This is a genomic window from Flagellimonas sp. CMM7 (genome assembly GCF_021390195.1).
In the GTDB taxonomy this organism is placed as follows: domain Bacteria; phylum Bacteroidota; class Bacteroidia; order Flavobacteriales; family Flavobacteriaceae; genus Flagellimonas.
The window spans coordinates 1,167,398-1,398,083 of sequence record NZ_CP090003.1; the positions used below are offsets into that span (position 1 = coordinate 1,167,398).

Here is a 230,686-nt window from a genome sequence, read left to right on the forward strand (position 1 = left end):
ACGGCAACGGTTATCAAATAAGGTTTTGGCGAAACACCTAGAGATGTTGCAGCCAATAAGGCAATAGGCGCCATCAAAACCGCAGTTGCTGAATTATTTATTGTCTGACTAAAAGCCGTTGTCAATAAAAAGATACCACCTAAAAGAACCGTTGGATGTATACTTCCCAGCGCTTCTACCAAGCCGTTGGCTGCCATTTCGGCTACTCCTGTTTTCTGCAAAGCCGTTCCCATAGGTATCATCGCAGCAATCATTACCACACTGGTCCAACTAATTCCCTTATACGCTTTTGATATGGGCACACATCGAGTCAACAACATAATACCAGCGCATATCAATGCTGTTATTGCACCAGGGAAAACTTTAAACACCAAGAGGAGTATCATCAAGATTAGAGTACCCATGGCGATATAACTTCGTGTACTTAGAGTTGCAACATTTTTAGATAATGCTTCTGGACTACCAGAAATCACAACATTCTCGTAAAGTGACTTTAGGTTTTCAATATTTTCCCATGGCCCTCTTATTACGAAAGCATCCCCGGCTTCTATTTTTATCTTACCTGTAAGTGGACGGTTATTCCTTGAAGCTGCTAGCAACTGTACCCCTGCACGTTTTAGGTAATTGCCCAAATTGATAGTTTTTCCAACAAAAATTGAATTTGGCGTTATAAGCATTTCGGCCATACCAACTTCCTGATTGATCAACTCATTTTTTAAAGTGTCTTTTTCTGCGGTTGTGGGAATAACACCCAAACTAAATTTTAGAACCAATTTATCCACATCTTCAGGGGTACCCTTTACTGTAATGATATCATGATATCTCATCTCAGTATCAGGCTCTGGAAGTTCCACAAACTGCGGTACTTTTTGTTGTAATGGACTTGGGTGCCTACGTTTCAAACGCATCACGGCTATTTGATGATCTGACTCAAAGTTCCAATCACCCATTTTGGTATTGATTAAGGGTGACATGGAACGAATACGCAATCGATAAAGATTATCACCAATACTATAACTTGAGATCCATTTGTGCATTTCGGCATCAATATCCGCAGGTCTTTCATTGGTTTGGCGTTTGGGCAACAAACGATATCCGATATATCTAAAATATACTATGGCAATTATCAACAGCGGCAAGCCTATTAATCCAAATTCAAAAAATGAGAACCCATCAAGGTTATTCTCAATCAAAGTATTGCTCGCAATGATATTGGGCGGTGTTCCCGTTAAAGTCAGCAAACCCCCTGTATTGGACCCAAAAGCAACAGGCATTAATAATTTTGATGGTAACGTACCAGCGCTCCAAGCTGCAGAAACTGTAACCGGAAGTAAAGCAGCTACCGTTCCCGTGTTACTTACAAAGCCAGAAAGAACACTTGCTCCCAAAGTAACAATGACCAATAGTTTTGGAATACTTCTACCTGCCCAGCTTACAAAACGCTGGCCAGCAAGAGCGGTCCAACCTGTTCTTGAAAGTCCCTCTCCAATAATAAACAGAGCGGCAATCATGATTACGGTGGTATTACTAAAACCACTAAGCGTTTCTTTGACATCCAATATCCCGGTCAGGTACAGTGTTAACATGGACATTAGTGCCACAACGTCGGGTGGAAATTTTCCCCAAATAAACAAGGTTATTGTAATACCAAGTATTACGAGTAGTGTGAACATAGCTGTATCATTGAAGTAGTCATCAATCCAAGGTTAAAACCGGAATCTCTGAATGCAAGGTCAACAGCTTTGTTAAACGCCCCTCTGAAGGAGAACTCAATCTTGTGTGGTTTCTTGGCAAAATTGCCAAAAGGTCTATGCTTTTCTTGTTGATGTAGTCTAAAATCCCTTCTTCTACATCTTGATTTTTGCTAAAAGCATGCTCCACATAGAAATGCTCTAAATAATACTCTAACAGGTTCTCTGTGCTGTCAACGACTGATTCCTCTTCATAAACAGATTCTTTATAGATGGTCAATACGTGAACTCTGGCATTAAAAGTACGGGCAACATCCAATAGTGTTTTCAATACTTCCTTATCATCAATTTTCTCATTCCCCATGACCAAGGCAATGTCTTTGGGTTCCTTAATTGAACATCCGAAAGGGACAGATATGACCGGACAATTAGCTTCCAACACTAACCTCGATGTATTGGTTATGGCCTCATCCGTACTTTTATCGCCCATCGTGCCCATTAGAATCAGTTGGGTTTTATGTTCTTCTTGTGCAGCAAGAATTGTTTCAATAACCTCTCCCTCAGCGGTAATAAATACAGGAGGAGTTTTTGTCTTTTTCTTAAAGGACTTTGCAATTTTATTGAAGTCAGCTTTTAGCGTATGTTTTTCAGATTCTACCGTAGGCATAGCTGATACATAGAGTGCAAGAATGTCAATATGTCTATTTGGGCCTACAAAACTGACTGCATATTCTAGAGCATTAATAGATGCCTCGGAAAAGTCAAATGGAACTAAAATTTTATCAATGTTACTCATACCTAAAAATTTAAATGATTAAAATCTTTAGTTCAAAATTAGATCTGGCCCATGACCTAAAATATGACAGAAATCAGTTTTTAAACTTTTAGCAGAACAAAACACCTCACTATTGCTTTTTTCATGCTTACCAGCTGGAAAATTGTGTTCATATTGGCTATCTTTAAGTGCAGTTACAAAACTCTCTGAAACATGGATATTGTTGTAGGAATAGATATTGGTGGTACTAAAACTAAAATTGGTTTGGTAGACAAAAATGGAAAGTGTCATGTCAAGACATTTTTCAGAACCAGAGAATTTCCAGGTTTAGATGACTATCTAGATAAAATAAAAAGTGTTTCAGATGAGCTCATCGAAAATATAGATGAAAAAATAAATATTTTGGGGTGCGGAATTGGGGCTCCCAATGCATCCAGTAAAAAAGGAACTATAGAAAGTGCCAGTAATTTAATTTGGAAAGGTAGCGTACCCATTCTTGAAAAGTTAAAAGAAAGGATGAATATGCCAATGCGAATTATGAATGACGCAAGTGCTGCAGCTTTAGGTGAAATGCTTTTTGGAGGAGGAAAAAAAATGACAGATTTCATTGTAATAACCTTAGGTACGGGCTTTGGTGCAGGTATTGTTGCCAATGGGCAGTTGATCGATGGTTATGATGGTTTTGCTGGCGAATTGGGGCATGTGGATATGACAATAGGAGATGGCAGATTAACAGGACTAGGTGTACGTGGAGGATTGGAAGCTTACGTATCCGCTACAGGATTAAAACGCACCATTATGTATATGCTGAGCAAGTATCTGGTAGACAGCAAATTTAGAAGCGTTGCTTATAACGATTTACATGGGGAAGACATCACAAAAGCTGCCGAAGAAGGAGATGTTATTGCCCAAAAAGCGTTTGATTATACGGCAAAGATGATGGCACAGGCCTTAGCAAACTTTACTGCTTTTACCCAGCCAGAAGCTTTTATTCTAATGGGCGGCCTTACCAATAGCGGAAAGTGGATTATGGAACCCCTTGAAAAATATTTCAACGAGTACCTTTTAGAAGTGTACAAAGGCAAGGTCAAATTATTGGAATCTGGCATGGACGGCAAAACAGCCGCTATCTGCGGAGCAGCTGCCCTTATTTGGGAAATTAAAAAACCCTAGTTTCCTTCAAATTCACCGTCTCTATTAATACAAATTTCTCCGGTTAAATTCCAAAGCTGACAAGTATCATACTTTTTTACACCAGTAAAAGCAAAACTTTGCACATCAATATTCAAAGCTACTTGGTATGGGATGCGCTAAGCGATTTCCTTGTTTTCTTTTTTTTGTAGCATTCTTTTTAAGTACCACCATCTCCTACACCCAAACCAACACCGAAAACCGGTCTGGCTCATGGCTTGTTCTTCATGGCAATAACAAAATACATGAAAAGTGGAGCATTCCCATTGTTGGGATTCTTAGACATCATGATCTATTTGAAAAGTATGAATTTGCCTTTATAAGAACTGGGGTATCGTATCAATTAAATGAATCATCAATCTTTACTACAGGTGTTGCCTTTTTAAGCTCAAAAAACTATACCGGGTCTGAAGACTTTAAAAATGCAACCCAGTTTTGGGTTTACGAGCAGTACACTTTAAAATCAAAATCTAAAAGAAACATTATTTCCCATAGATGGCGATTAGAGACACGATGGAAAAAAAGCGCTGATGACCTACGTATGAACAATAGGTTAAGGTACCGCCTCCAATATGTTAAACCTATCTATAAAAATGTTCACCTTAAATCTTTTAATGAACTCTTTTTAAATCTAGAAGACCCTTTGTTCAATCAGAACCGATTCTATATCGGTTTGGGACAAACACTTTCCCCATCAGTTAAAATAGATATCGGGTATTTAAAAAATCATTTTAAAAATGATGACCATGATGTTGTTAGAATGTCCTTGACCTTTAAAACTGAATTCACAAAAAGGGATATCGCCGAGCTTGTCGACTAAAACAGTTCAACTTTCTAAAAGGTTAGTTAACCACCTGAACTGATTATTATCATATTTTTTGATACTTGTCCTATCTAACTTTATATCAGTTAAATAAGAAAAGTCATGAAACCAAAAAAGAACCCAAACGCAGATATAGGGCGCAATAGCGGTCTCTATTTTATGATAGGTCTTACTTCTATACTGTTTGTGACATGGCAATCATTTGAAGTGAAGACATACGAGAAAGAATCCAAAATTTTGGAAATAGCTCAGGTAACGGATGATCTTAAAGAAGATGTTCCCATAACTGAAATTGTAAAAACTACACCTCCCCCACCGCCTCCATCCGCACCAGATGTAATTGAAATCGTGGAAGACGTTGAGGACGTAGAAGAAACGGTTATTGAAAGTACGGAAAGTAGTCAAGAAATTTATATTGAAGATGCCATCAGCGTAGATGATGTAGAAGTGGAAGAGGTAGAGGAAGAGGAGATTGTCCCTTTTGCAGTCATTGAAAATGTTCCCGTATTCCCAGGGTGTGAAAATTTACAAACGGAGGAGGAACGTAAGGTTTGCTTTAGCAAGAAAGTACAAGAACACATCATAAAAAACTTTAAATATCCACCAACAGCCCTTGAAATGCGAATATCAGGTAAGGTATATGTCCAGTTTGTAATAGACTCTCAAGGAAGAGTGAAAAACATTCAAAAAAGAGGGCCCGATAGATTGTTGGAAAAAGAAGCAGCACGCATCATTGCCGCTTTACCGACTGTAAAACCTGGAATACAACGTGGAAAACCGGTTAAGGTAAAATATGCTATTCCTATAAATTTTGTATTGCAATAAACCTTTAAAGAAAAAGGGCGGTTCATGGTTATCAATGAACCACCTTTTATATTTAAAACCAACCTGTGTTTAGGTATTCTTCATTCTTGGAAGCAATTTCCCTGCTTTTAACCACCAAATGTGTTTTATCAAACTGTCTGGCTCTATAGCCAAGTAAGTGAAAAATAGATTTAGCTAGAAACCTTGCCACCCTTTGGTCAACCAACATGGCATCCTTTTTAAGCGATTCCCATTTAATACCGGGAAACTTCACCAAAAGATGATCCGCCTTTAATTTTCTAAGTCCTTTTGAAGCCCATAAAAGTATTGTAGGAATTGACCTTATATAATAAAAACCTTCACTGCCCTGATTCTGATATAGAGGCATGAAAATTTGTCTGTTCCCTTTTGTTTTTAAAATGCAATTATTGTCCAGGGCAACATCTTTTCCTTTTGGTATTTTTTGAAAATTGACAAACCCAGGTAACATTTTAAAATCATTACCCTTTTTTATATCATACTGATAGTAGATTTCATAAAATTTATTGGATACTTTGCCTGATTTTAAAACCGTGTTTTTGAGAATGGTCATCTCATTTTTAGATAGGCCAACGGACTCTGTAAGCCCTAAGGTAAAATGGATAAAATCAATACAGTTTTTGATAGCACTTATCTCATCATGTTGACCACTCTCATACCCTAGAGAAACATAACCCAATTCATTAATAAAACTCAAGAGAGCACCTTCTAAATACTCCTCAATCCCTAAAACAATGGGAAGCGGATAATTAGAGGCAAACTTTCTATTCAAAAGGCTGTCGTTTAACACTACAAAGGGGGATGTTGCGCTTGAGGTTGTATGCAGATCTATAAAATAAAGAGGAGAAGCACTGTTCCTAAGTATTTCATTCAATAACTCATGTAATTCAAACAACTCGTTTTCATCATCTATAAGGTCCTTCTTTTTTTGTTGGATATAATCAACTTTTTTTGGAGACCAAATCCTGTTCAAGTCTTTATCAAGATATCTAACATTTTTTTCCAATGCCCTTAGATTTCCAGCTATGGCATAAACTTCGCCTAGAATGGACGTTTGTTGAAGTTTCAATTCGCGCATAACATGTTTAAGCGCAAATATTCCGGCAGGTTCATTACCATGTATCCCTGCAAAAAAGACTACGGTTGGGCCATTTTTATCACCCTTTAAATGGTCTATAATTCGCTCTATTTCCAATGTTTCATCAAGAGCTGTGCTATACACTTTTGACATGTTACATATCTACTTTACTGATGATGCCCACCAAATTGGAGCCTACGCAAACAGGTAAACAACCAATTTGATAATCATCCATTAACTTTTTTGCGGTTTCTATTTTAGTTCTTGGTTGCACCGTCACCACTTTTTTAATCATAAGGTCAGAAACCCTGGAATTTCTTTTTTTTTGGTTCTTGTCCAAGCCCTCAATATGACTCCAAGTTAAAAGGCCTGCCAATTCTCCTTTTTCATTTTCAACAGGGATATGATGAATATTGTTCCATTGCATTATGGACATGGCCAAATTGACATAATCATCCTCATAAAGCTTCATGAGTTTTGTGGACATAATTTGCCCCACCCATTGAAAGGTCTCTTTTGGTTTGATTGCTTCTTTTACAGATGGCCATGTATGTACTGGTTTGTTGGATTGTTGATTGGCATACATGGCTTTTGTCAACTCCACCAAAACACTGTCCAGCTTCATTTGTTTTCTTAAACCTCTAAAGTTTTCAACTTGCCATTCTGCTCCAGTTCCTTTCTTAGTTCTAGCCTCTATTATTCCAAGCAATCTGTTAATATCCTTAACCTCAACATTATGTTTTTTTAAACCTTCATATGCGATTGGCAGGAATTCATTAATAATCAACTTTTTAAGAGTTGTCGGCTTTCCTAACCAAGAAAGTACAGTTTGTCTGCCCGTTCTCGCAGATTTAATAAAATTCAGTTTTGCCTCTTCAAAATCCATAAAACTGGATATATCATCAAACTTTTTGGGCCTTCCTGCCATGAGACCTACCCAAAATGCGAAATTGGCAATTTCATCTATCACAGTAGGGCCTGAAGGAATATATCTATTTTCAATACGTAGATGGGGTTTTCCATTACCAACCCCATAACAAGGGCGGTTCCAGCGATACACTGTTCCGTTGAAAAGGTTTAATGCCTCTAATTTTGGGATAGTGCCATTTTCAAAAGCCTGCAATGAGTTTTTTTCTATAGGTTTTGTCAATATTATACGATGACTGGAAATATCTTCCTTAAAGATTTCCGTTACAGAATCTTTCTGCCAATGGCTACCAAAACCTACTCTAGCAACTTGCTCCTTTAATGCATAACTCCATTTTCTGGTATCTAAACTTTGTTGAAACAGCGCTATGCGAGTCTCCTTCCATAATTCCCTGCCCATTAAGAGCGGAGAATTACAACAAATCCCCAAGACTGGTCCAGCAATGGCCTGGGACCAGTTATAACTCTTGATAAAATCATTGGGAGGAATCTGCAAATGAAGTTGAAAACTGGTATTACAAGCTTCAAAAAGTACAGAATCATGACGAAGCGTCAATTCATCCACTCCCCTTATTTTAAGAGAAAAATGGTCTCCTCTGCAAGATTTTAAAACTTCATTGAGTTTATAATATCGTGGAATAGGGGTCATAAAATCTATTCCTAATTCATTTTTGCTAATGGTTGGCAGGATTCCTGTTAACAGGATATTTGTTCCAAGTTCATTTGCTTTGGTTTTTGCTTTGTTGAGCAATGTTCTTAGCTGTTCTTCAACTCTCGAAAAACAATCATTCTTCAGTTCAAATGGATCCAAGTTTATTTCAAGATTATAGCTCGCCAATTCTGTTGTAAAATGGGAATCGTCAACACTTTCCAATACATCAAGAGATTTTCCGGAAGGCCTAAACTCATCGTCCATTAAACACATTTCCTGTTCCGCACCTATTCTTACAATGCCATCCTCAATCAAATCTTGCTCCAGAAGTAATTCCAGAGCTTTAATGTCATTAAGCAAATGTTGCACAAATGCTTTACGTTCTGCCTGATCAAACTTGCTTTTGGCAATATGCTCTCCCATGTTTAAGAACTAGATGTTTTAGTATGAAATAAAACTACGAAGTGCCTAAAACTTAAAATATGATACTTGTCATATGCAAGATTTGCAGCTATACTGATAATTATCATGTTTTTTATTAATGTCCAAGGCTAATTTTGACCTATATCATTATACTGTTATGTGTGAACTTGTTCAAAAATATAACGTACCAGGCCCTCGGTACACCAGTTATCCCACTGTTCCTTATTGGGACCTAGAGAGTTTCTCTGGCAAACTTTGGAAGGAAAGCATTTTAAAGGCTTTTCAAGAGAATCCAGAGGATGGAATAAGTATATACATTCATCTACCGTTTTGTGAAAGCATGTGCACCTTCTGCGGTTGCCACAAACGAATTACAAAAAGACATGAACTTGAACTGCCTTACATAAAAACAGTACTTAAAGAGTGGCAGCTGTATTGCGAATTGTTCAGTTCTAAACCAACGATAAAAGAGATACATCTTGGTGGAGGCACCCCTACTTTTTTCTCCCCTGAGCACCTAAAATTCCTTATAAATGGAATTCTTAGGCATGGAAAAACAGCCGAAAACCCTGAGTTTAGTTTTGAAGGGCATCCAAACAACACAACAAAAGCGCACTTGCAGGCTCTTTTTGATGTAGGGTTTAAAAGAGTCTGCTTTGGCGTGCAAGATTATAATGAAACTGTTCAAAAGGCCATTAACAGGATACAGCCTTTTGAAAACGTAAAAAAAGTAACGGAATGGGCCAGAGAAATAGGGTATACCTCTGTTGGACATGATATTATTTATGGCCTTCCTTTTCAAAATATTGATGATGTTAAGGAAACCGTTTTAAAGACCAATAGCCTTAAGCCAGATAGAATTGCCTTTTATAGTTACGCTCATGTTCCTTGGATGAAAGGAAATGGCCAACGTGGCTATAAGGAAACCGATTTACCTACTTCCCACGAGAAAAAAAGTCAATATGAATTAGGGAAGAGAATGCTTACAGGTTTTGGGTACAAAGATGTTGGTATGGATCATTTCGCCCTTGGCACGGACAGTTTACATACTGCTATGGTAAATGGGGCTTTACACCGAAATTTCATGGGCTACACATCATCCAAAACAAATCTAATGATAGGCTTAGGAGCCTCAAGCATAGGAGATAGTTGGTACGGGTTTGCACAAAATGTAAAAAGTATAGAAGAGTATGAACATTTGGTTTCTCATGGCGTTATCCCAATTTTTAGAGGTCATATTTTAACTGAAGAAGATCAGATCATAAGAAAACATATTCTCAATCTTATGTGCCAGTTTGAAACAAGTTGGGAATTGGGCGAAACAAGAATAAACGATTTTCAAAAAATTATTGAAAACTTATCTGAACTTGAGTCTGATGGTTTGGTTCAAATAGGAGCAAATCAAATTAAAGTGACCAAAAAGGGAAGGCCTTTTATTAGAAATATAAGCATGGCCTTTGACTTAAAATTACATCGAAAAAAACCAGAGACACGTTTGTTCTCTATGACCGTTTAATCCTTAAATCTAAAAAAATGAAAAGCATCATAGTACCTATAGATTTTTCAGAACAATCAGAAAAAGCCCTAAAAGTAGCGGCAGACATTGCAAAGCAGCAAGATGCCGAACTATTCATATTACATATGCTGGAGCTTTCTCCCTCCATCATGAGCGAGTCTGGTTATGTTGCACAAGAACAAGTGGTGCACTTAATAAAAATGGGAGAACAGCGATTTGTTGATTTTCTGGACAAGCCTTATCTCAAAGGGATAAAAATGACTCCTATTATAAAACATTATAAAGTTTTTAGTGAGGTAGATGAGATAGCCAGAAAACATAATGCGGATTTAATTGTAATGGGGTCTCATGGTACTGATGGGTTACAAGAGATTTTTATAGGTTCCAATACAGAACGTGTGGTGCGTAGCTCAGAAATTCCTGTTTTAGTCATTAAAGGTGATATTGAAAAGTTTCAAGCAGATCGATTCGTTTTCGCATGTGATTTTAAAGAAGAAAATGTTCCAGCCTTAAAAAAGGCTGTCGAGATTTCAAAACTTTTTAAATCGAAACTACATCCTGTATATATCAATACACCAGGAGATGAATTCTTAAGCACGGAAGACACCTATACTAGAATTTCAAAACTTCTGAATATTGCCAAATTAGGACTGGAAGTCGAAATCTACAATGACTATACTGTTGAAAAGGGAGTTCTAAATTACAGTGAGACTATTGCAGCGGATCTTATTGGAATTCCTACACATGGTAGAAAAGGATTGTCGCACTTTTTTATGGGAAGCATTGGTGAGGATATAGCCAACCATTCCAATACCCCGGTAATAACTTTTAAAATTTGATTGATTGCATTTTTTGATTTGTTTTTTTATGCAATTAAAGAAGAAAGGGAAACTGTTGATAGCTTCCCTTTCTTTTTACATTTTACTTTTTAGCCTTTTTAATTAGTTTATGGGCCCAATCGTAATGGCTTGATAAAACTCCAATAATATAAGCTCCCATTGCGTTGTTTCCCGTCCATCCGTAATATTTGCGTACAAACAATTCTTCATTGGAATGACTAACCACTAAGTTCGTTACTTTGGCATGAGAGGTATTGAATCTTTCCCTCACCTTATCCAAATCTAAACTCATATACTTTTCATGGATTTTCTTATTCAAGGCAGGTAGTGTACGCCAATTATACCCTTCCGCAGGAATACTGGGCTTCTCTCCTTTCATTCCCACCTCATACCAATTCAAAAACATTAAATGCCAATGATGCAGATGTCCCAAAACGTCTCTAATATTTCTGTTCATTGTACCTTTGGGAAAATCTTTCTCTTGTTCTGTCTTGGAAAAAGAGTCAATAAAATTGTTCAGTTTTTGGTAATTGGCAAGGCTCACCTCCAATAACGCTTCTTTTGTCTTAGGTCTTGGCATTTTACATTACTTTATCCACGTCCATTAAATCTTTCATATGCAGCCCTTTCCAAGACTTCTTGATGGTCCGGGTGAGCAATTGAAATTAGCGCCCGGGCGCGCTGCTGTAAATTTTTCCCATAAAGATTCACCACCCCATGCTCTGTAGCAACATGATGGATATGGGCTCTAGTGGTAGTTACGCCTGCACCTTCTTTCAAGAAAGGAACAATTTTAGAAGTTCCTTTTTTAGTTGCCGATGACATGGCAAAAATGGGCTTACCCCCATCTGAAAGGGAGGCTCCTCTAATGAAATCCATCTGACCTCCTACTCCAGAAAATTGATAGCTACCAATGGTGTCAGCACATACTTGTCCGGTCAAATCAATCTCAATGGCACTATTTATAGCAGTCACTTTTGGATTCCTCCTTATCCTGGCGGTATCATTTGTATATCCAGAATCCCTAAAATCACATATGGGATTGTCATCAATAAAATCATATAGTTTTCTAGAGCCTACGGCAAAACAACTTACAATCTTTCCATTCTTCACTACTTTTTCCTCCCCGGTAATCACGCCACTTTCAATCAGTGGCAGTACACCATCAGAAAACATCTCAGTATGAATACCCAAACGTTTATGGTTGTTCAAATTATCAAGTACAGCATTGGGAATGTTGCCGATGCCCATTTGTAATGTGGCGCCATTTTCAATTAAAGAGGCCACATTAGCTCCTATCTTATGTTCTAGATCTGAAATAACCCCTGCTTCATGTTCATGAATAGGTCTATTTACTTCAGTAGCGTATTCAATTTGATCAATATGTATTATTCCTGTCCCATGCGTTCTTGGAACAAAGGGGTTGATCTGGGCAATAATCTTTTTCGCGGTTCTAATGGCAGGTAGGGCAACATCCACAGAAACTCCAAGAGAACAATATCCATGTTTATCTGGGCTTGAGACTTGAACAATGGCAACATCCAATGGCAAAATGTTTCTTTTGAACAACCATGGAATCTCACTTAAAAATATAGGAATGTATCCAGCATCAGGTGTATTTACACTTTTCCTTACATTCCCTCCCACAAAGCAAGAATTCAAAGTAAAGGCTTTGGTATATGGTTCTTGGGTGTATTTGGCATCCCCTTCTGTATGAATTGAAATAACTTCAACATCATTTAACTCTTTATAGCGCTCACATAGCGCATTAATAAGTTCATTGGGGGTCATGGCCGCCCCTTGTAAAAAGACACGGTCACCTGATTTAACCACATTTACTACTTCTTCTGCTGATGTTATTTTCACTTATAATTATTTATGGTTGATGACATTCTATAGTTGCTGATACTGTATCAGCCGGAGCTGCTTTGGGTGAAACATAAGGAATTCCCAGCCCAAGGCCCCTGACAATAAATAACACTCCTACGAGCATCACAAATACGGGAATCAATTTTTTTATTTTTGATTTGATGGGGTTACTAAAAAAACCCTTAGAATAAACGACCAAACTCATTAACGGAATGGTTCCTGCACCGAACAAAACCATATATAAACCTCCTTGCAATGGGTTTCCAAAAGCTACAGCACCCAGCAACGCCATATAAACCAGCCCACAGGGTAGAAATCCATTTAGAAAACCAATGGTTAAAAACGCATCTGGAGTTTTCTTTTTAAGTTCTTCACCAAGTTTTGATTTCACTTTTCCCAAAACAGCGTATATGGGTTTTGAAAGACTGTATTGATTAAAGTATTTACCTGGAACAATCACCAAAAGAATCATGACCACTCCTACACCAATGGACAATTTTTGTTGCATACCAAAAATGGACAGACTCTTACCCAAAAAACCGAAAAGCACTCCGATTATCCCATATGCAAGCAGTCGACCGGTATGATAAATAAAAAGCTGCGTTGCTTTTTTAACTTCATTATCCCTGTCCAATGGAAGTAAAAAAGCAATGGGTCCGCACATGCCCAAACAGTGCAAGCTTCCCAAAAACCCCAATACCATTGCGGATAACAACATATTCTAATAGACTAATTTCTCTTTATGTAAAAAAGTTTTACCTTGATATTGCCATTTTACAGTAATGTCCCAGCGACCGTCCACCAAGCTATTGTCAGGTATGAGCAAATGTGTTTTGGACAAACTTATAGGAAAGTCAATATCCAAATGCTTGTTAGACGGTCTGTAAAGGGACACTATTCCTTTAACTTGTTTAGGGTCGAACCTCTCAGGAAAAAAAATGGTTATTCCCTCTTTAGATTTTACGAATTTTAGTTTTGCCTCCATCTCCAATGCGGATTTAGATGCATCTATTTCGTTTTGATATGCTAGTTCTTGTTTATAATACTCTTCAGTAACCAAATCATGATTGGCGCTATTATCAGTGCTCATTCTTATTACAAAATATAATATGAAACTAATGAATGCTACAAAAGCCAATACTATTCCTGTTCCCCAATTTATTTTCATTGTATTATGTTTTAATGGTAACTTCTTGGTGCCAAAAATTGAGTTGTGGTCGTCTCAATAAGTTTTTCCCCATTATAAACTCCAATTTTCAGCTTATCCTTATCTCCGGTCAACGCAGAGCTATTGATTTCTATAAACAAAGTTCCTTCAGCAATTTCTTCTGCCGGTACTTTGAAGGCATTCTGGGATACCATTTTAATTCTTCCTTTATGAGACAATAACTTAAAGCTAACACTATCTACATCTTTAGACGTTTTGTTCACTAATTTATAGGTGTATACATTACTGATATCATTATTTGCCTTTCTTTCATACAACTGCCCTGGTAACCTCAAAATATTTGCTTCCAGCTCATTTCTTAGGAAAAGCATGCCTATTAAAATACCGGTTAGAACAAATAGCACGGCAGTATACCCTTTCATTCTGACCGTAAATTTGAATTTCGCTTTTTTGTTTATTTCATCTTCACTTGCGTAACGAATCAATCCTTTAGGTTTTTGAATGCTATCCATAATATGATCGCATTCATCAATACATGCCGTACAATTGACGCATTCCAATTGGGTTCCATTACGAATATCTATTCCTGTTGGGCAAACATTTACACATTGAAAACAATCTATACAATCTCCATGACCCAAGGCGTCCCTATCCTCATTTTTTCGGAATTTTTTACGTCCGTTATCTCCCTCCCCACGTTTATGATCATATGCCACAACGATGGATTTGTTGTCCAAGAGCACTCCTTGAAGTCTTCCATACGGGCAAGCTATAATGCATACTTGTTCACGAAACCATGCAAACACAAAATAGAAGACCGCAGTAAAAATCAACAATGGTATCATCGTTCCCAAATGTGCCATTGGCCCATCAAAAACATATCTAATCAATTTATCGCTTCCAATTAGATAGGCAAGAAAAACATTTGCAATCAAAAAAGAAATGATAAAAAAGATAGTCCATTTCAACACTCTTTTCCTAATCTTTTTACCATTCCAAGGGGATCTGTCCAATCGCATTTGTGCTCCACGATCACCGTCGATCCAATATTCAATCCTACGAAAGACCATTTCCATGAAAATAGTTTGTGGACACATCCATCCGCAGAAAATTCGTCCATAAGCAACCGTAAAAAGAGCAACAAAAATTACACCTGCCAACATTGAAACCACAACAAGATGAAAATCTTGTGGCCAGAAAGGAAACCCAAAGATATTGAACCTTCTTTCCAGTACGTTGAACATTAAAAACTGATTGCCATTTATCTTAATAAAAGGCGAAGCAATTAAAAAGAGTAAGAGTCCATAGCTTACATATTTTCGGTACTTAAAAAACCGTCCACTTGGCTTTTTAGGAAAAATCCAAGCCCTTTTCCCATCTTCAGCTATCGTTCCTATGGAATCCCTAAAATTCTCTTCCATTGCAATTTATTATTAGCTCTTATTTGTTCTCACCTCTTCTTTCGACTGCACTCGAGATGAAGGTGCTACAACTGTATCAGTTCATTGCCACATCAGTAGAATCAGAAACTTGCTCCATTGGCGCTTCTTTTGTTTCTTCTGATTCAGGAGCGTCTGGATCTATCCAAATTTCTCCTTCAGGTGCTTTTGGGTTGGCAGCAGTTGTACCACCTAAGGTTAATATATAACTGGCCACCTGAGCCATTTCCAGGGGTTTTAGACTTTGTTTCCAAGCGATCATACCCTTACCGTCTCTTCCACCTTCAGAAATGGTATTAAAGACATTTTTTATGCCCCCGCCCAAAATCCAATATTCATCTGTTAAATTGGGACCAATCCCCCCTCCTCCATCAGCCATATGGCAAGCTACACAACTGGTGGTAAATATCTTTTCTCCAGCACTTAAATCTGCAGCTTCCGACAAAAACTCCACGGTATTTACATCTACTAAATCCTTAGCTGTTTTTTTGTATTCATCTATTGCAATTTTAGCGGCTGCAACTTCTTGTTCGTATTCTAGTTTTTGATCATAATCGCCAGCAACATGAAAACGTATCAGATATACAACTCCAAAAATGATAGTAGCATAAAAAAGATAAACCCACCAAGGTGGCAAGACATTGTCCAGCTCCCTAATTCCATCATAATTATGATCTAGGATTATTTCACCTTCTTTTTCTATTTCCCTTGTTTTGGTCAGGCGTTTGTACATATTGTTGGCCCATGTCCATTGCCTTTTCTTGTTTTTGGATTCCAAATAACGCTCTTTTGCCTCTGGTGAAAGGGTTTGAAACATTACATTTTCAATAGAACTTAAAATTAGTTCTATGGCAATTAATATCATCAATACCATTAGCATAAAAAACTGCGTAATTGGATATTCGATAATAGCTGGTTTTTCACCAGAATCTATAAAGTATTCCATTAATCCGAAGATGATGAAGAATAGCAGTGGAATACGTATCCACCAAGGTGTTCTTGTGCTCATAATGCTATAGTTTGTTTTGTTGATCGTTATCTAAAGGCAATTCTCCCATCTCTTTTATATGTGCTTTTGTGGCCGTAAACACCCACCAAAACAGCAGCACAAAAAACACGAAGAATATTAATAAGGATATCATGGGATAACTTGCAATCCCTTCTATACTTTCCATATGGCTTTTTACAAATTTCAACATGGCTATTTGTTTTGAGATATTGTTTCTTTAATCTTAATGTCTGTCCCCAATCGTTGCAAGTAAGCAATCAATGCAACAATTTCCCTATCTCTCATTTCTACAAAATCCTCTCCATTTTCTTGAGCATATTTTTTGTCCGCCTCATAAGTCTTTTCAAATTCGGGATCAGTATATAGGTTCTTTTCAATCTGTATAGCTTGTTCCGCCATTGACTGCGGTGCGTTGGCTATATCTTCATCCGTATAAGGCACGCCCAGTTTAACCATGGCTTCCATTTTACTTTGTGTGGCACTTCTATCATGTTCATTGATTACCAACCATTGATAAGCTGGCATAATTGAACCCGAAGATGTACTTTGCGGATCATACATATGATTCAGGTGCCAATTATCAGAGTACTTTCCTCCAATTCGCAATAGATCAGGTCCAGTTCTTTTACTTCCCCAAAGGAATGGATGGTCATAGACAAACTCTCCTGCTTTGGCATATTCTCCATAACGTTCCACTTCACTTCTAAAAGGTCTGATCATTTGGGAGTGACAGCCCACACAGCCTTCACGGATGTATAAATCTCGTCCTTCAAGTTCCAAAGGCGTATATGGTTTTACACTGGTAATGGTAGGAATATTGGATTTTACCAAGATGGTTGGCACAATCTGGATAATTCCCCCTATTAAAATGGCAACTGTTGCCAAAATTGTAAGCTGAACCGGTCTACGCTCTAACCAATTGTGGAATGTTTCGCCAGAAACTCTTCTTTTAGAAACTCTTGTCAAGGCAGGTGCCTCAGCCAATTCATCTTCTACTGAACTTCCTTTTCTAATGGTAACAATGACATTGTAGACCATAATCAACATCCCCACAAGAAACATAGTACCTCCTATGGCACGCATCCAGTACATAGGAATAATTTGAGTAACGGTTTCCAAGAAATTTCCGTAAACCAATGATCCATCTGGATTAAATTCTTTCCACATTAGGGCTTGAGTAAACCCTGCAACATACATAGGCAATGCATACAGAATAATTCCTAATGTCCCTATCCAGAAATGCAGGTTTGCCAACCCTTTTGAGTATAGCGTTGTCTTAAACATTTTGGGAACCAACCAGTATATCATACCAAAGGTCAAGAACCCATTCCAAGCTAAAGCTCCAACGTGTACGTGGGCAATAATCCAATCACTAAAGTGAGCAATGGCATTCACATTTTTAAGGGATAGCATAGGGCCTTCAAAAGTGGCCATACCATAACCTGTGATGGCAACAACCATAAATTTTAAAGTGGCATCGGTTCGTACTTTATCCCAAACACCCCTTAGAGTCAACAATCCATTGATCATACCACCCCAAGATGGAGCAATCAACATAATAGAGAAAACAACCCCAAGGTTTTGCGCCCAATCCGGTAGGGAAGAATACAACAAATGGTGAGGGCCTGCCCAGATATAAATGAATATCAGTGACCAGAAATGGACAATGGACAGACGATATGAGTATATAGGCCTATTGGCCGCTTTGGGAACAAAATAGTACATCAATCCCAAAAATGGTGTGGTTAAAAAGAAGGCCACAGCATTGTGCCCATACCACCATTGTACTAAAGCATCTTGCACGCCAGCATATACAGAATAACTTTTCAAGGCCGCGACAGGCAACTCTAGACTATTAAAAATATGCAGTACCGCCACGGTAACAAATGTTGCTAGGTAAAACCATATTGCAACATAAAGATGGCGCTGTCTTCTTTTTAAGATGGTTGCAATCAAGTTCCAGCCAAAAACGACCCAAACTACCGCAATAGCTAAATCTATGGGCCATTCCAATTCTGCATATTCTTTGGAGGTAGTATATCCCAAAGGCAGCGTAATGGCAGCCGCTACAATGATCAATTGCCAACCCCAAAAATTAAAATTGCTCAGAAAGTCACTGAACATTCTTGCTTTTAACAATCGTTGGGTGGAGTAATAGACCCCGGCAAAGATAGCGTTCCCCACAAATGCAAAAATTACGGCATTGGTGTGCAACGGACGTAGTCGTCCAAAGCTCAACCACGAAATACCATCCGTGATATTGGGAAACAAAAACATAAATGCCAGTAGAAGTCCTACCAGCATTCCAACAACACCCCATAGCATGGTGGCATATAAAAACTTTTGTACGATTTTATTATCGTAGCTAAATTGTTGTATTTCCATATTTATTGGTTTGTACTTTTAGTTAGTTCGATTTCTTTGTTTTCTAGTTCTTTTGTATCTAAATCAGGTAGTAATTCATCCTCAAAAAGCATGCGGACAGATGGTGTGTATGCATCATCATACTGCCCTCTTTTGACCGAAAAGACAAAGGCAGCAAAAAAGACCAGCGCAACTGAAATACTTATGGCCAATAACACATATATAACACTCATACCTGGTTTAATTAAGCGTAAAACTACATTGCCGTTCTTGCGAAAAAAATGACATATATCAGCTTTTGTTATTAATTCTTTTATTTTTCAAAGGCACTTTTTTTACCATAGTTATCAAGGCTGCAACTATGACAAAATTCTTACCAATGTATTGCCCTAGAAGTGTTGGAACCAATGGCGGTTCTTGAAATGACTCCAAAGGGAACAACAGTAAAGGCGTAAATGTCAATGCCATATGACAAAGAGCAATGACAACAATAGTTCTTCTCCATAGGTTGAGTAACAATAAAACACCTATTCCCACCTCTAGAATAGCAAGAAGCATTATTGACAAGGAATCAGAAATAAAGCCAAACGTTAATTCATGAATTGTGTTTTTAGCCAAACTTTCTGCCGGACTCAGTGCTGGAAAGAACTTTAACCCTCCAAACCACAAATAGATAATCCCTATGCTGATTGCCAACAAGTTTGACTCAACCATATTTTTAAAATTCCCAAATATTTTTTTTGCCAAGATCATCAAGGTTTATTGCTTTAATCTTTTCCCAATTATATTGGTCATTAACGTCGTAAAAATCACTATGCTGATTGAACTCAAAGGCATAAGTATTGCCGCAACGACAGGTTCTAACTGACCGGTAACAGCAAAATATAATCCAATAACATTATAGCATAATGAGAGAAGGAAACTGAGTTTTATGACCTGTATGGATTTTCTGGATAACTTCATGAAAATGGGAAGTTTCCTCAAGTTTGAAGCATCTAAAATAGCATCACAAGCTGGTGAAAAAACATTGATGTTTTCAGAAATGGAGATACCTACGTTACTTTGGGCCAATGCACCGGCATCGTTAAGTCCATCTCCTACCATAAGCACACTGTGGTCTTTTTGGAGATGCTTTATATAATCCAGTTTATTCTTGGGCTTTTGATTGAACAGCAAATTAGTTTTAGAGGGGAGTATTTCCTGTAACTGTTTTCTTTCCCCATCGTTATCACCAGACAGTATTCCAATATTCATGGTTTTGCCCAAGGTGACAAAAAGCTCTTCCACCCCATCCCTATACTCGTTTTTGAATACAAATCTCCCTTTAAAGTCTTCATCAGAACTAATGTAAACCGCTGTATCGGATATAGCGTTTGGCATAGACTCTCCAATGTAACTGGCAGAGCCCACCTTAATGGTATGAGCATTCAATTTTCCTTCTATTCCCATTCCGGTATGCTCTTGAAATTCATCAAGGGTCATAATGGCGTTGGACTTTAATATCTCATACAATGACCTACTTAATGGATGATTGGATGCCCGCAATGTAGTTTTCAGCAATGCGGTTTCCGCTTCGGTCAACTCAATTCCTTCATACAGGATGGCATCTTTTGTTGTAGTTGTTATAGTGCCTGTTTTATCAAATATAGCAGTATCAATTTTTGATAATCGCTCTATAACATTTGTGTTTTTTAAGTAGAATTTATGCTTGCCAAATATTCGAAGCATATTACCCAACGTAAATGGAGCTGCAAGAGCAATTGCGCAAGGACAAGCAATGATAAGAACCGCCGTAAAAACATTAAGAGCCATACTTGGCATGTAAAACAACCAAAATGTAGTCGAAAGTATAGCTACACTCAAAACTCCAATGGTAAACCGTTTTCCAATACTATCCGTCAATGTTTGGAAAGTAGTAATCTTATCTTTTCCAAAAACTGAATTCCCCCATAATTGGGTGAGATAACTTTGTGAAACCGATTTTACAACCTCAATTTCTAAAACTCCAGAGAGTTGTTTTCCTCCTGCAAAAAGCTTTTCTCCTGATTGTTTAAAAACCGCATTGGATTCTCCGGTTACAAAACTGTAATCTATTTCTGCATTACCTTTTACTAAAATACTATCTACAGGAATAATTTCCATATTTCTAATCAAGAGCCTATCACCAGCCTTAATCTTATAAATTTGAATGTTTTCTTCTTCCCCATTTGTAGTTAACCTTGTTACCGCAATTGGAAAATAGGATTTATAATCCCGTTCAAAAGAGAGAAATGAATACGTCTTTTGTTGAAAAAACTTCCCCAATAAAAGGAAAAAAACCAATCCCGTCAGGCTATCAAAAAAACCAGAGCCCAAGTCAAAAATAATATCTGCGGTACTTCTTAAGAACAAGGTTAGAATTCCCAATGCTATGGGAACATCAATGTTCAATACTTTAGAACGCAGTCCTTTATATGCTGAAATAAAATAATCCTGTCCAGCATAGAATACCACTGGCAGCGAAAAAGTAAACATTAACCAACGGAACACCAATTTGTACTGATCCAACCAAAACTCCTCCACCTCAAAATACTCAGGAAAAGAGAATAGCATTACATTACCAAAGGCAAAACCAGCAACACCAAGTTTATAAATGAGTGAGCGGTCTACCTTGGTGTTTTTCTTGCTGTATTCCTCTAAAGAAATGTAAGGCTCATAACCTATGGCACTCAATAACAGTACAAGGCCTTTCAATGAAAAATCTTCAATTTTATAGGTGACCCGAATGGTTTTTTTTGGAAAATCAACTTGTGAACTCGAAATAGAAGAATGCAGACGATTTAGGTTTTCCAATACCCAAATACAAGAACTGCAATGAATGGATGGAATGCTCAAATTGACCACCTGCACCCCTTCTTCATTAAACTCTACCAGTTTTTCAACAATCTCCTGATTATCAAGGAAATCATATTTTTGTCGAATTTCTTTAGGAGCCGTGCCGGCTCTCTCTTCTATATCGTAAAAATTGGATAAGCCGTTTGAAGTAAAAATCTCATAGACTGTTTTGCAACCATTACAACAAAACTCCTTTTCATCAAAAAGAACCTTTGTGCGATTACAATCATCACCACAATGATAACATCTCGTGTTCGCCATTTACATTTGCTTTACCCAAGACAAAATTGTGACACAATTTGTTTTAAAAACATGACATTTATCAGTTCTTGTTCAATACTTTAGGCTTAATTTTGTACCATCAGGTAAATTAACAGTTATGGAGAGCAGGTGTGAAAATTGTATCATAAGACAATTCAATTCGCTAAGAGCCATGAGCAAGGACGAATTGAAGCAAGTGTCCGACTCTAAAACCACAAAAAAAGTCAAGAAAGGAGACCCCCTTTTTGAGGAGGGCGAAAAATTGAATGGAGTTTTTTGTGTTCGCGATGGAGTTTCTAAACTCTCCAAACTTAGTGCCAATGGCAAAGATCAAATCGTAAAGCTTGCAACCAAAGGCGAAGTACTTGGACAGCGATCCGTAATAGCAGAAGAATGTACTAATCTTTCTGCAATAGCTGTTAACGATATGGAGGTCTGCTTCATTCCCAAAGAAAGCATCAACAATACATTGCAAAAGAATCCGAATTTCACCCTTGAGGTGTTGCGGCATATGGCTCATGATTTAAAGGAGGCAGATGACGTCATCGTAAACATGTCTCAAAAAACGGTAAAACAGCGGATTGCTGAGGCTTTCCTGTATTTAAAAAATAACTTTGGCGAAGATGACGAAGGGTTTTTGGCCCTTACACTTTCCAGAGAAGACATTTCAAATGTGGTTGGTACAGCTACGGAATCCGCCATCCGAATTATTTCAGAATTCAAGAAAAAAGGACTCATTCATACCTCTGGCAAAAAAGTAGGTATAAAGAATGAACGTAAGTTGGTAGAGTTGGTAGAAGGCTTCTAAAGCCATCCCTATTTTCAAAACCTGATATTTGTCATAGTATCCCTTTCCGCATAGCACTAATTTTATTCCATCTTTATTTTAGTAAAATGCAAAGAATTTTAATACCTACAGACTTTTCAGAAAATGCATGGAATGCCATTAATTATGCCATGCAGTTGTTCCGCAATAAACAATGCACTTTTTATTTGTTAAACACATATACCCCTGTAATTCCCAGTAGCCGGTTTATGGCCAAAATGATAGATGGTGTAAGTATTGTAGATGCGGTGCGAAATTCTTCAGAACAAGGTTTACTGAATACTGTTGACAGAATTAAGACACAGTATGGTAACAACAATCATAGTTTTGAAACAATCTCTTCTTTCAATCTATTGGTCGAAGAAGTAAAAGACATTGTGGATGCGTATGATATTAACTTAATAGTTACTGGAACCAAGGGCGCTTCTGGAATAGATGAGGTATTTATGGGCAGCAATACCGTGCGTATTATTAAGAACAGTAAAAAATGTCCGGTCTTGGCTATTCCCCAACATTTTGATTTTGTCACACCTTCAGAAATTGCTTTTGCAACTGATTTTAATAGATTCTACACAGCTTCCGAACTAAATCCACTAATGGAATTAGCAGAAATGTTCCAAGCAACCATTAGAATAGTTCATGTGCAATACGGGATAAAAGCATTATCGGAATTACAGCAGTTTAACCTAAACATGCTAAGAAGGTATTTAAACGAATCTGAACATTATGTACACACAGTTTCTGAACTTAACTCAGTATCACAAACGTTGGAAATGTTTACTGAGGAGCTGGACATTCACCTGCTGGCACTCCTGAATTATCAGCATAGCTATATGGAAAAAATGACCCGTGAACCTATAGTGAAGCGAACAGCGTTCCATACGCAAATTCCTTTATTGGTTATTCCTGAACTAGGAATGGAAGGGGTTTCAAAAAAAAACAAGGAACAAGAAAAGGCAGTTAGCGGTTAAGGCCCAAACTCTCATTTTACTTTTACATGAGCGTAATTTGAAAGGTCTATTTTCAGATTAATTCGTTCGCCATTCCTATCTTTATGTTTTGTTTCACCTTCAAAAGCATTTCGCATAAAGAGCATTAATGGACAAGCAGCAACTTATTGAATGTCATGACAGAATAAAACCATTTATTCACAACACTCCTGTGCTTACTTCAAGATTGATCAATGCCATGGCAGGAGCCAGTCTTTTTTTTAAGTGTGAGAATTTCCAAAAAATGGGAGCTTTTAAAATGCGAGGAGCGGCAAATGCCATTATACAACTTTCTGAAAGACAAAGACAAAACGGAGTGGTAACACATTCTTCAGGAAACTTTGCCCAAGCACTTTCTTTAGCTGCACAAAGTTTGGGTGTTAAAGCGTACATTGTTATGCCCTCCAACGCCCCTCAGGTAAAAAAAGATGCAGTTAAAGAGTATGATGGAAGCATTATAGAATGTCCGCCCACACTTGCCGCAAGAGAAAATGCCACTAAACAAATAGAAAAAGAAAAAGGAGCAACATTCATTCATCCATCCAACGATGATGATGTCATTTTGGGTCAAGGCACAGCATGTAAAGAATTATTGGAACTTCATCCAGATTTAGACTATGTATTTACGCCCGTGGGTGGAGGTGGTTTAATAGCCGGAACAGCCTTAGCCGTCAAATATTTTGGAGACAATTGTAATGTTATTGGAGGAGAGCCTTTTGAGGTTGATGATGCCTATCGTTCTTTACAAAGTGGCACTATAGAAACAAATGAGACTGCCAATACCATTGCTGATGGGTTAAGAACACAGTTGGGTGATAGAAATTTTCCCATTATCAAACAAAATGTCCAAAGAATTATTAGGGTAAAGGAGGACAAAATTGTAAAAGCTATGCGGATTATCTGGGAACGGCTAAAAATTATTTGCGAGCCATCTAGCGCAGTTGCTTTCGCTGCTATTCTTACCGAAAAAGAACAGTTTTCAGACAAAAAAATAGGGGTAATCTTATCTGGTGGAAATGTTGATTTAAACAACTTACCATTTTAGAAATACCATTCAGGACCAACATCAAATTGATGAATGCACTACTCAAAGAGGAATTCGGAATTGATTCATTAAGCATTAAAAAGCTGGATGGATATGACAACATTAATTACCATGTTAAAACATCGTCAGACAGTTACATTTTTAAAACATACCCATATACTGAAGAACTATTTGATTTAATCGAAGTTGAAACCGAAGCCCTGTTATTTCTTGACCAAGATAAAACGCAAGCCTTTCCTATTCCAATTCCATTTATCAATGGGGATTACACCAAAATTTTTGAGCTAGATGGGAAAACCACCATTTGTAGAATGCTTTCCTTTATCAATGGTAATTTTATAGGAGATATCAATCCAACAAAAAAAACATATACCTTTTTAGGTGAATTTCTTGCTCGCTTAGATATTAAACTTCAAGGATTCAACAATTATACCCTTAGGGCTAGAAAGTGGGAATGGGACCTCCAATACCTGCATTTAAACAAGAAATACGTTTCCGATATTCCCAATGCACATGACAGGAATGTCGTAAATTATTTTTTCCAACAGTTTGAGCAAAACGTGGTTCCCATATTACCTGAACTAAGAAAACAAACCATCTATAACGATGCCAATGAATGGAATGTCTTAGTGAGCAACGAAAATGTTTCCGGATTAATAGATTTTGGAGATATGGCCTATGCTCCTTTAATAAATGAATTGGCCATAGCTATAACTTATGCCTGTTATGATAAAGAAAATCCATTGGAATGGGCAATACCCATTCTAGAATCATATCATAAAACACTTCCTCTGGAAGAGAAAGAATTAGAAATTCTCTATTACTTAATAGCAGGAAGACTTTGTACAAGCGTTTGCAATTCTGCCCATTCCAGAAAAACAGATCCGGATAATACCTACGCCACTGGAAGTGAAAAATCTGCTTGGAACATGCTTTACAAACTGTTGTCCATAAGTCCTATTGGTGCAGAAAACATGTTCAGAAAGGCTATTGGAGTGTCAATTCCTAAAATAAAATTGGAAGCCGAAGAAGTCAAAAGAAGACACCAACACATTAGTCCCATTTTATCATTGAGCTATGAAAAACCAGTTCACATGGTTGATGCTGCATTTCAGTATATGTATGATAGCCACGGCAATGCCATCTTGGATGCCTATAATAATATTCCACATGTGGGACACTCACACCCAAAGGTGGTGGAAGCGGGACAAAGACAAATGGCAAAACTAAATACCAATACACGGTATCTGTACGATTTGTTACCAACCTATTCAGAAAAACTATTATCAAAATTCCCTAAATCACTGAACAAGGTATACTTTGTTAACTCTGGAAGCGCAGCAAGTGACCTGGCCTTGCGATTAGTGCACGCCCATACCAAACGTAAAAAGTTAATGGTGATGGAACATGGCTATCACGGGAACACTCAAATGGGAATTGATATGAGTGATTACAAATTCAATAACCCCAAGGGTACCGGGCAAAAAGAGCATGTACTTAAAACATCCATTCCTGACACCTATAATGGGAAGTGCAAAGGGAAAAATGCTGGGTCTTTGTATGCCAAAGAGACCATTGAACAAATATCAAATTCTGAAGAACCTATTGCCGCTTTTATATCGGAACCTATTGTTGGCTGTGGCGGTCAAGTTCCTTTGGCAGATGGATATTTAAAAGAGGTTTACCCCGCAATACGAAAACAGGGTGGAGTTTGTATAAGCGATGAAGTACAAACTGGTTTTGGTAGGTTGGGCGATCACTTTTGGGGATACGAAGCCCAAGGAGTAATTCCGGATATTGTTATTCTAGGAAAACCAATGGCAAACGGACATCCTATGGGCGCCGTGGTTACAACAGATGAAATTGCAGAATCTTTTAGTAAAGGAGTGGAGTTCTTTAGCTCTTTTGGAGGCAATCCTGTTTCTTGCGCCATTGCTTTGTCTGTTATAGAGGTTATTGAAGAAGAACAGTTACAAGAGAACGCCAAGGAGGTTGGAAACTATTACAAGTCACTTCTATTGGGACTAAAAAAAGAACATAAATGCATAGGAGATGTTAGAGGTTCCGGTTTATTTTTGGGTATAGAAATCATTGATGAAAAAACAAAAAAAACGAATAAAAAATTAGCACACCATATTAAAAATGAACTACGCAATAGGAATATCCTAATTAGCTCTGATGGGCCCGGTGACAGTGTGCTAAAAACAAAACCTCCACTTTGCTTTACAAAAGAAAATGCAGAAACTGTTGTACATGCAATAGCTAACGTATTAAAGAATTAGGCTTATTTTATTTTATACACCCTTCCTTTGTTTTTCAATAGTGTTAAAGCTTCTTTCCAATTTGGTAATTCATTGGTGTCAATAGTAAGGGTGTTAATTTCTTTTGCTATGGATTTCGATTTTTTCATGGCATCTAAATGAGCTCCACTATGTGCAAATGCCCTCATGTCTTCTTCATTTCTCCAAAGCGTCATGGTATAATGTTTTGTCCAGAAACCTTTGCTCCTAAACTCAACATAGTTGGATGTTTTTAACTGATTGGATACATGCAGTGCAAAAACAGATAGTTTAAAAAACTTTAAAGGGGATTTTAGGGTAATAGAAGTAATTACTGCTTTCATTATTAATACGTTTTAATCATTTGTTTTCTTTTGTTCTGTCAAAATTGATACATCGCCCCCAAGCCAAGGTCGGTTTTATTTTCCACATTAATATTGGTTTCCAAATCTCCATAATCCACATCAACACGACCTACAGTTGCTTTCAAGTGGAAGTTTCCAGAAACGGGTATTTCAAATCCAATACCGTACCTCAGAAAACGTTGCCCATCTTCCTGCATAAAAGTTGTACCACCAACCTCTGAAATAGTTATGTCAAAGTTCCGTTTTGTGACAATACCGTAGGTATACAACAAAGCTTTTTTCTTCTTACCCATGGCAATTCCAAGGTTTATCCCATATCCAAACTGACTGTTGTTTTTGTATTCAATTTCCATTTGATTTCTAGCATCTATTTGTTCCAAATCACCATCTGTAATTCCTAATTGAAGTTCTGCTCCAATAAGAAGTCTATCATTTACAAACTGTTTTCTATACCCTGCTGAAAACTCTGTCACAAAACCTGATTTCTGGCCAAGCACATCTAAATCGTTAATAAAAGCCCCACCAAATATGTTTTGTACACCCATACTTATCCCTAGATGGAAACCATCAAAGTGTTTTTCAGTTTTGGAGGCATCTGTACCTGGGTTTTGTGCAATCAAACTTGTATGGGTTAAAAGAAAAAATAGTAGAAAAGAACTTGTGAATATTATGTTTTGTTTCATGTTTTATTTTTTAATGACTAGGTGAAATTTTAGATTGCATCATATTAATGACGCCAAAAAGTGTATTAGGTTCATAATATAATTATGCCGACTCCAAGGAGAATTGTTAACGTAACTATCATGTTGATTTTATCTATTGGATTCGAATAACTCAAACACATCATTTACATAAAGTATGCCCGCAGTAAAATGACCCTCACCTTCATAAATTACCCTGCTCACATTTGCTCCATTTTCTAACATACTCTCATATGCAGTTTCAGAGTTTAAGGGAAAAACCCAATTGTCTTCAGATGCATAATACAGGGTAATTGGATATTTAGGGGTCCAATCAAAGACATCATTATCAGCTATAGCGCTCAAATATTCAGTGTCCGTTCCATTGACCAATCCAGTTCTAAATTCAGCAGTATATAGGTCTTGTGGGTTTTGAGCGATATCCGCATTTATGTAATCAAACGGGTTGAGAATACTTTCCATCGTTGCAGCATATGGTTCGTTTATGAAAGCACTCCAATTACGATTAAGGTTATAATTAGTATTGTAAGAATCTACCACCCACATAGCCGATCCGGGATAATTGAAGTCTTCATCTAATTGCATCATTTGCTGAAAGAATCCGGATTTGTTATAAGCACCTGATGCCGGTGCACTCATTGTAATCTTGAGGTTTGAGTTTTCTTCAATATGTTGATGCAGGGCCATTGTAGCATAACCTCCTTCAGAATACCCAGCGATGAAAAGTTTATCATTTAAAATAAGGTCGTCTATAAATCCAAGGTTTTCTTTAACGGTCATGATCATATCAAAAGATGTGCTTCCTAGAGTTTCTCTATGCTCATAAGGATGTGGATAATTGCTTGAAGCTCCATACCCCAGATAATCAGGCATAATAACAACATAGTTGGTGGAAGCCAGTGCCATGGCAAAAACGGTAGCCAATTTTTTAGTGTTATAGCTGGATGGGGCATCATCATTAGTGAATATTGTTCCATGTTGAAACGACACCAAAGGCATGTTTAAACCATGTTTAGGCACTATCACCAGACCAGAGGCCAAAATGGTGTTTCCATCAACATTGGAAGTATTATAAGTGATTTTGTATACTTTAATATCCCGTAAATTTCTATTGGCAATTATTGGGACTAGTTCTGGTTCGTCTTTATCAATTAAACTCTTGAGTTGATTTTCTGACACTGTCGCCAATAATTCCCAATTTCGTAAATCGCCAAAATTTGAATCAAAGGTGATTATCTCATCTACCTCAACATCTACACTGCAACTAGACACACTATATAACAGTGGTAGTAACAGTACGCTTAGCCGTATAAGTTTTTTAATTTTTTTCATAATTGCATTCATTTATGGGTTACAAATAATTTTGATGCAAAAATGATTGCTAGAAAAAAATAAAATGCTTCAAACGATGATTTGAGACTTATTTGAAGAAAACGAAAAAAGCTTAGGCGATAAAGTGAGATTTCTGGAATTCCTTAGGAGAAACTCCAACTTGCTTTTTGAATATGCGATTTAATGTTGCTTTGGAATTAAAACCACTTTCTATCCCAAGCGCCAAAATGGTGAACTTTCTATTATCAGGATTTGCCAAAAGTGTTTTAAAATGTTCGGCTCTATATTTATTTACAAAATCATAGAATGATTGTTGCGCCTTAGAATTTATTGTTTGAGAAATGTTATGTGTTGTTACATTTATACTATCAGATAAGTCTTGAATCTTAAGTTGTGGTTCTAGATAAATTTTCTCTATTTCAAAAAGCTCTTTAATCTGTTTAAAAATAGATTCCATCTCTTCAATTGACAATGAGGACGATTTATACTTGTCCGAGTCTTTGTTTTTTAAAGTTGATACTGGTCTTTTCGCCTCAATTTCCGCATTGTTATTTAAACCAATAGCATTGTTGTACTCTACTAGGGAATATTGTCTTATTCCATTGTAGCACAAATAAAAAAGAGAAAGCACAATGGAAGCATAGACAATAATATATAGCAACTCTAAACTTCCTAAATGCCAAAAACTAAATGCTGATGATATTAATAAAACCAGAAGATTATTTATAAAGTAAATCCAAGCGAAATTTACGAGCCATGTTAACTTAATAGTCTCAATAAATGAATAGTCATTTCTAATTCTTTGCTGATACTGCTTCAATTTTTTAAAAAACCAAATAAGAGCCACAAAAACAAAAACATTACCTCCTCTATAAAAAAATTGATATATGGTTGATGGTGTTCTATGCTGAGCTCTTAATTTCTCAATATCGTAGTCAGTCAAAAAAGTAAAATCAATAAAAATGAAAACTGAAAAGGCTATTGCGAAAGAAGCAAACCACCACCATTTCATTTTCAGCTTATTATCATTGCTAATGAGTAGCATAGAATATGCAAGAAAAGAAGGAAGAACATAGAAGCTAACCAATTTTTCCAAAATAAAATTGGGCTTAGTAAGCCCTCCTTGCCTAACCCAAAGATCACTTATAAAAATCCCTGCTATAAGTATAATCGTGACAATAAGCATGTAATCACTCGCCATTTTGTTCTTCTTATGAAAAATGAACAAAAGAAATATTGCGAGAATACTCAAGCCAACAATGTCTACAATTAACATATTTGCTTTATACGCATTAGTTTACCAATCTCTTTCTAGGAATGAAAAGCTTAGCTAAATATAATAATATCTATATTGAGGAAGGTTCAATTCTTTTTTGGGCAGAAGTAATCTAAGCTCCTATATCTCATTCTTTTGGATTTCATGTGAATTTTGAAAAAAAACACCAGCTTATTAATTAGAGGAGCAAGATTAAAACAATTCAATTAAAGGTTTTGATATCTTTATCCCTATCTTACTTTATCTATAATTTGTATCCTAGATACCACCCAAATCAAGGAAAATTAATGACCCATAAGCTTCCATTATGATTTCTTTTGACCATCCACAAATCCAACTTTTCTATCAATATCTAAACGGATATGCTCCTGTTTCCCAAGCATCTTTTGAAAAGCTTTTGCCTTTAATAAAAATCAGAAGTGTACAGAAAAACGAGAGTATTGTATTTCGTGGACAAACGGCAAAAAGCATTTTTTTTGTCTGCCAAGGAATTTTAATCTCCCAGTGGATGGATGATGAGGCCAATGTATTTGTTAAAAACTTCTTTGTTGAAGGTCACCTAGCGGGGTCAACGGTCTCTATGTTAACAAGCTCTCCTTCTGGTTTTGGTATTGAAGCTGTGGAGGATGGTACTGTTCTGGAGATGAACTATCACCGTTATAAGGAAGTAATTTATAAACACGAAGATTTAAAGAACTATTACATTGCCAATCTGGAACAAAACTGGATTATTGAAAATGAAAGGCGACAGATTTCATTTGCTGCAGAAAATGCCACTGAACGCTATCTATCCTTTCTTAACAAGTACCCTAACTTACCTCAAAGAGTCCCACAATGGCTTATAGCATCTTACCTTGGAATCACCCCTACTCAGTTAAGTAGAATTAGAAAAGACCTATAAAATTCATATCCATCAACATATGTAAATGCAGAGGTTCATTTACTGATCTAATTTTGACCTATAAAATCATTTAATACTATGAATTATGGGTCAGTCAACACCAATTATTTTAGCATTTATAGGGGGAGTTTTTTTAGCCTTGCACGGAGGTTTTAATGCACAACTTAGCGAACAATTAAAAAGCCCTATACTGACTTCACTAGTGGCTTACATTATTAGTGCGCTAATTGCTTTTTTAGCCGTAACTGTAAACACAAGACATTTTCCGTCCTTTCATCAATTGAAGGATATTCCTTATTACCTATGGTTCTCTGGAGCACTTTTTAGCGTTGCCGGTATTGGACTATACTATTACACCATACCAAAATTGGGCATCTCCACAATGATCTCCATAGGTCTATTTGGACAAATTTTGTTTTCGGTCATTGCTGGTCATTTTGGTTGGTTTGGCTTGCCTACTGAACCTATAGCGTATAAAAAAATCTTCGGTGTGCTTGCCATGACCCTAGGAATTGTATTAATTAAAAACACGTAAAACATGGACTTGAAACAACAAAATATAGATAATTTAACCTCTCTATGGCACTTAATAAATCGAAATGCCGGCACCGCCGTAACGGGAAATGTTTTTGACTATGGAATCATAAATTACTCCGATTGGCCAAACAGACTTTGGTTCAAAAATGCTCCTGAACAGACTAACCTAAATCTTGCAAAAAAAATCATTTCTTCGTCCACTACAAAAATTACCGTTCCTTACTGGGAAATTAATGGGAATGATTACTCCCCGCTTTTGGAGAACAATGGTTTTATGAAGATTTTGGAACAAGTGGGAATGTCTGCCGACATTTCAAAAAGTGACTTTATACCATCAGAAGTTACAATTAACAAGGTCAGGGATGAGAGGACAGCTTTATTATGGGAATCACTGTTTCAAAAGGCTTTCAAATACAAAATTGATCATAAACTACTATTAAGCAGTTATGATGAAGTGGATTATCTAATTGCCTACGACAATGCTACTCCCACTGGAACCGCTTTGATGCATTATAGCGGAAATGAGGTTGTAGGAATTCATTCCATGGGGATAATTCCTGAGATGAGAAGAAAAGGGTATGCTGAAAAGATGATGCATTCCATGTTATTTGAAGCCGCAAAAAAAGGATATGGTTATGCTACGCTTCAAGCTTCAGAAATGGGAAAAAACCTGTATTTGAAACTAGGGTTTGAAGAACAATTCTTGATGAGAAATTACACATTATCCAAATAGGAAGAAAAACAAAATTTAATCCAAACATGTATCAAGAGAGATTTTTGAGCACGGAAGCTTAGCTTTTTTTAAGAAACACAAAGCAAGGAAAACAAATGGTGCTTATCTTTCTAAAATAAAATCATTAGAATGAAACAAGTTTTAAAACTATTTGTAGTCCTACTGTCCTTTTCTTGTAACAATTCTAAAACCACTTCTGTTGATGAACTTCCAGTAGATGGACTTGAAGAATCTGTTGAGATTGTTAGGGATAAATGGGGGATTAATCATATTTATGCCAAAAATCAGCACGATCTCTTTTATGCACAGGGCTATGCTGCAGCGGCAGATCGGCTTTTTCAATTTGAGATTTGGCGAAGACAGGCCACAGGCACAGTAGCTGAGATTCTTGGAGAACGAGAATTAAACCGAGATATAGGTACGCGTCTCTTTAAATTTAGAGGTGATATGACCACAGAGATGAATCATTACCATGATGATGGCATTGAAATTATTACAGCTTATACAGATGGTGTAAACGCATACATCGAGTCTATTTTAAAAACACCAGAAAAATTACCTTTAGAGTTTAAAATTTTGGACATACAACCTCAAAAATGGACTCCAGAGATAGTTATTTCAAGACATCAAGGGTTGTTAGGAAATATTGGTCAAGAGTTACAAATAGGACGTGCAGTAGCAAAGCTCGGAGAAGAAATAGTTAAAGATCTATATTGGTTTCATCCAAAGGAACCCAATTTAACAATTGACCCTAGCATAAATACAGATTTGCTATCTGATGATATTTTAGCACTGTACAATGCCTATCGCAAACCTGTGAAATTCTTAAAAGATGACATCGTTCCTTCCTATCAAAATACCAAAGAAGAGGAAACGGTATTATCGCTTTTCGAAGGCAAAAATGATTCTTTGGCCATCGGCAGCAATAATTGGGTAGTTATGGGAAATCGCATGGCAGATGGCAATACCTATATGGCCAACGATCCACATAGAACCATTGCTATACCATCTTTACGCTACATGAACCATTTAGTAGCACCGGGATGGAACGTTATTGGTGGTGGCGAACCGGAAATACCGGGCATTTCCATTGGGCATAATGAATATGGTTCTTGGGGCCTTACCGTTTTTAGAACCGATGGAGAAGACTTGTATGTCTACGAACTAAATCCTGCAAATCCAAATCAATACAAGTACAAAGGTAGTTGGGAAGATATGACACATATTTCCGAAACCATAAAAGTAAAGGGTAGAACTGATAGTATTGTAAAACTATCTTATACAAAACATGGCCCCGTTACCTATATAGACCCCAAAAACAATGTGGCCTATGCTGTACGCTGTGCTTGGTTAGAACCTGGCGGCTCTCCATATTTAGCATCTTTACGTATGGATCAGGCAAAATCTTGGGAAGAGTTTAGAGACGCATGTAACTATAGTCATATCCCTGGTGAAAATATGATATGGGCAGATAAAAAAGGTAATATAGGATGGCAGGCCGTTGGTATTGCCCCAATTCGCAAAAATTTTAGTGGCCTTGTCCCCATACCTGGTAATGGGCGTTATGAATGGGATGGTTATTTGCCAATTGTAGAAAAACCAAATGGTTTTAATCCTGAGGAAGGCTTCTTGGCCACCGCCAATCAGAATGTAACCCCAGATAACTATAACCGTTGGGATGCAATTGGCTTCTCATGGGCAGACCCCTATCGCGGTGACCGGGTAAATGAGGTGTTAGGGGCAAATGAAAAAATGACCATGGAAGATATGAAGACCCTTCAGACTGATTACCTATCAATTCCTGCTCGCATATTAGTTCCTATGCTAAAAGGCATTGCTTTTATGGGTAAAGCTGCCGAGGCCAAAGAAAAAATGACCAACTGGGATTATAGACTCGAGCCCAATTCAATTTCTGCCGCCATTTATGTGGCTTGGGAAAATCAAATTAAAAGAATGGCGAATGAACGGTTTATTCCTACTGAAGGAAAGGGTATAGTTCCCGGGATTCAGATGGCGCGAATTATGGAATGGCTTCAAACACCTGACACAAGGTTTGGGGCAAACCCAATTTTAGGCAGAAATAAGTTCTTGAGTGATGCTTTTAGCAACGGGGTGGATGATTTAGAAAAAAATCTCGGATCAGATATGAACCTATGGCAATACGGGCAAAAAAAGAATAAGCATACCTATATGCAACATGCCTTGAGTGATGTGGTAAATGATGACACCACAAAAGCATTACTGGATCTTGGGCCATTGCCAAGAGGAGGCAATTCTTATACTCCTGGTTCAACAGGAGGCAATTTAAAACAAAGCACTGGCGCTTCTTTTCGGATGATTGTGAATACTGGCGATTGGGATGCCGCGGTAGGCTCCAACAGTCCTGGACAATCTGGAAATCCTGATAGTCCATTTTACAGTAACTTGTTTGAATCTTGGGCTAAAGATGAATATTTCCCTGTTTACTATTCGCGCAGCAAAATTGATTCTGTGGCTATAACTACAAAAAAATTAATCCCTTTGAAGAAATAACAATCAGCATACAAAAGATTTTCTATTGATTTTCAATTGCATCTATAGTGTTGATTTCAAGATATTTAGAAATTTTTGTGTTCATAAAATTTTCCAAATCACTCTTGTTCAAGTAGAACTCCTTGTTTTGTTCCATGAACTTTTTCAACTTTTTGTTTTTCTTCCAAAGCAATACCCTGCCATTTAGGACATTTGCCCCAGAATAGACTTGCATATGACCCAGAAACAAATCTCTTTCTAAAGGTTGAACCTGTAAGGAAAACTGTGAATAAGAGATGTTCTTTTCGTTAAATTCAGATATCAAGTAGTTCTCAGTTCTGCTAATTCTACCAATGCCTTTAAAATTAGTATTGTTTACTTTAAATTTTAATTCTCCAAGTTCATTTAAAACTTCAAAAGAAATAGGAATCAAATAGTTGTTCTTGTCCAAATAGAACCCAAGGTAATCACCAATTAGAAAATTAACAATCTCAAGTCTGTTTAAGGAGACCGAGAGATCAGAGTCTTTATGGGGAAGAATTCCGTCCACCTCCATCCGTTGGGAATATAGGTAATGATGAAAAATGGGGTTGATATCCTTGCTTCTTACTTTTTCATTTTGTTCATCCGCATCGTTCACCTGCTCAAAAACCAATTTTCCAATAACAGGGTTGTTGTTCCGGTCAAAACCACAATATGCTCCCAACAGCACAGGTTTTGTTTGCATATTGTTTCCATAAAATATGTTAACAAAACATTCCTTGTTCAAGCTCGAGTTATCCTTGCTGAAATAAAAGGACAAAGCACTTTCACCAGTAGGTACACATTTTCCAAAATAAGTATAAAACGTTGGTTCATAGTTTTTTTCCCAGTATAAGATTTCCCAGGAAGCTGTTTTCATTTTATAAATGGTGAATTTGGATTTTATATAGTATTGTTTGTCTTCCACATAATACCCAACATAATAGAGCGCATCAATATCATTGGATGTTTCATCAAAATTGCTCCCTTCCTCCTTTCGGATATCTGCGCTTAAAAAAGGAGAATTGTTAAGATATTGACCATAGTTATCATAACCTGCGGTAAGAATTAATAGGGATAAGTAATCCCTTCTTAGTTTTACGTTCTTGCTGTTGCCCCTTTCAACTTCCCTGATTTTGTTATATAAATACTTTCCATTTATCCATTGCCCTGTGATTTCTGTTATAAACCCTTTTAAACTTGGGCGTCCTTCATCATAACTACCAAAACCATATAACTGAAATACGGTAAGCGTTTTTGTTTCTATGGAATAATGTTTAGAAAAAATAGTCAAGAGCTCTTCATGAAGACTTAACATAAAACCATTAGAAATCTGAATTCCTCTTACATTCATTGTTTAATTTTCTTAACTACCTCAAAATTAGATATATTCCATTTAAATTCCTATTTTAAATAATTAATATAAAAATAACAGGAATGATGGAATTAATATTTGTGTATGCATAGGTTTGTTCAACTAACTCAAAAAGAATTTAAAATGAAGTATCTATTCCTATGCATCTTGTGCTTAATATCCTTTTCGGTTTTTAGCCAAACAAAAAAGGATATTGGTGGAAAAATTTTGGACGATTCAAACAATCCCCTTCCAGGAGCTACCATTATTGAAGTGGGCAATCCCAGCAACGGTGTTACTTCTGATTTTAACGGCGAGTTTGTTATTGCGGTCAACGAAACTGCCCAAGAACTGATCATCTCTTATTTAGGTTTTGAAACTCAAACCGTACAGATTGACGGCAATTACCTCAATATTGATTTACAACCTGAAGCCAACCAACTGGAAGGTGTAACCATTCAAGGGTTTTCTTCCGTTGCCAGTAAAGCACGAGTTAGAGCACAGGCAATACAAAGTTTACCCGAAACCACTGTTGCTATTAATGCTGCAACTATAGAAACGAGTGGAATAGACAACATACAATCATTTACATCTCAAATTTCCAATGTCACCTTTAATCAAGCACAACAACCAGGGGTGAATTTTTTAACTGTTAGAGGTATTTCCCAGATTAGAAATGCAGAATCTCCAGTGGCCGTTGTCATTGATGGTATGACCCTACCAGATGCAAGTGCCATGAACATGACTTTGTATGATACTGAACTTTTAGAATTTGTAAAAGGCCCCCAAGGAACGCTTTATGGGAAAAACGCAATTGCTGGGGCAATTAACATTGTCACTAAGGAACCAACAAATAGAAATAAGACCAAGGTTATGACCAACGCCGGAAATGGTGGTTTGCTAGGTGCTGGCTTATCTTCATCTGGAGCCATTGTAAAAAATAAGTTTTACTACAGCGTAGCAGGAAATTACGAAACGTTTGATGGTTTGATCAACAATACTTTTTTAAACGAAACAGTAGATTTTTACGATGAATTTAATATTAGGGCAAAACTTAAATATCGCTTTAGCCCAAGGTGGTCAGCCACATATGTGCAAGACAATTTTAAAGTGGATGCAGGCGGAAATTACTATGTGACCAAAACTGATATTTTCGACCCAACAATTCCCGTACTTGCAGACGATGACTACTCAAGTGAACCTTTTGGGGATGTGCAGGGCGATTCTGAGCTATCCAATTCATTGAGCAGTCTCAAAATTGAAGGTAACCTTGTAAAAGCAAGATTTCAATCAGTTACATCTTTTAATGCCACCAGAAGGTTTTATATCGGGGAAAATGATTATTCCCAATACGCATTCAGTAAAGTATCACAACGGTCAGACTCAGATACTTTTAGCCAAGAATTCCGTTTAACTTCAAATGGAGGAGAAAACCAGTTGATAGACTACACTTTTGGTACGCTTTTTCAAAACAGTGATAGATATTTAAATACTTCCACATTTTTGAACCGCACCTATTACGAAGGAGGGTTTGTAGACGCATCGGCAGAAAATGCAAACTACAGTGACGTTCCCTTGGTGGGCAATGATGATGACAATACCATTAGAACATTGGCAGCCTTTGCATTTTTAGATTTTCATATTTCCAAAAAACTTACTTTATCAGGAGGGGTTAGAGTGGACAATGATAAATTGACCAACGACTCACGCATCACCAATACGTCCATAGAAAATGATATTACTGTGGTACAGCCCAAGTTTTCAATTGCTTATGCTGCATCTGATAACGTTATGGCTTATGCCAATTATGGGCGCGGCTATCGTAGTGGAGGTTTCAATTCTGAACCAACAGTGAAATTTGATAAGGAGTATGAACCGGAATTCACTGATAATTTCGAAGTAGGCCTAAAAACAAGTTTCCTAAACAATAGAATTATCTTTAATAATGCCTTTTATTACATCAACTTTAAGAATCAGCAACAATATACTTTTATCCCATTGACGCCTTCAATTTTAGGAATCTATAATTTTGAAGAAGCAAAGATTTCAGGTTTCGAATCTGAATTAAAATTTAAAGCCACCAACAATCTTGACTTTTTTGCAAGTCTGGGGCTCAATGATGGAGAAATCAAGGAAGGTACTTATAACCTGCTTACCAATGCTGCCGCATTTGATTATGAAACCAATGAAGAAGTAGATGTAAGTGGCAACACTTCCCCTTTTACAGTAAAAAGCACATTTCAAATAGGAGCCAATGCTAACATTGATTTTAACGAAAAATCTGGTGTAACCTTACATGCCAATGTTGATAGTAGAGGTACACTTTATTGGGATCCCTTAGAAGAATACAAACAAGACCCCTATACCTTGGTCAATGCAAGGGCAAAGTTTCGTTTTAACAAAGTAGGCGTAACCATTTGGGCAAATAATATTTTTGATACAGAATTCAATCAAGAATTTTTTCCAACGGCAGAATTCGGTTTCAATAATTTGAGATTTCCAAATACTCCAACCACACTGGGAGTAGACCTTTCTTATAGTTTCTAAGCACGATAGAATACTTAAGCATATATGGTACTTCATACCTGAGTTCAGGTATGAAGGTAGGTTAACCCATTTCTAATTTTAAATCAAAAACATGAGTGTAAATTGTAGAATAGTAAGATTTCATGAAACAGGAGAGTTAGATGTACTAGCTATTGAAGACGTAACTATCGAAGACCCGATTAATGATGAGGTCTTGTTTAAAGTTGATGCTTTTGCCCTAAATAGAGCCGATGTTCTTCATTATCAAGGTTTCCATACGACTTTACCTGATTTTCCTTCACGAATTGGGTCAGAAGCAACAGGAGAAGTTGTTAAAGTTGGCACCAATGCAACCGATTTCAAGGTTGGGGATAGGGTTACCTCCATACCGTTCAATACAGCAAAATATGGCGTGCAGGGAGAATATGCTGTTGTGCCACAAGACTATTTAACTAAGGCCCCAGAAAACTTGACCGCAGAGGAAGCTTGTTCTATTTGGATGCAATACTCCACAGCTTATTTTGCATTGTTTCATGTGGGCAATGTAAAGGATGGGGATAAGGTTTTTGTTCCTGCCATTTCAAGTTCAGCTGGCTATGGTTGTTTTGAACTTGCCAAAGATGCCGGAGCAACTGTCATAGGTTCTACCAGAACAAGTGTTAAAAGAAAAGAGCTTCAAGAACTAGGTATAGACCATCTTATTATATCAAATGAAGAATCCGTTGAAAAAAGGTTAATGGAAATAACTGAAGACGAAGGTGTCAGTTTTGTCTATGACCCTATAGCAGGCAACTTTTGTAACGACTATTTAGACGCCTTATCAATGGGTGCTGTTGTGATTATTTACGGATTGTTAGACCCAAACCCAACGCCATATCCCTTGGTTCCTTTGATTCGAAAAAAAGCGGTGATGGATGCCTATTCCCAATTCAACCATGTAGAGGACATTGATAAACTAAATGAGTGCAAAGCTTATATCCTAGAAAGAATTGAAAAAGAAGCTCTAAAACCTATAGTGAGTAAAGTCTTCGATTTCGAAGATTACAAAAAGGCCTATGAATACATGCTTTCGAATCAGCAAGTAGGGAAAATTGTAGTTAGGGTAACCAATAAATAGGAAATATGAGAGTCGCAACAGATATAGGAGGAACCTTTACCGATCTTGTGTTTTTTGATTATGACAAGAAAAGTAAAGAAGTTAAAAAGGTTCAAGTATCTAAATCCAGCACAACCCCGGGAGAATTCGAAAAAGGAATCTTAAATACTATTAAGAAAATAGATTTAGATTTAAATACCATTGATTTTTTTGCTCATGGTACAACTGTGGTCATTAATGCCATAACAGAAAGGAAAGGTTCTAAAACAGCATTGATTACAACTGAAGGCTTTAGAGATGTTCTGGAAATTGCCCGAGGCACAAGACCAGATTTATATAATTTCAACTTTAAAAAAGAGGATCCATTTGTCGATAGATATCTAAGGCAAGAAGTAAAAGAGCGTATCAGTTACTTGGGTGAAATCATTACACCTCTTGATGAGACAACTGTAGACACGCATATCAAACAGTTTATCAAAGAAGGCGTGGAAGCCATTGCGGTTTGTTTTCTGCACGGTTACAAGAACCCCATCCACGAGAAAAAATTAGCTGACTATATACGCTCCAAATACCCGCAATTCGAAGTCATAACATCGCATGAAGTTACTAGAGAATGGAGAGAATATGAGCGAACGAGCTCCACTGTGCTTTCTGCTTATGTAAAACCAATTGCTACAAAATACTTAAACAATCTAACCCATCACTTACAGAAATTAGGATATAAAAATGACCTATACATCATGCAATCTAACGGCGGCATTACCACTGTTGAAGATGTAAAGGCAAATCCAATCACATTAATAGAATCAGGACCAGCAAGTGGCATGCTTGGTGCTGTTGTTTTAGGTAGAACTATTGGTAAAGAAAACTTATTGGTACTGGACATTGGTGGTACTACAGCAAAATGCTCCTTGATTGAAAATGGAATACCCAAAATAGTAACCACCTATAATATTGAAAAAACAAAAACCCAAGCTGGATTTCCAATACTCACCCCTGTGATAGATATCGTAGAAATTGGTAATGGAGGTGGGAGTATTGCTTGGCTAGATGATGGTGGCAAGATGCGTGTTGGACCAAAAAGTGCTGCAGCTAATCCGGGACCCTCGTCTTATGGTAAAGGAGGCTCTAGTTTCACAACCACAGATGCCAACGTCGTGTGTAACCGTATACACAAAGATTACTTTTTAGGCGGTGAATTAAAACCGGACTTTGATAGTCTCGAGAAAGCAGCAAGGCCGCTCTGCAAAGAATTGGACATGACTTTGGAAGAAGTAGCACGCGGTGTTATTCGAGTGGCTAATTCCAATATGATCAATGCCTTAAAAAGCGTATCTGTAAATAAGGGTTATGACCCAAGGGACTTTTCTTTAGTGGTTATTGGAGGTGGTGGCCCAATGCACGGAGCTTATTTGGCTGAAGAATTGCAAATGCCCGAAGTGATAGTACCATTAAATGCTGGTGTTTTTTCAGCGTTCGGAATGCTAATGTCAGACTTAAGGAGAGATTACATTCGCACAGATGTGATGAACTTGAATGCTGATAATTTCTCAATGTTAAAGAGTGTCTTTCAAGAAATGAAAAATGAAGCAATAAATGCTTATGAAAGGGATTCATATCAAAAAGAAGACATCATTTTTGAGTATTATTTAGACCTGCGCTACACTGGGCAAGAACATTCGGTAAAACTGAGGTTAGCTGACTTGAACAATCTAAAAATCAATGAAATCGAGAAAGATTTTCATCAACTGCACAAAAAGAGATATGCTTTTAGTCTAACCGATACCAAAATTGAGATTGTCAACTATCACCTGGTAGCTGAAGTTATTGTAAACAAGCCCGTGATTGCCAAAGTTGAATCAAATGGCAATTCAATTAAAGACGCCTTAATTGCCTCTGAAAAAGTAGATTTTGACGAGTCGGGAATACATGAGTGCAATTTTTTTGATAGGAATAAACTGATTCCTGATATGCTTGTACAAGGTCCTGCCATTATAGTTGAGCAATCTACATCAACAGTCGTACCACCCAACCATCAATTTAAGATTGATGCGTATGCAAACATTATTATCAGTAACCCTCAGCAATCATGAGCTTAAACAAATTTACATCAGATATCATTCAAGATTCATTGATCTCTATTGGAGAGGCCATGTTTGAAACTATTCAGCGGACCAGTATGAGTCCTATCATTTACGAAGCATTGGATTATGCTGTCGGAATTACGGACGGAGAAGGTCGATTGCTGGCTCAAGGAAATGGGGTAATTACGTTTTTGGCCGCAATGAGTCTTGTGGTAGAAGAGACTTTGGAACGTTTTGGAGAGGACAATCCTTTAAAAGAAGGCGATGTCATTATAGCCAACACGCCTTATGCGGGAGGCGGAACACACTTATCAGACATTGCTCTTATTACGCCGATTTTCTATAAAGGTGAACGCGTAGCATTTACGGTAAACAAAGCACATTGGACGGATATAGGAGGGACAAATCCAGGTTCGGTATCAACAGTATCAACTGAAATTTTCCAAGAGGGCATCCATTTTCCCTTCGTTAAAGTAAAAGAAGAAGGCAAGTTAAACCAGGCCCTTATTAAGATGTTAGAAGCAAATGTAAGACTTCCCAAAAGCACTTTAGGAGATTTGTTTTCGGGTATTGCCGCCAATGATGTGGGAGCAGAAAGAATAATTAAGCTTATTGATAAATATGGTTTAGAAGCTTACAAACAAGCTGCAGAAGAATTTATGGAATATGGTGAGCGTATTAGTTTAAAAGAATTACAAAAAATCCCAAACGGTGTTTATGAAAACACAGGTTGGATAGAAAATGATGGTTTTGGCAATGGGCCTTTTCCGTTGAAATTGAGAATAACGATCTCCAATGAGAATATGACCTGTGATTTTACAGGGTCCCATGAACAGTTAAAAGGCCCTCTGAATTTATCAAGAACAGGATTGGAAACTGCTGTAAGAGCAGCTTTTAAGGCGATAACTACACCTACACTACCTGCTAACAATGGGTCTTTTAAACATGTAAAACTAATTTGTCCAGAAAACACGATTGTGAGTGCCAAATCACCCGCTCCAATATCTGTTTATTATGAGGTTTTCTTGGCAGCAATAGATTTATTGCTAAGAACATTGGGTCCTGTAGTTCCGGAAAAATTACCAGCGGGTCATTTTAGATCTGTATGTGTGACTTATATTTCTGGAATTCACCCAGTAACCAATGAGTTTTATGTACAGGCGGAACCACTATCCGGCGGTTGGGGTGGATGCGCTTTTCACGATGGAAACCGTGGGCAATTCTCTTACGCACATGGCGAATCTTATAATATCCCTGCCGAAACCCGAGAACGAAAATATGGTGTGGTCGTTGAAGAATATGCTTTTCATAACGAAGGTGGTGGATATGGAGAATTTCAAGGAGGAAATGGACAGTATCTGACCTTTAAGGTTTTATCCGATGAAGCATTTTTAACAGGAGCGTTTTTAGGGTATTCTATTCCAACATGGGGCCTTAATGAAGGCAAAGAAGGTAGTTACAATTATTTTACGGTCATACGAACAGATGGTACCGAAGAGCAATATAATATCGTAACCAATGTAAAGCTCAACAAGGGAGATAAGGTAAAACTGGTAACGGCGACAGGCGGTGGATATGGAAACCCCAAGAACAGGCCTTTAGACAAGGTAAAATGGGATGTAAAGAATGGATACATTACAAAAGAACAGGCATTGGAGCACTACAACTTTTCTCCGGTTCAATAACTATTTATACATAAAATGGAAGTTAAAGAATTGACATTTCCAGAAGTAGAAGAGTCCTATTTAAAAAACATCATCCATAAACAAGAAAAAGGCGTAGTCGTACAATGCGGTTCGGTGGTCTTAACAAAAGGGCAGTTACTTCCCTTTAAGACTTTAGATTCTCATGAGATATCTTATTTGATTTCTGGAAAATTAAAAGTGTCCACCAAAGATGGTAATGAAAAAGTGATGAACCAAGGCGATTTGATTTACTTGAATAAGGAAGAAATACGTGAAACAGAAACATTGGAAGATAGTAAAATCCTATTCTTTCTATTTAACGCCGTACAAAAGTAATTTTTAAGTGTAAGCAGTTTATTTTGATTTAGTTGCAAAAAAAAGCGGAGAGATTCTTCGCTTTTTTAAACTTAAATGGCGCCAACTGCAAAATTGAATTGAATGATAAAGCCAATTATTAAACTGTTTGATCAGCAAGTTCTGTTTTGGGAAAGCCCAAGAATTATTCAAAGAATAAGCACATTCTTGGTACTATCGTTCATACTATGTGGAATATGTAGCTCCTTGGCGTATTATAAAATAATATCCGTAGGCCCATTTAACAACGTTTTCAAACACCCATTTTTTGCAATAGAAGTAGCCTTTACCATACTTCTCATTTTAGAATTATTGAGTTTGATTTTTGTTTTGCCCAAATCAGTTTCAAGGTCATTGGGAAAACAGTTTGAATTGCTATCACTCATTTTTCTGCGAGATGCATTTAAAGAGTTTAGTCACCTAGATAGCTTCCTGTTATGGAGCGATAGCAAAGAGACCATTCAAAGCATGTTGGTATACTCTTTTGGAGCATTAATCATTTTTGCTGTAATGGGGCTTACACACCGACTAAACAGTAAAACAAGGTTGTCCGAAACCTATGTGAATCAAACACAATTCGTGCGTATCAAAAAACTATTGGCACTTTTTTTATTGATTTCCTTTTTCTTGATAGGAATTCGGGACTTCATTGTGCTCATACAAACTGGAACGTACTTACACTCTTTTGATACATTCTATACCGTTTTAATTTTTACGGATATTACCATTGTTTTGGTTGCATTGCGCTATACCATCAATTATTATCGTGTTTTTCGGTACACCGCATTTGTTCTGGCCACTATCCTTATCCGGATTTCACTCACCATTGAACCTTATTACAATGTAGCCATTGGGGTATTGACCTCAATTTTCGTCCTGATTTTAGCAATAATATATAACCATCTGCAGAAATGGCTTACGAAAAGAGAATTGACAACTTAAACCTTTAATACATGGAAAACACTTCACAAAATTCAAAAGAAAATACAGATTCAGCTTTAAGACCTATTCCAAAAAATGAACGCCAACCCTGGTATGTTCCCGCTTTCATTTTTGGTGGATTGGAATTTTGCATCCCTGTACTATTGGTTGGGGGAATTCTAATTGGAAGTTTTAGTTTAATCGAGATCATTGGAATTTTGTTGATTGGTCTGGTTTTCTTTCAATGGATTGGAAATGCAATACAAGGTTACATTGGTGCAAAAACAGGATTGACATCATCTGCATTGGCTGCATTGAGTTTTGGAAAAGAGCAGTCTCGAATAATTGTGGGTATCGTTATTTTAGTTTTGACATTGGGCTGGTGGGCGATTCAGACTTCCGTGGCTGCAGATGCTTTTAGTGCCTTGTTGGGAATCAACAAAAACGAGAATCTGTTTTTATATATTTTGAGTACTACAATTATCGGATTGCTTTTTGCCATTCCTTCAATATTGGGATACGCGTCTATCAAATGGGTAGATTATATAGCCATTCCTGCAGGCTTACTGTTAGTTACAGTAGCGCTATATCTTTCTTTCAATAATCTTGGTTGGGAAAAAATATCCACCTGGAACCCTGAAGGTAGTATGTCATTTATTGAAGCCATTAATTTGGTCATCAGTATCAATGTTGCCCAGTGGTTAATTGCACCGGATTATACAAGATTTGCAAAACCCACTTGGAAGGATAATATTTTAATTCCACTAGGAATAATAATAGTCGGTTTTCCATTGTTCATTGTAGGTGGAATCATGTCCATTGGCACTGGAAACTCAGATATCGTACAGGTCATGCAAGAGCTGGGTTTTCCAGCTTGGGGTTTTGTTGTTTTATGGGTAGCCACATGGACGAGTCAACTAGTAAGCAACTATACTGGTGGCCTGGTATTGTGCAATATGTTCAATTTAAATGATGGGAAGAGCAGAAAAATATTGACGTTGGTGTTTGCTCTTGTCGGCATTCTATTGGCACTACTGGGCATTATGAATCAGTTTGTTAATTTTTTATATGCAACAGCTCTCATTATTCCAGTTATTGCAGGTGTTATTATGAGTCACTACTTTTTTATTGATAAGACCATGGTAACATCAAAAAAATCATGGAACTTGCTGGCGACAATCAGTATAATCATTGGACTATTGGTTGGGTATCTCACCCAATACGTGTATCCCATTGGTATACCTGCCGTTCTATCCTTGATAGTCTCAGGAGCACTATATCTTCTTTTAAATAATTTATTGAATACCAAAATAGATGACAAAAATATTTGACAATACTGAAATCGCTTTGGCCCTAAAATCAGATTCAGACCTGGACAGAGCTCTTTTTTTATTCGAATTAATAAAGAAAGAACCTTTGGTTAAAATTGGAGCAGCAGTTACAAAATTTGCCCTAAAAGCCAACTTGCCAGTTGAAAAATTAATTCGTTCTACTGTATTCGACCATTTTTGTGGAGGCATCAATGAAAAAGATTGCCTCACTGTTATAAACAAAATGCATACAAAAAATGTACATGCAGTTTTGGATTATTCGGCCGAAGGCAAAGAAGAAGAAAAACAATTCGATTATGCGGTACAGAAAACCTTAAAAACTTTGGAGCACGCCAAAGAGAACAGTGCTATACCTTTTGTGGTATTTAAGCCCACTGGTTTTGGGAGGTTTAAAATTTATCAGAAACTCACAGAGGGTGATTCTTTAGATGAATCTGAGAAGGATGAATGGATGACAATCAAGGAGCGTTTCAATGTGGTTTGCAGCAAAGCATTTGAATACAATATTCCAGTTCTAATTGATGCGGAAGAAAGTTGGATGCAAAGTGCAGCGGATGAACTTGTAGAAGAAATGATGCAAAAATATAATGACGAACAGGTCATCGTTTTTAATACATTACAAGCCTATCGGTGGGATAGGCTGGATTATTTAAAGAATCTGCACCAAAAAGCTAAAACCAGAGGATTTAAAATTGGCATGAAACTCGTTAGAGGTGCCTATATGGAAAAAGAAAGGGAAAGGGCTTTGTCCAATGGGTATAAAGATCCAATATGTATTGATAAAAATGCAACAGACATGTTATATAATGAAGCTCTAAAATATATGTTGAGTAATTTAAATGACATAGCCCTATTTGCCGGGACCCATAATGAAGATAGTTCATATTTACTAATGGACATGATGAAGGAAAAGGCACTTTCTGAGAATGATAAAAGAATTTGGTTTGGCCAGTTGTACGGAATGAGCGACCATATAAGCTACAATTTATCGGACAACGGATATAATGTAGCAAAATACCTTCCCTTTGGTCCTGTTAAAGATGTTATGCCATATTTAATTCGGAGGGCAGAGGAAAATACTTCCGTTGCAGGCCAGACTTCAAGAGAACTTTACTTAATAAAACAAGAGAAGAAAAGAAGAAGATTGGTGAAATCTATTTAGGAATTCACCGGAACTTAAAGGTTTTACGCATAGTGATCTAAAAGCAATAATAAAATGTCAAACCAGTTTTATACATGCGGGAAATTAACGTTCTAAAAGTCCCATTTGCAGTCTCTTAGAGAAGTTTCGTTAATTCCACCTTTTTTTAGACACTTTGAGTCTACAAAACCTATTATTGAAAAAGGACATATCTTGGTGGGACCAGACCTTTTAATCTAAGGGATACAAGAATTTGCCCTCTGTGATGGGTTATATGATCAGCAAGTAATAAGAAAATCTGCCTCTTTGTCCTTTTCAATCCAAAATAATCTAGCTCGTCATCAAATTGAGTAATGTCAAACTGTTCGATAAACCTAATGGTTTCATCAAATGTTTCATCAATTACCCTAATGATTTCCTTTTTGGATTTATTGGATACTTTATACCTTATGTCCGTATTCCAGTCTCTAGATTTTCTTCCACCCAATAATGATTGACTATGCCAATCCATAGCATATCCTATATGCATTAAATTTTCAGCAAAGCTCAATGACTCTTGGGATGCTCTAAAATTGTATTTGTCCTCTGGCATTATTTCCGCTACCTCAATTAGATATTTCCTAGAATTCTCGAATCGCTCTAGATACTCTTTGATAAAGTCATTCTGTTGTGCAAACAAAGGTGATTCAGCCGAACCGAATATCATAATTATGATGAAGATGAGCGTTTGTCTCATTACTTTTAGTCTTTAAATATGAAAGCGCAAATAAACTGAAAAAGCAATCAAGTAGATAGAGCTGTGGGTCTGATAAAGGTACTAGTACCTAATATATCAAAAAAGACTATTACCCTCTAAAAATAATTTCTACTTTCAATATGAAAATAAATAGTTCAAAATAAACAATGAATAGAAGTAGCTCCTTATCTAGAAGAATAAAGGAAGTTTTGCTTGATGGTCATTGGGTTGCAAATACAAATTTTAAGAACTTGATTCAAGGAGTTACTTGGATTCAAGCTTCTGAAAAAACAATGACCCTTAATAGCATCGCCGAAATAACCTTTCATATCAACTATTACTTGAGCGGAATTCTTAACGTATTTAAAGGTGGAAAACTCGAAATAAGGGATAAATATAGTTTTGATTTAACACCAATTAATTCCGAAGCTGATTGGAATAGGCTTGTTGAAGATTTTATTTCTAACTCCAATGATTTCGTTCTTCATGTGAAAGCAATGTCAGATGAAAAGCTCGATTCCACGTTTGTTGATGAAAATTACGGAACATATCAAAGAAATATTGAAGGTGTCATTGAACACAGCTACTATCACCTAGGGCAAATTGTTTTAATCAAGAAAATCATTGCCAATTAATCGGGTAACCCAACGGTAAAGTTCAAATAAAGGATGATAAATAATCTCAATAAAATAAATCAAAACTTGTACACAGTAGGCCAAATAGAGGTATATGCCCTAAAAAGTGCAGTTTATAAACAAGTTAGATGTAAGCCGGAAAATTAATATGAGCAAGCAAAAACTGATTAAAAGACTAAAAAGTTATTATCCTATGGAAAGATTTCATGCTTTTGTAACTTTCCCAGCGATATTAGTTTATCTAATCCTTAATAACTCATTTGTAGATATACTTTTTCTATTGTATGGAATTTTAGTTTGTACAATAATACTAATTCAAGGTCAACACTATTGGAAGTTAAAGTTATATAGATTAATGAACAAGCCCTTCAGTCAAGAAAAAAATCTAAATATTTTCAGGAATTCTAAAAAAATAAATTTGATATTAATTGGTCTGATTCCAATAATACTTGCAATTCAATTATATCAAAATGACTGGGGGACTATACCTGAAAACTTCATTTTATGGGGAATGTTAGCCAATTTTTTCGCAATTCTTGAGCATACAAACTATTATAACCGTCAGTTAATGATTGACAATTCAGCTGATTTAGAATATTTAAAGCGGAATAAAAGATTAAAAATTGCAAGTTTAGCTAAAGACCTAAAAGAGAATGAACTATAAAGCCAACACCTAACATATAGTGGCTATAACTCATTAGGTTTTGTACTACACCAAAACAATGCTGAGACCGTTACCAAAGTTCAAATAAGGGATAAGTACTATTGTCCTTGGGAAAAACCCATGTATTCACAGAGCCACAGCCTAGGTTCACAGATTAAAATTTTTATGCATTGAGATGAAGTGGATTTTTGGCCTCTAAAGTCTGCTTATGCTCCGTTATTTTTCCATTGTGTTGTTTTGTAGTATCTGTTCTTTTTCTTTTTCGCAAGAAATACAGGTGTTCCACGGTGTAATCAAAGATGTGGAAACCGGAGTTAATATCCCTTTTGCAACAGTAGCCTTGTTCAATGGACAAGTATTGACTGATGGTACTTCAACTGACGAAAGTGGACGTTTTTCCATTCGAACGGATAAAAAAATCACTCATATTGTGGTTAGCTTCATTGGGTATGAAATCAAAACGATAATCTTATCTAACCTAAAAGACACCAACGACCTGCAGATTGGCCTTCAACCATCAAATGTGGTATTGAACGAAGTTGTGGTGCAGGCCGAGCAAACGACCACAACTTTGAAAATAGATAGGAAAGTGATCAATTTGGGAGCCGACCTGCAACAAGCGGGCGCGACCGTATTGGAAGCTTTTGACCAAATTGCCGAGATACAGACCGACTTGGGAACAGGCACACTATCACTTCGCGGAAGCAGTAATGTACGTTTACTCGTCAATGGAAAACCTTCTGGACTCAGCCCCGGCGAACTGCTGGACCAATTGCCAGCTGCATCTGTACAAAAGGTCGAAATCATCACTTCACCGTCCGCCAAAAATCAGGCCGACGGCCTATCGGGTATTATCAACATCATTTTAAAAAAGAAAAGGGCAAAAGGGCTTAACCTCAACCTCAACTCTGGCGTGGGAACCAAACGTTATAATTATGGCGTTGAAGGCAACTACAACCACACATCAGTCAATTTTAGGTGGATAGCCTCCCAGGCTGGACGCCAAATGGATAGCGAACAGACCATTGCCCAACGCTATACCAATGGGGATACCCGTAATTTTTTTGCCCCCCATGATTTTAACGGATTGGTACGCAAAATTTCCATGGGTCTAGATTTTTTTATAGACGATAACAACGAACTTTCCTTTGGGTTTGATTACACCAACGATTATCACAGTTTTTTTAACAATACTTTCTACTCTAATGTTACAAACAGAGAAGATTTTGTCTATACCCGTAATTCGTCGCACACCCATCTAACCACCGAACTCAACGCCAACTACCTAAAAAAGTTTGCCAAAGAGGGTCATTTAATAGAAATGGACTACTACATTGCAATGAACGAAAATCTATTGCCCGCTTCAGACTTTGAAGAAGAGGTGTTCTTATTTGAGGAAGAACAACGGAACAAAAATACTCTGCAGCAATTCGCCCTGGACCATACTTTACCCTTGAACGAAAGAGTGACCATGGAAACAGGAATGTTGTGGAATGACCGAAAATTGGAAAGCTTTAACTATTTCCAACTTAACGAAGGTATAGGTGAAAACGAGGTGTTCGATTACAAAGAACAGATATTTGGTGTTTATGGAATGGCTTCGTTGCAATTTGGTGATTTTAATACACAAGCCGGATTGCGGTATGAATACTTTACTTCAAATTCAACCAACACCCTCAATAACGAGACCACAGATTTGGTTTTCAGAAACCTCTATCCTTCACTACACTTTTCATACACACTAAACGAGGAACATACTACCAGCCTTGGCTATAGTAAAAGGGTCTCTAGGCCCAATTTTCACCATATCAATCCCTTTCAGATGGGCAACCAATACTTTCAATGGGAGGCCAATCCAGGGCTCAAACCAGAGTTCAGCGATAATTTTGAAATGAACGTTCAGTACAACAGCAAAGCACTTACTTGGTCTCTGTCCGCCTTCTATAGAAACCGTACCGATGTCATCGTTTGGTTGCAAGAAATCGATACCGAAGGCGTACAGACAATAAGCTTTGACAATCTTGGTAGAAAGCGGTCCTACGGTTTTGAAGGGGATTTGCGTTACACTTTAAAACCTTATTGGAACGCCCAATTGTCCGGGAACTATTACTACACTAAAGTAGAGCAACAAACACAGATTACCTTTGACGACCTTTATGCATCTAGTATCATCTTTAAAAACACTTTTAAGATCTCCAAGAACATCAGTACTGACATTACTTACAGGCATACCCCAAAAAACCAGAACGAGTTTCGGTTCATAGAACCTAGAAATCGATGGGATTGGGCCGTACGGGCCAAGCTTTTGGAAAATAGGCTTGTGGCCAATCTTCGGATTATTGACGTACTCGACAACAATTTGCGGAAAGGAACCCTGATTACAGAGCAGATCACCCAAAATGAGTTATGGAGGTTTCAATCCCAGACCTTTGGGGTGCTTTTCAGCCTTAACTATAAGCTCTTTCAAAACCAAGGAAAGGTCAGAAACAGAAAACAAAGAAATTATGACCATGCTGGGGCTAGGGATTGATTATTTATTTAAAACAGAAACTATGAAAAATAGCACAAAGATTACTTTGTTAGCGTTGCTTGGCGCGATGTTGTCCAGTTGTGGACAGACCTCTTCAAAAGAAGTACAAATAACACCGGAAGAACTCGCTACTTGGCAAACCTTTGATAAGGGCAAAACTACAATCATTGGCAATGAACTTATCGTCGAGGAAATTGAGGGGTCTAACGGATACTTTATGATCAGTCCCAAACTTTTTGAGAAAGATTTCATCCTAAATTATAAAGTGAAGGCATTGTCAGAATCCACAGTGCTCATTAATCTGTTTTCAGTCACCCAAGAAGGAGGTGGCGAAGTTTTTGCACTTCCTGCCAAAACAGCTACTCCACAAGAGGTCTGGCAATGGCGCACCCAAATGAAGCATTATAATCTTACCTTCAACAATCGTTCACACGGTATCAAGCCCTTCTTTTTTAAAAACAACTCCCCCTACTCCCGTGGGTTTTATCAAAACCTCCCTGAAAACGTCATGGAAGTGGGCCACTGGTATGCTGTCGAAATTGGAAAGAAAGCGAACCGACTTTGGTTCAAACTGAACGATACCACTTATTTCGATATCGAAGATTGTAATCCATTTGCAGGAGGGCGTCTCATTTTTAGGATTAGCGGCACCACAGGCGAAAATGTCATCTTTGCAAAAGCCGCCTATAAAGATATTGTGATTTCATACGAATAGCCCGTAACTTACCAACATGGAAAGTCGAAACATATACCAGAAGTTCCTACGGGTAGAGCCTTGGCTGCATATTTTTCTATGGTTGATAGTACTGTTTTATCCGTACCTGAAATATTCGGAAAGAGAGGGTGGGTATATGATGTCCTTTGCGCATGAACTCAATTCCCTGTTTTTTAAAATGACCATTTCGTACTTTCTTTTTTTTTGGTTTTTTCCAAAAATGAATAAAAGGAAATATCTGCCATGCGCCGTATTGGCCTTAATGGCCAATACCGTTGCTTATGAATTCGCTGACCGTTATTTTCATCCAAAGGACACCCACTTTTGGCAGCATTTTTTCACCGATTTGTTAACGTACCTCAGTTTTAGCGTTGTCTTTTTTGCGCTGTATTCGGTCAAGAATATTTACCAGCAACAAATGCAGTTGGATACCCTTTCGCGTGGTAAAAAACAAGCTGAGATAAGTGCCCTGAAGGCACAGATAAATCCGCATTTTCTGTTTAATACCTTGAACACCATTTATGCCAATGCCTTAAAAAATGATGACAAGACTCCGGAGCTCATTCTAAAACTGTCCAATGGATTTCGATATCTTTTTCACGAAGGACAACAAGACAGGGTCTCTTTGAAGCAAGAATTGCAACATCTAACGGAATATATTCAGCTACAACAAGAACGGTTGGCCGATAAGGTCAACGTACAGTTTTCGACTGCCATTAACGACCCAGAAGTTGAAATAGCTCCCTTGCTTTTAATTCCTTTTGTAGAAAATGCTTTTAAATATACCAGTGTGTTAAAGGGCAAAAAGCACCCCATTACTATTAGAATGACCGGTGATGGCCATGATTTTTTATTTTCATGTACCAATCCTTTCGATAACAAGTCCAATATTGACCCCAGTTGGTCAGAAAGCGGTATTGGTATCGTCAATGTAAAAGAGCGATTGCATCTCTTGTACCCTGAAAAACATGATTTAAGGGTTACGGAGGAGGACCATAGTTTTCATATCAACCTATCCATTGTACTATGAGGTGTATCATACTTGAAGACGAAATAGCAGCACAGGAAATTTTGGAAGGTTTCCTTCAAAAGACGCCTTTCACGACCCATTTGGGTACTTATGAAAGCGGATTGGATATTCCTCCCGAAGAAATTCAATCTGCAGATGTCCTTTTCTTGGATGTTCAATTACCCTAGCTGAATGGGCTACAGTTTGTAAAGACCCTTGCTCATCCGCCCAAAATTATCGTAACCACAGCCTTTACCGATTACGCTGTTGAGGCATTTGAGGAAGCAGTAGTCGATTACTTAGTTAAGCCCTTTTCGTACGAGCGGTTCTTTAAGGCAGTAACGCGGATCAGAACGCGACTTTTAAAGCAGGAAAACAAAAAGAACCAGCAATTGTTCCTCTATGCAAATAAGACCATTTATTCCATTGTAGCACAGGACATTTTATACATCAAAGCTGAAGTGGATTATGTGAATATTGTTACCTCAGAAAGGGAAATCTTGATTTTGGATAGCCTTCGCCACTGGAACGAGAAACTTGAAGATTTAGGTTTTGTTCAGATACACCGCTCGTATCTCATAAACATGCAACATATCTCCAAAGTTTACGGTAATCAGGTTTTTATTGGTGATGTGACACTGCCCATAGGGAAGACATTCAAAGAAGAATTTTTGGCGAGGATGCATTGATCATCTCAAATTAGTGAATAATATTGTTTGACTTTTCTGGAGTTGGGAAATGGTGTATTTTAAAAACCATTTGCAAAGTTTAGATAAACGATTGAAAAACACTTTTTTGTTTCAGATGAAATTTTATAAATAACACAAGACATTCAATGTTAAATACATTTAGAAAAAAAAAGAACAATATGCTGACGTTGACGATGCGCATTGGGAGGATATTGAAAAAAAAAGTAAAGAGTGATATCTGGGCGCATTATTATTATTTAGTCTGGTGCTATTTTTTGTTACATTTAGAAAGACACAAAAACCTCCCATGAACACTAACAGCTGGAATTTCCGTTTCTTCGCATCTTACTTTCTGAAACGAAAACTACCTTTATTGCTCTTGTTTTTTTCTTTAACAACAGTAGCCCAAACCAATAAAACGTACCGAATAGGTATTCTTGTTGACAAAATAAACCCAGAGCTATCACCATTGCTCGAAGATTTAAAATCAGAAATAGTTGCGGTAGTGGGAGAAGATGCTGACATACAGTTTCCTCAAGAAAACATTTTGATCAATAATTTCAATCTGACCCTGGCACAACAAAACTATAACGAACTTTTATCCAATGACACTGATATCATACTCGCTTTTGGTATAATCAATAATCAAATCATTAGCCCTATCAAGACGCATCAAAAGCCAACCATTTTGTTCGGGGCTGTAAACAGAGACCTTCATAAGCTCGATTTGACCAATGCAACCTCAGGTATTGAAAACTTTACATATTTGGTAGAGTCGGAATCTTATCAGGAGGATTTGAAAAAATTCAAGGAGCTTACCAATTTTGAAAACGTAGGAATAGTTATAGATGCTCCATTTTTGGAAATTTTGCCGCTTAAGGAGACTTTTGATAGGGAAATTGCTGCTCTCGATTCTGAGTATAAATTGATTCCATTTACCACGGTTCAGGATATTACTTCAAACTTAGATGATATTGATGCTGTATATATTGCAGGAGGGTTTTTCTTAAGTAGGGAAGAGAAAAAGCAATTGGCAGAGTATTTTATTGAAGCCAAGCTTCCCTCTTTTACAGTGAACGGTACTGAAGATGTAATAAATGGTATACTGGCAACATATCAGTCTGATGATAATCTTGATCAATTTTTTAGGCGTATAGCTCTGTCCATTGAAGCCTATGTTTCCGGCACACCCTTATCTGAACTTTCTGTTTACATTGACTACACGCCAAGATTGACCATGAACTACAATACAGCAGAAATTATTGGAGTGCCAATCAAATATAGCCTGGTAGGGCAAACAGATTTTGTTGGAGAGTTCAAAAACGTAGTTTCAGAAAAAGATTATGACCTTTTAACAGCAATCAACGATGCTCTGGATAACAACCTATCCCTAGGGTCCAATAAAAAAGATGTTGAACTGGCATTGCAGGATATAAAAACGGCCAATAGTAATTATCTGCCCAGTTTGACCGCTGCAGGTACGGCCACATACGTTGACCCGGACGCCGCGGAATTAAGTGCAGGTCAAAATCCAGAATTCTCCACAGTAGGGAGTATAACTTTAAACCAAACTTTGTTTTCTGAAGCGGCCAATGCGAACATTTCTATACAAAAGAACCTTCAAAAAGCCCAAGAGGCAAATTTTAACGCAGCAGAACTGGATTTGATTTTTGACGTTTCAAACGCTTATTTCAATGCCCTTATTTTAAAGGTCAATACACAGATTCAATCCAGAAATGTGGACTTAACCAAACGAAACCTGGAAATTGCAAAGCAGAATTTTGAAGCCGGTCAATCAGGAAAGTCAGATATGCTTCGATTTCGAAGTGAAATGGCACAAAACACCCAATCCATGATAGAAGCTGTGAATCAATTGGAACAAGGTTTTTTGGTGCTTAACCAACTACTGAACAATCCGGTGGACTTTGAAATAGATGTAGAAGACGTAGAGTTCAATGAAGGTATTTTTAAACAGTACAATTACGAAGAGTTTTTTGAGCTGTTGGACAATCCAACATTGAGGGAACCATTTATCGATTTCCTAATAGAAGAAGCCAATAAGAATTCTCCTGAGCTACAGTCGTTGAACTATAATCTTCTTGCTACTGAGCGGAACATAAAACTCAATGGTTATGGTAGATTCCTGCCAACTTTGGCGTTGCAGGGTCAATACAGTTCTACGTTTAACAGGTCAGGTGCAGGAAGCACCCCGTCACAGGGCGTTGCGTTAGTTGACAATACATACAATGCGGGTCTAAATTTATCCATCCCAATTGTAAATCAGAATCTATCTAACATCAACCGTCAAACTGCTATAATCCAAAAAGAGCAATTGGAAATCAATAAAAATAATGTAGCGCTGGGGATTGAAGTGAACATTCGAAATTCAATTTATAACCTTATCAATCAAGTCTCCAACATCCAACTTTCAAGAATATCGGAAGAAACGGCACAAGAAGCGTTAGAGCTGACACAAGCCTCGTACTCAAGTGGAGCTGTGAACATTGTGCAACTATTGGATGCGCAGAACAACTTTTTAAATGCGCAATTGGCAAGGGCCAATGCAACCTATAACTATTTGATCAACTCACTTCAGGTAGAACGCTTTTTAGGCACTTACTTCCTATTGAATTCTGAAGAAAAGAATAATGAGTTCAGGCAAAGGTTCTTTGAATATTTAAACACTAGAAATTAACTGACAAAAACACCAAGGGATGAAATTTATATTAAAATTAAGTTTGCTCTGTTTGTTTGCAGGAATGCTGTTATCCTGCGGAGGCGAACAAAAAAAGGAAGAAAAATTCTTGCGACCGGTTAAATTTGAAGAAGTGGGATTTCTGGGTGGAGAGAGAATGAGAACCTTCAGTGGAACTGCGCGCACTGATAAAATCATCAATTTAAGTTTCAGAAGCTCTGGTATTATCACCCAATTTGATATGAGACTTGGGCAAAAAGTAAAAAAAGGACAGTTGCTGGGAAAATTGGATAATGTACAAGCCCGACTGGCTTATGAACAATCCATTACACAATTGAACAGCGCGGCATCACAAATGAACACCAGCAAACTGAATCTGAATAGGATTCGTTCCTTATATGAAAAGGGAAGCACCTCCTTAAGCGATTTTGAGGCCGCAAAGAATTCGTTCAAAAATGCAGAGGAAAGCTACAAATCGGCAAAAAGAGGTGTTGAAATTCAACAAGACCAAATAAACTACGGATACATTTATGCACCAGAGGATGGTATCATTGCATCCATCACCGCAGAGGTGGATGAAAATATTCAAGCAGGCCAGGCCGTGGCCATTCTTAATTCAGGAACCGATATGGAAATTTCATTGGGTCTTCCCGAAAGTGTCATCAATGGAGTACAAGAAGGAATGGAAGTTGCGGTGGATTTTTCTTCGATACCCAACAAAACTTTTAAGGCTAAAGTGACTGAGGTAGCTCCTGCCGTAGATGCCAATACCGCAACATACCCGGTCAGGGCAACCGTTGTAGACCCAAACGAAGCAATTAAAAGCGGGATGGCAGCTAATGTTGCTTTTGACTTTGGAAACCATGAGACCAATGAAAATAAGTTGGTGGTACCGACCCATGCTGTTGGCGAGGACAGTAATGGAAGATTTGTGTTTTTAATTGAGGAAGGTGGTGAAACTGCCAAAGTAAAAAAACAGCCTGTTGAGATTGGTGATTTATCGGCTGACGGTTTTGAAATTACTTCTGGATTGACCAGGGGGCAAAAAATTGCCACAGCTGGCCTGCAGACCCTTTTAGATGGCCAAGAGGTCAAATTACAATAGCCTCCTAACTAAAACCAACCTATGAATTTAGCTAAGTTTTCTATTGAAAAGAACAGGATAACCTTTATGGTGCTGGCAACCATTGTTTTACTTGGAATATCCATGTATTTTGGCTTATCCAGGGACAGTATGCCGCCATACACAGTCCGCGTTGCTACGGTGGTTTCTTCCTTCCCCGGAGCTAGTCCTGAGCGTGTTGAACAATTGGTCACAGATAAAATTGAAAAAGTGGCCCAGGAACTTCCAGAACTCGATGAGGTCACCAGTACATCAAGAACAGGACTTTCTGTTGTTAGTGTTACCTTAAAAGATGAGGTGCCCAAAGGAAAAATGCAGGCCGTTTGGGATCGGTTGCGTAGAAAACTCAATTCCATTGAAGGATTACCCAATGGGGTGAATCCAAGCTTGAACGATGATGGAGTCGGAGACGTATATGGCATTGTAGTAGGCTTAACTTCAGATGGATATTCGTATGCAGAAATGAAAGAATATGCAGATGATATCAAAGATGAGCTTATAAAATTGCCCGACGCTGCCAAAGTGGAATTGGGAGGGGTGCAGGAAGAACGGGTTTTTGTAGAGTTTGATAATACGAGACTCAAAGAATATGGTCTTTCGGCATCCAAGTTACAGCAGAGCATATCCGTCACCAATATACTAAACACAGGAGGTCAGGTTAACGTTGGTGATGAACGGATTATATTGGAACCTACAGGGAATTTTGATTCCGTAGAAGCGATTAGGGATATGTTGATAACGGTCGGTGATGGAACGCAATTGGTAAAACTGGGCGATATTACCACTGTTTCCAAAGGTTATATTGACCCCCCCAAACAAATTGTGAGTATCAATGGCAGGGATGCGATATCACTTCACGTGAACCTGAAGGAAAACAAGAATATCGTGGCACTTGGAGAGGCCGTAAATGGAGTTGTGGATAGTTGGGAAAAGAAACTTCCTGTTGGATTGGAATTGACCCGTGTTTCTTCCTTGGATACCTATATTGATGTAAAGGTAAGTGACTTCATTGTCAACCTCTTACAATCCATTAGCATTGTCTTGCTTGTAATGCTCATTTTTCTTGGGTTCCGTACAGGGTTTGTAATTGCCAGTCTTATCCCAATTGTGACCATAATGACATTGATGATCATGGGCCTAATGAATATAGGGCTTAATCAGGTTACTCTAGCCGCCTTAATCATGGCCCTGGGTATGTTGGTAGATAATGCTATTGTTGTTGCTGAAACCATCATGGTAAAGTTGGAACAGGGAATTGAAAAGAAGAAAGCAGCTATAGAGGCATTTTCGGAATTATGGATGCCCTTGCTGATATCAACACTGACCACTTCTGCAGCCTTTTTGGCCTTTTATTTATCACCCACCGTAATGGGGGATATCGTTGGGCCAATTTTCGTGGTGATTACCATTGCGCTAACATCATCTTGGATTATTGCGCTTACAGTGATTACCATGTTTTGTTATCTATTCTTAAAAGTTGCCCCTAAAGGAGAGAAAAAAACAAGCTTGGTTGACAGAATAATCAATGCTTGCAAAAATTATTATAAAAACTTAATTCTGATGGCCTTGGCAAATAAGTACAAGGTCATCATTGCTATATTCATTGCGTTTTTCGTATCACTATACGGTTTTACAAAGATTCCATTCATCTTTTTCCCTGATAGTGATCGAAATATGATTACCATAGATATCAATCTACCAGAGGGCAACAAGATTGAACGCACAACCGAAGTGGTTCAAAAGATTGAGCAATTTATGAACGATTCGCTCAGGACAAATACCAATAGAAGCTTGGGTATTGTTGATTGGTCCTCCTACATTGGTGAAGGACCTGAATCCTATGACCTTGGATACTCGCCAGATGAAGCTAACTCCAACTATGCACATATTTTAGTGAATACCTCCTCATTCAATGAAAATGTTCCAATGATCACCAAATTGGACAAATTTACCTTTAACAATTTTCCAAATGCGGACATAAAGGTAGGAGCCTTAGGAGCTGGAGGAGGTGGCACCCCTATTGAAATTAAAGTTTCGGGAAGTGATCCGGACGAATTATCAAAAATTTCAGAACGGGTTAAATTGAAACTGGCAACTATTGCCGGGACCAAAAATGTGAAGGACGATTGGGGCCCAAAAAGCAAAAAATTTCTGATTGAGATAGATCAGAATAGGGCGCAAACTGCAGGGGTAAGCAGCGAGGATATCGCAACATCGCTCCAAACAGTTTTGGACGGATTTCAGACAGGGGAATATAGGGAAGATGACAAATCCATACCGATTATTATGCGAAGTGACGCCTCACAACAGCAATCTTTGGCATCATTGGAGACCTTGAACGTATATTCGCAAAATTCTGGAAAGACAGTGCCTTTGCTACAGGTGGCATCCATCGTTCCAGCATGGCAATACTCCAAGATAAAACGGCTAGACTTACTAAGAACGATTAATATAAGTAGTGAACTACGTGAAGGTGCCAATGCCTCTGCGATTATAGCAGAAATTACTCCCTGGTTGGAGCAAGAGTCGGCCAATTGGTCCAATAGTTATAGCTACAAGTTTGGAGGAGATGCTGAAAGTACCGCGGAAAGTATGGGTTCGGTAATAGGTTATCTACCCATTTCTGCCTTTATTATTGTATTACTGTTAATTATCCAGTTCAATTCGGTTAGGAAAATGACCATGGTTGTTCTTACCATTCCATTGGCTATAATAGGAGTAGTTATTGGTTTACTAGTATTTCAGGAAGCCTTTGGTTTCATGCCATTTTTAGGTGTTATTTCTTTGGCAGGAATTGTAATTAACAATGCCATTGTACTTATTGACAGAATGGAAATTGAACAACGGGATTTGGGCCGAAGCGAACAGGATGCCGTTATAGGAGCTTGTCTACAACGCTTCAGGCCAATTTTGTTGGCTACTTTCACAACGGTACTGGGATTGATTCCACTTTATTTAAGCGGTGGTGAAATGTGGGAAGGTATGGCGGTCAGTATTATGATCGGTCTGTTGTTTGGAACAATTATTACCCTTCTGTTCATACCAGCATTGTATAGCGCTCTCTTTAAAGTTAGTTATAAGGAATACAAGTTTAATGAGGCGTTATTAGATGAGTAATCCATTTACTATGGGGCATAATTTGAAACGCTACCTGAATCTACTATGGCAATCCATTGTCTTTTGGAGTGTGGCCCTGGCTTGTTTTGCGATAATTCGTTATTTCGGGTTGGAAGATGAAGACGGAATTACCGTAATCGATGATATCGCAGGAACAAAAGGTTTTTTAAAACCTTTGGCGTCCTTTAGTGCTATGGGAGGTGTATTGGGCATTCTATATGCTTCCATTGATTTTTTATTTGACAAACTGATTTCAAAACGATTAAGTCTAGGTCTTATGTTGGTTACAAAGACCTTTATAGAATTTGTTTTCACAATTGCGGTCCTTACCCTTACTGCAACAATAGTTTCTAAGGTGTTCACTTTTGTTGATTTTAACGTTGAACCGGGTTGGTGGCTAAGGGAGAAGATGGTCTGGGGATTGCTTTTTTACCTGTTGATTTCATCCCTTGTTTTTTCCATTATAAAAATAGCGGTCCAACGGTTTGGGAGGGGCGTTTTTCTAAAAATGTTAAGAGGCGCCTATAGTAATCCCAAGGAAGAAGAACGAATATTTATGTTTCTTGACCTAAAAGACTCTACCACAATAGCGGAACGGCTGGGTCACCATAAGTACAGCCAGTTTATACAAGATTGTTTTTTCGACCTTAATGAAGTGGTGCTTAAATACGAAGCTGAGATTTATCAATATGTCGGAGACGAAGCTGTTTTAAGCTGGTCCTACAAAAGAGGATTGTTTAATAGCAATTGTATTGAAGTTTTCTTTGCATTTGAAGTAAAGCGAGCATCAAGAAACGCTCATTATTTGGAAAAATATGGAGTCTTTCCTGAGTTTAAAGCTGGAATGCATGGGGGTATTCTAATGGCAGCCGAAGTAGGTTTTATAAGAAAAGAATTGGCATACCATGGGGACGTTATTAATACATCGGCACGTATTCAAGCTGAGTGCAACAAACACAATGTAAACTTCCTATTGTCGGAAAAGCTGTTGAACGATTTAGGAGTGAAAAAATCTTTTTCATCCAAACCAATTGGCGATGTATTGTTAAAAGGAAAACAGAAAGAAATTAAGATTTACTCCATTGCGCATTATGACCAACAGATTGTATAAATATCGATTTGAGATTTTCTTTTTTAGTCAGATTACAATTCTCTTTGGCTCCCTGATTTTCCCTCCTGTGTTTTTCGAAACTATTTTGGCTCCATTACTTTTTGTCATAAACTTGGCTGCGGGAATTATCTTGATTTCCAAAAGAAAAAAATTAATGTGGTTTTTCACAGTGCTTTTAGCAGTCACGCTTTTCGCATTTGGTTCAACTTTGCAGGAGAAACATGAAACCAAGGTTTATGATTATTTGCAAATGGCAGCTTTCTTCTTGTTTTATATTGCCGTGACCATTGAAATAATCACCCAAGTGTGGTCCATAAAAAAGGTCAATAAGAATGTGATTTTAGGTTTGATCAGTGGGTATATCTCATTAGGACTTTTGGGGTTCTTTATTTGCCTTAGCATTGAGATGACCTATCCAGAATCCTTTCAAGGGTTGTTTCTTATTGAAACTGGGCCTGAACAACTTACCGAAAGACTTCTTTATTATAGTTTCATAACCCTGCTCACCATTGGTTACGGAGATATATTGCCGATAACCTCCCTTGCCCAAAAAGCAGCTATATTAATTGGATTGATGGGACAATTTTATCTGGTGATTATTACTGCAGCAGTGGTTGGTAAATATATCAACCAATTCAAAAAGTAAGAATCTTAGAGTCTCGTAAAAGGCTAGAAAGAAGTATTTTATTTACTATCAACAGCCTTTGATTGCTTTATTCTCTGATTTAGTCTATATCTAAAGTATGTGAACAAGCACATCACTAGCACGTCTGCGATAAGAACATAAATGTACTTAGGTAAACATTTTGGCAACCGTACTATTGACATTCCATAAACTTCGCAATAACTTTAAGGTATTCTATTTCTGTTGTTTTATACCCGTACCTGGATAGAAATCTGGGTAACTTTGGGCATTTGGGGTCCTTGGGTGCCTTTGTCTTTACCATGTTGGCGAAGACATCTATTGGCATTGAGTTGGGTAAATTGAGGTATAAAAAGAAGAGTATAAACCAACCGTTTTTCAAATAGCTGATAGAGATGGAAAAATACTTTATGATTTTGAAGAATCGAAATCTCATTCAAGATTCGGATTTTTAATTTCTTTCGGATTAGGAATTTTCGGAATTGGATTATGGTTGAGACATAAATACTGGAAAAAGCCTGCTCACAACAAGGTGTATAAAACATAGCTAATAAGTGCTAAACCGAAAGGTTGGTGTTTATTTGCGATGACCGCCAAATTTTTAAATTTGGCTTTTAGGATAGAAAAATTAAAAACAAAACATAAAAATTCGGCTCTGTGTTAATCCGAAAAGTTAGCGCCTTTTTACACGCTACGTTTCATACACAATACCGTTGACGGCAATGTCCCTTTGGGCACACAAAATCGCGTAAAAATTACGCTTTCCTTTTGCTCATCACCGTCAATGGGCTTTGTACATCCAGCCTCAGAACTAAGGCCCTTTACCACTATATTTACCACATAAGACTAGCAAAAGGCACAGCCATCAACTATATTTATACCTCATGAGGCGTGATGATGGCTGACCCGTGAGGCACGCCTCACGACGCCATAAACAAAGCCCATTGTAGCCAATTAAAACCAAGCAATCGGAAAATGAAAATATTTGAAACCGAAAGATTAATTATTAAAAGTTTAGAAAAAGTGGATAAGACATATTTTGCTGAACTTTTTACTGACCCAAAAATTTTGGAACTTATACCTCAAAAAGCATTTACACAAGACCAAATAACAGATAGATTTAACAAAAGCCTGAATTTGGAATTGAGTGATTTAAAAGACCAAAAACGTGCTTGCGGAATATATGAAAAAGGGAAATCTGAAATGATTGGACTTGCTCTATTTCTAATTAACGAAGATGGAGAAAAGGAGTTAGGATACCGATTTCGAGCGAATTTTTGGGGAAAAGGATACGGAACAGAAACTACGAAAGGGATGTTGGAATATTATTTTCAAGAAATGAACGTAGATAAAGTTATGGCTGATGTGAATATTGCGAATATTGGTTCGGTTAAAATTTTAAATAAATTTATGGAACCTGTGAGTGAATTTTATAACGAAAGAGATAATTGTACAGATAGAAGATATGAACTCGAAAAAAATAACTGGCTACAACAACGTGTATAATTAATGGCTATTTTTAGCCTACTTCTGAAAATCCTTGCGGATTTTCAGCTTGGTGTGTACTTGCAAAGTTAAATACTAAACCACGCAACTACTCATAGCCGAGACCGTTGACGGCAATGTCCCTTTGGGCACACAAAATCGCGTAAAAATTACGCTTTCCTTTTGCTCATCACCGTCAATGGGCTTTGTACATCCAGCCTCAGAACTAAGGCCCTTTACCACTATATTTACCACATAAAACTAGCAAAAGGCACAGCCATCAACTATATTTATACCTCATGAGGCGTGATGATGGCTGACCCGTGAGGCACGCCTCACGACGCCATAAACAAAGCCCATTATCTGCAATTATGAGAAACCTAAATAAAATGAATTATCCATTGCTGATTACCTTACTGATTTTGGTTGTCAATTGCAGAGGGCAGCAATCAGATGAACTAACTGAATTGAAATCCATTATTGCATCCGAATCATACCCCAATATTGATGGAGTGCTTATTTCTCAAAATGACAGCTTAATTTTTGAAGAGTATTTTAATGGATTTGAAAGAGACAGTCTGCACGATACTCGCTCTTCATTTAAATCAGTTACAAGTTTACTCGCTGGTATAGCTATTGACAAAGGACTCTTTACTGTCAATGACGAAATAGGAAAATTCATACTGGAATGGAAAAACGACCCAAGAGGAAAGATTACAGTAAAAGATCTGTTAGAAATGAAATCAGGACTTAACTGTGAATGCTTTTTTGAAATTGGCCCCTGCTGTGAAGAAGAAATGTGGGATACAGATAATTGGTTGGCCTATATTCTTGAAATCCCACTTGAACATGAGCCAGGATTGAATTGGGCATACACATCTATCGAGCCAGAACTTATTGGTGAAATAATTCACAGAACAAGTAATATGCCTTTGATAGATTTTGCTGAAAAATACCTGTTTGGAGCATTGGGTATTACAGAATATATGTGGCAATTTTCTCCTGAAGGCAGAGGTTATGCAGCAGGCAGCTTTAATATCAAACCACTAGACATGTTGAAAATCACGCAATTGGTTTTGGACAAAGGAAATTACGAAGGACTTCAAGTTGTTAGTGAGAAGTGGATAAATGAATCGACAAATTGCATGACTGATGTGGACATGTCTTTTGTACGGTATGCTCGAACTCAAAATGCCAAATATGCTTCGGCTCAGTACGGCTTTATGTGGTATCGCGAGCTTTTGCAATATGATAGCGTTAAAACTGAGGTCTTGTTTGCATCCGGTAACGGTGGACAATATATGATGGTGTTAGAAGACTATGATGCTGCAATTGTCTTCACAGGGAGCAACTATGGCAACTGGAGAGGTAAATTGCCATTTGATATTTTATTGAAGTATTTGATTCCAATATTAGAAGACTAAAATTGAAAAAGCAGATAACACTGTATATGAAATCATAGCACCCTGCGGGATGCTACGCTTCATATACTAACCGTTGTGTGGTAATTAACCCCAGGTTTATTTATACTTCACCAGAGCAAAATTTTAAAGTTCAATTCCCCATGCCTATTTTTAAACTTATCTAAAGTTCACAGTTAGGGTTATTGTAATGATACAAAACGGTGGGATTTGTAAACTTGTAGTACCCCTCAAAAGGCGAATTAACGAAACTACTAAAAGAGACCAGGTTTGGGATTCTCTAAATAAAAGACTTAGGCTTCTAGTATAGTGATTGGTAAAATGGCAGTTTTGTAGGATGAGCAAAACTATTGGTAGCAGAATCCATCAAATTTACTTGCCTCATTTTCTTCACTGAACTGCTATAACTTGGAAATATAAACAATGCCTGAAACAATATTATTGTTTATATCCACGCCATTAAACTGCCCTTCTACTCCCTTACTTTTGTTAACAAAATCCATGGCGTTGATGTAAATCGATGTTTTTTGAAGATGGAACATTCCAGAAACCGAAAAGTCTAAGTTGAGGATCTGCCCTTTGTTTAGCGCAAGAACCTTGTCATCTTCTATGATTACGGAGTCATTTAAACTTACAATATTATAATGGTGTTTTTCAATCTTTAGGTTGATACCATAATTTTCTCCTTCTACGTTAAAGTTAAAAGCATAATCCCCGGCTGACTTTGTTAAAACTTGGGCATAAGGACTTTTTTTGGAAAACATAAGTGGGTTTTTCCTAATGTTGCTCTCCACCACCAACCTGACCTTGTTTAATTCTTGGCAAATTATAGGGTCAAATGATTTGTCATTTACTTCTTCCTCAATTTCTGCTTTGGCGTCGAATTTTTTTAAAATCATCTTTCCAGCAATTGCCCTGTCGTATTTATCAAATCCAGAATAGGTCCCTATCAGATAATGCCGTTCATTAGGAGATGACTTGCCTATAAAGAAAATGAACTTTGCCCCCTCACTTTTCTTGTTGCCCACGAAATATTTTGTGTCAAAATGGGCGAAATCTTCACTTTGGCTTATAGTTCCGTAAAAGGTATACACGCCCTTTGCTTCATTTTCGTCAACATATACATATATCATTTCCACCGTCTTCCAATCATTATAAACGATTACCTGACCTTTGTTCATCTTGTTGTCTTCACCAAAATAATAGCACACGTAATAATGGTCAATTATACTACCCCTCTTATTAAGTAGGTCAAATTGTTTGTCTCGCTGTTTTGGCGTGAACGAATCACTTTCAATGAATTCAATCACATCTTTATATCCCAAATAGTTAAAAAAGAGTGACCTATATTCTCTACTGATCTTGATAACTGGTTTACCGGAAGATGATTCCCTAAGCTTGTTATATAAGTACTTTCCGTTTACATATCCTCTAAGAACCAATTCCAAATCGTTTTTTAGATTGGCCTTTTCCGTGTCATAGCTTCCAAAACCATATAGTTGGGAATCTTTGTACTTCCCTTCTATTTTATGAGATTCCTTGAAATGTATTATCACACTATTTATGAGCATGGTGAATACCTGCTTAGTTAGGAGCAACGTCTCGTTATCATGCCCTTTTAAAATATTTTCCATTATTTTCCTATTTATTAAAATGGAATTACTAAAATAAAAATTATAATTAGGAAAAAAAATTTAGGAAAATTGACCTGTCTATATTTAGACAACTAATTTATAACCAGATAACTCATGCTACGATCAGTTTTATTGCTTATAATCCTTTTGCCTTTTTGTTCTTTCTCACAGAACATTGAGGTTAGCGGAAATGTTCAGTCTACGGAAGGCCCTCTCTTGGGAGTTTCCGTAATTGAGCAAGGAACAACCAATGGCACCACTACAGATTTTAAAGGGAATTATGCCATAAGAGTCAATTCCGGAGCTACTCTCGTGTTCTCCTATCTTGGATTTAAAACTCAAGAAATTACAGCTGACGGCAATTCTTTAAACGTAACTTTAGAAGAAGATGCTTCCCAATTGGAAGAAGTTGTTGTAAAAGGATTTGATAATGTAGTTGGTAGAGCAAGACGACGTGCCGAGTCCGTGCAATCCATTCCTGAATCTGTTGTTACATTCACTGCACAGGCAATTGAAACAAAAGGTGTAAACAATATACAAACCTTTGCAGATCAGATTCCGAACGTAAATTTTACGACTTCTCAGAACATTGGAAATAATTTTATAACCGTCCGAGGAATTTCACATATACGTAATGGTGAGTCTCCCATTGCTTTTGTAATTGATGGGGTTACGCTGCCTGATGCCAATTTAATCAACCAAGAATTGTTTGATTTGGCTTTGATCGAAATTGTCAAAGGACCTCAGGGAGCACTTTATGGTAGAAACGCCATTGCAGGTGCAATCAACATCGTTACTAATGAGCCTACCAATACATCCCGAAATAAAATTCAATTTGGGTATGCTAACGGAAACCTTTTACAAGCACAATTGTCATCAACCGGGCCATTAATAAAAGATAAACTTTTCTATAGGGTTTCAGGATCATATAAAAAGGGTGATGGTTTATTGAACAATGTCACATTAAATACCGAACCTGATTTTGTTGAGGATTTATCCATTAGAGGACAGTTAAAGGCCGTTTTATCTTCCAATACCACGGCGACACTTACGGGTCAATTTATAGATGCTGAAGCTGGTGCAGTATATTATGCCTCGCCAACAACGGGCAATCCAACCATTAATCCAGATGATTTTGACAATCTTGCTATTCAAGCAGATCAATTTGGGCGTTCTACGCTTGATGCCATCTACGGAAACCTAAAGTTCGATTTTAATCTTGGTAATGTTAGACTTACTTCCTCTTCCTCATATAATAAAGGAGAACGTAACCATATAGGTGATCTTGATTTTACGCCAGCCGACGTTTTACGACAAATTCAAGATAGCAACACAGAAACAATCAATCAGGAATTTCGACTGAGTTCCACTGCCACTGATAGCAAGGTTAACTGGGATCTAGGTGCTTTTTATCAAAAATTGGATAAAGAACTAATTACAGATGCCACTGCCGATTTTGGTTTTTTTGCAGCACCCTTTCAACCAACAGGCACACAATCCAGATTAGCCATTGGAAACTTTACAAATACCTATAGTACTATTGCAGCGTTCGGGTTTTTAGACTTCCAAGTAACCAACCGATTGACATTATCTGCAGGGCTTCGATATGATCGGGATAACATTAAACAAGACAACGTTACAGAAAATACCAATCCCGAAAAAACAGATACACAATTGCAACCCAAACTTTCATTGGCCCTAAAAGCAACTGAAGATATGCTCCTATATGCCAACTATGGTCGTGGATATAGAACCGGAGGTTTTAACCAAGGAAATACGGTACGATATAATTCAGATTTTGAGGCGGAAACCACCGATAATTATGAAATTGGAATGAAAAATAGCCTATGGGACGGCCGCTTTATACTGAACCTCTCTGGATACTACATTGATTTCAGTAACCAGCAGTTATACGCTCTTGTACTTGATGGTGGGAACGGGAATATTCTCATTGGTAATTTCAATGTTCCAGAAAGTGAGTCGGTCGGGTTTGAAGCGGACCTAAAGCTAAGAGCCACAAATTGGTTGGATATCCTTGGCAGTTACGGAGTAAGTAAGGCTAGAATAACTGAAGGTACTTCTACGGTTAGCACAGGGGCCAATGAAACTATAAATGTCTCTGGAAACAACACTCCTCTGGTACCTCAGGATAGCTATAGTTTTGGTTTGGAGTCCAACTTTGACATTTCACGGAATGTTTCATTTAATGGGAATATAAACTTGGAAGGAACTGGAGAAATTTATTGGCACGAAGATAATGTCGCAGTATCATCAGGCTACAATCTTTTGAATGCCAGGATTGGTCTTACTTTCGATGAATTTTCAATCAACCTTTGGGGTACCAACCTAACCGATACCGAATACATTACCGAGTTTTTTGCACAGACATTTTCCAATGGTGGTTCTGACCTAGCATGGCTTGGACAGCCTGCCACCTATGGGGTTAGTGTGGCATACAAGTTCTAATGCTTGTTCATAACAGCACTATTTTGAGTTAGTTTAAGTGATCCATTGCAAATGCAAAGCCACTAATAAAACACCTTAGTGGCTTTCTTTAAAATTTATTAATAATACTATGAGAGTCGCAACAGATATTGGCGGGACTTTTACAGACCTGGTATGCTTGGAATTTGACAAGAAAACGGGCAGGCCGACTGGTGTAAAAGTCGCAAAATCGGATACCACACCTTCCAATTTTGAACAGGGTATACTAGATACCATCGAAAAAGGAAATGTAGATTTAAAAGAGATTGAATTCTTTGCACATGGCACCACCGTTGTCATCAATGCACTTACCGAACGTAAGGGTGCAAAAACGGCTTTGATAACCACAAAAGGGTTTCGGGATGTACTGGAAATAGCACGATGTAATAGGCCCGATTTGTTCAACTTCAACTTTATAAAACAACCTCCTTTTGTACCCAGGTATTTAAGGTTTGAGGTAGAGGAACGAATGAATTACAAGGGTGAGGTAATCAAAGAATTAAACATGGCGACGCTCAAGGCCATCCTAAAAACCTGTAAAGAAGAAAACGTTGAATCCATTGCCGTATGCCTTTTACATGCATATAAAAATCCAGAGCACGAAATAAAGCTTGTTCAAGAATTGTCCAAACTGGTCAATAATATAGAAATAATCGCATCTCATCAGGTGACCAGGGAATGGCGTGAATATGAACGAACAAGTTCAACAGTATTGTCCGGCTATGTTTTACCCATTGCCAAAAAATATTTGAATCAGCTCAAAGAAAAATTAAAACTTAAAGGACTCCGTGATTCCCCTTACATCATGCAATCAAATGGAGGCATTACTACCTTGAATGATGTAAAGAGTAATCCGATTACCATGGTAGAATCTGGTCCTGCTAGTGGTGTTTTTGGAGCGATAGCCTTAGGAAGGGTCATTGGAAAAAAGAACTTGATTGTTTTGGATATTGGCGGGACCACCGCCAAATGTGCTTTAGTTGAAAATGGCCAGGTAAAAATTACCACCAACTATAAGATAGAACATTCAAGGACAGAGGCTGGATACCCCATTCAAACACCCGTAATCGATATTGTTGAGATTGGAAATGGAGGCGGAAGTATTGCTTGGATAGATGAAGGAGGAAAAATGCATGTTGGACCTAAAAGTGCAGGTGCAATGCCGGGGCCTGCCGCTTACGGTCGTGGCGGAAAAAATCTGACTACTACGGACGCCAATATTATCACTGGGCGCATACATCCCGATTATTTTTTGGGAGGGGAGTTACAACCTGATTACTCAAGTATCGAAACAGCCGCCAAACCTCTATGCGAATCATTAAATGCATCAAAAGAAGACATTGCAAAAGGCATTCTGCGAATTGCCAATTCCAATATGGTAAATGCATTAAAGCTTATTTCCGTAAACAAAGGCCATGACCCCCGAGATTTTACCATGGTTGTCATTGGAGGTGGGGGCTCAATGCATGGGGTGGATCTCGCTAGGGAACTTCAAGTAGCCGAACTGATTGTCCCTCCGCACGCGGGTGTATTCTCTGCTTTTGGAATGCTCATGTCGGATATACGAAGAGACTTTATCAGAACCAATGTGATAACCCTGGAATTAAAACAAAGGACCATTATCCAATCAACCTTCGCAGAAATGGAAAATGAAGCCATTAAAAATTTCAAATTGGATGGCTATACAAAAGACGATATCAAGTTTACTTATTATACCGATTTGCGTTATGCTGGTCAAGAACACTATGTAAAAGTGCTGTTGTCCAACTTTGACGACCATACTCCTTTGGATACCATAATCGAATATTTCCATAAAGAACATAAAAAGCATTATTCTTTTGAACTGGATGCCACTGTTGAATTGGTGAACTTTCATTTGGTGGCCGAAGTGGTAGTTGACAAACCAGACTTTCCAAAATTGGAGACCCTTGGTAAAAAAGTAGAGGATGCACGCTTTGACACCAGAGAGGTTGATTTTGACGATTTGGGAATTCATCAAACCACATTTTACCACAGAAATCTGTTAGAGCCAAAAATGAGCATCAAGGGACCAGCTGTAATTGCCGAAAAGGCAACCACCACTTTAGTTACTCCCTTGCACATAATGAATGTTGATGAATATGGTAACCTAATTCTAACCTTACAAAAAGTCTAGCAATGGAAAAATTCACTTTAGAAATCATTCAGGATGCATTGGTTGCGGCTGGCGATGAAATGTTTCAGACTTTACAGCGCACCAGCATGAGCCCTATTATATACGAATCACTCGACTATGCGGTAGGTATTACAGACTCCAAAGGGGAACTATTGGCCCAAGGTAACGGAGTAACCGCATTTTTGGCTGCCTTGGATTCTGTTGTAAGGGCCACTTTGGAGAAATTCAATGGAGAAAACGCATTGGAAGAAGGAGATGTGGTCATTGCCAATACACCTTATGCGGGTGGTGGAACCCACCTGTCAGATGTGTCGGTGATATATCCTGTTTTTTATAAAAATGAACTGGTCGCATTTACAGTCAATAAAGCACACTGGACCGAGTTGGGGGGGACATTTCCAGGTTCTGTTTCAACAATAGCCACAGAAATTTATCAGGAAGGATTGCATTTCCCATTCATAAAAGTACGAGCAAAAGGTGAAGTCAATGAAGCTATTGTTGACCTCATCAAATCCAACGTGCGATTACCGGACAGCACGCTTGGTGATCTCTATGCCGGAATTGCAGCAGCAGAAGTAGGTGCACGAAGGGTGATTTCAATCATTAAAAAATATGGCTTGAAAACATTTATAAAAGCCAAAGAAGATTTCCTCGATTATGGGGAGCGCATGTGTATTGAAGCCCTTAAGCAGATTCCAAATGGAGTGTATGAAGGAACAACCGAAATTGAAGACAATGGTTTTGGTGAAGGACCCTTTCCTATCAAGGCTAAAATAACAGTGACAGATAATGAATTTATAGCTGATTTTAATGGTTCTCATCCACAAGTAAAAGGTGCTACCAATCTGGCTTTTAGTGGCTTGGTCACAGGTTGCCGAAGTCTTTTTAAGGCCATAACCACACCACGAATGGATGCCAACGGAGGCGCGTTCAGGCCAATGAAAGTTATCTGTGAACCGGGAACCATTGTTAGCGCGGAAGCCCCTTCGGCAGTATCGGTTTACTATGAAGTTTTAATCACGTCCATCGATTTAATTTGGAAGATATTGGCGCCAATGATTCCGGATAAGTTACCAGCTGGGCATTTACGTTCTGTCTGTGCTACGTTCATTTCAGGTATGCATCCGGACACCGGACAATTTTATATTCAGGCCGAACCTTTGGCAGGTGGATGGGGAGCTTCCTCATCACATGACGGAAACCGTGGGCAACTCTCCTGTGGTAGTGGTGAATCCTATAACATTCCAATTGAAATCCGAGAAATGCGCTACGGTATCCAGGTAGAACAATATGCCTTTCACAATGAAGGCGGTGGATATGGCGAATTTCAAGGAGGAAATGGGCAGTATGTAGATTACAAAATTGTTTCCGATGGAGCTCATGTCACAGCCGCATTTTTGGGTGAGAAAACAAAAACCTGGGGTATGAATGGTGGTCATGATGGATCCTATAATTACTTCTTGCTTATTCGAAAAGATGGGACGGAAGAAAGACATAGTTTGGGAACCAACATTGCCTTGGATAAAGGAGATATCGTAAGATGTGTTACCGCTACAGGCGGGGGTTATGGAGATCCTAAAAATCGCCCAAAGGAAAATGTTCTCTTAGATGTGAAAAACGGGTACATAAGTAAAAAAGAAGCAAAAGAATTCTACAGTATTTAATATGGAAGATGTTCTAAAAATCATGTATTTAAACCCAGTTGGTTTTGACTCGTACGACGCATTTTTTGCCGAAATGATCAAAGAAAATAAGTATTCGAACACTGAAGTACATGTCACCTCTTTGAACCCAACCGTAGGTCAAATGGATAACCTAGAGTATAGAACCTACAACGCACTCATTGCCTCAGATTTGATTAAGGCCACGCGCCAAGCTTCAGCAGATGGTTTTGATGCACTGATCGTTGGTTGTTTTTATGACCCCTATTTATTGGATGTTAGAGAAATTTCTGGCGATATGGTAGTTGTTGCTCCTTGTCAGTCTTCAATCGAAATTGCCTTAAAACTATCCAATAAATTTTCTGTAATCATCGGTCAAAAAAAATGGGAGCATGAAATGCACTCTACCATAAAGGAATATGGTTATGGAGGACATTTGGCATCCTTTAGGGATGTTGGCATGAATGTCTGTGAGTTTCAAAAAGATCATGATATTACTGCTAATAATTTATTTAGAGCTGCAGAAAAAGCTGTTAAAGAAGATTTTGCAGAATCCGTCATATTGGGTTGTACTTGCGAATTTGGTTTCTTTAAAGAGATTCAGGACAAACTTGAAGTACCCGTTATTGATCCTTCTCTTGCTGCTTTGAAACAGGCAGAGCAAGCGGCCATTTTAAAAAAACAATATGGATGGAAGCCCTCAAGAAAATGGAGTTGTGAACCTCCATTAGAACAAGATATCGCGCAATTTGGACTGTTTTCGGATGAATATCAATTTGGTAATAGAATTATCGTGAGCTAATGGAAATGAAAAAAATAACATATCCACTGCCCGATGAACATTACAACAAATCTCTTTTTCACATTCAGAAAGAGCAGGTAGAGTTTCAATTTGGCACCGTGTTTCTAAAAAAGGGAACCCGGATTCCGGAAGTAGGTTTTACAAGACATCCAAGTCATGAAATTTCGATTATTCAACAGGGAAATATTGAAATGCTCAATGAAGATGGATCAATTAAGGGTTACCTAAAGTCAGGGGATGTCGTTTATCTGGAAGCTTTCGAGGCCCAAGCAGGAAACATTCTGGAGGACACAAAACTCCTTTATATGCTAATCAAGACATAATAAAATGGAAAACAATCAAACTAACACAAAATGGTATAGTCTTGCCGGTATTTGGTTCGGAGGTATCGTTAGCGTACCCGCACTGCTCATTGGTAGTACTTTAATAGCTGCCTTAAGTTTCAATACATCAATTTGGGCTGGTCTTATTGGTTTTAGCTTTGTAGTACTCTTCATGTCTTTCTTGAGCATGGCAGCAGTTGAAAGAAGAAAAGCGACTGTTGCGTTGGCTTCGAGCAGTTTTGGTGAGAATGGTGCCAAGATAATCGTTGCGTTGGTCATTGGCTTATCTACCTTAGGGTGGTTTGGAATCCAAAGTAATATTGCTGGGGCTTCCTTTTCGAAAATACTCTTAGAAATGGGAGGGCCTGATATCCCAATATGGGTAACATCGGTCTTTTGGGGAATTATTATGGTACTCACTGCAGTTTTTGGATTCAAATACCTGAAATGGCTTAATTATATAGCAGTACCTGCCATTGTTTTGTTACTGATTTACGGACTCGTTATCACCTTTAAAACCCATAGTTTTCAGGATGTGCTGGATTTTAAGCCAGTAAGCAAAATGCCCTTTTTACAAGCTATAGGACTTACCATCGGCTTTATCTCAGTAGGAGGGGTAATTTCTCCTGATTACAATCGTTTTGCAGCAACAAAACGGGATGCCGTTTTAGGTTCAATTTTTGGAATCATCCCTTCAGCATTATGCCTGCTGGCCATTGGAGCAATTTTAGCAATTACTCAAGGAACTTATGACATCGTTGAAATATTTTCCAGCTTAGGGTTTCCATTTTTTGCAATGTCTATTCTTATTCTAGCTACGTGGACATCCAACGTTATGAACATCTATTCCTCTGGATTGGCCTTCAATGATCTTTTTAAACTAAGTGAGGACTCACGCTCCAAAACCACATTATTGATCGGAATTGTTGGGATACTACTTGCGGCTATTGGAATACTATCCCATTTCATGAGCTTTATTACCCTTCTCACCATTACCATAACTCCAATAGCAGGAGTAATAATCTCAGATTATTATATCGCTAAAACATATCAACAAAAAGCCCAGAAAGTAAATTGGATAGGAATTCTCTCATGGGGAACAGGAGTAGTATTAATGCTGCTTATGGACTCCCCTATTAAAAACATATTGGGGATTGTTGTGGGGGCATTGGTTTATTACATCCTTAAAAAAATTATAAAGTAAGTATGCGAAAAATCAGCAAATCGGACATTGAATATATAGCCATGGGGTCAACCGTTTTAGGTACAGGAGGTGGTGGTGATCCCTATATTGGTAAGCTTTTGGTAAAACAAGCCATAGATACTTATGGTGAAGTTGCCCTTGTCTCCGCAAAAGAATTGAAGGATGACGCTTTGGTAGTTCCGATAGCAGCTTTTGGGGCACCTATGATTCTTGTGGAAAAGCTTTTTTCAGGAAATGAATTCATCAAGGCCTTTGAAATGATGGAAGAATATTTGGGTAAAAAAATAGATGCCATTATGCCAGCCGAAGCTGGGGGGCTTAATGGCGTAATCCCGTTTGCGGTTGCCGCACAAAAAAATATTCCCATAGTGGATGCCGATGGTATGGGAAGGGCATTTCCCCGTTTGGAAATGGTCACCTTTACGTTACATGATATTCCCGTTTCCCCTATAGCTCAAGCTGATGAAAAAGGAAACAGAAACATATACCATACTATTGATAATGTATGGGGAGAAACCCTAGTCGGGGCGACAACAATTCAAATGGGGGGTAGTTGTGCCATTGGATGCTATCCAATGAGCGGGGAACAAGTTAAGAAAACTGCTGTGCATGGTATTGTCACTTATGCCCAAAAACTTGGAAAAGCTATCCTTGATGCAAAAGAGAAAAACCTAAGCCCACTTAATTCTTTAATTAAAGAAGCCTCTGCCATTAAACTTTTTACAGGTAAAATCAGCAATGTTGCTATCAAAACAGAAGGCCGATGGAATAAGGGAATTTGTGAGATTATGGGACTTGATGAAAACCAAGGATCGTTTATGGAATTGGATTTTCAGAATGAATTTTTAATGGCTAAAAAAGACGGGGAACCTGTTGCCATTACTCCAGATTTGATTGTACTTATAGATGCAGAAAACGCACAGCCCATTACTGCTGAATCGGTTCAATATGGCACCAGAGTAGTGGTTTTAGGTATGAGAGCCGATGGGCAATGGAGAACACCAAAGGGAATAGCTTTAGGAGGCCCGCAAAAGTTCGGTTATGAAGAAAAATTTGTTCCTATCGAGGAATTGAATAAAAACTAAAAGTATGTATTACAAAATAGGGGTTGATGTTGGAGGTACCAATACGGATGCTGTATTGGTGTCACATACCAATGAAATATTGGCCAAAACCAAGCAGACAACAACACTAGATGTTAGCACTGGCATTAAGAATGCTATTGATGCTGTTATTTCCCAAGATAAGATTCCAAAAGAGGATATCAAATATGTCATGTTGGGTACAACACATTGCACAAATGCGCTGGTGGAACGAAAAGAATTGAACAAAATTGGAGCTATTAGAATAGGCCTTCCAGCAAGCAGTTCCATACCGACTATGGCAGATTTCCCTAAAGACCTGAAAGCACTTCTAGGAAAACATAATTATATGGTACATGGTGGATATGAATTTGATGGTCGACTGATTAGTCCCTTGAACGAGGAAGAAGTAAAAAAATGTCTTCATGAAATGAAGGGTCAAGTAGAGTCTTTGGCCATTACTGGCATTTTTTCCAAAACCCTGCCCGATCAAGAATTACAGGTAGCTGCCTGGGCCAAGGAAATTTTGGGTAAAGGTGTAAGAACAAGTTGTTCCCATCAACTTGGTGGGCTAGGCTTGTTAGAACGTGAAAACGCCGCCATTTTAAATGCAGCACTGCAAGGCGTAGCTTCTAAAATGGTGAATGCGTTTAAAGATACAGTGCATGGTTTAGGTCTATCCTCGCAATTGTTCATTGGTCAAAATGATGGCACCCTTATGTCATTGGACCAAGTACAAGACTATCCAGTACTCACAATTTCTTCCGGACCTACCAACAGTATTCGCGGTGCGGGAGCGCTGTCAAAAGTAGAAAATGGCATTGTAATAGATGTTGGGGGAACTACCTCTGATGGAGGCGTATTGGTCAACTTTTTTCCTAGGGAAAGCACGCAGGCAGCTCAAATAGGGGGAGTTCTTACAAATTTTAGAATGCCAGATGTCGTAGCGGTTGGAATTGGCGGGGGTACCATTGTCAGGTTTTCGGGTAATAAATGTCATCTGGGTCCAGATTCGGTTGGGTATAGACTTAAGGAAAAAGCCATAGCATTTGAAGGCGATACATTAACCCTTTCTGATTTCTTTTTGGCTAACAAGGAATTGGAAATAGAAGATGCTGAAAAAGCATCAAACCTGATTGAAGTAATAGAAAAAATTACAAAAAAAACATTTACAGAAGCTCTATCCGAAGTGAAGCATCAGATTCAAATAACTATTGAAAAGTTAGTTGACAAGCTAAAAACAGATTCCAAAGAAATTCCTGTAATTGCCTGCGGTGGCGGATCATTCTTGTTGCCCAAAGAAATTAACGGTGCTTCTAGCGTAATTTTTCCGGAACACTTGGAAGTGGCCAACGCATTCGGTGCTTGTATTGCTCAAATAGGCTGTGAGGAAGAAATGGTGATCAACACTATGCAAAAAGATGAAAGCAAAGCCTTGGAAAAACTACTACAAAAGGTCAAAATTGAGTTATTGAAAAACGGAGCGTTTGAAGATAGCATCAATGTACTGGCAAAAGAATCAATACCCTTAGCCTATCTTCCTGGAGCTGTTAAACTGAAAGTGAAGCTTTGTGGAGATTTGTTAAGGTAATGGATATTCTAAAAAAATACATTTGGTGTATGCATAGGTATTAGCGTGAACAGCTATAACCGCAAGTATTAAGTTATAAGGAACTATCTATACTAACTTTAAAAGTCTCATTTAAACTCCTTAATGGGAACGTTTTTCGCAACTACTTCTACAAACAATTGGGTGTATTTAATCCCACTTTTGTTTAAACTTTCTCAACGTCCACCGAAAGGTCAACATTAATGACTTAAATTACTAAAAAAATGTCCCTAGATTCTTGGTCTAGTGAATTTAACTAAAAATCAAAAATGGCACTTAATGACTAGTCAAATGAGTGCAAATCGGTTCAATTGGTATTAGTTTTTGGAGGATATTGGGTTAATTTTAAAATTATGTTGTATTAATGTTGTACTAAAATAAAAAAAGCCGACTCTTAAAAGTCGGCTTAAGCCTTGCTGTGCGGGCGGAGAGACTCGAACTCTCACACCTTGCGGCACTAGATCCTAAGTCTAGCGTGTCTACCAATTCCACCACGCCCGCAAAAGGAGTGCAAATATAAATCAATTTTCGGATTTGCAAATACACTATTTTAAAAACTTGTTTTTTGTACTTTTAGTGCCCTTTTAAAACTTTACATGGAACAAATCAAAGAATACATCACAACGCATAAAGATCGATTTATTTCTGAATTGGTCGAATTACTTAAAATACCATCAATTAGTGCTGATGCCGCTTTTTCCAAAGATGTTTTAGAAACCGCCAAAATGGTTGAGAAATCTCTTATAGCTGCTGGCTGCGACAAAACAGAAATCTGCAAAACAAAAGGCTATCCTGTTGTTTACGGAGAGAAAATCATAGACCCTAGTCTACCTACAGTACTTGTTTATGGACATTATGATGTGCAACCGCCAGATCCAATGGAGTTATGGACTTCACCTCCATTTGAGCCCGTCATCAAAAAAACGGAATTGCATCCAGAAGGCGCAATTTTTGCTAGAGGAGCTTGTGACGATAAAGGCCAAATGTTCATGCATGTTAAAGCTGTTGAATTTATGATCAAGAACGATGTTTTACCATGTAATGTAAAACTCATGATTGAAGGCGAGGAAGAAGTGGGAAGCGATAGTTTGGCAGACTTCCTTACCGAACACAAAGAAAAACTATCAAATGATATCATTCTTATCTCTGACACAGGAATGATTGCAAATGATGTTCCTTCCATAACAACAGGGTTAAGAGGTTTGAGCTATGTTGAAGTAGAAGTTACCGGCCCCAATCGTGATCTCCACTCAGGAATATATGGTGGAGCCGTACCCAATCCCATCAACGTCTTAAATAAAATGATCGCCTCTTTACATGATGAAAACAATCATATTACCATTCCAGGTTTTTATGATAGGGTTGAGGAAGTTTCAGCTGCGGAGCGTGCAGAAATGGCAAAAGCACCATTTAATTTAGATGATTATAAAAAAGCTTTGGATATAGCTGATGTTCAAGGTGAAAAAGGATTTACAACTTCAGAAAGATATTCTATTCGACCTACTTTGGACGTTAATGGAATCTGGGGTGGATATACTGGCGAAGGTGCAAAAACTGTAATTGCCAGCAAAGCCTATGCAAAAATTTCCATGCGTTTGGTCCCTGATCAAGATCCTGATGAAATCACCGAATTGTTCACCACACATTTTGAATCCATTGCTCCAAAAGGCGTGAAGGTTAAGGTGACGCCACATCATGGCGGGCTTCCTTACGTCACCAATATGGACAGCATAGGTTATCAGGCGGCGGCAAAAGCCTATGAAACTACCTTTAATAAAACACCTATCCCGGAAAGAACAGGCGGAAGCATTCCTATTGTTGCCCTTTTTGAACAAGTTTTAGAAAGTAAGACCATTTTAATGGGCTTTGGCTTGGATAGTGATGCCATTCACTCCCCTAATGAACACTTTGGTGTTTGGAATTATCTAAAAGGGATTGAGACCATTCCATACTTTTATAAATACTTTACAGAGCTTACTAAATAAACGTTAAACCCCTGATTTTAGGGATTTTCTTGTAACAAATCAATAGTGTTTGCGTTCTAATAGTCTATCAAACTTAAAACGAACACTATCATGTTACAACGCTTTTTTATTTTCTGCTCGGGAGCGGACACCCAAATTTTAGAAACTTGCTCTAATGGGGAACGCAACAAATATGCTGGTATAGGCGCTACTGTTTTCTTTACAGCCGTAATGGCCTTTATTGCCAGCGGGTATGCCCTTTATACCGTTTTTGACAATGTATTTACTTCCATTTTCTTTGGATTGATTTGGGGCCTGTTGATTTTTAACTTGGACCGCTATATTGTTTCAACCATAAAAAAACGTGATAATTTTAAAAGTGAATTGCTACAAGCAGCACCAAGGATTATTCTTGCTATCATCATCGCCATTGTCATTTCCAAACCTCTTGAAATGAAGATTTTTGAAAAGGAAATCAATCAAGTCCTCTTGGAAGAAAAAAATGCCATGACCTTGGCCAATCAAGAACAGATAGCCTTACAATACAATCCTAAAATTGAAAGCTTAAACCAAGAAATTTCAAGGTTAAAAAATGAGGTAGTGAACAAAGAAGCGGAAACCAATGCACTTTATGACACCTACATTTCAGAAGCTGAGGGTACGGCAGGCACTGGTCTTTTGGGAAAAGGGCCCGTTTATAAGGAAAAACGCGAAAAACATGATGCTTTTTTGGCTGAATTAAGACAATTAAAAGAGGGTAATGCACAGAAAATAAGTGCACTAGAAACTCAAATTGCAAACCTAGGTTCAGATTATACCGCGGCGGTAACCAATTCTCAACCTATCATTGATGGTTTTGATGGACTTATGGCCCGTATCAATGCATTGGGCAAATTACCCTGGCTACCTTCATTTTTTATTTTTCTGTTGTTTTTGGCCATTGAAACCGCCCCTATCATTGCTAAATTACTGGCACCAAAAGGTGAATACGATTATAAGTTTGAGGAGCAAGAAAGTGTAGTTGCCACTTGGGTTACCCAAAAAGTTGCACAACGCAAGCTTTTATTCTCCACTGATGGTGAACTCAATCAGAAGATTTATGAGGACATTAAAAATGAGGAAGAACTGTATCGCTATAAAAAAGAAAAGGCTCAAGAGCTGCTTAAATTACAAGCAGATTCATTTCATAAAGTACAGATAAAAGGGTTGTAACTGGCTTTGTGAGTTGAACAATTTTAATCTCTTTCCTAATTTGTTAATGCATGACTTTCATTCATCAATTAGCCCTTGAATCTTAGCTTAAAATTCCCGAACTTCACTTATCGTAGGATATAAATCATTAAAACGAATTCATATCCTTTTAGTTAGGTGCAATTAGCCAATAAATTCAACATGTCATTTATTATTTAACAACCCTGGCATTATAATAATCTATTGACAAATTTCACGTTTGCTATTATATACAATACTATTCTGAACATGAAAGCATCAATCAAATTAACCGTACTTTCATTAGGATTAATAATCTTAGGATGCAAAGAACTTCCCGATTCCAAATTGGATTTGGATATAGGGAAAATTGAAAATGGTTTAATTACAACTGCTACAGTAAATAACAAAAATGGTGAGTTCAGCATCTATGAACGAATGGAATACTATGGCGTTCCTGGCGTTAGCATTGCAGTGATAGAAAAAGACACGGTCCGAATAAAAAAAGGATATGGAGTTCGAAATGTTGAACTAAAAGATTCTATTGATTCCAATACTATGTTTCAAGCTGCATCTGTAAGCAAGCCATTAACTTGTCTCGCGATATTAAAAATGGTAGAGGCTAATTTGATAGCCTTAGATTCAGATGTAAATATGTACCTAAGAGATTGGAAAATAGACTATTCAAATTACAAGGATTCTACTAAAGTAACTTTACGTCAACTACTATCGCATAAATCTGGACTAACAGTAGGTGGATTTCAAGGATACAAAAACCATGATAGTCTTCCTGATTTAATAAGTATTTTGAACGGAACTAATCCAGCAAATAATGATATGGTCAAGTTAAAATTTGAACCTGGTACAGATTGGTCTTATTCTGGGGGTGGATACGTCGTTATTCAAAAACTCATCGAAGATGTTTCGGGTAAAGGATATCCCGATGTAATGGACTCATTAGTATTGAAACCCTTAAAAATGAATTCAAGCTTTTTCAATCCAGCTTTTGAGGACAAAAGCAAAAATGTAGCTGTCGGATATAATTATGACAAAAGTAAGGTTGATAATGGGTGGAGGTTTTATCCAGAACTAGCTGCGGCAGGCTTATGGACGAATCCTTCTGATATATTAAAATTTATTAAGGCAATTGGTGACTCTCTAAATGAGAAACCGAATAGCTATCTAACTGATGAAAGTGCTAAGATAATGTTAGACTTAGGCTTTTTTGTTGATGACAAGGAAAATCCAACGGTATTTTCCTTTCGTGGAACAAACAAAGGGTATCGTTGCGAATTTATTGGATTTACAGAAAATGACAATTGCAATGGAGCAATGGTAATGACAAATTCATATGCAAGCAGATATTTAATCCAGGAAATTTTGAGATCAATCGCAAGTCACTATGATTGGAGATATCCTTTTGCGAAAGAAATAGTCGAATTTACGCAAGATATAGACAATGATAACCTTATAAACTATTTTGAAGGTCAATATCAATATGCAGAAAGCAAATATATCATCTCATTAAAACCAAGTGACAGTCTGTTATTAATGAATAGGCATTGGAATGGGAACTTTTCCTATTTAACTCAAATTTCTGACAGTATATTCATTGACACATCTACATTAAGTGAATATAAGTTTGCTTTCAATCAAGAAAGTAATAATGTAACGCTCATAATCAATAATAAACGAGAGTATCGAAAAATAAGGTAAGAACCAACAGCACCTAACAATGTATAACGCCCATTGCGGCGGATGTTGGTTAAATGAATCTGTTTTCCTATAAAAAATAATCCTATTTAGCCGAAAAAACGTAAATTCAAAATCGCAACGGAACGTTATACAAAACGATAAGTGTAGTCCCTTCCAATTTGCCATTTGGCGTCAATCCACCATCCCTTTTTTAGACACTTTGACTTTGCCTAGTGCAGACATGCTCAGGATGACAATAGAGCGTGAAGTCAGATATTAATCTTGGAGTAAGCCTTTAAAGCAACAGCAAGGCTGTCCTTCCAATGTGGGATCTCCAATTCAAAAGTATTCTTGATTTTAGACTTATCCAGAACACTAAACTTTGGGCGTTCGGCAGGCATAGGATACTCAGTGGAAAGAATTGGTTTTAAATCAATATTAATTTTGTAGTTATCAAAAATAGCTTTTGCAAAATCATACCAACTTGCCACACCTTCATTACTGTAATTATAAACGCCATATTCTATACTGTGTGCTTTTATAATATGAAGAACCACCTTAGCTAAATCCAGTGCATAGGTTGGAGTCCCAACTTGATCATAGACCACGGAAAGTTGATCTCTTTCACTTCCTAACTTTAACATGGTCTTCATAAAGTTGTGTCCAAACTCTGAGTATAACCAAGAAGTTCTAATAATAAAATGCTCTTCAACATTATTTATAATAGCGCGTTCACCCTTATACTTGGTATCGCCATAAAAACCTATAGGCCTAGCAATATCTTCTTCTAAATATGGGGTGTTCAGGAATCCATCAAAAACAAAATCCGTAGAGATATGGATTAATATGGTTTTACTTTCATTACAGTTCATGGCCAAATTGCGAGCTCCCGTAACATTTACCCTGTACGCTAAATCATTCTCAGCTTCCGCCTTGTCTACATTCGTAAATGCCGCACAATTAATACAATAAGCATAGTCTGAAGAAACAAGCTCTCGTCGCACCTCATCAAAATCCGTGATATCCAATTCTGAAGAAGATTTAAACACAAAATCCAAGTCTTTTTCATGTCCGTTAGAAACGAGGGACTTAAAAGTGCTTCCTAATTGTCCAGATGCTCCTGTAACCAATATCTTCATAGTATGTGTGTAAAATTAATGGGGAACGGCTTCTTTAAAAACTGGTAAAAACTTATCCTTTTCAGAAATAATTAAATCCTCTTCATTCAATATCCAATCAATATTGAATGTTGGATCGTTATAGATGATACCCCCTTCGGATGCTGCATTATAAAAGTTATCGCACTTATAAGAAAACTTGGCAGTGTCGCTTAAAGTTACAAAACCATGTGCACACCCCTTTGGAATATACATTTGTTTTTTATTGTTTGATGAAAGTAATGTTGACACCACTTGTCCAAAAGTTTTGGACTCCGGTCTTATATCAACAGCTACATCCAAAACTTCACCATCCAACACACGAACTAATTTAGCCTGAGCATGTTCTCCTTTTTGAAAATGAAGCCCCCTAAGTACTCCTTTTGAGGAAAAAGATTCATTGTCTTGCACAAAAAATGGTTTTGCACCGGTTAATGTTTCAAATTTTTCTTGGTTGTAGCTTTCAAAAAAATATCCTCTTTTATCTTCGAACACTTTGGGTTCAATAATAAAACAACCTTCTATTTTTGTATTATGAACTTCCATATTTTATGTCAAAGCTTCTAACAATCGTTTGCTATAACCACTCTTTAAGAATGGTTCTGTCAATTTTTTAAATTGACTTTTGGTGATGAATCCCATTTTATAGGCTGAAGATTCAATAGCACCAATTTTAAGACCCTGTCTTTCTTCAATAACTTGAACAAATTGTGAGGCTTGCATCAGCGATTGAAAAGTTCCTGTATCTAACCAAGCTGTACCCCTATCCATAATACTCACTTTTAGCTTCCCTCTTTTTAAGTATTCTTGGTTTATGTCCGTTATCTCCAACTCACCCCGCTTACTTGGCTGAATATTTTTTGCTATTTCTACCACATCATTATCATAAAAATAAATTCCTGGAACCGCATAATTGGATTTTGGTTTTGTTGGTTTTTCCTCAATCGAGATCACCTTGCCATCTTCATCAAACTCAACAACTCCATACCTTTCTGGGTCTGTAACATGGTATGCATAAATAATGCCTCCATCTGGATCATTATTGGATTGTAATAATTCTTCCAATCCTGTTCCATAGAATATATTATCCCCCAATACTAGAGCTACCTTATCATTTCCTATAAATTCTTCGCCAATGATAAAAGCTTCCGCCAGCCCGTTAGGGTGTTCTTGTACCGCATACTCAAACTTGCATCCGTACTTTCTCCCATCACCCAACAGTCGTTGGAACATAGGCAGATCATGCGGTGTTGAGATAATCAATATTTCCCAGATTCCAGATTCAATCAATGTGGAAAGTGGGTAATAGATCATGGGTTTATCGTAGACGGGCATCAGTTGTTTGCTAACCGCCAGTGTAATGGGGTGCAATCTTGTTCCTGAGCCTCCTGCTAAAATTATTCCTTTCATGTGTTATTTTTTATTGTTTTTCAATCGTCACATGTAATCTTTGATAATTAAAACAATCCTTGCTTTGGTGCTTAAAGATTATTTTAATCATGTCGGTTTCATCTTTTTAGTTTTAAGCTAAACTTTTGGACTTATTATGAATGAATTTGTTCAAATACCAGTCTATGGTTTTCTCTATGCCCGTTTCAAAATTTTCATCTGCCTTCCAGCCTAAATCATTTTCAATTTTTGATGCATCAATGGCATATCTAAAATCATGTCCAGCCCTATCTTTTACATAGGCGATTAAATCGCTATAAGAAGTGGTTTCAGATTTTGGATGCTTTTTATCCAAAATATCACACACTGTTTGGGCAATGTATAGATTATTTCTTTCGTTCATTCCCCCTATGTTATATGTTTCACCTGAAACGCCTTTATCATATGCTAAAGCAATTCCCTTACAATGGTCTAAAACGTACAACCAATCCCTAATATTGGAGCCATCTCCGTAAATAGGAATTTGTTCTCCTGCCAATGCTTTTCGTATTATGGTAGGAATCAATTTTTCATCGTGCTGTTTTGGTCCGTAATTATTGGAACAATTGGTGGTCACCACATTCATACCATAGGTATGATGGTAGCTTCTCACAATAAAATCTGAAGAAGCTTTTGATGCACTATATGGACTATTTGGTGCATATGGTGTAGTCTCCATAAACAAACCTTCTTTACCCAACGTACCATACACTTCATCCGTAGAAACGTGATGAAATCTAGCATTTTTATAAGCCTCTTTATACACCCCAGGGCCGACCATCCAATATTTCTTGGCAACATCTATCAAATTAAATGTACCCATGATATTGGTTTGCATAAATGCATCTGGATTGGTAATGGAATTGTCAACATGAGATTCCGCAGCAAAGTGTATTACTCCTTTAATATCATATTTTACAAATATCTTTTCGATGAGTTTTCTATCACAAATGTCTCCTTTGATAAATGTATACCGCTCATGCTTCTCAACTTCATTCAAGTTTTCTAAATTCCCTGCATACGTGAGCGCATCAATATTAATCAGGTTGACCTCTGTATTTGCTTCTAAAAAATAGGGGACAAAGTTGGAACCTATAAATCCTGCTCCTCCTGTAACCAAAATATTTATCATGAAGATTATTCTTTTTATTACTTATTTTGTAAATATAATCCTACTTTATGTGGTCGTTCAATTAATGTTGTGAAAGGCTATTTTTTGTTGGTGGAATACTTTAATATATGCTTTAAAGCAAAACAAACCAATTTATTAAACTCCATATTTCTTTTCTGACAGTAAATACTGAAAAAACATAAAATCTTTTTCCTACTTTCGTATCAGGCCTTTTTTCTCTTAAATGAAAAACCAAGTTACGGAAAAACCTTATATCCTTGCTGTTGATGATGAACAGCTAAACTTAGAGCTGCTTCGATTTATTTTGGAAAGAAATAACTACGAATTTGAAGGCACCAGTGATGACGATTATTTTTTTGAAATCCTAGAAAAAAGAAAACCAGATCTTATTCTTTTAGATGTGATCATGCCTCGTATTGAAGGGTTTGAGCTCTGTGAGAAGCTCAAAAAATTCAAAGAATACAAAGACATCCCTGTTATTTTCCTTACTGGCAAGGTAAATGTGAAAGATAAAGTTAGAGGTTTTGAAGTTGGCGGGGTAGATTATGTAACCAAGCCTTTTAATGAGCAAGAATTAATTGCACGAATCCAAACCCATGTTGAATTGATTCGTGCTAAAAACCAAATTGAGGAACATGCCAAAAACCTTAAACGATCCAATGATCTAAAGGATAGGATGTTCTCTATTATTGGCCATGATTTACGCTCTCCCCTAAGTGCCGCCAAACTAAAAATGGACTTTATCATGCGCGGTATCATTGACCCAAAGGATGATAAATTCTTGGACGAAACAGTCTATGACCTGCTTAAAACTATGGATGAGGCATTAAACCTGCTTCAAAATTTATTGGGTTGGGCCAAGTCTGAAAGTGATCAGATTCAAATGATTCCTGAAAAACTAGACCTCAACGATTTAGTAGAGCAAACTTTTCGACTCTTAAAATTGGGGAGCGATCATAAAAACATTGAAATGCAAAACAATGTCCCTGCTGATGTTTTTGCTTTTGCAGATAATAATATGATCAAAACAGTGCTCAGGAATATACTTTCCAATGCAATAAAATTTACTCCTGTTGAAGGAATTATTAAAATCAATTCCAAGCTTGGAAAAAATAAGATAGTTATAGAAATAGAAGACAATGGTAATGGGATTCCAAAAGAGGACATTAAAAAAATCCTGAATCCAAATGAGCACTTTAGTAAGCTTGGTACGGAAAAAGAACCTGGTACTGGGCTAGGGCTAGTGCTTTGTCAAAATTTTGTTCAAAAAAATAACAGTACTTTAAAAATTAGAAGTGAGGTTGGAAAAGGAAGTACCTTTTATTTTGACCTTCCTCTTTTTACAGAACAGGACTAAGCAACTGCCTCTGTCTGCACATCTCTTTTAGCGCGTTCCCAATTAACGGATTGATTTCCTTTGATATATCTTCCAAAACCAAGAAATACAGAAAGATTCATAATAAAGAAATAGTACGGTATAAAAAGTACTTTTAAGCGAATCTGTCTATTTTCTAAAAACCAGCCCAACAAAGCTGATGCATAAAACAATACTTGCCCCCAAAACAATACACTGAACAGACCTAGGGAAAGTAGTCCTTCATTTTGAGCCAAAACAAAATTGGCTGGAATTATTAAAAAAAGTAAAAGTGGAGTCAACGTCCAACGCAATACGCGATGCGAAATGTATTGAAACGAAAGTGTTCCATATGTAAAGAAGTTTAGCAAAGCCCTTAGTCTAACCACAGATTGAATGCCTCCTGCCGAAATTCTTACTTTTCGTTTTAATTCTTCTTTTACATTGGCAGATGCAGTTTCAATGGCATAAGCCTCAGGGTTGTATTGTATGGTGTATCCAGACATGGCCACACGTAGTGAAATCATAAAATCATCCAACAACGTATCCTTCTCTACTTCTTGCCAAAGTTCTGTTCGTATTGCAAAAAGTTCACCTGCAGCTCCAACAACCGAGTAGAGTTCTGCATCCCATTTTTTAAGTTGCGATTCGTATTTCCAATACATTCCTTCTCCAGCGCCAGCAGCACTATCTGCATCTTTGGAATAAATTCGTTTTTCACCTGAAACACAACCTACTTTTGGGTTTCTGAACAGGCGTACAATTTCTCTAATGGAATCTTTTCCAAGATTGGTATTGGCATCAGAAAAGATGACAATTGGAGTTTTCACAAAATCCATCCCCCTGTTCATGGCAGCAATTTTACCCGCTCTTTCATCTTTATGATGCACCTCTACCCCATCATACTTCTTTAATAAGTCTGGAGTACCATCATCTGATCCATCTGTTACCCAAATTTGAGTCACTTTATCTTGTGGATAGTTTAAACTTTTTGAGTTTCTTACTTTCTGCTCCAAATAATCCTTTTCATTAAAAGCAGAAACAAAAAGTGTTACTTCTGGTTCATACGATTCATTGCCCTCAAACTTTTTTGCCAATCCAAAGACTCTTCTAATCTTGATAATTAAAAACAACAGTATTCCATACCCTAAGTAAGAGTAAAAAATAATGAAAAGTGAAACCCAAAAAAATATCTTTAAAAACTCCATTACTACTTCTTTTTAATCCGTTAATGAATTATACCGCAACAAGATTGTTTTTTACCGCTCTTTCCCATTCTCCTGTATCGTGATTGTATGTTTTGACTACTCTTGCGGGATTACCAACAGCCACAGAGTATGCCGGAATATCTTTAGTGACCACACTTCCACCAGCAATAACGCAATGTTTTCCAATGGTAACTCCTGCAACAATGACACTGTTTGCTCCTATCCAAGTTTCTTCTTCAACAATAATGGTAGCCGTAGATACTCCTTGCGCATGTATGGGTTGTGATACATCTTCATAATTATGGTTTAACCCAGAAAGCACCACATTTTGAGCTAAACGAACATCATCTCCAATAGTAACAGGGCCAATAATGGTATTGCCTAGACCTATTCGAGTTCTATTTCCAATTTTCACTGCACCTACTCCATTATTAATGGTTGAAAAATCTTCTATGGTAGAGTTTGCCCCTAATTCAAAAGGGCTCCATGGCAAAACATCCATGCGAGTTTTTCTGCAAATAGTAGCACCACTTCCTTTCTTATGATAAAAAGGGTTTACAAACCATTTTACCCACAAACGAGGTCTTGCTTGGTTCTTAGGAACTAGCAACCAATGCACATATTTTTTGATGCCCTCACTATTCGTTATCTTATCCTTTAAACCCATAATTTTTTGATTCTATGCTGACTTTTTTATGGCATCATAAATTGCCCTAACATTATTCTCCCAAGTATGACTCTTTGCAAATTCTATTCGCTTTTCAATTAATTCCGAATTGTTTTCAGCTAAAGCTTTTTCTGCCAATTGAATGTACTCTTCCCTGCTGGAGCCTAGATACACGTGTTCTTTGAACATTTCCATGGCCTTTGTCCTTGTTGCCAAAGTAGGTTTGCCCATAGCTAAGTATTCATCAATCTTACGAGGGTAATTTCCAATGGTCCAATCGTTAACTACTTGTGGATTCATAGCAACATCAAAGCCTTTAACATAGGCCGGAAGTTGGGATGCATCTTTGCTTCCCAAGAAAAATACATTGTCCAATTCATGTAATTTTGATGATTTAAAATCTTCGTCTTCGGGCCCAACCAAAACTATACTCCAATCCTTCTTGGTATTGGCCATATGTTCCAAAAGTTCAATATCCAATCGCATGCTGGTTAAATATCCAACGTATCCAATAATAGGTTTGGGAATGGCATCAAATTCTTTGGGAATCTGTATGGTATCTTTTTCATCATTGAACAACGAAACATCACAGCCTTGGCCAACCATAAAACTGTTTGGGTTGAATTTTGAACCGTATTCTGCATAAAGTGTAGAATTATTTACAACGGTATCTGCTTGTTGAATAATTTGCGGTTCAATACGCTCCCCATGCTTTCTCCAGTAGGGAACACGAATCAAATAATCCCTCATGTAATAGGTATAGGTTTTAGGGGATAAAAATTCCTTAAGATGTAATCCCAAAAACATGGAACTATCATTAAACAGCAAAACATCCTTAAATTTTAATTGGCGCATTGCTTCCTGAATATCACCGGAAAAAATCTTCGAATTCCTTTTATTTAGTTTCTTGAATATGGAGTGAAAAGGAATCCAGTTAATTGATTCTGTTAAGGACTTCGGATACAAGTTCCAAAGGTCTTCCTTTATCTGAACTAAGCCGGTTTCTTCTCCATTCTTGATTCGAATCCTTTTTTGAACTCTTTCAGTATTTTTCCCTCGCCTTAAAGTGGCCCTGTCTAATGGTGGGTTTACATATAGTACTCTATTGTGCTTGGCAAATTCCATGGCAATATTTTTACAGTTACTGCCAATCTCAATATCCCATGCCTGTATACCTACAACTACAATATCTTGACCTTTAATCATATTAGCTGTTTTTTAATTCGCTATGGACATCTTCATATAGTTCCAATACATTCTTCGCCATAGTTTCCCATGAAAAGTGTTTTGCTCTTTTTATTCCTTTTTCCGCCAAAACTTGAGCCAACATTTTATCTTCTACCAAGGTTCTTATGGCAGTGGTAATTTCTGATGGATTAAAAGGATCAACCATTAACGCGGTATCTTCTCCGGCCACCTCTGGCATTGATGACGTATTTGATGTAATTACGGGAACTCCACATGCCATTCCTTCCAGAATTGGTATTCCAAAACTTTCCCGTAATGATGGGTACAGAAATACAGTACATTGACTTATAATTGCGGGCAAATCTGTATTGGGAACGTATCCCGTTAAATGAATCAATGGTCTTATTTCTTCACCTTCAATAGAAGTTAAAAGTTTTTGAAGCTCTCCTTCATCATAATCCAACATTACCAGTTTATACTGATTAGGATACGCTTTATTGAAATCTGAAAATGCCTTTAATACCCCTTTGGTATTTTTCTTAGGATCTGTATTCCCAAGAAAGAAAAAGAAATTATCCGGCAATGCATATTTATCCTTTATGGTCTTTAAATTACTTAGGTCTGTCACCTTTTTAAAATGAGAACCAACACCATTATAGATAGCGGTCAATCTGTTATCCTTAAATCCGAAATGATTGTTTATACGTTCCTTTTCGTAATTGGAAACCGTAATAACCTTTTTGCTTTTCCTAATCACTGGCGGCACAAAATACCTTCGGTACATATTACCCAATTTCTGATACCATGTCCCTTCTTTTTTAAAAACACTTATACTTTCCAAATAAATAATATCATGCAAGGTGGTTATGAGAGGAACTTTGGAAAATAATGGTCCTGTATTGCTGGTACAATGTAAAACATCACAACCTTCTTCATAGGCAGCCCTTGGTAATGCTAACTGTTCCCAACCTGGATAACCCCATTTAGATTCTAACTGTACTATTTTGAAATTAGGTGCATTGGGAATACAAGTGTCATCAAAATCGGGTTTTACAAAGACCACATATTCATTTTTATGGTCAATTTTCTGAAGGTTTTTAATAAGCTCCAGAGCAACCATATCCATCCCATGTTTCTTTTTCCTGAAAAGACGTTGTCCTTCTATTCCTATTTTCATTTGCTGTTATTGACTATTAACTGTACCGTGCTCGGTATGAATAAATTTTTTATTGGCTCCTTTTAGTTTGAAAAGAGATAAAAACATGAGCAGAAATGCCTTGGGCAAGGCAAGTATGGCCTGCAGTGTTTTTGAGTTGTAAAACTTTTGGGGAATAGCGAAAAAGAATGCAAGTGCAGTCAGCAATAAACTTATATACCAAAAAGAAGCAGGTACTGCCAAAAAATTAGTTGGCAAAAACAGATTTATGACTAAATAAGCAAAGGAAATTACCACTACCAATCCTAGTAACAATACTCTTGGAGGGGATATCATTTGATATACCTTATCAAAAAAATCAATATTACCTTTTGTAAATAGTTCCTTTAACCCTGGGAAAAAATATCTTCCAAAATATATAAACTGAGCTGAAAGCCAGCGCTTACGTTGGTTAGAAAACACCTCTGATTTTTGGACTTTTTCATCCAGCACCAAAGCATTATTCAAATATTCAATCTTGGTTCTGTTCTTTAGTAATTTTAACTCCAATTCTTTATCAAAACCGCCAACAGCATTAACATTGGCCATGGTATTCTTAAAAAAGTAATAATCAAACGCCATTCCTGATCCTATTAAGGCTGATGACAAACCAAGAACACGATGTCCTTTCCTAAAAATATGATTGTTAACCTCTTCGCTGATTGCATCCAATATTGCAAAGGAGGTATTTGTATTTTTTGCTGCTCTATGTCCTTGAACTACCTTGTATCCTTGATTGAAAGACGTATTTACTTTCTCAATGAATCGGTTCTCCATTATATTATCTGCATCCAGAATCAAAGCCACATCATAGGCATCGCCAATAACTTCCATAGCTCGATTAAGTGCTTTGGATTTTGTGCTTTTCTCAAAAGAAACTTCAACCAGTCGAATTGATAATTTTCTAAGCTCGTTCAAGGTTTTTTCCTGAAAGGAGTCGGCAATTATGACAACATCGTAGAGTTCTGATGGATAACTTTGCTGCAACGCACTTTTAGCCACCTCAACAATTACATTATCCTCTTTGTATCCAGGAATCAATACCGCAAACTTTCTTTGCTTATGGAGTATTTCATTCCGTTTTCTTGCTTGAAAAAGTCCAGCAAAAGAAAAAATGAATACATAGATGGATGCAAATCCAAAATACCCTATTAAAAGGAATTCAAGGCCATGTATTAAAATTTTGAGCACATCCATCTATATATATTCTTAATAGCTATCACTACCCTTCTATAAGTTCTTTAATCGATGTTTCTTTTATAAGATTGTCAAAATATTCAATGGTTTTTCCAAGACCAGTTTGTAAATCAACACTGGGCTTCCAATCTTGTAATTTTTCTTGAGCCAGCGAGATATCCGGCTTTCGTTGTGTAGGGTCATCTGCCGGTAAGGGCAAGTGAATTATTTTAGACTTTGAGCCTGTAATTTCAATAATGTTTTCTGCGAGCTCCAGCATAGTGAACTCCCCAGGGTTTCCAATATTGATTGGGCCTATAAATTCATCTTCCGTTGCCATCATCTTAATCATCCCATCTACTAAATCGCTTACGTATTGAAAGCTTCTGGTCTGCAACCCATCACCAAAAATGGTGATATCTTTTCCTTGTAATGCCTGCATAATAAAATTGGAGACTACTCTACCATCATCGGGTTCCATTCGGGGTCCGTAGGTATTGAAAATTCTAATAATTTTCACTAAAACATCATTGGAATTATGATAGTTGACAAAAAGTGATTCTGCACATCTTTTGCCTTCATCGTAGCATGACCTTATTCCTATAGGGTTTACATGGCCCCAATAATCTTCTGGTTGAGGATGTAATTCTGGATCTCCGTACACCTCACTTGTTGAAGCTTGAAGAATCTTAGCATTTATTCTTTTGGCCAATCCCAGCATATTGATTGCCCCTAAAACAGATGTTTTTATTGTTTTTATAGGATTATGTTGATAATGCACTGGTGATGCTGGACAAGCCAAATTATAGATTTCGTCCACTTCCAAAAAATAAGGCAGTGTTACATCATGTCGGATTACTTCAAAATAAGGGTTATCCATTAAATGGACTATTTTACTTTTTCTTCCAGTGAAGTAATTATCCATACTTACCACTTCATTTCCCTCATTCAAGAGTCTTTCACACAAATGAGAGCCCACAAAACCTGCACCTCCTGTTACTAATATTCGTTTCATAGTATTCTTATTATATGTTAGCGGTTTCTACTTCTGTATTTTTAATAACCTCCCTACCTATACTGTAATAGGTAAATCCTTGTTCGCTCATTTCCTCAGGGTCATAAATGTTACGCCCATCGAAAATGGCTTTGTTGTTCATCAATTTTTCTAAAATTCTAAAATTGGGCATCCTAAACTCTGACCACTCAGTAACCACAATCAAAGCATCTGCATCAATAATGGCGTCGTACTCATCTTTTGCATATTCAATCTTATCTCCCAAAATTCGCTTGGTTTCTTCCATGGCCACGGGGTCATATGCCCTTACCGTAGCACCAAGTGCTTTTAATTGCTCAATGATAACCAATGATGGTGCCTCACGCATGTCATCTGTTTTTGGTTTGAATGCCAATCCCCAAAGACCAAATTGTTTGCCTTTTAGGTTTTTTCCAAAATGGCTCTTGATTTTATCGACTAAAACAGATTTCTGTCTGTAATTAACACTTTCTACCGCCTTCAACACCTCCAATGAGTGGCCGTATTCATCCGCTGTTCGCACCAAGGCCTGAACATCTTTTGGAAAGCAGCTACCTCCGTAACCCGTTCCAGGGTAAATGAATTTATTTCCAATTCTGGAATCGGAACCAATACCTTTTCTAACCAAATCTACATTGGCCCCAACAAGTTCGCACAAGTTGGCAATGTCGTTCATAAAACTAATTTTGGTTGCCAGCATGGAGTTAGCGGCATATTTTGTCATTTCTGAAGAAAAAATATCCATAAATAACAATGGGTGCCCATTCATCAAGAAAGGCTTATAGAGTCTATTCATCACCTTCTCGGCACGTTTGCTTTCTATACCAACAACTATACGGTCCGGTTTTAAGAAATCTTCAACTGCACTTCCTTCTTTTAAAAACTCTGGGTTAGATGCCACATCAAAAGGAATACGAACATTTCTGTTCGCCAATTCTTCTTCAACGGCCGCTTTCACCTTATAAGAAGTTCCAACAGGAACAGTACTTTTGGTAATAATTACTTTGTAATCTTCCATATGTTGGCCTATTTCTCTTGCAACACCCAATACATATTTTAAATCTGCACTGCCATCTTCGTCTGGAGGTGTACCAACTGCTATGAAAATAGCATCACTATTTTTAATACCTTTTTCCAAACTTGTGGTAAAGGAAATTCTCCCCTTATCTATGTTGCGTTCTAGAAGTAAATCCAGACCTGGTTCATAGATTGGCACCTCGCCATTCCGTAGTTTTTCAATTTTTTTCTCATCAATGTCCACACAGACAACGTTGATTCCTGTTTCTGCGAAGCAAGTACCTGTTACCAAGCCTACATAACCTGTACCTATTACTGTTATATTCATAATTTAAAGTGTATTAAAAGGTTGATTTTCTATTCTAATTATTATCTCACATACCAATCTAAATCCTGTGTTCCTCCAGAATTGGCCCAATTGACAAACTTTGGATATTCAATATTTATTGGAACCATTTCCTGTGGGGGAACAAAATCATCAAAAATGTTCAGAGCCCACGGTAGATTTGTACTGGTTTTATAATATCTATTTTCAGATGGGTTACTATCGTCACTTGAGGTCCCCAAAAAACCAGCTTTGCTTGTTGGCTCAAAATCGGGAAGATGAACCTCCTTTGCTCTATCTCCATTGGAAATCAGGAAAGGATTAAATGGAACAGACCCTAGCTGCTCATAGCTTACAGGTGTATTAAAATCGATGACCAATTGAATAGTATCACCTTCCATTTCTATAACATTACCTGCAACAAATACAACAGTTTCATTGGCCGCAGTGCCCGATTCTGTTCCATTTGCATTTAGGCTTATAAAGTCTGCATTGATAATCTGTCCCTGAACACTTTCAATTGTAGAGGGATCGATTGGAAAAGACAGTCCAAAACCATTTTGAAAAGCTCCACCTATATTATCGATAATGAAAGTTCCTTCGATACTTGTTACTTGATTTGATGCATTGGTAATAAGGTTGTAACTGTAGGAAACAACAAGATCATTAAAATCATAATCCCCTTGGCTTGGCCACAAATCTTCATAAGCCAAGACGCCTGAAAGGTTTTCACTTGGCGAAAAATTATTGAAGGCTTTATTAACGTCAAAAGGAAAATCGTCCAATTCATCATTTACTCCATCCCCATCTTCATCATTGGCAGGGATTAAAGCAACTACATTGGTCAATTCTATTGACTCAACTGGGTTAGCACGAGCATAAAAAACCGCATCATTAAAATCTTCATCTGAATTTTGATCTCTTCTTAGGTCTTCAAAGGCTAAAAAATTGATTTCGCGAGTGCTATCATAAAGTTGTACAACATGCGTATTCAAACTAGAGGACTCTGGATTAAAGCTAGGTTCTGAATAAAAAATATTGATACCATCTCCTACTCCAGATCCATTCCATCCATTGGACACAACAAACCAAGATATTACCGTATTTGGCTGAAAACGACCTAAAAGGACGCGATCACCTGGTACTAATCCGCCGGAAGAACCTACCATGGAAACGTTAGGAAAAATGATGTTATGTGCTGTAATTTCGTCCACAGAAGCGGGTTCTTCTCCAACTGGATATGAATAATACCCCAAAGCATTTCTATATCCCGCTCCTTCTGAAACAAAAGTTACCCAAACATCTGCAAGATCAGTAAGCACCATACTGGTCTCACTGCTATTTGATAAAAATTGTGGATTGGCCTCTGGGACCTTACTTCGCTCAGGAAGTGATGCGTTAACATCATCCAACAGATTCTGTTCAATTACATCTGGAAGCTCCATTTCTGAAGGGACTCCTTGATTATCAAAACCGCTTAAATACGTATAGGAAACTTTCCCAGTAATATTTGAGATTCCCTTATTGGCCTGTAACAGTGTTTTTCCTTTTCCTGATGTAGATCGTTCATACAATGGTCTATAATCATATGAAACCGAACCATTTTCAACTGGCAAACGAATATCTTTTGTTAATCCTATATAATCGGAAATAAGAAGCAGACTATCAACTTGTGCCTGAACCATAAAGCTTTCTTCAAAATGACCATTTGCATCAAAAGTTGCACGTCCAAAGGAAATACTATCCTGTGCTCCTACCTTACTATAAAGAGAAAATACAGCTCCACTTAAAAAGGTTGGAACATCTAGAGTTACATCGATTGTTCTACTAGTAGCATAATCAAAACTGGCTGAAACGGTAAAATCACCCAAAGGATTCTCCTCTTCATCATTATCATCATCTATTACAACTGTGTCCTCTGTTGGTGGGCCCAAGTCACTTTCGCTTACACAACCTGCATAAACAAAAAGAATCAAAATAAGAACCGTAGTTTTAAAAACTTTAAACATTATTGTAGGTTTAATATATTTTGTAAATATTATCCTACATTTTAATAAAGAAAAGTATTTGTTGTAAAGCACTGGATTCGTGTTGTCAATTGGTGACAACCATGTATCTAGTTCACGCTAAAAGTCTTATATGATACTAGCTAGCAGTAGTTTTGTTTGTCAAATTCCATGAAATTGCCCTCCAAAATGCCCTCAAATGTTCAAACTCTCTTTTTATAATAAACACTAGCGTGTTTTTAGGTATTGAAACAAAGCACTGAAACAATAAACTGATAAACAGTTGGAATGGTTTAAAGTTTCTTCTTGCAAAGAGGATTCTGTTTCTTGAAATGTAATAGGTTTTCAAAGGACTGAATTTTCCTGTTGAAACCGATTCTTTATGAAGAATGTGTGATTTTGGTTGGTAGTAAATTTTATAGCCAGCTCTTTTTACCATTTCGGCCCAGTCATGTTCCTCGTAGTACAAGAAATAAATCTCCGTCATCATTCCCACACTTTCAACCACACTTTTTGGAACCATCATCGCAGCTCCATGAATGGATTGTGTTTCTCCGGCTTTATCAAAATCCCCATCATCTTTTTGATGATATCCTATACTGTTGTTGCGTATGGTCCAATGGTTCATCGGGGTATACCCTGCATATTGTATTAAAGTGGGGTCCCAATGAAATTTGATCTTTGGGCTTACCATTCCAATAGTCTTATCTTCTTGAAGTGTTTCTACTAGTGGCTCAATAAAACCTTTAGGAACTATGGTGTCATTGTTTATAAAGAGCAAATAATCTCCTTTGGCTTGTTTAATACCAAGATTGTTACCTCCTGCAAAACCCAGGTTTTCCTTACTTTTAACAAGGTTTACTTCAGGGTATTTTTCCTTTATGATATCTGGATTGTCCTTGGGTGAAGCATTATCCACCACAATGATTTCATAATTTGGATATGTTAATCCTCTAATGGATTGCAGTAAATCTAAAGTAACTTCAGATTCATTATAATTAATGGTTATTATTGATACAAGTAGTTTCATGTTATTTTGTGTCTTATTTAGGATGTAGCCTCTAACGCTAGTTCAGCTTCTTTTCTCTCTATAATCTTCTTGTCCAATTTTGGGGCTATGAACATAAATACCATCCCAGCATACATCAATATGCACGTTGGAAATTGTCCAAAAATTCCATTTCCGTAGGAAGCGGCCATTATCCCAAACATACCGCATACCAAGGCAGCAATCTGTCCTTTTAGCCAGCCGTCCCGTATTTTGTACATCACATTGTAAGCCCCTGTAATCAATGTAAAAAAGAGTATAAACAAATGCAGATAAAGGCCAATAATTCCGGTATCTGCCCAAACAGCTACAAACCAACTATCTGTTGCCGTATTTGCTAAAAAAGTATTTGGAGAAAAGCGTTTTCCCCAATTTCCCGTGGAACCTATACCTCCGCCAAATGGCCTTGAATTCAAGTATCCCTTTAGCTTAGCTTGATTTTCCAATCGAACTTGCAGTGATGCATCATTGGGATCAAAAGCGGTTCGCATTCTACGTATTTGATCATTATCATTGCCTATGGTAGTGTACTTGAAGAAAACAAAAATGCTTATTCCAGCAAGTACTCCAAGAACAATACTTGGCATGTGTTTTCTTATGATTATGAACATCATCCCTCCTGCTGCCGGGACCGCAATTGCTCCACGAGTTCCAGAAATCATCATTCCCAAAAGCCCTGCTAGGCAAACAATAGCGCAAAAAATCTGAAACTTTTTGTTCTTTGCAAATAATGTCAACACTCCAAACACAACACCTGCATGGCCCTGTGCTGCACCAAACTGACCTGCGTCTGAATAAAAAGAAAATATTCTAAGTTTTCCGAAGAGAATATGGGTAACATCTCCTCCTCCATCTAACCATGCTTGTTCAAAAGGATCAACTCCAAAGATTAATTGTTGCATCCCCTTCATTGTTGCCAAAAGGGACAAAATACCCCAAATAATAAAAAACAATTGAAGGTCTTTTGGCTTGTCGAATAATATAAAGACCAGAGGGATAAACAACCACATGTATAGTGATAACCCCCTCATAGCATAGAACCATGCTGCTATACTAACAGCCTCTGGATTTACTATTTGAAATATTGCATAGCCAAACCAAACAGATGCCAAAATAGTAAGTTGAGAACTCGCCTTATTCCATGGTACTTTTATTCTGAAGGCCTTAAAGAATAATGCCAAGTACATCAGCACCATTAAACCATCCATAAGCAATCCCCAAGTCATAGGAACATATCTACCAATCCCCAATACAAAAAAATTGAAGATAAGCACCGTTACCACACCTATTCTAGGGTTCACAAAAAGAGCTCCCAAATACACTACCGCAAATGGGATTATCATAACACCAATACCTGCTACCAAACCTTTGGTTGCGGTCAAGTGAGCCGTAGTCAACACTACGGACAAAAGCATTAAAATAGGCAATGGTTTTTTTAGATAATCCGACCCTTGTGTGGTTTCAAACGTATTCATTAGCCCAAATGCGTTTTAAGGTTTTTCAAGAACAGAACGCTTTCAGAAACTATTTGACTACTTTGAATTTGAATCTCCTTCTTCAGGTAATAGAATCCTAGAAATATTCCCATTACTGTAAACAATACTGTTCCCATTGCAACCGCAACCAAGCTTTTAAATACAAATACCGCCAAAAGATTTAGAATGATATTTGCCGACGTCATCACCAACACTTTATAAAGATTCAATTTTGGTTTATTGATGCTATCCAACAAAACTCCTGTAAAGCGATCTATGGGCAATAACATTATGTAAACCGTAAATACTCGAAAAATTAAGGTTAGTAAAGGCAGTGAGTCTTTGTATTCATTTCCTCCTAAGAAAAGCACCATATATTCAGCAAAGACAAAACTTACCATGGCCACTGGAAAAAACAGTAGTGTGATAATACCAACATAGGAAGAGAAAATTCTTTTAACCCCTCTCAAATCTCCTTCAATGGACTTCTTGGACATTCTGGGGTAGGCAGTCATAGCAAAGCTGTGCAATGGTATTCCCAAAAGATCTGTCAATTTTAAGGGTATGGCATACATGGCAATACCTGCGGAGCCTAAAATTGGGCTCATTCCAATGATAAAAGTATCCGAACTTTTCAATAAACTGGAACTTATTAAGGTGCCCATAGAGTATTTACCAAAATTTATCAATTCTTTTTCTATGGCCCTTTTGGCATTTTTTAAATAGGAAAGCCCATCCCAATTTTTGATAGAGCACCAAACACCAGAAACTGCATTAACCGCAATATTCACCCAAACAATTTCTATGAGACCAAGTTTTAGCCACCATTGGTTTAAAATGAGAAACAAACAGAATAGCCCCACATTTGACAGTCTTACCACCATCATTCTTTTAAAATTCTGTTCTGCCTGAAAAAGCGACATGGCATTGTTCCAACTTAGGTTGGAAAGTGCCAAAAAAGGATAGTAAAACAAGAACAATCGATACCCGTTGTTAATTTCTAGATTGAAAATAAGCAGAGTCACATGGCCACCCCAACATAGGAATGTCAATATTCCCAAGAGCTTAAGATTTATTTTAAACGTTGACCCTAGTATTTTTCTTTGTTTTTGGTCATCTGCTCCAGATAACAAACGTACTGAAGAGGTACGTGTGAGTCCAAAACGTAAAAGATCCACAAAAGTGGCCAAGGTGATAAACAAGACCCATTCGCCAAATAGCTCCTTGCTCAATTGCCTTGTCAACAACATAAAACTCACCAATCCCAAAAAGGCAACACTTACGTTTGCCATTAATGAGGAGAGGTTTTTTTCCTTGCTGATATTTTTGAGTCTTCCCAACATTAGGCTACTGATTCTTTAGTGAAAAATCTAAACTGAACTATCTTTTTTACCCAAGTACGAATCAATGATCTTTTCTTTGGTAGATCACCTACTACGGTTTCCATTTCCAAAACCTTCACCCCGTTAAGAATAATTGATGGTTCAGGCCCGGTGGTAGCTTCTTTAAATAAATTCAATGCATTTTTGTCCGCCTCGCCCCAAGCTCTGTTGGCCCTGGTTACTAAAAAGGTGTAATCCATGGTTGAAGCCAGTTTTACCGGAAAAGGGTTTTTTATAATACTTGGAATCTCTAAAATGATAAAATCAAAAGTGTTGAAATCAGAAATGATATTATCCGAATCGAACTCTTGAACATTTGAAATTTTATAAAGCTTATCGCTTACTGTATAGATAATTTTATGATAGTAATCTCCGGTCAATCCAAGGTCTTCGTCATCATAGGTAACATGGAGTATTTTATAATCAAGTTCACATAATTTGGCAATCAAATGTTTGCAAATGAAGGTTTTACCCTCATTTTCTTGGGTTGAAAACAACATGTTGATTACCGGTTCACTTTCCTTTTCCTTTTTATATTGATTTAGTATTACGTTTCTTGAAATGGCATTAACTGCTTTGTTTCTCAGGTAATCGTAATCCAATTTTTTATTCTTTTCACTTATCACAGGGAAAATAGAGGACACATTTAACTCAATTTTATCCTCTGCTCTTTTTGCAGTGTTAAGATTTCCATCCAAAAGCTCAAGAACAAGTATAGTAGCAGCCACCAAAACAAAACCAACCATCCCCGCTACAATAACTAAAAGCATACGCTTACTTGGTTTTGGGTTAATAGGGAAAAATGGGACTTCCGTTAGTTTAATGTTTGATTTTAACTCTACATTTTGTTGACGAAGTTTGGCGAGCCCAAGACTATGAAGTAAGCTTAAATACTCTCGCTCCGCGATGTCAATTTTACGTTCTAATCTTTTCATTGTGGCTCCAAGTGGGGAAAATTCCTGGTATAATCCTTTAAATTCCATTCGTTTTTGTTCCATCACCTTCAACTGTGCATTATAACCTTCATAATCAATGGTGTTCTGCAGCCAGTCTGAAAGTACACTTGTAGATGCTATACTTTTGGTATCGTAATCTGTGGTATACAAAGTATCAATGTGAGATGCCAACTTATTCTCCAACTCATTTATACGTTGCATTTTTTCAGAAACTTCTTTGCTTTCTTTTTCACGCTGGACAGAATCTTTTGTCATTCCCAAAGTTTTCATAGAGACCTGAAAATTCAGGGTCGATAGTTCCTTCCTAAGTTCCATAATGCTTTGACTGGAAATACGCTTCTTTTCATGGGTTTTCAACTTAGATTCTAATATGCTCAAAACTGCTTTGGCCGCTTGAAACTTTCTTTGGACTTCAAAATATTTAATTTCAAATTCTTCCTTCTCCGCAGCTAAATGTTTGGTCTGTTCATAATAGTTGATAATGTTGTTGGTTCTATTGAAGGTTAAAAGTTCATCCTCTGCTCCTCTTAAATCAACCGTGGATTTTCCCAACTGACCTTCAAAATATTTAACTACGGCATCCGACTGGTTTACTTTGATATTTGCATTCAATTGCACAAAAACCTCACAAAGGATTACCAATGTATTTTGACAAATTGCTGGGTCTTCAGACTCAAAATCAATATCTACAAAATCACTGTTAGAAATGCGTCTTATACCTACTTTACCCGAAATTTTTTCAATACTATAATCTGGGTGATCCAAATTAATTAGCTTGTAGATATAGTTCGTGTGGTTCGACTCTTTTAGCCCTATAAAATTTTCATAAGTCTTTTCTACATCACCTCTCACCACTAGTTTTTTAACCTCTTCTGGAACATCTTCCATTAGATCTTGATATTTGTCCCTAGAAATAATTTTAATATCTGCACTATCCAAAGCCATATGTTGCGCAAACAGCTTTAGACCAACAATTTCCATTGTGGTTCGTGCTTTTATTAAGTTGAGTAGGTTATCATAAGCTGTATTGGTAGCCCTAAAATCAATTTTGGTATTCTCCAGTTCTATGTTGGAGCCCGTAGCAATTCCGGTATAGATTCTAGCTTTTGAATTATAGACTTTAGGTTCGCCCTTGGTCATATAAAAAACCAGGGATGCCAGGATAATTGGCATTGCCACGAGCAACCCAATATGTCTTAGTAAAAGACGAACGAAAAAAAGTAAATTAAACTTCATTCTTAAATATTCAAATCTGCTCCGATAATGCTTTCCAGAGCCATTATTGAAGAAATAAATTCTGAGCGTTGTAGTTCAAAATTCATTGTTGCTTGGTTCATCATTTGTTGCAAACGCGTATACTCGGTAACGTTGATCACACCGTTTGCAAAATCTTTTTCTGCCCTTATGGATTGGATTCTGAAGTTGTCCACAATAGACCCCGAGATAAAAAAGAGTCGATGCGTTTTGAGCAAATCATTATATAGCTCAACAACTTTTTGTTCCAACTCCATTTCGGCAACTTCGGTTTCAAATCGAGCTTTTTTAGCTTCACCCTTTGCACTTTTTATTCTTGCACTCCTGTTCACTATTGCAGAAAGAGGTAACCGCAAAGAAACACCAACATTATACCTACTTTGCTCAGTGGAAAAAAGGGTCTGACTCCCCGGATCTCCTGCAATTTGCTGGTTACTCAGGTTATCAAAAATCCCGTAGCTATAACCTGCTTCCAAATTGATGTATTCTAACCAGGCCCTTTGTTCCGCAGAAACAACCCCATCTCTATATTGCTGCTCTGAAACAGTAACTTTTACAAAGGGAGAATGAACCTTGGCCATATGGACAAGTGTATCTATTGGAGGTAATTTCTTGCTGATGTCATTCTCCTTTAGCCCTTTGTCTATGAACTCATTGATAGATTGACCCGCTACTGCCTGTAGTATGAAAAAAACCAATAAAAAGCCCCAAAATTTCTTCATTACACGTTCTCTTTTTGAAAAACTGCTCTGAACGTTCTAAGCACTATCCACATGTCAATCAAAAAAGCATGTTTGCTATTGGCGTATTCTACATATTTTACATCCAAACTTTTGCGTTCTTCCGGAGACATTTTGGAACTTCTACCCCTGGCCTCTACTTGCCAAAGTCCTGTAATTCCAGCTGGTCCGTTAAACCTATCTGTCCATTCATCTGTAGTCAGCACTTCAGCTTCATACAACGGCAAAGGCCTATTGCCCACAATGGACATATCTCCTTTAAGAACATTGATCAATTGTGGCAATTCGTCAATGCTCAACTTTCTTATAATCTTTCCAACTTTGGTTATTCTAGGGTCGTTATCAAACTTTACAAAAGCACTCTTAGCACTTTCTTTACGTATGCTGTTATGAAGATTTTCGTCCACTTCATCATCATCTCCAAAAAGGACTGTTCCTTGTGGTTTATCAGATGCCTGCTCAATGTTTTCTTCATTGGATTGTTCTACATCCTCATGCACATATTGATTTAAATGCTGAAACTCCTTTAGACGCTTATCAGCATCTGGATACATGGAGCGTAGTTTGTAGAAGTCAAAAATTTTATATCCTGTTCCTACTCTTTTTGAAATGTAGTAGACCTTGCCTTTGGATTCTAACCTAATAGCGATAATAAATAATATTAGAAACGGAGAACCCAACAATAATGCAAGTCCGGCTACAGAGATATCAAAAGTTCGTTTCCAAAAACCAATCTTATACTTTTTGTCCGAATCTTTTGGAGGCCCAATTTTCTCTTTTTTTAAGTTGACTTTAAGTTCTTTTAAAAATTGAACTCTATCTAAGATATTTGTTATGGAAAGTGGTTGTACATAGAAATCATCTATTCCACTTTTAACAGCCTCGGACAAGTCATTTTTGTTTCTATCCTTAGCCACTAAAATGAATGGAATGGAGCTACTGTCAGCGAACTTTTCCTTCAAAGTTTTATGAAACTCTATACCAGATTGTCCTGGAATCTGCTTTTCGCAAAGAATGGCATCCACATTTTCATTTTCTTCCAACCATTTTATTGCCAAAAGGGAATTCTTCGCAATATGGAAATCTACTTTTTGGTCGCAGTCCAGAAATTGGTCCACCACTTTTTGATTTGTTCCCACATAAAGAAGACAAAGTTTCTTATCCGATATTACTTCCATAATTCTTAAGCCCGTATAAGTAGTTTTTCTACCCTGATTAACAGTTCTTCCGGATTAAATGGCTTTACCAAATAATCATCTGCACCCAATGTTAAACACTGAATACGATCTGCGCTACTGTCTCTACAACTCAATACAATAATTGGAATGTCTGCAAAATATCCGCTTTCTTTTACCTTTTGAATAAGTTCAAAACCATCCATGTTTGGCATTTCCAAATCTGTAATAATCAAATCTGGAATATTCCCTTCTTGCATCCATGACAATGCGGACAAACCATCTTCTTTTGTGGTTACATTGTACGATTGTCCTAAAAACTGCGATACCAATTCGCTTAGCGATTGTTTATCATCTACTACTAGAATTTTCATTGTTTTTCCTTTTTAAGTTTTGTAGTACTTAACATTATTGAAAAGTAGGATAAATATTACCCATTAATAATTCTATGTTGTAAAACCTAGGCAGCATGTTGTAAGCAGCTGTTTATTGGTAGTAACATTTTACCAAGCAATAGCCAGTTAGGTTCTAAAAAAAGTTGCTGTTTTTAAGGCTTTTAAGCACAAAAGCCCATGACCAAATTATATTGGTTAAATGTGAAGTGAGAAATTAAAAAAGAAGAAGTGATTTAGAAAGAAAAAAACTGAAGCAGTACTCTTAAACCTATTGTGCAACTTCCTCTGTAATTAATTCTTTATAGGTTTCTTCCATTGATTTTTTAGCAGGCATAAACCTTTCATTGCAAAATGGAAATGGTTTTGCAGGGTCTCTTTTTGGGGGCAAAGCTGTATACACATCAATGGGTATATATTTGAATTTTCCAACATTATAGAGTTTAATCGCCAACATGCCATCATCACATCCAGATACAGCTTTTAGATCCGTTTCATAACCAATAGGAAGAATGGAATCTCTGCGGACGGCCATACAAACTGCTCTTATGTGTTTAATTTTTGTGGTAAAATCCTGTGACAGCTTCCACCTGAAATAAATGTTTTTTAGTTTGTTCCGAAACTTCATTTTGGAAGAGAGTTGAAAATCATCTTCGTAACTTTTTGAAACAGAATAGCAAAGTACAAGGTCTTTGTCCACAAAAAAAGGAAGAGCCATTTTATCTACATAGTATGGATCATATATAGAATCTGGATCCATGGTACATATGATTTGCCCCTTCGCCTCTTCTAATCCTCTTTGTCTTGCATAGGTTATTCCTTGCTGTTTTTCACTAACAACTTTGGCCCCCAATTGTTCAAGAATTGACAAACTTTCATCATCCGCATTATTTTCCACAAAAATGACTTCATAAGGAATAATAGTCTTAAGATTGGCTAAGGAGTATATATGTGCAACCAAAGTTTCCTTTGCTCGGTAGATTGGTATAATCAGACTTACCGTTGGCTTTTTAACAGCACCCAACAGTTCAAAATACACAGTCAACTTAGTAAAGTCATCATCATTCAAGCTTTTTGGTGTTGCTCCAAAGTAAGGTTTATAGGCAGTAACTTTCATTTTTTTAACTCCTTTTGGTTACAAAGATCAGACACGGTCAGAACTGAGAATGTAATTGGTTTTGGTAGTATTCATGATTTCTGAAATACTCCTGTTCTGTCTTCCAATTAAAGAGATCACCTTATTTTGTTTTACAGATTTTTGATAAAGTTTTTCAAAAAAATGGGCAGCCGCAGAATCTAACATGGTTACTTTTTCTAAGCTAATCACAACGTTTTCATTTCGCTCCAAGATGGAATCAAAATATGAATTCAAAGCACCCACATGTTGTATGGATACTTTTCCTAATATTTCAAAAATCCCTCGGTTCTCCCTTATTTCTAATGACATATGCTAAAAGATTTAACTATTAAACTCCAACCTATTTAACATTTTCAAAAAGCGTCTATAGTAGTAACGCAAAATGATTCATAAATTGTAGTATTTTTCTTTCTTTTTTATAAAAGATTCAATCGTTGCATTAACTCTGGCCTGTTAGATCTACTAATTGGAACAACACTTCTTTCTATTAAAACACTATTATCTTGTATGTCGATTATTTGAGTAAAGTTTATAATAAACGAACGATGAATTTGGAGAAACCTGCACTCTGGCAACTTTTCTTTTATTTTCTTAAGTGTTGAGTGCACTCTGTACCTTTTATTCTGTGTTTGTATCTCTATATAATCTCCTTTTGCTTCTATTAGCAGGATATCCTTGAACTTTAGTTTTATCAATCTCCTGTCTATATTGATATAAAGGTCTTCATCCTCATTCTGGGCTGCACTTATTTCTGTGGATTCATTTGATACTTCACTAAATGTATTTTCAAGTTTGGATGCGCATTTTTGAAAACGTTCAGAAGAAATTGGCTTAACCAGATAATCCACTATAAATTCATATTCATAGGCCTCTATGGCAAAATCTTTATCCGATGTGGTCAACACAATTTTTGGCGGGTTGCTCACTGTTTCTATAAAATCAATCCCGGAAAGCTTGGGCATATGAATATCCAAAAAAATTAAATCTACTTGGGTATGTTTTATAAACTTAAGCGCTTCCAATGCATTTGGAAACTCTGCCACTAACTCCATATCTGGAATGGTTTTACAAAGTTCTTCCATAATGGCTCTTGCACTTGCCTCATCATCAACAATTATACACCTCATCTTAAGCTATCTTTAAAATAAATTCCTCAACGGATTTTAAAATATCATTAAACTCCTCTTTGAGCTTTATATCACCATACTTTAGGTCTTCTTCATATTTAACAGCAAGCTTATACCCATTATTAAGTCCAAGAATACCTAGTTTGTGTTTTATCTTATGCACAACCTTTGCTGCTTCTTCAAAGCTATCACGCTCTAAATTTTCTACATATTCGCTTTTCTCCTTTGGAAATTCCGTCTGGATAATCGTTAAGAATTTCTTTTCAAATTCCTCATTCCCACCTGAAATTTCCTTTATATAATCAAGATTTGGTTTCTCTGTCATTATGGTTATTTTTTATTGTAAAAAAGAAAGTTGTACCCATACCTTCTCCAGAAGAGAGCCAGATATCGCCTTTATAATAATTTATAATTTTCTTTACCAGCGCAAGGCCTATTCCTGTAGCTTCCGAGTTATTTTCAAGTTTTTTAAACATATCGAAAATACCTGCTTGCAAGTGTTTGGGAATTCCCTTCCCATTATCTGTTACACTAAATAGCCAACCGTCCTTTTCTTCTTTTACGTCTACAATCACTTGTCCATATCTTCTATCCTCAGTGGCTGTAATTGCGTTGGTAATAAGATTTTTGAACAGTTGCTCCAAACGGTATTTACCGGTATATATTTTAGGTAATTTTTTGCTCTTTTTTATCTTGACGTTTTCGGGAACAAATACAGTTTGCCGTATTTCATCTATCAACAAATTAATATCTATCATTATGGCACTTTCTTGAATAGAGTCTATTGTTGAATGCCGAAGAATCCCATCAATTAAACCATCCATTTTAGAAAGGTTTTGAAAAATAAGCTGTACGTTTTCCTTGTTTTGTTCTTTAAATCCTTCCTGTCCATCTTCGAACACCCAACTCACTAAAGAATGCACATTTCTTATTGGCGATTTTAAATCATGGGATACCATATGCGCATAGTTGTTCAATGACTCATTCTGCTGTTCCAGGTTTTTCAGGAGCATGTCTTTTTCCGCTGTTATCTCTACAAGTTTATGTGCCTGCTTTTCTATATCCTCAACTAATTTTTGTGGATTAAAATCCAGTACACCATTTATACGATCACTTGTTTTGTGTTGCATTGAGGCAACGGCCTTACTTAACGCATCCAATACTTTTCGTTGACTTTCTGCTTCTTTATGCAACCTTTGATTGGCCTGATACAATTCTTCTGAGCTCAAAGACGTGGCCCTCTGAATCATTTTTAACTTTTCATCAAAGTCTGAATATGATCTGCTAATGGAATTAAAGAACGTCTCTATTTCCGGGTGCTCTATGAACTCCTTAGGAAAAAATTTCTTTATTTGTCTTTTAAGCAGAGAATGCATTTATTCGCTCAGTAATGTTAGGGTCATGGTTTGGTTGTGCAATTGGCACTCATTTTTTCCTGCAAATGGCGCCATCTCTCCATAGGAGTAAAATCCTGTGATTTTTGCTTGGTCCCCTACAATTTCAGCAACTTCTTCAATTTCATCTTCGGTTCTTTGATCGAGCACTAATTTTCTACCCACGCAACTTACCAATATGGCCAATTCTGGTTTGCTCTTTCTATCTCTCATGGCCAAGACCGCAGCGTTTGAAGCTCCTTCTGCTATATCGTCCACTGTGGACATCATCAATTGTACTTTAGCGTTCATTGGCACATCACCGGCCAGAATCATTGAGTTTTCTGCTTCGTCTATATTAAGAATAGTGCGCACCAATGGTTCGGATTCATCATTCTGTTGAACAGTCAATGGATACAAAAGGGCTGCTTTTGGTAGCTCATCGGCCTTATCTCCTAAATACATTTTATAAAGATCCAGTGCTGGTTTTCCATCAATCTCAAAAAGTATGTTTCCTTCAGATTTGGTAATAGTTCTCTCAGGACCAAATGGTGTCCATCCTCCAAAATTTGCATAAGAGACTTCAAAGTCTCCGCCATAAAAACCGATGGCCACTACTTCACCTTGCTTTGGGTTTTCATTGTAAGAAGTCAATGTTTTTTCAAACCGAGCTCCATCACCACATAATCCTCCAGTAATGGAGGCATTAAACCCTTCTACAGATTCCAAACCTTCAATTAAATCGCTTCCATTTACAAAACTTCCATCGGAAACAATAAACATGTGCTTAAGCTGATTTTGGTCAAATTTATTTGAAATAGCCAAACCCAATTTCTCAATATTCTCATGGTTTGACACGTTTTCACTTACTATATTAAAGCGAGTTTTTTCAAACTCTATAGCTGTTAATGTTATGCTTTCTTCATACACATTGGTTTCCATAATCTCTCCGGAAGTAGACCCAAAAACAAGATGTCCTTTGGGGTAGAGTTCCTTTACTTCATTGAACAAATCTTTGGATTCCAATAAATATCTATCTCCAAATATTAAAACCAATGGCTCTTTTAAGGGTTGGTTTTCACTAAACTCCCATGACCCTCCTTTTAATCTTTTTGCTTGATTTATTTTCATTGCTTTTTGTTTTTATACATCTTTTTTAAGTGAAAAATAAAATGTAGTTCCTACTCCTATTTCACTTTCTAACCAGACTTTCCCCTCATACCTATCAATAATTTTTTTAACTATTGAAAGTCCAATTCCTGTAGAGCGTTCATTGCTCCCTATAGATTGGAAAATCTGGAAGATTTTTTCATGATATTCTTTTGGTATTCCTACTCCATTATCTTTTACGCTAAATTCCCAATGTGCGGAGCGCTCTTTGTAATCTATCTCTACCAACCCGTCCGGTTTATCAATATTTACAACCGCATTGCTCAAAAAGTTTTGGAACAACTGGTGTATCTTGGTTTTATCAGCTTTGATTAACGGTAGCTTCTTTTTGGTTTTTATGATGACATTTTCTGGGATATAAATGATTTCTTTAATCTCATGAATCACCTCATTTACGTCAACTTCCGTGTGATCCAAAACATCATTGTTAACGGTGGAATATTTTAGAATTCCACTAATTAGTTTGTCCATTCCCTCAATTTTCTCCTGCATCATCTTTAAATTATAAAGGCCATTTTCATCCAAAGAATCTTTATAATCATCATAAAGCCATGTAGCCAAAGCACTTACACTTCTTAAAGGCGACTTTAAATCATGTGAAACTATATGGGCATATTCCTGTAATCCTTTGTTACTTGTTTCGAGTTCCTGTAAAAGGTTTTCTTTTTGAAGTTCAAGGTGTTTCTGGGAAGTAATATCCAGATGAATTCCTATAGATCCAATCACATTTCCTGCATCATCAAATCTTGGAGCACCACTGACCAACCAAAACCGCTTTTCTCCGTTGGCAATTTTTACAGCCACCTCATAAGAATCCGAAATTCCTTCTTCTTCTTTCTGGTTTTGTTGCTTCAGATCATCTGTTTCATCACTAATAATAGGAATAGCTTCATAGACATTTTTTCCAATTAATTCATTGGCAGAATACCCTACCATATCACTAAAACTCTGATTGATCATTAAAATATTGCCATCGCTACCCACCTCAACAAGACCAAGATTCATATTTGCAATAATGCTCCCGTACTTTTCCTTTTGAATCTCCAAATTCTTTCGGTAGTTCTTCCGTAAAGTCACATCATTATAGCTCCATAAATGACCTTGATACTCTCCATTGCTGAACAAAGGAATATAGTCTCGCTCAAATGTTCTACCATCCAAGAGTTCCATTTCATCTGCCGTAACCACTTCTCTTTGACCAATAACATCATCTATTCTTCTTAGAGCCGAATCTGGTTCTAAGAACATGTCTTTGTATTTGTGGGTGGATTGTTCGCTATTTATTCCTTTAAGTACATCTGGGGAAACGGCAATTCCAAAAAGGTCGCAAAATTTTTGATTGGCCAAGACAATTTTCCTTTCCTGATCTTCCAATAGAATACCTGTCTGAAGGTTTTTTATCAAGGTTGTCATCCGTTCTTCCGATGCTCTAAGTTTTTCATCAGAAATTTTTTCCTGTGTAATGTCCTCTATCATTGCAACATTATACTCAACATCTCCTTTTCCATCTAACAGAGAACTCATAGATGTTTTTCCATATAAGGTGTCACCGTTCTTTTTGCGGAATTTGCGAATTATAGAGAATTTCTTGGTGTCGTTTTCTAAGCTCTTTTGCAAAAGATCATCATACAAATTGCTGTCCTCTAAAGAAGAAATCTCATCCAATGATAATTTTTTAAGTTCAACTTCAGAATACCCCAACAGTTCAATAAAGGACTTATTTGCCTTTATTATTTTATTCTTCACAATCAATAAAATTCCCAAAGAGGAATTTTCCACAATAATATCTTGCTGCCTTTTTTGTTTCTCTAAAAGTTGTTTTATCTCAATCTCTTGGGTGATGTCCCTTATCACTCCTTGTGCGGCTATAGGGCTTCCACTTTCATTATAAATGAGACTTGCATTTATGTTTACATATTTTTCTTCCTGATTTTTTGTGATAATCTTTGCTGAATAATTTTTAAGAACACCCACTTGCAACAAGGTCTGAAACGATTCTGCCGTGTATTCTAAATAGTCTTGATGTACTATGTCTGAAAGACAGATTTTTTCTTTTGTATGATCATATCCCAAAAACTCCTTGGCAGAGGTATTCATATTGATCACGTTAGACATTAAATCCATGACCACATAAGGATCAATAATGTTAACGAAAGCATTATCTATGGCAGTTCCACCGTCATTCAATAAGGTTTCTAGGCGGCCATTTGCTTCTCTAAGGTGCAAAGAAGCATCATAGAGCTCCTTTGCTTTATTTTCCAGCAAACTCTCAGCAGTCTTACGGGCCTTTTTCTCCCGTAACAAAGCTCTTTTTAAAATGGAAACTTCATTGTTATCCATTTTGGAAGATCGCAAACCTGACTTCTGTTCCGTTTTCATTTAATAGTTTATAATCTACTTTTACTGTTTTCTTAAAGTGTTCAAATGTTTTTACAATTAACCCATGCGCCAAAGCATAGAGCCCTCTTGAAGAACTGTAAATCATTTCAAGTGAATTCTCTGTTTTTGAAAGTATTTTAAATTGAGGGAGTTCCGCATCAGGGTAGAGTTTCTTTACATGTACGTGAATATGATCTTCAATACAGTGAAGAAGTCCAATGGGGGTTCTGTAACTAGAAACCACTTCTGGATGGGCTTCTACAAGTCCCACAAATAGATGATGCCCAAAAGAATACAATAAATCCTCATGGGAAATATCCTTTTTCTTACTGAGTTCGGAAATCAAACTCACCATCTCATTAAAGTCATAAGTACCTACGGACGTATATGCGCCTCCAGAAGGAAGGTCACAGTTTTCCAACAGCGAATCAACGGTCTCTAGTCCATAAATAGACTCGACCATTTCCATAAACTCAGTAAAAACAATTCCTTTCATAATAAAGAATATTATGATTTAAAAGTAGGAATTGTACTACTTATTTAAAAAAAGAATGTTGTGAAATAGAGAATTTTGTTAGGCTTTGACCAGCTCGCTAACCTCCCAGTAGTCAAAAACTTTTTTCAGCTTAGACTCGTAATCCTCATATTTTAAAGGCTTTATAATATATCCTGCTATTCCAATCTCAAAGCATTTTAATAAATCAACGCGATTTTCCGATGTGGTCAAAATAATGGTAGGCAAATACTTAAGTCTATCATCCGCCTTTAAAATGGAAAGAAATTCAATGCCGCTCATTCGTGGCATATTAAGATCTAGAAGGATAATATCCGGCAAGTTTCCTCCTTTCAAGAATTCCATAGCTTCTTCTCCATTTTTAGCTTCGGTAATCTTGTGTTTGGACTGAAACTTAGAAATAGCTCGTTGCAATTTCATAGTTTCTATCATATCATCTTCTATGAACAGAACATTCATGACACTTTGGATTTAGTATACAAAAGTCTTAAAACACTTTAAGAAAAGGATTACAATTTAGTTAAATGAGAATAAACTATCGACGAATGGTAGAAATATTTCGGCTAAATATCAATAATTTTAATAGGTTGACCTTAAAGAGAGTGCAATTGCTCTTTTAGTTTCTTGGTTAACCCTGAAACTACTAAATCATAAGAATGATTTACAAGTTCTATGATCAGGTTAGGCGGAAGGTTTTCCAAAAACAGGGTATTCCAATGTTTTTTGCTCATATGATAGCCCGGTGTAATATCTCCATCATACTCCTCTCTTAATTCTATTGCTCGCTCCGGGTTACACTTAAGGTTACATTGAGATGGGATTCTTTTTAAGGGTAATAAAGCAAACATTTTACCCATTACCTTAAACACCAAAGTATCCTCATCAAAAGGAAACTCTTCTGTCACACCTTTTTTACCAATGCAGAAGTTTCTAAGTTCTTCAACATTCATCCTTATATCCCATTTGAATCATAAACAATTACCTTCTCCCAAAGATCCTTGCATTCTTCAATAAAGATTAAGTGAGCTTCTTCATTTTGATACCCTTCTTGTGCCTCCGGAGATTCAAATGTCACTATTAAGGAATAGGTGAATGAGCCATCAACTACATCCCTAATTGCTTTTGGTGGCGTGCCAATAAAATTCGTCTTTGCGTATTTAGAATTTTTAAGAAAGGTCTTTAGAGAGCTTTCAAATTTAGCCCTATCTGCTTTATTATCTGGGTTTTTAAACCAAAAATAAACGGTATGTGCAAAAGCTGGGTCAAAGGTTTTCATAGTGTCTTCAGTTTGTCCAAAACTTGTAGTTGCTACTACAAAGATTAATAGTAAAGATATAATTCCTGTTTTCATACTTATTTATTCTTCTAAAAGGTTTTTTTCTCTATTTGTGATTTCCAATGCTGAATAATCTAAAGTCCAACCAATCGTTTCCACAATTTTTTCAACCAACAGCACCGCTTGTAAAGCCTCTTTTCTTGCTGTTATCATTAAGCCACTTTCCGGTATTTTTTGTTTGATGTGTTCTTTGGCCTCCACATTCAGTTTGGTTAAATCATCTGGGGAAAAGCTATTGAACAGTCCATTTTTAATATCGTAAAACTGAAGGTCCGGTTCAATGGATAAAATTTCTGGTTCCGGAAAGTCCGCAAGTATGATACGCTTATTTTCATTGTCGGCTTTCAAATTCAGCTTCTTTAGATCGTACCCAATATGCGCTTTGGCCTTAACCACGATCAACGCTTTTTTCTTACTACTTAGAAGACTCATAAACCCTTCTTTAGTATTTTCATAGTGATAAATCTCAGCAAAATCTCCTTCTACTGAAATCAATTTGCATACACTCTGTATTTTATCCAACAACACTGTGGACTGTTGTTTGGTGAGCTCTTTGCTTTTTTTTCTTCTAAACACAGAGAACAACCAATACATTAGTATCGCTCCTAGTATAAGACCCAAAAAAGCTTCTATAGCGCTATCCATGTTTTAAATATATAAAGATTGTAAAGAACTCCTTACTCCATTGGGGCATATAAAATGGGTCTACTTGGACTGGCATCATTTTCAAAAGGGGCAACATGGAGATTTAAAAAATAGCAACCATCTTCTATCTCATTTCCTACATATATAAATTCTGTGATTGTCGAACTTAACCTTGGTTTACCTTTCATTTTCCAAAAGGCGTTATGCGCCAAAAGAGCGCCACCATCTTTTTCTTTGTCCACAGAAGGAAGGTCAATTAGTAAGTGTGATATCTCCTTATCAACCAAATAATTAGCCGCCGCCTCTAACAGGTAAGGTGGATTTTCATTGGAGTACTTCATCGACTTCTTGTTTTCAAGGTTTGGAATGGTCCTAATAATCAACGCTTCTCGTTTTTTATTACCCAAAGCATATTTTAATTGCTTTTCCGATATCACAAAATCTTCTCCAGATTTTTCTGGGGCAACAGTGATCACTTCTGCCAAGAAAAAGAATTGTTTTAAATTTTGGTTCACAGAGTAAAACGCCTCAGTAATATGACCCAAACATTCGGTATGCGTCACATGAGAATGTGGATTGAACCAAATGTCATTAAAATTGGTAGATGCTCCCTCCGAAACCTTTCCTATAAAATCTCCGTCTTGATGTGGTTCAATTTTCGGTGAATCAAGATACCACGCATTCACGTTATCGCTCCCACCCTTAAGCGGGATTGAAATATCCAATGGCTTGGATAAATCGATTTTATAATTCTTCGAATTGTATTTAATGTTAGCAATCATGATTCCAAATTAATCATAAAAAGGTCCGATGCAATTCCATCGACCAGAAACTTTCCTTTTTTGGTTGCCAACAACTTTCCGTCATCCACAAAAAGTAGATGCCCCTCCAAGTATTTTTCGGCCTGCTTGTTTAAATAATCAAGACAAGTCTGTCCAAAATCAAGTTCAATTTTTTCCAGTGAAACTCCCCAGATAGTTCGCAACCCAGTCATGATATATTCATTATATCTATCCGTTTTGGACAAGGTTTCCTTTTCCAGCGGTAGTTGTTGCATTTCCAGTGCTTTGATGTACTTTGGGTTGTTCCTGATGTTCCAACTCCTATTCTGTCCATCAAAAGAATGTGCTGAAGGACCAATACCTATATATTTCTTTCCTTGCCAATAAGAAGTATTGTTTTTTGAAAAATAATCTTGTTTTCCAAAATTGGAAATCTCATAATTTACATAGTCATTCTTCTCTAAAACTTCTACCAATATATTGAACTGTTCCTGTGCCTGTTCGTCATCTACATCAGCCACTATTCCCTTTTCTATAAACTTTTTAAGTGCTGTTTTTGGTTCAATAGTTAAGGCATAACTAGAGATATGAGGAAGTTCAAAAGAAAGGGCTTTTTCAATATTCGCTTTCCATCTTTTGTTATCCATACCAGGAATCCCGTAAATTAAATCGATTGAAATATTATCAAAGTAATCAGTCGCCACCGATAAAGATTTGATGGCTTCATTTGATGAATGCGCTCGGTTCATCAATTTTAAATCCTCATCAAAAAATGATTGGACACCTATACTTAGGCGATTAATAGGGCTTTTAGATAACTCAACAATTTTATGATCGGTTAAATCATCAGGATTGGCCTCTAAAGTAATTTCAGGATTTTCAACAACCTGATAATTTTCATAAACAGCCCTTATTAAGGTTTCTACTTCGGCTATATTTAAAACTGAAGGTGTCCCGCCTCCAAAATATATAGTTTCTACGGTATTATTTTTAAACTCATCTTTTCGGAGTTCAATTTCCTTTTTGATTGCCTGTATCATGGCCTCTTTTTTTCCCAATTGCGTAGAAAAATGAAAATCGCAATAATGACAGGCTTGTTTACAAAACGGCACATGAATATAAATCCCTGCCATATTATTTTACCTTTTTAGGGTTCTGCTTTACAAAAGCGTCCCATCCGGTGTAGTGCTTCCCAACCTCAACACGGCCTTCATTATAAAAATGGCAGACAGCAGCAGCAAGTCCATCCGTACTGTCTAAATTTTTAGGCAGTGTTTTCAACTTCAACATGCTTTGAAGCATTTTGGCCACCTGTTCCTTGCTTGCATTCCCGTTACCTGTAATGGACATTTTAATTTTTTTGGGCATATACTCCGTAATAGGAACTTGTCTGAAAAGTCCCGCAGCCATAGCCACCCCTTGGGCACGACCTAGTTTGAGCATGGACTGCACATTTTTTCCAAAGAACGGAGCCTCTATGGCAATCTCATCAGGATGATAGGTATCTATGAGCTCCAAAGTACGTTCAAAAATGAGTTTTAGTTTGGTATAGTGGTCGCTATATTTTTTAAGCATCAATTCGTTCATCTGAACAAAATGCATTTGCTTATTAATCACCTTGATGATTCCAAAACCCATAACTGTTGTTCCCGGGTCTATTCCTAAAATGATTTTTTCCGTTGCCAAATTTTAATTGGTGTTTACTACTATGGGAAGTCTAAATCGTAAACTTACCGGTGTTCCTCTTTTTAGTGCTGGGGCCACTGTTAAATCTCGCAACCTGCTAGTTACCTCAGCATTGAATTCTTCAATTTCGTTAAGGATATTTGGATTTTCCTCTATGTTTAAAACGGTGATAAAGCCATGTTCATCAATTAAAAAATCAACATACAAGGTATCGTTTAAATCAGTATCGACCTGAAATTGTAAGCTGTCCAATGCTTGTGAAAAATGATTCAAAATTTCACTTTGAAAGCAATCCCGTTGAGCTTGTTTGGCCGCTGTTTCATCACAATTATCAAATAGTGGATATTGGTCCACATCGTTCCAATCAATCGCCAAAAGTTCTTCATTGACCATTTTTTGGGTCTTGTCCTCTTTGGACATGAACAGTTCGCAAGAAGCGAGCAGACCAAAAAAACTTAACACAACCAACTTACGCATACAACCCCAAATATTTGGTTGAAATTACGATTTTTTGATCATATTTCTTTAACTCTTTTTTGTCTGGATACTAGTTCTTCCTGTAACAAATAGCTACTATATTTGTCTTATAGTCAAAACCAAAAAATGGACATTGCTTTACTTGTTTTGGGGTTTCTTTTAATGTTAATTGGAATATTAGGTAGTTTTCTACCTGTATTACCTGGTCCACCAGTGAGCTGGGTGGGGTTGCTACTCCTTTATTTGACCAAAGCTGTTCCTGACGATTGGTGGATGCTGGGCATAACGCTCTTTTTTGCGCTGCTGATCACCGTAATGGATTATTTGATTCCGGCAATGGGGACTAAAAAATTTGGCGGCAGTAAAGCTGGAATGTTAGGAACCGTAGTTGGGTTATTGGTCGCTATATTTTTTCCTATACTAGGACCGTTCGGAATTATCATTTGGCCCTTTGTTGGGGCATTAGTTGGCGAACTTATTAACAAGGCCGATCAAAAAACTGCATTGAAAGCTGCTTTTGGCTCCTTCTTAGGCTTTTTGACCGGAACATTTATGAAGTTCTTGATAGGCGTAATCTACTTTGGAATCTTTATTTGGAAAGCCATTGAATATAGTCCAGAGTTGTTCACCTTCAATTAATCAAGCCACTCTGTTTTTTCTTCAATAGGAGTTCTTGCTGATGGTTCTACTGGATCATCATAATACCCCATATATAGAAATCCTAGGCATTTTTCTCCTTCTTTTAGATTGAAAAACTCATCCATGTATTTTACCAAACCAGGAGAGCTCCAATAACATCCAATTCCCATTTCGGTGCAGCAAAGCCACATATTTTGAACAGCCATTGCAGTTGCGGCCAACTCTTCCCATTCGGGTATGCATTCATTAGGATCACGCTGCATGCAAATAGCAATTACCGCTCCTGAACGAGCAGGATTATCTTGCAGTTTTTGAATTTTTATTTGCTTGGGTTTGGGATCCACTTCTTGGTATTTGTCCGATAGAAATTTGCCCAAAGCTATCTTTTTATCACCCATTAACACCTTAAATCGCCAAGGTTCGGTCTTTTTATGGGTAGGTGCCCAGTTGGCTGCTTCCAACAGCTTCTCAATGGTTTCTTTTGAGATAGATTTGTTATTATATTGAGCTGGAAAAACACTTCGTCTTTTCTTAATGATATCAAATGCCATAATCAATTTTTAAGCTTTTCAAAGGTACACCTTGAAACACTTTTATATCATATTTTCATAAATAAATCCATGCAGTTTTGCAGAGCAGGATTCCGATTATCCTCTTTCCAAACCATAGATAAAATAGCCCGTTGCTTAATCTTTTTGAGTTCAATGAATTTTACTTTCATTTGAAAACCGTATTGCAACGCAGTGGGCACTATTGCAATCCCCAATTTATTTTCCACCAATTTAAAGACAGTTTGGGCATGCACTGATTTATGGGAAACATTGGGTGAAAAACCAGCATCCTCGCAAATGCTCAAAACAGTATCATAATATTGAGGGCTGTAATCTTGAGAGAAAAGGATAAAATCATCGGTAGCAACTTGATCAATGTTTTTAAATTCTTTCTCATTCAATATATGATCCGCTGGCAACACCAATGAAAAGGTATCTTCAAAAACAGGTTTCAATTTCAGCCCTTTTGGCACTCTGGACAATCGTACAAACCCTAAATCCAATTTATCCCTTAGAATAGCACTTATCTGAGCCCTATTAGAAAGTTCTTCTAAGCTGGTATGTATAAACGGAAATTTTTCCTTTAAGTCCAGCAATAAATTTGGTATTACATTCTGCATTGCAGAGCCTAAAAACCCAATTCTAATTTCACCCAAATGCCCTTCACCAATAAGCTTTAATTGTTTTTTGGTCTGCTCCAAATGGTTCAGTATAAACTCTACCTCACCCTTTAAAAATGCTCCTGCCGGGGTTAACCTAACTTTCTTCTTATCTCTAATAAATAGTTGTGTTTGCAGAATTCCTTCCATCTGCTTGATTTGCGTACTCAACCCAGGTTGGGATATAAACAGCTTTTCTGCTGCCTTTCTATAGTGCAATTCTTCGGCCACAGCCAAGAAATAAATGAAATGTCGTAGCTCTATTTGATAATTCATGGTTATTAAATACTACAAAAATAAGTATTGGTAATTATTAATAACGCTCAGTACCTTTATAAATCTCAAATTAAGTTTATGCAACTACCAAAAATATTTCATTTTGGCGAACATCATCTAACTGCAAGTATTGCTTTAGGCATTGCCAAAAGTTCGGTCAAAGGAATAATATCACCGGATTATCTCAAGAAAATAGAAGAGAGTAATCTTCGTGTTCAAAATATCGTTGCCAAAGGTGATACCGTTTATGGTATCAATACAGGCTTCGGACCTTTATGCAATACCAAAATTTCCAAGGAGGATACTAAAATTCTTCAATCTAATATTCTACAAAGTCATAGTGTTGGAGTGGGAAAACCCATATCTGAACAACTTGCCAAACTGATGCTTATCTTAAAAATACATGCACTTGCAAAAGGATATTCGGGTATCGCGGTTGACACCATCAAAAGAATGCTTTGGCATTTGGAACATGATGCCATTCCGGTAGTTCCATCACAAGGTTCTGTGGGAGCATCTGGAGACTTGGCCCCTCTCTCTCATTTATTTCTTCCACTAATAGGACTGGGCAAAGTAAATTACAAAGGTGAAACCATTACTACCGATCAGCTATTTAAGAAAACCGGACTTCAATCTTTGGGACTTGGTCCAAAGGAAGGTTTGGCGCTCATCAACGGCACACAATTCATTGCTGCACACGGCGTTTTGGTCTTGCAAAAATTGCAGTATTGCCTAAGACATGCCGATATTATTGGAGCTATGATGCTGGAAGGGCTTCAAGGCTCTATGAGACCTTTCCATGAGGAACTGCATGCCCTTCGACCCTTTAAAGGCAATCAACATGTGGCCGGAAGAATACGAACACTGCTCCAAAGTTCCGAAATTTTGGAAGACCATATCGACTGTGAACGAGTCCAAGATCCTTACTCGCTTCGTTGCATGCCTCAAGTACATGGTGCATCTAGGAATACCTGGTTGCACTTAAAAGAACTATTGGAAGTGGAACTTAATTCTGTTACTGACAATCCAGTAATCATCAATGATGAGTTGACCATAAGTGGAGGTAATTTTCACGGACAGCCCTTGGCCATGGCTTTGGACTACGCAGCACTGGCAGCTTCAGAATTAGGGAGCATTTCGGACCGAAGAATCTATTTGGCACTCGAAGGAAATAGTCCAGGAGTCCCTAAATTGTTGATGGAGGATACTGGAATCAATTCTGGATACATGATTTTACAATACACCACGGCAGCATTGGCCAGTGAAAATAAAAGTCTATGTTTTCCGGCGAGCGCGGATAGCATCCCAACCTCTTTAGGACAAGAAGATCATGTGAGCATGGGGTCTATAAGTGGAAGAAAAGCACTTCAGATCATAGAAAATGTAGAAAAGATATTAGCTATTGAGCTGTTAACCGCCGCTCAAGCCTTTGAATTCAGAAAACCTTTAAAATCGGGGGTGGTATTGGATGAAATTCATAAATTCATAAGAACCAAAGTCACCTTTGCAGATAGCGATCGTGTTTTTGCTGATGATATTGAAAAAGGAATAGAAACCATTCAAAAAGGTGAAATTATTGCACTGGTAGAACAAACCATGAAAGTAAAAAACCTTCAATGGAACGCTCCTTATCTGGAAGAATTTGAAACATACTAACACATGAGCAAACCACTATTAATAGGTCCATTTACACAACTGCTTCCAATGTCAGGTTTACCCTTTAAAGGAGCGTTGTCTGATGAGCAATTGGTAATCATTGAAAATGGGGGCATTCTTATTTCCGATGGAAAAGTCATGGAAGTTGGTGTTTTTGAAGATTTAAAGTCTGATGCTGTCGATATCCACCATATTGAAGGGCAACATGTTTGTCTTCCAGGGTTTGTAGATTCCCATACCCATATCTGTTTTGGTGGCTCGCGGGCCAAGGATTACGCCTTTAGAAATTCTGGGAAAACTTACTTAGAAATTGCAAAAGCGGGTGGTGGCATCTGGGATACCGTAACACAGACTCGAAAAGCTTCCCAAGAAGATTTAACTGAAGGTATTGTTTCAAGAAGCAAAACCCATTTAGAAAATGGTACAACAACGATAGAAGTAAAAAGTGGTTATGGCCTTTCAATTGATGAGGAACTCAAAATGCTAAGGGCCATCAAACAAGCAGAGAAAAAAACACAAGCAGATTTAGTGGCAACATGTTTGGCCGCCCACATGAAACCAAAAGATTGGAATAGCGACAAAAATTATCTGGAAGAAATCGCCTCACAACTGTTCCCTATATTAAAATCAGAAGGACTTAGCAATCGGATTGATGCTTTTATTGAAGAAAGCGCATTTTCTACTCTAGAGATAGCACCCTATTTTAAGAAAGCTAAAGCAATGGGATTTGATATCACCGTACATGCAGATCAATTTACTACTGGCGGAAGTGAAATAGCCATGCATTTTGGTGCAATAAGCGCAGACCATTTGGAAGCCAGCACCGAGAATGAAATTCAATTATTAGCCAACAGCAATGTCATTTCCACAGCCCTACCAGGAGCTTCATTAGGTTTGGGGTGTGCCTTTACCCCTGCCCGTAAATTGTTGGATGCAGGTGGAGCTTTGGCCATTGCCAGTGACCATAATCCTGGTTCGGCACCCATGGGTCATTTATTGACTCAGGCAAGTATTTTGGGAACCTTTGAAAAGCTCTCAAATACGGAAGTATTGGCCGGGATTACATTCAGGGCTAGTGCTGCTTTGAATTTAGCGGACAGAGGTACATTAGAGCCAAATAAACTTGCTGATTTTGTTGTTTTTCCAACCGACAACTATCAAGAAATCACCTATCATCAAGGGCAATTAAAACCCAATATGGTTTGGAAAAAAGGCGATAAGATTTATGAAAGAAATTAAAATGACTACGACATTGACCGCATTCCAAAAAAGCATATTACAAGGTATTCCTTCGGAATTACCTCTCAAAAAAGCATATCCCAAAAACGGAAACCCAGCTCCCAAACGAAAAGACATTTTATCAAAAGAAGAGAAAAAACTGGCAGTTCAAAATGCATTGCGCTACTTTCCAAAGGATTGGCATGTGGAACTGGCCAAAGAATTTGCCAGTGAACTTAATAGTTATGGAAGAATCTATATGCATCGGTTTAAACCAGACTATGAGTTATATGCCAGACCTATTTCCGAATATCCCGCGGAGACAAAACAGGCTGCTGCAATTATGCTGATGATTCAGAACAATCTTGATCCCGCCGTAGCCCAACATCCTGAAGAACTTATTACTTATGGTGGTAATGGTGCAGTCTTTCAAAATTGGGCGCAGTACTTGTTGACCATGAAATATTTGGCAGAGATGACGGAGGAACAAACCTTGCATATCTATTCAGGGCATCCCATGGGATTATTCCCCTCTTCTAAAGAAGCCCCCAGAGTAATCGTCACCAATGGCATGATGATTCCCAATTACTCTAAACCCGATGATTGGGAAAAATTCAATGCTCTAGGGGTTACCCAATACGGTCAAATGACAGCAGGGTCTTATATGTACATTGGACCGCAAGGTATTGTTCACGGCACTGCCATAACCGTAATGAACGCTTTTAGAAAAGTATTGAAAAAAGACGAATCACCTAATGGAAAGGTGTTTTTAACCGCTGGTTTAGGTGGCATGAGTGGCGCACAGCCTAAAGCTGGGAACATTGCAGGCTGTATTACCGTTTGTGCGGAAGTTAATCCCGAAGCTGCCAAAAAAAGACACGAACAAGGTTGGGTTGACGAGTTATTGACTACGATACCTGCCCTAGTTGAAAGAACCAAGGAAGCTATTGTAAAACAGCAAGTCGTGTCCTTGGCTTATATAGGCAATATTGTGGAAGTCTGGGAACGTTTTTACGAAGAAGAGATTTTTGTTCACTTGGGATCAGACCAAACTTCCTTGCACAATCCTTGGGCTGGGGGTTATTATCCGGTTGGCCTGTCTTTTGAAAAGGCTAATGAAGTGATGGTTGAAAATCCATCCGAATTTAAAAAACAAGTACAAGAATCTTTACGAAGACAAATAAACGCCATCAACAAGCATACAGCAAAAGGCACTTACTTTTTTGATTATGGAAATGCCTTTTTATTGGAAGTTTCTCGAGCTGGAGGCAATGTAATGGCTGAAAACGATATTGATTTTAGATACCCATCTTATGTTCAAGATATTTTAGGACCCATGTGTTTTGATTATGGTTTTGGACCTTTTAGATGGGTCTGCACTTCTGGAGACCCTAAAGACCTACAGCGAACAGACACTATTGCTTTAGAGGTCATGAAAGAAATCAAGGCCAATGCTCCTGAAGAAATTCAACAGCAAATGCAGGACAATATTACATGGATCAGTGAGGCAGAACAGAATAAATTGGTTGTGGGTTCCCAGGCAAGGATTCTGTATGCAGATGCTGAAGGACGTGCGAAAATTGCAGAAGCTTTTAACGATGCAATAACCCAAGGGCAACTTACCGCTCCAGTAGTGCTTGGTAGAGATCATCATGATGTTAGTGGTACCGATTCTCCCTTTAGGGAGACCAGTAATATTTATGACGGCAGCAAGTTTACAGCAGATATGGCCATTCATAATGTGATAGGCGACAGCTTTAGAGGCGCTACTTGGGTATCTATCCATAATGGTGGTGGCGTAGGTTGGGGCGAAGTAATAAACGGAGGCTTTGGAATGGTCTTGGATGGCTCTGAAGAAGCATCCCGTAAATTAAAAAATATGCTGTTTTATGATGTAAACAACGGTATTTCCAGAAGAAGTTGGGCTAGAAATAAAGAGGCTTTATTTGCCATAAAACGTGAAATGGAACGAACTCCCAATTTAAAAGTAACTTTACCTAATCTAGTTGAGACAGATATATTGAACCATCTTTTTGATGCATAATGAAACACTACACAAATCCAAATGCAACTATTTGGCATGGAAGAGTCAGTAATAAGTACCTGTACCTCCATGAAAAAGTGCGGTGCACACCTTTAAGTGAAATTTCTGAGCCTACAAAAAGATCAATTGCACTATTAGGATATGCTTGTGATGAAGGAGTAAAACGGAATCAAGGTAGGGTTGGAGCAGCAAAAAGCCCTGAGGTCATTAAAAACAGTTTAGGAAAATTTCCCAACCATCTTGCCAATACCGTACTACTATATGATGCTGGTACAATAGTTTGTATAGATAGAGATATGGAAGCTACCCAAAAGGAGCTTTCCAAAGCCGTTACTATGCTTCTAGAAAAAAAACAGTTTCCCATTGTTTTGGGTGGCGGCCATGACATGGCCTATGGACATTACCATGGGATTCAAAACTACTTGGATTCAAAAAAAGAAGGGCAGACAATCGGAATCATTAATTTTGATGCGCATTTTGACCTTCGAAAGCCTACGGATAATAACAATTCCGGAACCCCATTCTACCAAATTGCAAAGGAATCTGAAGAGGAAGGAATCGATTTTAACTATCTCTGCCTAGGAATCCGAAAAGACGCCAATGACCGTGCACTTTTTCAAACAGCCAAAGAGCTAGATGTAAAATATGTACTATCTGACACCTTTCAGATACAGTATTTAGATGAGATCAATACATGGATCAATGCCTTTATCAAAAATGTGGACAAGGTCTATGTAACCATAGATCTAGACGGTTTTTCATCTGCTTACGCACCTGGAGTAAGTGCCCCCTCTCCTATGGGATTCACACCCCAAATTGTCGTGGAATGCCTTAAAACCATTATTGGTTCGGGAAAATTGATTAGTATGGATGTTGCCGAGATGAATCCTAAATATGATATTGATGGGCAAACGGCAAAACTGGCCGCATCATTACTTCACCACATTATACACACTATCTACTAGAACTTATTCCAACAAAAAAAGCCTTCCATATGGAAAGCCTTTCATTGGTGAGCATCGTTTGATGCTTCAACCTGATTCCAATCCAATAAATAGATTGAAATCCAACACAACACAGCAAAGATATAAATGATTTTTCGATAAACAGCAGATACAGCTCAATGTACTTCTTTTGATGGAAAAAATCCATTTATTAGGAATATTTCCATAAATTAGCCTTCCTTCTCAACTAAACAATGAAAAAGACCATTCTACATTTAGACCTGGATACTTTTTATGTATCTGTAGAACGTATCATCAATACGGAACTAAAAAACCGCCCTTTATTGGTAGGTGGTACCAGTGACCGTGGTGTGGTGGCAGCATGTAGTTATGAGACCAGAGGTTTTGGGGTACACTCTGGTATACCCATGAAAATGGCAAAGGAATTATGCCCTGAGGCTGTGGTTATTCGTGGCAATGCGGGTACATATAGCAAGTATTCTGATGTGGTCACAGAAATCATCAAAGAGCATGTTCCTGTCTTTGAAAAGTCAAGTATTGATGAATTTTATGCAGATCTCTCTGGCATGGACCGCTTTTTTGGTTCATATAAGTATGCCTCAGAAATGCGGCAAAAAATCATCAAAGAAACTGGGTTACCGATTTCATTTGGACTTTCAGTTAACAAAGTCGTTTCCAAAGTGGCTACCAATGAAGCCAAACCCAATAACCAGCTCAGAATAGATTTTGGTCTTGAGAAACCATTTCTGGCTCCATTATCTATAAAAAAAATTCCAATGGTGGGCGACAAAACCTATCAGACACTAAGGAATTTGGGCATACGAAAAGTAAAAACTGTGCAAGAAATGCCCATGGATATTATGCAACGGGTATTGGGTGCCAATGGAAGGATAATTTGGAAACGGGCCAATGGCATGGACAACACCCCAGTAATTCCTTTTTGTGATCGAAAGTCCATCTCCACAGAACGCACTTTTGACCGTGATACTATTGATGTGACCAAGTTAAAAGGCATTTTGATTGCCATGACAGAAAACCTGGCCTACCAGCTACGTAGAGGGGACAAACTAACAGCTTGTATTGCCGTAAAGATTCGGTATTCTGACTTTAATACGTATTCCAAGCAATTACGAATCCCCTATACAAGTGCAGATCATATTCTTATTCCAAAAATTCTAGAATTGTTCAATATTCTTTATAGCAAACGCATGTTGGTGCGTTTGATCGGTATACGCTTTAGCCACCTGGTATCTGGCAACTATCAAATCAACCTGTTTGAAGATACCGAAGAAGCATTAAATCTATACCAGGCCATGGATTATGTGCGAAATAGATTTGGAAGTCGGAGTGTGGTAAGGGCCTCTGCCATGGATGCCAAAACTATAGGCAGCATGCACAACCCATTTAACGGTCAGCCACCTGTGGTTTTGGCTCACAGAAAACAATAAAATATGTACCTCAACTGCCACACCTATTTTAGCATGCGTTATGGAACATTTTCCGAACTGGAACTGCTAGAACTCGCCCAACAAAACCAAGTGACCCAATTGGCTTTAACCGACATCAACAATACTTCTGCCTGTCTCAATTTTGTGAGAAAAGCACCAGAATATGGAGTAAGGCCTATTTTGGGAATTGATTTTAGAAATGGCGTGGAACCCTGTTTTATAGGAATTGCCCAAAACAACGAAGGGTACTTAGAACTCAACAATTTTTTATCCCAACATATCCATGAGGAACATGAAATTCCGCAACGAGCTCCAGTGTTCAAAAATACATTTGTAATCTATCCTTTCGAACAAGTATTGCTCTATGAATTAGAAGATTTTTTAGCACATGAATTTATAGGGATTTCCATCCATGATTTAAGAAGGTTACCTTTTTCAAGGTTGATTAGATTGAAAGATAAATTGGTGGTACAACAAGCCGTTACTTTTCGTAATAAAAGTGATTTTAATGCACACCGTTTGTTGCGCGCTATTGATAATAATGTGCTTTTGAGCAAACTCCCAAAAGAGCAAGAAGCTAATGAAGATGAAAAAATGTTTTCTGTACAAAACTTGGCAGCAGCTTTTTCAGAATACAGTTTCGTTCTAGAGAACACCGAAAAGCTCCTCAACCAATGTAGTATCCATTTCGATTTTTCAAAAGGGCGAAAACCGCAAAATCTCCAAAGTTATTTGGGCAGCGTGGAAGAAGATGAAAAGCTGATTGAAAAACTGTGCTTCGAAGGGCTTCCATATCGATATAAGATAGTTGATGGCTCCATTCAAAATCGATTGGACAAAGAATTAAAGCTCATTAAAAAAATGGGCTTCGTTTCCTATTTCCTCATTAATTGGGACATTGTATCCGAAGCCCGGCGAAGGGGATTTTATTATGTGGGACGTGGTAGCGGTGCCAATAGTATTGTTGCATATTTGCTCCGTATCACCGATGTGGACCCTATGGAATTAGATTTGTATTTTGAGCGGTTTATCAATCTATATAGAGCCAATCCACCAGATTTTGATATAGATTTTTCTTGGAGAGACCGGCCGGACATGACCCAATATATTTTTGAACGTTTTGATCATGTGGCTCTTTTGGGAACCTATGTCACCTTTAAAGAACGAGGGGTAATTAGGGAACTAGGAAAAGTTTTTGGGCTCCCTGCGCAAGAAATTGATTTCTTGTCTACTGGCAGATATAATCTTTCCCAATTAGATAATGTTTCCAGACTCGTCCTCAAATATGGTGCACTATTAAAAGGAAAACCCAATTACCTCAGCATTCATGCCGGGGGTATTTTAATCAGCGAAAAACCATTACATTGGTTTTCTGCCACTAATTTACCTCCAAAAGGATTTCCTACTACGCAATATGACATGGTCATTGCAGAAGATGTTGGCCTTTACAAATTTGATATTTTGGGGCAGCGCGGATTAGGGAAAATAAAAGAAGCTCTAGAAATCATTTCCTACAATCAGCCAGAAAAACATCAAGAAATAGACATCCATAACATTAAAGGTTTTAAAACGGACATTACTATAAATAACCTTATTAAAACAGCACAATGTATGGGATGCTTTTATGTGGAATCGCCTGCTATGCGGATGTTGCTCAAAAAGTTGGAAGTGGATAATTATCTGGGATTGGTGGCTGCCAGTTCCATTATTCGTCCAGGAGTAGCAAAAAGTGGTATGATGCGAGAATACATCTTGCGACATCGTAACCAAGGAAGAGCTGAGGAAAAAGCACATCCGGTAATGTTGGACATTATGCCAGACACCTACGGTGTAATGGTCTACCAAGAAGATGTGATTAAAGTAGCCCACCATTTTGCCGATTTGGATTTGGGAGAAGCTGATGTACTGCGAAGGGGTATGAGTGGAAAGTTTCGATCGCGTGAGGAGTTCCAGAAAGTGAAGGATAAATTCATCTCCAATTGCAGAAATAAAGGCTATGCCGATACTCTCATTTTTGAAATTTGGAACCAAGTGGCCAGTTTTGCAGGCTATGCCTTTGCCAAAGGACATTCCGCCTCTTATGCTGTAGAAAGCTATCAAAGCTTATATCTAAGAGCATACTTTCCTTTGGAATACATGGTTGCCGTACTCAATAATGGAGGAGGTTTTTACCGTTCCGAATTTTATATTCACGATGCCCGTATGATGGGTGCCACAATCCATCCACCATGTATCAATAACAGTGATGTATCCAATCGCATCTATAAGAAACATATTTATCTCGGAATGATGTATCTGCGAGATTTAGAAAGTAGGGTGATAGAACGAGTTTTAAAAGAGAGAATTCTACATGGTAACTTTGCTTCTTTAGAAGACTTCCTGGATAGAGTGACTATTTCTGTAGAGCAACTGTCAATTCTTATCCGTATTGATGCATTTCGGTTTACCGAAATCAACAAACATGAATTACTATGGAAAGCCCATTTGATATTATCCAAAAATGATCGTTTGGAGCACCCAAAATTATTTCCGCCCCGGCATCAAAAGTTTCAGATTCCAAAACTACATACCACAAATCTTGAAACTGCCTTTGAACAATTAGAACTATTGGGGTTTAGTTTGTGCAGTCCTTTTGAGCTATTGGCAGACCTTCCAAAAAATACCAACGGACAGCAAGACTTAAAACGCTACCTAAACAAACACATCGATATTTATGGCTACTTGATAACGGTAAAAAACACCAGTACCCACAATGGCAAGTGCATGCATTTTGCCACGATGGTAGATCAACATGGGGAAGTATTTGATACGGTTCTTTTTCCTCCTGTTGCAGCAAAGTATCATTTTAGAGGAAAAGGTATCTATCGGTTTTATGGCAAAGTGGTAGAAGAGTTTGGTTTTTTGAGCATTGAAGTCGTTAAAATGCAAAAACAAGATTATATTGCTGACCCTCGTTATGCGGATATGAAAACTAGCAAGAAGTTATTAAAGAATAAGTCTTAAAATTACGCCGTCGCTAATTCTTGTAAAGCATTAATCAGATAATCAATATCCTTTTTGGTAATATAAATTGCAAAAGAAAGTCGCAGCGCATTTAAACCATGACTTGTCATGGGGCGGCAATCAACACCATAATTCTTCCAAAGCTTTTCTTTGATATCCTTAACGTCTTTTCCATTTACTTCCACTACTTGGATAGCGCTGGAAAGTTCATCCAATGCTGGGGTTTTCAAAATAAAATGATTATTACCTTCAATTTTTGACCTAAAATAAGCCTTAAGCTCATAGCTGCGTTTGTGTATTGCTTCAGCACCTATTGCATTATGAAAATCAACGGAAGCACCCAACCCTAATACTTCAGGCAGATTACGAGTGTTATAATTCTCCAATCTACGGATGCTTTCATCAGTATGTCCACGAGCGACCATTAAGGGTTTCAACTGTGATTGACTTTCCTTTTTGGCATAAAACACCCCTACTCCTTTAGGTGAAAACAACCATTTATGGGAACTAGCAGCATAAAAATCACAGCCCAATTCGTGTAAATCTATTTTAAACATACCAGCGGATTGCGCCCCGTCCACGGCTACTAAAATTCCTTTTTCATGGGCTATTTTGGAAACTTCTTGAACTGGCAACAACATACCATTGGTATTCACAATATGGCACATGGAGATAATTTTGGTCCTTGGTGTTATCGCCTTTTTATAAACTTCTGTCAATTCTGAAACACTTTTGGGGAGAACCGGCAACTCTGGGCGAACCAATTTTATGCCTTTCGTTTCTTGCCACACTTCCCATGGAATTGTTCCGCTTGGATGCTCATGGTTGGCCAAAATTATTTCATCCCCTGCCTGAAGATCAAAACTACGCGCAATAAGATTCATTCCTTCCGTAGTGTTATGAATCAATGCAATTTCCTCTGCATCCACCGAGAAAAGATTTGCAACGGATTCTCTAACGGCTTCCTTTTCTTTTTGCCATCCACCCCACATGTATTTGGAAGGAAATCCATCCAATAAATCCCTAAACCCTAAAGTGGCTTGGCGTATAGCGGTCGACGAACCACCCAAAGAAGCATTGTTGAAGTAAAGAAGTCCATCCGCCATATTAAATTGGGATTTAACCAACTCCCAATACGCTTCTGATGTGTAATCGCCTTGAGTAAGTCCCTCGGCCTCCCAATAATCAGCTAAGGAGTTACCAAATACTGGCAATGTAAAGGAGCCAATTGCTCCTTGACCAAGACGTTTTAAAAAAGTTCTACGAGTTTTATGATCCATTCCATTTTGTTTTAATGCAATAAAGACACCGATTGATACATTCCAATCAATCTAATATAAGGATTTCACCCTGTCCTTTATTCCTAAAATGAAATGAACTGTATACCTTATTTAAAAGCAGGAAGTCCGGTAATATCTGCACCAGTGATCAATAAGTGGATATCATGTGTTCCCTCGTAAGTAATTACACTCTCCAAGTTCATCATATGCCGCATAATGCTATACTCCCCTGTAATACCCATTCCACCTAAAACCTGACGCGCTTCACGTGCAATTTTGATGGCCATATCCACATTGTTTCGCTTGGCCATAGATATTTGAGCAGTAGTTGCCCTGCCTTCATTTTTAAGCTGACCCAATCTAAAAGCCAACAACTGTGCTTTGGTGATTTCAGTAATCATTTCGGCCAATTTCTTTTGTTGCAGTTGTGTGGCAGCGATGGGTTTTCCAAATTGAATGCGTTCTTTGGCGTACCTAAGTGCAGTATCGTAACAATCCATGGCAGCGCCAATAGCACCCCAAGCAATACCATAGCGAGCGGAATCCAAGCAACCCAATGGTGCTCCCAATCCACTTTTACCTGTCAATAGATTCTCTTTTGGCACTTTTACATTTTCAAAAATAAGTTCCCCTGTAGCGGAGGCACGTAGTGACCATTTGTTGTGTGTTTCCGGGGTTGAAAAACCTTCCATACCGCGTTCCACAATAAGCCCATGGATTCTTCCTTCTTCATTTTTAGCCCAAACCACAGCAATGTCCGCAAATGGCGAATTGGAAATCCAAAGCTTGGCACCATTCAATAGAAAATGGTCACCCATATCCTTATATTTAGTTTCCATGCCACTAGGATTGGAACCATGATTGGGTTCTGTCAATCCAAAGCAACCCATCCATTCTCCTGTTGCTAATTTTGGCAAATACTTTTTCCGCTGCTCTTCTGTTCCGTATGCAAAAATTGGATACATGACCAAAGAAGATTGTACCGAAGCTGTTGAACGAACCCCGCTATCTCCTCTTTCAATTTCTTGCATGATCAATCCATAACTAATCTGATCTAAGCCAGCCCCTCCGTATTCTTCAGGAATGTATGGTCCAAAAGCTCCAATCTCTGCCAATCCTCCAATAATTTCTTTGGGAAATTCAGCTTTTTGGGCATATTCTTCTATGATTGGCGAAACATCACGCTTTACCCATTGCCGAGCGGCATCGCGCACCAATTTATGCTCTTCAGAAAGCAAATCGTCAAGATTGTAGTAATCAGGGGCTTCAAATAAATCTGGCTTCATTCAAAAAATATTTTCGTTAAAGATAATGATGAAATATAACAATTCATGACCAAATTGTTACATTTTTAAATAGAACTCTTTGGTTAAACTAATATAGTCCTTTGTGTATTGTTGACGTTCCAATTCAATAGTCAATTCAGCTATCTCAGGCTTTGCTTTCAAAAAACCAAATTCCAACATGCTCCTTTTAAAATCTGCAGTTGGAGTTCCCCTTACTCGGGTAATTCTACTTACATGAAGGGTAAAACCATTCGCTAAATCAATAAATTCAGCTTCTTCCTTGAATGGAATGATTACTGAAAAAAGTCCGTTTTTGGAAAGCAGTTTAGACACTCCTTCCAAAAGTTCATGAAAAGGTAAAGAAACGTTTTGTCGCGCTGTGTCTCTTGAAACATCTCCGCTTGTAACTTTCTCAGAGTAAAATGGAGGGTTTGAAACTATTAAATCATAGCCTTCATCCATCTCATCAATAAATTCATCCAGCCCTGCATGATAGCAAAATAATCTATCTGCCCAAGGTGATCCTTCAAAATTCTCCACGCACTGTTCATACGCACTTTCATCCAATTCAATAGCATCAATGGTTTCTGCAGTGGAACGTTGGGCCATTTGTAACGCAATTAAGCCAGTTCCTGCTCCTATATCCAAAATAGAATCAGGTTGGGATTTCAAAGATGCCCAAGCTCCCAGCAATACTCCATCAGTACCAATTTTCATCGCACAGCGATCTTGATGAACCTCAAACTGCTTAAACTTAAATGGGCTACTCATCTATTCTACCAGGCTCTCTAGTTTCGGACCCTTCCAGCTCATATAAAGAATCTCCGAGTCTTGATCTCATATTATTAGCCAAATACTTGATTTTAGAAACTACTTCAGGGTTTTCAGATGCAACATTTTTAGTTTCACTAATATCATTTACCACATTGTATAACTCAATTTCTTCCATGTCAATCATCCTGTATTCACCCGGCAATCCGTCCTTTCCTGGTTCTTGACCATCCATAGTACGATAACGATGCGGAAAGTACAGTTTCCAATTTCCATAGCGTACTCCAAATAGTTCATTCACTCGATAATAAAAGAAATAGGCTTCCTGAACAGATTCTTCACTTTCTCCGGACAAAACACTCCAGACGTTCTTACCATCTATTACTTTTTCCGGTAATTTAGCTCCAACAAGTTCAGCAATAGTGGGTAGAATATCGATGGCCATCACAGGCACATCAACAACTTTTCCTGCCTTTAATTTGTTTGGATATTTTATAATGAATGGTTCTCGCTGACCGCCTTCCCATGCAGTTCCTTTTCCTTCACGAAATGGCTCAGCACTACCGGCATGATTTCCGTAGGAAAGCCAGGGACCATTATCCGAAGTAAAAATAACAATGGTGTTTTCTTCAAGGCCATTATCCTTAAGCGTCTTCATAATCTGCCCTACAGACCAATCAATTTCCATAATCACATCTCCATACAGCCCTCTTTTTGATTTTCCTTTAAACTTGTCTGAAACAAACAATGGAACATGGGGTTGCGGATGTGGCACATATAAGAAGAATGGATTATCCTTATTTCTTTTGATAAAATCCACACTACGCTCCGTTATCTGTGTGGTCAATTGAGACTGCTCTGTCAAAGTATCAATTACCGTTTCATTTTCGTAGAGTGGTAGATCGGGGAAATTAAAAATTGGTCCTTGTTGCGGATGGTACGGCCACATATCATTGGAATAGGGAATACCAAACCATTCATCAAAACCATGTCTTGTAGGTAAAAACTTTTGATGGTGTCCCAAATGCCATTTGCCATAAATCGCGGTAGCATACCCTTTTTGTTTTAGCATCTCTGCAAGGGTAGTTTCAGAAGCATTTATTCCATGCGTATTGTCTGGTCCCAAAGCATTATGAATACCTATACGATTAGGATAACAGCCTGTTAAAATACCTGCTCTAGATGCGGAACACACCGCTTGTGCCGAATAATAGCTGGTCAGCTTGACCCCTTCTGCCGCCATTTGATCTAAATGGGGAGTTTTTATATCTGGTGAACCAAAAACACCAACATCTTGATATCCCTGATCGTCGGTAAAAATTAGCACAACGTTTGGTGGGCTCAATATTTTTTTGGCGTCGTCCTTTTTATCTCCACAAGAAACAAGACAAAAAACTAAGACAATAAAGTAACAGCGAAACATAGTTTGAAGCTAAAAGATGGACTTAAATATAGTGCTTAATAAGTATACTTTGGTTTAAGACAGGTAGAGATTGACCAACCCTTCCGGTGTCTTTACATGAATTTGCTTGTTCTTGCGATCCACCTTGGTGATAATATCATCAGTAATGGGGATCAATAGTTCTTTGCCATCTTTCTCCGCTTCAAAAAGTTCTTGCGAAGCGCTGTCATTTACAGCTTTGATTACTCCGATATCTCCATACACCTCATCTATTAGGGTAAATCCGATGACTTCATGAAAATAGAATTTGTCACCAGTTAATGGTGGGAGCATATCCAATGGCAGGTATAATTCAGCGCCAATCATTTTATCCGCAGTCGGTTCATCTTTTACCTCTTCAAAATCGATACGAAGCAAAGCTGATTTATGCAATCGACAGCGATCAATAAAAAATGGAATCAGATTGTTCCCAATTGAAACAAATACTGATTCCATGTTTTCGTAGATATCGGGCTCATCGGTATCCAACTTTACCAATAATTCACCCTTAAAACTATATTTTGAAACGACTTTGCCCAGGTAGAAACAATCTTCCTTGCGCATCGTCTGAGTATTTACTCTTCTTCTTTGCTAGCTTCGGCCTCTTCAGCAGGAGCAGCTTCCTCAGCTTTAGCTTCCGGCTCAGCAGCTTCTTCTTTAGCTGGTTCTTCAACCGCTGGAGCCTCTTCTGTAGCAGCTTCGGTAGTTTCAGCTACATCTTCTGAAGGAGCGGCTTCCTCAATAACAGGCGCACTTTCTTCAATCACTTCTTCTTCTACTTCTGGCAATGCAGCAGCAGCTCTTTTGTCGCTAACTTCTTTTTCAGCTTCCAATGCTTTGGCTTTGGCATCTGCTTTTGCTTTATCCAAACCACCAACTTTTGCCGCAATTGCTTTTTCTTTTTCCTCTACCCAAGCTTTGAATTTTTCCTCAGCTTGCTCTTCTGTGAAAGCTCCTTTGCGAACCCCACCTAATAAATGATGTTTCATCATAACACCTTTATAAGATAAAATAGCTCTGGCTGTATCAGTAGGTTGTGCACCATTGCTCAACCATTTAACAGATCCATCAACATCTAAATTAATGGTAGCAGGATTTGTATTAGGATTATATGTTCCTAATTTTTCCAAAAATTTACCGTCTCTTTTTGATCTAGAATCTGCAGCAACCACCCAATAGAATGGCTTACCTTTTTTACCGTGTCTTTGTAGTCTAATCTTTACTGGCATATCACATTAATTTGTAGGGTGCCCGACCCTGATTATTAATTCTTTTTTGTCGCTTTCTACTTAAGCGGGTGCAAATATAATCCAAATCCGGTAACAGTCAATATCTTTTGTATTTTTTATTGGTTGATAAATCTTTACAACTCTTTTTTCTCTGATCTGCCTTCTTCCTTATTTTTATTCACTACTATTTTTGACTGATAAAGATATTTATGTACCTAATCTTCGATACGGAAACCACAGGCTTACCCAAGCGATGGAATGCACCAATCACTGATACGGATAATTGGCCGCGTTGCATCCAGATTGCATGGCAATTACATGATAAATTGGGGAATTTAGTAGAGCATCAAGATATGTTGGTGCAACCTGATGGCTTCAACATTCCATATGAAGCAGAACAAATCCATGGTATTTCCACAGCTTTGGCCGAACAAGATGGTGTGCCTTTAAGTGAAGCCCTGGAACTTTTCAATGAAGCGCTTTCCAAAGCAAAATTTGTGGTAGGTCAAAATGTGGATTTTGATGTCAATATCATGGGATGCGAATTCCACCGTTTGGGTGTTGAAAACTCCCTAACCTCACTTCCTGTTTTGGACACCTGTACCGAAGCTACAGCAGAGCTTTGTAGAATTCCCGGTGGGCGTGGTGGTAAATTTAAACTACCTACACTTACTGAACTTCACGAATACCTTTTTGGAGAACCTTTTGCAGAAGCGCATAACGCAACGGCGGATGTGGAAGCTACCACAAGATGTTTTTTAGAACTAGTCCGTAAAAAACATTTTTCTATCAATGAACTGGATGTACAACCAGATTATTTTGAGCATTTTTCTGAGGCTAATCCACAGGTAATTTCGCTTATTGGACTAAAGCACATCAATCTTAAAAAAGCATCCAAGGCCATTTCAGATGCCCTTTGGGCAGAAGATACCGGTGAAATCTCCGAAGCGGAAATCAATGAGAATGTTGAAAGTCTGGCAGAGGCATCCTTTGTACATCTGCATAATCATTCCCAGTTCTCCGTTCTACAATCCACTATAAATATCAAGGATCTGGTAAAGTCAACTGCACAAAATGGGATGTCAGCAGTTGCTTTGACCGATCATGCAAATATGATGGGTGCCTTTCATTTTGTAAAAGAGGTAAAAGCTCACAACAAAATTGTAAAAGAGAAAAATGCTGAACTAACCACTAATGGAGATGCTCCAGCAGAAAAAGAAATTACCCCAATTCTAGGCTGTGAATTTTTTGTTTGCGATGACCACACCAATAAAAATGTAAAAGATTATGGGTATCAGATAGTCCTACTTGCCAAAAATAAAAATGGTTACCTCAACCTGGCCAAAATGTCTTCCATTGCATATACAGATGGGTTTTACTATGTCCCCAGAATCGATAGAAAAATTGTTGAGCAATACAAAGAGGATGTCATTGCTCTTACCGGAAACCTCTATGGGGAAGTACCCAATAAAATACTAAACGTTGGTGAAAAGCAGGCGGAAGAAGCTTTGCTTTGGTGGAAAGATCAGTTTGGCGATGATTTATACATGGAAATGATGCGTCATGGTCAGGAAGATGAAGACCGTGTAAACCAAGTTTTGGTTCCATTGGCCAAAAAGCATCAAGTAAAACTGGTCGCTACGAACAATACTTATTATTGTGATAAAAAAGATGCTGAAGCCCATGATATTTTACTATGCGTTAAGGATGGCGAAAAACAAACCACCCCAATAGGAAGGGGCCGCGGATATCGCTATGGATTGCCCAATCAAGAATATTATTATAAGTCTTCTGATGAAATGAAGACTTTGTTTAAAGACGTTCCAGAAGCTATCTTAAATGTTCAAGAGGTTGTGGACAAGGTGGAACCTTTTGATTTGGCAAGAGATGTTTTGCTTCCAAAATTTGATATTCCGCAAAAATTCAAAGTACAAGAGGATGAAACTGACGGCGGTAAACGTGGTGAAAATTCTTATTTAAAACATATTACCTACGAAGGTGCAGCAAAACGATATGATGAGATTACGGATGAAATCACCGAGCGAATTGATTTCGAACTAAAAACCATAGAAAATTCTGGATATCCAGGATATTTTTTGATAGTTGAAGATTTTATTAGGGAAGCACGAAATATGGATGTGTCCGTTGGACCGGGTCGGGGTTCAGCAGCAGGTTCCGTGGTTGCCTATTGTTTATGGATTACCAACATTGATCCATTAAAATATGATCTTCTTTTTGAGCGTTTCCTAAATCCGGACAGGGTATCCATGCCTGATATTGATATTGACTTTGATGATGAAGGCAGAGGTAGGGTCATGGACTATGTTATCAATAAATATGGAGCCAATCAGGTTGCTCAAATTATTACGTATGGTACTATGGCCGCCAAGTCTTCAATCAGAGATACAGCACGGGTTCTGGATTTGCCGTTAAACGATGCGGATCGTATTGCCAAGCTTATCCCCACCATGTCCAAACTGAACAAAATCTTTGGGGTTGAAGAATCTGAATTAAAGAAAAAGTTCCGTTCGGATGACTTGGAAAAAGTACATGAGCTATTAAATATTTCAGAAGGGGATGATTTAGAAGGCCAGACCGTAAAGATGGCGCGTGTGCTTGAAGGTTCACTCAGAAATACTGGAATACATGCCTGCGGGGTCATCATTACTCCAGATGATATTACCAATTTTGTTCCAGTGGCCACCGCCAAGGATTCTGATCTGTACGTAACCCAATTTGATAACTCTGTTGTGGAAAGTGCCGGTCTCCTAAAAATGGATTTTTTGGGGTTGAAGACCTTGACACTGATTAAGGATACCGTGAAAATTGTAAAGGCAAGAACTGGGGTTGAATTGGTCCCAGATGATTTTCCTTTGGATGATGAAAAAACATACGAGCTGTTCCAACGTGGGGACACCATAGGGATATTCCAATATGAATCCCCGGGAATGCAAAAACACATGAAAAACCTGAAACCAACGGTTTTTGATGACCTTATTGCCATGAATGCCTTGTACCGACCTGGACCAATGGAATACATTCCCAGCTTTATTGCCCGTAAGCATGGGGATGAAGAAATCACCTATGATCTTCCAGACATGGAGGAATATTTAAAAGAGACCTATGGAATCACAGTGTATCAGGAGCAGGTGATGTTGCTTTCCCAGAAACTTGCCGGATTCTCCAAAGGTGATGCGGATGTCTTGCGAAAAGCAATGGGTAAAAAGATATTTGCCTTACTTCAAAAATTGAGGCCACAGTTTCTGGATGGTGGTGAAAAGAATGGTCACCCAAGGGATGTGCTGGAAAAAATCTGGAAAGACTGGGAAGCCTTTGCATCGTATGCTTTCAATAAAAGTCATTCCACCTGCTATGCCTTTATTGCGTATCAGACCGCTTACCTTAAAGCCCACTACCCTGCCGAATATATGGCGGCAGTATTATCCAACAACATGAACGATATTAAACAGGTGACTTTCTTTATGGAAGAATGTAAACGCATGGGATTGGAAGTGCTTGGACCAGATGTAAATGAATCGTACTACAAATTTGCCGTGAACCAGAGCAATGCGGTTCGTTTTGGGATGGGCGCTATTAAAGGCGTTGGACGTTCGGCTGTGGAAACCATTGTAGAAAACAGAAAAAAAGATGGGCCTTATAAATCGGTTTTCGATTTGGCAAAACGGGTTGAACTACGTGCCGCCAATAAAAAATCTTTTGAAAATCTTGCTCTGGCTGGAGGATTCGATTCCTTTGGGGATACCCATAGGTCGCAATACTTTCATGACGAAGGAGATGGAATATCTTTTCTAGAAAAAGTAATAAAGTCAGCAGCAAAATACCAGGAAAACAAAAACTCCTCTCAAATGGATATGTTTGGAGGAATGAGTGAAGCGCAAATTGCGGAACCTGTTGTCCCACCATGTGAAGATTGGGGCACCATGGAAAAATTACGCCGAGAAAAAGAGGTCGTGGGCATCTATATTTCTGGGCATCCTTTGGATGATTTCAAGAAAGAGATTACCGCCTTTTGCAATAGTAATGTTTCGGCATTTTCAAATTTAGACCATTATGTTAATCATGAATTGACAGTAGCAGGAGTAATTACAGATGTACAACATCGTATTTCCAAAAACGGAAAGGGTTGGGGTCTTTTTACTTTGGAAGATTACACAGACACTCATGAATTCCGAATTTTTGGAGAGGAATATCTGAAATTCAGGCATTTTTTAATGATTAACTCGTTTGTACACGTAAAAGCATTTGTCCGAGAAGGATGGACCAATAGAGAAACTGGTAAAAAAGGAGACCCTAGATTGCAGTTCAATGATTTTAAACAGCTTCAGGACGTTATGGATTCCTATGCCAAAAAACTGACCATTAAACTGGATATAGACCGCTTACAAGAAAAACGGATACAAGTCTTAAAGGACACCTTAATATCCCATAAAGGAGATCACACCCTCAATTTTGTCGTTTATGAAATGGAAGATGAAATAAAGTTGAATTTGTCGAGCAGAAAGCAAAAGGTAAAAATCAACAGTGAACTCCTTTCCGCATTGGAAGAGAATGAGATACATTACAAATTGAACTAATAGCACAATAACTAATGTTGATAGCACAATAATTAAAACGAATATAAAGCCAGTAAGGAAAGTGGTCAATATTTGACTAAATTTGCGAATATTAAAACAAATAAAATGGCACTAGAAATAACAGATGCAACTTTTGATGAAGTAGTACTTAAAAGCGACAAACCTGTCGTTGTAGATTTTTGGGCAGCATGGTGCGGTCCTTGTAGAATGGTAGGGCCTATCATAGATGAGGTAAGTTCTGAATATGAAGGCAAGGCAGTTGTTGGAAAAGTGGATGTAGATGCCAATCAACAGTTTGCAGCTAAATATGGTGTTCGTAACATTCCTACAGTTCTTGTTTTTAAGGATGGTGAGATTGTTAATCGTCAAGTTGGTGTATCCCCTAAGAAAGTTTACACAGATGCAATAGAAGCTGCATTGTAAACTTTATAGATAATTACAAGATTTAAAAAAGGTTTGGCATATGCCAAACCTTTTTTGTTTTATATTGGGCCATCAATCTTCGTATGGATATAAGGTCTGAACTTCATAAAGCCCAACTCTTTCAAAATCTTGAACTTTTGGCAAATCAAATTGTAGAGGGTTTCATAAGTGGCATTCATAAAAGTCCGTTCCACGGGTTTTCTGCCGAATTTGCTGAACATAAGATTTATAATCCAGGAGAAAGCACCAAACATATTGATTGGAAGTTGTTTGCCAAAACCGATAGATTATATACCAAAAGATATGAGGATGAGACGAACTTAAGGTGTCATATGATTTTGGATAACTCGGCATCCATGTATTATCCCGACGTAAAACAACCCAATCTTGATAATTTAAACAAAGTGGGTTTTGGAGTTTTGGCGATAGCGGCACTCATGCAAATTTTGAAAAAACAACGCGACGCTGTTGGTTTGAGTATTTACTCAGACTCATACAATTTTTACGCATCTGAAAAGAGTAGCGAACGACACTTTCAAATGTTGTATTCTAAATTGAATGAAGTTTCAAACACCTTAAATACCTCTCAAACCACCAAGACTTACACTTACCTTCATCAAATAGCGGAGAAGATTCACCGTCGTAGCCTTATTTTTCTATTTTCTGATATGTTTCAAACGGAAACTGAAGAGGCACAACTTTTTGAGGCACTTCGCCACCTAAAATACAATAAGCATGCTGTGGTGCTTTTTCACCTGTTAGATCACAAGCATGAACTTAATTTTGATTTTGAAAACACTCCCAAACGTTTTGTTGATGTAGAAACAGGAACACATATAGATGTGTATGCAGACAATATTAAGAATGCATATAACAAAAAGGCAGTGCAATATCAAGAAGACCTAAAACTAAAGTGCGCCCAGTATAGGATAAAGTATGTAGGTGTAGATGTTAGCTCTAATTTTTCGCAGATTTTCAATACGTTTATGATTGAACGACAGAAGTTTATCTAATTCTTCCTTTTATTTTTAAAAAATCTTTTGTTGAATCGAAAATGCAAATGTATATTTGCAGGCGCTTTGAGAAAAGTGATTGTAACAAGATTTGAATCTGACTGTTGTCAGAGTCTTTAAAGATAAAATCATTGGTCTGGTAGTTCAGTTGGTTAGAATACCTGCCTGTCACGCAGGGGGTCGCGGGTTCGAGTCCCGTCCAGACCGCCAGTAAAATCAAGCCCTTCGAGATTCGGAGGGTTTTTTGTTTTCAAAAAGTGCATACTTTGTGCATAGTTTTTACTTCCATACCAAACTTTAACATTTTTTAACCCAATTAGCGGGAATTAAAATCCCATTGGAGGTTTTGCTGGATTCTAATCGTGAGATATACCCTATTATTGCCTGAGATATTCAGTAATCATCATTTATTTGAACTTTGGATGCTTAGACTTTACATAGGTTTCGATTTCTTGGATTTATTTCCAACTTTGTAATTCAATCAAATTCCCTTCAGGATCTCTAGCATATACAAAAGTAATCTCTCCGACCCCATCAATTATTCTCTTCGTGATTTCTCCAGAAGATCTTCCTCCATATTTCTCTAAAGTCTCAAGAACCAATTCAACACTTTCAACTTCAAAAGCAATATGACCAAAGCCTCTTTTATTTGGCGATACCGGATTTTGACTTTCTATATTTCCGTATTGGTAAATCTCAAGTGTGGGCCCGTTTTCACCATACCCTGGTAGTAATAGATGCGCTCCTTCTAATTTGGCATTTTTTAAACCAGTTGCTTTGTCAAGCCAGCTCCCAGATTGCTTTCTAATCGGAGGAACAACTTTGCACTCAAACGTTTTTACATAAAAATCCACAAGTAACTTCCAGTTAGTACTGATGATATTTGTGTAAGCGAACCTCATTTCTATAAACCAAATTTGATCTACTAATTAAACATTCAATTTCCAATAAAAATAGTGTTCTTGTCTACAAAACATATTGGATTCCCAAATGGATCGTTAGCATAAAATAACGTTTCTCCCCAAGGCATTCTTTCAATTTCACCAATATACTTACAATCTAACTTTTTTATTTTTTTTCTTAAAATTTCCAACTCTGATGTAGAAATATAAATGTATTGATTCATATGAAATTTCCAACTGTCTTGATCATCACCATCGGCCAATGGGTCATAACAGGCAAGTATTGTTTGACCAATTTTAAAATAATGTCGCCCTGGAGAAACTCTTTTGCCTTTTTGATTTAAGATAGCAGAATAGAATTTATCCGCTATTTCAATGTCATTAACTGGAAAAATTACTCTGTATAACTGAAATCGCACTGTTTTCTATTTAATGGTTGCTATCCTTGTTAAGTATTTTACTTATTGTAAGGCTAACTCAAGAAACTTTATTTCTTGAGTTAGTTGAGAGTTCAGTTCGTTACCCTTTAAATCGGTTTCAGAAAAGTTTTCATTAAATAATGGTAATGAAAATGCTCCCACAATTTTACCCCCTAAATTTGGAAAATAATTTGTTGCTGCATTTAACACATTAATCGCTCCCCTCGCTCCTGGTGAAGTTGATAACAATAACATAGGTTTGTTATTCCAAATATTTTTATCAATCCTAGAAAGCCAATCCAATGTATTTTTGAATGCCGTGGTATATGAACCATTATGTTCAGCCAAAGAAACTATAAATGCATCAGCGGATTTAATAATTTCATTGCATCTAATTGCTTCTTCCGGAATTCCAAATTTCATTTCGTGATCAATACCATATATAGGCATCTGATATTCGTTTAAATCAATAATAACTGTATTTGCATATGTTATTTGTTCAGCTGCATATATAGCTAGTTTTTTGTTAATTGATTTTTTGCTGTTGCTCCCTCCAAGTACAATTATATTTTTCATTTACTTTTCATTTGTTCTTACCCAATAATTTTGTCGTATTCAACTTATCATTCCATTTTGGCTTGACCCAATTGAACATTTATGTGCAAAGCCTTAATATTTGTAACCTGTATCTGGTAGTATAGTTACTATGTTTACCATGTCTTTTTGTTCTTTTGCTAGTTTTAACGAAGCCACAACATTTGCTCCGGAAGAATACCCGACAAATAGCCCTAATTCCTCACTTAATCTGTTTTTCATTTCAATTACTTCTTGATCAGTAACGGTGATTATTCCATCTACTACATTGGTGTCCCAAAAGCTTGGAATCCTGCCATATCCGGTACCTTGAATTATATGTTTTGCGTTAAGTACTTTCCCCGTTTTTAGAATAGCTGAATTTTCAGGTTCCACCGCTATGCATTTAATTGTTGGATTTTTAGCTTTAAGGAAACTAGAAGTTCCAATAAAAGTGGCACCGCTACCTATTGAAGTCACAAATAAATCAATGCTTGGTAAATCTGACCAAATCTCAGGTCCAGTCATTTCAAAATGAGCCCGGACATTTGATGAATTATTAAATTGATTGGCGTAAAAGGCATTCTTTTCTTCTGCAATTTGAATGGCAATTGAAGCTGCATGATCAATATCATTACCTGTAACTTTACCGGGGGTACCGTCAATTTGATCTACTAAAAGAACTTTAGCACCTAGTGCTTCTAAAATTTTTATTCTTTCAGGACTATTTCCTTTAGACATTACAGTAATTAATGGGTTTCCATATTGCCTGCACACTACAGCTAATCCTGCTCCCATGTTACCACTCGTCATTTCAACAACATATTGTCCTTTCTTTAATTTATTTGAAGCATAGGCATCTTTTATCATTTGGTAACCTACTCTATCCTTAATACTGCCTCCTGGATTTACATATTCTAGTTTACCATATATATTGCAAAACTTACCTGATAATTTTTCCAAACTGACAAGAGGTGTTTTACCAATTAAATCTAAGGTGCCTTGTATAAGCATTACTTTGTATTTATTTCAATTTCATTGGATGGCTGCTGTATAAATAGGGTTATTAATCCTAATAGGACATAAACAAATGCCATAATATATTTGTTCACTCTAAGGAAGGTGGGTGAGCTTCTTAGCCATTGTGAAAACCTAACGGACATCAACACATATAAAAAATCACTTACAGTAGCAATTAAAATAAATAATAAGCCAAGAAATACTATTTGAGATCCAACTTCACCTTTTGACGTAGTTACAAATTGAGGGAGAAAGGCAAAAAAGAAAATTGCCGTTTTTGGGTTAAGGGCGTTTACCATTATTCCTTCATAAAAAACTTTAGTTAGCTTCTTATTTTTATTAAAATTGGTTCCATTCTGTGAAGTATTTTTTTCTAGCAGCTTTTTGACACCTAAAAAAATAAGATACAAAGCACCTATATATTTTAAAATTGAAAAAGCGGTTGTTGATGTTACTAAAATTGCAGAAATACCTATACCTGCAGCTATTACATGTACTAACCCTCCTAATCCAATCCCTAGCACTGATATCATTCCTGCTTTATAACCTTGTTCTATACTTTTAGCCATTATATATAAAACCGCAGGGCCCGGTATAACTATCAGTAATGTTGCTGCAGTTATAAAATATAGTATGTTTTGGTATTCGGGGAATGTCATTTTATTCAAGTGTTATAATTAATCCTACCGTCAAGTTAATTTGTGCTTTATTTCAGGTTTTCTATGTTATCTAGGTAATAACAATACATATGTTGGTTCATTCCTATTTTTGGGTAATATGATATGGCCGAAGGAGCAGAAAGCAAAATTAATAAAGCATCGGGGGCTTTTAATTTGGTTTGGCGAATTAGTTCTATACCGATTCCTTGTCTCTGGTGTTTCTTATCTACGGCTAAATCAGAAAGATAGGTACAGAAAGTATAATCTGTTAAAGATCTTGATACCCCAATGATTTTTCCTCCAATTCTAGCTGTGACTATTAGATTTCCATATTGTAGCATTTTCTGTAACCTATCTGGTTTATTAACAGGTCTACGTTCTGCCAATGAAGAATTAGTCAAAACTGATTTAAATTCTTCTAAACTCAAGTCATTTTCTATTTGGTATTCAATCACACTCTAAAAATTTTATCTAAACAAAAATAGAATTTAATTGGTCTATTTATATCATCCAGTTTAAACATATCGAATAGTCCAATTTATACTGAATTTGAGCGATAAATTGTAGACTCTATACTCGGATGAAATACATTGTAGCTAAATTGCTTAGGATGGAGATACTAGAAATGATGGAATTGTTTATAGGACGGATAAAACGAAGTATAAATTATCTCTAAAGTTTAACTAGGATTGTTTTCGATTGGAGGGGGGGGCTAGTATACACATTCAAATACAGACGTTTTTTAATGACTCTAATGTTGCTCAATTTAGGCTTACCAAATCAGAATACAATACTAGCATACTTATTGTGTTCACAAACCCATGAGTTAAAATGTTTAGCCATAAGTTTCTGCCATTAACCACAAATACAATTCCAAATATTAATCCAACTATTCCATTAAGTATTTGTCCAGTTGGTCCTTGATAAGTATGCAAATATCCAAATATGACTGAGGAAAAAATAATTCCAAATATTGCTCCTGTTTTATGTGGTAAATGATTTATGAATTTGGAAATAATAAATCCACGAAAAATAGTTTCTTCAAATAAACCTCCTACAATCCAACCCGATATCAGGGTTATATAGAGGAACTTAGGATTATTCTTCAATGGCTTAAACATTCCTAAATCTAATTGAAGCTCAGTTATTATTTGTATTAATGGCAATAAGATAAAATAGCTAATCAGGACAATTCCCATTGCAAGGAATAAAGAAAGACCCGCTATTTTGATTAAGTTTTTAGGCTTTGAAAAACCTAATTCAATTCCAATACCTTTCTGATTCTTTGAATAGGTTAATACAACTATAAATACTAGTAAAAGATTTAAATATGGAACTTTTAAAAATACTAATAAGCCTAGTATTAGCATCAACACCAATAAATCATAAATAACTGTCTTTTTCATTGTAATTCCTAAATGCTAATTCGAATACATTTATATAAAAACAATTTCAAATATATTAATCAATTGGTCTATATTGTTACTCCAATATTAAAATACAAGGTAGTCCAATTATGATTCCATTTAAGACAATAATTACTTATGATAAAACACAAAGTATTCCTGTTTATATTCAAATAAGTAATCAAATCATTCAGTTAATAAAGAGGGGGATTTTAAGTCCTGAAACAAAATTGCCAAGCTCTAGAGCTCTGGCTGCAATGCTCAATATTCATAGGAAAACTGTTATTTCAGTTTATGAAGAATTACTTTCTCAAGGGTGGATAGAAATAATTCCTTATACAGGAACATTTGTAAGCGGTTCATTGCCAATAGTTAAGAAACAAACATTGAACCCCACGGATTCAGCCCTTTTGGAAAAAAACAAGGCGGGATTTTCATACATCAAAAGCAATCTAAATTATGTTGATATTATTAATGATGATTCTAAACTCTTTATAGATGATGGTTTACCTGACAACCGATTAAGTATGGTCAATGAAATTGCCACGGCATATAGGAGTATAGTTAAAAGGAAAAAACATCACATTTTAGGATATGATTCAATTTATGGGAATTTAAGGCTTAGGGAAACTTTAGTACAGTATCTCAATCAAACTAGAGGTTTGTCCATACAAAAAGACCAGTTATTGACCACAAGGGGCAGTCAAATGGGGATTTACCTCGCTACAAAAATAATAGGAATTAAAAATGGAACTTTTGTTGTTGGTGCTGTAAATTATAAATCAGTCGTTGATACTTTTAATGAAGCATCGGCCTCCGTAAGTATCATAAATGTCGATAAAGAGGGACTAGTTACTAATGAAATTGAATTACTATGTAAACAAAAAAAAGTCGCTGCAATTTATGTGACATCTCACCATAATCATCCTACAACCGTGGCTCTTTCAGCCCAGAGAAGAATGCATTTACTAGAGTTGGCAAGACAATATAGATTCGCGGTAATTGAAGATGACTACGATTATGATTTTCATTATGACAATGCTCCAATATTACCTTTGGCCAGTAATGATACAAATGGAAATGTAATATATATAGGTTCATTGACTAAAACAGTAGCTCCAGCAATTCGAGTAGGGTATTTAGTAGCCCCTAAAGATTTTATATTCGAAGCTGCGCAACAAAGAAAATTTATTGACAGACAAGGAGATACGCTCCTAGAACTTGCAATTGCTCAAATCATAGATGAAGGAAGCTTGCAAAGACATTGCAAAAAGGTATTGAAAATATATAAGAGAAGAAGAGATTTACTTTGTAGTCTGCTAAAAAAAGAGCTCAATGATTATCTGTCGTTTGATGTGCCTGATGGGGGAATGGCAATTTGGGTGCGCTTAAATAAAAAATATAATTGGGACGTCATAAGGAATGCAGCTGCTAATCAAAAATTAATATTAAATGATTACAGGTTATATGACTACGGAGCAACCAATCATAATGCAATTCGAATGGGTTTTGCATCCCTTAATGAAACAGAAATTGTTAAAACTGTTTCAATTATAAAATCAATACTCCTTGATACATATGAAGAAGTACAACACCATTAAAGATCGTCTATTTGAACTTTGCTTATTAAATCTCCATTAAAATCATTGTCCTTTTGTCAACTCAATCGCCTTCTCCAAGGTTTCATCCTTGTCTGATTTTAACCCTTCAATAGTCTTGGAAACATAAATGTCCGGGATTATTCCAATCCCGTGGTGCTGGGAGCTATCATGTTTCAATACTTTCATTCCTGTCCAGCTAATGCTAAAACCCCCTTCAAGATCAAATTTGTTTACATTGCCGTTTGTTCCTGCGGTAGGTTGTCCGATTATCGTTGCCAAGTCGTACCCTTCAATAAAACCCATATAACTCTCGGCATAGCTTATAGCCTGTCCGTTTGTTAGGAATATAATCTGTTTGTCCCCAAGGTACGGTTCTTTGCTCCGCAGAAACCAACCGTGTTCTTCATAGCCGACTATATCTTTGTGATTTGGATAAATAATCTTGGGAACTTGCATCCAGGAAGATGATGTGTCATCCTCCTTTAATAAATGGCAAAGGAACATATGGTTTCTATTGGGGTATCCCCTGAGATCACATATGATAGATTTGGATTTTACCAGATCGGGAAGTAATTGCGTTATAGTATCCATTTCTATCTTGCTCAGATTTAGATAGAATACATTCTCGTTTATCCGCTCATACATCGCCTGCCTTGGTGGTTCGTTGTAAGCTGTGCCAGGCCTATTAAGTTCGATATCCTCACCTTTGACCCTTATTATCATCTTTTGGTTAAAAGCTCCCAAAAGACTTTTCCGTTTTGCTTTATAATCAAGCCACCCCTTTGTACCAGCTGAGATTCTTGAGTGGGTTTCCTCGAAATGTTGCTTTGAGGTTTTCCCATCAATATGGGTTACTTCATCACCAACTTCCAAAGCAAGCTGGTCGTCCAAAACGTTTGTGATCACAAGTTTGTCCTCTATCCATTCCCATGTGATCCTAGGGGTAAATATGTTCATTATCCCCCTATAATTAACATACATATGACCATCATTTAGGGGCGAAGTGAATTTTTCCAATGTTATATAATGGTCATTTCCGCTTTTATCCAAATATGATTGCACAAGTGCCTTTTCAAGTTCTCTGTCCCAATCAATATCGACTACATCCAAATAGGGATAAAAATGTTGGAAGACATTGTACGTGTTTATGATGTTGCCCAATCTTACCGACAACATGTTTGTCGCCTTTAAATTGTACTCATCAGGCTGGGTGGAATTCAATTCCTCCTGTAGTTTATGGAAGCTCTCCCTTGAAGATTTGGGATAGGTTCCCTTATCATTTGAATATAGCACCAATGGCAGCTGACAAATTAATGAATCCCCGATCACTTCTTGGATCAGCTTACCAAACTTCGGTGAGTGGTCAAAAATCCTTTCACCGATCTCAAACTTTGATTCAAGATCTGAATAAAGTCTTCCCGATCCATTTCCGTTATACGCATCAGCATGAACAATATCCGACCTATAACCATTCCCTTTATGGTACCAAGTATTCTCTTTTGGGGTTTTGGAAATACCCTCATCCTCAAATCCTGGATTATGGACGGGAATGGTTTTCCATGCACCATTATCCCAGTAGGACAGCTCCACATTATCCATGAATACTTCGCCATTGCCCTTAAGTGCCGCTCCTATTTCAATATATGCATTGGACTTATCAATTTGGGTGACAATTTCATAGGATTTCCATACATCAGAAACAATAGCCTCCTTTTTTAAAGTTGTCGTTCCATCATTGTTTATCAGGGCCATCCTCATGTGCGCCTTTGCTTCCATTGAACTTTTGCATCTCGCCCATGCCCTGATCCTGATTTTTTTCCCCTTATAATCGGACAGGTCATAGGAACTGACCAAAAGGCCGTGATTCTTTGGGCGTTCTTTTTTAGTTCTTCCGTTCACACGAACACTTTGGTAAGGTGCTTTGTACCCCGGGTTCATTCCCAGGCTTACTCCCGTGTGCTGCCAAAAGGTCAATTTATATTGACTTGTGTTTAAAGGTGTTATAGAAGCTATATCGTATCCCTGCCCTTCTATAGCGGAAAAATTTATGGACGGTGCAAGTGGGGTGAAAAGCCTTTGTAGTTCCCCAACCAGTTCTTCCCTGTTTTTACATTTTTCCACTCGGGCCGCGCCGTAAGAAGCGAATCTTTTCCAATCAATTTCTGATGCCTCGTCACTTGGATGAAAATATTTGACATAGCCATATACCTTTGAGAAAGTCCTTAAGTTGCTGATCTGTTGCTCCGATTGGGCATTGACGACGAGTCCAACAATCAAAGCAATCAAGTATAAAACCCGTTTATTCATTTATCGTTTATTTGGACTTTAATTTTAAGATTACCCCTTCAATAATTTCATCAAAATCACTTATACTATCGAAATCATTGTATTCAGCCTGTTGTTGTGGCGTACTCCCACCGAAGATTAAATATTCAAAGAGATTATTAGCTCTCATATAATTTTGCACGTAGTAGCGTATGTTTTCCATATCCTGCTTTAAAGCTTTGGGAGGGTTTTTACGATTATATTGTTCAAGCAAAATACTATACTTCTTCCTATATGTTTCTAATTCTACAATATGCTTTTCCATCCTTTTTTCGAACTTTATTCTTTTGAATTACTATGTAGTTCTGAATTTATTTTTTCTGTTAGTTTTTCTTTTTCTGATTTCACTAAAGGTTTTAATTCAACTCCCTCTAATTTATCAAGAAATACTTTTGCTTTTAAAAACCGTTTGAGTTCAAATTCAATTAAAGCTAGATTTAGTATTACAATTGAGGTATCATTATCTGTTCTGAGACCCACTTTGAGTGCTTCTGTAAGTTCTAAATGTCCATTTTCAAAATCTTCATTCTCGGTAGCTATCATTCCTTTTACAAAATGATAGTAGCCCTTTTGTTGCTTTGATAATCTTGCAGGATTCTTGGTTTTATTAATTAGTTTCTCTGCACTTTCAAATTTTCCTTTTTTTAATTTTTGAAAAGCAGCGTATACAGTACCATATTTGTAGTATCCATAAATAATCAATGTCCCCGCAACTATAGATAAACTAGCATCTAGATAATTACTTTGGGAGAAAAGGTATGCTCCCAGCACAATACTTAATATCACAAGGCTAATCCTAGTAAGCGGAGAATACATTTATAATTTTTGATTTTTAAAGAGTTAACAAATCCTTTATTTAAACTATTTATTTTCATATTGAAAGTAGAAATTATTTTTTAGAGGTTAGTTGTCTTTTTGATATATCAGGTACTAGTACCTTTATCAGACCCATAATTCCGTCTACTTAACTACTTTTTCGGTTTATTTACGCTTTCATATTTAAAGACATAAAGCAATGAGACAAATGTTCATCCTCATGATAATCATGATATTCGGTACGGTTGAAGCGCCTTTGTTTGCACAACAGAATGACTTCATTAAAGAATATCTAGAGCGATTCGAGAATTCTAGGAAGTATCTAATCGCGGTAGCAGAAATGATGCCAGAGGATAAATACGGTTTTAAAGCAACCCAAGAGTCATTGAGTTTTGCTGAAAATTTAATGCATATAGGGTACGCCATGGATTGGCATAGTCAGTCATTATTGGGGGGAAGAGAATCTAGAGACTGGAATACAGATACAAGATTTAAGGTTTCCAATAAATCCAAAAAGGAAATTATCAAAATCATTGAAGAAACATTCGATGAAACCATTAGGTTTATCCAACAATTTGACATTGCTCAATTTGATGAAGAGCTGGATTATTTCGGTTTAAACAGAACAAAGCAGCAGATATTCCTATTACTGGTTGATCATATTACCCATCACAGAGGACAAATTCTTGTATATCTAAGATTAAATGGATTGGTCCCACCCAGATATGTCCTTTATCAATAATCGTTTATTTAAACTTTATTGTAACTAATAGCATTGACTAAAAGTTCCTTAATAACACTTTTTAGATAATCAGGTTCTGGAAACAAGTTTTTTGAATACAACCAATTCCTTCTTATCCCTATGTTAAATCTTCCTGTTCGTGACCTGAATCCAGGATTAACATAAAAATTAGAATTCTGTAATATGATGCTAGCTTCGTTTGGCCTAATTATCCATTGTAATCCTCCTCTATCTGGTCTTGTATCCTTTAAATGGCACTCCAACCCTTGATTAGTTACTTTTAAAGTTGTTTCCTGTTTAGAAGTGACAAAAACTACTTGACTTAAAAGCTTCGAATCATTCTCAAGTTCTGGTGTAAGGGATGCATCATCTGGCTCATCCTCTTGATCTGGTGATTTTAAATAAGTCATATAGGCAAGGTAAGCCATAATTACCGCGGTGAGGGCCATTACAACTTGTGCTATTGTGTTAATAAGTTCCATTGCACAATTCAATAATTTACATTCAATATAGATTTAATCGTTTATTTAAACTTTTAGCTGTTTATTTTGTTCAACAACATTTCAGCCTCAATATTTTCCTTATCCATTTGTAGCGCCAACTCCAGGAACTTGATTGCCTTTTCATTGTCCTTTTCGTAAAAACAACTTCTTCCAAGCAGGAAATTAAGATATGAAGATTCAATTTTATCAGACTTTAGCCTATGAGTCAATTCTATAACTTCCAATTCCCTCCCAAGATTGCTCAACATATTTAGGGCAGCTTCCCAATCTTTTGTGGTGAATCTACTTGGATTGATCAATCCCTTCATTTCAGGGGAATCTTTCAAAAAATAAAAAGCTGGAAGATACACCGACCAATTGGGATTTTCCGAAATTCCCTTCTTGACCCATTTAACGGCATTTTCTTTATTGTCCAGTAATATGTTGGCTGAAGCAATTCTTGAATACATCCCGGTCCATCCATCAAGCATTTTCTCCGATTCTGACAATTTTTTAAGTGCCCTTGATTGGTTTCCTTCTCTATGAGCATAGAGTGCTTGGTTTAGCCTAATCCTTCCATAATGGAAATCCATCAATTTTTTCAGGTCATCGACTGGACTGCTGGAATGATCCACCCGCAGGTCAATCTGATTGAACCAATCGTTGTTGGTGCCTTTTACGACCAAGGCTGCCGACTGTTTCCCAGAAATCTGCCCTCCCGACCGTTGACCGGACACAAGGCTTTCCATGAGTCTTTGCGCAAGCGTCCCATTGGCCGTTTCAAAAGATCTGGACATACTGGTAAGCACGCTATCTTCCAATTGGTTTCCCATCACCACATAGTTCTTTCCTAAAATCTGGGAGGCATTCCCGTTCCAATATTTTAATGATTTTCCAGTAAAGGCATAAACGTTTCCATCTTTATCAATACCTGAAACCTGCCGATAGTTTGCTTGGTCATCTTTGTTCTTGGTATATTGGATGGCGTCCATGATGGACTTTCCTTCCCTTAGCTTTTCAAAACCAGCCTGCGCATAACTGGGTTCTGTTTCGGCGATTACAGAAAAAGCACCGAGTCCCGGTTCTATATAAATTGTTGAATTTCCAACATAGATATTGTTGGTCGCGACAGCGATTCCCCATTCCTGCGTATGCTCATCATATGCCAAAATCGAAAAGGTGGAATTGATATTCTTTCCCTTCAACAAGGATGGCAAATTCTGGGAAAATGAAATTAGGGAAACGAAAAAAAGGGTAAGGGCTGTAATTGGAAGTTTCATGGTGTTTTACTTTGATTGATAATCATTAGATGGTAACTAGTCTGATATGTTACACAACATGTAGATAAATCTTATCACCTACCCGATGGAATCCTTTATTTGAACTTATAGCCATTCATAAGAGATAGCTATTGCAATAATTTCGTTTGCTTTTTTAGATAGAGGAAAATTCTCTGTCATAAATTTAACTGCATTATTCTTGCCAACGTGTATGCTTTTATTGTTCCAAAGTTCAAACCTGCCTGACTCTTTCCAAATTTCATTTACTAGTTCTTTTTCTTGATAAGAAAGTAAATCATTCTCCTTAATATATTTGATAAAGTCTGAATCTCTACCACCCTTAAACCCAAGAATTACATTTTCAAGATTCTTCATCGTTTATTTGAACTTTGTTTTCATAATTCTGTCCACAGTTTGTCCAAGTTCCTACTTAATTTCTTTGAAAATTCAGTTTGGAGCTATTGTGGTGTTTTTCAATGGCTATACTTATCCACCTTGATGAAATAGTAATTTTCAGATATGTCTCGTCCCTCTTTGGGGGTAATATTAAATTCAATTCCGTCTTCATGAATAATCCCATCATAATACTCTTTTTTTGACATCATTAGTTCGGAATATTTGTCACTATAAATAGATTTAAAAAGTTCTTCATAACGTCCTTTAGGTTCCGCTAATTCCCTCAATTCATTAGAAAGTTCATGGTCAAATAAATCAAAGGTCACTGTATTCCCACGCACACTGTATCTTCCCCAATCAAAGTCTAAGTTATCCTTATTAAAATTGTTCTTGATTTTACTGAACTCATATGGCCACCAGACACTTATTAAATCACCATTTTCATAGAACCTTATATACTCTCTTGTTCTGCCATCAAGTCTAGCACCATAGTAAACCCCGTCGGTTCGTACAGGGTAGTTTTTTTAGAAAAATTAGTAATAACTAGATGTGCTACAATAGCAACTGCCAAGCCTATAATAAAAGTGATTGCCCAATATTTTATTTTTTTCATCTTGACAAATTTCATCAAATCCTTTATTATACTTTCACCAATCTCGTATGACCATCTGTTACTCTATGATTTGTTTTAAATTGTACTTTATTCTTTTACAATTTCATTATTCCATAGATTGTTTATATACTTTTTCAAGTCAGTATTTTCTTTTATTTGGTGCGAGAACACAATTCCGCTTATATCAACATGGGGTTTACTTCCATCATCTTTAATTAAACCCATAAATTCAATCATATACACCGAAGTGTCATAAAGATTATCACCATTAAGAGTATAGTTCGATTCAATTATTATTGGTATCCTTGAAGTGTCTAAAACTTTAAATTTCCCTGTTTCAGGTAGAATACTGTCTGCTATAATTTCTCTAATTTGAAATTTAGGTGAAGATATATGAAGTAGATTTTCCGGTGGTCGTATTGGCCAGTTATCGTCCGATATTATATCCGGATAATAAGCAGTAGCTTTTTGTAAAATCACATTCTTATTTGTTGGGATTATTTTAATAGTTTCATTGTCTTTATCATAAACTCCTGTCCAAACATTTTTAAACTTGTCTAAATATTCTTGTTGAGATATCTCAAGTGCTTTTCGAGAAATTGAGCAACTGCGAACAGAAATAGTTATAGCAATTAGTGATAGTCCAATTGTGATTAATTCCATTCCTTTAATTTTTTTCAATTTCATTCAGAGTATATTTTTAGCATTGTTTACAACCTGTATACATTGACGTGAAGAGACTTTGTTAATTTATACTTTGTGCTATAAAAACAATATAATCAACCAACCCTTCCTTCTCAGTATAGTTCATGACACTAGTGACGTAATAGTTTCCTATATCAAATGATTTTTCCTCAAACTTTTTCTTATTTGCATCACTTAATTCATTGAAAAAACTAACCTCGTAATTAAAAATATCTCCCTTGGATGGAACAATTTCCAAGTCTACATCTTGAAAAAAAGAGTATGTCTTAGGATTGAGGTTCTTTTGAAAATGTAATTGAACTCTTATCATTTCATCGTTTTTTAATCATAAAAGAATAGAAACTCTTTATCCAAATCCCTTTGCATAATTGAGCTCATTGATTACGAAGTTTATGCTGCCACTATAACCTCGATCTTTTTATATATTTCGGAAAACTCATTTGCAATATCTGCATAAACATCAGTTTTTTTGTTTTCATCTATTATTTCAATTACGGCGGAGTAATCTTGTTTATAGCTATCGGACACTTTACCTCTTGTATATAATCTTAACCTTAGTTCCCAGTACCCTGAAGAATATGATCTAGAAAATATTTTTTCAAATTGAATGATTGGGTTCCATGGTAAATTATACTTGTCATCGCTTGATATGTTGATTTCTTTTTTTCCAGTTAAGGTGTTTTTATAAAGTTTGGCCGTAATTCGTGCTCCTGAATATTCTTTGTTATTATCAGGATTCACTATTGGATCATAGGTTATTGTAATTTTTATTTTAAGTTTTGTTTCCTGTTCATTTGCGTTTAGTGTAGAAGGTACATGAAAACCTATAAACTGATAATTTTCTTGATCCAATTTTCCTTCATAAATATAAGCTGCGTTATTGTCTCCGGCTCTTAATGCTCTATCAACATTGGGCTCTCCAAACCCAACATAATTTAATGATGGTTCATTCAATTCTTCATGATTACTTCTTGGGTCTGTAAAGTGGCATAGTAGGCCCTTTACTAGATTTGGATCACTATGCGGATATGAATCAAATAATCTTTGGGCATACTGAGAAATCAAAGGTGTTGAATGACTTGTGCCGACGTCAATTGCCAAATTATTACCATCTTTTGAAATTCCATAGGTGGCAAGACGTAAAGAGTGGTCATATGGACTAATCAGATTACCTCCATGAGCAACCAACTCAGGTTTAATTCCTCTATCAGCTCCTGGGCCTTTCCTGGAAAAAGGAGACACAACATTACTACCAGACAGAGCATTCGGGTTTGTATGTTTTGCTATTGAACCAATGGTTAATCCCAATAAAGATTCGGCAGGGCATCCAATTCTTGAATTTGCATTGCCAAAATGACCGTTTGGAAAATCACCCAATAGACTGGTCATATTGCCAGCAGCAATTACAAACAGAACTTTATATTTCTTAGATAAATAATCTAAAAGCTTGGCTATATCGGAGAATTGTGCATCACTGATTGGTGAATCGGCCCCCAAAGAAAGGTTGTATACTTGAACAACACCACTATATTTATCAACTACATCCTCAATCGCACTCATTAGCAAGAACTCACTTGGGCCTAATAACTGGCCAGAATGGTCTACACCAAAGACAGCTAAATCAATTAGGTTGCAGTATGGTATTAGATTATGTGACCCTAAACAACTATCAATGTTATCCCCAAATACGCATCTACTGGCAACAAATGTTCCGTGATTATAATCACAATCAATGGAAGCAGAGTCAACATAGACAAACCTATCTTTTATTAAGTCATCCATTATAGGGTTTTTGCTTATGCCCGAGTCAACAATGCAGATAATGGAGTCAGACGTTATTTTGTCTATTTTTAAGGGGTTTGGTAAGGCTTCCGTCGGCATTGCCTGTGGGACAAAAAAAGTTTGACTTAATTTAATTTCCTTGATAGTGGAGTAATCCGCTGCTATTTTGGCTAAATGTTTAGCTTGCAGTTTGCAATAAATGATTGTTATACCATTTTTGAAATCTCTTTTACGGATAATTGTCGAGTAATTTCGCAATTCTACCTCAATTGAATTTGAAATTGCCAAAAGTTCCTTTTTGGAAATTACGCTAAATAAGTTTATTGTTATCTCTATTTCCTCTTCTGATTCGAAATCTATTTTTCTAGAAATTTTGGTTTCCGGTGGAATACTGGAAATGTTTTCTATTGGAGCGAAATAGGTCTTTCCAGTATTGTCAGCTGACTCGATGTAGTTGTTAAGTCTTTCTTCAAATTTTGGGAACTTATCCTTACCAATTTTAGCCGTACCAATCGACTCGTTATTCGTAGAAAAGGATAAGAGTTCAAATCCTAAATTTTCAATTTTTTGTTTTTGACTCTTGATAGTAACCTTATCCGGCGTTTCTAGTTGCAGGAACAAGTCACTAGTATATTCAATATCTTTTTTGGATAAGGTAGATTTTACAAAGTTTCGAGTTAGAGTCCTTAACCTTATCCCGTGTTGCGAATGGTTAATACGTTTAACTGTAGGTGAAAATCCTTGTTTTTCATATTTCGCATTTCTAATATTTTCCTTTGGTATTTCGTAGTGAAATTTATCCTCGCCCATGTTTAACTACTTATTTTACCGAGAAATGCCATTAAGGTACATTTCTTCAAAACAATTGAATTTTACAAGAAGTTTCGGGGAACAGTGTGAAGATATGGCTTTCAATAAAAACTAGATTATACAAAACCCTTAGTTTTTTTATGGATTATGTCTACTTTTTTAAACTTATTCAACGTGTTTATGACAAAGAGCCTCCTCTAAATTTTGATTCTTGTCCCAAAACAATGTACCGCATTCTTTACAAGTTCTTCTACCTTGGTGAGCCAAATATTTATAAAGTGTTCTTTTAGAACCAACTTCAATTAACTTCATAATTTCTTCGATACTTAGCTTATTGTCTCGGTAGTACTTTTCAGCTAGAATAGCTTTATGTTTTGCTTTCTGACCTAAACCAGGTTTTCTCCCCAGTCGAACACCTCTGCGTCTTGAACTTTCCAGACCGGCCCGAGTCCTTTCGATAATAATGTCACGTTCCAATTGGGCAATCGATGCGAATAGGTTGAACACGAACCTTCCGTGGGGAGAAGAGGTGTCAATAAAATTCTCCTGAATGCTTTTAAAATGGATTCCCCGTTTCTCAAAATCCTCGATTAATTTGACCAAATGAGAAAGGCTCCTTGCAATACGGTCCATTTTCCAGACGACAATTGTGTCGCCTTCCCTTAATTTGGAAAGTAATTCGTCTAAACCCTTACGTTCACTTTTTGCTCCAGATGAAATATCAGCATAAATATTCTTCGGTTCGATGCCTTCCTTCAAAAAAGCGTCAACCTGTAAATCATGTTTTTGGGATTTTGTGCTCACCCTTGCATAACCAAATGTCATTCCGTGTTATTTAAACATGTACAAGGTAAACTTTAAAAGTGTACGGTTAAAGTAAACTTGCCAAGGGTAATGAACAAGTTTGGAAACAAAAGTTTACAAAAACGGTGATTAATTTTGCTTCGCTTCACTTGACCAACTAAAAGAGAAGAAGGGTTGAGTAGGTGAAAATCCCCGCATTGAAAGGAATAACGGCTGTAAAAAAAAACAGCACATTAAATATCCGAACGAACCCAATAGCTTATCTCGGCCTTTACAGCAAAAAAGCAAGCCAATCGGACCATATTGACATAATGCGTATCTCCACGGGACTAATGCTCGTTGACCGTCAGCGAAAAGCAGAACTCCTAGAATCTGGCCAGGCTGAGATAACGACCTGAAAAAATTTATGAACGAGTTAGAACGGTTATAGAAACGGCCAATAATCTTGATTGACGTTTTTTAATCGCTAAAATCGAGCAGGAAAAGAGTGTGCCACCCATTTATGCTCGGTTTCATCCAGAGTGGCACACATAATGGTATCCCCATCAGTTCTTACATTGACCAGCCCATAATGATTTTTTTCCATGACCCTGGAACGCCATGCACTTTTAATCGTGTTTTCTGGTGAGAGGGGGCCATTGGGCTTGGTAAGATTAAAGTTTACTTTGATATTTCCCTTTTTGCCCTCTTTCTCAATAGGAGTTAGTATCTTCTTTTGTTCCCTTACGGCCTTTCTTAAAAATCGATTGGCCTCATTTTTATCTTTTATTGCCTTATGCTTCCAAAATTGTTCCGGACTTAGGTGGGCTTTGTCGTTGAATTCATCCAGCTCACGGCCTAAAATGACCCCGTCCAACGTGTTGGAACCGATAGGCAATCCTTCAAAATCAATTCTGTTGACAGCCCCTAGGGTAACACTTCTTTCAATTTCAGTCATGTAGATCAAGGGTGTAATAAGCTTATCTTTATGCCTATCGATATTTTTGAAACCTGTTGTTGCACTTGCGCCAACTATTTCGGGCCTTGGATGTGCATGACCCTCTGCATCCCCAGATGATATTATAGTGGCGGCAGCTTTTATCTTTTCAAGAAATTTATAGGATATGTCATTGCCTCCATGGTGACATGCTTTAGCAACATCACATTCCCAGGCACCAATCCTGTCCCCATAGCAATTACTTATCCAGTCCATGCTTTCAGAGTTCAAATCTCCTGTCAGCAGAATTTTCGAATCCCCATAATCAATTCTCAGGCAAATGCTGTGTCCGTTGGTGTTAAATGATTTTTTACCAAAATCAGGAAGGGTTTCCCTCCCTTTACCATCAACAAAAGATACCGGTCCAAGAATTTTGATTTCACAACCATGCTTTGTTTTCCAAAGATTGGGAAGGTTTCTCCCAGAAGAAAGAACATTTCTGTCAAGGGTTATTCGTTCCACCTTCGTGCTAACACTATTATTCAGAACATCATTGATAAATGATTTCCAAGGCCCGGAAAGTTTCTCGACACTATCTTTTGAAACCGCACCTTCTGCATCGCTTCTATCCCCCAGAAGTTGTATAAAGCCTTCACTGGTGGCAGCACCAAGGCCTTGGGAGTGTTTTGGGTTTGCACTTGTATTGTTTCTCCATCTGGAGAGTCCTGGATGGTGGAAGGTCTTGATGTTCACTTTTAAACTGTCCAACTCGCGGTCGGACATTGGACTGTCAGAGCGGACTAGGTCATGTAAACCGCCATAGTGGTCATTATCAGAATGTGAGGCCATCATACTATCAAGGTCAATTTCAAAAGCCCCATAATCCATGAAAAATTTCCAATCTATAAAGTCGGCAGCATTTTTCCCAGTGAGCTGTTTCGTTCTTTCAAGTCCCCCATCAATTAGTAAATGTCTCTTGTCAGGAGTGCAAACTAAAACGCCGTCACCTTGGGTAACATCCACAAAGTATACTTCCAATAGGGGTTCGCTCACCAAATCCTTAGTACTCATTTTGCCATGTGTACCGCGAACCCGGACCTCACATATACTTCTTCCGCGTTTTGAGATTTGCACAAGGTCTCCCCACAACAGTTTTTTGTTTTTATTTTTGGCTGTTTTCATGGACTTTACCAAGCCTGAATTTGAGGTCCCCGTTTTTCTTACATAAGCTATTTCCACAAGATGTTTTGAAAGCACAAAACCTTGTTGGCTCTTAAACTTAACCCTTGTCCATTTAGTGTTCTCCAATTGGTTGGGAAGTTCAACTTCATCACCCCACTTTAACGTTCTAAGTACGGAAGCAGTTTCACTGCTGTTCGATTTCAGTTCGGTTCTGAACTTTTTTCTGAACTTGGCCCTTAATTGTCTTTTCTGGTATGGCTCACTTGAATTAACCATACTGTTTTCTTCGGAGTATGCTCTTACCCATCCTTTGGTCATAGTATAAAGAGTTAAAGAGTTAAACTTATGTCAAAAAAATATCGAAACTCAGATAAATCGGACATTTTTCGGGGAAAGTACAGCTAAATATATAAAAAAATCTTATAGTATTTGCATTATGATCCGATAGATCTCAGTTACGTAATTAATGAAAAAGTCGTATAACCAGCATAAGGAAATTTCTTAGAAGCAGTTTTCAAGATAAGCTATTTTGAAGTTTACTCGAATAATCTTCATCATATACACTTCCCTTGTCAATATGATTATGTTGATAGTGATTTCTTTAAAATAAGAGGAATACTATTAAGCACCTACCAAACACACCATAATTAGTCCTTAAAATTTGACAGCTCAAATTCGTTTTATTCGATGTTGGAAAATGCTATTCTAACCAACCATGATACTTGATTTCTTTTGCCAGCAACTGAAAACAACTTAATTCTTTAAAAACTAGGGTTTTTACGCAAAAATTAAAAACAAAAATCTTAGTCAAACTATGGCCTTTATACAACAAAAACACTTTATCAATAAAATTGGTTTTTAATCGAGTACTATTCTATTCTTCAAGATAAAATCAATATTTAAATCTCTCGTTCAGAGACATTTACCTCCCCAAAATATTTGTTTTCGGATTATTTAATTTCCAGTAATCCATGACAAGCTTTGATTCACCCTTAAAGAAACGTAAGATGCAAAGAGTAATTAAAATTCTGTTTTTGGTTTTTGCAGTTGGCTTTGCCAATGGACAAGAAAGATTGACCCTTAAGACTAAATATAAAATCAAAAACAAATACGGACCAAATCACGTTCAAAAGGAGATTAAAAGATTAAAGGATGTTGAAACCAAAATTGAACGGACCATTGAGGAAAAATTCAAAATAAAAGATTCTATTACCGGTAAAGTTGAGGATACGGTCGTTATCAACAAGATTACGGTGACCGAAAAAACATCCATGGAAAGCAAAGAGGGAAAAAAATGCACGGAATGCCCAAATGAGGCCAAAGCTTTTTTAAAGCTTCAAGAAGATAAATTATATGTAAACTATTACCTCAACAACCGAAATGTCAAACAGGACAGCACCTATTATTTCAATTCCTTGGGAATCGGAACCTTTATCGGATGGGACCAAGCCATGGGAAGGGGGACTAATATTTGGGATTATGATGGTGCATTTTGGTTTGGGCTCTCCTTGGGCATTGACATATTCAAGTTTGGAAAAGTACCTGACTAGGTAAGCGAACAATTCCAATGCATTAAATTGCACCTATTTCTAAACTTGCTTAAATTTTATCTAAAGGGCTATTTTAATGACAGAAAACGGTGGTAAAAGTAAATCGGGTATCTAAGTTGCTAGCACAAAATAAAGGAGAGGCATTTTGATTGCCCCTCCAATATCTCCGATACAACATTAGCACTATATGCATTATATCTTTCCCAAAGCTTGAGAAAGGTCATCCCAAAGATCTTCCGTGTTTTCCACACCTACGGACAAACGAATCATTCTTTCAGTAAAACCAAGATTTCTTTTTCTTTTGCTTTCTACATCAGCATGTGTCATGGAAAAGGGGTGTTCCGCCAAACTCTCGGTTCCTCCCAGGCTTACCGCCAGTTTTATCAAGTTCAAATTATCTAGGACTTTAAACGCCTCATCTTCCGAACCTTTTATGTCAAAGGATATCATTGCCCCAGAAGAGGAATACTGTCTTTTGAAAATCGGATATGCTGGGTCAGATTCTTGAAGAAGGCCCAAATAATATACCTTTCCAACCTTTTCGTGCTGTTCAAGTCGCTGTGCCAATATTGCAGCATTCCTGGCCTGTTGTTCCATCCTCACCTTAAGGGTTTCAAGACTACGGGTCATTAGCCATGCTGTCCAGGAATCTGTCATATTTCCCACAAAGGTTCTAAATCCCTTTATTTGTCCGATTAATTCGGCATTGCCAGCACAAGCTCCAGCGATTAAGTCAGAATGTCCACCAATATACTTGGTAGCTGAGTACAATACCAAATCCGCCCCATGCTTCAAGGGCTGCGACCAAACCGGACCCATATAGGTGTTATCCACCACTAGAATCACCTTGTCCTCGGATGTCGAAAAGTGATCAGCCAGACGTTTGCACATTTCAAGGTCGAAAATCGCAGAGGTGGGATTGGTTGGTGTTTCTACATATATCATTTTCAAATTTCCCTGGCCCCTCGTTATTCTTTGTCTAATCTCATCTTCGGATTCCCCAGACTTGAACTCCAGTGTATCGATACCATAATGCTTCACCATTTTTGTAATGAAGTGATCGGTGCCTCCATAAAGCGGTGCCCCATGCAATAGTAAGTCCCCAGGTTTTAGCAATTCAAAAAATGTGGAGGTAATTGCTGCCATACCGCTTGAAAACACTGCGCAATCCTCTGCTCCGTCCCAAAGGGCAAGCCTTTTTTCCAAAATTTCTAGATTTGGATTGTTCAAACGGCTATAAATATTTCCAAGTCTTTCTCCTTCGGCAGCTTGATCAAGACCGTATGCTAGTTGGAAAAACCGCTTTCCTTGCTCAGCGGATTCAAAGACAAAAGTACTTGTTTGAAAAATTGGGGGCTTTACGGAGCTCTCCGCATTTTCGGGATTATGTCCATGCGACATCATTAGGCTTTCGGGTTGCATTTTTTTAGAACTTATAACACTCATAACTACAATTTTTAATTATTTCTAAAATTCTGCAATACTTTTTGCGGACAAGAAAATTATTCCCCAAATGCAGGTTAGTCGACCCCAAATCCAACATAGGCAATAAAGCCATGATTGGATTGAACATTAAAGAGTTTTATAGGGAAGTTTGCCAAAATGTGGTGGAAGGAAAAATAGCTTTATAAATTCAGTTTGTCCAGCTCTCGATTAACTGCCTCAGAATCTATTCTTTCGAAAAAGTGTATAACCTTACCTATTTTGATTTTTTCTATCTTATAATCTCCATCTAGTATTTGCTGAACATCATCAGTCTTGATTTCGAGATAATCCTTTAATCTCCTACATGTAAAAGGGAGCAAAGGCTCCATATACGCTACTAGGACTGCAACAATTTCCATACATAGGGCTAGAATGTACTCTGCTGAATTTGGGTCATCCCCCATTATTTTCCAAGGACTGGTTTCATGTAACAATTTATTGCCCTGTCTGGCAAGGTTGATATAGGTGTCCGAGGCTTTTTTGAACTCATAGCCATGGATATACCGATCAAATTCCACTTTGAATTTTTCAATGTTGGAAAAAACGTTGTTTCGAAGGTCTTTTGATCCGGTGTCCGAAACATTCTTGGGAAATCCTACCCTCCCATTAAAATTTTTGTGAATCAAAGAAAACGTCCTGTTAAAAAACCCTCCTAAAACACCAACAAGATCACTGTCCACTTTGGCTTGAAATTCTTTCCAAGCAAAATCGGAATCTTTGTTCTCCGGCATGTTGACTGTCAAATAGTACCTAAGGGCATCCTGCTTTTCCGGAAAGCGTTCCATGTAATCGGTAAGCCATACGGCATGGTTTCTGGAAGTTGATATTTTTGATTTCTCCAAATTCATGAATTGGTTTGCAGGAATATTTATCGGAAGGGTATATTCACCATGGGCGTGGAGCAGAATAGGAAAGATTATGCAGTGGAAGACAATGTTGTCCTTACCAATAAAATGAACCAATTTTGTATCCTTGTCTTTCCAGTATTTCTCCCATTCATTTGTTAAGGCTTGTGTTGCGGAAATATACCCAATAGGAGCATCTAACCATACATATAATACTTTACCCTTTGCATCCTCCAAGGGCACCTTGACCCCCCATTCCAAATCCCGTGTCATAGCCCTTTCACGAAGCCCCTGTTTGATCCATGATTCACATTGTCCCAATACGTGTTTTTTCCAGTGTTCCTTTTTTTGGCAATCCCGTATCCATTCAGAGACCCACTGCTGGTATTCCTGCATGGGAAGAAACCAATGTTTGGTCCTCCTCATGACCGGAGCATTTCCGCTCAAGGTCGATCGCGGATCGATCAGGTCGGATGGACTCAAATCACTCCCACAACTTTCACATTGATCACCAAAGGCTTCTTGATAGTTACACTTCGGACACTGTCCTTGAATGTACCTGTCGGCAAGGAACTGTTCCTCCTTCTCATCATAATATTGTTCAACCACCTTGGTTCGGAATACATTTTTACCATTTAATTTTTTAAAAAAGTCCTGCGAGACCTTATGGTGCAGAGAAGCTGAAGTTCTGTGGTAGATATCGAATGAAATACCAAATTCCTTGAAGCTTTGTTTGTTGATAGCATGGTATTTTTCAACGATTTCCTTAGGTGTAGAATTGATGGTTTTTGCACGCATTGTGATTGCGGCCCCATGCTCGTCCGAGCCACATATAAATTTTACATCATGTTTTAATAACCTTAAATACCTTACATATATATCGGCCGGCACGTAAGCACCTGCTAAATGACCTACGTGCAGAGGACCATTGGCATACGGTAATGCCGAGGTAATCAAGTATCGTTTAACTTCCCCCATTATACTGTTACGATTAATTTTGTTAAAAATACTTAGTTAACCCTCTCCCATGGTAAGTATGGTTTCCCATAATGACCAAAAGAAGCTGTTTTGAAATAATTCCAGCCTGATTCATCCAACAAGGATTGTGGGTTCGAAAGACTGAGGAAATCAATAATGAATTCTGGAGATAAATCTTTGAATTTCTCAAGGACGTATTTGGACAAATCTTGCCCCGAATCTGTTACAGCAGTGACCATTTCTGATTGCTTCTGTCCTATCCCATATGCCAGGTTGACCGTACACGCTTTTGCACCCTGTATTTTGTGCGCTACGATATGTTTTGCTATATGTCTGGCCATATAGGCTGCAGACCGATCTACTTTGGTAAAGTCCTTGCCGCTATAAGCTCCCCCACCAACAGGTACCCTAGGACCGTAGGCATCAATGACTATTTTACGACCGACTACCCCCGCATCACCGATGGTTCCCCCAATAACGAAGGTGCCCGTGCCATTTACCTTGGCAATATCTTGAATGGCCGCGCTGGTGCTGAGCTGATACTTATCCAATACGGGCAGCAGTGCATATTGGATCATATCACGTTTGATTTGGTCAGTCCCAACTTCTTCCGAGTGCTGTACGGCAATAATAATGCTAGTTACCCTGTTGTTCGTGAAGTCAAGGGTGACCTGTGTTTTGCAGTCAGATTTTAGATAGGGTAATTTTCCTTGTTGTCTAAGCTCCTTGACCTTTTTACAAAAATCTCTTGCCACGACATATTCCAGAGGTAACATATCTTCAGTTTCGTCGGTTGCATATCCTATCATGATACCCTGATCACCTGCCCCAAAGTTATCGGTGCCAGTAAATGAGCTGCCATTATGTAAGCCACTACCTGCTCCTATATCCAATGATTGTGGCTTGACATAGTCTATAACGGTAAGCACTCCGTGATCGGAATAGCCCACTTTACGCCAAACTTCTCGTGCAAGTTCTTCAATGTTGATTTGTGCGCTAACAGCAGCGCTGGTCTTTATTTCACCGGAAACAATCAACAGATTGTCTTTGGCCAGACATTCAATTGCAGTTCTGACTGCCTTTTTCTCATTGGGATCTTTCGTAAGTCTGAGTACGGAATCCAGAATATGGTCGGCTACCTGATCACAAAACTTATCAGGATGACCATTGGATACATGTTCTGCTGTTCTTATCATGGGAATATCATTTTGTTAACCCAATGATCTCAAAAATCGAATGGTTATAGAAAAAAAACTCTCAAATCGCAGGTCTTAGTACCCCAAATGCAGTCTTGACTAGAGTTTAAGGGCTTTCAGGTTTCATTTATTTCCAGCCATTTAAGTAATTTGGGCTTCCAATTCCTAGGAATGGCTATAGGAAACGTTTCTAGATGGCTGGTGCCAAAAAACAACTGATTTCCCCTTACCTTTTGGATATAATCACGGTTAAGGACAATACTTCTGCCCATTAAAAAGAAATTGTCATAAAAACGGAAATGGGTGTCAAACAACTCGCTTTGCAAATTGCCCTTGACAAGTAAATATTGCTTTCTGTTTCGGATGAGAATTTCATTGTAATGTCGATCCGATTTTATCAATATTATGTCTTCGTAGGGTATCGCCTCATATTCGCCTTTATTCAACTTGGCCCAAAAACGAGCTTTTGCACTTGGCAAAATGGTGGTTCGGTGAATTGACTTTTTTTCAGATTTTGCCAAGTGCAGAGCTTTTTCCAGCGCCTTTCGGAAACCAGCATGTTGCCAGGGCTTTTTGAGGAAATCACAAAACTCGATTTGTTCCGTTTGTTGCAACAGGTGATTATCGGTAATCCCTGAAATGAAAATCAATGGAACATCATAAAGTTGATGGAGTACTTCGGCAAAGTTCACACCACCATATCGGTCTTTACCCAACTGTATATCCACAATTGCGAAGTCTGGTCTGATGGTCCTAATGGAATTTACGGCCATCCTGAATTCTGTAAATGGTCCAATAATCTCACATTGCCCATTGAAATAATTGTTTACCATTTTGGTTATTCTTTCCGCTTCCAACAAATCATCTTCTAGTACAAGTACTTTCATATTTTGTTTGTTATTAGATCAAAGGTGAATGTCACCAGACTCTGCCCGGCTTCCCTTGATAGTTTTGGATTACCGTTTAACGAGGCAATTAATCGGTTTACTATGGACCATCCAAGGTTTTTACTGTTGGTAAAGCTCTCTTTAAAATGTTCATTGTCGCCATTATCGGAATAGCTAAAGTGGCACTCTTCCTTTTTAAATGAAATATGCAATCCAAATTTTGGGTTTCTTGTCCTGGAAACACCGTATTTGACAGAGTTGTTTACAAGTTCACATGTAATGAACGCGAGAATTGAGGCTGTGTTTGCGGGAATTTTTCTTGACGCTATTTGATGGTCGAATACTACATTCTTTTCCTCAAGTCTGTGGACAACACTAAGTTTCCGTATTAGTACAATAAAGAATTCACATATATCTATGATATGGCCATCATCAGAGCTTTCCAAAAAGTCATCAATATCAGAGGTGGAGATTATCGTGCTATATAATTGGCTAAATAACCCGATTAATCCTTCATTGTGTTCTTCAATTTGTTCAATCGTTCCCATGAGCCTATTGAAGTCATTTTGCTTACGATGCTTAACTTCCTCAACAAGTATATTCAAATCGATATTTAGTTTTTCAACCATTCTATTTTTGTCTTCTAGTTGATAATTTAAATTTTTCAACTTTTCTCTCGATCGACCTATGATGAAAAGTAATACTGCCCCTATAACCAAGGCTATGGCGATTACCCATATCACAGTATTTTGTTGCTGATTCAATTTTTGTTGCCATAACACCTGTTCTTGGGCTTTCCTTTTTTCTCCCTCAATAAGGTTCTTTTCGTATTGATTTAATTTTTCAGCTACTTCAAGCTGTTCCGTTTGAAAGATTTGGTCCTGAAGGCTTTTCCATTTTTTGTAATGGTCCAATGCCAAAATAGTATTGCCTGTAAGTTCATTCCATCTTGATTTTAAATAATGGAATTCGGCCAATAAATTTTTGCTATCGGTACTTTTGAGATTTGTTTCGCTAATATCCAAGTATTTGGAAGCTTCCCGAGCTTTAGATTGGTCCAAGTACACCTTGGCAATATTATTGGATGTAAGCACTATACTTTGTGCATTTTTTTCAACTAATTTCAAATCCAGAGCTTGCTTAAAATAAATCAAGGCACTATCAACCTGCTTCATCGCAAGAAAAACTTCTCCTATATTGTTCAAGTTAGCCGCGACACTGGTAGTTTTGGACGAGACCCTTTTCAATGTAACAGCCCTTTTGTAATAGTACATGGCACTATCGTATTGGGCCAATTTAAAATGTGCACTCCCTAGGTTGTTGATTGCTTTAGAATATCCTGATGTATCTTTTTGAACAAGGAGTTCCTTAGAGGCATTTTTTAAGTACTGTATGGCTTCTTTAGGTTTTTCCTGTATCAATAAAATGTTGGCAACGCTATTGTAAATAGAACCCAGTTCCTTTCTATTTTTTGTGTTATGAGATATGTTCAAAGCCTTTAGGTAATATTCAATGGACGTATTGAAATCCCCCATTTTTTTATACGTAATGCCAATGTTCTTGTATCGACTGATCACACGTCTTTGGTCGCCAAGGTCCAAATCGATTTTTAGTGACTGCTTATAATAATATAGACTACTATCATACTGGGCCAACATATAATGATATAACCCTATATTGTTAAGTTTACTTGATATTTTGGATGCCTCCTCCAATTGTTGGTACCACAACAAGGCCAAACGCTCTTGACCTATTGCTTTCCCAAATTCATTCTTTCTATAATATCCATCCGCTAAATCGGAAAGACTATCACCTTTTGTTTGCTCCTGCGTGTAAACCAGGCAAACCGAAAGGGACAAAATTAGGAAGCAAGCTTTTCGAAAAAGTTCCAAAATTGAGAATTTCCAGGATGATAAATTTATCGATTCAATCAATGCGCTTCCCAAAGATGCACATAAAATCAAGAGAGCCCATCATTTCTGACGAGCTCTTACTTTTTACTCTTCTTTTGTTGGAATCTCTTCCTCTTCTGTGGAAGCCGTAGTGGCATTGACCGCATCCTCCTTGGTAGGAATCTCTTCCTCCTCAGTGGTGACAACGGGCATCAACTCCTCATACGTCTCAACAGAATCAGATTTATCGCAACTCCAGAAACATGCCATTAGCACGCAACCAAAAATTGACGCTTTTAAATTCTTCATCTCCAGATGGATATTTTCGATGATAAAAGCGTCTGCGCAGACTATTGATTAGGACATCAATACTGTTGTTCCAGCCATAGTCCATTTCTGGCCTTAACCCAACAGTACAGGAAAAATCGGTCATTATCCGTTTACAGATCGTTTTATGGAACCCCATCGATCGATGATGTGCTTTTCGACAAATGATTACGGCTTTATTTTCTGTTATTTCAACACTCTTGATTTTCCGTTCTTTGTTATAAAAAGCTAATATTGATACATAATCTTTGGTTTCCATCTCACTCTTTTTAAATTGCATTAGGCCTTATGCGATTGTCATTGCAACATTACATACATATCACAAGCACCTGTTATCGAAACATTTACGATATTTTCCCAATGTTTTTACGACACTTAATTTTTTAGCCTATGCAATTGAATGAAGAAGAGACTGAAATCCTACGTCAACTTTTTAATGAACTGGTTTCGTTAAGTGGGCTAACAGGAGCTTTCCAAAACTTATCAAGAGATGATGTATTGAACTTACAGGCCAAGGTTCGGCAAGAACTAAAGGAAGAAGGAATACTACAGAGCATCGCCGACACTCAAAAAACGGTCGAATATCATATCGGGGAAGGTAGGCAGTTTTATGACTATGGCAACGATTTGTCAAATGGAGTTTTGCCATTTAGCGCAGATAAAAAACTCCTCAATGCCGTTGCCTATTATGTCACACGGGGAGAAATTAAATCTTGGTTTGAATACAAAATAGCAAAAGGAGATAAATCTATCTCCAGCCCTAGGTCAAAGCCTATTTCTTTCTCCGACAATGTGATTATTTCATCTTATCTTAATAAGCTTATCGATAAAAGTAGTATAGGATTTGATGAAGATGAAAAAATCGAATTTCAGGAAGCTTTTGGTAAATGGTATTCTTCGGCGGACTACTCCGTATATCAAACCATAGAAGCCAATCGGGTCGAGGATGATCATTTTTATGAAGATGAGCGTTTAGACATCAATAGCGAGGAAAAGTTAAAGCCCATTCGGAATTTACTCGAAGATCACTTTGAAGCGACCAAAAAGCAGAACCATCAATATTCCTTTACATTTCTGATTGCTGATTTTGGCAAGGGAAAATCAGTATTGATGAATCAACTCGCATCCAGCTATGCAAAAACCCTTGTTTCCTCGGAGTACTCTTTAAAACGCACTTTTCCTATCCATATCAATCTTAGGTTGGCTTCGGATTGCCTATCCAGGGAAGCCGGACTCATTGAGACGTATTGCAAGCGCTACGAAAATTTTAAAATTGAAGATCTCAATGATTTTGAAAGCATAACCTTTTTACTGGATTCTTTGGATGAGATGAATCCCGAAATTTCTTTGACATCCATTATAAAAGATATTCTTCCCGTTCTGGAATTGAAAGGAAACATAAACTCAACATTTAGGTTTCTGATTGCTTCTAGGCCCATTCCTTCTTTAGAGCATATTTTAAAAAATTCAAGATTAAACCACTTTCAACAATTGAATTTGAGTCCAAAGGTAATGGACCAAACCCCTATGTTCATTCATGTGTTTGGATTTAAGGAAGACCAAATTGAAAAATTTTACCAAGGACTAGGCGAACAATACTTTGAAACCTACCGCAAACTGATAGAAAAAAAGATTCTAAAACTCGATGAATTCAGACGCCCCTTATTGAACTATATACTCTTCAAGGCAGTACAGAGTGGGGCAATATCCCCAAATCCCGCCAAAATATCCATTTATCTTTCCTTCATCAACCTCTTAACCATTGAAGCAAAATATATCGGTGATCCTGATATCCAAAATGTAAGGATAAGCAAACAACAAGAAATGCATTCATTTCGCCAGCAGGCTATCTTCCGCTCTATACTTCACGGAATGGCCGTTCTTTGGTCGATGAACAAATCTGGTTTGGGCACTTCGGCCTTTAATGAAAATAAGGTCCAAATGAACAAAGCCTGCTTGGAAGATATACTATTGGCGAAAGATGGTTCCCAAGGAAAGAAGAATATGGCCAGGGTCCTAGTTGCATATCTATCAAATTCCTACTTTGGTTTGCGGGGCGAAAACTTCAATTTCAAACATCAGTCATTTGCTGAAATTCTTCTTGCTGAATATTATATCAAGGTTTTTTTGGTATTTGTTTTTGACAAAAGGGATGAAAATACCTTGGGCAATTACCTATCTATAGGCAAGCCAACAAAAGTGAGTCTAACTTTTTATCGAGAGCTTTTAAACCTTCTAAAAAAATCCATTGTTGAAAATGGAGACAATTCCGAGAGTATTGAAGCCAGAAGATTGCTGTCCCCTTTAATCACCAGTATTTCCATTCCCGAGCCCAATCAGTTATATAGCGAAACGCTTGATAGTATCTGGCGAACTAGAAAGAATCTCGATCATTTCGAAAGAGCGGTTAAATACCCCCAATCGAAGTCCTTCAAGATTGGCCGATCACCCAAGAAATAATCGACTTGATCATCCAATTATGTGAAAAAAGAATTAATCATGGGGTGATGACGAGCAATGATGTTGTTTCAAAAACCAGTTCAAGGTTTAATGAGTTGGTCGAGTTGAGGGAAAGCTTATCCAGTACGATGGGCCAGGAGCATAAGTGGATTTGTTTGGTCACGGGAAACTATCTATACAATGATGTGTCAAAGAAACGGTTCTTTGCTGCAAAAATTAACGATAAGATGGCCTTCAAATTGATTCGGATGGCTAGATTTAACAGCAATAATATAAGGCTTTGGGGGAATTCCCTATTCATAGGGATGACGATAGGATCGAATGATAACGAAACCACATATTTGTCCCATTTTGATTTCTCAAATATTGATTTGTCCCATACGCGATTTAAGGATTTTGATGGGCACATGATTGATTTTTCAGGCTGTAAATTTCAAGAAACAACTTTCGAAGAGTTCGATGTTCGATCTTGTGACTTTACAAATGCCATTTTTGATAATATCAAAATTGTGAATCGGGCATTGAACGTCGCTTCCATGTACAAGACGTTTTATTCCGGCATGAACATCCATAGCTCGAATCAACTCCATTTTTATAAACCATTTCCACGTCTTTTGTGCAAACTATTGGCGGAAGAAATTTCCGAAATGGATTCTACTGAATTCTCTGAAGCCATAGGGAAAGATGACACGCACACCTATTTCACCAATCTACGAGGATTGTGGCAATGGGTTTTTCAAAATAGGACGCTGACAAAGAAAACCTTTGAACAAAATTATCCGCCTAAATCTGAAGATAAAGAGATACAAAGTCAAATCTCATCTTTTATCGGTGATTTCTATGATGAGTATTCCAGGGGTAGTCAAAGGATTTCCTAAGTGTTTGAAGCTGCAGGAAGCTGGGAAGTTAATTGACAATGTGCAAAGTCATGCAATGTTAGCTTTAAGTACCTTTCTGACAATAATGGTCTGATTCTATTTGGCTCAGACACTCCATCTGGCCCAATTTATAGCAATCATAATTTGTTGCTTAACAAAGTAAGCCAGAAAAAGATTGAAAATTAGATTCTGCTTTTAAAATCTCTATAAATGGCCAATACTATCATTTTATATTATGTAAATAGGAGCCGTTTCGATATCATTTAGACCTAAAACGTTAGGAGATGATCAGAGATATCTGATTTTGTCATCGATAATCGCAGGTTTAATTGAACTCTCACTTATTTAAGAATAGATTTCACCTCTCCATGAATCTTTTCAAAATTAAACTTTAGCTCAGCTTGTGTCTTGGCATTAGGGGCAGGCAACTTCTGGGTTTTTTTGGGAAACTTAAACAGAACTTTTTTATCCTTTCCGTCAAAGAATATCACAAATTCCCCTTGTCGTAATCCGTAAAAAGCATCTGCCCTTGTCTTTGACACTTCCCTTTCACTCTGTGTAACTCGTGTATCAAAATTGAGATTATACCCTTTGTTCACGCTCTTCGACTGTTTTTTGACAATCTCAAAAAAACGCTCATAGTATTTAGCAGTGTCAGGGTCATTCGCCTTTCCGAAGAATTGGTAGGAGAGATTGCCCAATATAGCCTTGCTCGCCTTGTCCCCATAGAGCATATCGTTCTGGATCTTATCCTGTAGTACATAGACCGTTGCAATGTCATAGCTCCTCAATGTTGCTGGAATCCGGTGCATGTTCAAGAGCCGTATGGTGGAAGCCTCTTCGATGAGGAAGAATGAGGTCAAACGGTTCCGGTCGCTCATCTGTTTGGAAATGGTATGGATTATGGTCGCTATCACTGGAGATAGGGAGGTTTCCTTTTTCGGGTCGTTCACAATGGAGATGACGGAGGGGTTTTGGGGATTATTCACGTCCAAGGACACTTCATCCGCTGAAAGGGCCATGAATATTTTATGTGTACTGATCTTCTTGAAGGCATTGGCCAAGGTACTCTTCACGCCTGCCGTCTGTCTATCAGAATCCACCCCGCTGATAAAGGCATCCGCCATGGCCTTGGAGGTCAGGTCGGCACTAAGAAAGCGTACCAAATGCTCTGTGTCCAGATGTTGATACAGCGAGATCATATGGGGAATGGTACAATAGTCTTGGTAATTTGTTTTCAACCGCCAAATCAGTCCACTGATCAATCCCTCCGCAGCATCCTGAAAGAACTTTGATGTGCCACTGCTGCCACTTTCCTTGAGTTCGAGCAGGTTTTCCAGAAGGACACGGGAAATCTCATGGACACTTTCCTCGTCGGGCAAATACCTTGGAGCAATCGGATTGACCCGACTGTATATTGGGTCAAAGGAAACTATATGAAACTTCCGGTCGGTGCCCTTGAAGAGCGGGTAGGCCATTTCCGTGATCTCGAAGTTCTTGTAATCGTGCATTACCCCACAAAAAAGGTTGGCCGCAAAATGCTTAAAAAGATTGTATACGACACTCTCGGTCTTCCCGCTTCCTGCTGCCCCAATAATGGAGATGCCCCTTCGAATATTATCCAACACGACCTTGGACCCTTTGGTATGTAACACCAAGCGATATTTTTTGTCAATGGCATTGGCCTCTCTGCCTGGGATAAAGACATAATACAGGAGGTTCACAAATCCCCAGGGCAAAAACAAATAAAGCATGGCTCTCAAAAAAACACTGGTTTCCAATAGAAAGAAAAGAGCCGTCCCCATTCCAAGGACCAACACCCATGACGCTACAAACCCATTGCGGAGGTACTTGACCAAGAAGAAAGAAATCAAGCAACCAAATGGAAACAACAACAAAACAATATGTACTACTGTAATGGTCAACATGATTTCAGATTTCAATGGCCCCCGATCTGATGGCCCGTTCAACACCTTGTTTAAGTTTCATAATGACCTTATAGGCCAATTGCACCTTGTTGGTTGGAATGTTGGGGATATGAATCCCTCCTTTATGCAACAGTTTCAGGGCACTCTGTTTTTCATTGGAGGGCAATCCCATCAATAGGGCCATGAACTTTTTGGGGTTTTGTCGGTACAGCTTTTTGGTGTTGTATCGTTCCACATAATTCCGCTCATACGAAAACATGCGGTCAAAGGTCTTTTCAGCGGATTGGTAGAACCCGTCGCGATGGAACCCCTGTTTGACCTTTTTGCCGTTGAGGATGGTTTCCGATTCCTTGAACTTGGTCCCAGGGGAAAGACTGTAGGTATTGGTCACGTCCTTTCGGCTGACGATGATATGGATATGGGACTGTGTCCCTTCCTTTTTCATTCCCTCGACCACCATTTTGCCATTGACCTTGTACGGGGCTTCTTTAGTCAAGCGTTCGATTTCCTTTTGGATGGCACGGGGATTTATTTGGAGTTCCCCACGCTCCACTTTGGCAAGATCATTTTGGAGTTTGGCAATCTGTTTTCGGTAAGGTGTATTTTCCAATACCTTCTTTTCAAAGCCCCTAAAAGTACGTTCATGCTCAATCTTTGCATAGTACTTGATGTCATCAACCGTCACCTTTCTATCCCGATAAAAGGAAGCGGCATAATCCTTCATGATCTCTCGGGTATATCGTCTCAGCACCTCGGGATCATTGCCTATGTGTTTGAGTTCCTGTTGGCTTGGACTTACCACAATGGAGTAGAATTTGGACTCCCTTTTTTTTAGCTTGGCGGTATTACCGTCAATTTCCGATATGACCCTTTCCGGGGCAATGGCATTTTCATTCTGGTCAAAAAAGGTCTCTTGCCAGTCGGATTCCAAATCTTGGTTCTCCTTTTCCAGATAGGCTACATAATCGCGGACACTGCTGTTATAGGTCTCGAAACCCCTTCCGATTTTCTGTGCTGTGATGGTGATATACATAATCAAAGATTTTGAAGTGTTCTCTTATAGTTTTCCAGTTCCCCTTCGGTGATGTCCAACCGCAGATAGGGTTTTCCGAAGGAGGGTTTCATAAGAGTGGTGTTCTCCACCACGTATTGGCTTTCTCTTTTGAGCATTTCCATTTTGTCCATGAGCCGTTCGTGGCGGATCCTGGGGACGGTGATCTCTATTTGGGGTCCCGGTTTCGGTGGTCTTTGTTCCACCTTTGGCCTTTCATGCTTGACCTTTTGTTCGAGCAGGGCTTCCAAAATGGCATTCGTGGGCTTGGTCTGTGTAATCTCAATGTCACGGATAATGGCAATGGAGGCCTCTGTGCGTTTGATGGAAGTCTCGGTAAGTTTCCGGTTCTTGATAATCTCTTGGAGGAAGCTTTTGCCCAGCCCGTCCGAAGGTGTAAAGCCATGCCATTCAAAAAAGTCCATGACGGATTCAAGTGTGTCCGAATAGGATTTCGACATCTTCTTGGAAAACCCTTTGAACCTTTTTATGGTACCTATCCTTAACCTAATGGATTTGAAACCGTCCATTTTTCGTTTGTTTTTGATTGTTATTGTCACAACTTTTATCCCTGTTTATGGGATTTCCGAAAGGAATTGTCACAATTTGTCATTGGTGGCAACTTTTGGTGAATTCCCTTCAAAGCCAATATTCATGGGCTTTTGCGGAGCAAATCAGATATGTAGCACCGCCTTGGCGTGCTACCCTCTCGCTATTCCGTTTCCCCACGCAAGCGGGGAAAACTCCATACCAATCCCAAGGTATTGGCCTTGGGTTATCCTGTTGGAGAAACAATGGATTTTAAGAGTTTGGGAAGGAGGGTTTTAGGAAAAATGCAACGATACTGATGGATGGGATGGAAAATCTTTAAAAAGAAAAAGGGAACCAAAAATGGCTCCCCACGTTTTTGTCGGATAATGTCCGAATCAAATATTGAACACATAATCATACGTGTACAACATCTTTATGGCCTCTTCATCCATCAGTTTGTTATAGTCCCCACCATTTTTGTCACAGTGTGATCGGATGGAATCCTTATAAAGATGTTCCACATGTTCACGGGCCATCAGTAAAAGCTCATCCTGCATCTCTTGGGTAAGGTGTGAAAAATTCAAATGAATCATAATGTGGAATTTAAATCTGGCCGTTGTCCGCAAAACTGTAGTATTCCCCAGTAGGGGCAATGATGATATGATCCAATATCTTGACATCGAAAAGTTCCGCTGCCTTTTGGATCTTATCCGTGATCTGTCTGTCCTGATTACTGGCCTCCAATTTCCCGCTGGGGTGGCAGTGTGAAAGAATGACACCCACGGAAAGTGTTTTCAGTACTACGGCAAAAAGGATCCGTAGATCGACCAAAGTTGCCGTAATACCGCCCTGTGATATCTGATAAATGCCTTTGACCCTGTTACTGTTGTTCAACAAAACAATTTTAAAGGATTCATGTACCGCTATGGTATCTTTGTTCCATGTTTGGAACAAGAGTTCCGCTGCATCCTTGGAACATTTGATCTGTTTCCAAAAGGGAGCGGGAATTCGTTCTTTGTATCGTATGCTTATTTCGTTAACTTGTGTTCCCATTGTATTTTCTTTGAGGATCTATAATGAAAAAGAGGGCGGGACAATTTGGTGGCGTGCGCCCTCTTTGTGTTCATGGCTATCCGATCAAGCAGCTTTTTCTACTTTTCCATCCTTAGCCTTGGAAACGGTTTTTTGGTCTTTCCCATTTGTAGAGGCTTGTTCCCCATTTTGGGATTCCCTATTACTTTCCTTGGCTCCCAATAACAGAATCTCGGTGGCCACGATTTCGGTAACGTAGCATTTCACGTCCATTTCGTTGGTGTAGCTCCGTGAGATCAACCTGCCTTCGATGGCAATTTCCTTGCCCTTATGGGCATACTTTTCGATGACATCGGCTTTTTTGTCCCAGGCTACCACATTGTGCCATTGTGTAGACTGCACCTTTTCTCCTTTGGCGTTTCTGTAATACTCGTTGGTCGCCATGGAAAAGCGCGCCGTTTTGCTTCCACTTTCTAGAACGGTGACCTTAGGGTCGCCCCCTATGTTCCCGATCAATTGGACTTTGTTTCTCAATGTACTCATGATTAAAAAATTAAAGATTACTGTATAGTGAAGCCCTATCCGTCAGGGCATTGAAAACTGATTTACTTATTATATCCAGAGTGTTTTCCTTTTTGTTGTTTTTTAACTTTTGGAATGCTCCCGTTTTATTTTTTTCGTATGATTTCATCGTTATTGTTTTAAATGATTTACTTCCCATAGTGCCGTCATGTATCCTTTTTGTTGCTTATGGCGGTACAACATCCAAGCTTGTAAAGGGCGTATAAAAAGCTTGAGCGGCTTTATGCCGGCCACAAGAATGGATGTTGTTGTTTTGCTATCGAAAAAGGAGTCCAGACGGCTTGGAAAAGTGGATCAATAACGGAGAATCCGAAAAGAATGGGAGCATTACGAAAGAAATATTGAAAAGATTATTTATCTAAAGAAAAGAGAAACCATTCTAGTAGTATCATGCTCCGAAAGTGCTACACGTAATTTTTCTCCTTTGTCCAAATGAATCTTTGTAAAGACATATACAAAACTCACCGATTGTCCGTGATCAATTTTCTTCGGGGTGTTATGCTTGTAGATAGGTAACATCTCCAATTCCTGAAATGAAGCCTTCTGTCCCTTTTTACCACTGATCTTGAACAGCTCCAATTCCCCAAAATCAAAACGTGAACCTGAACTGTTGTTGACCTCAAATTGGATATATACTTCACTACGCATCGTGTACAAGTTCTTAACTGTCAAAGAAAGTCCTTGCCTTTTTTTCTTGATGTTCTTCCGTTCAGGAAGTTGCAACAATGCCTCACATGATTCATGAAGCTTTTCCCTGACCTTTTTAACACTAATGGAGGAATCCCGTACAGTTTCACTTGGAACCTCTTTTTGGGAAGTTCTCTCCATTCCCTGCCTTTCTGTCCCGATGCGTTCCTGTTCAGTGATGAACCGATTGGGGTATTCAAGATTCTTGGAATAGCTAATGATGTAGGAATAGATGCTGCCGTCATTGGTGATTACCAATAGATTACTGTCCTTTCCCGGAACGGCCTTCAACAATCCCAAGGGCTGTTGTTTTTCACGATTATAGGTAAAGACAAAATTGCTGTTCCCCACAATGCCCTGTTTGATTTGTGAAGGAAAGAAAAGGGCCATGTTCATATGCTCGTTGGCATAAATGGTATCCAATGATTTAGGGTTGTTGGCTTGGGCCGTTACCATCAGTAATAATCCCAAAGTGATAAATATGCTTTTCATAATGTTTCTTTGTTAAGGCCTCTTATGGGCTTCTTTCAATAGGATTTTATAGTTTTTGTTTATCGTTGCTTTGACTTTCCAGTTGGAACGTTTAAAGATGTTCTTCAGCCCCTTAACTTGGGGGACACCGGGCACATTGATGTCGTCCAAGGCGTCCTCCATCATCTCTTTGGAGGCCTCTGCCCTAAAAGTGTTCCTGATATAAAGCCCTTCGAGACCGTCCTGATAGTCATACGCTTTTAGTTTAATCGGGATATGGTCAATGTTTTCAACTTCCAGGACAACCCTGTTGGGCTGGAAGGCCACTAAACCAAACACAACGGTATTCTTTGGAATGGTCCTACCATCGATAACAACCTCTTTTAAGGTTCGGAATTCCAATCTATCATTGACCCTAATGGTCTGTTCCCTTTTCACTATGGCCAGAATGACCATATTGTCCACTTTTGAATTATCTGACAGGGAATTGGAGGCAAAGAAAAGTTGCTGTTCCAAGGCTATTTCTTGTAGTGTGGGTTTTGTGACCTCCTTTGATTTTGACACAATTTCTTGTTTGATTTTTCTCTTGGGAACGCTGGACTTCACCTCATTTTCCTCAGCAGGTTTGCGGTATGTCCCCTGGGTATAATCGATTCGCCCCAATCTGTAGATACTGTCCACAATTTGCGCTTTTTCCCTATCGATAAGGTCAGGGTCAAAGAGTCCCATTGAATCCAAAAACTTCTCATCATAGATACTGGGGGCATTGGTGGTCTTCACTTCCTTAAGGTCGTTGATGGCCTCCAACTTGGAGGCATATTCCTTTTGTGCCTCTTCCAATTGCGGTACCAAGGGCTGGTCCAGCTGTCTAGCATTATCACCCCCTTCGGTCAGGAAGACCATGGAATAGACCACCATAAAAACGATGACCAAACCGATGATGATTCCAAAAACGATTTTCTTTTTGTTCAATTTCATATTGTTGTTTTTTAACGTTGGTCATCGACCTTTCTCAATGAATTCTCGAAATAATTGCTGATCAACAACCCGTGGGCGTTGTTGGGAAAGTTCCGATCCACCTTGATAAGTTTCCCAGAAGTCTTTAGTTCATATACATCGGTCACAGTCCCACGGTAGATTTCAAAGACCACAACGGTCCTGAACGACCGTATTCCTTCTTGGAGGGTAAGCTCGGATTCCACGGAAAAGATCTTCTGCACCAATGAATATTGCAGGAGCCGATTGTAGACCCCATCGGCTTTTTTCTGCCGGTATACGTTGTCCACCGAACTGTCCCCGAGCCAAAGGGCCTTTTCAATGTTCCTTTCATAATTACTGGCATCGATACCATAGAAATAGTTGTGGAACAGTACCAAATGGGCCAGGGCCTCGATTTCAAGGTTTTCTTTTTGATCGGCCCATTTCAAGGGAATGACCGACCCGTCCGTTCCAATGGCAAACGCCCCTCCCTTGGTCTCTTGGTACATCCTGTACGATACCAGTGCTGAAATAATTATGGCAATGGACGATGCGGTGACCACAACCAGAACCACAACGCGGTTGGCCCTCAGTATCCCATCTATGTTTTTATACATTGTCTTCATATCATTTGAGTTTTATGGAGTGCCCTAGGCACCGAAAAGTTTGAGTGAAAAGGAGGTTGCCCTTCGGTAGAGTTTGAACTTCAAAAAGACGATGAACCCTATGGTGCCCAGTTCCACCAAGGGAGCAAAGACCGTACTGCCATAATCCGTCCCAAATAGGTTGATCCAAAAATCCGTGGTCAGTTCTGTATAAAGGGCATTGATGAAGATGTTCACCAAGAAAAAGGCGGGCACCAACATATACACGGCGGCATACAGCTTAAAAAAGGAATAGGCAAGATCCCTGAACTTCTCAAAGACCGCCAAACTGATGACCAAGGGAAAGAAGGCCCTCATGATGCCCAAAAGGAAGAACCGTTCCGCCAAAAAAAGCGGATAGATGAACAGGTCCAATAGCCACAGGAACACGCTGATGATAAAGGCCAAGATCCGCATTCCATAAAAGGGACTGACCAGGGCCTCGTACAAGAGGGCCAATCCTTTGCTCGCGGCATCCAGAAGACCAGCATCCTCCTCAATTGAAATATCCTGCAACTGCAATGGTACAAGGTCTGGGGCAGTATTGCGATATTGGGTCTCTATGCCCACCAAAATGTTGTCGAAGACCTCCAAGATCTGATCCGAGAATATGACCAAGATGACCACGGCAAAGTTCTTGGCCAGTTCCGATGGGGTCAATCCCCAGGTATGACCATCCCGTTCGGCCACTCCCTCATTGTACTTTTTCATGATGTTGATCAAGAAAAAGAGAATGGCCAGGGCCTTCATTCCCACAATTGTGTACTGGGAAAAATCACTTCCGGTGATGGTATCGTACACCGCATCCACATATTCCAAACCGATGCTCAATGCAAAACCTACCATAATCAATAATTTGTTTTACGGTTATTGATTACAGCCTGCATTTCCCGAAAGGAAATGATGTCCCTGTACCTTTTGGTCCTACGCTCAATCTCGCCCACCATTTCCTTAGAGCGCATTTCCTTTTCCTTGAGCACGATGGCCCTTTCCGCATCGGTCATTTTCAAAAAGTCACTGGAAAGGATCTGTTCCACAAATTCCAGATCTTCCAATGAACTCTCGATAATGGCATTGAAGGATTCCGAAATGCGTCCCACCTCTTCTGGACGGATGTGCGGTGAGTCTAGGATCTGCCTGAGGTCGTTGCGTACCATATCAAATAGGCGTTTGTTGTTGCGTGTGAGTTCTTGTACGGCCTTTAAGTGTTTGATGACATCGCTGACCTTTTCGATGCGCTCTTTTTGTTCCCGCAAAAATTCCACGGTCTTCAAGAGTTCTGCGGTCTGTTTGGCCGATTCAATGATCTGTTTGCCCAAGGTGATGAAATTAGTGTTATCATACACGGGCATCCCTTGGCAGGCAGCGCCTGAAGGTATTAAAACAGTGAAGGTCAGGGCAATGCCCAATGTTCTCATTCTACTTTTCATGATGTTCTTGTTTTTTGATGAATAAACTTTTTGATGGCCGTTTCCATACAGCCTGTTTCTTTATAGAATTCCATAATGGCCTTGTTGTCGGGGCCATCTGTCAGGTATGCGGCATAGACCTCTGGCGGGACCTCCAGCCTGAAAATGTTGCTTTCCTTTCCGATCTTTATGAAGATTTCCGTGTACTTCTGCCTTGCGGAAAGATTGTTCTTGATGGAGCTGAGTTGGTTCAGGTCATGGGAGGAAAGATGGAGCCTTTCCTTTAGTGCACCATATCCCTTTTCGTTTCTAAGGCTGTATATGACCTGGGTGTTTTCCAAGATACTGGCCGATGTGGAATTTATGGGCAACTGGTTTATGGACTGCAGGATGATGCCTATGGCCCCTTCCTGTTTACGTATGGCCTGATAATAAAATTCCACGCTCTCCAGTACATTGTCGAACTTGAGCTGTTTGGCGAACTCATCGAAAAGGATGATGCCACGTTCGTCCCTGTTCTTCCAGATGGTACGCTGAACGGCCGTTTTTATGAGCTTGAGCATTACGGAGAGGATCTCCTTGTTGTCCTTGACCTCGTCCAGCTCGAAAACGATCAACCTCTTGTCCTCCAGACGATAGGACCGGTCCTTGCTCGAGGCAAAAAGAAAACTATAGATACCGCTCCCGACATATTCGGAAAGAATGTGCAGGAACCTTTTGATATTGAAATACCCGGGGTGGATCTGCAATCGGGAGAGCAGTTCCTTTCCGTATTTGCCAACAAATCGGTAGAAACCGTCAAGTGAATGCAAGGAACCGGTTTTTTCCCCGTAATAGAGATGTAATATTTTCTTCAGTGCCACCGATGCCTCTTTTGATGGTTTAGTTCCCATTCCCATGAGCTCAAAGAGAAATATGGAAAGGTCCTCCAAATGTTCCGGGGTAACATCATCGGCATGGGTTACGTAAAAGGGATTTATACCAAGGCTCTTTCCATTTTCATATCGCAGCACCGTATAGTGTTCGGGGTAAAGGCTGGCGAACTTGGTATAGGAACCGCCCAGGTCAATAATGACCAGCCGGACACCCTGTTCGAAAAATTGCCTCAAAATGTTGTTGGCCAAAAAGGACTTACCCTCGCCTGTCGGAGCAAAAACGGCAAAGTTCCGTGCCTTGATGCGCCTTTTTTGTTCGTCCCAGACATCCTTTAGCACTGGAATGTTGAATTCCCTGTCGTTGAATACAATCCCCTTTCTGTCCGTTCTGTAATTGGTTGTGTTGATTAATAAGCAAAGGGCATGTTTCAGGTCGGTCACATAAAGATCTTCGTTGGAATAATTGGAGGCAAAACATGGAAAACTGTTCAGGATATAATTTTTGCGCTCCCTTCCACAAGGATAATACGGTACAACATCCAGTTCCTTGAACTCTGCCTTTATCCTTGTAGTGGTATTCTCCAGTGCTCGCTTTTCACCATCCCAATGGATTACATTAAGGTGTCCCCGAACAATTCTTGAACTGTCATCGTTGTTGATCTGGTCAAGGATATGCCCTATCTTTTTGAGAACGACCTTGTTCTGAGTGCCAAAATTGGAGCTCTTATTCAATTCCTCGACTTTCTTCTCTAATTGCTTTCTCCATTGGTGCTTGTCATCCAAATAAATAATCTGGTTCACCACATGGTTTTCTTTTAGGGAAAGCCCCAGGTCATCCATGAACCCCTGATGGAACGTAAAATCATCCGAGGTGAAATGCTCATTGACCTTACTGGTCTGTACGCTATCCCCAAAGCAGGACTCACTGTTGATGGCAAGTACATCAAAATGGTTGTTCCCAATGGTCACATTGGCGCCATCCAAAACGATGTCGGTATCGCAATTGGAACTGTAACCATTGAACTGTTCTTTGGTCAAGGACATAATTTCGTCAGGCCTCATAGGTCCCAACCGGATTTTTGTTCCATTGTTGATATAGTTCACTGAATCGGTCACCGAGGCCAAAAAACGTTTTACAGTATCATCCAGTTCCTCGTGCAATCCTTTGGGTGTCTTCTTAAAAGGGTTGACATACTTGGGATTGTTCAGTCCCTTTTTCTTGGGACACGTAAAGAACATATAGCTTCGGTGGTCCAGATATTCCCTGCCCCGGAAATAATCATGGGTCGCTTTGGACAAAAATGTACTATTGGACAGATATTCTGAAGTGAAGGATGATTTAAGGTAAATATCCTGTTTATGGACCACGGTACCAATAGGGAGGGATTTAAAAGTCTGGAACCAATTGCTGTGCAAATCCTCAAAATCCTTTTCGGAAAGGGAATGGATCTCAGGGAGCAGAACCTTGTAACAGGCCAGCACATTGCCGTTATTGGCAAAGATGATATTATCCTGAATGTCCAAAATGGGATGATGGGATGCGATGTTAATTTTCGACATGGCTCAATAGATTGTCGTGTTTATTGCTGATACAGTCTGGAAAGACTTTGTTGAAGTCCAAAAGATTCTTGTTTGATGCTATCTTGGTCAGGCCTACATACCAACATAGGTTCCATCCCATGGCCAGAATGATGACCATAAGATTAAAGGAAAATATGATGATCAGCAGGGATGCCAGGATGGAGAGTGTCAAAAGGGCAAAGAGGGACATGGGAAGCCCCCATATCCTCGCCCCTTTGCGGATGTCCTTATATATCTTGTACTTTCTCATTGGTGATGGAATAGACATCATAAGATTAGACTACAATTCCAATGAGATAGGTAAAGATGCCAACAACGGCCCCTGCAATGAGCACGAACACCAATACCCGAGTGATGCCTTTTTTGAGATCTGCGTTCTCACCAAAAAAGTGGCCCGCATTGAAGAGAAAGCCAACTAAAAAGATGACTCCCAAAAGCAGGGGAAAAATGGTTCGGATGGTATCCGAGATGTCGTTGACCGAATCCTCGATGCCGCCGATCTGTGCAAAAGCGGGGATACCCGTAAGGAGCATTGCCCAAATGAATACAGCTGTTTTTTTCATGATTTTTCGTTTTACGGCTGATTGAGCCTATTGATGAATAAACTTTTTCGAAAAGTATCGGGAACCCGTGGAAAGGATGGAAATACCCTAAAAATTAACGGACAAGAGCGTTAAATTTTGAGGAATCACAACTGTTTTATGGAAACCGTTAAAGATTGCACAATGAATCTTTAAATCTGAAATGATATGGAACAAACAAAGGCCATATTCCTGTTGTGTCTGTTTTCAGTTTTTATCACAGTATATGGACAGAAAAAACAAATCATCATTGTGGACCCAGGACATGGAGGAACTGATAATGGGGCAGTTGGGATAAATGGACTTAGGGAAAAAGACCTGACCTTAAAGATTGCACAGGCCATTGTGCATTATAACAGGATATTGTTGGACAAGCGATACGACATTTACTTGACCCGATACGGGGACACTTTGATTTCATTGGGACATCGCACAAAACTGGCAAAGATTCTAGATCCCAAAATCTTTGTCTCCCTGCATTGCAACCATGCAAATAACCCCAAGGCATCTGGACTTGAAGTTTATGTATTCAATGGATCGATCCCAAAGCAGAGTCTGACCATGGCAAAAGTTATGGATGGGTACCTTCAGGAACAATTAGGGTATCGAAGCCGAGGGGTGAAGCGGGCCAACTTTCAGGTACTTCGGGACAACAGAGAGGTATGCCCGGCCCTGTTGTTGGAACTTGGTTTTTTGTCCAATACGGATGAGGCAGTCCACTTGGAAGAGAAAGGCAAAATCAAGGCGTTGGGATTGGCCATATTAATGGGAATCAAAACTATAATGGAATGAAAATGTTACTTATAAGCTTATATAATGTGCTCAAAAAAATAGTCGTTGAGGTAAGCAAGGAATTATTTGATGTTCTCAGGAGACTGTTCAGGATTTGAAACCGATTCGCTTTCTATCGCGCTGTTCTTTCTCCTTTATATCCTTATTCAATAAATAATTGAGAGCATCAAAAACATCCTTGAACTGTCTATCATATTTTTTCTCCAGTTCCCTAAGTCGGATACTGAGTTCCTTATGGGACAGAGCATATTTTCTTAGGAATACAAAAGCTCGAATTATCTGAATGTTGACTTCAATTGCCTTGGGAGTATTCAGGACACTGGATAGCATGGCCACACCCTGTTCGTTAAAAGCAAAGGGCAGGTACTTGCTGTGCATACCACGCCCAGAAGATTTTAAGGTCGCAAATTGCGTCCTTAGAACCACATACTCCTCTCTGGTGAGTTCAAACATAAAATCTTTTGGAAAACGATCTATGTTTCGACGAACAGCTTCCTTCAGCCGTTTGGTTTCGGTACCATAAAGTTTAGCAAGGTCAAAATCCAAGAGTACCTGTTGGCCTTGGATTTCATATATCATCTGTGGAATTTTCAATGGTTCCATGCCCAATCATATATTTAATTGGCACCATAACAGGGGATGCTCACTAGCTGCATGTTTTTCATTATTAATGCTGCCAAAAATGTTCCACTGGGGTTGCTGTTTGTGCCACATTCCTTTTCTAATTAACCCCCAATTTTCAACAGTATTAAAGAGGCCACCTGACAACATGAGATAATCCCGTTGCTTGATGTTGACACCCATTTTGTATGCCCCTAATCTAAAATAATCGGCATCTTTCCCTCTATCCAGATCACCCAAAAAATTGGGATGTTTAGTTATGTCCTTCAAATAGGTGTCATTGATGATTGGTGCAATTGCACTACTATAGCATGGGGCATTCAATGTGCCCAAAAAGACTGAATGAGAGGATATATCTTTTTGTCTTCCAGAAAAGCGTTTTGAAATATACTCCGATTGCATTTTTTGGCGATTACAAAAAACCTCCGAATCATCATCGTTATTGGTAAAATGTGTGCAATGAACGTCCAGATTAAGGCCAGAACTGGTTCTGAACCTATATTCCTGTAGATCCACATCAAATAAGGGATTATTCTTTTCATCAGAATCGTTCACATGGGTCTTTATCGACTCAAGATCAAATCCTTCTTTCGCCAATACTCCGATACCTCGACCATAGGGGTCATTGGTTCCCAAAAAAACAATTTCCTTGTAGAGAGAACCATTTTTGGGGGATAGGAAATGTCGATTGAACTCGACCAGTGAAATCCTATCCTCCACTTCCAATAGCACAAGAATATCAGGGTCAACCTCCGCTATGACCTTGGCCTTGTTCATAATGGCCAATTCATCGATTGGCATGGAGTCAATTTTTGCCCACCCTTCCCAATCGGTCAAATGTGATGACTTTGGCATTTCCCTGTCCAAGCCTTTTCTGAGCGTTAACTGACCTATGGTATTCTTGATGGTAAAATAAGGTATTTGTTCTTCTTTATCGAACCCCAAAAAATGGGAAAGTATCCGCATCCTGTCATAATCCCTTTGGGTGCGTCCCGGCTGGATTAAAAGAGTTTCAAATTCTTCCACCCATTGGTCCTTGTTTTTAGCGTTACAACGCTCTACCAAACGAATATGACGTTGGAAGATGTTCTGTATGTTGAAGAGGGCCATTTTCATGACTCGTCCTTAAGAAAAAAGTTCTTATTGTCCATAAGGATCTTATGGATTTCCTCTTCATCATAATAAATGATTCCTCCCAATTTGGAAAAAGGGATGGTTTCATTGATCCTAAAATTTTGAAGGGTTCCGGGGCTTATTCCCAACTTGTTCATGACAGCATTGGACTTGATCCAACGATCCAAAGTGATACGGTCATTTTTTAATAATATTTCCTTGATTTCATCTAAGAGGGATTCTTTGAACCCTTCTAAGTCTTCCTGTGTTAAAATATTTGCTGGCATCTTAACTTGTTTATAATCAGAACCAAAAGTGTATTGTTTGATTCAATAATATTCACAAGGGTTATCCCAAGTTGGGTGAAATTTTAACATTTGGACTACTTTTATCGGATTTTTTGTGGGATAACTGATATTATTGGGGTTGTAATTTCCTTATCTACTATATTTAGAGCTTATATTGCTAGCATGTTTCGCACTACTTTTCCAAACTTTAGGCAATTGGACAAAATGGACTGTGGTCCAACATGTTTACAGATTATTTCCAAACATTATGGAAAGGAAGCTTCGCTTGAAGATCTTAGGAAATCCTCCTATATTGATCGGGAAGGTGTTTCCTTGGCGGGAATTAAAGAAGCGGGGGAAAGCATAGGGTTGGAAACCTTCCCTGTACTAATAACATGGGAAGATTTGCTCAAAAAAGCTCCTTTGCCATGTATTGTACATTGGGAAGGAAACCATTTCTTCGTTGTATATCGTGTAACCACTACCAAAGTATACATTTCGGATCCAGCTAAAGGAAAATATACTTTAAGTGTGGATGAATTCAAAAAAGGGTGGCTTTCAGAGGTGAACAAGGGAGTTGCTATGCTTTTGGAACCAACGGACACCTTCCGAAAAGGTAAGTTGCAGGGTAGCGGTGACAGAAACAATCTTTTAAAAACTCTTAAGTACCTTTTCGATTACAAGAAATTGCTATGGCAATTGTCTCTAGGGTTATTATTATCATCCATCGTTCAATTGGCCTTGCCGTTCTTTACGCAAAGTATTGTAGATTATGGAATAGAGAATCAAGATATAGGATTTATACAAGTCATTCTTATTGGACAGATTTTCTTCGTGTTGTCCAAAGGTGCGGTGGAAATACTCAGGGATTGGATTCTGTTGCATATCTCTATGAGGGTCAATATCCGTATGATGAATGATTATCTTTCGAGATTAATTCAACTTCCAATTTCCTTTTTTACTGGAAGGGGAATCGGGGATTTGGTAAGGCGGATCAATGATAATGAAAGGGTTGAAGAATTCTTCACGAATGGTTCCCTGACATTTTTGTTCGATATTTTTAATATTATTCTTTTTGGGTTTGTACTTGCTTATTACAACTTAAACATATTTTTGGTGTTTCTCATTGGCTCTGGAGTCTATTTACTGTGGTCATTGGCATTCATGAAGAAAAAAGCCTTATTGGACACCGCCTATTTTGGAACGAGTGCAAAGAGCCAATCCAAGATTCTTCAGATAATTTACAACATTGAGGATATTAAGGTCAATGGTTCGGAAGACAGGCGTAAAAAGGAATGGTACCAGACTCAACTTGATCTTTTCAATGTTACTTCTGAAAACCTAAGAATCCATCAATTGCAAACCAACGGTGGTCAGATTATCAACGAATTAAAAAATATTGCAATTATCTTCCTTTCCGCATATGCAGTCATCGAAGGAGTCTTTAGTCTTGGTGTTATGCTAGCCATACAATTCATAATTGGCCAGCTCAATGTTCCTTTAAGTAAGATGATTGATTTCCTATTAGATTATCAAAAAGCTGAATTGGCCGTGAAACGTCTTTTTGAAGTATGGAAAGAGGAACCTGAGGGGCATAAATTGGATGGAGCTACCAAGGCTTTTCACCATGACATAACACTTAGAGATATTTCTTTTAGATATGGGCCTCCAGGAACCAAGGAAGCATTATCCAATATTTCCATGGAAATCCCTAAGGGAAAAGTCACAGCTATAGTAGGACATAGTGGATCGGGGAAATCTACCTTGCTCAAGCTTTTGTTACAATTCTACCCTCCAACCAAAGGAAAAATTGAAGTAGGAAAAATATCATTATCCTCAATAGCGCCCAAAGATTGGAGAGAAGTTTGCGGAGTAGTACTTCAGGAAGGGCAACTTTTTGATGATACAATAGAAAGGAACATTACTGAATCTCAATCAAAGGTACCATTGGATGTAGAACGATATGAACAAGCCATAGATTTCGCTATGTTAAAGGATTTTATAGACGATTTACCTCATAGGTCCAAAACTAAAATTGGAGAAAATGGGATAAAATTAAGTGGAGGAGAAAAACAAAGAATATTAATGGCCAGGGCCATTTATAAAGACCCAAAATATTTCCTTTTGGATGAGGCCACCAGCTCTTTAGACTCCATCAATGAAAAAGGGATTCTTAAGAATTTGGAATCCTTCTATAAAAATAGGACTGTGGTTATTGTGGCTCATAGGCTTTCAACTATTCGTAATGCAGATAATATCATTGTATTGGAAAATGGAAATGTCGTAGAACAAGGAACACATAAGAAGCTTTTGAAAAACAAAAGTACCTACTGGAGATTGGTACAGAATCAAATGGACTCTATTGAAGATGGACGATAAGGTTATTTTTTCTGAGAACTTTTTGAACCGCCCTCCTAATTGGATGATGAGGAAAGGAAACATGATTCTTTTTCTTTTTTTCACATTACTCGTTGTCTTTGCGTTCTTTTTAAAATATAATGAGGTAATCCATGCAGAGATATTGGTTACTTGTGAAAACCCTCCTGTTGCCCTCTACAGCAAAAAGGGAGGAAAGCTGGTTTATGTGAACTTTAAATCTGGTCAAGAAGTCAAGCAGGATGAGATTCTTTCGGTTGTTGAGAACCCTTCAAAATGGGAGGATGTCTTCCATCTTAAGGAGCAGTTGAACGACATAGACACCAATATGGTTCGCACATTGGACAAACTCTATCAAAAATTCCCAAGTGACTTAGAATTGGAAGTAAACATTCACATGTCTTATCAAAAATACTTAAGAGCATTTCAAAGTTATTTGCTCCACTTGAATCTAGATCAAGAGGAACATGAGAATGAAAACTTAAGTTTGAGGATAGGAAGATTAAAGAGACAAATAAAGATAAAGCAGGTTCAGTTAAACACTTCTAGGAGAAATTATGCACTGGCAAAACAAAGTAATGGTAGGCAGCAAGAGCTTTTAAAAAAAGGGGTGATATCTCAACAGCAACTGGATGCAAACGAACAGGAAATGTTATCCGCACAAAATGATGTCAATAGAATCAAGGAAGAGATTGAAGCGCTGTATGTTGATACACTCAGTCTGAATGACCAAAGTCTAAAATCATTGAACAGGAACATTGTCAATTCATCCTCTAACTTTTCAGAGCTTCAATTGGCGAAACAAGAATTAAAGGGGAAAATTGATGCATGGGAAAATAACTATGCCCTGAAAAGTCCAATTTCTGGATCAGTTACTGTTTTCGATGTTTGGAACAATCATCAGCATGTTCCTACTGGAGAGCACGTACTCACTGTAGTTCCAGACAAAAAGAACAAGCTTGTTGGCAAATGTAAAGTTCCTATTAGAAATTCTGCGAAAATCCATAAGGACCAGGAGGTTGTTATAAAACTTGACAATTATCCCTATCATGAGTGGGGCCTTATTAAAGGTAGAGTCGTGAATATATCCGAAACACCAAAAAAAGGAGATGAAGTTTATTATTCTGTTTATGTGAAGATTCCTAATTTAACTACCACATACAATAAGGAAATCGAGTTCAAACAGGAAATGATGGGAACCGCAAAAATAGTGTTGCAAGAAACCTCATTATTGGAAAGGGTTTTCTATCAATTTAGAGGACTTTGGTCAGACATAAATTATTAAACTAAAATGTGAAAGAGAATATATTTTTATATCGAGTTTTGTTTTTTTTATTTCTGTTTTATACTGCAACAGCTTGTTCACAGGAATTATCCAAAGACCAAATATTTCAGCTTCCGTTTGATTCCATTATCAAATTGGAAGATGACTTGGACTATGGAAGCAATTATTCAAAGAAGGTTTTTGACACACATATATTAAAGGCAAAATATTTAAATGATACCAACCAGCTTGCCGAAGCTTATAGGAAAAGGGTCTGGGGAGAGAACTTTAATATTGCGGTTCAGTATATAGATTCCTCAATAGCAATTTCCGAAAGAGTTAGTCAAAGTGACTTCATAACAAGAGTACGCTATACCAAAGGAGGGCTTTTGTATGAAGCAGATATTCCTGAAGAGGCCGTAAAAGAATTTGTTAAAGCCTATGAATCAGCAAAAGAAATTGAAGATTATGAGCGAATTGTTGATTGCTTTAATGCTATTGCGGTCATCAAAGGAGAATACGGGCATCAGGAAAGGGCGATTTCATTGCTCAGACAATCAATACAATACTTAAAAAAACATCGACAAAAAATTGAGAATTATGATTTAACCCAACTAATAACTTTGGATAATATCGCCCGGTGCTACTTACAAATCAAGCAAATTGATTCATCACGAACCTACACCAAAAAAGGGATTGATTTGTCATTAAAGATGAAAGATTTTGATACATATCAATCTTTGAGGGCCTTAAATGCTCAAATAAATTACTATGATGGAAATTATCTCAAAGCAAGGGATACTTTAATCAAGTACACCAAAGGTTCGGGAGATTTGTCCGAGGCTGATAGACTTTATTATTTAGGAATGGTTGAGGAAAAGCTGGGCAAGCATATTAAGAAAAGAATGCATTTTAAGAGAATAGACACTCTTCTAAAGAGAAATGATTATCCTCTTATGGACAATGTCAAAGAAATATTCCAATTCCTTCTAAAAGACGCAATCTCTAAAGATGAAAAAGTTTTCGTTGAAACTTACGCGAATAGGTTAGTATACTATGATAGTATGTTGACAGAAGCGGAAAAAAATATAAGGAGTATTTTATGGACAGAGTTTGACTTACCTGAACAAGAGGAAACTAAACAAAATCTATCGAATGAAATTGACAAAAAAGAAAATACAATCAAAGTATTTTTTTTCCTTTCTACAGCATTGATTGTTTTATTTATTCTTTATTATATCAAATACAACTCAACGCAAAAGAAGCTGAAATTTGTAATGAATGAAGACATTTTGCCTGTCAAAAATAACCCTAAAAAGGAAGAGGTCATCAAAATGGATATCGACACCGATGTAGTGTTGCATACACTTGAAGCTTTAGACAAATGGGAAAAAAACCTTGGTTTTCTCAACCAGGGCTCAAATCAGAATACATTAGCAAGAGAACTAAATACTAATACAACATATTTATCTAAAATTATTAATGCTTACAAAGGGCAAAGCTTTTCCAATTATCTTAAGGACCTTCGAGTTACTTATGCGATTAATTCTCTGAAAGAAAATCCAAAAGTCATTGAAAGCCACTCCACAATACAAATAGCTGAAATGTTCGGGTTTAACTCGTTGGATGTGTTTGCTAGGTCACTTAAAGCCAAAATTGGCCTTACACCAGCGGTTTTCATTAAGCAGATAAAAAGAAGCAATTTATAAAATGAGCGTTATATTTTACAAAACAAGTATAAATATTAGCTAGCTTGGGTCATCAAAATTAAAGTTTAACCATAAATTATTGATTGAAATGAAAAATGCACGAGATTTATTCAAGAAAAAAGAATTGAAGCAAATTCACAAAATTAAAGGCGGTGATGGTGGAGGAACTATCGAAAAAGGTAAAGTAAAAAAGTACAATAAGTAAATTAACTTATAGGTTTTATACTAAAAATCCCTATGTTCGGGTAGGGATTTTTAGTATGTCATTAAGTATGAAAAGAAAAGTGTTGTTTATTGGACTTATGGTTTCTATTCTTTTTGGATGCAAACAGAATGAAACTCGATTTTTCAATTACCCCAAACTGGCAAATGAAAGGGTTGTTGAAAAACATTATGGGATTTCATATGCTAATGAATATTCTAACCTTGAAAAAAAGAATGATTCCAACATAGTTAAATGGTTCAAGGACCAAGATTTAATAGCCGAAGAGTACTTTAATAGAAACCCAAATTATAAAAAACTTTATTCCCGCTATGATTCTTTGGAAAACAAAGAAACAGACCCAGCAAGAAAAATCAAGTACGATGAATCAGGATTAACATTTTATTTATCCAAGACTAATGAAGGAGAAATCTTGTTATTTGTAAAGAACAGAGAAGCGTCTCCCCAATTATTATATGACCCCAAAAACTACAAAGATGGAACCTATATCATAGAATACTATAAACCATCATATGATGGAAAATATGTGGCCATCTCTATGGGGAAAGATGGAAATTTCTTTAATGAAACCATTCTCTTGGATTGTGAATCTAAAAGATTAATTGGGAAGCCAATTGTAAATACTAAACCTTTAAAAGCAGGAGGTATTGTTTGGACACCTGACAGTAAATGCATTTCATTTATCGCTTATCCTAATTATAGGAAAAACCAAAATGATCGGAATAGCTATACCGCGCTCTATTGTTTGGACAATCCTGATAAATCTCCAAAAACCATCTTCAAAGATGGAGAAAACGGTATTGTCTTGAACCAAGAATATTATCCTGTTCCTATGTTCCGCTCAAGTGAGAGCAGCTACATGTTCATATATACTGGCAATGCTTCAGACTTTTGGGATTGCTATTACATAACTGTCCAAGATTTTTATAACGGCAATTATAATTGGAAGAAACTATACTCTAGCGAGGATAATATATTTCATGACTGGGGTACAGAAAGGAATGGTCAGTACTTTTACAAGAGATTGAATGAGAGCAATATCGAATTATGCGTAGTGGATTTAAATAATCCTGATTTCAAAAACCCCAAGGTATTATTTTCGGGGAAAGGAGACAGTCAGTTAAGCGGCTTTGAAGTCACTCGAAATCAAATATACTATACAGTGACTACTAATGGAATAGAAACCTCCCTATATAAATACAAGGAGAGCTCCAAAGATGTTCTAATTAAGCTACCTATTTCAGCAGGGGAAATTACCTTTCAATATCGATCCCCTTACTCTGATGATTTATGGGTAAAAATATATGGATGGACCTCGAATCCTAAAGATTATTATTTAGACCCTAACACGGGTGAATTCAAGTTTGTTGAATTGGGAATGTGGCCCAATTATCCTGAATTTGAAAATATAATTAGTGAAGTTGTTGAAGTCGAATCCCATGATGGAACAAAGATTCCAATGAGCATTGTCAGAAGAAAAGACCATAAAAGGGATGCTACCTCAATGGGAATTATTACTGCATATGGAGCTTATGGTATATCCGAAACACCATGGTTTCATTCCCCAATAGCAGATTTTGTAAGCCAAGGTAATATTTATGTCTCTGCACATGTGCGGGGCGGTGGGGAAAAGGGGCCGAAATGGCATGACGGTGGTATGAAATCAACCAAAGAAAATTCATGGAAAGATTTGATTGCCTGCAGCGAATATTTAATAAAAAGTAATTATATCCACCCAAAGAGACTTGGACTCACGGTAAATAGTGCGGGTGGCATAACAGGTGGCATGGCTGTCAATGAGCGACCTGATTTGTTTGGAGTATTCACGGGATTTGTTCCAATTTTAAATGTTATAAGAACTGAATACCTTGATGATTTTGATGATTCTGATACCGCTTTTGAATTTGGCACTATAAAAGAAGAGAAAAGCTATAAGGATTTACTTAAAATGGATCCTGTTGTCAATCTATCCGATCAGAAAAACTACCCTAGTACATTAATGATTATTGGATTTAATGATTATTTGATTCCACCATCTGGCCCAGGGAAATATATTTCCTTATTGCAATCATTTAATCAAAATAATGATAAACCCTATTTATTGGATGTAAAATTTGACGCAGAGCATGAAATAGATTGGCTCAATGATTATGCTAGAATGTTATTCTTTACAATGACTGAATTAAAGAACCGAAACTAGGCATTGCCTTGCTCCATTTTATTGTACATTATATAAGAGAGTTCATCTAGAAATTTTATTTTATCCTTCTTTCTTGAACATATTTCAATATAGGTACGATAAAAATCTCCTAAACTAAAATTGAAAATTTTTTCAAAAGCATTTGCAATTTGTTTAATATCAGCCTTCCCATTATTTATAGCGCCAGAATGGTGTAGGGCATAAACTAATTCCGTCAATGACACCTTACTTGAGGTCCAGTGTAAGTTGCTGGTTTTATCGATTTTGCCATAACTCCTCAACCTATTTTGGAGGTATATTGACATACGTTGAAGCGCACTTATTTTGGCCAAAAGATAATCATGTGAAGTGTTAAAAATTGGGTCAAGAATATAATATGGTTTAGCAATACCGCAATAGAAATTAGAATATTTTCTAGTAAAGAATTGTTTGTCGAAATGAGTCTGCTTTAACCTAGTATATCTTATGAAATCCGAATGAGTTAGAAATAAATCGCTTATATCTTCGGTTTTCTTCTTGATATATTTCTTTTGCGTTTTAAGTTTATTCATAGGAAAGCTTGCTTCAAAATCTAGTACTTGTGAATAATAGATAAGATTTGTTAGCGGAGTCTGTTTAACAAACTTAAAAAAATGAATTTCATCATTTTCATTTTGGAAACCTTGATTAGCCACTTTGGCCCTCAACCCCAGTAGATGAGTTTTACATGCAAGAATAATTTCCTTGCAAACTTCAAGGATATTGTTGTTTCGGGATTCAATTTCCTTGATTTGACTTTCCAAGTCATTGATGTGCATTTTTCTCTCCATATCCTAAATGGTTGGACATAAGAAAGCTTGATTCTCTTTGGGTATCTGAGTATTAAGAAATAATCCCAAGTAATTTTTCAGGATTTTACTCAAATCAAATATGAGGAAAATGAAAATTAAATAAAAACTTGATTATCAGTGATTTATAAATTACACTGATTTTCAATAGTTATTTAAGAATGTGATTTGATTCACCGTAGGCTTCAATCAGTTGTATCAAATTATACTAATGAGAGATAAAAAAATAGGCAATTTATAAATCACAGCTTTAATTTATAAATCACATTATTATTCAATTTTTTTTTTAAATCAATCAATTGCAAATTCGCACAAAACTTACTGATCTAAACTGAAAATAAGATGACCTCAAAATTAAAATTATTAACCACACTCATGATTTTATTTTCCATTGCAGATACCTATTGTCAAAATTTTGAATTTGGGGTTTCTGGAGGATTATTAAATGGTTCAAGTAGGGTTATGGAAAACAATGCAAGCGCATCATACTCGGATACTGGATTCTATTTGGGGCTATATTCTAAGATTCAATTGAACAAAAAAATCATGATAATTCCAGAAATAGATTACGGAAACCTGAACGATAGTAGTTTTGGTTTTCTATCGGCAAGGGTTGGATACTATCTTAATCACAGTTTTTATTTACAAGGAGGTGGACAAATGACCTATTTGTTTGATGTACTTAATGATGAGATATCCAAAACTGGACTGGATTTATCACTCGGTATTGGATATGATATAACCAATAAATTTAATATTCAGGCGAGATATGCGCTTGAATTAACCAATAGGATTAAAGAGCCAACCACAGATGTGAAAGGAAAATTTAATTGGTTACACATTGGTTTGGGCTATACCTTTTGATTTAATCAAAGAAGAAGGAAAAGTGCCTGTAGATAAATACCGCTTTCCATAGGAATAAGGAATCTTTTATCCATTGCAAATCACGAAAACCCGATTATCCCTGATACTCTGATGTACTGGGAAAAGGTAAATATTGTCTAATCTAAAACTAAAGTGCCCATGAAATAAAAATTGAAGACGGTGATGTTCCGCAAACTATTCCAATCATTAATAAAAAACTAAAAAGAATGAATAAAATTTATTTAACAGCATTTCTATCAATTCTAACATTCATCGGATGCAGCAAGAGTGATACGGAAACATTAGAAAAAAATCAAGACACAACTTTTAACGTTCAATTTGATTTCCAAGTTGAGGTAAAGAATGACATGTTGTCTTTTCCAACTAGAGAAGACTATGATTTGGCGCTGGATTATTTGGGGCCAATGAATTCCCAAGAGTTTGAAGTTTGGGAAAACAAACTTGGATTTAAATCAATGAGATCGGTACTTCCTTTGGTTGAACGAGAAAGTATAGGAATATTTGATGATTTACTTGCGACTTTACTAAACAAGGAAGGGGTAATAGAAATATCTGGCAATGTTCTAAAATTGAACTCTACCCAAGAAACAGTATCTGTAATTGATTCAAAAGAATACGATAAATCATTAGGGTTCAAAAATAAGAACTCTAAAATTTTCAGTACTGATGATAATGTTCTTGATATTTTAGAAGGCATCGAAAAACAGCCTCTTGCTTTAAAATCAAGGTATTGCCCAAAACGAAAATTATCCTGGCACCCAAATAGTAATGTAGCCTCAAAAGTAGTATATCAAAAAGCAGGGTTTCTAAACTCACTTGTGGCATCCATACAAAATGTAAATGGAGCTTTTGAATCAGAGAAAGAAACCTTTGGTCTCTCATTGATTACAGTGGGTAATAATTTCTGGAGAAATAAGAAAAGAAATGGGACCTTCAGTAAACCCACTTCAAGTGCAACTTCTTCAAGAAAAAGTTATAGGCCATATTATTCAAGTAGGAGACTAACTAGTTATCGCTTTTCTGTTGAGTTTAAGGCACAAGAGTTTGGACAGGGTAATCAAGGATCATTCCATAAAAGAGTAGTCACAATAGACTGTAACTAATAATTAAAATCAAAATGAAAACAAAAATCGTATTTAAATTCCTAATTTCCTCGTTTTTAATTGTTTCATGTTCGGAAGAACAGATTGAAAGTTTGAGTGGAGTAGAAACCGAAGTTGGTTTAGCCGAAGTTCAAATGGTCAACAACAAATTAAAATTTGAAAATCAAGAATCGTTGACAGCTTTCATGGAACAGATGGATGAAGATCAACTAAAAAGCAAAATAGAATCATTGAGTGCTAAAGGCTTTTCTTCTCTACGACCTTTTTTTGATGAAAATGATGATTTGGCAATAGATAATTTTCTGGCCAAAAAGAAATCGAAAATCGCAAAAAAAGGATTAATGTATAGTTTAAAAAGTGATACTGATGAGATCGACATTGACGATGAGGTCATAACCGACTCTAGATTTGCAAGCATTTTAAATGAAGACAGGGAAATATATGTTGGTGATGAATATTACATATATACAACAGGAGGGCTATATTTTTCAAAAATCGAAGATGAACAATACCTAAAGGATTATGTTGCCGAATTGGAATCCCAAGTTTCCAGTAAATCACAATTTTTGAAGGAACTTAAAATGCCTTGTTATGACCCTAATGAACACCAAAACCAAAAAGCAAGCAAATCCTCAGATGCAATTAACATTAGCCCAGTAAAAGGACAAATTGAGCAGATTGACTCTAAAGTCAGTCGCTATAGTTCATGTGGTGGTTCTGGGGGAGGGTCTAGTGGAGGAAGTTCAGGAGGATCTTCTAGTGGAAGTTCGAGCACCAGCAATGATATTCCATTGCTAAGACCACAAAGTTTCAAAAGCTGCGTGTACTCTGAAGACAGCATTTGGCAGAAGTTATTTGGAAATCGGCTTAGATGTAATGACTACCACGATTCAACCCATAGGGTTCAAACTATTTTTTGGAATGAAAATTACAAATTATGGGCATCTATCGGATCACGGGTAAAATATCAAAAGAAAAGATTAATTGGATGGAGTGAATCAGGTACATCAGATTTTGTCGAAATGGGTATTAATATGGTAAAATTCACATACAATCATGTAGTTCCACAACACAATCCCTTTTCCACATCACATGTAACTTTTAAATATAAGGGACTGACATATGCAATGAACACAGGTCAACCCATTTCATATCCTGCAAATCCAAATCCTTGGCCTTTTTATAATAAAGATCAAGAGTTTTTTACATTAGATATAATTATTGATGATAATGTTGCCAATCCACTAAAATTGAGTGTTGACACAGATTTAGGAGATCTGAATAGAGCATCCAATGATCTAATAAAAGCTGCGGCAAAGTCACTGCCAAGTGTTTTAAATCTTAATAGGGATATGAAAGACAATAAAGTAGGGGTCAGAATAATTAAATTTAGCAACAATAAAACAGAAATGGCCGTTTCAAATAGAATATCAAGAGGAAAATCCTATACTTGGTATCGCTATGATTTAAATTTTCTTCTAAGCTTTGAGGTAGACTTAACTGATGGAAGTGTAGCTTTACAAGAATTGGCAAAACAATTCAAGGCAAAAAAATATGATGTTGGGGAAATTGATATATATGGAGCTGCTTTGAGGGGAGGAAAATGGAAAGGAAGGAGAATAATAGGAAGAACCGATTAGACCATAACAATATAATTTGAAAGATATGAGGAAAATAGTTGTTGTAATTGTTGCTTGTTTGTTTTTTGTTACAATTAAGGCCCAGAGCGTTGATTTAAAAAACAACGTTGTTTTGAACGTCATAAACCCAGGAATAAGTCTTGAGTGGGTCATTAGTAAAAAGGGGTTGATTTCAACAGATGCCGGTATCGGTTATTCAGGAGCTTTTGATGAGATAACGATTATCGAAAATAATGGCTTCAATTACGTGATAGCACCTTTCTTAGGGGTTCAGTATAAGTTGATATACAACAGAGAAAATCGTAAAAACAAAGGAAAGTCAATAAATTTTAACTCAGGCGACTTCATATCTTTTAGGGTTAGGGGAAGAGGACCTTCGATAGCTGAAAACTTAACAAGAACGGATAACATAGATTTTGTCATCGGCCCGACCTGGGGTTTTCAGCATTCCAACAAAAAAATACGGTTACAGCTGGATTTTGGACCTCAGTACTATTTTGACACCCTAGGTAACGCTGGATTTTTCCCACTGGGAATACATTTTAACCTTGGATTTAATTTATCAAAATAATTGTAGGAAATAATTTATATAACAGGGGAGTTGAAAAAAAATCAACTCCCCTGTTTATTATAGACTGTTCATTTCACTTTATTTTTATCATAGGCATTTATCAATTTGCTTAGACCAACGCGTGTAATTGTCTCAACCGATTTTGCTTGGCCCCAGTTGTGATCTTCATCAATTAGGCGGTTATCAACACCTATGACCACGGAGTTAGAGATTAATTCACGCTTATTTAAGTCATAGATTCGTATTTCTATGGTGGCTTCGTTGGTTTTAGTTGCGGAGCCTATGTTGGTAGAGCCAACGAAACCGGTCATTTCATTCTTGGAGTTCTTTTCATTGATGCTTATTAAGTAATCACATTTTGTCGCGATTTGGGCATTTTTCAAATCTGAGTTCGACATTTCGAAAGGGAATTGAACCGGTACGATTCTGACATTTCGAAGTTCATCTAACCGGATAAGAGAATCACCAAGGATTTCTTTAAAATAGATTGTGGAATAGTCATAGATGTCAGGAGGGTTATTTGAGCCATGAGGTTTGTTCATAACCCATTTCCCCTGGTTAAAATCCAAGGTTTTTCCTTTTTCAAATGAATATGAGTACTTTGGGGCATTGCATGAAAATAGAAAGAGTAAAAGAAAGAGAGAGAGAGAGATTAAAACTTGTTTCATTTTATAAGGTTTGCTATTTAAGTAAATTAATAGCTACATATATTATGCCATATTCTATGAAACATTGAGGAAATAGAATTAATAAATGTTCATTATTTCATCATGGAATCAAATAACCTAATTGACCTTCAATTGAAAGTATGCATTGTTTCTTTTAATGTTAAACATTTATGAAACAATCATTTCATTAGCTTCATCCAAAATACGATCATCAAAATCTTTTAGGTATATTTCAGTGGTCCTGATGGAGGAATGTCCAAGTCCTTCGCTAATAATCTCAGTGGATATTCCCATATACTTTGCTATTGTTGCCCATGAATGGCGTATATAATAAGTAGTAAAACTTCCCTCAATACCAGCATCCTTTGCAATAATCTTAAGACGCTCGTTCATCCTTCTTCTCTGCGACTTATACTTTTGGTAATGTTTGGAGCTTCCATCATAGTTGGTCGGCAATAAGTACTCGGAAGGTTTTTTACCATTGATGTAATGATTCAATATGTTCTGTAACCCTTCTGTAATCTTTACAGAAAAGGGATTGCCCGTCTTACTTCTACCGTAATATAAGCGTCCGTTGGAAATATCCTTTACCTTGGTCTTGACCAAATCAATAAAGTTCATGCCCCTACAATAAAACATGATGAGAGTATAATTCTTTGTATGCCAGAGCGGTGAACCAAACTCATAGCGCAGTTCTTTAATGTTAATGATCTTCTCCTTGCCCACTACCCTTTTTTTGGTTCTTGTGCTTGAAGGAATCCTATATTGCTCAAAAGCGTTTTTGACAGGTATGAACTTATCTTCTTGAATTGCATTATTATAAATGGATCTTATGGCCCTTAGATATATACTGATGGTATTTTTGCTATTGCCCCTTCCTAAATGGTAGGCTTCAAAATCCTTTAAAAAAGAAACCGTGATATCATAGAGCATTATATCTTTACCCTTATTAAACTTTACCAACGCATCTATCCCGTCCTGGTACCACTTCGCAGTTGCAGGGCTGTTTGCACTCTTCTTTCTATCGGTAACCACTTTGCCCCATACTGAAATTGAAACTTGATTATCTATCTTATGTCTGATTTCTGAGGTTGGATTATAGTCCCATTTTTCTTTAATGTGATCTATAAACCCTTGAAAGTCCAGTTTATCAATACTGCTCCCAAGCTCCCTTGCCAACTCTTTGGCAGCATATAATTTCCCGTCCAATTCTCGGTTGATCTCATCGCAATCAAGATTTCTGTTCATAGCGGCTGATTTTTTCAATCGCGAATTTCTATCGTCCCAGCCATTTATTGAAGTATAATGACCTAGCCTTATCAAACTCTGTTTTTTATGAAAAACACGCAAAACAATCGGAAAAAGACCATGCCTGTTCCTAGCATTTTTCCGTGTGTCCAAGGCCAATCTGATAAGTGCCATATTATGCTTGATTTTCTATTTAAGGTACAAAAAAATGTGCATACTTTGTGCATACTTTTTCTTGAAATCAAAGCATTTCAAATGAAACCAAATTTCATTAAATAGTTTAAAATCAATTATTTATGTTGTTTTTGGTTTTTGCAAAATGGTCAAATTTCAGTCTGTCACGCAGGGGGTCGCGGGTTCGAGTCCCGTCCAGACCGCTGAAAATTTATTAAATTTCAGCATAAAGCCTGTAAATCAATGATTTGCAGGCTTTTTCATTTTATTTGACTCCAAAAAATATCATCTAAAACTATATAAAAAGTGCGGAATTCGGTGCGTATTTTTCCCTTCAAAAAACCCGCTCCAAAATCGATGTAATCAACTGTTAAAGAAATCCTTACAACTAAATTTTAACATTTGTTTTTGCTACTTTAAGTGAGGATTTTAAACCCCGCACCTATGTATGGCAAAATGAACATCCTTTTTTATCCCAAAAAGTCAGAAAAAAATGCCGATGGCACTGTTATGATTTACACACTTGTTACAATTAATGGCAAGCGTAGCGAGTTTAGTCTGGGTCGTCGTGTGGACGAACATAGATGGGATTCACGAGGAGGGAAACTGAGGGGTACCAGCTCAGAAATATCCAATTTTAATCGGTTTTTGGACAACGTCAAGAACAGGCTCTATGATATTTATGATTCTCTTTTAAAAGAACGGGAGGATATTTCGGCAACCATTATCAAAAATATTTATTTAGGTAAAGAAGGTAAAGAGCACATGGTTCTAGAAATCTTCGTGGAGCATAATGATGAAATGGAAAGTTTGTTGGGCAAGGGCTTCACAAAAGGCACTTTACAACGATATAAAGCGGCTTACAAGCACGTTTCGGAATATATTCAGCATAATTATCACAGAAATGACATTCCTGTCCATAGGGTTGACTATAAGTTTATTTCTGGTTTAGAGCTCTTTTTGAAATCCAAACGAAATTGTGACCACAACACAGCTATTAAATACATAGTGAATTTTAAAAAGATTATCCGCATTGCTTATGCTAATGAATGGATTACTAAAGATCCTTTCTTTCATTGGAAAGCAAGTTGGAAAACAAAAGAAAAACAGTACCTAACTCAAGAGGAACTTAATATATTGAGAAACAAAAAGTCTTTTTTACCACGTCTAGATTTGGTTCGGGATATTTTCGTTTTCTGTTGCTATACAGGACTAGCTTATTCAGATGTCAAACAATTACAGTCAAAACATATTGTAATTGGGATAAACGGGGATAGATGGATAAAAATGCCCCGAAAGAAAACCAAGGCAATAAGTAGTATTCCGTTACTCCCTGTTGCCGAAACCATCATCGAAAAATATAGCGAACATCCTTATGTTGTTGATGGCAAAGGAATATTACCTGTTCTGACCAATCAGAAATCGAATGCTTACCTTAAAGAGATTGCCGATGTATGTGGAATCCGTAAAAACCTTACAACACATTTGGCCAGACATACATTTGCCACAACCGTTACCCTATCTAATGGAGTTTCAATTTCTTCAGTGAGTAAAATGTTAGGACATCGTTCCTTAAAAACCACTCAAATCTATGCCAAGGTTCTTGATAGCAAGATTGCGGATGAAATGGAATTATTAAAAGAAAAGATACAACAGAATGAAACCTCAAAGGCAAAGAATAAAGGTAAAGTTGAAAACTAAAACTGTCTGCTTGGAAACATCACTTTATTCCCTTAAAGAATTCTTCTAAAGTTATTCCATGAATAGCAGTAATTTTTAATAAAGTTTCAATCTTAAAATTGCTGCCATTTTCTAAAGCCCAGTAACCTCGCCTAGAGAAACCATTATCAATTGCAAATGTCTCATAACTAGTATATCCAGAACCCAATCTTAGTTCTTTTATACGTTCACCTATCCGTTTTCTCCTTTTCTCTAGCTCTTTCTGGGTCATGATGGAAATTTCATCAAATCCCAATTAATGAATTACGCATTGCAGTGCGTGATTTTTTTTTGTAGTATTGTCAGTAAAAGTTTAAAACAACAACATATCCGATTTGTGATTAAAACTGAATTATGGAGAATAACATTACCTATCTCCTATGCATGAAAGAAGAAGCTCTATTGCTCTATGAAGAATCCATCGATTTACTGATAGAGTCTGACTGCAAAGATTTTATGGTTTATAAACTTGTAGATGGTAATAGGAAGTACCAAACAGATATCAATATTTGGTCAATTGAAACAGAGATTAATGAACATTTTTATTCTATACTACATCTCAACCTTTGCCAAAAGTTCAGACCCATTTCAAAACCCTAGTTATAAATTCAAGGATTATTTTGAAATTATCCCGATTTAAAATAAAAAGTTCTTTAATTGAGTACTATTAGAATCTGATTATTTACGTTTTTGAATTGTATTCTACACGACGACGATAAGGAGTGGTTTGGAATAGCAAGAGGATAACACGCTCACGCGATGTTATAAATCATAAATTATTGATTATCATACATTTAGATTCACATCTAAAGTTTTAGCATTTCCAATTTTACTGTAAAAACGTTGGGAGGCCTTAATTTTCGGGGAATTTTTACAGCAAAAACAGAATCCACAATTTATTTTGGCATCTTTTAATGCAAAGTAGTAGTGCCCTATTTTGATGGCATCTTTCGCTCATTCTCCCGATTCGCTATGCCATCTAAACAGGATCCAGCACTAAGTTTTGAGGTAAGTATTTGGGACGCCTGCAGCGTAAAACACTATTTTGCTCGCTAAAAATTACAGCTCATGAGCCGATTAGAATTCTTATTCGGCTCAAAAAGAGTAAAATGTAAAATATATTCGCTACCTATCTTCTAGATTATCAGAGTTTTTTAATAAATCAAAACATTAATGATAAACCACCGCTTTGATGAACTTTTGGCAAGTCTAGAAATAATGTTATGCTCTACCTTCCGGTCTCAGCAAATACTTCTTCTGGTATTCGGTGGGGTTCATTCCAGTTGTTTTCCTGAAGGCTGAGTAAAAGGCAGATGGGGTATTAAACCCCACGTTATAAGCTATACTTTCTATTTTTGTTTCTTTTAAAAGGCTTTCATTCAATTCTTCGATTGCATCATTTATCCTAAAATGATTAATAGTTTCTGGGAATGTCTTTTTATATTCTTTTTTTATGATTTGTGATACCATGTACGAAGGTATATCCAGCTTTCTGCCTAGTGAATCCAAAGTTAGCGTAGGTTCCAGATACACTTTCTCAATCTCTACAGTGTTTTTAACCTTATGGATTAGCTGGGGATTCAGTTTTTTAGCCGGACGTGGCCTTAGAGCAAGAAAATTTGTTTTTATCGCACCTACTACAATGACTAGTAAAATTATTGCAATCGCAACAGTTCCCATAGCATAACTAATGATTGTGTTCATATAAAATTGAAGAACGAAAACAACACCCATGAGTGCTACAGCAACTAACAATAAAAAATTCCAGGAATTGTATTTAAAGTTTGAAGTATTTTTACATCTGATAAATGAGAAGGCCAGATATATAAATAGCAAGGCAGTGATACTTCTATAAAAAACACTTGAAAAATCCGGTACTATTGCTAAAATAATACTACCAATAATAGCTGGTAAAAGGTGAACATAATCCTTACGCTGGATTCTTGTTGTGTTAGGTTTATCCTGATATTGGAAATAAAACCAAATTATAGGGCCAATACATGCCAACCCAAAGAAACCCATAGCTATACCTAGGCTTGGAATGCTTCCTGAAAAAAAAATAATGGACTTGAGAACACGCAAGGAAATAGCAATGAACAAAAACCCCAATAAGATAATTTTCAACTTGCTCGCTCCTCTCATAAGGAAAAAATAAAGGGAAGCCAGAATACTTAATGATGCAACATTTCCAGAGAAAAAGGCCAAAACCAACAGTGTATTCATTTTAAAAACATCTTAAGATTTCCGAAATCAGGACTACTAGCATATGTATTAATGTTACAATTGCCTTGTAATAGACAAAATACATTTCAATCTGTTTCTAAAAAGAATGTTAAAAATTGGTATGGAAAAACGATTTAGGATTTTTAAAAAACAATTTCAAATAACATTTTTACCATTTATAGTAGGCTTCATTTCCTATTCTCAGAGTTCTGACAATAATTACAATCGAAAAGCGAATACTATTGACAATGTCATTAGCACTTTATATGAAGTGATTTCTGGTGAAAAGGGTGAAGAAAGAAATTGGGAACTAATGAGGTATATCTACCATCCCAATGCCAAGTTAGTGGCCACTGGAAAAAATAGACAAGGAAACGTTGGTGCTACCTACGTAACTCCTCAGAGTTATGTCGAAAATTCGGGAAAATGGCTAATAGAAAATGGTTTTTTTGAAGAAGAAATTCATAGAAAAGTAGAGGTTTTTGGGAATATAGCACAGGTATTTAGCACTTACCAATGTTTTAAAAGTAAGAAGGATACCAAACCCTTCATGAGGGGCATCAACGGTATTCAGCTTTTAAATACGGGCGATCGGTGGAGAATCATAAATATCTTCTGGCAACAAGAAACCGATGAAAACCCTATACCAGAAGCATATTTGCCTAAGTCGTGACCAATCTTCTAACTATTACTCCTAGCAGTTAAATAAAATATTTTGAGACTAAGGAATATCATTTTTAATGACAGAGGTAATGTAAGGGTAAGTTTTAGGCTTTTGTCCTTTATATTGCTTTTTCAGATTATAGGGATACTCCTAATAAAGATATTTGTTCCTTTCTTCAAGGAAAGTGGGTTTTACCTATCCTTTATGGTAAATGTTCTTTCTTGTTTGGCCGTTCTCTTGGCACTGTTTATATATTCAAAATATATAGATAAAAGTTCCTTCGCAAAGTACGGGATGTATCCGGGAAGGGCTACAGGGATTCATTTTATCAATGGCACTTTTACCGGTATGGCATGTTTATGGGTTGTTGTTGTTCTACAAAAATCTAACTCTACAATTAGCTTTGAACCAAGTTCAATTTACCTAGAATACAATATATGGATTGTCTATCTTTCACAAGCTCTACGATATTTTGTAGGCAGCATTTTTGAAGAGGTATTAACTACTTCATTTCTTTTCATTCTGGTCATTTATGCTTTTACAACCAAATCAAAATGGTATGTGCGCAGACAGTGGATTGCCATAATGATTTCAGCACTTTTGTTTGGTCTCATTCATAGTTCAAATCAAAATGCAAATTTCCTGGGCATTTTTAACTTAATACTTTTTGGTGCGATTACCACCATAAATTTTGCAAGAACAAGAAATCTTGCTTTTGCTATTGGGTTTCATAGCCTGTGGAATTTTACCCAAAACGTTCTTTTTGGACTTCCTAACAGCGGTAAACCAGCTGAGGCATGGATTTTTAAGACAAATTTACAGTCTTCTGACCTAATTTCAGGTGGGAATTTTGGGTTGGAGAATAGCATTTTGAGTTCGGGAATTCTTATCATAATCCTTGTATATCAGTCCAAAAGATTTAAAAATTCAGTTCAATTTAATAAACATTAAAATGCAGCGAAAAACTATCCTAATCTGTTTTTTTACACTTTCTTGGGTAACACATGGACAAGAATCTACTGAAGGTAACTTGGTTTATGAAGAACTGGATTCAGTTCAACAAGTAATTCACACTTTAGAAAAATCCTTTCAAAAAATGACCGTCACTGATGGGATAGCAAACGCTTTTGCCCATTTCTCGGCTCCCGACAGTCAGTTAAATCGAAATAATCATTTAATAAAAGGGAAAGAGCAGATTTTTGAATTTTATGATAATGTAATGTATTCCCATGCCAAGGTGGATTGGGAACCTAATCGTATAGTCGTCGGTAAAGGCAATGATTTAGCATATTGCCAAGGGAATTATGTTTGGGAAATTCCAGATAAGGATGGAAAGTTAAAAACTTATGAAGGAATTTATCTGACTATTTGGAAAAAGCAACCAGATGGTTCATGGAAATACGTCTGGGATTAATAATTAAACAATATGTGAAATGGAGCGTAAACCTGTCGCAAAATTTGGGGTCCTATTATCAATTATATTAATCACCTATTTTTTAATTACGAATTTGATAGGGATATCAGGCAGTAATTTAGTCGGATGGCTCGGGTACTTACCCTATGCTTTCATTGTTTATTTTGGACTCATAAAAAGTGAGGATTTATATGAAAGGTACAAGACACGATTCCTCTTCGGTGTACTGGTAAGTCTTATCGGTGCAGTATTGAGTTCAATATTCATGTTTGTATATCTTAAATACGTCGATGACCTGATGATTAGAACAGCCGTTGAAACTCAAATTAGTAGTTTGGATAGTAGTAGTGAGAGTTACAAAGAGATGGTGTCAAAAATCAAATTAGCTATTACCCCTACTTTTTACTTAATCTTTGGGGTCATATCCGGATCTGTAATCGGTACCATTATTTCTGCCCTGATTCCACTCCTTCTTAAAAAACAAAAACTTGAAGCTTAGTTTTTTTCGAGGTCATATCATAATATTATAATCTCATTGATAATGAAAAAAAAGTTAATCATCATCGTAATGCTATTTTCTGCAGGTTGCTTTGCCCAAGAATCCACTAGAGAACTAAAGCAGATGAATTTTTCAGGAACCGGTTACAAGCTGGGCTTACAGCATGGTAGTCAGTTAAAAGAAGAAATCGCCGCTATCATCAAAGCATGGAAGACAAATACAAGCAAGCAATTGGGAAAAGATGCAAATGAAGTAGTTGCGGATTTTTTTGAATATGCAAATTTCATTAAGGCCATTAAACGCTGGACACCTGAACTTTATGAAGAAATTATCGGAATTTCAGATGGTTCGGGGCAAAGTTTCAGGGATGTTTTCGTGCTTAATCTCCTGGACGAATTCTGGGTATATGTAAACAACATCCATAATCATCATTGTAGTGGATTAGGTGTTCCGGCAATGAATGGCAAGCCAGGATATATAGCTCAAAATATGGATTTGGAAAATTACACGGATGGTTTTCAGATGCTTATGAGATTAGAACGAACAAAAAATAGGCCAGAACAGCTTATTCTGACCCACCCTGGTCTCATTGCTTTAAATGGCCTTAACGAAAACGGAATTGGGGTTTGTGTGAACACCTTAATACAACTAAGGGCCAATGCCCATGGATTGCCTGTTGCCTTTATTATTCGACGAATAATCAATACAGATAATAAAGAAGAAGTATTGGATTTTATCAATAAGGTCAATCACGCTTCAGGGCAGAATTACATTATTGGGATACAAGGGGAAGTCTATGACTTTGAAGCATCTGCAAATAATGTTGTTCGATTTGTCCCTGAGAATAAAAATGGTACCGTATACCATACCAATCATCCTTTGGTCAATACCGATATTAAACCATGGTTTGAAGCTTATAATCCAAAACCCTTAAATGGGCAAAATTTATTAAATACCGATAGTCACTTTAGATACAGGGCAATAGAAAAGCGGATGACAACGAAAATAGAATTGACAAATCATTCTCTTATCGAGGCATTAAGATCGAGGGACAATAAAAAGAACCCGGTATGCAAAACAAATCTTAAGAATGAATGGGGGTTCACATTTGCCTCAGTTGTAATGACACTATCGGAAACACCCTACCTTCAAATTACTGCCGGACCTCCTGACGAATCTGAATTTGTAAAAATTGGTTTTGGAAAGAAGGAATAATCAGTTAGACCACAACCATCAAACCAAAATGTATTTAAATAAAAATTGATACAATTATCTATAAAATCAAGTATCATGAAAAAATGTAAAAAGGACCATAAGATATTTATAGCGGTATTTTTATGCATTCCATTCTTAGTGAGTGCACAATTTCATACGTTAAAAATACCCCGATCAAGCAATAAAGTAATTGAGACCCAACAATTGGGAGTTACCGATGTGACCATTGACTACAGTAGTCCGTCAGTCAATAATAGGGAGGTCTGGAATGACATTGAGGTCATTCCACAAAGTGGAGATCCGATTGCTTGGCGCGCAGGTGCCAATATGAACACGACCATTTACTTTTCAACCGATGTGTTGATTGAGGGGAAAGTTTTAAAAGCGGGAACTTATGGTTTTCATATTATCCCAAATGATAACAATTTTACGCTCTTGTTTGCCCATAACAATAATCAATGGGGTAGTTATTATTTGGATAGAGAGAAAGACGTAACGATGGAGGTTAAAGTTCAAGGCGAAGAATGCCCTTTTTCAGAAAAGTTGGATTATGAATTTTTGAATTGGTCTGAAGATTCGGTGACCATAGCACTAGAATGGGCTGACAAACGAATACCTTTTAAGGTTTCGATAGATTTGAATAAGACAGTAATTGAGAGCTTTAGAAATGAGCTAAGGGGCATAAATACCTATCATTGGCAGGCCTGGAATGATGCGGCATCTTGGTGTTTACAACATAACACAAACCTTGAAGAAGCATTGGAATGGGCAAACAGGTCTATACAAGGGGGATACCATGGTTTCGCCGCTGAAGAAAACCTTACCAATTTGGTGACCAAGGCTCGGTTGCTTAAAAAATTAAACAAAGACGACGACCTCACTACCACCTTGGAGCAGGCAGAACATTTGGTCTCAAACCCAAGGGAGGCCAATATGATATCGTTTTTAATGCTTCAGCTTGAGCAACCTAAAAAGGCTCTTGATTTTAGTAACGGTATGTTGGTCAAATACCCTGATGCTTGGTTTTTAAATATCAATAAAGGCATCAGCTTCTATTTTATGGGTCAAAAAGAAGAAGCACTTAAAGAACTTCGCGCCGTTGCAGAGATTGCCCCAGAGCAATTTCAAAAAAGGCTAGGTGAAATTATCCAAGAAGTGACCGAGGATACTTATAAAATGCCCAATGGTTAAGTCTTTACGCATGAAAACAGTCTTAAGTTTCCTTTTACTGTTAGGTATTCAGTGTTTTAGCCAGACTCAGCATAAAAAAGCAAATTTGGCCGAAATCAATGAACTTACCAAAAAAATGTATGATATCATATCATTTGATAATGGGAATATACCTACATATGACCTCAGTTCCATTTACCATAAAGAAGCAGTAATTGGTGTAGTCGACACCACTCAAGTTAGCATATTTACCGCCATTGAATTTGAAGAGGGGAACAATGCATATTTTAAAAAACATAAGATTGTATCCTTTAAAGAAAGGGAATTAGACGGGATTACCCATTTTTATGGTGGAGTAGCTGTACGTTACAGCCCCTATGAATTTAACCTTAAATCAGCTGAACGTGAGGTGACCATAAGGGGAGTAAACACCATTCAATATGTTAAAGTACCTGAATTGGGTTGGCGTGTTTATTCCATTTTTTATAGCGATAATACTTCATATCCTGATTTGGCTAAAGAGTAATGAAAAAACAGATTTAAATAGGATTTATGAAACCCTCACGAAGAACATTTTTAAAAAAAACCTCCATCGGAGCAATAGGGCTGGGTATACTTCCGACCAGCATCCCAACGCCAAGTTTGGATTTTTATGACGACATAAAAAAAGGAATCAATCCATGGATAGAACTTTCAAAAAAGGACTATTTAAAAAACGCTGAAATCATTTCAAAGATGGCACAAGGAAGTTCTGTTTTGGCAGTGCTTAAAAATAACGCCTACGGTCTAGGAGATGTTGAAGTGGGCAGTATTTTAGATGATAGCCCGCATGTAGATGGGCTTGCTCTTGTTAAGGATGTACGTTGTTTGGCTCTTCGGGAGAAAGGAGTGCAAAAACCGATATTACTCATGGGCGATTTTTCCGCAAATTTAGGGGTTGAGCTTGCAAAAGCTAACATTACGTTCAGTGTGTTCTCAAAAGAATCTATGGCAAAAGTTCAGGCCTTGGCCAAAGTAAACCGCACAAAAATTAAAGTGCAACTCTATTTTGATACGGGACTGGGACGTATGGGAATGGCATACAGCAAGCCATTGGACTGGGTGACTGAATTGGCAAAGATTGAGAACATTGAAATTATAGGACTATTTTCAACACTTACTACTCCAATTGACTTTGCGCAAGAACAATTGAGACGTTTCAATTCACTTACAAGCCGGTTAAATGCTTTGGGAATTGAGATGCCTCAAAAACATATTGCTCCCTCCCAGTCTATATTAGAATTGGAAGCCTCGCACTTAAACCTCGTACGCCCAGGTATTTTGTTACATGGTTCATACCCTTTGCAAGGCATGCCACAATCTAAACAGTTTTCCCTTACCCCCACTTTCAAGCTTAAAGCTAAAGTGATCCGTATGGAAAAACTGAAACCAGGGGACACCATTGGTTTCTCAAGATTCTATAAGGTGAAACAGGAAGAATGGATTGCCACCCTACCAATAGGATGGGCAGATGGTTATGCCAGTTCAGCTGAAAATGGAGCTAAAGTCTTGATAAACGGAACGCTTTACCCAGTGGTCAACGTTAATGCCAGCCATTGTAATTTGGTTATTGGCCGGAAAAAAGATGTTAAGGTCGGTGATGTGGCCACCTTAATTGGTCCTGACGTCCCTGAAATTAGTCCTGAAGGTTTTGGCAAAGCTATCAATGGGCATAATTACCTGCAAATCAATTACAAAGAATCTATCCCAAAAATCGTACTTGATGAACTGGTGTAAAGGAACCATTCAATACATCCTGTTCATTTCAGTATGGATTGCTAATTGTCAAAGTAAATACATTACTGTTGGTACGGATAGTATAAAGGTATATGTAGAAGATATAGGTAAAGGCAAACCTATTGTCTTTATTCCTGGATGGACGATGACCTCCCAGTTCTTTTCAAAGCAAAAGGATTATTTCAAGAATGACTATCGATACATTTCCTATGATCCGAGAAGTCACGGAAAATCGACCAAGACGGAAAAAAGAAACACCTATGAAGACCATGCTAACGATCTAAATGACCTTATAAATAAACTTGAACTTGATGATGTGGTATTGATTGGCTGGTCGAGCGGATCAGCCACTATATATGAATATGTAAAAAAATATGGTAGTAACAATATAGACCGTGTCATATTTATTGACGAGCCCCCAAAATGGATTGGAGATACCTCAAAGGAATGGGTCTATGGCTCTTTTGACGAATACAAAGAAAGTTTGAAAGACCTAATCAATGACCGATTCGGGTATGCCAAGGGTACCGTGCAATGGATGTTGCAAAAAAATGGAGATGCCAAAGAACATAACTGGATGGTAGCGCAAATGATGTTGACCTCAAATAATGCTGCTTTGAGCCTTTATATAGATGGATTGACAAGCGATTACACTGAAGAGGTAAAACGTATGGATAAGACAACATCCTTGTTGTATTTGGTCAGGGAATCTTGGTACGATCAGGCAAAACAATGATTGGATAGGAATGCGCCTCTTTCGAAAGTACTGCCTATAAAAAGCCATGCAATGTTTTGGGAGGACCCAGAGAATTTTAATGAAATAGCAAAAACTTTTATCGATGATAGTTAGACCTGTTACAGCTCTCAATCAAATGATTTTTTTTTAATCTCGTTTAAGCTCATCAAACAAAATTAACATAGGGCCATAGTCCAATTCGATCGCTATGACCTCAAAATCAATGGAAAATCCATGTTCAAAAAAAGTATAATACTGACTATCTCTTTAATCGGCCTTTGGGGCAATGCACAAGAAAACATCACAGGAAAAGTTGTTGACATAGATAATAATGCCATAGCTTTTGCCAATGTTGTGGCCAAACTAAAAACCGATTCCACTTTGGTAAAAGGTGCCATTTCTGATGATAATGGAAACTTCAACCTTTTGATAAAAGAACCACAAGCGTGTTTTTTGACAGTCTCCTACCTAGGGTTCAAGTCCAAAACCATTTCTTCAATTGTTTCCAGCAATTTGGGAACCCTTGTTTTACAAGAGGCGGCAGAACAGTTGAACGAAGTAGCCGTAGTTTCCCAAAAGCCCTTTATCCAAAGGGAACAAGATAAACTTGTTGTCAATGTTGAAAACAGTATTGTTAGCACGGGGAGTACTACATTGGAGGTATTGGGAAGATCTCCCGGAATCACCATAGATCAAGATGATAATATTTCACTGAGCGGAAGAAATGGTGTGCGCATATATATCGATAATAAAGATACGCGTTTACAAGGTGAACAATTGGCCAACCTGCTTAGAAGTCTTCCTTCATCCAATATTGAGAAAATAGAGATTATCTCAAATCCATCAGTACGATACGAAGCGCAGGGAAATGCAGGGATTATCAATATCGTGACAAAAAAAGGAAAGCTTTATGGCACTAATGGGAGTTTGACGATAAGCCCTGGCCACGGGAGATATTTTAGATGGAGCAACAGCATCGACTTTAACCATAGAACTGAAAAAATGAACATTTTTGGGCAATATTCGTTTTCGGATATGAACCGCTATCAGGAGATAGTGATTGATCGTACCTTTCTTGATGGTGACCAGCCCATGGCCATTTATGACTTACAAAATGATTTTGAACTACCTCTCAGCAATCACAATGCACGTTTGGGATTAGATTTCAACGCCAGTGAACGCACAACTATTGGATTGTTGTTCTCTGGACTCAGAAGCATACAAAAAAATAGATCTACCAGTAATGTGTCGGGGTTTGATATTGCAAGAAATCCAATTTCAGAGGAGTTGACCACTACCGATATTAAATCAGATTGGAACCAATTTACAGCTAACTTGAATGCTGGACATCGTTTTAAAAATAAATCCAGCCTCGATTTTAACTTGGATTATGCCCGATACACCAATGGTTCAGACCAAAACTTCGTTTCTGATTTTGAATTTTTCGATACGGGCAATACCGCTCAAGACATTTTGTTAGGTGATGTGGATGGATTTTTAAATCTCTCTGGAATTACATTGGACTATAGATTACCACTAAAGAACGGTAATGTATTTGAAACTGGCTGGAAGAATACCTGGGTAACTTCTGATAACGATCTAGAATACGTAAATGACCAGAATGGCACTATAATTCTGAATGAAAACCTGAGCAACCATTTCATCTATGACGAGGCAATATATGCCGCCTATGTCAGCTACAGTATCAATAAAAAGAAATGGAACGCTCAATTGGGGTTAAGGGCCGAGAATACATTTATTGAAGGAAACCAGGTGACTACGAATACCGTCTTTGAGAACGATTATCTCAATTTTTTTCCGACAGCTTCGTACAATTATACCTTGAATGAAAAGAATGCATTGGGAGTTTCATTTGGGAGACGTATAGATAGGCCTAGTTACGGGCAATTGAATCCATTCAGGACCTTTGTTAATACCAATACCTTTAGGGAGGGGAACCCTTTTCTTCAACCTCAATTTACCTGGGTATCGGAACTTAATTACACTTTTAAACAACGTTACTACTTCGCCTTAAATGTAGGTTACACTACTGATAATCTCAACAACGCCATCATTCGCAATAGTGAAGAAGAAGTTGTTGTTGTAAAACCCATTAACATTGATAGGTTGAAAAGCTACTCTCTTGTTGCCAGTTTTCCTGTGCGGTTTTGGAACTGGTGGGAAAGCAATTGGAACGTCAATGCTTCAGTAAGCGATTTTGACGGTGAGATCAATGGATTCAACTTTGACAGAAACAATCCCGTGGTAACCATAAATACCAGTCATAATTTTAATTTGGGAAAAGGGTATCGCTTACAACTAAGTGCCTTTCATCTGTTCCCCAGTTATGCTACAATCACTAAAATCGAAACCATATCTTCAGTCTCCTTGGGTTTTCAAAAGAACATATTGAAGGATAAAGGAACACTTCGATTTAATTTCAATGATATCTTTTGGAACCAGTATCCCACTGGTAGGACCCAGTTTGGTAACCTTGATGATACTTTCACCAGTTACAGGGATACACGTTACGCGACTTTGTCGTTCACATGGCGCTTTGGTAAACAAACCGTTCAACCACAACGTAGAAGGCAATCAGAAATACAAAATGAATTGAACCGGGCTAGACAAACGGAGAATAATGGATAATTTAAAGCAAAAGGAATTATGAAGAAATCAATCTCCATAAGTGTTTTTTTTCATGCTGCATTTCATACACAAAATTGCTGCCCACAATTAAAAATGAAAAATATACAGAGCATTCTGCTTAAACTATTGATAATCCTCCTACTGTTCGGATGTAATGAGAAATCTAAAAATGAGGGAGGGAATGAATTATCTAGCAGTGATAGTATAAGCTCAAAATATTTTTTGAAGCTTACTGGGCACATTTCGCCTTACATGACGTATAGGCCAAGAATTCCAATTACAAAGAAAGAAGCCGAAGACACCAATCACTATAAAGTTGACTACGATTCTGAAGGTAGGATAATCAAGGTAATGCATTATTCAAAAGGTCTCTTAAACAATTATTCATATTTCGGTATTGCTGTTGTCTCATTGGAATATAAGAACACGCAGCTAATCCGTAGATACTTTGACCATAACAACAAACCGGCAAGTGTTAGAAGGCATTTCTACGGGCGTGGAGAAAATCAAGGTATTCACAAGGAAGTCTTTGAACTTGATGCTGATGGAAGAAGAAAATCCCTGGTACTTTATAATGAAAAAGATGAGCAAATAGAAACAGAATATGGTACGTACAGATTTGAGTGGGAAACACAAAATGATAGCTCTTTCATTCAAAGAGCACTCAAGAAGAATGGTGAGATAAACATTTTGATGGATTATTTCGATTTTTATGTCACCCATATTACTACGGATGAAAATGGATATCTTGATTTAATAAAAAACTATGGGAAAGACGGTAAAGAACTTGTACTAAGCGAGAAGAAAAAAGCGGCCTACACAGATTTTGATTTTGATGAATACGGGAATGAGGTATCTTATACCTTTCATGACGAAGATGGAAATCTTGTGGATAGGCAAGACACTGGTTATGCGTCTTTTGGGTATGCTCAAGTCAAATATATCCGTAAAACTCCCTCCAAAGGTGTCAATGATGGATTAGAAACTGTTTTTTTTGATAAAAACAATCGTAGAGTTACTGCTAGCGATAGTGTTGCCAGGCATGTACGCTACCATAATGATAATGGAGACATAATCGCTTTCGAATACTATTCACTTAATGAAGAAAAGATTATTCCACCGGGCATAGGCTACTTTCGAAGCGAACGGCACTATAATAAGAGCGGGGATATAAAGGAAACCAGGTACTATGATACCGATGGACGGTTAACCAATAACCCAAGTGATGGGGCCGCAATTGTTAAGCTCATTTATGATGACTCACGAAATATTTTAAGAATCGAGAAACAAGATAAATTCGAAAATGTTTTGAAGGATTAACTCACTAATGAAAATATGTTGCTACTCCAGAGTTGAAGGAACTTTGTTCTTTGTTTCTACAAATCATCCTTGGTAACCGGTATTTTTCTGATTCTCTTGCCAGAAGCATTAAAAATGGCATTTAGTACAGCTGGGGCCAATGGAGGCGTCCCAGGTTCACCAAGTCCGGAAGGGCGCTCATCACTTTCAATAAAAACGACATCAATTTCTGGTAGTTCATCCATTCTAAGTACTTTGTTATTGTGGAAATTACTCCTTTGTACAATTCCATTCTCAACTTCCACCCCCCCATATTTTACTGCGGATAGTGCCCAGATAATGGCACCTTCGATCTGTCCTTTTCCAAAGTGTGGATTTATTACCATACCGCAATGAACAATGGCAGTGACCTTGTCCACTGTAAAGCCAAATTCCTCATCCATGGTCACTTCGACAATTTCGGCACAAACCGTATCACCGAAATTTGCAATGGCAAACCCCATACCTTTTCCTTTTCCGGTTTCTTTTGGCCATAAACTGTTCTTTTTAATATGGGATATGATATCCAGTTGTCTTTGCCTTACCAATTTCTTTCTGGGTAACAAGTACTTTATTGCCCAGTCGGGCATGGTCTTAGGATCTCCCCAATCAACTTCATGACTCAATAGTTCCATTCGATAGTCCAAGGGGTCTTTTTGAAGTTTGTGAGCTAATTCATCTACAAAACATTCCTTGGACAAGGCTGCAGAATGTTCCCCAACACTGCGCCAAGCACCTTCATGCAAAAGGGTTGGAACCAAAGTGCGATAACAACGGATATTGGGGAAAGCATAATAGTGCTCCCATTTTTCGACCCAGGTTGCATAATCAACAGTACAAATGGCCCTGTTTTCTATACCAACGACTTTTTTTTCAGGTGTGATTGCTGCTCTTAAATAATTTTTTAAATACGGCTGAAAATGATCGTTTCTAACTTCATCCTCCCTGGTCCAAGTAATTTTAACGGGTTTTCCGATTTTTCTCGATACAAATGCTGCTTCTATAGATGTATCGGCATGGTAGCGCCTACCAAATGACCCTCCTGAGTTTAGATCATGTACAACCACTTTTTCTGGAGGTAGTTCCAAAACTTTGGCAACTTCTGAAATGGTTTGTTCAGCATCTTGTGTCCCCACCCATATCTCACATAAATCTTCACGAAAATCTGCTGTGGCATTTAGAGGTTCCATTAGGGCGTGGGCTTGGTAAGGGTTGTCATACTCCATTTCCACAACCTCATTATCACTGTTGGCAAAGCCCTCCTCAACATCACCCAAATCCATGGTCCTTTGACCAGGTGTGTTTTTTACCGCTCGCATATCACTGTTCAGGGAAGCTAGGCTTCTGGGGCCATTTTCGCCCCCATCCCATTCGACCTTAAGTTGTTTTCTGGCTTTGAATGCTATCCATGTAGATGTTGCCACCACCACAATCCCTTCATTAACATATCCCAATACTGGATTCAATAAGCTTTTAATTTCCTCGGATAAAACTATTGGAAAAATATCTAGAACGCCTTCCACTTTTTTCGCCTCTGTAACATCGTAACTTTTGAGTTTGCCTTTATAAATGGGACATTTTTCTATTGATGCATAGACCATTCCCGGAACATCCATGTCTATACCATATTTGGCCTTTCCAGAAATAACATCTTTAGTAATTCGATTTTTAATCGGCTTACCAATGTACTTATAGTCCCCCGGCTCTTTTAAAGTAACATTGTCTGGAATGGGTAATTTGGAAGCAGCCTCGGCCAGTTCACCAAACTCCATTTTTTCATCGGTGGCAAGATTGGTAATGATACTATTCTCCACCTTTAATATAATTGGATCTACATCCCACTTAATGGCTGCAGCTTGCTTCAGCAATTCCTTGGTGGTAGCACCTGCTTTACGAATAGGGTCCCAGGTCCGGGAGATGGAGCCACTGCCACCTGTAGTACCCATCTCATGCCAGGTATACTTGGGACTGTACTCCACTTTCTTAATCTTTATCTTATTCCAATCTGCATCCAGTTCATCGGCTATTATTGTAGGTATGGAAGTTCCTGTGCCCTGTCCCATTTCATGCTTTGTCAGCATTATTGTAATCTCACCATTGGTGTCTATGGAAATAAAATTGTTGAACTCAACTTCTTTTTCATTCTGATTTAACGGTCTTACATTTCCATACATTGGGAGGCTAAGGGACAATACTAAACCACCTCCTGCTTTGCCGCTAACTTTCAAAAAACTCCTTCTGGTGATATTCATGACTCTATGTTTTTGGCTGCTGCTTTAATGGCTTTACAAATTCGGGAATACGTACCACAACGACAGATGTTCCCTTTCATGGCCCTATTGATCTCCTCATCGGTTGGATTTGGAATGCGCTCCAAAAGAGCTACCGCCGTCATGATTTGTCCTGATTGGCAATAGCCACATTGCGGTACATCCTCTGCTTCCCATGCCATTTGGACTGGATGATCGGATTTCTCTGACAAACCCTCAATGGTAGTGATAGATTTATTATCTACGTTTTCAATGGGGATGCTACAGGATCTTATTGGCAAACCATCAATGTGCACAGTACAAGCACCACATTGAGCAATACCACAGCCATATTTTGTGCCGTACAACTTCAGCTCACCCCTTAAAACCCACAGTAGTGGCGTATCTGGGGAAACATCAACGGTGTGGGTTTCATTATTGATTTTCAAAGAATAATTTGCCATCATCTATTGATTTTGAATTGCTTTAATTGAGTTTTTGTTAAAAATGCTCCTTCATTTTCCCAAGTGTTTTGGATGTAATTAAGTACATCCACTATTTCCTTTTCCGTAAGTGAAATAGGCTTCATTCCTGCATCGAACCCAGAACCATATTTTATGAGTTTCAGGGCTCTTTGAGTTTGATCTGTTGTAATATAATCTGATTTTACAAGGGAGGGATATGCTCCTTCAATTCCTTTGCCATCTGGTTGATGACAACTTATGCAATTAGTGATGTAAACTTCTTTTCCATTGGCAATACTCTCTTTTTCTGCTTTTGGCTTACAGGATGATATAGCCAAAAAAAACAAGGATACAATCAACAATTGTTTCATACACAGGGCAGTTAGGGTTTCGAAATCTAATTTCATTAGGGAGATTATCTCGTGAAGCTTCTGTCAATTAAAGATTTCTTGTTTTGAAGATTTTAATTTAATTGGGTAATTTCAAACCAACAGTGATAAAAAATGTATCGATTTCGAAAATCAGTAGATGATTTAAGAGTATGGAACAATAATTTAACCCTTGTTAACAAGTCATTTTTGAAAATTATGAAGGAGTTGGTTTCTTTCATGAACGCATTGGTTTAAATTATTTTAAAGACTATAGTTTTGTTGATATTGGGATTTCCCGAATTCGATTTCCTGTTGCAGCAAAAACTGCGTTCAATAGCGCGGGAGCAATACCTGGCACCGCAGGTTCACCTGCACCAGATGGCGAATCTGGACTATCCAATAAATGAACATCAATTATTGGGGTTTCATCCATTCGCAACATATCATAGGAATCATAGTTTTCCTGTTCTACGCTTCCATTTTTAACGGTAATCTTATCTTTAAGTGCAGCAGTCAACCCCCATACTATACTTCCTTCAACTTGAGCTTTTACTTGACTTGGGTTGATGACCAGTCCACAGTCCATAACAACAGTAACTTTTACAACTTTCAACTCTTTACCAATTATTGAAATCTCAATTACCTGAGAGCAATAAGATGTATTATAGCCTACTGAAGAAACTCCTTGGTAGTGATTTTCTTTAGTTTGCCCCCAATTGGATTCATGTTTAACTTTTTCAAGGGTACGTTTTAGTTTTTCAGGATAAAGATTGTCGCCTACCCAAATGTCCATAATCTGCTCCACTACTTCTGCTTTTTCCAATAATTCTAATCGATACTCAATAGGGTCCATTTGTCCAAGATGAGCTAATTCATCAATAAAACATTCCAAACTTAAAGCCCAAGGATGGGCATAAACACTGCGCCAAGAAGCTCTGGGTAACAACGGACCTTTCTTTTCGTAAATACTGTTGTAATGAACCTTTGGTAAGGCATAAGGATAAGGTTGAAATCCACTGGTCCTTCCCACGGTGCCTTGATAGCCCAGGGCAACTGCTTTATTGTTTTTATCCAACACGGCATCCCAAGAATCTGCACTTAGAGGATGGTACTTAGAAGTTTTGAAAGTATCTTCTCTTGACCAAGTCACCTTTACGGGCTTACGTATTTTTTCCGAAATTAAAACGGCTTCCTCCACAAAATCGGAATGAAACCGCCTACCAAACCCACCTCCAGAGGGTAGGTTGTGCGATATTATGGCAGCTTCAGGTATTCCGGTAAGTTCGTAGATACGTTCTCTGAACATGGCCGGTGCTTGGCTACCCGCCCAAATTTCAATGGTATTCCCTTTATGATGGGCGGTAGCGTTGAGTGGTTCCATACAAGCGTTAGTTTGATAGGGAGTGACGTAGGTCGCTTTAAATTTCTTGGAGTCCTTTAATGCTTTTGAAGCTTCCTTGAAATCATGATTTATTCTTTTGGGCTCATCCAGTTGATCCAAGATTTCCTGTTTGACATCCAAATCGGATTTTTCAGCAAATCGGCCCAAATCCCATTCAATTTCCAACAACTTTTTCGCTTCAAAAGCGGCCCAAGTGTTACTTGCTAGCACTGCAATACCAGATCTGACACCTCCTTTAAAGTCATTGCTAGGGTTTATTTCTGTACTTGGAACTTCTATCACATCGATAACCCCAGGAAATTCCTTAGCTTTTGTTGCATCAAAATGAATCAATTTGCCATTCCAAATCGGACAACGGGCTATGGTGGCATAGACCATATCGGGCATTTTGATATTGATACTATAAGGCAATCGGCCTTCAACGATGGTTTTTGTTTTTTTTCCTATCACCGGCTTTCCTATGTAGTTATAGGTGGAGGCATCTTTTAATTCAATTTCCAGAGGTATGGGAACCTCTTTGGCTAATACTATTAAACTAGCGTAAGAGGCTTTTTTGTTGTTGGATTCACAGCTTACCCAACCGTTTTCACTATAACAATCGTTGGGTTCTACGTCCCATTTTTGGGCAGCAGCCAGAACAAAGATTTCTCTAGTCGTAGCCATTGCCTTGCGTAAAGGGTTCCATAAAAGTCGTAAGCCATTGCTTCCTCCTGTGTCTTGAAAGTGTCCATATCGTTCAAAAGCGCCATCTCCGAATTCCACTTTAAGTTTTTCCATAGCAATACCGAGCTCATCTGCTACAATCATAGTAAGTCCTGTGGAGGTGCCTTGTCCCAGCTCGGTTATTGAACAAATAAATGTGATGGTATTATCCGGGTCTATTCGAAGAAAAAAATTCGGCTCCCAACTTTCTTGTCCTGCTGTGTCGATTGTACATGAAAGTGGAATGAAGGTGCTCATTAAAAGCCCTCCCCCAGCAAGTGTTGATGTTTTAAAGAAATGTCTTCTTTTCATAGCTCTCGATTTTTTTGAGCGACTTGTTGAATGGATTTTTTGATTCTTGGATAGGTGCCACATCGACAAATATTACCGCGCATTCCCAATTCGATTTCCTCTTCACTAGGGTCAAGGTTTTGCGTTAACAGCGCCAATGCGTTCATGATTTGTCCGCTTTGGCAATACCCACATTGAGGTGTATCATTTTCTACCCAAGAGTCTTTTAGGGGTTGTAAAAGAGAATTGGGTTCAGAATGTTCAATAGTGGTGATTTTTTTATCCAATACTGCTGAAATAGGAATACTGCATGAACGTGCAGCCTCACCATTTACCAAAACTGTACATGCCCCACATAGGCCAATACCACAGGAGTATTTGGTACCGGTCATCTCTAACAAATCGCGTAAAACCCACAAGAGGGGCATGTTTACTTCAGCTTCAAATGAATAATCTCGATTGTTGATATTAAGCGTCATGGTTGATTGTTTTTGAGTGATTTTTCGTTGCTAATGTCGAGATGTACCCGCTAGGTAAATCAATATATTGAATAGAGCTATGATATAACTAACCGCAAAGAATCTAGTATTGATTTCCGAAATGAATAGACTTTTTAAAAATGATGGGGCTTAGAAGTTTGAACCTTCATAGGAAATTTTGCCTCGCATCAATTTTCTTAATCGCTCGACGTAGCCAATTCTTTATAGCGGGTTAAATTCAACTTTACAATAAAGAAATTCAACGAGCCATTGTTACTTGAAGTCATGGTCGATTTAAACCTCGCATAGCTTTCCATAGCTGTTTCCTTGGTGTTCGGAGAGATTCTACCAGAGGTAAACAATAAATGTTTTCCATCAGGGGTAACATAAGGGCTTCCATCAATTTGATCACTGTTGATGGTTTTGCCCATATTAATGGGATCTGTCCATTCATCACCACCTTTATTGAAACTGATGTAGAGGTCACTATTTCCATATCCATCTGGTTCATCCACACGAACAAAGATGATAAACGATTCATCCTGTGCCACAAAAGCATCGGCCTCTCTGGCATCAGTATTGATATTTTTGGGCAACGGTATAGGTTCACCATAGGTGTCATTTTCGAATTTGGCATAATAGAGGTCACTATTCCCGCTCTTGTCCGAATTAAAATAGAGGTTACCATTTTTAGTCATCACTGGATAAAATTCATTCCCTTTTGATGCAATTGAGCCGCCTATAGGTGTTGGTTTTTGCCAAAGACCTTCCTTTAATCTAGACTCCCAAAGATTAAAGTTGAAACCTTCTGGTTTACCTTCATACTCCTCATATGTGGAAAACAGCATGCGTCTACCATCTGGAGAAATTTGTACATCGGCTGTGGCAATATCGAAAGAAACAAAGGGAACAAATTTGGGTTGCGAATATGTTCCATTCACAAATTCTTGATAGGCAATACCGGTAATTCCTAATTTTTGAGAAGTAGCAGTATAATAAATGGTATTACCATCAGGACTAAAACTGGTATTGAATTTGTCGATTGCCGTCGAAACAATATTGGGATAAAACATAACAGGTGTTTCTCCCAAGGAATCCAATTTTTGAAATGGATTTTCAATACCATTTTTAGGTAAGGTCTGTTGTTGTTTTTCGTTGGTACATGATAGTGGTATAGCTGCTGATATAATTCCCAAAAAATATTTACAGAGATTGTAGTTGAATTTGATGTTTGAAGTGGTCATATCCCTCCATTCCTTAATGATGTTCTCTATTTTCATTGTTATCCTATTTGTCCGAGAAGTGTTGAAAATGCAACCAATCCTCATTCTTAGGGTAATTTTAGCATTAGTTACAAAAATTGAGTTCCCGATTTTCGATTTTTGGAGAAAGTTTTACCATTTAGATTGCTGTTTATACTTATTTAAGGCTGTACTGTTTTCCAATGATTTCATATCAAACTCTATCAAGCACCAATACTTAAGTGTTAAACTTTGTTAAAAGGTGAGCATCACGGTGAGCCCAAAAAACCGCCCCTTGGCATGCCTTTGATAACTGGCATTTTGAAGAAAAGTTCGAGTCCCGTCCGGACCGCAAAAAGCCCTCAAGAAATTGAGGGCTTTTTTGTTTTCAGAATTCTCACCACAAATCTATCCCCATGTTCTCTCAAGGAATTTTATAAAATTGAGGTGCATAATATTTTCGACATCATCATCCGAATACCCTCTTTCATGCAGTAAAAATGGTATTTTCTGTAAATCAGCTATAGTATCAAGATCATCCGGAGATTGCTCTTTGCCAAAAGCCCCGTCAAGATCAGTTCCGACACCCACGTGCAATGAGTTTCCGGCCAATTGGCATATGTGATCAATGTTGTCTACCATCTGATTTAAAGTAACCCCCATAGCTTTGGGAGTGGATTTTCCCCTTATCCAATTAGGAACCATCATCCATGCATCAAGAGCAAGGCCTACAACTGCTTTTCTATCAATTAGTTCATTGATTTGTTCATCTGAAAACTGCCTGTTATGATTTACAAATTTTCTGCAATTATTATGGCTTGCCCAAACCGGCCCATTGTAAATTTTCATTGTTTCCCAAAAACTCTTATCGCATAAATGGGTAGCATCTAAAATAAGATTGAGTTCTTCTATTTTTTTTAAAAGCTCTTTTCCTTTAGTACCAATTCCCCCGATGGAGTCAGTGCCATGTGCGTATGTCCCAGGCCCATAGTGTGCAGGACCAATAGCCCTTAACCCCATTTCATGGGATTTTTCAAGATGGTCTATGGTAATGATTGAATCTGCGCCTTCCAAGCTAAGTATGTATCCAATTGGCTTTTTGGAGTCACTATCATCACGTTCCCAAAGTGCCATATGTGTTTTTAACTCTTTTAAATTGGTAATCTGCACCATTTCACCAATTTCTTCCATGACCTTGTACCAGGCAAGTTGTCCCTGGGTTTGTGCCCAAGCTTGATGTGGAGAATTCCAACCAGGCAATGGGCTTCCTTTTTTTACATAACGAGCAATTTGTGTTGCCACGCAGAGACCTACATTACCTTTTCGCATTGCCTGTAAAGAAACGGTGTTTTTACCTCGATCGGGTTTATCCATCATCCCTTCTTCGCTCTTTCTGATTTCTTCAACAGTCCAGGTTAAATCCCTGTTCCACTCCAAAGCGTTCATGGCCAAATCCAAATGTGCATCAAATACGAACATTATTAGGTATTAGTGGTATAACATATTGTGTAAGCCCTCTTTTTAT

206 protein-coding genes and 2 tRNA genes (1 of these 208 only partly in view) are annotated in these 230,686 nt (G+C 37.6%); 85 read left to right on the top strand and 123 right to left on the bottom strand.

Going from position 1 to position 230,686, the window contains the following annotated elements:
• Both LV704_RS05340 and LV704_RS05345 read right to left on the bottom strand, forming a co-directional pair.
• Positions 1–1,673: the 5' portion of an SLC13 family permease gene (locus LV704_RS05340; protein ID WP_163421377.1), read on the bottom strand. Its footprint begins 166 nt before the window's first position; the window shows 1,673 of its 1,839 coding nt (coding positions 1–1,673); its start codon is at positions 1,671–1,673; its stop codon lies off the left edge, out of view.
• 22 nt (positions 1,674–1,695) lie between these two features.
• On the bottom strand, positions 1,696–2,487 hold the full coding sequence (locus tag LV704_RS05345; RefSeq protein ID WP_163421376.1) for a universal stress protein: 792 nt from the start codon (positions 2,485–2,487) through the stop codon (positions 1,696–1,698).
• A gap of 192 nt (positions 2,488–2,679) precedes the next feature.
• Here LV704_RS05345 and LV704_RS05350 point away from each other — a divergent pair, with 192 nt between their 5' ends.
• The 3 genes from LV704_RS05350 to LV704_RS05360 all read left to right on the top strand — a co-directional run bounded on the left by LV704_RS05350 (position 2,680) and on the right by LV704_RS05360 (position 5,305).
• Complete coding sequence (locus tag LV704_RS05350; protein ID WP_163421375.1) at positions 2,680–3,639, top strand: ROK family protein; 960 nt, start codon at positions 2,680–2,682, stop codon at positions 3,637–3,639.
• A gap of 127 nt (positions 3,640–3,766) precedes the next feature.
• The gene (locus LV704_RS05355; RefSeq protein ID WP_163421374.1) at positions 3,767–4,477 is read left to right on the top strand and encodes a DUF2490 domain-containing protein; all 711 of its coding nucleotides are present in this window, start codon (positions 3,767–3,769) and stop codon (positions 4,475–4,477) included.
• A gap of 105 nt (positions 4,478–4,582) precedes the next feature.
• Positions 4,583–5,305: an energy transducer TonB gene (locus LV704_RS05360; RefSeq protein ID WP_163421373.1), complete on the top strand. Its 723-nt coding sequence runs from the start codon at positions 4,583–4,585 to the stop codon at positions 5,303–5,305.
• A 52-nt stretch (positions 5,306–5,357) separates the two neighbouring features.
• On the opposite strand, the gene LV704_RS05365 is transcribed toward LV704_RS05360, so the two are convergent.
• Complete coding sequence (locus tag LV704_RS05365; RefSeq protein ID WP_163421372.1) at positions 5,358–6,554, bottom strand: succinylglutamate desuccinylase/aspartoacylase family protein; 1,197 nt, start codon at positions 6,552–6,554, stop codon at positions 5,358–5,360.
• 1 nt (position 6,555) lies between these two features.
• The gene (locus LV704_RS05370) at positions 6,556–8,403 is read right to left on the bottom strand and encodes a CBS domain-containing protein (RefSeq protein ID WP_163421371.1); all 1,848 of its coding nucleotides are present in this window, start codon (positions 8,401–8,403) and stop codon (positions 6,556–6,558) included.
• Between the two features lie 157 nt (positions 8,404–8,560).
• Here LV704_RS05370 and hemN point away from each other — a divergent pair, with 157 nt between their 5' ends.
• The gene (hemN, locus tag LV704_RS05375; protein WP_163421873.1) at positions 8,561–9,919 is read left to right on the top strand and encodes an oxygen-independent coproporphyrinogen III oxidase; all 1,359 of its coding nucleotides are present in this window, start codon (positions 8,561–8,563) and stop codon (positions 9,917–9,919) included.
• A 17-nt stretch (positions 9,920–9,936) separates the two neighbouring features.
• The gene (locus LV704_RS05380) at positions 9,937–10,758 is read left to right on the top strand and encodes a universal stress protein (RefSeq protein WP_163421370.1); all 822 of its coding nucleotides are present in this window, start codon (positions 9,937–9,939) and stop codon (positions 10,756–10,758) included.
• 82 nt (positions 10,759–10,840) lie between these two features.
• On the opposite strand, the gene LV704_RS05385 is transcribed toward LV704_RS05380, so the two are convergent.
• The 11 genes from LV704_RS05385 to LV704_RS05435 form a co-directional block, all read right to left on the bottom strand.
• Positions 10,841–11,338, bottom strand: a complete 498-nt coding sequence (locus LV704_RS05385; protein WP_163421369.1) for a ClbS/DfsB family four-helix bundle protein — start codon at positions 11,336–11,338, stop codon at positions 10,841–10,843.
• Positions 11,339–11,349: 11 nt separating this feature from the next.
• Positions 11,350–12,624 (bottom strand): acetyl-CoA hydrolase/transferase family protein, encoded by a 1,275-nt coding sequence (locus tag LV704_RS05390; RefSeq protein WP_163421368.1) that lies wholly within the window; start codon positions 12,622–12,624, stop codon positions 11,350–11,352.
• 10 nt (positions 12,625–12,634) lie between these two features.
• Complete coding sequence (locus tag LV704_RS05395; RefSeq protein ID WP_163421367.1) at positions 12,635–13,345, bottom strand: sulfite exporter TauE/SafE family protein; 711 nt, start codon at positions 13,343–13,345, stop codon at positions 12,635–12,637.
• 3 nt (positions 13,346–13,348) lie between these two features.
• Positions 13,349–13,795, bottom strand: coding sequence for a FixH family protein (locus tag LV704_RS05400; RefSeq protein ID WP_163421366.1), 447 nt, complete (start codon positions 13,793–13,795; stop codon positions 13,349–13,351).
• An 11-nt stretch (positions 13,796–13,806) separates the two neighbouring features.
• A complete protein-coding gene (gene ccoG / locus LV704_RS05405) occupies positions 13,807–15,216 on the bottom strand; it encodes a cytochrome c oxidase accessory protein CcoG (RefSeq protein ID WP_163421365.1) in 1,410 nt (469 codons plus the stop codon).
• A gap of 76 nt (positions 15,217–15,292) precedes the next feature.
• The gene (locus LV704_RS05410; RefSeq protein WP_163421364.1) at positions 15,293–16,243 is read right to left on the bottom strand and encodes a cbb3-type cytochrome c oxidase N-terminal domain-containing protein; all 951 of its coding nucleotides are present in this window, start codon (positions 16,241–16,243) and stop codon (positions 15,293–15,295) included.
• Between the two features lie 4 nt (positions 16,244–16,247).
• The gene (locus tag LV704_RS05415; RefSeq protein WP_163421363.1) at positions 16,248–16,433 is read right to left on the bottom strand and encodes a CcoQ/FixQ family Cbb3-type cytochrome c oxidase assembly chaperone; all 186 of its coding nucleotides are present in this window, start codon (positions 16,431–16,433) and stop codon (positions 16,248–16,250) included.
• Positions 16,434–16,435: 2 nt separating this feature from the next.
• Positions 16,436–18,628 carry a cytochrome-c oxidase, cbb3-type subunit I gene (gene ccoN, locus LV704_RS05420; protein WP_163421362.1) on the bottom strand — a complete coding sequence of 731 codons (2,193 nt, stop codon included), beginning with the start codon at positions 18,626–18,628 and terminating at the stop codon, positions 16,436–16,438.
• Between the two features lie 2 nt (positions 18,629–18,630).
• On the bottom strand, positions 18,631–18,840 hold the full coding sequence (gene ccoS / locus LV704_RS05425) for a cbb3-type cytochrome oxidase assembly protein CcoS (RefSeq protein ID WP_163421361.1): 210 nt from the start codon (positions 18,838–18,840) through the stop codon (positions 18,631–18,633).
• A gap of 58 nt (positions 18,841–18,898) precedes the next feature.
• Positions 18,899–19,354 carry a hypothetical protein gene (locus LV704_RS05430; protein WP_233782150.1) on the bottom strand — a complete coding sequence of 152 codons (456 nt, stop codon included), beginning with the start codon at positions 19,352–19,354 and terminating at the stop codon, positions 18,899–18,901.
• Between the two features lie 12 nt (positions 19,355–19,366).
• Positions 19,367–21,742: a heavy metal translocating P-type ATPase metal-binding domain-containing protein gene (locus LV704_RS05435; protein ID WP_163421360.1), complete on the bottom strand. Its 2,376-nt coding sequence runs from the start codon at positions 21,740–21,742 to the stop codon at positions 19,367–19,369.
• A 118-nt stretch (positions 21,743–21,860) separates the two neighbouring features.
• On the opposite strand from LV704_RS05435, the gene LV704_RS05440 reads away from it, so the two are divergent.
• The 4 genes from LV704_RS05440 to LV704_RS05455 all read left to right on the top strand — a co-directional run bounded on the left by LV704_RS05440 (position 21,861) and on the right by LV704_RS05455 (position 26,884).
• Complete coding sequence (locus LV704_RS05440) at positions 21,861–22,550, top strand: Crp/Fnr family transcriptional regulator (RefSeq protein WP_163421359.1); 690 nt, start codon at positions 21,861–21,863, stop codon at positions 22,548–22,550.
• Between the two features lie 86 nt (positions 22,551–22,636).
• A complete protein-coding gene (locus tag LV704_RS05445) occupies positions 22,637–23,539 on the top strand; it encodes a universal stress protein (RefSeq protein ID WP_163421358.1) in 903 nt (300 codons plus the stop codon).
• 127 nt (positions 23,540–23,666) lie between these two features.
• On the top strand, positions 23,667–24,602 hold the full coding sequence (locus LV704_RS05450; protein ID WP_163421357.1) for a threonine/serine dehydratase: 936 nt from the start codon (positions 23,667–23,669) through the stop codon (positions 24,600–24,602).
• A gap of 29 nt (positions 24,603–24,631) precedes the next feature.
• Positions 24,632–26,884 (top strand): aminotransferase class III-fold pyridoxal phosphate-dependent enzyme, encoded by a 2,253-nt coding sequence (locus LV704_RS05455; RefSeq protein ID WP_163421356.1) that lies wholly within the window; start codon positions 24,632–24,634, stop codon positions 26,882–26,884.
• Between the two features lie 2 nt (positions 26,885–26,886).
• Here the strand turns inward: LV704_RS05455 and LV704_RS05460 are convergent, their stop codons facing one another.
• The 4 genes from LV704_RS05460 to LV704_RS05475 all read right to left on the bottom strand — a co-directional run bounded on the left by LV704_RS05460 (position 26,887) and on the right by LV704_RS05475 (position 30,480).
• Positions 26,887–27,225, bottom strand: coding sequence for a DUF3291 domain-containing protein (locus LV704_RS05460; RefSeq protein WP_163421355.1), 339 nt, complete (start codon positions 27,223–27,225; stop codon positions 26,887–26,889).
• Between the two features lie 38 nt (positions 27,226–27,263).
• Complete coding sequence (locus LV704_RS05465) at positions 27,264–27,929, bottom strand: outer membrane beta-barrel protein (protein WP_163421354.1); 666 nt, start codon at positions 27,927–27,929, stop codon at positions 27,264–27,266.
• A 129-nt stretch (positions 27,930–28,058) separates the two neighbouring features.
• Positions 28,059–29,279, bottom strand: coding sequence for a S9 family peptidase (locus LV704_RS05470; protein ID WP_163421353.1), 1,221 nt, complete (start codon positions 29,277–29,279; stop codon positions 28,059–28,061).
• A gap of 112 nt (positions 29,280–29,391) precedes the next feature.
• On the bottom strand, positions 29,392–30,480 hold the full coding sequence (locus LV704_RS05475) for an AraC family transcriptional regulator (protein WP_163421352.1): 1,089 nt from the start codon (positions 30,478–30,480) through the stop codon (positions 29,392–29,394).
• Positions 30,481–30,862: 382 nt separating this feature from the next.
• Between LV704_RS05475 and LV704_RS05480 the strand changes: the two genes are divergently transcribed.
• From LV704_RS05480 to LV704_RS05495, 4 genes are all read left to right on the top strand, one after another.
• Complete coding sequence (locus LV704_RS05480) at positions 30,863–31,456, top strand: Crp/Fnr family transcriptional regulator (protein ID WP_163421351.1); 594 nt, start codon at positions 30,863–30,865, stop codon at positions 31,454–31,456.
• Positions 31,457–31,541: 85 nt separating this feature from the next.
• Entirely contained in the window at positions 31,542–31,991 is a 450-nt protein-coding gene (locus tag LV704_RS05485) for a DMT family transporter (protein ID WP_163421350.1), read from the top strand.
• Positions 31,992–31,994: 3 nt separating this feature from the next.
• Positions 31,995–32,726 carry a GNAT family N-acetyltransferase gene (locus LV704_RS05490; protein ID WP_163421349.1) on the top strand — a complete coding sequence of 244 codons (732 nt, stop codon included), beginning with the start codon at positions 31,995–31,997 and terminating at the stop codon, positions 32,724–32,726.
• Positions 32,727–32,855: 129 nt separating this feature from the next.
• Positions 32,856–35,258, top strand: a complete 2,403-nt coding sequence (locus LV704_RS05495; RefSeq protein WP_163421348.1) for a penicillin acylase family protein — start codon at positions 32,856–32,858, stop codon at positions 35,256–35,258.
• 22 nt (positions 35,259–35,280) lie between these two features.
• Here the strand turns inward: LV704_RS05495 and LV704_RS05500 are convergent, their stop codons facing one another.
• The gene (locus LV704_RS05500; RefSeq protein WP_163421347.1) at positions 35,281–36,612 is read right to left on the bottom strand and encodes a hypothetical protein; all 1,332 of its coding nucleotides are present in this window, start codon (positions 36,610–36,612) and stop codon (positions 35,281–35,283) included.
• 144 nt (positions 36,613–36,756) lie between these two features.
• Here LV704_RS05500 and LV704_RS05505 point away from each other — a divergent pair, with 144 nt between their 5' ends.
• From LV704_RS05505 to LV704_RS05540, 8 genes are all read left to right on the top strand, one after another.
• Complete coding sequence (locus tag LV704_RS05505; RefSeq protein WP_163421346.1) at positions 36,757–39,159, top strand: TonB-dependent receptor domain-containing protein; 2,403 nt, start codon at positions 36,757–36,759, stop codon at positions 39,157–39,159.
• Between the two features lie 91 nt (positions 39,160–39,250).
• Complete coding sequence (locus tag LV704_RS05510) at positions 39,251–40,255, top strand: zinc-dependent alcohol dehydrogenase family protein (RefSeq protein ID WP_163421345.1); 1,005 nt, start codon at positions 39,251–39,253, stop codon at positions 40,253–40,255.
• A gap of 5 nt (positions 40,256–40,260) precedes the next feature.
• Positions 40,261–42,327 (top strand): hydantoinase/oxoprolinase family protein, encoded by a 2,067-nt coding sequence (locus LV704_RS05515; RefSeq protein ID WP_163421344.1) that lies wholly within the window; start codon positions 40,261–40,263, stop codon positions 42,325–42,327.
• On the top strand, positions 42,324–44,003 hold the full coding sequence (locus LV704_RS05520) for a hydantoinase B/oxoprolinase family protein (protein ID WP_163421343.1): 1,680 nt from the start codon (positions 42,324–42,326) through the stop codon (positions 44,001–44,003). The genes LV704_RS05515 and LV704_RS05520 overlap by 4 nt, the downstream gene beginning before the upstream one ends.
• Before the next feature lie 15 nt (positions 44,004–44,018).
• Entirely contained in the window at positions 44,019–44,339 is a 321-nt protein-coding gene (locus tag LV704_RS05525) for a cupin domain-containing protein (protein WP_163421342.1), read from the top strand.
• A gap of 102 nt (positions 44,340–44,441) precedes the next feature.
• A complete protein-coding gene (locus LV704_RS05530) occupies positions 44,442–45,299 on the top strand; it encodes a hypothetical protein (protein ID WP_163421341.1) in 858 nt (285 codons plus the stop codon).
• An 11-nt stretch (positions 45,300–45,310) separates the two neighbouring features.
• Complete coding sequence (locus tag LV704_RS05535) at positions 45,311–46,609, top strand: cytosine permease (RefSeq protein WP_163421340.1); 1,299 nt, start codon at positions 45,311–45,313, stop codon at positions 46,607–46,609.
• Positions 46,593–47,771 carry a proline dehydrogenase family protein gene (locus tag LV704_RS05540; RefSeq protein ID WP_163421339.1) on the top strand — a complete coding sequence of 393 codons (1,179 nt, stop codon included), beginning with the start codon at positions 46,593–46,595 and terminating at the stop codon, positions 47,769–47,771. The genes LV704_RS05535 and LV704_RS05540 overlap by 17 nt, the downstream gene beginning before the upstream one ends.
• A gap of 172 nt (positions 47,772–47,943) precedes the next feature.
• Here the strand turns inward: LV704_RS05540 and LV704_RS05545 are convergent, their stop codons facing one another.
• Complete coding sequence (locus LV704_RS05545) at positions 47,944–48,486, bottom strand: DinB family protein (RefSeq protein ID WP_163421338.1); 543 nt, start codon at positions 48,484–48,486, stop codon at positions 47,944–47,946.
• A 167-nt stretch (positions 48,487–48,653) separates the two neighbouring features.
• On the opposite strand from LV704_RS05545, the gene LV704_RS05550 reads away from it, so the two are divergent.
• From LV704_RS05550 to LV704_RS05615, 14 genes are all read left to right on the top strand, one after another.
• Positions 48,654–49,121, top strand: coding sequence for a DinB family protein (locus LV704_RS05550; protein WP_163421337.1), 468 nt, complete (start codon positions 48,654–48,656; stop codon positions 49,119–49,121).
• 148 nt (positions 49,122–49,269) lie between these two features.
• Positions 49,270–49,785, top strand: coding sequence for a hypothetical protein (locus tag LV704_RS05555; RefSeq protein WP_163421336.1), 516 nt, complete (start codon positions 49,270–49,272; stop codon positions 49,783–49,785).
• Between the two features lie 208 nt (positions 49,786–49,993).
• Complete coding sequence (locus LV704_RS05560; RefSeq protein WP_163421335.1) at positions 49,994–52,315, top strand: outer membrane beta-barrel family protein; 2,322 nt, start codon at positions 49,994–49,996, stop codon at positions 52,313–52,315.
• Positions 52,316–52,337: 22 nt separating this feature from the next.
• On the top strand, positions 52,338–53,030 hold the full coding sequence (locus tag LV704_RS05565; RefSeq protein WP_163421334.1) for a hypothetical protein: 693 nt from the start codon (positions 52,338–52,340) through the stop codon (positions 53,028–53,030).
• A gap of 220 nt (positions 53,031–53,250) precedes the next feature.
• Positions 53,251–54,060: a sensor histidine kinase gene (locus LV704_RS05570; protein WP_163421333.1), complete on the top strand. Its 810-nt coding sequence runs from the start codon at positions 53,251–53,253 to the stop codon at positions 54,058–54,060.
• On the top strand, positions 54,057–54,227 hold the full coding sequence (locus LV704_RS05575) for a hypothetical protein (protein ID WP_163421332.1): 171 nt from the start codon (positions 54,057–54,059) through the stop codon (positions 54,225–54,227). The genes LV704_RS05570 and LV704_RS05575 overlap by 4 nt, the downstream gene beginning before the upstream one ends.
• Before the next feature lie 204 nt (positions 54,228–54,431).
• On the top strand, positions 54,432–54,728 hold the full coding sequence (locus LV704_RS05580; RefSeq protein WP_163421331.1) for a LytTR family DNA-binding domain-containing protein: 297 nt from the start codon (positions 54,432–54,434) through the stop codon (positions 54,726–54,728).
• Between the two features lie 307 nt (positions 54,729–55,035).
• Positions 55,036–57,423: a TolC family protein gene (locus LV704_RS05585; protein WP_163421330.1), complete on the top strand. Its 2,388-nt coding sequence runs from the start codon at positions 55,036–55,038 to the stop codon at positions 57,421–57,423.
• Between the two features lie 19 nt (positions 57,424–57,442).
• Positions 57,443–58,528, top strand: a complete 1,086-nt coding sequence (locus LV704_RS05590) for an efflux RND transporter periplasmic adaptor subunit (RefSeq protein WP_233782151.1) — start codon at positions 57,443–57,445, stop codon at positions 58,526–58,528.
• Between the two features lie 21 nt (positions 58,529–58,549).
• Positions 58,550–61,663: an efflux RND transporter permease subunit gene (locus LV704_RS05595; RefSeq protein ID WP_163421329.1), complete on the top strand. Its 3,114-nt coding sequence runs from the start codon at positions 58,550–58,552 to the stop codon at positions 61,661–61,663.
• Positions 61,664–61,673: 10 nt separating this feature from the next.
• Positions 61,674–62,774 (top strand): adenylate/guanylate cyclase domain-containing protein, encoded by a 1,101-nt coding sequence (locus LV704_RS05600; protein WP_163421328.1) that lies wholly within the window; start codon positions 61,674–61,676, stop codon positions 62,772–62,774.
• On the top strand, positions 62,755–63,420 hold the full coding sequence (locus LV704_RS05605; protein ID WP_163421327.1) for a two pore domain potassium channel family protein: 666 nt from the start codon (positions 62,755–62,757) through the stop codon (positions 63,418–63,420). The genes LV704_RS05600 and LV704_RS05605 overlap by 20 nt, the downstream gene beginning before the upstream one ends.
• A gap of 972 nt (positions 63,421–64,392) precedes the next feature.
• Positions 64,393–64,923 (top strand): GNAT family N-acetyltransferase, encoded by a 531-nt coding sequence (locus LV704_RS05610; protein ID WP_163421326.1) that lies wholly within the window; start codon positions 64,393–64,395, stop codon positions 64,921–64,923.
• A 350-nt stretch (positions 64,924–65,273) separates the two neighbouring features.
• The gene (locus LV704_RS05615; protein ID WP_163421325.1) at positions 65,274–66,326 is read left to right on the top strand and encodes a serine hydrolase; all 1,053 of its coding nucleotides are present in this window, start codon (positions 65,274–65,276) and stop codon (positions 66,324–66,326) included.
• Between the two features lie 398 nt (positions 66,327–66,724).
• Here LV704_RS05615 and LV704_RS05620 read toward each other — a convergent pair whose 3' ends face one another.
• The gene (locus LV704_RS05620; protein ID WP_163421324.1) at positions 66,725–67,957 is read right to left on the bottom strand and encodes a hypothetical protein; all 1,233 of its coding nucleotides are present in this window, start codon (positions 67,955–67,957) and stop codon (positions 66,725–66,727) included.
• 114 nt (positions 67,958–68,071) lie between these two features.
• Between LV704_RS05620 and LV704_RS05625 the strand changes: the two genes are divergently transcribed.
• The 8 genes from LV704_RS05625 (at position 68,072) to LV704_RS05660 (ending at position 79,259) form a co-directional block, all read left to right on the top strand.
• Complete coding sequence (locus LV704_RS05625; RefSeq protein ID WP_163421323.1) at positions 68,072–70,423, top strand: TonB-dependent receptor; 2,352 nt, start codon at positions 68,072–68,074, stop codon at positions 70,421–70,423.
• Between the two features lie 109 nt (positions 70,424–70,532).
• Positions 70,533–72,596, top strand: coding sequence for a hydantoinase/oxoprolinase family protein (locus LV704_RS05630; protein ID WP_163421322.1), 2,064 nt, complete (start codon positions 70,533–70,535; stop codon positions 72,594–72,596).
• A gap of 2 nt (positions 72,597–72,598) precedes the next feature.
• Complete coding sequence (locus tag LV704_RS05635) at positions 72,599–74,260, top strand: hydantoinase B/oxoprolinase family protein (RefSeq protein ID WP_163421321.1); 1,662 nt, start codon at positions 72,599–72,601, stop codon at positions 74,258–74,260.
• A 1-nt stretch (position 74,261) separates the two neighbouring features.
• Positions 74,262–75,059 (top strand): aspartate/glutamate racemase family protein, encoded by a 798-nt coding sequence (locus LV704_RS05640; protein WP_163421320.1) that lies wholly within the window; start codon positions 74,262–74,264, stop codon positions 75,057–75,059.
• 5 nt (positions 75,060–75,064) lie between these two features.
• Positions 75,065–75,382 carry a hypothetical protein gene (locus LV704_RS05645; RefSeq protein WP_163421319.1) on the top strand — a complete coding sequence of 106 codons (318 nt, stop codon included), beginning with the start codon at positions 75,065–75,067 and terminating at the stop codon, positions 75,380–75,382.
• Positions 75,383–75,386: 4 nt separating this feature from the next.
• A complete protein-coding gene (locus LV704_RS05650) occupies positions 75,387–76,586 on the top strand; it encodes a cytosine permease (RefSeq protein WP_163421318.1) in 1,200 nt (399 codons plus the stop codon).
• Between the two features lie 2 nt (positions 76,587–76,588).
• Positions 76,589–77,671: a DUF917 domain-containing protein gene (locus LV704_RS05655; protein ID WP_163421317.1), complete on the top strand. Its 1,083-nt coding sequence runs from the start codon at positions 76,589–76,591 to the stop codon at positions 77,669–77,671.
• A gap of 4 nt (positions 77,672–77,675) precedes the next feature.
• The gene (locus LV704_RS05660; protein WP_163421316.1) at positions 77,676–79,259 is read left to right on the top strand and encodes a hydantoinase/oxoprolinase N-terminal domain-containing protein; all 1,584 of its coding nucleotides are present in this window, start codon (positions 77,676–77,678) and stop codon (positions 79,257–79,259) included.
• 437 nt (positions 79,260–79,696) lie between these two features.
• Here LV704_RS05660 and LV704_RS05665 read toward each other — a convergent pair.
• A tRNA-Leu gene (locus LV704_RS05665) sits at positions 79,697–79,778 on the bottom strand.
• 95 nt (positions 79,779–79,873) lie between these two features.
• Here LV704_RS05665 and LV704_RS05670 point away from each other — a divergent pair.
• The 3 genes from LV704_RS05670 to LV704_RS05680 all read left to right on the top strand — a co-directional run bounded on the left by LV704_RS05670 (position 79,874) and on the right by LV704_RS05680 (position 84,166).
• Complete coding sequence (locus LV704_RS05670) at positions 79,874–81,262, top strand: dipeptidase (RefSeq protein WP_163421315.1); 1,389 nt, start codon at positions 79,874–79,876, stop codon at positions 81,260–81,262.
• Positions 81,263–81,352: 90 nt separating this feature from the next.
• Positions 81,353–82,453, top strand: a complete 1,101-nt coding sequence (locus tag LV704_RS05675; RefSeq protein ID WP_163421314.1) for a DUF4407 domain-containing protein — start codon at positions 81,353–81,355, stop codon at positions 82,451–82,453.
• Positions 82,454–82,720: 267 nt separating this feature from the next.
• A complete protein-coding gene (locus LV704_RS05680; protein WP_163421313.1) occupies positions 82,721–84,166 on the top strand; it encodes a serine hydrolase in 1,446 nt (481 codons plus the stop codon).
• 248 nt (positions 84,167–84,414) lie between these two features.
• Here the strand turns inward: LV704_RS05680 and rfbD are convergent, their stop codons facing one another.
• The 4 genes from rfbD to rfbB all read right to left on the bottom strand — a co-directional run bounded on the left by rfbD (position 84,415) and on the right by rfbB (position 87,862).
• On the bottom strand, positions 84,415–85,284 hold the full coding sequence (gene rfbD, locus LV704_RS05685) for a dTDP-4-dehydrorhamnose reductase (RefSeq protein ID WP_163421312.1): 870 nt from the start codon (positions 85,282–85,284) through the stop codon (positions 84,415–84,417).
• Positions 85,285–85,299: 15 nt separating this feature from the next.
• Complete coding sequence (gene rfbC / locus LV704_RS05690) at positions 85,300–85,848, bottom strand: dTDP-4-dehydrorhamnose 3,5-epimerase (protein WP_163421311.1); 549 nt, start codon at positions 85,846–85,848, stop codon at positions 85,300–85,302.
• A gap of 3 nt (positions 85,849–85,851) precedes the next feature.
• Complete coding sequence (rfbA, locus tag LV704_RS05695) at positions 85,852–86,712, bottom strand: glucose-1-phosphate thymidylyltransferase RfbA (protein WP_163421310.1); 861 nt, start codon at positions 86,710–86,712, stop codon at positions 85,852–85,854.
• 112 nt (positions 86,713–86,824) lie between these two features.
• On the bottom strand, positions 86,825–87,862 hold the full coding sequence (gene rfbB / locus LV704_RS05700) for a dTDP-glucose 4,6-dehydratase (RefSeq protein ID WP_163421309.1): 1,038 nt from the start codon (positions 87,860–87,862) through the stop codon (positions 86,825–86,827).
• A 223-nt stretch (positions 87,863–88,085) separates the two neighbouring features.
• Here rfbB and LV704_RS05705 point away from each other — a divergent pair, with 223 nt between their 5' ends.
• Complete coding sequence (locus LV704_RS05705; RefSeq protein WP_163421308.1) at positions 88,086–89,219, top strand: hybrid sensor histidine kinase/response regulator; 1,134 nt, start codon at positions 88,086–88,088, stop codon at positions 89,217–89,219.
• Here LV704_RS05705 and LV704_RS05710 read toward each other — a convergent pair.
• From LV704_RS05710 to LV704_RS05865, 31 genes are all read right to left on the bottom strand, one after another.
• A complete protein-coding gene (locus LV704_RS05710) occupies positions 89,216–90,424 on the bottom strand; it encodes a glycosyltransferase family 2 protein (RefSeq protein WP_163421307.1) in 1,209 nt (402 codons plus the stop codon). The genes LV704_RS05705 and LV704_RS05710 overlap by 4 nt on opposite strands.
• 28 nt (positions 90,425–90,452) lie before the next feature.
• On the bottom strand, positions 90,453–91,091 hold the full coding sequence (locus tag LV704_RS05715) for a DapH/DapD/GlmU-related protein (protein WP_163421306.1): 639 nt from the start codon (positions 91,089–91,091) through the stop codon (positions 90,453–90,455).
• A 12-nt stretch (positions 91,092–91,103) separates the two neighbouring features.
• On the bottom strand, positions 91,104–92,297 hold the full coding sequence (locus tag LV704_RS05720) for a glycosyltransferase (RefSeq protein ID WP_163421305.1): 1,194 nt from the start codon (positions 92,295–92,297) through the stop codon (positions 91,104–91,106).
• Position 92,298: 1 nt separating this feature from the next.
• Positions 92,299–93,456 carry a glycosyltransferase family 1 protein gene (locus LV704_RS05725; RefSeq protein ID WP_163421304.1) on the bottom strand — a complete coding sequence of 386 codons (1,158 nt, stop codon included), beginning with the start codon at positions 93,454–93,456 and terminating at the stop codon, positions 92,299–92,301.
• A 6-nt stretch (positions 93,457–93,462) separates the two neighbouring features.
• Positions 93,463–94,671 (bottom strand): glycosyltransferase family 2 protein, encoded by a 1,209-nt coding sequence (locus LV704_RS05730; RefSeq protein ID WP_163421303.1) that lies wholly within the window; start codon positions 94,669–94,671, stop codon positions 93,463–93,465.
• Positions 94,672–94,696: 25 nt separating this feature from the next.
• Complete coding sequence (locus LV704_RS05735; RefSeq protein WP_163421302.1) at positions 94,697–95,665, bottom strand: UDP-glucuronic acid decarboxylase family protein; 969 nt, start codon at positions 95,663–95,665, stop codon at positions 94,697–94,699.
• A 10-nt stretch (positions 95,666–95,675) separates the two neighbouring features.
• Positions 95,676–97,028 (bottom strand): UDP-glucose/GDP-mannose dehydrogenase family protein, encoded by a 1,353-nt coding sequence (locus tag LV704_RS05740; protein WP_163421301.1) that lies wholly within the window; start codon positions 97,026–97,028, stop codon positions 95,676–95,678.
• 41 nt (positions 97,029–97,069) lie between these two features.
• Entirely contained in the window at positions 97,070–99,034 is a 1,965-nt protein-coding gene (locus tag LV704_RS05745) for an LruC domain-containing protein (RefSeq protein WP_163421300.1), read from the bottom strand.
• A gap of 136 nt (positions 99,035–99,170) precedes the next feature.
• A complete protein-coding gene (locus LV704_RS05750; protein ID WP_163421299.1) occupies positions 99,171–100,061 on the bottom strand; it encodes a glycosyltransferase family 2 protein in 891 nt (296 codons plus the stop codon).
• Between the two features lie 17 nt (positions 100,062–100,078).
• On the bottom strand, positions 100,079–101,554 hold the full coding sequence (locus tag LV704_RS05755; RefSeq protein ID WP_163421298.1) for an O-antigen ligase: 1,476 nt from the start codon (positions 101,552–101,554) through the stop codon (positions 100,079–100,081).
• Complete coding sequence (locus tag LV704_RS05760) at positions 101,554–102,846, bottom strand: oligosaccharide flippase family protein (RefSeq protein ID WP_163421297.1); 1,293 nt, start codon at positions 102,844–102,846, stop codon at positions 101,554–101,556. Before LV704_RS05760 ends, LV704_RS05755 begins: the two co-directional genes overlap by 1 nt.
• Before the next feature lie 50 nt (positions 102,847–102,896).
• Positions 102,897–105,128 carry a hypothetical protein gene (locus LV704_RS05765; protein ID WP_163421296.1) on the bottom strand — a complete coding sequence of 744 codons (2,232 nt, stop codon included), beginning with the start codon at positions 105,126–105,128 and terminating at the stop codon, positions 102,897–102,899.
• A gap of 2 nt (positions 105,129–105,130) precedes the next feature.
• Positions 105,131–105,868: a TolC family protein gene (locus tag LV704_RS05770; protein WP_163421295.1), complete on the bottom strand. Its 738-nt coding sequence runs from the start codon at positions 105,866–105,868 to the stop codon at positions 105,131–105,133.
• Positions 105,868–107,064, bottom strand: coding sequence for a sugar transferase (locus LV704_RS05775; RefSeq protein WP_163421294.1), 1,197 nt, complete (start codon positions 107,062–107,064; stop codon positions 105,868–105,870). The genes LV704_RS05770 and LV704_RS05775 overlap by 1 nt, the downstream gene beginning before the upstream one ends.
• Positions 107,065–107,069: 5 nt before the next feature.
• Positions 107,070–107,435, bottom strand: a complete 366-nt coding sequence (locus LV704_RS05785; protein WP_163421293.1) for a response regulator transcription factor — start codon at positions 107,433–107,435, stop codon at positions 107,070–107,072.
• Between the two features lie 289 nt (positions 107,436–107,724).
• Positions 107,725–108,570 carry a glycosyltransferase family A protein gene (locus tag LV704_RS05790; protein ID WP_163421292.1) on the bottom strand — a complete coding sequence of 282 codons (846 nt, stop codon included), beginning with the start codon at positions 108,568–108,570 and terminating at the stop codon, positions 107,725–107,727.
• 27 nt (positions 108,571–108,597) lie between these two features.
• Positions 108,598–108,900, bottom strand: coding sequence for an STAS domain-containing protein (locus LV704_RS05795; protein WP_163421291.1), 303 nt, complete (start codon positions 108,898–108,900; stop codon positions 108,598–108,600).
• A 107-nt stretch (positions 108,901–109,007) separates the two neighbouring features.
• The gene (locus LV704_RS05800) at positions 109,008–109,718 is read right to left on the bottom strand and encodes a LytTR family DNA-binding domain-containing protein (RefSeq protein ID WP_163421290.1); all 711 of its coding nucleotides are present in this window, start codon (positions 109,716–109,718) and stop codon (positions 109,008–109,010) included.
• A gap of 1 nt (position 109,719) precedes the next feature.
• Positions 109,720–110,043, bottom strand: a complete 324-nt coding sequence (locus tag LV704_RS05805) for an Hpt domain-containing protein (protein WP_163421289.1) — start codon at positions 110,041–110,043, stop codon at positions 109,720–109,722.
• A complete protein-coding gene (locus LV704_RS05810; RefSeq protein ID WP_163421288.1) occupies positions 110,021–111,094 on the bottom strand; it encodes an ATP-binding protein in 1,074 nt (357 codons plus the stop codon). Before LV704_RS05810 ends, LV704_RS05805 begins: the two co-directional genes overlap by 23 nt.
• Positions 111,095–112,222 (bottom strand): FIST signal transduction protein, encoded by a 1,128-nt coding sequence (locus LV704_RS05815; RefSeq protein WP_163421287.1) that lies wholly within the window; start codon positions 112,220–112,222, stop codon positions 111,095–111,097. It lies immediately after the preceding gene.
• Positions 112,223–112,234: 12 nt separating this feature from the next.
• Positions 112,235–114,640: a PAS domain-containing sensor histidine kinase gene (locus LV704_RS05820; RefSeq protein ID WP_233782152.1), complete on the bottom strand. Its 2,406-nt coding sequence runs from the start codon at positions 114,638–114,640 to the stop codon at positions 112,235–112,237.
• Positions 114,594–115,136 carry a heme NO-binding domain-containing protein gene (locus LV704_RS05825; RefSeq protein WP_163421286.1) on the bottom strand — a complete coding sequence of 181 codons (543 nt, stop codon included), beginning with the start codon at positions 115,134–115,136 and terminating at the stop codon, positions 114,594–114,596. The genes LV704_RS05820 and LV704_RS05825 overlap by 47 nt, the downstream gene beginning before the upstream one ends.
• 78 nt (positions 115,137–115,214) lie before the next feature.
• The gene (locus LV704_RS05830) at positions 115,215–115,613 is read right to left on the bottom strand and encodes a response regulator (protein WP_163421285.1); all 399 of its coding nucleotides are present in this window, start codon (positions 115,611–115,613) and stop codon (positions 115,215–115,217) included.
• A gap of 134 nt (positions 115,614–115,747) precedes the next feature.
• Positions 115,748–116,104 carry an MmcQ/YjbR family DNA-binding protein gene (locus LV704_RS05835; RefSeq protein WP_163421284.1) on the bottom strand — a complete coding sequence of 119 codons (357 nt, stop codon included), beginning with the start codon at positions 116,102–116,104 and terminating at the stop codon, positions 115,748–115,750.
• 2 nt (positions 116,105–116,106) lie between these two features.
• A complete protein-coding gene (locus tag LV704_RS05840) occupies positions 116,107–116,505 on the bottom strand; it encodes a Dabb family protein (protein WP_163421283.1) in 399 nt (132 codons plus the stop codon).
• 6 nt (positions 116,506–116,511) lie between these two features.
• The gene (locus LV704_RS05845; protein WP_163421282.1) at positions 116,512–117,135 is read right to left on the bottom strand and encodes a DUF4230 domain-containing protein; all 624 of its coding nucleotides are present in this window, start codon (positions 117,133–117,135) and stop codon (positions 116,512–116,514) included.
• Positions 117,136–117,167: 32 nt separating this feature from the next.
• Complete coding sequence (locus LV704_RS05850) at positions 117,168–117,917, bottom strand: cyclase family protein (protein WP_163421281.1); 750 nt, start codon at positions 117,915–117,917, stop codon at positions 117,168–117,170.
• The gene (hemW, locus tag LV704_RS05855) at positions 117,914–119,050 is read right to left on the bottom strand and encodes a radical SAM family heme chaperone HemW (protein ID WP_163421280.1); all 1,137 of its coding nucleotides are present in this window, start codon (positions 119,048–119,050) and stop codon (positions 117,914–117,916) included. The genes LV704_RS05850 and hemW overlap by 4 nt, the downstream gene beginning before the upstream one ends.
• A gap of 1 nt (position 119,051) precedes the next feature.
• Positions 119,052–119,603 (bottom strand): crossover junction endodeoxyribonuclease RuvC, encoded by a 552-nt coding sequence (gene ruvC, locus LV704_RS05860; RefSeq protein ID WP_163421279.1) that lies wholly within the window; start codon positions 119,601–119,603, stop codon positions 119,052–119,054.
• Between the two features lie 3 nt (positions 119,604–119,606).
• A complete protein-coding gene (locus LV704_RS05865; RefSeq protein ID WP_163421278.1) occupies positions 119,607–120,080 on the bottom strand; it encodes a hypothetical protein in 474 nt (157 codons plus the stop codon).
• A 126-nt stretch (positions 120,081–120,206) separates the two neighbouring features.
• On the opposite strand from LV704_RS05865, the gene LV704_RS05870 reads away from it, so the two are divergent.
• On the top strand, positions 120,207–120,719 hold the full coding sequence (locus LV704_RS05870) for a DUF456 domain-containing protein (RefSeq protein ID WP_163421277.1): 513 nt from the start codon (positions 120,207–120,209) through the stop codon (positions 120,717–120,719).
• Here the strand turns inward: LV704_RS05870 and LV704_RS05875 are convergent.
• Positions 120,716–121,270 (bottom strand): nitroreductase, encoded by a 555-nt coding sequence (locus LV704_RS05875; protein WP_163421276.1) that lies wholly within the window; start codon positions 121,268–121,270, stop codon positions 120,716–120,718. The two genes, LV704_RS05870 and LV704_RS05875, sit on opposite strands and share 4 nt — an antisense overlap.
• A gap of 47 nt (positions 121,271–121,317) precedes the next feature.
• Positions 121,318–122,205: a LysR family transcriptional regulator gene (locus LV704_RS05880; protein ID WP_163421275.1), complete on the bottom strand. Its 888-nt coding sequence runs from the start codon at positions 122,203–122,205 to the stop codon at positions 121,318–121,320.
• Positions 122,206–122,283: 78 nt separating this feature from the next.
• Between LV704_RS05880 and hutH the strand changes: the two genes are divergently transcribed.
• From hutH to LV704_RS05910, 6 genes are all read left to right on the top strand, one after another.
• Entirely contained in the window at positions 122,284–123,861 is a 1,578-nt protein-coding gene (hutH, locus tag LV704_RS05885) for a histidine ammonia-lyase (protein WP_163421274.1), read from the top strand.
• Positions 123,862–123,864: 3 nt separating this feature from the next.
• On the top strand, positions 123,865–125,100 hold the full coding sequence (hutI, locus tag LV704_RS05890) for an imidazolonepropionase (RefSeq protein ID WP_163421273.1): 1,236 nt from the start codon (positions 123,865–123,867) through the stop codon (positions 125,098–125,100).
• The gene (locus LV704_RS05895; RefSeq protein ID WP_233782153.1) at positions 125,087–127,123 is read left to right on the top strand and encodes a urocanate hydratase; all 2,037 of its coding nucleotides are present in this window, start codon (positions 125,087–125,089) and stop codon (positions 127,121–127,123) included. The genes hutI and LV704_RS05895 overlap by 14 nt, the downstream gene beginning before the upstream one ends.
• Positions 127,123–128,088 (top strand): formimidoylglutamase, encoded by a 966-nt coding sequence (gene hutG / locus LV704_RS05900; protein WP_163421272.1) that lies wholly within the window; start codon positions 127,123–127,125, stop codon positions 128,086–128,088. Before LV704_RS05895 ends, hutG begins: the two co-directional genes overlap by 1 nt.
• Positions 128,089–128,321: 233 nt before the next feature.
• Positions 128,322–129,536, top strand: a complete 1,215-nt coding sequence (gene dinB, locus LV704_RS05905) for a DNA polymerase IV (protein WP_163421271.1) — start codon at positions 128,322–128,324, stop codon at positions 129,534–129,536.
• Positions 129,537–129,539: 3 nt separating this feature from the next.
• The gene (locus LV704_RS05910) at positions 129,540–132,539 is read left to right on the top strand and encodes a DNA polymerase III subunit alpha (RefSeq protein WP_163421270.1); all 3,000 of its coding nucleotides are present in this window, start codon (positions 129,540–129,542) and stop codon (positions 132,537–132,539) included.
• A gap of 2 nt (positions 132,540–132,541) precedes the next feature.
• On the opposite strand, the gene LV704_RS05915 is transcribed toward LV704_RS05910, so the two are convergent.
• From LV704_RS05915 to LV704_RS05940, 6 genes are all read right to left on the bottom strand, one after another.
• Positions 132,542–133,819 carry an aminotransferase class V-fold PLP-dependent enzyme gene (locus LV704_RS05915; protein ID WP_163421269.1) on the bottom strand — a complete coding sequence of 426 codons (1,278 nt, stop codon included), beginning with the start codon at positions 133,817–133,819 and terminating at the stop codon, positions 132,542–132,544.
• 107 nt (positions 133,820–133,926) lie between these two features.
• Positions 133,927–135,105, bottom strand: coding sequence for an acyl-CoA dehydrogenase family protein (locus LV704_RS05920; protein WP_163421268.1), 1,179 nt, complete (start codon positions 135,103–135,105; stop codon positions 133,927–133,929).
• 57 nt (positions 135,106–135,162) lie between these two features.
• Positions 135,163–135,876, bottom strand: coding sequence for a tRNA1(Val) (adenine(37)-N6)-methyltransferase (locus tag LV704_RS05925; RefSeq protein ID WP_163421267.1), 714 nt, complete (start codon positions 135,874–135,876; stop codon positions 135,163–135,165).
• A complete protein-coding gene (locus LV704_RS05930) occupies positions 135,869–137,203 on the bottom strand; it encodes a sulfatase (protein ID WP_233782154.1) in 1,335 nt (444 codons plus the stop codon). Before LV704_RS05930 ends, LV704_RS05925 begins: the two co-directional genes overlap by 8 nt.
• A 150-nt stretch (positions 137,204–137,353) precedes the next feature.
• On the bottom strand, positions 137,354–137,881 hold the full coding sequence (gene rimM / locus LV704_RS05935) for a ribosome maturation factor RimM (protein ID WP_163421265.1): 528 nt from the start codon (positions 137,879–137,881) through the stop codon (positions 137,354–137,356).
• 11 nt (positions 137,882–137,892) lie between these two features.
• Complete coding sequence (locus LV704_RS05940; protein ID WP_163421264.1) at positions 137,893–138,546, bottom strand: 30S ribosomal protein S16; 654 nt, start codon at positions 138,544–138,546, stop codon at positions 137,893–137,895.
• 209 nt (positions 138,547–138,755) lie between these two features.
• Here LV704_RS05940 and dnaE point away from each other — a divergent pair, with 209 nt between their 5' ends.
• From dnaE to LV704_RS05960, 4 genes are all read left to right on the top strand, one after another.
• Positions 138,756–143,141 carry a DNA polymerase III subunit alpha gene (gene dnaE / locus LV704_RS05945; RefSeq protein ID WP_163421263.1) on the top strand — a complete coding sequence of 1,462 codons (4,386 nt, stop codon included), beginning with the start codon at positions 138,756–138,758 and terminating at the stop codon, positions 143,139–143,141.
• Positions 143,142–143,231: 90 nt separating this feature from the next.
• Positions 143,232–143,564: a thioredoxin gene (trxA, locus tag LV704_RS05950; RefSeq protein ID WP_335341873.1), complete on the top strand. Its 333-nt coding sequence runs from the start codon at positions 143,232–143,234 to the stop codon at positions 143,562–143,564.
• 83 nt (positions 143,565–143,647) lie between these two features.
• Positions 143,648–144,577 (top strand): DUF58 domain-containing protein, encoded by a 930-nt coding sequence (locus tag LV704_RS05955; RefSeq protein WP_163421262.1) that lies wholly within the window; start codon positions 143,648–143,650, stop codon positions 144,575–144,577.
• A 133-nt stretch (positions 144,578–144,710) separates the two neighbouring features.
• Positions 144,711–144,787, top strand: a tRNA-Asp gene (locus LV704_RS05960).
• Positions 144,788–145,035: 248 nt separating this feature from the next.
• Here LV704_RS05960 and LV704_RS05965 read toward each other — a convergent pair.
• The 7 genes from LV704_RS05965 to LV704_RS05995 form a co-directional block, all read right to left on the bottom strand.
• Positions 145,036–145,479 carry a VOC family protein gene (locus LV704_RS05965; protein ID WP_205597866.1) on the bottom strand — a complete coding sequence of 148 codons (444 nt, stop codon included), beginning with the start codon at positions 145,477–145,479 and terminating at the stop codon, positions 145,036–145,038.
• A 35-nt stretch (positions 145,480–145,514) separates the two neighbouring features.
• Complete coding sequence (locus LV704_RS05970) at positions 145,515–145,898, bottom strand: VOC family protein (protein WP_163421261.1); 384 nt, start codon at positions 145,896–145,898, stop codon at positions 145,515–145,517.
• A gap of 42 nt (positions 145,899–145,940) precedes the next feature.
• Positions 145,941–146,474 carry an NADPH-dependent FMN reductase gene (locus LV704_RS05975; RefSeq protein WP_163421260.1) on the bottom strand — a complete coding sequence of 178 codons (534 nt, stop codon included), beginning with the start codon at positions 146,472–146,474 and terminating at the stop codon, positions 145,941–145,943.
• A 93-nt stretch (positions 146,475–146,567) separates the two neighbouring features.
• Positions 146,568–147,485 (bottom strand): PLP-dependent cysteine synthase family protein, encoded by a 918-nt coding sequence (locus LV704_RS05980; RefSeq protein ID WP_163421259.1) that lies wholly within the window; start codon positions 147,483–147,485, stop codon positions 146,568–146,570.
• Positions 147,485–148,150 carry a LysE family translocator gene (locus tag LV704_RS05985; protein WP_163421258.1) on the bottom strand — a complete coding sequence of 222 codons (666 nt, stop codon included), beginning with the start codon at positions 148,148–148,150 and terminating at the stop codon, positions 147,485–147,487. The genes LV704_RS05980 and LV704_RS05985 overlap by 1 nt, the downstream gene beginning before the upstream one ends.
• Positions 148,151–148,197: 47 nt before the next feature.
• Entirely contained in the window at positions 148,198–148,605 is a 408-nt protein-coding gene (locus LV704_RS05990) for a GNAT family N-acetyltransferase (RefSeq protein WP_163421257.1), read from the bottom strand.
• A gap of 306 nt (positions 148,606–148,911) precedes the next feature.
• Positions 148,912–149,556 (bottom strand): CPBP family intramembrane glutamic endopeptidase, encoded by a 645-nt coding sequence (locus LV704_RS05995; RefSeq protein WP_163421256.1) that lies wholly within the window; start codon positions 149,554–149,556, stop codon positions 148,912–148,914.
• Positions 149,557–149,666: 110 nt separating this feature from the next.
• Here LV704_RS05995 and LV704_RS06000 point away from each other — a divergent pair, with 110 nt between their 5' ends.
• A complete protein-coding gene (locus tag LV704_RS06000) occupies positions 149,667–151,157 on the top strand; it encodes a PLP-dependent aminotransferase family protein (protein WP_163421255.1) in 1,491 nt (496 codons plus the stop codon).
• A 42-nt stretch (positions 151,158–151,199) separates the two neighbouring features.
• Here LV704_RS06000 and LV704_RS06005 read toward each other — a convergent pair whose 3' ends face one another.
• From LV704_RS06005 to LV704_RS06015, 3 genes are read right to left on the bottom strand one after another with little or no spacing between them, the layout of a single operon-like run.
• Positions 151,200–153,464: a S41 family peptidase gene (locus LV704_RS06005; protein WP_163421254.1), complete on the bottom strand. Its 2,265-nt coding sequence runs from the start codon at positions 153,462–153,464 to the stop codon at positions 151,200–151,202.
• Between the two features lie 7 nt (positions 153,465–153,471).
• Positions 153,472–153,747, bottom strand: a complete 276-nt coding sequence (locus LV704_RS06010; RefSeq protein ID WP_163421253.1) for a hypothetical protein — start codon at positions 153,745–153,747, stop codon at positions 153,472–153,474.
• 14 nt (positions 153,748–153,761) lie between these two features.
• A complete protein-coding gene (locus LV704_RS06015) occupies positions 153,762–154,298 on the bottom strand; it encodes a hypothetical protein (RefSeq protein WP_163421252.1) in 537 nt (178 codons plus the stop codon).
• 199 nt (positions 154,299–154,497) lie between these two features.
• Between LV704_RS06015 and LV704_RS06020 the strand changes: the two genes are divergently transcribed.
• Positions 154,498–155,040, top strand: coding sequence for a DinB family protein (locus LV704_RS06020; RefSeq protein ID WP_163421251.1), 543 nt, complete (start codon positions 154,498–154,500; stop codon positions 155,038–155,040).
• 8 nt (positions 155,041–155,048) lie between these two features.
• On the opposite strand, the gene LV704_RS06025 is transcribed toward LV704_RS06020, so the two are convergent.
• From LV704_RS06025 to LV704_RS06070, 10 genes are all read right to left on the bottom strand, one after another.
• Positions 155,049–155,522, bottom strand: a complete 474-nt coding sequence (locus LV704_RS06025; protein ID WP_163421250.1) for a hypothetical protein — start codon at positions 155,520–155,522, stop codon at positions 155,049–155,051.
• A gap of 53 nt (positions 155,523–155,575) precedes the next feature.
• A complete protein-coding gene (locus tag LV704_RS06030; RefSeq protein WP_163421249.1) occupies positions 155,576–156,802 on the bottom strand; it encodes a DUF1028 domain-containing protein in 1,227 nt (408 codons plus the stop codon).
• 105 nt (positions 156,803–156,907) lie between these two features.
• A complete protein-coding gene (locus tag LV704_RS06035; RefSeq protein WP_163421248.1) occupies positions 156,908–157,177 on the bottom strand; it encodes a hypothetical protein in 270 nt (89 codons plus the stop codon).
• A gap of 98 nt (positions 157,178–157,275) precedes the next feature.
• Entirely contained in the window at positions 157,276–157,539 is a 264-nt protein-coding gene (locus tag LV704_RS06040; protein ID WP_163421247.1) for a hypothetical protein, read from the bottom strand.
• Positions 157,540–157,649: 110 nt separating this feature from the next.
• Positions 157,650–157,811 (bottom strand): hypothetical protein, encoded by a 162-nt coding sequence (locus LV704_RS06045; RefSeq protein WP_163421246.1) that lies wholly within the window; start codon positions 157,809–157,811, stop codon positions 157,650–157,652.
• A gap of 87 nt (positions 157,812–157,898) precedes the next feature.
• Positions 157,899–158,498, bottom strand: a complete 600-nt coding sequence (locus tag LV704_RS06050) for a hypothetical protein (RefSeq protein ID WP_163421245.1) — start codon at positions 158,496–158,498, stop codon at positions 157,899–157,901.
• Between the two features lie 58 nt (positions 158,499–158,556).
• Complete coding sequence (locus LV704_RS06055) at positions 158,557–158,826, bottom strand: hypothetical protein (protein WP_163421244.1); 270 nt, start codon at positions 158,824–158,826, stop codon at positions 158,557–158,559.
• 80 nt (positions 158,827–158,906) lie between these two features.
• The gene (locus LV704_RS06060) at positions 158,907–161,108 is read right to left on the bottom strand and encodes a S8 family peptidase (RefSeq protein ID WP_163421243.1); all 2,202 of its coding nucleotides are present in this window, start codon (positions 161,106–161,108) and stop codon (positions 158,907–158,909) included.
• Positions 161,109–161,273: 165 nt separating this feature from the next.
• Positions 161,274–161,933: a recombinase family protein gene (locus LV704_RS06065; protein WP_163421242.1), complete on the bottom strand. Its 660-nt coding sequence runs from the start codon at positions 161,931–161,933 to the stop codon at positions 161,274–161,276.
• Positions 161,934–162,378: 445 nt separating this feature from the next.
• On the bottom strand, positions 162,379–164,328 hold the full coding sequence (locus tag LV704_RS06070; RefSeq protein WP_163421241.1) for a ComEC/Rec2 family competence protein: 1,950 nt from the start codon (positions 164,326–164,328) through the stop codon (positions 162,379–162,381).
• Between the two features lie 689 nt (positions 164,329–165,017).
• Between LV704_RS06070 and LV704_RS06075 the strand changes: the two genes are divergently transcribed.
• Complete coding sequence (locus tag LV704_RS06075; protein ID WP_163421240.1) at positions 165,018–165,560, top strand: hypothetical protein; 543 nt, start codon at positions 165,018–165,020, stop codon at positions 165,558–165,560.
• A 192-nt stretch (positions 165,561–165,752) separates the two neighbouring features.
• On the opposite strand, the gene LV704_RS06080 is transcribed toward LV704_RS06075, so the two are convergent.
• The 7 genes from LV704_RS06080 to LV704_RS06110 form a co-directional block, all read right to left on the bottom strand.
• Positions 165,753–167,006, bottom strand: coding sequence for a cystathionine gamma-synthase family protein (locus tag LV704_RS06080; protein WP_163421239.1), 1,254 nt, complete (start codon positions 167,004–167,006; stop codon positions 165,753–165,755).
• Between the two features lie 179 nt (positions 167,007–167,185).
• Entirely contained in the window at positions 167,186–168,868 is a 1,683-nt protein-coding gene (gene metG, locus LV704_RS06085; RefSeq protein WP_163421238.1) for a methionine--tRNA ligase, read from the bottom strand.
• Positions 168,869–168,900: 32 nt separating this feature from the next.
• Positions 168,901–170,064, bottom strand: a complete 1,164-nt coding sequence (gene metK, locus LV704_RS06090) for a methionine adenosyltransferase (protein ID WP_163421237.1) — start codon at positions 170,062–170,064, stop codon at positions 168,901–168,903.
• Positions 170,065–170,180: 116 nt separating this feature from the next.
• On the bottom strand, positions 170,181–170,951 hold the full coding sequence (locus LV704_RS06095; RefSeq protein WP_163421236.1) for a LytTR family DNA-binding domain-containing protein: 771 nt from the start codon (positions 170,949–170,951) through the stop codon (positions 170,181–170,183).
• A complete protein-coding gene (locus LV704_RS06100) occupies positions 170,948–172,810 on the bottom strand; it encodes a tetratricopeptide repeat protein (RefSeq protein WP_163421235.1) in 1,863 nt (620 codons plus the stop codon). The genes LV704_RS06095 and LV704_RS06100 overlap by 4 nt, the downstream gene beginning before the upstream one ends.
• A 138-nt stretch (positions 172,811–172,948) precedes the next feature.
• The gene (locus LV704_RS06105; protein ID WP_163421234.1) at positions 172,949–173,113 is read right to left on the bottom strand and encodes a hypothetical protein; all 165 of its coding nucleotides are present in this window, start codon (positions 173,111–173,113) and stop codon (positions 172,949–172,951) included.
• Positions 173,088–173,429: a hypothetical protein gene (locus LV704_RS06110; protein ID WP_163421233.1), complete on the bottom strand. Its 342-nt coding sequence runs from the start codon at positions 173,427–173,429 to the stop codon at positions 173,088–173,090. The genes LV704_RS06105 and LV704_RS06110 overlap by 26 nt, the downstream gene beginning before the upstream one ends.
• Positions 173,430–173,560: 131 nt before the next feature.
• Between LV704_RS06110 and LV704_RS06115 the strand changes: the two genes are divergently transcribed.
• Together LV704_RS06115 and LV704_RS06120 are read left to right on the top strand one after the other, a co-directional pair.
• Positions 173,561–175,630 (top strand): NACHT domain-containing NTPase, encoded by a 2,070-nt coding sequence (locus LV704_RS06115; protein ID WP_233782155.1) that lies wholly within the window; start codon positions 173,561–173,563, stop codon positions 175,628–175,630.
• A gap of 47 nt (positions 175,631–175,677) precedes the next feature.
• On the top strand, positions 175,678–176,508 hold the full coding sequence (locus tag LV704_RS06120; RefSeq protein ID WP_233782156.1) for a pentapeptide repeat-containing protein: 831 nt from the start codon (positions 175,678–175,680) through the stop codon (positions 176,506–176,508).
• Positions 176,509–176,849: 341 nt separating this feature from the next.
• Here LV704_RS06120 and LV704_RS06125 read toward each other — a convergent pair whose 3' ends face one another.
• The 15 genes from LV704_RS06125 to LV704_RS06195 form a co-directional block, all read right to left on the bottom strand.
• Positions 176,850–178,436 carry a type IV secretory system conjugative DNA transfer family protein gene (locus LV704_RS06125; protein WP_370636068.1) on the bottom strand — a complete coding sequence of 529 codons (1,587 nt, stop codon included), beginning with the start codon at positions 178,434–178,436 and terminating at the stop codon, positions 176,850–176,852.
• Between the two features lie 4 nt (positions 178,437–178,440).
• Positions 178,441–179,469, bottom strand: coding sequence for a MobB family relaxase (mobB, locus tag LV704_RS06130; RefSeq protein ID WP_163421231.1), 1,029 nt, complete (start codon positions 179,467–179,469; stop codon positions 178,441–178,443).
• Between the two features lie 2 nt (positions 179,470–179,471).
• Entirely contained in the window at positions 179,472–180,017 is a 546-nt protein-coding gene (locus LV704_RS06135; protein WP_163421230.1) for a BfmA/BtgA family mobilization protein, read from the bottom strand.
• 396 nt (positions 180,018–180,413) lie between these two features.
• The gene (locus LV704_RS06140; RefSeq protein ID WP_163421229.1) at positions 180,414–180,611 is read right to left on the bottom strand and encodes a hypothetical protein; all 198 of its coding nucleotides are present in this window, start codon (positions 180,609–180,611) and stop codon (positions 180,414–180,416) included.
• Positions 180,612–180,621: 10 nt separating this feature from the next.
• Positions 180,622–181,071, bottom strand: coding sequence for a JAB domain-containing protein (locus tag LV704_RS06145; protein ID WP_163421228.1), 450 nt, complete (start codon positions 181,069–181,071; stop codon positions 180,622–180,624).
• An 84-nt stretch (positions 181,072–181,155) separates the two neighbouring features.
• On the bottom strand, positions 181,156–181,593 hold the full coding sequence (locus LV704_RS06150) for a single-stranded DNA-binding protein (protein ID WP_163421227.1): 438 nt from the start codon (positions 181,591–181,593) through the stop codon (positions 181,156–181,158).
• 10 nt (positions 181,594–181,603) lie between these two features.
• Positions 181,604–181,741: a hypothetical protein gene (locus LV704_RS06155; protein ID WP_163421226.1), complete on the bottom strand. Its 138-nt coding sequence runs from the start codon at positions 181,739–181,741 to the stop codon at positions 181,604–181,606.
• Positions 181,742–181,986: 245 nt separating this feature from the next.
• Complete coding sequence (locus LV704_RS06160; protein ID WP_163421225.1) at positions 181,987–182,811, bottom strand: DUF4138 domain-containing protein; 825 nt, start codon at positions 182,809–182,811, stop codon at positions 181,987–181,989.
• 12 nt (positions 182,812–182,823) lie between these two features.
• Positions 182,824–183,768, bottom strand: coding sequence for a conjugative transposon protein TraM (gene traM, locus LV704_RS06165; protein ID WP_163421224.1), 945 nt, complete (start codon positions 183,766–183,768; stop codon positions 182,824–182,826).
• 11 nt (positions 183,769–183,779) lie between these two features.
• A complete protein-coding gene (locus LV704_RS06170) occupies positions 183,780–184,394 on the bottom strand; it encodes a conjugal transfer protein TraK (RefSeq protein WP_163421223.1) in 615 nt (204 codons plus the stop codon).
• Between the two features lie 24 nt (positions 184,395–184,418).
• Entirely contained in the window at positions 184,419–185,258 is an 840-nt protein-coding gene (locus tag LV704_RS06175) for a hypothetical protein (RefSeq protein WP_163421222.1), read from the bottom strand.
• A 2-nt stretch (positions 185,259–185,260) separates the two neighbouring features.
• On the bottom strand, positions 185,261–185,842 hold the full coding sequence (locus LV704_RS06180) for a conjugal transfer protein (RefSeq protein ID WP_163421221.1): 582 nt from the start codon (positions 185,840–185,842) through the stop codon (positions 185,261–185,263).
• Positions 185,839–188,256: a TraG family conjugative transposon ATPase gene (locus tag LV704_RS06185; protein ID WP_163421220.1), complete on the bottom strand. Its 2,418-nt coding sequence runs from the start codon at positions 188,254–188,256 to the stop codon at positions 185,839–185,841. Before LV704_RS06185 ends, LV704_RS06180 begins: the two co-directional genes overlap by 4 nt.
• On the bottom strand, positions 188,243–188,527 hold the full coding sequence (locus tag LV704_RS06190; RefSeq protein WP_163421219.1) for a hypothetical protein: 285 nt from the start codon (positions 188,525–188,527) through the stop codon (positions 188,243–188,245). Before LV704_RS06190 ends, LV704_RS06185 begins: the two co-directional genes overlap by 14 nt.
• A gap of 25 nt (positions 188,528–188,552) precedes the next feature.
• The gene (locus tag LV704_RS06195; RefSeq protein ID WP_163421218.1) at positions 188,553–188,840 is read right to left on the bottom strand and encodes a hypothetical protein; all 288 of its coding nucleotides are present in this window, start codon (positions 188,838–188,840) and stop codon (positions 188,553–188,555) included.
• A gap of 186 nt (positions 188,841–189,026) precedes the next feature.
• Here LV704_RS06195 and LV704_RS06200 point away from each other — a divergent pair, with 186 nt between their 5' ends.
• Positions 189,027–189,650 (top strand): N-acetylmuramoyl-L-alanine amidase, encoded by a 624-nt coding sequence (locus LV704_RS06200; RefSeq protein WP_163421217.1) that lies wholly within the window; start codon positions 189,027–189,029, stop codon positions 189,648–189,650.
• 87 nt (positions 189,651–189,737) lie between these two features.
• On the opposite strand, the gene LV704_RS06205 is transcribed toward LV704_RS06200, so the two are convergent.
• From LV704_RS06205 to LV704_RS06215, 3 genes are read right to left on the bottom strand one after another with little or no spacing between them, the layout of a single operon-like run.
• Positions 189,738–190,253 (bottom strand): ORF6N domain-containing protein, encoded by a 516-nt coding sequence (locus LV704_RS06205; RefSeq protein WP_163421216.1) that lies wholly within the window; start codon positions 190,251–190,253, stop codon positions 189,738–189,740.
• 6 nt (positions 190,254–190,259) lie between these two features.
• Complete coding sequence (locus LV704_RS06210) at positions 190,260–191,387, bottom strand: hypothetical protein (RefSeq protein ID WP_163421215.1); 1,128 nt, start codon at positions 191,385–191,387, stop codon at positions 190,260–190,262.
• Positions 191,384–191,671 carry a helix-turn-helix domain-containing protein gene (locus LV704_RS06215; protein WP_163421214.1) on the bottom strand — a complete coding sequence of 96 codons (288 nt, stop codon included), beginning with the start codon at positions 191,669–191,671 and terminating at the stop codon, positions 191,384–191,386. Before LV704_RS06215 ends, LV704_RS06210 begins: the two co-directional genes overlap by 4 nt.
• A gap of 183 nt (positions 191,672–191,854) precedes the next feature.
• Between LV704_RS06215 and LV704_RS06220 the strand changes: the two genes are divergently transcribed.
• From LV704_RS06220 to LV704_RS06235, 4 genes are all read left to right on the top strand, one after another.
• Positions 191,855–194,050 (top strand): peptidase domain-containing ABC transporter, encoded by a 2,196-nt coding sequence (locus tag LV704_RS06220; protein WP_163421213.1) that lies wholly within the window; start codon positions 191,855–191,857, stop codon positions 194,048–194,050.
• Complete coding sequence (locus LV704_RS06225; RefSeq protein WP_163421212.1) at positions 194,040–195,332, top strand: HlyD family secretion protein; 1,293 nt, start codon at positions 194,040–194,042, stop codon at positions 195,330–195,332. Before LV704_RS06220 ends, LV704_RS06225 begins: the two co-directional genes overlap by 11 nt.
• A gap of 368 nt (positions 195,333–195,700) precedes the next feature.
• Entirely contained in the window at positions 195,701–197,020 is a 1,320-nt protein-coding gene (locus tag LV704_RS06230) for an AraC family transcriptional regulator (RefSeq protein WP_163421211.1), read from the top strand.
• A 272-nt stretch (positions 197,021–197,292) separates the two neighbouring features.
• Positions 197,293–199,443 (top strand): prolyl oligopeptidase family serine peptidase, encoded by a 2,151-nt coding sequence (locus LV704_RS06235; protein ID WP_163421210.1) that lies wholly within the window; start codon positions 197,293–197,295, stop codon positions 199,441–199,443.
• Here the strand turns inward: LV704_RS06235 and LV704_RS06240 are convergent.
• Positions 199,440–200,252, bottom strand: coding sequence for an RteC domain-containing protein (locus tag LV704_RS06240; RefSeq protein ID WP_163421209.1), 813 nt, complete (start codon positions 200,250–200,252; stop codon positions 199,440–199,442). The genes LV704_RS06235 and LV704_RS06240 overlap by 4 nt on opposite strands.
• Before the next feature lie 360 nt (positions 200,253–200,612).
• Here LV704_RS06240 and LV704_RS06245 point away from each other — a divergent pair, with 360 nt between their 5' ends.
• From LV704_RS06245 to LV704_RS06260, 4 genes are all read left to right on the top strand, one after another.
• Positions 200,613–201,134, top strand: a complete 522-nt coding sequence (locus LV704_RS06245) for an outer membrane beta-barrel protein (RefSeq protein WP_163421208.1) — start codon at positions 200,613–200,615, stop codon at positions 201,132–201,134.
• Positions 201,135–201,361: 227 nt separating this feature from the next.
• Positions 201,362–202,258 (top strand): hypothetical protein, encoded by an 897-nt coding sequence (locus LV704_RS06250; RefSeq protein ID WP_163421207.1) that lies wholly within the window; start codon positions 201,362–201,364, stop codon positions 202,256–202,258.
• A gap of 14 nt (positions 202,259–202,272) precedes the next feature.
• A complete protein-coding gene (locus tag LV704_RS06255; protein WP_163419783.1) occupies positions 202,273–203,898 on the top strand; it encodes a hypothetical protein in 1,626 nt (541 codons plus the stop codon).
• A 25-nt stretch (positions 203,899–203,923) separates the two neighbouring features.
• Positions 203,924–204,469, top strand: coding sequence for a hypothetical protein (locus tag LV704_RS06260; protein WP_163421206.1), 546 nt, complete (start codon positions 203,924–203,926; stop codon positions 204,467–204,469).
• Positions 204,470–204,537: 68 nt separating this feature from the next.
• Here LV704_RS06260 and LV704_RS06265 read toward each other — a convergent pair whose 3' ends face one another.
• On the bottom strand, positions 204,538–205,137 hold the full coding sequence (locus LV704_RS06265) for a hypothetical protein (RefSeq protein WP_163421205.1): 600 nt from the start codon (positions 205,135–205,137) through the stop codon (positions 204,538–204,540).
• A gap of 168 nt (positions 205,138–205,305) precedes the next feature.
• On the bottom strand, positions 205,306–206,559 hold the full coding sequence (locus LV704_RS06270; protein WP_163421204.1) for a site-specific integrase: 1,254 nt from the start codon (positions 206,557–206,559) through the stop codon (positions 205,306–205,308).
• Between the two features lie 456 nt (positions 206,560–207,015).
• Here LV704_RS06270 and LV704_RS06275 point away from each other — a divergent pair, with 456 nt between their 5' ends.
• Complete coding sequence (locus LV704_RS06275; protein ID WP_233782157.1) at positions 207,016–208,260, top strand: site-specific integrase; 1,245 nt, start codon at positions 207,016–207,018, stop codon at positions 208,258–208,260.
• A gap of 19 nt (positions 208,261–208,279) precedes the next feature.
• Here the strand turns inward: LV704_RS06275 and LV704_RS06280 are convergent, their stop codons facing one another.
• Positions 208,280–208,510, bottom strand: a complete 231-nt coding sequence (locus LV704_RS06280) for a helix-turn-helix domain-containing protein (protein WP_163421202.1) — start codon at positions 208,508–208,510, stop codon at positions 208,280–208,282.
• A 122-nt stretch (positions 208,511–208,632) separates the two neighbouring features.
• On the opposite strand from LV704_RS06280, the gene LV704_RS06285 reads away from it, so the two are divergent.
• Positions 208,633–208,878: a hypothetical protein gene (locus LV704_RS06285; protein WP_163421201.1), complete on the top strand. Its 246-nt coding sequence runs from the start codon at positions 208,633–208,635 to the stop codon at positions 208,876–208,878.
• 621 nt (positions 208,879–209,499) lie between these two features.
• Here the strand turns inward: LV704_RS06285 and LV704_RS06290 are convergent.
• Positions 209,500–210,489 carry an AraC family transcriptional regulator gene (locus tag LV704_RS06290; RefSeq protein ID WP_163421200.1) on the bottom strand — a complete coding sequence of 330 codons (990 nt, stop codon included), beginning with the start codon at positions 210,487–210,489 and terminating at the stop codon, positions 209,500–209,502.
• A 118-nt stretch (positions 210,490–210,607) separates the two neighbouring features.
• Here LV704_RS06290 and LV704_RS06295 point away from each other — a divergent pair, with 118 nt between their 5' ends.
• The 11 genes from LV704_RS06295 (at position 210,608) to LV704_RS06345 (ending at position 221,944) form a co-directional block, all read left to right on the top strand.
• Positions 210,608–211,174 carry a hypothetical protein gene (locus LV704_RS06295; protein WP_233782158.1) on the top strand — a complete coding sequence of 189 codons (567 nt, stop codon included), beginning with the start codon at positions 210,608–210,610 and terminating at the stop codon, positions 211,172–211,174.
• A gap of 42 nt (positions 211,175–211,216) precedes the next feature.
• Entirely contained in the window at positions 211,217–212,116 is a 900-nt protein-coding gene (locus LV704_RS06300; protein ID WP_163421199.1) for a CPBP family intramembrane glutamic endopeptidase, read from the top strand.
• Between the two features lies 1 nt (position 212,117).
• Positions 212,118–212,579: a DUF4440 domain-containing protein gene (locus LV704_RS06305; protein WP_163421198.1), complete on the top strand. Its 462-nt coding sequence runs from the start codon at positions 212,118–212,120 to the stop codon at positions 212,577–212,579.
• A gap of 19 nt (positions 212,580–212,598) precedes the next feature.
• Entirely contained in the window at positions 212,599–213,078 is a 480-nt protein-coding gene (locus tag LV704_RS06310; protein ID WP_163421197.1) for a DUF4199 domain-containing protein, read from the top strand.
• A gap of 42 nt (positions 213,079–213,120) precedes the next feature.
• The gene (locus tag LV704_RS06315) at positions 213,121–214,293 is read left to right on the top strand and encodes a C45 family peptidase (RefSeq protein ID WP_163421196.1); all 1,173 of its coding nucleotides are present in this window, start codon (positions 213,121–213,123) and stop codon (positions 214,291–214,293) included.
• 75 nt (positions 214,294–214,368) lie between these two features.
• Entirely contained in the window at positions 214,369–215,484 is a 1,116-nt protein-coding gene (locus LV704_RS06320; protein WP_163421195.1) for a DUF2911 domain-containing protein, read from the top strand.
• Positions 215,485–215,494: 10 nt separating this feature from the next.
• Positions 215,495–215,989: a hypothetical protein gene (locus tag LV704_RS06325; protein ID WP_163421194.1), complete on the top strand. Its 495-nt coding sequence runs from the start codon at positions 215,495–215,497 to the stop codon at positions 215,987–215,989.
• 26 nt (positions 215,990–216,015) lie between these two features.
• Positions 216,016–217,239, top strand: a complete 1,224-nt coding sequence (gene alr, locus LV704_RS06330) for an alanine racemase (RefSeq protein ID WP_163421193.1) — start codon at positions 216,016–216,018, stop codon at positions 217,237–217,239.
• On the top strand, positions 217,226–217,975 hold the full coding sequence (locus LV704_RS06335) for an alpha/beta hydrolase (RefSeq protein WP_163421192.1): 750 nt from the start codon (positions 217,226–217,228) through the stop codon (positions 217,973–217,975). The genes alr and LV704_RS06335 overlap by 14 nt, the downstream gene beginning before the upstream one ends.
• A gap of 234 nt (positions 217,976–218,209) precedes the next feature.
• Positions 218,210–220,624 (top strand): outer membrane beta-barrel family protein, encoded by a 2,415-nt coding sequence (locus tag LV704_RS06340; protein WP_163421191.1) that lies wholly within the window; start codon positions 218,210–218,212, stop codon positions 220,622–220,624.
• A gap of 93 nt (positions 220,625–220,717) precedes the next feature.
• Positions 220,718–221,944 carry a hypothetical protein gene (locus tag LV704_RS06345; RefSeq protein WP_163421190.1) on the top strand — a complete coding sequence of 409 codons (1,227 nt, stop codon included), beginning with the start codon at positions 220,718–220,720 and terminating at the stop codon, positions 221,942–221,944.
• A gap of 56 nt (positions 221,945–222,000) precedes the next feature.
• Here LV704_RS06345 and LV704_RS06350 read toward each other — a convergent pair whose 3' ends face one another.
• From LV704_RS06350 to LV704_RS06380, 7 genes are all read right to left on the bottom strand, one after another.
• Positions 222,001–224,214: a xanthine dehydrogenase family protein molybdopterin-binding subunit gene (locus LV704_RS06350; protein ID WP_163421189.1), complete on the bottom strand. Its 2,214-nt coding sequence runs from the start codon at positions 224,212–224,214 to the stop codon at positions 222,001–222,003.
• A complete protein-coding gene (locus LV704_RS06355; RefSeq protein WP_163421865.1) occupies positions 224,211–224,675 on the bottom strand; it encodes a (2Fe-2S)-binding protein in 465 nt (154 codons plus the stop codon). The genes LV704_RS06350 and LV704_RS06355 overlap by 4 nt, the downstream gene beginning before the upstream one ends.
• The gene (locus LV704_RS06360) at positions 224,675–225,046 is read right to left on the bottom strand and encodes a cytochrome c (protein ID WP_163421188.1); all 372 of its coding nucleotides are present in this window, start codon (positions 225,044–225,046) and stop codon (positions 224,675–224,677) included. Before LV704_RS06360 ends, LV704_RS06355 begins: the two co-directional genes overlap by 1 nt.
• Positions 225,047–225,314: 268 nt before the next feature.
• Positions 225,315–227,462 (bottom strand): molybdopterin cofactor-binding domain-containing protein, encoded by a 2,148-nt coding sequence (locus LV704_RS06365; RefSeq protein WP_163421187.1) that lies wholly within the window; start codon positions 227,460–227,462, stop codon positions 225,315–225,317.
• On the bottom strand, positions 227,459–227,920 hold the full coding sequence (locus LV704_RS06370; protein WP_163421186.1) for a (2Fe-2S)-binding protein: 462 nt from the start codon (positions 227,918–227,920) through the stop codon (positions 227,459–227,461). Before LV704_RS06370 ends, LV704_RS06365 begins: the two co-directional genes overlap by 4 nt.
• A gap of 197 nt (positions 227,921–228,117) precedes the next feature.
• A complete protein-coding gene (locus LV704_RS06375; protein WP_163421185.1) occupies positions 228,118–229,200 on the bottom strand; it encodes a PD40 domain-containing protein in 1,083 nt (360 codons plus the stop codon).
• 369 nt (positions 229,201–229,569) lie between these two features.
• Positions 229,570–230,640 (bottom strand): dipeptidase, encoded by a 1,071-nt coding sequence (locus LV704_RS06380; RefSeq protein ID WP_163421184.1) that lies wholly within the window; start codon positions 230,638–230,640, stop codon positions 229,570–229,572.
• Positions 230,641–230,686 lie beyond the last annotated feature (46 nt).

Coding starts and splice junctions, on each gene's coding strand:
- LV704_RS06065 (WP_163421242.1), bottom strand. CDS start 161,933: ATGACATTTGGTTATGCAAGGGTGAGCACAAAATCCCAAAAACATGAT.
- LV704_RS05625 (WP_163421323.1), top strand. CDS start 68,072: ATGCTACGATCAGTTTTATTGCTTATAATCCTTTTGCCTTTTTGTTCT.
- LV704_RS05765 (WP_163421296.1), bottom strand. CDS start 105,128: ATGAAGTTTAATTTACTTTTTTTCGTTCGTCTTTTACTAAGACATATT.
- LV704_RS05675 (WP_163421314.1), top strand. CDS start 81,353: ATGTTACAACGCTTTTTTATTTTCTGCTCGGGAGCGGACACCCAAATT.
- LV704_RS06070 (WP_163421241.1), bottom strand. CDS start 164,328: ATGACCAAAGGATGGGTAAGAGCATACTCCGAAGAAAACAGTATGGTT.
- ccoG (WP_163421365.1), bottom strand. CDS start 15,216: ATGGAAGAGAATTTTAGGGATTCCATAGGAACGATAGCTGAAGATGGG.
- LV704_RS05575 (WP_163421332.1), top strand. CDS start 54,057: ATGAGGTGTATCATACTTGAAGACGAAATAGCAGCACAGGAAATTTTG.
- LV704_RS05545 (WP_163421338.1), bottom strand. CDS start 48,486: ATGAGACAAACGCTCATCTTCATCATAATTATGATATTCGGTTCGGCT.
- LV704_RS05355 (WP_163421374.1), top strand. CDS start 3,767: ATGGGATGCGCTAAGCGATTTCCTTGTTTTCTTTTTTTTGTAGCATTC.
- LV704_RS06200 (WP_163421217.1), top strand. CDS start 189,027: ATGGAACAAACAAAGGCCATATTCCTGTTGTGTCTGTTTTCAGTTTTT.
- hutG (WP_163421272.1), top strand. CDS start 127,123: ATGAAACACTACACAAATCCAAATGCAACTATTTGGCATGGAAGAGTC.
- LV704_RS05585 (WP_163421330.1), top strand. CDS start 55,036: ATGAACACTAACAGCTGGAATTTCCGTTTCTTCGCATCTTACTTTCTG.
- LV704_RS06140 (WP_163421229.1), bottom strand. CDS start 180,611: ATGATTCATTTGAATTTTTCACACCTTACCCAAGAGATGCAGGATGAG.
- LV704_RS06235 (WP_163421210.1), top strand. CDS start 197,293: ATGAAAAGAAAAGTGTTGTTTATTGGACTTATGGTTTCTATTCTTTTT.
- LV704_RS05380 (WP_163421370.1), top strand. CDS start 9,937: ATGAAAAGCATCATAGTACCTATAGATTTTTCAGAACAATCAGAAAAA.
- LV704_RS06320 (WP_163421195.1), top strand. CDS start 214,369: ATGAAAAAATGTAAAAAGGACCATAAGATATTTATAGCGGTATTTTTA.
- LV704_RS06180 (WP_163421221.1), bottom strand. CDS start 185,842: ATGAAAAGTAGAATGAGAACATTGGGCATTGCCCTGACCTTCACTGTT.
- LV704_RS06355 (WP_163421865.1), bottom strand. CDS start 224,675: ATGGCAAATTATTCTTTGAAAATCAATAATGAAACCCACACCGTTGAT.
- LV704_RS05940 (WP_163421264.1), bottom strand. CDS start 138,546: ATGCCAGTAAAGATTAGACTACAAAGACACGGTAAAAAAGGTAAGCCA.
- metG (WP_163421238.1), bottom strand. CDS start 168,868: ATGGGGGAAGTTAAACGATACTTGATTACCTCGGCATTACCGTATGCC.
- LV704_RS05395 (WP_163421367.1), bottom strand. CDS start 13,345: ATGTTGTTATCCGCAATGGTATTGGGGTTTTTGGGAAGCTTGCACTGT.
- hemW (WP_163421280.1), bottom strand. CDS start 119,050: ATGGCAGGGATTTATATTCATGTGCCGTTTTGTAAACAAGCCTGTCAT.
- LV704_RS05345 (WP_163421376.1), bottom strand. CDS start 2,487: ATGAGTAACATTGATAAAATTTTAGTTCCATTTGACTTTTCCGAGGCA.
- LV704_RS05415 (WP_163421363.1), bottom strand. CDS start 16,433: ATGTTGAAATTTGTAAAAAGCCATATGGAAAGTATAGAAGGGATTGCA.
- LV704_RS06020 (WP_163421251.1), top strand. CDS start 154,498: ATGAGACAAATGTTCATCCTCATGATAATCATGATATTCGGTACGGTT.
- ccoN (WP_163421362.1), bottom strand. CDS start 18,628: ATGGAAATACAACAATTTAGCTACGATAATAAAATCGTACAAAAGTTT.
- LV704_RS05400 (WP_163421366.1), bottom strand. CDS start 13,795: ATGAAAATAAATTGGGGAACAGGAATAGTATTGGCTTTTGTAGCATTC.
- LV704_RS05460 (WP_163421355.1), bottom strand. CDS start 27,225: ATGAAAGCAGTAATTACTTCTATTACCCTAAAATCCCCTTTAAAGTTT.
- LV704_RS05820 (WP_233782152.1), bottom strand. CDS start 114,640: ATGAAAACGGAACAGAAGTCAGGTTTGCGATCTTCCAAAATGGATAAC.
- LV704_RS05805 (WP_163421289.1), bottom strand. CDS start 110,043: ATGACAGAGAAACCAAATCTTGATTATATAAAGGAAATTTCAGGTGGG.
- LV704_RS05660 (WP_163421316.1), top strand. CDS start 77,676: ATGTATTACAAAATAGGGGTTGATGTTGGAGGTACCAATACGGATGCT.
- LV704_RS05445 (WP_163421358.1), top strand. CDS start 22,637: ATGCAAAGAATTTTAATACCTACAGACTTTTCAGAAAATGCATGGAAT.
- LV704_RS06240 (WP_163421209.1), bottom strand. CDS start 200,252: ATGGAGAGAAAAATGCACATCAATGACTTGGAAAGTCAAATCAAGGAA.
- LV704_RS05455 (WP_163421356.1), top strand. CDS start 24,632: ATGAATGCACTACTCAAAGAGGAATTCGGAATTGATTCATTAAGCATT.
- metK (WP_163421237.1), bottom strand. CDS start 170,064: ATGATAAGAACAGCAGAACATGTATCCAATGGTCATCCTGATAAGTTT.
- LV704_RS06340 (WP_163421191.1), top strand. CDS start 218,210: ATGTTCAAAAAAAGTATAATACTGACTATCTCTTTAATCGGCCTTTGG.
- LV704_RS05670 (WP_163421315.1), top strand. CDS start 79,874: ATGGAACAAATCAAAGAATACATCACAACGCATAAAGATCGATTTATT.
- LV704_RS06375 (WP_163421185.1), bottom strand. CDS start 229,200: ATGAAAATAGAGAACATCATTAAGGAATGGAGGGATATGACCACTTCA.
- LV704_RS06345 (WP_163421190.1), top strand. CDS start 220,718: ATGAAAAATATACAGAGCATTCTGCTTAAACTATTGATAATCCTCCTA.
- LV704_RS05515 (WP_163421344.1), top strand. CDS start 40,261: ATGAGAGTCGCAACAGATATAGGAGGAACCTTTACCGATCTTGTGTTT.
- LV704_RS05640 (WP_163421320.1), top strand. CDS start 74,262: ATGGAAGATGTTCTAAAAATCATGTATTTAAACCCAGTTGGTTTTGAC.
- LV704_RS05550 (WP_163421337.1), top strand. CDS start 48,654: ATGAATAGAAGTAGCTCCTTATCTAGAAGAATAAAGGAAGTTTTGCTT.
- LV704_RS05555 (WP_163421336.1), top strand. CDS start 49,270: ATGAGCAAGCAAAAACTGATTAAAAGACTAAAAAGTTATTATCCTATG.
- LV704_RS06280 (WP_163421202.1), bottom strand. CDS start 208,510: ATGACCCAGAAAGAGCTAGAGAAAAGGAGAAAACGGATAGGTGAACGT.
- LV704_RS06045 (WP_163421246.1), bottom strand. CDS start 157,811: ATGAAAAAAATAAAATATTGGGCAATCACTTTTATTATAGGCTTGGCA.
- LV704_RS06285 (WP_163421201.1), top strand. CDS start 208,633: ATGGAGAATAACATTACCTATCTCCTATGCATGAAAGAAGAAGCTCTA.
- LV704_RS05825 (WP_163421286.1), bottom strand. CDS start 115,136: ATGAAAGGAATTGTTTTTACTGAGTTTATGGAAATGGTCGAGTCTATT.
- LV704_RS06250 (WP_163421207.1), top strand. CDS start 201,362: ATGAATAAAATTTATTTAACAGCATTTCTATCAATTCTAACATTCATC.
- LV704_RS05530 (WP_163421341.1), top strand. CDS start 44,442: ATGATAAAGCCAATTATTAAACTGTTTGATCAGCAAGTTCTGTTTTGG.
- LV704_RS05720 (WP_163421305.1), bottom strand. CDS start 92,297: ATGATTAAAGGTCAAGATATTGTAGTTGTAGGTATACAGGCATGGGAT.
- LV704_RS05360 (WP_163421373.1), top strand. CDS start 4,583: ATGAAACCAAAAAAGAACCCAAACGCAGATATAGGGCGCAATAGCGGT.
- LV704_RS05615 (WP_163421325.1), top strand. CDS start 65,274: ATGAGAAACCTAAATAAAATGAATTATCCATTGCTGATTACCTTACTG.
- LV704_RS05565 (WP_163421334.1), top strand. CDS start 52,338: ATGAAAAATAGCACAAAGATTACTTTGTTAGCGTTGCTTGGCGCGATG.
- LV704_RS06075 (WP_163421240.1), top strand. CDS start 165,018: ATGCAAAGAGTAATTAAAATTCTGTTTTTGGTTTTTGCAGTTGGCTTT.
- LV704_RS06170 (WP_163421223.1), bottom strand. CDS start 184,394: ATGAAGACAATGTATAAAAACATAGATGGGATACTGAGGGCCAACCGC.
- LV704_RS06195 (WP_163421218.1), bottom strand. CDS start 188,840: ATGAAAAAAACAGCTGTATTCATTTGGGCAATGCTCCTTACGGGTATC.
- LV704_RS05610 (WP_163421326.1), top strand. CDS start 64,393: ATGAAAATATTTGAAACCGAAAGATTAATTATTAAAAGTTTAGAAAAA.
- LV704_RS05435 (WP_163421360.1), bottom strand. CDS start 21,742: ATGGCGAACACGAGATGTTATCATTGTGGTGATGATTGTAATCGCACA.
- LV704_RS05595 (WP_163421329.1), top strand. CDS start 58,550: ATGAATTTAGCTAAGTTTTCTATTGAAAAGAACAGGATAACCTTTATG.
- LV704_RS05775 (WP_163421294.1), bottom strand. CDS start 107,064: ATGGAAGTAATATCGGATAAGAAACTTTGTCTTCTTTATGTGGGAACA.
- LV704_RS05630 (WP_163421322.1), top strand. CDS start 70,533: ATGAGAGTCGCAACAGATATTGGCGGGACTTTTACAGACCTGGTATGC.
- LV704_RS05770 (WP_163421295.1), bottom strand. CDS start 105,868: ATGAAGAAATTTTGGGGCTTTTTATTGGTTTTTTTCATACTACAGGCA.
- LV704_RS05475 (WP_163421352.1), bottom strand. CDS start 30,480: ATGGCGAGTGATTACATGCTTATTGTCACGATTATACTTATAGCAGGG.
- LV704_RS06350 (WP_163421189.1), bottom strand. CDS start 224,214: ATGAATATCACCAGAAGGAGTTTTTTGAAAGTTAGCGGCAAAGCAGGA.
- rfbA (WP_163421310.1), bottom strand. CDS start 86,712: ATGAAAGGAATAATTTTAGCAGGAGGCTCAGGAACAAGATTGCACCCC.
- LV704_RS05525 (WP_163421342.1), top strand. CDS start 44,019: ATGGAAGTTAAAGAATTGACATTTCCAGAAGTAGAAGAGTCCTATTTA.
- LV704_RS06365 (WP_163421187.1), bottom strand. CDS start 227,462: ATGAAAAGAAGACATTTCTTTAAAACATCAACACTTGCTGGGGGAGGG.
- LV704_RS05480 (WP_163421351.1), top strand. CDS start 30,863: ATGATTTCTTTTGACCATCCACAAATCCAACTTTTCTATCAATATCTA.
- LV704_RS06215 (WP_163421214.1), bottom strand. CDS start 191,671: ATGCCAGCAAATATTTTAACACAGGAAGACTTAGAAGGGTTCAAAGAA.
- LV704_RS05490 (WP_163421349.1), top strand. CDS start 31,995: ATGGACTTGAAACAACAAAATATAGATAATTTAACCTCTCTATGGCAC.
- LV704_RS05590 (WP_233782151.1), top strand. CDS start 57,443: ATGAAATTTATATTAAAATTAAGTTTGCTCTGTTTGTTTGCAGGAATG.
- LV704_RS06080 (WP_163421239.1), bottom strand. CDS start 167,006: ATGAGTGTTATAAGTTCTAAAAAAATGCAACCCGAAAGCCTAATGATG.
- traM (WP_163421224.1), bottom strand. CDS start 183,768: ATGAAATTGAACAAAAAGAAAATCGTTTTTGGAATCATCATCGGTTTG.
- LV704_RS05635 (WP_163421321.1), top strand. CDS start 72,599: ATGGAAAAATTCACTTTAGAAATCATTCAGGATGCATTGGTTGCGGCT.
- LV704_RS05680 (WP_163421313.1), top strand. CDS start 82,721: ATGAAAGCATCAATCAAATTAACCGTACTTTCATTAGGATTAATAATC.
- LV704_RS06060 (WP_163421243.1), bottom strand. CDS start 161,108: ATGGGCGAGGATAAATTTCACTACGAAATACCAAAGGAAAATATTAGA.
- LV704_RS06225 (WP_163421212.1), top strand. CDS start 194,040: ATGGACGATAAGGTTATTTTTTCTGAGAACTTTTTGAACCGCCCTCCT.
- hutI (WP_163421273.1), top strand. CDS start 123,865: ATGAGCAAACCACTATTAATAGGTCCATTTACACAACTGCTTCCAATG.
- LV704_RS06015 (WP_163421252.1), bottom strand. CDS start 154,298: ATGTATTCTCCGCTTACTAGGATTAGCCTTGTGATATTAAGTATTGTG.
- mobB (WP_163421231.1), bottom strand. CDS start 179,469: ATGTATATCACCATCACAGCACAGAAAATCGGAAGGGGTTTCGAGACC.
- LV704_RS05975 (WP_163421260.1), bottom strand. CDS start 146,474: ATGAAAAATATAATTGTACTTGGAGGGAGCAACAGCAAAAAATCAATT.
- LV704_RS06380 (WP_163421184.1), bottom strand. CDS start 230,640: ATGTTCGTATTTGATGCACATTTGGATTTGGCCATGAACGCTTTGGAG.
- LV704_RS06135 (WP_163421230.1), bottom strand. CDS start 180,017: ATGGACGGTTTCAAATCCATTAGGTTAAGGATAGGTACCATAAAAAGG.
- LV704_RS06325 (WP_163421194.1), top strand. CDS start 215,495: ATGAAAACAGTCTTAAGTTTCCTTTTACTGTTAGGTATTCAGTGTTTT.
- LV704_RS05830 (WP_163421285.1), bottom strand. CDS start 115,613: ATGAATGTTCTGTTCATAGAAGATGATATGATAGAAACTATGAAATTG.
- LV704_RS05850 (WP_163421281.1), bottom strand. CDS start 117,917: ATGATTGCTAACATTAAATACAATTCGAAGAATTATAAAATCGATTTA.
- LV704_RS06055 (WP_163421244.1), bottom strand. CDS start 158,826: ATGATAAGAGTTCAATTACATTTTCAAAAGAACCTCAATCCTAAGACA.
- LV704_RS05650 (WP_163421318.1), top strand. CDS start 75,387: ATGGAAAACAATCAAACTAACACAAAATGGTATAGTCTTGCCGGTATT.
- LV704_RS05790 (WP_163421292.1), bottom strand. CDS start 108,570: ATGAAAGTTACTGCCTATAAACCTTACTTTGGAGCAACACCAAAAAGC.
- LV704_RS05450 (WP_163421357.1), top strand. CDS start 23,667: ATGGACAAGCAGCAACTTATTGAATGTCATGACAGAATAAAACCATTT.
- ccoS (WP_163421361.1), bottom strand. CDS start 18,840: ATGAGTGTTATATATGTGTTATTGGCCATAAGTATTTCAGTTGCGCTG.
- LV704_RS05600 (WP_163421328.1), top strand. CDS start 61,674: ATGGGGCATAATTTGAAACGCTACCTGAATCTACTATGGCAATCCATT.
- LV704_RS05925 (WP_163421267.1), bottom strand. CDS start 135,876: ATGAGTAGCCCATTTAAGTTTAAGCAGTTTGAGGTTCATCAAGATCGC.
- LV704_RS06370 (WP_163421186.1), bottom strand. CDS start 227,920: ATGACGCTTAATATCAACAATCGAGATTATTCATTTGAAGCTGAAGTA.
- LV704_RS05465 (WP_163421354.1), bottom strand. CDS start 27,929: ATGAAACAAAACATAATATTCACAAGTTCTTTTCTACTATTTTTTCTT.
- LV704_RS05505 (WP_163421346.1), top strand. CDS start 36,757: ATGAAGTATCTATTCCTATGCATCTTGTGCTTAATATCCTTTTCGGTT.
- LV704_RS05385 (WP_163421369.1), bottom strand. CDS start 11,338: ATGCCAAGACCTAAGACAAAAGAAGCGTTATTGGAGGTGAGCCTTGCC.
- LV704_RS06275 (WP_233782157.1), top strand. CDS start 207,016: ATGAACATCCTTTTTTATCCCAAAAAGTCAGAAAAAAATGCCGATGGC.
- rfbD (WP_163421312.1), bottom strand. CDS start 85,284: ATGAAGATATTGGTTACAGGAGCATCTGGACAATTAGGAAGCACTTTT.
- LV704_RS05620 (WP_163421324.1), bottom strand. CDS start 67,957: ATGGAAAATATTTTAAAAGGGCATGATAACGAGACGTTGCTCCTAACT.
- LV704_RS06205 (WP_163421216.1), bottom strand. CDS start 190,253: ATGGAACCATTGAAAATTCCACAGATGATATATGAAATCCAAGGCCAA.
- LV704_RS05735 (WP_163421302.1), bottom strand. CDS start 95,665: ATGAAACGAATATTAGTAACAGGAGGTGCAGGTTTTGTGGGCTCTCAT.
- LV704_RS05655 (WP_163421317.1), top strand. CDS start 76,589: ATGCGAAAAATCAGCAAATCGGACATTGAATATATAGCCATGGGGTCA.
- LV704_RS05815 (WP_163421287.1), bottom strand. CDS start 112,222: ATGAAAATAAATCAAGCAAAAAGATTAAAAGGAGGGTCATGGGAGTTT.
- LV704_RS05910 (WP_163421270.1), top strand. CDS start 129,540: ATGTACCTCAACTGCCACACCTATTTTAGCATGCGTTATGGAACATTT.
- LV704_RS05870 (WP_163421277.1), top strand. CDS start 120,207: ATGGACATTGCTTTACTTGTTTTGGGGTTTCTTTTAATGTTAATTGGA.
- LV704_RS05560 (WP_163421335.1), top strand. CDS start 49,994: ATGCTCCGTTATTTTTCCATTGTGTTGTTTTGTAGTATCTGTTCTTTT.
- LV704_RS05795 (WP_163421291.1), bottom strand. CDS start 108,900: ATGTCATTAGAAATAAGGGAGAACCGAGGGATTTTTGAAATATTAGGA.
- LV704_RS05750 (WP_163421299.1), bottom strand. CDS start 100,061: ATGAAACTACTTGTATCAATAATAACCATTAATTATAATGAATCTGAA.
- LV704_RS05915 (WP_163421269.1), bottom strand. CDS start 133,819: ATGGATCATAAAACTCGTAGAACTTTTTTAAAACGTCTTGGTCAAGGA.
- LV704_RS05485 (WP_163421350.1), top strand. CDS start 31,542: ATGGGTCAGTCAACACCAATTATTTTAGCATTTATAGGGGGAGTTTTT.
- LV704_RS05510 (WP_163421345.1), top strand. CDS start 39,251: ATGAGTGTAAATTGTAGAATAGTAAGATTTCATGAAACAGGAGAGTTA.
- LV704_RS06155 (WP_163421226.1), bottom strand. CDS start 181,741: ATGAAATCATACGAAAAAAATAAAACGGGAGCATTCCAAAAGTTAAAA.
- LV704_RS06145 (WP_163421228.1), bottom strand. CDS start 181,071: ATGGGAACACAAGTTAACGAAATAAGCATACGATACAAAGAACGAATT.
- LV704_RS05365 (WP_163421372.1), bottom strand. CDS start 6,554: ATGTCAAAAGTGTATAGCACAGCTCTTGATGAAACATTGGAAATAGAG.
- LV704_RS06255 (WP_163419783.1), top strand. CDS start 202,273: ATGAAAACAAAAATCGTATTTAAATTCCTAATTTCCTCGTTTTTAATT.
- LV704_RS05755 (WP_163421298.1), bottom strand. CDS start 101,554: ATGAATACGTTTGAAACCACACAAGGGTCGGATTATCTAAAAAAACCA.
- LV704_RS06260 (WP_163421206.1), top strand. CDS start 203,924: ATGAGGAAAATAGTTGTTGTAATTGTTGCTTGTTTGTTTTTTGTTACA.
- LV704_RS05495 (WP_163421348.1), top strand. CDS start 32,856: ATGAAACAAGTTTTAAAACTATTTGTAGTCCTACTGTCCTTTTCTTGT.
- LV704_RS05995 (WP_163421256.1), bottom strand. CDS start 149,556: ATGAAAAAGACAGTTATTTATGATTTATTGGTGTTGATGCTAATACTA.
- LV704_RS06220 (WP_163421213.1), top strand. CDS start 191,855: ATGTTTCGCACTACTTTTCCAAACTTTAGGCAATTGGACAAAATGGAC.
- LV704_RS05440 (WP_163421359.1), top strand. CDS start 21,861: ATGGAGAGCAGGTGTGAAAATTGTATCATAAGACAATTCAATTCGCTA.
- LV704_RS05785 (WP_163421293.1), bottom strand. CDS start 107,435: ATGAAAATTCTAGTAGTAGATGATAAACAATCGCTAAGCGAATTGGTA.
- LV704_RS05540 (WP_163421339.1), top strand. CDS start 46,593: ATGACAAAAATATTTGACAATACTGAAATCGCTTTGGCCCTAAAATCA.
- LV704_RS05895 (WP_233782153.1), top strand. CDS start 125,087: ATGAAAGAAATTAAAATGACTACGACATTGACCGCATTCCAAAAAAGC.
- LV704_RS06185 (WP_163421220.1), bottom strand. CDS start 188,256: ATGTCGAAAATTAACATCGCATCCCATCATCCCATTTTGGACATTCAG.
- LV704_RS06125 (WP_370636068.1), bottom strand. CDS start 178,436: ATGTTGACCATTACAGTAGTACATATTGTTTTGTTGTTGTTTCCATTT.
- LV704_RS06010 (WP_163421253.1), bottom strand. CDS start 153,747: ATGGAAAAGCATATTGTAGAATTAGAAACATATAGGAAGAAGTATAGT.
- dnaE (WP_163421263.1), top strand. CDS start 138,756: ATGTACCTAATCTTCGATACGGAAACCACAGGCTTACCCAAGCGATGG.
- LV704_RS06245 (WP_163421208.1), top strand. CDS start 200,613: ATGACCTCAAAATTAAAATTATTAACCACACTCATGATTTTATTTTCC.
- LV704_RS06025 (WP_163421250.1), bottom strand. CDS start 155,522: ATGGAACTTATTAACACAATAGCACAAGTTGTAATGGCCCTCACCGCG.
- LV704_RS05500 (WP_163421347.1), bottom strand. CDS start 36,612: ATGAATGTAAGAGGAATTCAGATTTCTAATGGTTTTATGTTAAGTCTT.
- LV704_RS06120 (WP_233782156.1), top strand. CDS start 175,678: ATGACGAGCAATGATGTTGTTTCAAAAACCAGTTCAAGGTTTAATGAG.
- LV704_RS06295 (WP_233782158.1), top strand. CDS start 210,608: ATGTTAAAAATTGGTATGGAAAAACGATTTAGGATTTTTAAAAAACAA.
- LV704_RS05875 (WP_163421276.1), bottom strand. CDS start 121,270: ATGGCATTTGATATCATTAAGAAAAGACGAAGTGTTTTTCCAGCTCAA.
- LV704_RS06050 (WP_163421245.1), bottom strand. CDS start 158,498: ATGAAATTGAAAAAAATTAAAGGAATGGAATTAATCACAATTGGACTA.
- LV704_RS05710 (WP_163421307.1), bottom strand. CDS start 90,424: ATGGAGTTTTTAAAGATATTTTTTTGGGTTTCACTTTTCATTATTTTT.
- LV704_RS05730 (WP_163421303.1), bottom strand. CDS start 94,671: ATGGATGTGCTCAAAATTTTAATACATGGCCTTGAATTCCTTTTAATA.
- LV704_RS06115 (WP_233782155.1), top strand. CDS start 173,561: ATGCAATTGAATGAAGAAGAGACTGAAATCCTACGTCAACTTTTTAAT.
- LV704_RS06265 (WP_163421205.1), bottom strand. CDS start 205,137: ATGAAACAAGTTTTAATCTCTCTCTCTCTCTTTCTTTTACTCTTTCTA.
- dinB (WP_163421271.1), top strand. CDS start 128,322: ATGAAAAAGACCATTCTACATTTAGACCTGGATACTTTTTATGTATCT.
- LV704_RS06270 (WP_163421204.1), bottom strand. CDS start 206,559: ATGGCACTTATCAGATTGGCCTTGGACACACGGAAAAATGCTAGGAAC.
- LV704_RS05645 (WP_163421319.1), top strand. CDS start 75,065: ATGAAAAAAATAACATATCCACTGCCCGATGAACATTACAACAAATCT.
- LV704_RS06095 (WP_163421236.1), bottom strand. CDS start 170,951: ATGAAAGTACTTGTACTAGAAGATGATTTGTTGGAAGCGGAAAGAATA.
- LV704_RS05410 (WP_163421364.1), bottom strand. CDS start 16,243: ATGAGCACAAGAACACCTTGGTGGATACGTATTCCACTGCTATTCTTC.
- LV704_RS05810 (WP_163421288.1), bottom strand. CDS start 111,094: ATGCATTCTCTGCTTAAAAGACAAATAAAGAAATTTTTTCCTAAGGAG.
- LV704_RS06030 (WP_163421249.1), bottom strand. CDS start 156,802: ATGAAACTTCCAATTACAGCCCTTACCCTTTTTTTCGTTTCCCTAATT.
- LV704_RS05920 (WP_163421268.1), bottom strand. CDS start 135,105: ATGAAGCCAGATTTATTTGAAGCCCCTGATTACTACAATCTTGACGAT.
- alr (WP_163421193.1), top strand. CDS start 216,016: ATGAAACCCTCACGAAGAACATTTTTAAAAAAAACCTCCATCGGAGCA.
- rimM (WP_163421265.1), bottom strand. CDS start 137,881: ATGCGCAAGGAAGATTGTTTCTACCTGGGCAAAGTCGTTTCAAAATAT.
- rfbC (WP_163421311.1), bottom strand. CDS start 85,848: ATGGAAGTTCATAATACAAAAATAGAAGGTTGTTTTATTATTGAACCC.
- LV704_RS05470 (WP_163421353.1), bottom strand. CDS start 29,279: ATGAAAAAAATTAAAAAACTTATACGGCTAAGCGTACTGTTACTACCA.
- LV704_RS05370 (WP_163421371.1), bottom strand. CDS start 8,403: ATGGGAGAGCATATTGCCAAAAGCAAGTTTGATCAGGCAGAACGTAAA.
- LV704_RS05845 (WP_163421282.1), bottom strand. CDS start 117,135: ATGGATAGCGCTATAGAAGCTTTTTTGGGTCTTATACTAGGAGCGATA.
- LV704_RS06105 (WP_163421234.1), bottom strand. CDS start 173,113: ATGGCATGTTTCTGGAGTTGCGATAAATCTGATTCTGTTGAGACGTAT.
- LV704_RS05955 (WP_163421262.1), top strand. CDS start 143,648: ATGGATATAAGGTCTGAACTTCATAAAGCCCAACTCTTTCAAAATCTT.
- LV704_RS05965 (WP_205597866.1), bottom strand. CDS start 145,479: ATGAGGTTCGCTTACACAAATATCATCAGTACTAACTGGAAGTTACTT.
- LV704_RS05535 (WP_163421340.1), top strand. CDS start 45,311: ATGGAAAACACTTCACAAAATTCAAAAGAAAATACAGATTCAGCTTTA.
- LV704_RS05715 (WP_163421306.1), bottom strand. CDS start 91,091: ATGGGTTTAAAGGATAAGATAACGAATAGTGAGGGCATCAAAAAATAT.
- LV704_RS05865 (WP_163421278.1), bottom strand. CDS start 120,080: ATGCGTAAGTTGGTTGTGTTAAGTTTTTTTGGTCTGCTCGCTTCTTGC.
- LV704_RS06150 (WP_163421227.1), bottom strand. CDS start 181,593: ATGAGTACATTGAGAAACAAAGTCCAATTGATCGGGAACATAGGGGGC.
- LV704_RS05745 (WP_163421300.1), bottom strand. CDS start 99,034: ATGTTTAAAGTTTTTAAAACTACGGTTCTTATTTTGATTCTTTTTGTT.
- LV704_RS06305 (WP_163421198.1), top strand. CDS start 212,118: ATGCAGCGAAAAACTATCCTAATCTGTTTTTTTACACTTTCTTGGGTA.
- LV704_RS05605 (WP_163421327.1), top strand. CDS start 62,755: ATGACCAACAGATTGTATAAATATCGATTTGAGATTTTCTTTTTTAGT.
- LV704_RS05520 (WP_163421343.1), top strand. CDS start 42,324: ATGAGCTTAAACAAATTTACATCAGATATCATTCAAGATTCATTGATC.
- LV704_RS06310 (WP_163421197.1), top strand. CDS start 212,599: ATGGAGCGTAAACCTGTCGCAAAATTTGGGGTCCTATTATCAATTATA.
- LV704_RS05985 (WP_163421258.1), bottom strand. CDS start 148,150: ATGACATTCCCCGAATACCAAAACATACTATATTTTATAACTGCAGCA.
- LV704_RS05840 (WP_163421283.1), bottom strand. CDS start 116,505: ATGAAAACAGGAATTATATCTTTACTATTAATCTTTGTAGTAGCAACT.
- LV704_RS06175 (WP_163421222.1), bottom strand. CDS start 185,258: ATGGTAGGTTTTGCATTGAGCATCGGTTTGGAATATGTGGATGCGGTG.
- LV704_RS05835 (WP_163421284.1), bottom strand. CDS start 116,104: ATGAATGTTGAAGAACTTAGAAACTTCTGCATTGGTAAAAAAGGTGTG.
- LV704_RS05980 (WP_163421259.1), bottom strand. CDS start 147,485: ATGCTTATACAAGGCACCTTAGATTTAATTGGTAAAACACCTCTTGTC.
- LV704_RS05350 (WP_163421375.1), top strand. CDS start 2,680: ATGGATATTGTTGTAGGAATAGATATTGGTGGTACTAAAACTAAAATT.
- LV704_RS06190 (WP_163421219.1), bottom strand. CDS start 188,527: ATGAGAAAGTACAAGATATATAAGGACATCCGCAAAGGGGCGAGGATA.
- LV704_RS06210 (WP_163421215.1), bottom strand. CDS start 191,387: ATGAAAATGGCCCTCTTCAACATACAGAACATCTTCCAACGTCATATT.
- LV704_RS06160 (WP_163421225.1), bottom strand. CDS start 182,811: ATGAAAAGCATATTTATCACTTTGGGATTATTACTGATGGTAACGGCC.
- LV704_RS06110 (WP_163421233.1), bottom strand. CDS start 173,429: ATGGAAACCAAAGATTATGTATCAATATTAGCTTTTTATAACAAAGAA.
- hemN (WP_163421873.1), top strand. CDS start 8,561: ATGTGTGAACTTGTTCAAAAATATAACGTACCAGGCCCTCGGTACACC.
- LV704_RS05725 (WP_163421304.1), bottom strand. CDS start 93,456: ATGAAAATAGGAATAGAAGGACAACGTCTTTTCAGGAAAAAGAAACAT.
- LV704_RS05880 (WP_163421275.1), bottom strand. CDS start 122,205: ATGAATTATCAAATAGAGCTACGACATTTCATTTATTTCTTGGCTGTG.
- LV704_RS05760 (WP_163421297.1), bottom strand. CDS start 102,846: ATGGCAAACGTAAGTGTTGCCTTTTTGGGATTGGTGAGTTTTATGTTG.
- LV704_RS05570 (WP_163421333.1), top strand. CDS start 53,251: ATGAATAAAAGGAAATATCTGCCATGCGCCGTATTGGCCTTAATGGCC.
- LV704_RS06000 (WP_163421255.1), top strand. CDS start 149,667: ATGATTCCATTTAAGACAATAATTACTTATGATAAAACACAAAGTATT.
- rfbB (WP_163421309.1), bottom strand. CDS start 87,862: ATGATAAATATTTTGGTTACAGGAGGAGCAGGATTTATAGGTTCCAAC.
- LV704_RS06335 (WP_163421192.1), top strand. CDS start 217,226: ATGAACTGGTGTAAAGGAACCATTCAATACATCCTGTTCATTTCAGTA.
- LV704_RS06035 (WP_163421248.1), bottom strand. CDS start 157,177: ATGAAGAATCTTGAAAATGTAATTCTTGGGTTTAAGGGTGGTAGAGAT.
- LV704_RS06360 (WP_163421188.1), bottom strand. CDS start 225,046: ATGAAACAATTGTTGATTGTATCCTTGTTTTTTTTGGCTATATCATCC.
- LV704_RS05800 (WP_163421290.1), bottom strand. CDS start 109,718: ATGAGGTGTATAATTGTTGATGATGAGGCAAGTGCAAGAGCCATTATG.
- LV704_RS05740 (WP_163421301.1), bottom strand. CDS start 97,028: ATGAATATAACAGTAATAGGTACAGGTTATGTAGGCTTGGTAACAGGT.
- LV704_RS06315 (WP_163421196.1), top strand. CDS start 213,121: ATGAAAAAAAAGTTAATCATCATCGTAATGCTATTTTCTGCAGGTTGC.
- LV704_RS06005 (WP_163421254.1), bottom strand. CDS start 153,464: ATGAATAAACGGGTTTTATACTTGATTGCTTTGATTGTTGGACTCGTC.
- hutH (WP_163421274.1), top strand. CDS start 122,284: ATGCAACTACCAAAAATATTTCATTTTGGCGAACATCATCTAACTGCA.
- LV704_RS05705 (WP_163421308.1), top strand. CDS start 88,086: ATGAAAAACCAAGTTACGGAAAAACCTTATATCCTTGCTGTTGATGAT.